Source organism: Acinetobacter sp. ANC 3903, from assembly GCF_002135315.1.
Taxonomy (GTDB): domain Bacteria; phylum Pseudomonadota; class Gammaproteobacteria; order Pseudomonadales; family Moraxellaceae; genus Acinetobacter.
Genome location: NZ_NEGA01000007.1, coordinates 1 through 196294 on the forward strand (window position 1 = coordinate 1; position 196294 = coordinate 196294).

The following is a 196294-nucleotide window of genomic DNA, read 5'->3' on the forward strand; positions in this document are numbered from 1 at the left end:
TACAATTAAGCCACACACTAAATTCGATGCAGAAGTATACGTACTTTCTAAAGAAGAAGGTGGTCGTCACACTCCATTCCTTAACGGTTACCGTCCACAATTCTATTTCCGTACAACTGACGTAACTGGTGCGATCCAATTACAAGAAGGCGTGGAAATGGTAATGCCTGGTGACAACGTAGAAATGTCAGTAGAATTGATCCACCCAATCGCAATGGACCCAGGTCTACGTTTTGCGATCCGTGAAGGCGGTCGTACAGTTGGTGCTGGTGTAGTTGCTAAAGTAACTGCATAATCGCTGATTGTGTGAAAAAAAAGCGTCCCTTTGGGGCGCTTTTTTTATGCGTGAGGATTTTTGTATCTCGATTGCTTAGCTTATAAAGTGATCTCGCTATCGCAATTTACTTTTGCGTCGAATTAAAGCAGTGCTTTATTTCTCCTCATGTCCTTAACTGATATTTTCCTGACCTTATCTGCACTTATAGCCAATTTTTAAACACGTAATATAACAATTAAGAAAAACAAAAGTGAATTTGGCAATTTCTTTGCTAGATAGGAGTAAAGCATCATGAATGCAAAGGTCAATATTAGTAATCGTGCGGGTGCAAGCTTTCCAGTCCGACGGATGAATTTTGATTTTGACAATGTTCCTGAATATTGGATGAATGGTTCAGCAGGCTTGACTCATTTTATGACTGCACTTTCTGCGTTATTTCCAGCTGGTGAAAAGTTCTTTATTGATAGTGTGCGTGCTGTTCGCAATCATCCAGCGATTAAAGACAATCAGGCATTACAAAAAGAAATTAGTGCTTTTATTGGGCAAGAAGCCATGCATACTCAAGAGCATGTAGGCTTTAATGCTTCAGCACAAAAATATGGGCATGATGTTGCAACCTTGGATGCGAAGACCGATACGGTTATTCAGACCACACGTAAACTCTTCGCAAAAGTGGCTAAACCATTAGGAATTACCCAGGAAATGGTAGATTTAACCGCTACCACAGCACTGGAACATTTTACTGCCACCATCGCTTCTGAACTACTACGTAACCAGCATATTCAAGACTTGATGACAGACAAGACCATGGCAACCCTGTGGGTATGGCATGCAATAGAAGAAAATGAACACAAAGCTGTGGCTTATGATGTTTTTGAAGGCGTTTTTGGGCGCGGCATAAAAGCCTATGCATTACGTACCGGTTCATTAACACTGGCTATGGTCATTTTATTCATCACCCAATCTTATTTTTTGGCACGTTTATTAAATGAAGATAAGCAGTTTAATCGTGAATCATTAAAAGATATTTATAACTATGCCTATAGTCCATCTAAAGGAATTATCACTGGTATGGGCAAGGAAATGCTGGCCTATTTTAGACCGGGTTTTCATCCGAATGATTTAGATACAGTCAGTTTGTTAGCAACCTGGAAAGACAATTTAGGTTTTTAAAAGCAGTTTGGCTTCTTGGGCAATTTCGATTGCCCATTTTTTTACTCGATTTTTTATGCAAACTTCATATAATGCGAAGTTTCTGTTACTTAAAAGATGAACGAAGATGATTCGTTTGATGCAGCATGCGGATGTGCAAACAGTCGCAAACATTGAAAAATTAGTACAAAGCCATCCGTGGACAGTAAAGCAGTTTGAAGAATCAATCGATTCTTATCACAGTACCGTGATTGAACAACAAGGACAGGTGGTCGGTTTTTGTATCTTGCAACCGGTTCTGGATGAAGCCAATTTATTACTGATGGCTATTCATCCGAGTCAGCAAGGCAAAGGTTTAGGTTATCAACTGCTTGAAGCTTCAATTGCCCAGCTGAAGAATAATCCGCTACAAATATTTCTGGAAGTACGAGAAAGTAATCAGGCTGCCATAGCCTTGTATGAAAAATCCGGTTTTCATCAAATCGATTTACGCAAAAATTATTATCCCAAAGCCAATGGTTCGCGCGAGCATGCCATTATTATGGTGAAATCCTGTAGTGATGATTTTGCCCAGCTTTTTAAATCATAAGTACAACATTATTTAATAATTGGGTTATTCCATCCTGAGGGCAGAGTCGTCATGAGGGAATTGCCCAATTGCTGAATTTCTTCCTGATTCAGCAAACGGTTCAAACGTCGCCATTGTCCATCAATCAACAGTTCCAAAGGCACATATTGAGATTTATAGTTCATTTTATCGGAATGCGGAACCCAATAGCCCAAATAGACATAAGGCAAAGCTAAAGCTTTGGCATGTTCAATCTGTTTGAGTACAGCAAATACCCCGAGTGAACGTCGATTCTCATCGGGATCAAAAAACGTATAAACCGCAGAAACTCCATCATCCAAAGGGTCACAGCTTGAAACGCAAATCAGCTGGTCATCTTTCCAGAATTCAAGAAAAAAACTGTCGGTACAGCTATGCACCAAAAATTTTTCAAATTGATCGACGCTAGGGGGAAACATATCGCCATCTGCATGGCGCTCGAAAATATAGCGTTCATACAAGGCATAATGAACTGAGGTAGCATCTGCTGTACGGGTAATTTTAACAGTCAAATCCTGATTGCGTTTCCAGGCTTTTTTCTGTGAACTGTTCATTTGGAAGTCATTAACAGGCACCCGGCAAGATAAACACTGACGGCAGAGGTGGCATTCAGGGCGATAAACAAAATCGCCACTGCGACGAAATCCCAGACGTGAAAGTTCAGACAGGCTGACCACATCAATGCGATGGGCAGGATCTAAAAAGACCATCCGTGCCGATTTCTGTTCCAGATAACTACAGCTATGCGGCGGCGTAATGTAATACTGTAAATCATTGAGCAGGGACTTTGGGTGATACGAATTCATGGCAAGATCCCTCTGTTATTTTCATTCAATTAACCGCGCTTTTTGCGCTATTGTTTTACTTGAAAATACACCCTCTTGATATTTTTTCCAATCGATAGCAGGCTGTTTTACAACATCTTGTAACGAATTAAGATAGGCTTGGCGAGAAAGTGTACAGGCACCCAGACTTAAAAGATGATCATTAACCAATTGGCAGTCAATCCAGGGCAGATGATTTTCCTGTCCGATCAGCATTAACGTATAAAATGCCATTTTTGAGACATCGGTTTGCGTGCTAAACATTGACTCACCAAAACAGCCATGTCCAATGGTCACGCCATATAAACCGCCCACCACTTTGCCTGCATCCCATACTTCAATACTATAGCCATAACCGGCTTCAAATAACTGGCAGTATCCATCAATAATATCTTCAGAAATCCAGGTATCTTCAGCATAACTACGCGGCAGGGCACAAGAGCGGATCACCCGTTCAAAGGCCTGGTTGACCGTGATTTGATAATCAAACTTTTTCATATTGCGAATTAAGGATTTGCTGGGATGATAATCCTGTGGACGGATAATGCAGCGTGGCTCCGGACACCACCAACAAATCGGCTCACCTTCAGAAAACCAGGGAAACAACCCATGGGTATAGGCTTCAAACAGGGTAGAAGGGGCGAGGTCAGCACCTATGCAGATCAGCCCTTGCTGATCGGGATCAGCTTCGATGGGATCGGGAAAAATAAATTCTGAAGGTGCTAATGTATGCATAGGATTTAGCCTGAACTGGAAAATAACCGGCAATGAAAAGTTGGGTATTTTTATCATACAAAAAAAACCGCCCTAGATAGGACGGTTTTTATTGCAAGAAATGGATTTATTGCAATTAGTCACCTAAAGCATCAAGGTATTTTTCAGCATCCAGTGCCGCCATACAGCCTGAACCTGCCGAAGTAATCGCTTGACGGTAAACACTGTCAGCAATATCACCCGCAGCAAATACACCCGCTACAGAGGCTGCAGTGGCATTACCTGCAGTACCGCTTTGTACTTGAATATAACCATCACGCAGGTTCAATTGACCTTCAAACATGCTGCTATTGGGTTTATGACCAATGGCAACAAATAAGCCAGTAACTTCTACATCTTGTTTAGAGCCATCTTGGGTAGACTGCAGACGAACAGAAGTTACACCTGACTTGCTGTCACCCAGAACTTCATCGACCTGATGATTCCAGATGATGCTGATTTTGCCTTCTTTCTCTTTTTCGAACAGATGATCTTGCAAGATTTTTTCTGAACGTAATGAATCACGACGGTGAACCAGAGTCACATGCGAAGCAATGTTTGAAAGATAAAGTGCTTCTTCAACTGCTGTGTTACCACCACCGACAACCATGACTTTCTGGTTTTTGTAGAAGAAGCCATCACACGTTGCACATGCACTTACGCCTTGACCCATAAATGCAGCTTCGGATTCAAGACCCAAATATTGTGCAGTAGCACCTGTTGCAATGATTAATGCATCACAAGTGAACTCTTCCATATCGCCTTTTAGAACGAATGGACGAACGCTTAAATCAACTTCGTTGATATGGTCATAGACAATGTCGGTGCCGAAGCGTTCCGCATGCGCTTGCATACGTTCCATCAGGGCAGGGCCGGTTAGACCTTCCGGATCACCTGGCCAGTTATCAACTTCAGTGGTGGTGGTCAATTGACCACCGAGCTGTAAACCGGCAATCAGGGTTGGCTTCAAGTTGGCACGTGCAGCATAAACTGCTGCGCTATAACCCGCAGGGCCTGAACCTAGAATAATCAAGCGTGAGTGACGAGCGCTCATTCGCAGCATCCTTTTTTTATTTAGAAATTTGTGGAATTATACGTGAAACTCTATAACAGTTGTGTGAGTTCGATGTCGATATTATTGATCATTCAAATCGATTTGAGCTATATACAACAACGGCGCTGTACTAGATACTCAATCCAGCGGATTTGTTAGCAGCAGCCACTACATAATATTGCATCTTTTTTCTTTGAACAGGTGCATAATACCGAGTTTATTGTGAAACTATTTTGTCTTAGTTTCTTACAAAAAACATGAATGAAAAATTGGTTACAGGACAGTATATGACTGCGGTGTCGGGTGTTTATGCACAGCGCTTAATAAAGACATTATTTTTAGTCTCATTTGGAATTTATTTATTCCTTGCAACAGTGACCTATACGCCTTTTGATCCGGGCTGGATGCACATTTCCAGTGATACCCTGCAGGTGTCAAATGCCAGTGGAGTTGCAGGGGCGTGGATCGCAGATTTGCTGTTCGGTTTTCTAGGATGGGCCAGTTTGCTCATCCCGATTTTTCTATTCGTGGAAGCCATTCAGGTATGGTGGCCTTATAGTTTTCTAAATAAGCCATTTCGCTATGCTGCACAATTCTTTATTTTGCTGGCAACAGCAAGTTTGCTGTATCTGTACTGGCAAGTGCCGGCAGATACCCTGGATAATTCATCCGGCGGTATTATTGGTTATGAATTGGGGCAAAGCCTTTCGCAAATTTTAACCATTTATGGTGCAACCATTTTTCTGCTGCTGTTCTGGTTCGTTTTATTCACATTCGCGTTTGGCGTGAAGTGGAACAGAACCTGGGACACACTCAAAGCAACACCTGCTTATTTGCAAGACTTATTTTATAAAAATGTGCCTGAAACCGAGTCTGCATTTGATCGCACCACGCCTGAAGTTAAAAAATCACTTGTCGGTAGTAAACTAAAACCAGCTGCAGAAAAACTCAGCCCAGTCTCTGAACATAAACAAGTAGAATTGTCGCCTATCGTTCGTGATCCGGCAGCAGAACGCCTGTTTGATGATATGGTAGAAAAAGAGCTGTATGCGCAACAACTGTTGGTGGATGATCAAGACGAGGCAGAATTCGAACAGGTTTTAGAAAAAGCCCATCGTCTGGAACAGAATACCCAGCGTGTAGTGGCAACAGGTGAAGTCTGGCGTGCACTCAACTCAGATGACAACCAGAACCATAATCAAGATATTGATGCCTTGCTCAAAGCGGCTGAAGAGTCTGAAAAACATACACCGCATGAACATTTTCAGGCATTTGTTGATGAGCAGCCACTAGCATCGACTTCCCAGACTGCTAAACAAAATCTGGATTGGGATGATGATGAAATTTTTGATGAATTGCTTGCCGCTGTGCCGGGTGGAAAAATCGCCACGGATGTGCATACCCCATTTAATCATGTCGACCCGGAGCCATCTTCAGTAACTCTCCCTGAAGAAAAGATCGTGACGGCGGCATCTGCGAGTATGGCTGCATCACCGTTGCTCAACAATACGCCCAAAAATACTGCGTTGGATGACGAGTTTGACGAGCTGGATGATTTGCTGGTAGATGAGTTATTGGTAGAGGACATTGAGCCTGCTGCACCAGTACGTAGCACCAGCAGTTATGCCCAATCCTCGGCATTTGTACGCGCGGAAATTAATAGCCAGTTGCAGCAACAACCCAGTATTTCAGACGATGAAAAGGCGTTGATCGCGTCAAATAAAGATGTATTCCGTGAAGTTTGGCAGGAAACAGCAGGCAAGCCTGTTGCTGAAGCTGAGCTTGATGAAGATGATTTTGATCTGGATGCGCCTTTAACTGATGCCATGGGACGACCGATGTCACGTGCCATGCAAGTGGCACAAAAGCGTCGTGACTTACCTACTTTACCTGGGCTGGAATTGCTGGATAAAGTAGATCCAAACAAGAAAGTGAATTTCACTGCTGAACAGCTGGCACGTTTATCCGAGTTACTTGAAATTAAGCTGCAAGAGTTTAATGTCAAAGCGCAAGTGGTTGAAGCACAACCGGGACCTGTGGTCACCCGTTTTGAACTTGATTTGGCACCGGGTGTGAAAGCATCGAAGGTGACTAACATTTCCCGAGATTTGGCCCGTTCTATGTCGATGGCATCGGTACGTGTGGTTGAAGTGATTCCGGGTAAGCCCTATATCGGCATTGAAGTACCGAATAGTGCTCGTGAAATGGTGCGTCTGATCGAGTTATTGACCATTCCTGCTTTTACCGACCCAAATAGCATTCTTTCGATGGCAATGGGTAAGGATATTTCAGGGAATCCCGTGATTGCAGATTTGGGTAAAGCACCGCATATGCTGGTTGCAGGAACCACCGGTTCAGGTAAATCGGTTGCGGTAAACTCAATGATTCTATCGATGCTGTTGAAATATACTCCCGATCAATTGCGTTTAATCTTGATTGACCCGAAACAGCTGGAACTGGCCAATTATAACGATATTCCTCATTTGCTCACCCCAGTCGTGACTGACATGAAAGATGCAGTCAATGCATTGAACTGGTGTGTCAATGAAATGGAACGTCGCTATAAGCTGATGTCTTATTTAAAGATTCGTAAACTCAGTGACTATAACCGCAAGGTTGAAGAAGCTATTGCCAATGGTGAGGACCTGATTGATCCAACCTGGAAAGCCAGCGATTCAGTGGTAGGAGAGCGTGCACCACGTTTAACGCCTTTACCATCCATTGTGATTGTGGCTGACGAATTTGCCGACATGATTATGCAGGTGGGTAAAAAAGCTGAAGAAATGATTACCCGTTTAGCACAAAAATCACGTGCTGCCGGTATTCACTTGCTGCTTGCGACCCAACGTCCATCGGTGGATGTCATTACCGGTTTGATTAAAGCCAATATTCCAACCCGTGTGGCTTTACGGGTAAACAGTAAAATTGACTCGCGTACCATTTTGGATGCGGGCGGGGCAGAAGACCTGTTAGGTCATGGTGATATGCTGTTCCTTGGGCCGGGCAAGATTGAGCCGGAACGTGTGCATGGCGCATTTATTTCCGATGATGAAGTAAACAATATCTGTGATGCTTGGCGTGAGCGTGGTGAGCCTAATTACGTGGATGAAATCCTGACACCTTATGATGAAGAGCCGACTTCGCGTGGCTTTGAAGATGGTGATGGTGGCTCAGACCGCGATGCACTTTACGACCAATGCGTATCCTTTGTCTTGGAAACACGCAAGGCATCGACCTCATCGCTACAGCGTAAGTTTAGTCTGGGTTATAACCGTGCGGCACGCATTATTGACCAGATGGAAGAAAATGGCATTGTCAGCGGCATGGGTGCCAATGGTAAGCGCGATATTCTGGTTTAATCCCGGATTTAAAAAAAAGCCTGCTTCATGCAGGCTTTTTTCTTTTTTTCTTTCTTTATTTATTAAAATAAAACATGTCCTGAGCCAGTTCAATCAAGGCTTTGGTGGCAGGACTCATAAATTTCTTATTCGCTACAGCCAGCCCAATATGGCGCTGGGTATTGGGTGTGAGCGGTCTTTTTACCACATTAGGGTGTAATGCTAACAGCTCGGGGGTAATGGCCATATCCGCGACTATAGACACGCCTTCGTTGATATTGACCATATTTAAAATAGTCAGTAGTTGTGATAACTGGTATTTAATGGTGGGTTGAATTTGATGCAGTTTGAATAAAAGTTCTACATGCGTCTGGCTACCGGCTTTGGTTAATATAAATGGATAATCCGCCAATTCTGCAATACTGACTTTAGTTTTGCAGGCAATTGGGTAACTTTTGGGAATAAGGGCAACAAAAATGTCCTGAATCACAGGGAATGTATCCAGCTCTTGTCGTGGTAATACGGCAAAACCGACATCGACCTGTTTAGCCAAAATCCACTGCGAAACCTGTTCATCGGTACCTTCATCCACATAAATTTCAATATTGGGGTAGCGTTGCCGATACGCAGTTAATATTTCCGGTAATAAATGGATGGATGCTGAGGCTCCAAAAGAACCAATCCTTAAAGTACCTTGATGCACGCCATGTGCAGCCGCAGCTTCCTGCTGCATGCTTTGCGCAGTATTTAAAATACTTTGCGCATGTCGTAGCAACTGTGTGCCAATTGTGGTCAGTTCAATTTTGTGCTGATTGCGTGAAAATAAGCATACCTTCCAATGCTGTTCCAGACTCTTTAGCGCATGTGAAACTGCAGACTGGGTAATGCCGAGTTGTTTTGCAGTTAGGGTAAAACTCTGGTTTTCTGCAACCAAAATAAAAATTTCAAGCTGGCTAAACGTCATGAGCGATATGAGTAAAAACTCATTTTATGATGAGGTTGAATGAGGATTATATTATCAGCCTGATGAAAGTTAAAGTGCAGTTAAGCTGCTGAAAATAGATAGTTATGGATATTCTGATCGCCTTATTTCCACTGATCGTCATGATTGCTATGGGTTATCTACTCAAACGCAGTCAGTATCTTGCAACGGATTTTTGGGCTGGAGCAGAGAAATTTAACTACTTCATTTTATTTCCAACCCTTTTGTTTACCAATCTGGCTTATATAGAGCTGGATCTGGATGCGGTCAAACTGGTGCTGGTTACCTTGTTTATCATCATTATTATTTCCAGTTTGCTGCTTTGGTCATTCAAATTATGGCGTTACATTCCTGCAGCACGCTTTGGCGTTTATATGCAAAGTCATATTCGTTTTAATACCTATATTGGCTTGTCACTAATGACCCCATTATTTGGTGCCAAAGGCATGCAGTTATTTGCCATGATTATAGTGGTCTCGATTCCTTTGGTGAATATTATTTCGGTATTGTCTTTTTCACAGGGACAAGGGGTATCTTTTAAGAATACGCTGTTGTCAGTATTCAAAAATCCCTTAATTTTAGGCTGTATTGTAGGCATGCTGTTTAATTTGAGTGGATTAAAACTATTTATTGGAATTGAAAACGCACTGAAACTATTGGCCGGAATGAGTTTGCCTTTGGGCTTGATTTGTGTGGGTGCCGGCTTGCAGTTTTCAGCTTTAGGTCGTTCTTTACCGCGTCTAGCCATCAATACTGTAGGCCGTTTAGTGCTGATGCCACTTCTAGCATATGCCATTTGTTCTATGATGCCCCTAAGTCAGCTGGAAAAGGCTGTATTGGTTGTATTTTTTTCCTTGCCTACCGCAACGGCATCTTATATGTTGACCAAATTTTGTCAGGGTGACAGTGAACTCATGGCGGGGGTGATTAGCCTGCAAACCTTATGCTTTGCCTTAAGTTTTCCTATGTTGATGTGGCTGTTGTTCTAATGCTCATCCAAGAAATTAAAAAGCCTGCAACAAGCAGGCTTTTTAATTAAATTGACTGCATTAAGCAAACTTGGCAAGAACGTCCAGGAAGCCTTCGCTTTGACGCGGGTACTGTGCAATCACGTCATGAATGCGTTGACCTTCAGAGTTGGTTGCATTGACATCTCGGCCATCGGCAACAAATTGAGTCAATAAACGCTCATAATCATTGGGACGCATATGTTTGAATGCGTGATAAAGCACGTGAAAATCAGCATTTACACCTGCAGGAGGAAGCTGGGTTAAGTAGGCAAATACACGCTCATCTGACCATTCTTCATTGAACGTTGCTGGCTGAGATAATGCCATCGCAATCTCCTTGATATACTGATTAAAAATAAAAAAGGCAAAATATTTTACGGCAGGAAAAAAGCAATGCTTTTCCTAAACTGCCGCATATTTTGCCTTGATTCAATTTGCTTGACTAATCAAAATTCAGATTATCGCTCTTCAGGCAAATTGATATTCATCTCTAACATTTCAATATTGGCTTCAGAACGTACCGACATTTGAATATGTTGTTCATCAACACCGCGGACATAACGGTTAACCACCTGCATGATTTCTTTTTTCATGAGGTCAATTTTGTCCTGGCTTAAGCGTTTACCTAAACCTTGCTCAGAAGCAACAATTACTTTTAAGCGGTCTTTAGCAGTTTGTGCGCTTGAAGGTTTATCATCGTTGCTGAATAATTTACTCCAGAATCCTGCCATTTCTTACGCTCCAAATAATCGTGCTAACCAACCCTTAGGTTTTACCGCGATGTGACGGTAAGGACGTTCTTCACCCAGGAAGCGCGCGACAAGGTCATCATAAGCCTGACCCGCTGACTCTTCAGTAAACAGAATCACAGGTTTACCTTCGTTTGATGCTTGTAATACGCTTGGACACTCAGGAATAACACCCAGAGTAGGTACACGTAAAATATCTTTAGAAATATCGTCAATCGTTAACATTTCTTGTTTATCAGCACGTTCTGGATTGAATCGTGTAATACACAAATGTTTACGGATGCGACCTTCGTTTTGTTCTACTTTTTTGGTTTTGCTGTCGAGCATTCCAATAATACGGTCAGAGTCACGTACAGAAGAAATTTCCGGATTGGTCACAATGATTGCTTCATCTGCATGATACATCGCCATGATTGCACCACGTTCAATCCCCGCAGGCGAGTCGCAAATAATGTAATCGAATTCTTGCGAAAGTTCATCCATTACACGTGCAACACCTTCATCGGTCAAGGCATCTTTATCACGGGTTTGTGAAGCAGGCAAAATATATAGGTTTTCAATATCTTTATCACGAATGAGCGCTTGTTGAAGACGTGCTTCGTTATTCAATACATTTACAAAATCATAAACAACGCGACGTTCACAACCCATAATTAAATCTAGGTTACGTAAACCCACGTCAAAATCGATCACAACAGTTTTGTGACCGCGAAGGGCTAAACCTGTTGCAAAAGATGCACTAGTCGTAGTTTTACCTACACCACCTTTGCCTGATGTTACGACAACAATTTTCGCCACCGAATCCACTCCTGTTATGGTTCAAACCCCTTTTTAAATATGGGGCTTTTGGTGTTTATTTATACATTAAAATTCGAGAACTTCAAAGACAAGTTCTTGATGATCATTCAAGTAAATATGGACAGCCTTCTTCAGGACATGCGGGGGAATGTCATCCGCCACACAATATGTACCTGCAATGGATACCAATTCTGCTTCCAGAGAATGGCAGAAAATACGCGCTGCACCGTTCCCGCCTGCGCCGGCGATGACTCTACCACGTGCGCTACCATAAATATGTATATTTCCTGAAGCAATAACTTCAGAACCGCTATTAATACCGGCATTGAGAATAATATCGCCGTGATCCTGCACCAGGCATTGGCCAGTGCGCAAAATTTCATCGTGATAAGAAGTCACATGGCGAATTACAGGTGCCGCAGGAGTCTCTTCTATTACAGTCGTTGTTGCAGGCGCTGTGTCTTCTGTAGCAGGTTTGCTTTCAATCACCTGTTCTTTGGTAGGTTTTATCTGCTGCATTGGACGGTCTGCAGGAATTACCGGGAACTGAATGGCACGAGCCTGATCCGCCAGTACACCTTCAGTCACAGCCATAGGTTGCACATCTAGACTGATCAGCAATTGAATTAAAGCAATAAGTTCTTGTTCAACTGAACTTTCAATCACAACTAATGTACCCGGTGTACATGCTTTTTGGAGCAATGGCGCGAGTTGCTGGCGGATTGCATCGTGATCATTGGTATCTAAGCTAATGCGAACCGCATTGACCATTCTGCCTTTTATCCGTATATCAGCCATAATTATTCCTTAAGACTTCTGACTCATTCGTTTTATGTCGAAGTGATATTGTAAATAGAGCAAATGCTAGAACAAATTGCAGCTTTTCTCTAGCAGCGATTTCAATATTTTAAATCTTATGTTCATTCTTTAACTTGATCATGCTGTTCCAGAATTTGTTGCCATTGTTTTATTTTCACTTGCTGGCGAATGGCTTCTAAACTTTCAAAAACTGCAGACTCAACCAGTTTTTCCACATGCGTATTATTTTCAAATTGTATTTGGCTGATTTTATTTGAAATTTCTAAATATGCCAGATTTTTTTCATTTTTATGACCGTGTGCAAAAGGTTCAATCAGTCCCAGAGTGATATTTTCTCCCAAGCGTTGGCCAATACTCTGGATCTGTTGCTCTATGCGGCCACCGACAATTGGAATCAGGCGTAACAGCTGGGTCAGTTCAGGCGTATCTTCAATGGCGCGATTGACAATATCACCGACATTTTCGGCAATCATGATTCTTTGCGCTTGTAGCTCTTTGCCTAAAGATTCTTGCAAAATATCCGCCAGGGCAGTGGCAAACATTTCACGGTGGTGGGCAACCAGATCTTCAATCAGTTTTTTATGTGTGGTACTGGTCGAGAGTTCACGTTTTATGCTGTCTAAGACCGTAAGTACAATACGGCTGGTGAGTTCTTCAAGCACCATGTGGTAATAGAATTTAGCCCGCCGATACCAAGCGTCCGGAATGACTTTATAATCATGCTGGTGCAGGTTGTAGCCGATGGCTCCAGCACGTAATAAACGTAAGAAACGCAGCTGCGGAATAATCGATAGAATTTCGTACCAGTGAATAAAGGGGAAGAAAAACCAGCGCTTATGATGTTGTCCAATAATGGCAATGGTCCAGCGGACCATCAGTTCAATCACCAGAAAACTGGTAAACCAGCTTTCGGTAATGATGACCCAAGGGCGTAATGCAGTACGGTAAAATTGCAACAGTTCCGGAAGATGAATGAAGTTAAATAGCCAGCCACCGAAATCACTCATCAGGAGTGCATTGCCACTTAAGCAGATTAAATTGATGATGATCAGAACCATCATGAAAATGTCATAGCCCAGTGCAACTTTCCATCCCCAAGTGCCTTTTTTTACAAAGGAAAAGGTCGGGGGCGTGATCTGGTCATTTTGCTTCATTTTTTTCCTTGCGTGTTTTTAAGCTTTTGCAGCTAAGTCTTGCTTCATGCGTTCAATCAGTTGGTCTTTTTCAGTCCACAGCTCATGAACCCATTGCTGAAAGTGTTCACGATATTCGGCATCATCTTCATAATTACCGCCTAATACCCAGCCTGGAATTTCAATTTTACGCAAATTCACCGCAATGAGATTGACCTCACCTAGCCAGAAATCGCCATAACCGGGTGCACCATCCGGATAAACAATAGTCATGTCGACCAGGGCATCAATTTTGTCACCTAAAATATTTAAGGCTAAAGCTAAACCGCCTGCTTTAGGTTTTAATAAATGCTTATAAGGTGACTTTTGTTGGTCGTGTTTTTCTGGGGTAAAGCGCGTGCCTTCTAGATAGTTGAGCAAGGTAAAAGGTTGACTCAGCAGCTGTTCACAGGCTTTACGTGATTCTTCCATGTCACGGGTTTTCAGTTCCGGATTTTTGGCAATTTGTTCCTTGCTATGACGTTTCATCATCGGGAAACCTAAAATTTTAAAGGCTTGTCCCACGAAAGGAATAAAGATCAGTTCCCACTTGGTGAAGAAACGGGTCAGGGGCATGCGGGTTAAACCAAAATATTGATTTACAGTAGTATCTACCCAACTTTGATGGTTGCAGGTCATCAGGTAACGACCTTGCATACTGAGATCCAAACCTTCCTCAATACTGATATCCCACTTTAAGTTGGGCAATACATGGTCAATCAGCCAATTATTGACACTGAGCCAGCTGTTGGTAATCTGAATGTTGGTTTCATCTACTTTACGTGATTTTTTAATCAGTTTAGTCAATCCCAAGGCAAGTACAGGTGGACCATGAAAAAAAGTACTTCCGGTAATCACCGATCCGACAGTAAGCCCGCGAGATATTTTTTTTAATATCGGTTGCTTGGTATTTTGAGATGACATAATAAAAAACGGCCCTAAAAAGAAAATCATTAAATGTTTTTTTTCAGTATTTAATATAATTGCAGAATTTGAAATAAAAAAGTCTATTCGTACAACTATGAAGAAATTGTGCTTAAGTTATTCTTCACACTCATATAAAATATTACAAAATGTAACTAATGATTGGATTATTTACAAAAAATCAATGGTATGCCCATTTTTTTTAATTCATTATTCCACCATACGATAAAACACAACAAGGAGGCATGCAATGCGTGCATTAGTAATTTCAGCAGCTGTAGCAGGGGCATTGGCACTATCAGGCTGTCAAACAAGTGGCAACAATCTTGGCGGTATGGAATACGATAAAACAGCAATTGGCGCATTGGTTGGCGCAGCTGCTGGTTATGGTATTTCTAAGGGTAGTGCAAACTCAAGTGCACAAAATAACCGCGCAGCAGCAATTGGCGCTGTATTAGGCGGTGCAACTGGTGTGTATCTTGATAATAAAGAGAAAAAATTACGTCAACAAATGGCGGGTACTGGTGTAGACGTTACTCGTAATCCGGATGGTTCTGTTGGTTTGATTATGCCGGGTAACATTACATTTGATACCAACAAATCAAATATCAAACCTAACTTCTACACTACTTTGAATAAAGTTGCGCAAACTTTAACTGAAGATAACAAGAGCGGTATTCTTGTAACTGGTTATACAGACAGCACTGGTAATGACTCTATCAACATTCCATTGTCTCAAGCACGTGCTCAGTCAGTAGCAAGCTACTTAGCTTCTAAAGGCGTTTCAACTTCACGTATTAACGCTCAAGGTCAAGGGGCTGCTAACCCAATCGCTGACAACAACACAGCGTCTGGTCGTGAACAAAACCGCCGTGTAGAAATCAGCATCTACGCAATTCAATAATTCAGTTATTGAATCAGAGAAAACCACCTTCGGGTGGTTTTTTTTTGAATGTCAAATCTGTATTTTAGGTTATGCAAGTTTGGCACAGATGACTATAATCGAGCTCCAATCAATACGAGGAAATACTATGTCGTCGGCAAGTCAACTCAATGACAAGCAACTTGAAGCCATGAAATACACTCAAGGACCCTTGTTAGTACTTGCAGGGGCAGGTTCAGGTAAAACCTCGGTAATTACTCGAAAAGTCGCACATCTGGTCAAGAATTGCGGTATTCCGGCACATCGCATTACCGCCATGACCTTTACCAATAAGGCCGCACGTGAGATGAAAGAGCGTGTGGGCAAACTATTATCCCGTGAAGAAGCGAAAGGCTTGTCGGTTTCAACATTCCATACTTTTGGTTTGAATTTGCTGCGACTGGAACTGAAACATACACCATTAAAGAATAATTTTTCTATTTTGGATGCCGATGATTGTAAGCGCATTCTGATGGATTTAATGCACCGCGATAATTTGTCGGGTGCGGAAAGTAAAGAGCTGATTGCTAAGGCAATGAAAATGATTTCGGACTGGAAAAACGACCTGATTCCACCGGAACAGGCTCACACCACCTGTGAAACAGCTGAAGATGTCCAGTTTGCGCATTTATATCAACTCTATGAGCGCAACTTGCGTGCCTATAATGCGGTGGACTTTGATGACCTGATTGTGATGCCAACCCGTTTACTACAAGAAAATGCCGAAGTCCGGGATAAGTGGCAAAATCGGGTGCGTTATCTCTTGGTCGACGAATATCAAGATACCAATACGGCGCAGTATATTTTGGTGAAACTGCTGGTGGGCGTGATGGGACAATTTACGGCCGTAGGTGATGATGACCAGTCTATTTATGCATGGCGTGGTGCCAAACCAGAAAACATGGCGCTGTTGAAAGAGGATTTTCCTAATTTAAAAGTGATTAAATTAGAGCAAAATTACCGTTCGACCAGCCGTATTTTGAAAGCTGCAAATACGGTGATTGGCAATAATCCGCATATTTTTGATAAAAAACTCTGGTCCGATAAAGGCCACGGTGAGGTAATTCGGGTGATTACCTGCCGTAATGATGATGATGAATCAGAACGCGTGGTGAAAGATTTAATTACCCATAAGCTGATGAATGGTAAAAACTGGAAAGATTACGCGATTTTATATCGGGGTAATTTTCAGGCCCGTATTTTAGAAACACAGCTGCGTCAAATGCAGATTCCCTACAAGCTTTCTGGTGGTCAGTCTTTCTTTGCTCGCGCAGAAATTAAAGACATCATGAGTTACTTGCGTTTAATTATTAACCCTGAAGATGACAGTGCATTTTTACGGATTATTAATACGCCTAAACGTGCCATTGGTCCGGTGACACTGGAAAAATTGGGCTTGTTCGCTCAAGAAAATCATTTGTCGCTATTGTCGGCAGCTGGTGATCAGCGCTTGACCATGGTGATTCCTAAAAAAGCCACTACACAATTGGCTGAATTTGCCGATTTTATTGCCAACTTTACCCGTAATCTACTCGATGATGATGCGCCTGTGCCGATTATTCGCCAGATGATGCATGAAGCGGGCTATATTGATTATCTTAAAGAAAATGCAGCGACACCGGCACAGGAAAAAACCAAGCTGGATAATATTGAAGTGCTGTATAGCAGTATTCAAAGCCTGATTAACCGTGCTGAAGATGTTGATGACAAAAATATTGAAAGCGTAATTCGTAAAATGGTGCTGCTAGATATGCTCGAGCAGCAGCAGGAAGCAGAAGATACCGACAAGGTGAATTTATTGACTTTACATGCATCTAAAGGTCTTGAATTTCCCTATGTGTATTTGATTGGCTTGGAAGAAGAAATGCTGCCCCATAAAAACTCGATTGCAGCTGATACGGTCGAAGAAGAACGCCGTCTGATGTACGTGGGTATTACCCGGGCACGTCAAGGGTTGACCATTACTTTAGCCGAGCAGCGTAAAGCGGGTGGACAGATGAAACAGATGACCCCAAGCCGCTTCCTGGATGAATTGCCGCAAGATGAGCTGGAATGGCTGGGGCGCAAGAAGAAATTAGCGGGCAATATTGATCCAAAACTGCAAGCTCAGCATTATCTGGAAAATTTACGTGCGCTGATTAAGCGTTAATTTACGATTTAAACCAAGCAACATTTAAACCATGCAATTAGGAAAAAACAAATGAAAGTTCAGGTGAAAGTACTCGATACACGTTTAGGCAGCGAATGGCCTATGCCAACCTATGCGACTTCGGGTTCAGCAGGTTTAGACTTGCGTGCTTGTGTAGATGAAGCGACTGTCATTGAACCAGGGCAAACTGTATTGGTTAAAACAGGTTTGGCCATTTATATTGAAGACACAAATTTTGCCGGTTTAATTTTACCGCGTTCAGGTCTGGGACATAAACATGGGATTGTTCTAGGTAATCTGGTGGGCCTCATTGATTCAGATTATCAAGGTGAATTGATGGTATCGGTTTGGAACCGTAGCCAAACAGCATTTACTTTACAACCTGGTGAACGTTTAGCGCAGTATGTGCTGGTTCCTGTTGTTCAAGCGCAGTTCGATATTGTGGATGAGTTTGAAGCGACTGAACGTGGTGCAGGCGGTTTTGGCCATACTGGCAAAGGTTAAGCCCTGATTTAGTTTTAAAATTGAGAACCTGATGAACAAGCAGCTATATTTTGTTTATCAGGTTTCATTTTTCATTTTAGAAATAATCTTATTCAAAATATTAATCACATTTATAATAAAATGAATTGCTTAGAATATTTTTTAATATTGTATTGATTGTGATGTGGCTTATGTTTGATGTTGTTATTTTTCCATTTTTAGTAAGTAATTGTTTTTTAATGTAATTTGCTTTAAGATTCTCTCTCTTAACTAAAATATATATATTTCAAATTCATAGGCATATATTTTTATACGGATCTACTACATTATTTATCATTGATTAAAAAGCTGAAATGCTTTTAGAATATGAAAGAATAATCACCTCCCTGACATGATGGACTGGTACATTTGGATCCACTCAAACATTCCATAAATTTTTATTTTATAAATTATTGTAAATAGAAGAAATTATTATGGACTTTCAGAATAAAAAATTCCCATCACAAATTTTTCGTGCCTATGATATTCGCGGACACATATCACTTTTGACGCCTGAACTTGTCAAAGCCATTGCCTATGGACTGGTTATGCAATATCAAAAGTTAGGGCAAACTCAACTGGCTATTGGTTACGATGCGCGCTTAACTAGTCCCCAATATGCAGAAATTATCAGACAAGTGTGTGAAGAAAAAGGGCTGCATGCCATAATTATTGGCTGTTGTTCAACTCCCTTGCTGTATTTTATTGCACGTCAATTTGAGGGTAATGGCATTATGCTGACTGCCAGTCATAATGCCAAAACAGATAATGGCGTGAAATGGATTATTCAAGGCGAACCGCCGTGTCCGGATCAGATTCAACAGGTAGCTTTAGCGGCTTGCTCGATTTTTGCTCCAGAAGAAAAAATTCTGATTGAACCCATGCAGCATGAAATTGGGGTTAAATATTGTCTTGAATATCAACATGCGCTATTGAAGGACATTCAGTTAAAAAGACCTTTTAAGGTGGTACTGGATGGTTTGAATGGTTCAGCAGGGCGCTGTGCCGTTTTAGTGCTAAAAAAAATGGGCTGCGACCTGACACTGATTCGTTGTGAAGCCAATGGTCATTTTCCCGATCATGCACCCGATCCTTCACAAGAAAAACATCTTGTTGAATTACGAAAAACCGTACTTGAACAACAAGCCGATATCGGTATAGCTCTGGATGGTGATGGTGATCGTCTGGTATTAATAAACGAAAATGGTACGACAATCTCCGCAGATCGGTTGCTGTCTTTATTTTCAGAAATATGCCTGAAGACCCATCCCGGTCATGAAGTGGTTTTTGATGTCAAATGTTCGACCATGGTGGCTAATACGGTTCGTCATTTAGGTGGACAGGCCAAAATGATCCGTACAGGAAGTTCTTTTTTACGCAGCTATATGGCGAAGTCACAAGGCAAAGCGGTGTTTGGCGGAGAATACGCCGGTCATTATGTGTTTAATGATGGGCGTGGTTTTGGCTATGATGATGGTTTGTATGCAGCCTTACGTGTTCTCGAATATTTAAGTCAACAACCGGATTTAACGCTGTCAAAAGCATTGCTGGCTTATCCTGAACGCAGTTGTACTGAAGATCTCTACATTAGTACCCATAGTGAAGAACCAACAGCGGTATTACATGATGTTGAAATGAAAAGTCAGGATTTTGATGCACAATTAAGTAAAATTGATGGTGTACGACTTGATTTTGAAGATGGATTTGGCATTATTCGGGCATCGAATACCGGTGAATATTTTACAGTGCGTTTTGATGCGGATAATCCTGTAAGATTAAACGATATTCGACACACATTTGTTTCCATGTTAAGTGACCGATATCCTCAAATCGCTCAAGACATTTTAGATGCTCAATAAGGAGAGGCGAATGCCACATCAGCATACTGGCATCGACAAAGCACAAATTTTGACAGAAGCTTTGCCGTATATTCAACGTTTTGCAGGTAAGACGCTAGTAGTCAAGTATGGTGGCAACGCAATGACCGATCCAGAGCTTGAAAGCTCGTTCGCACGTGACATTGTATTGTTAAAAACTGTAGGTTTAAATCCAATTGTGGTGCATGGCGGTGGGCCTCAAGTCGATTCATTCTTGAAACAATTGGGACGTGAATCTGACCGTATTGATGGCATGCGCGTGACTGACCCTGCAACCATGGAAGTGGTTGAAATGGTGTTAGGTGGTAGTGTGAATAAATCCATCGTGAATCTGATTAACCAGCATGGTGGTCGTGCTATCGGTTTGACCGGTAAAGATGGCAACTTGCTACGTGCACAAAAGCTATTGATGGAAAAAACAGCTGCAGATGGCACTGTGCAACAGATTGATCTGGGCTTGGTTGGTGAAGTCGTTGGCGTAAAAACCGACGTTCTTGAAATGTTCACCCAAGGTGATTTCATTCCTGTGATTGCACCTTTAGGCGTAGATGAAGAAGGCAATACTTATAATATCAACGCCGATTTGGTAGCAGGTAAAGTCGCTGAAGCTTTAGGTGCAGAAAAACTGATTCTTCTGACCAATATTACCGGTGTACTGGATGAAAATAAAAATCTGCTGACAGGTTTAAGCACTCAGGAAGTCGACCGTTTAATTGAAACCGGTGTGATTTATGGTGGCATGATTCCTAAAGTGGGATGTGCATTAGATGCAGTCAAAGCTGGCGTAGTCAGTGCACATATTGTGGATGGCCGTGTGCCTCATGCAACTTTGCTGGAAATATTTACCGATCATGGGGTAGGTACCTTAATTACCAACCGTGCCAAGCATTAAGCCGTGATTTTTAAAAAGCCTCCTTGTGAGGCTTTTTTTTGTGGTTGCTATTTAGGGGGATATTAAGGAGTTCAATAAGAAGACGATAAGAATATTGTTTTTCAGCTAATACATAAAATCGTAATAGCAATCGTGAATTGAGATTTACAATGTGCTATTGAGTATGCAAAATAGAAAAATCATGTATTTGTTGTTTGATTAAGATTATGTGCCAGTTGCTCGGAATGAATTGCGCTACGCCCACGGATGTGACTTTTTCGTTTCGGGGTTTTTCTCAACGTGCCGGCATTACCTCCGACCATTGTGATGGTTTTGGCATTGCTTTTTTTGAAGATAAAGCCTGCCGACTTTTTGTCGATAATCAGTCTGCAGTCGAATCACCTATTGCTGAACTGATTCGTAATTATCCGATTAAATCACGCAATGTGATTGCGCATATCCGTAAAGCCACGCAAGGCAAAATTAATCTGGAAAATTCACATCCCTTTAGCCGTGAACTTTGGGGACGACAGTGGATTTTTGCCCATAATGGCGATTTACATGACTTTAATCCGACTTTATCGGGGCGTTTTACCCCGGTAGGCAATACCGATAGCGAACGTGCTTTTTGTTACTTGCTGGACCAACTGGTACTTAAGTTTGGTTACCATGAACCCAAACTCGATCAGGTGTTCGATTTATTGGCAGAGGTTTCTCCAAAAATAGCCGAACATGGCACCTTTAATTTTTGCCTGTCGAACGGTCAGGCATTATTTACGTATGCGATTACCAAATTGCACTGGCTGGTACGTGAATATCCTTTTAAACCTGCGCAATTGATTGATCTGGATGTAGAGGTTGATTTTAGTCAGGTGACTACACCGGAAGATCGCGTAGCCGTCATTACCACAGAGCCGTTAACCCAAAATGAAACCTGGACCGCTTTTATACCGGGAGAGATGATTTTATTTCAGGATGGCCGACCTGTGCGTAAACAGCAGACCCATGTCGAACGTTTAGAACGTGAACGCTTAAATCCGGCATTAAAACGAATCACCAAAGCTGATCAATATTGACTGCACAGTGCTTCAGATGAAACTTTAGTGTCAGATATTTATTAGATAAATATCTGACTTTATTATTTATGATCAGTTGAAATATTTTAAAATTTTATCATTAGATTTTAATTTTCGGGGATTTTTGATATTTTTATATCATCGTACTATATTTATTTAATATAATTAAAAAATGACTTCTAAAAAATATAGTTTATAAAATCATATTAACTCTTGAATAAAGCATTTTTTTTGAATGGGTCTGGTTAAAAAATACTTTATCTTTTTAGTTGGTATTTTATTATAATTAAATATATATCAATGAGTTATATCTATTTTATAAAAAAAACTGAAAGCCGACCATTTTGGTTTATTTTTATTTGTTTAAAATCAATATATTATTAATTTATGTGATTAATCGTTTATATCTGATAGGTGGTCGTAATGAAAATGAAATGGATTTCAGAATATAATACTGGTATCGATGTGATTGACGATCAGCATAAACGGATTCTTGATTATATTAATGAAATTGACGACTGTTCTGAACATATTGATCGTGCCCATATTAAACAGATTCTGGATAATATCATTGATTACACCCAGTCGCATTTTACTTTTGAAGAGTCATTGCAGGAAGAAGCAGGTTATAAATATCGGGTGCCGCATAAGCGTGTGCATGATTTATTTATTAAAAAGATTGAATCGTATCGTAGCCGCTTTGAAATGGGACAGACGATTGAAGCGGAATTACATGAAGTGCTTTCAAAATGGCTGATCAATCATATTCAGCACGATGACGCTGATTATGTGGGTGCGGTAAAAGAAAACATGATGGGCATCATTAAAGAAAAAGAACAGAAAAAAGGTAAAAACTGGTTTACTCGTTTTTTCTCATAAAAGTTAAACGAGATAACAACAATTAAAAAAGATAATAATCTTGCGCGGCAAATCATCAGTTATGATGGTTTGCTTTTTCTTTTTGATTTTCACCTATGACAAAGGCAAAATAGCGACAGACTTTTTTTAGGAACGCATCATGCAGGACAATGCTATGACACGATGGCTATCACCGCTGATGGCATTTTGCTTATCTTTTATCATCATTGCCACCTTGGCACCGATTGTAGGGATTCAGCTTGATCGCCAACTTGATTTTTGGTTGTTGTGGATAGGTACTATGCTTATTTTGGCATTACCGATCTGCTATTTAGAAATTGCTTTGGCAAAACGCTCTAAAACGACAGCTTTAAATGCATTGTCCAGTTTGACACGTGATGCAGATGCTTCACAGAAATGGCGTATTGTCGGCTGGTTGGCAGTGGTCTTTATACCTTTCTTGGCAGGTGGCATGTTGTCGAATGCCAGTCAATTATTGGCACAGTTTGCCCTAAATGGCATTGCGCCCAACCTGCTCTTTATGGGTCTGGCAATTGTTGCCGTTTTAGTTTCATTTGCCCCGCGAAAAATTATTCTTGCTTTAAGCGTAGTGGGTGTTTTTGCTTCGTTGATCCTTTCAAATATCATGGGCACAGCTTTACCGACTTGGCATGTCACCCCTGTAGAGTTTAGTGAGTGGGGCAGTGCAACCGTATTGGCACTGGTTGCAAGTGGTTTAGGCATGGGCCTGTATTGGCAAAGTAACTTAGCCGTGGTGAAACAGCAAGATATTGCAACTAAAACCGTATTGCCGATCTGGATTGCACAGTTAATGGCTGTAATCGCTTTTGGTTTCTTTTCGGCTAATGCTCAGATTCCAAGTTTTACTTTCTCTGTTGCGGTGGTCAGTGCTGCGGCATTGTTATTGCAAATGGCACGTGAACAGTTGTTGCACCGTCAGTTGAATATCGTGATTCAATGGCTGGTTGTTTTAGTGGCGGTATTTGTCTGGGCTATTCCAGCCATCACTCCAGTTTTCAATAGCCTGCTGATGCTTTGGGGTTTAGCAATCTGCCTGATCTATGCCATTTTTGCTGGATGGATCATGAAAATTAGCCATCTGCGTAAAGCGATGAATTTCAGCAATGAGTTATTTTATAACCTGTGGCGTATTGCCGTTCGTGTAGTGTTACCTGTTTCGATTATTTTGGCAATGATCGCAATCATTGGACAATTGTTCTAATGAGTGAGTTACAACAGGTTTGGGTCGCCTATGCAGCACCGCAGCAACAGTTTCATATTGCGGTGCCTTTTCAGCAAGGCATGACCGCTTTAGAGGCGATTGAACAAAGTGGTATTCGGGTACAGGTTGATTTGGCAGAACCGCTTGCTTTGGGAATTTTCGGCATGCGCCTGAAAGATTTGCACCATATTTTACAAGCTGGTGACCGTGTCGAGATTTATCGACCGCTAACTATCAATCCGAAGGATATTCGACGCAAACGTGCAGCAGCCAACCCGGTTGGACGTTACTGTCGCGGAAATCGCTTTAAACAATTGAAGTCATAAGAAAAACCCCTCAATGAGGGGTTTATTTTTATTTTAAAGCGTCTATAGTGGGGGCGCAGTTAAAATCGCTTCTTTTGAACCTGGTAAGCCGGGTTGAGATTCTGGAATAGTTTCTAGACCTTCAATCTTTTGCACCGTACCGGTTTGATCGAAGTAAATTTTTAAATGTTGACCATGTGCTGCAGGAATGTTGGCTTTTTTAGCATAAGTTCCTGGGGTGTAGTTGTAGATATAGTCCCAACGTAAAGGATTCATTGGATCTGTGACCGTTGGACTGCCTAGCAAAAAGCGAACTTGTTGGTGGCTCATACCGACTTGAATTTTTGATGCTTGTGCTTGAGTTAATGGTGTTCCTTGAGGAATATCAACTTTATAAACGCCCAAGGTCGAACAGCCTGCGAGCAGTGAAGTGACGAATAACGTCAACATGATTTTTTGCATTTTGCTACACTATCCCAAATTAATTATGATGCATTTGATCCACGGATAGATCATACTGCATCTTAACTTTGTTGCATATTCCAACTTTAAATTTGTTGAGAGACCCTTTTACATGCCTATTTCAAATCAAGATTTACGCAAAGCTGGACTTAAAGTTACGCTTCCACGAATAAAAATATTAGAATTATTAGAAAATTCAAGACAACATCATTTAAGCGCAGAAGATATTTATAAGACTTTACTTGAACAGGGTGAAGATGTCGGTTTAGCAACTGTGTATCGCGTGTTAACACAGTTTGAAGCTGCAGGTATTATCCAGCGTCATCATTTTGAAAATAATCATTCAGTTTTCGAAATTATGCAAGAAGATCATCACGACCATATTGTCTGCCAAAATTGCAATAAAGTGGTTGAATTTACCAACGACGTGATTGAGCATGAACAACATGAAGTTGCCGAAAAATTTGGCTTTACTTTAACCGGTCATTCTTTGAATCTGTATGGTTATTGTGATGCAGCTGAATGCCAAGACGCATTACGTAAAAAATAATACTGACCTGGAATCAGTTCAAAAAAAACAGGCTTCAAATGAAGCCTGTTTTTTTTTGCATCTTAATCCGAGCCTTAAGCCTGACCATCGAAAGTAATATTCGAACTGGCGCGCATTAAGCGGTCGCCACCTTCTTCCGACAACTTGATTTGCAAACGCAGATCGTTAGGGGAATCCGCATGTTTCAATGCATCTTTATAAGTAATCTGTTTGGCTTTGTAGAGGTCAAACAGTGCCTGGTCAAAGGTTTGCATTCCCAGCTCACGTGAACGTTTCATCAGGTCTTTAATTTCATGAACATCACCTTTACGGATCAGGTCTGAAATTAAAGGTGAGTTGATCAGGATTTCAATAGCGGCACGACGTGATTTTCCATCTACGGTTGGAATCAGCTGCTGCGCCACGATCGCTCTTAAATTGAGGGACAAGTCCATAAACAGTTGATTGTGACGGTCTGCTTCAAAGAAGTGAATAATACGGTCAATCGCCTGGTTGGCATTGTTGGCGTGTAGGGTAGCAAATACCAGATGGCCGGTTTCAGCAAAGGCAATCGCATAATCCATGGTTTCGCGCGAACGGATCTCACCAATCAAAATGACATCGGGTGCCTGACGTAAGGTATTTTTCAAAGCAACTTCAAAAGAGTCGGTATCAATGCCCACTTCACGCTGGGTAATAATGCAGCCTGCATGTTCATGGATAAATTCAATCGGGTCTTCAATGGTAATGATATGACCCTTTGAATTTTGATTGCGATAGCCAATAATAGATGCTAAAGAAGTGGATTTACCTGTACCTGTCGCACCCACGAACATAATGATACCGCGCTTGGTCATGGCCAATTCTTTTAAAATAGGTGGTAACTTCAGCTGTTCCATGGTTGGAATGACAGTTTCGATACGACGCAATACCATACCGGGTTCATCGCGTTGTTGAAATGCACTGACACGGAAACGGGCAGTTTTGTCGCGGTTGCTGATGGCAAAGTTACATTCGCGAGTTTCAGCAAATTCTTTACGTTGCTTTTCACTCATTATTGAGTTTAAAAGTTGTCCAACAATTTCGCCAGTCAGCTTGGTCTTTGCGATGGGCAGAATCTGGCCATTAATTTTCATGGATGGTTCAACATCAGCCGTAATAAACAAGTCAGATGCCTGTTGTTGAATCATCAAATTGAGTAAATCATTAAAATCCATAATAAGAACCCCAATCCGTTTTAAACTTATAGGAATGCTTCTGGCTGTTTCGCCATGGTGCGCGCAGTTTGCGAACTGATGATGCCTTTAGAGACCAAGGTTTTTAAACTTTGATCAAGCGTAGTCATGCCGTAGTTAGCACCGGTTTGAATGGCAGAATACATTTGTGCCACTTTGTTTTCACGGATCAGGTTACGAATTGCAGGAATACCAATCATGATTTCGTGTGCAGCGACACGACCACCACCATTTTTCTTGAGCAGGGTTTGTGAAATTACAGCCTGTAAGGATTCAGACAACATGGCACGTACCATGTCTTTTTCTTCAGCAGGGAAGACGTCAATCACACGGTCAATGGTTTTTGCTGCAGAGGTGGTATGCAGTGTACCGAATACCAAGTGACCGGTTTCAGCGGCAGTCAATGCCAAACGGATGGTTTCAAGGTCACGCATCTCACCGACCAAAATAATATCCGGGTCTTCACGCAGGGCAGAACGTAATGCTTCGTTAAAGCCATGGGTATCACGATGCACTTCACGCTGGTTGACCAGACATTTTTTAGATTCGTGTACAAATTCGATCGGGTCTTCTACCGTCAGGATATGGTCATAACGCTGGTCGTTAATATAGTCGACCATCGCGGCAAGTGTGGTCGATTTACCCGAACCTGTAGGTCCGGTCACCAGTACAATACCGCGTGGGTAATTACAAATATCTTTAAAGATTTGACCCATGCCTAAATCTTCAATGGTGAGTACTTTTGAAGGAATGGTACGGAACACGGCACCTGCACCACGGTTCTGGTTAAATGCATTCACACGGAAACGGGCTACGCCTGGCACTTCAAATGAAAAGTCAGTCTCTAATTTTTCTTCAAAATCACGACGCTGTTTATCATTCATAATGTCATACACAAGTTTGTGTACTTCTTTATGTTCCAAAGCCGGCAAGTTAATACGGCGAACTTCGCCATCGACACGGATCAGTGGCGGCATCCCGGCAGATAAGTGTAAATCTGATGCCCCGTTTTTAGCTGAAAATGCTAAAAGTTCAGTGATATCCATAATTTCCCCGAGTTCATTTAAATGTTATTTATTTTGATAGAATAATAAGGCTTTCCCCAAGCTTAACCAACAGTTAGTTGCAGGGGCAGGCAAAAAAAGATGAATGAAATGAGAACCTCGTCAATGAATAGTCTTCAACACCCACGAAATCAAGTTATACAGCAAATTGAAGAGGCCTGTAAACAAGCCCGGTGCAATGCGGGAAGCGTACAGTTACTGGCTGTTTCGAAGACGCATCCAAGTGAGTCTTTACGGGAGATGTACCAGACCGGACAACGTGCATTTGGAGAAAATTATTTACAAGAGGCATTGGATAAAATTGAATCTTTAAGTGATCTGGATATTGAATGGCACTTTATTGGTCATGTGCAGCGTAATAAGACTAAACATCTGGCAGAGAGGTTCGCCTGGGTGCATGGCGTAGACCGTCTGATTATTGCAGAGCGTTTATCCAACCAGCGCGAAGCTACACAAGCGCCGTTGAATATCTGTTTGCAAGTGAATATCGATGGGCAGGACACTAAAGATGGTTGTCAGCCGAGTGAGGTTGCAGACCTGGTTAGACAAATCAGCCGGCTGCCCCATTTAAAGTTACGTGGTTTGATGGTGATTCCCGCACCGAATAATCATCAGGCATTTTTAGATGCTCGTGCATTATTTGAAAGTGTAAAAGCTGAGCATGCACAGCCTGAAGATTGGGATACCTTAAGTATGGGAATGTCGGGGGATATGCAGCAAGCGATTGCTGCGGGTTCGACCATGGTTCGTGTAGGAACTGCACTGTTTGGTGCACGGGATTATTCAAAATAAATCGCGAAAACATCAATGCTGATGATTTTGAAAACTGAACTTTAGGGTTCAGTTTTTGTTTTAAAAATTGAACTTTCCACTAAATTTGGGTACAAAAATAACAATCTAAAGGAATAATCTCAATAAGAAACCATTTATTCGACAGGAAAAATAGGGAAGTGTATGGCAGCATATTATCAACTGATTGAGCGAAATACGGATGCAACCGGGGAAGTTACCGCCCATTATCGCTCAACAATACTGGCACAAGGTGCGTGGAATGAGCATGAGCAACACATGGCACCGGCCACAGGCATTATCTGTGCGGAATTAGACCGTTTCATGCCACGTCAAGATATGCGTATTGGCCGTATCAGCCTGGATATTTTAGGTCTGATTCCTGCTGGAGCGTTTAGTGTCAGCACCAAAGTGATTCGCCCCGGAAAAACCATTGAGCTGATTGAGTCGGAAATGAAGTCGCAGGGTAAAACCTGTATTGTGGCCAGGACTTGGCGCATGATGACGCAACATAGCCAGTCAGTAAAAGGTCTGGAAGATGCACATGCAACTGGGCCTGAAGCTGCACCGATCTGGGAAGGAATCCGCCAGTGGCCGGGTGGCTATATCCAGTCGATAGAAGCCAGAAGCCATCAGCGCCGTGCAGGTAAGGGCATCGTTTGGTTACGAACCCAGCATGACATGGTTGAGGATGAGTCCACGAGCGATTTTGTGCGTTTAATGGGGATGGTGGATACCGCCAATGGCATTGTACCGCGTCAGGATTGGCCATTTAGCTGGGGCTTTCCTAATCTGGATTTGCAAATCCATATGCACCGTTTGCCCCAGGGCCAATGGTTGGGTCTGGAAACCATGCAGCAATATGGAGAAGATGGTATTGGCCTGAGCAGTTCGGTACTGCATGATGTGCATGGCCCCTTTGGGCGCAGTGAACAGATTTTGACATTGCGTCCCATCGCCTGACCGACGCTTGCCTGATAAAAAAGCCTAGAAGATGATCTAGGCTTTTTTATGCTTTTGGGGATGAGTTTTTAAATTTTATCCCACAATCTCAATGGTACTTGCCCCAGCACCCAAAGGTTTAACCTGAATCTGCACGGGGATTCGTTCGTGCATTTCCTGAATATGCGAGATCAGCACCACTTTACGGCCCTGATTTTGCAGTTGATCCAGTGCATTCATGACCATGTGTAAAGAAGAGGCATCCAGCGTGCCGAAGCCTTCATCAATAAATAAGGATTCAATTTTCATCGAGCCTGAGGCCATATTGGCAATGGCAAGTGACAAGGCAAGGGCAGTCAGGAAGGATTCTCCACCTGAAAGTGAAGCAACCGAACGGGTTTCTCCATCCATGTCGTGATCAATAATAGCCAGACTCAAGGAGTGCTCCAGGCGCTTCAGCGTATAGCGCTGTGACAGCAGGGCCAGTTGCTGGTTGGCATGTTCAATCAAGATATCCAGATTGTATTGCTGGGCATAATCACGGAATTTTTTACCGCTGGCATCACCCATCAGTCCTGAAATTTTGCCCCAACGATGTTCTTCGGTTTGAATTTGCTGAATACGTTCGGCGAACTGCTGTTGCTTGGCCAAATTGCGCTGATGCAGTTCTAGTTTGATATTGTGTGCATCACGTAAAGCCTGGGCATCTTTCAGTTGTTGCACCAGTTCATTAAGTTTTTGCTGTAATTGTTTAAAGTCAATTTCAGGCTGCTGAACAAGATGTTGCAGTTGCTGCTGCTGTAAGGTGTTGACTGCCGATTGTGCATCAGTCAGGTTGCGTTCAGAGGCCTGAACAACCTGACGGATATGTTGTTCTTGTTCATTGGAAATCTGCTTAAGCTGTTTCAGTACAGTCAGATTGAAATCGTTATGTTGAGCAAGCCAATGCTGGATTTCTAAATTTGCAGTGGACTGTTGAGCTTCAAGTTGTGCCAGCTGTGTTTTGAATTGATCGAGCTGGCGTTGTTGTTCAATGAACTGCTGACGAACTTGATCATAACTATGGCGAACTTGGTTGAATTGCAGCTGTAAAATTTTTCTTTCTGCATCGTATTCACTGAGCCAGTCATGAGGTTTTTCAACCTGTTTCTGTGACATGTTGAAAATCAGTTGCAGCGCCTGTTCGGTATTTTCCTGTCCTTTGCGTTGCAAATCTGCTTTTAATTTTTCAGTTGCAGCAATTTGCTCAACACCAAAATTCACTTTTTGATCGAGTGTATTGAGATGCTGCTGTTGTTCAGTTATCTGTTTAGCCAAACTTTCCAAGGCTTGTAGCAGCTCTGCCCGTTGGCTTAATTGCTGTGCCAGTGCAGAAGCAGTGACCAAGGTTTGAACCGACCAGGCCTGTTTTTGTTCAGCTGAAAGCAGATCAATAATGTACTGAATATTTTGCTCAGCCTGATGCACACTCGAAAGCTGTTGCTGGATGTGCTGAATGTTTTGGATTAAAGCACGCTGCTCTTGTTGAGTGCGTTCTAATAGCAGCAGTTGTTGTTCAATCTTATCCACATTGTCTTGTAGCGCTTGTGCAGACTGAACAAGCTGTTGCTCAATCAGCTCCGATGATTGAGCAAAATCAAGTGTGATTTGTACACTATCAGCCAAGGATTGTAATTGTTGCTGAACGTTGAGGGTTTCATGCGCTAATTGTTTGAATCGCTGCTGATGCTGTTCTAAAGCTGAACTTTGCTGCGTCAAACTGTGTTGCACTTTTTGCCATGCCTCAAAGCTTTCCTTTTCCAGCTGTATGGCTTGCTGTTCTTGTTGTTGCTGTAGCTGCATCAATTCATCAGACAGGGTTTTATGGTCTTGTTTGTAAGGATGTGCCGTACTGCCACAGACCAGACAAGCTTCGCCGTCAATCAGCTGTTCACGCAGCTTTTCGATATTTTCTGCATGCAATAAACGCTGTTGTTGTAGAACGCGTTGTAAAGTTTCGCGTTCTTGCTGTTGAGATTGATATTTCAATTCAGCTTGCGCTACTTGTGTTTTTAAATCTGCAACTAATTGCGTAAGTTCCGTGCATCTTGCTTGAACCTGCTGTTGCTCTATGTTGATCTGAACATATTGCTTGAACTGGCTTTGAACCAGACTGAGCTGATGACTCTGTTTGAGCTGGTTTTCACGACTTTGGCGTTGTGCCGAAAGCTGCGCACTGATCTGTTCATCCTGTCCAAATTGTTGTTGCAATGAGGAGAGTTGTTGCTGCTTTTGCTCAAGTTGAGTGGCCGCAGAATGAACTGAACCATAGGCTTGTTCAAAGTTTTGATATTGCTGGATAAAGCGTTGCAATGGGTTTAAATGTGCTTTTAAACCATCATCCAGAGTTTTGAATTGCTCGGTTTGAATCAGTACATGGGCTTGCTGTTGGTGTTGTTGCTTGAGCTGTTCAAGCTGTTGCTTGAGCTGGTTTTGCTGATCGAGTAAAGGTTGTTGCTCCTGTTTGAGCTGCAAAATTTTGCCATGGGAATCTTTGAACTGCTGACCAATATATTCACGTTCCTGAATGCATTGGCGAACCTGGTCTATGGTTTGCTGATGGGTCTGTTCAAAAGTTTGCTGTGCTTTGAACTGCTCATCTACAGTTTGAAATTGCACTTTTTCCAGTTCATGGCGCTGTTGAATAGTAGCGAAATGTTGTTCGGTAGTTTGCAGCTGTGGATGCAGTTTTTGCAGATCAGATTGAACCTTATGCTGTTGAATCACACTCGGGCGAATTGAAGCAAATACTTCAAGTTGTTTGAGTTGTTCACGTTCACTCGCCAATTGCTGATATTGCAGTTGTTGGGCTGCAAGTTGTTGTTGGCGGGCTTGAATATCTTTTTCAAGTTGCAGCTTACGTTCAAACCATTGCTGCTGCTGATTCAGCTTGTGCTTTTCAGTTTCCAGTTGCGTGAGCTGTTGTTGTGTTTCGGCTAATTGTGTTTGATGATCAGAGACTTGCTCTTCGGAAAGCAGTTCAATATGTCCTAAGATATTTTCCAGTTCTTTACGCTGATTGGCAATCAGCTTGGTTTTTTCATAAGCCAGCTGGCCAATTTTGCCAAAGATGTTGGAATTGGTCAGATATTCCAGTAATTCACCGCGTTCATTATCACGGGCTTTTAAAAATGCCGTGACTTCGGATTGGGCCAGCAGAACTGCGCGGGTAAATTGTTCAAAACTGAGCTGGCTGATTTTGTGGATACTGGCATCGACAGCTTTGGCTTTATCGGCAATCACAACGCCATCGGTCAGGCAGGTTAAATAACGCTGTACACTTTGCAGTTTGCCATCGACTTTTTCACGTGAACGTTTCAGCTCCCAGCGCGCAAGATAGCGTTTCTGGTCCTGTGCGACAAAGCAGACTTCGGCAAAGCCATGCGCGGTGCCCCGGCGCAAAACTGTCAAAGGTGAGTTGGTCAATAACTCTGAACCGTCTACATCGACCAGTTTTCCGTCGCTGTCTTTTAAACGTGGAATTTTATTAAAGAGAGCCAGACACATGGCATCTAAAATCGTGGATTTTCCGGCACCGGTTTTGCCTACCACGGCAATCAAACCTGCACTGGCTAAAGGTTCACTTTCAAAATCAATAAAATGTTCACCTGAAAGGGAGGCCAAATTTTTTATACGAATCGATAAAATTTTCATGGATGGCCCTTAATGGATCTGTTGTTCTTCTAGTGACTTTTGTGCTTCGTGAAGCAGGCTCATAAAATCTTTAAAAACATCTTCATCATTGCTATAGCCTTGCTTTTCCCAGATCTGCTGGAATAGTTTTTCTGGGGTTGGCGGTTCCAGGCAAATTTTGGCAATTGTGGAGCTGCCATTTTCTGCAGACAAATATTGCCGTGAAATGCGCACCAGACGATAACGGTTTTTAGGCAGCGCTTCTTCAAATTGTTGTCTTAAATTGGGCAGTGGGGGCGTCAGGGTATGATATTCGATATCGACATATTCACGCTGATCAATATTTTCAATTTCACCTTCAGGCAAGGCTTTGAGTTTTTGTATCACCTCATTCAATTCACCGCGAATTTTATGCAGCTGAATACTGCGCGGAATAGCAACGGCCTGGAACTGAAAGCGTGACTCATCTTCACGTGCAGGATCAATATTCACTTCAACAATCTGATGTTTATAGTTGATTTCACTAAAAGAGAGAGGAATCGGGGAGCCACTGTAACGAATATGGGCATGCTGGACTTTTTGCGGTTTATGCAAATGCCCCAGCGCGACATAATCAATACAGTCATCAAATAATGCAGTCGATAAGGCTTCTTCATTGCCTATAATAATCGGGCGTTCCGAATCGGATGTTTCACCGCCTTGCATATGCGCATGTGACATCAGAATAAGCGCCTGATCATCCGTTTTACGTTTTTTTGCTTCGGCAATCAGTTGCTGGTGCAAATAGGCAATCGCATTTTGGCTATTGGTAGTATGTTCATTAAAACCGGTAATTTCTGCAGGGCGTAAAAAGGGTAGCGCTAAACACCAGGCCACAACGTGTTTCTGTTGATCATAAATGGGAACCAGTAAGCGCTCTAGGTCAATGTGTTCAGCAGCATTTTTATGAATCACTCCGACCGTTTTAGCATTATATTTTTCCAGTAAAGGCTCAACCTGTTCAATGCGGTAACCCGAGTCATGGTTTCCTGCAATCATCAGGGTTTGCATATGCGGGGCAATGGCATGTACATCGGCTAAAAATTGATAGAGCTGCTTTTGCGCACTGGATGCAGGATTGATGACATCAAAAATATCGCCTGAAATTAGTAGGGCATGTGGTTGTTTTTCTTTAATTTGCTCAATTAACCAGCTTAAAAACTGTTCATGTTCATAATGGCGTGAATGGTTGTAAAAGAACTGTCCTAAATGCCAGTCTGATGTATGCAAAAAATGAACAGCCACGAATGCCCCAAATCACATTGGATAAAATGAGCCTATAAATTACCATAAATAATGCAGCCTATTCTGCATTTGATCACAGGTGTAATCGCATAATTTATGATAATCCATTTAATCTTAAAGCCTTTTTATTGGGCATTTTCATCTGCTTCTACCAGACCAAAGGTATTGTGATCGAGGTCGAGAAAATATCCCTGCCAGCAACGTCCGGGAATGGCAAATTTATTCATGGCAATTTGACCGCCTGCGTTCAGAATTTTTTGGGTCACTTCATCGAAATTTTCAACCAGAACAGAGCAGGTATAAGCATTGGTACCACAATGTGTCGGCGGAACTTCTGCAGAGCGTTTCAGTAAGCCGCCAGACATATTTTCAGTTTTGATCTGGTAATATTCAATCGGCAGATCTGCAACTTTGCTAAATTCCCAGCCAAAAACAGACTGGTAAAAATTAATGTCTCTGGCTGGATTGGAAGACTGGATTTCAAAGTAAACAATATTATTCATCATGTTATCCTGAGTGTTGTTTTGAAAATTTTAGAAAAACAGAGGGGAGCGGTTCCAAGTGCAGAACATACGGATTACTTCGAAAATAAATCAAATAGCTAGAAATATATGTTTCTTCTTGGAGAGAAATTGTAGAATAAATAATCATCTTGAAATTTAAAAATGTTCAGTGGTGAAAAAGCAGTTTTTATTGGGGAACCTGTTTCAAGCAGGCTAGTCATCAAGAGAGTATTGAAATGTCGTGTATGCTAAAACCAGAACATACGAAGACATTTTTTTGCCCATTCAAATTAGAGTAGTCCTATGCCGAAAAATCCGTTTGATGAGCAGCAATTGTCGAATGACATGTTTTATAAAACATTATTAGAGTCGACTTTGGCCATACCCTGGAGCATAGACTGGGCAACAAAAACGTTTAGTTATATTGGTCCTCAAATTGAAAAGTTACTGGGCTGGGAACAGGATTCATGGAAGTCGGTGCAGGACTGGGCAGACCGTATGCACCGGGATGATCGTGATCATGTCCTGAATTATTGTGTGTCGCAATCCATCGCGGGTATAGATCATGAAGCGGATTATCGTGCCTTAAAGGCAAGCGGCGGATATTGCTGGATTCGTGATGTGGTTCATGTGGTACGCAAGGAAAATGGTGAAGTTGAACGTTTAGTCGGCTTTATGTTTGATATTTCTGAACGTAAGAAAAAGGAAGAAGAATTAAAAGCGTTGCACCGTAAGCTGGAAGAATTTTCCTATAAAGACGGTTTAACTGAAATTGCCAACCGACGCTTATTTGATGATTTTTATTCACGTGAATGGAACAACGCAATACGTGAACAAAAGCCCCTGTCGGTCATTTTGATCGATATCGATTTCTTTAAACAATACAATGATTTTAATGGGCATATTATCGGCGATGCCTGTATCAAGCAGATTGCACAGATGCTGGAAAGTTGCTGTGTACGTCCACGTGACCTAGTGGCACGTTATGGGGGCGAGGAATTTGCGATCGTGTTGCCAGATACCCCTTTAAAGGGGGCGGTTCAAATTGCAGAAGATATACTTCGCATGATGGATCAGGCAAAACTACCCCATCGGGCCTCTCCTATTTCAGAAAATGTCAGTTTAAGTCTGGGGGTGAAATGTATTTGTCCGACAGAGAAAGATGACAAAATACACTTTCTGAATATGGTTGATAAAAACCTGTTTAAAGCCAAACAAACCGGACGTAAACGTTTTGTTGCCGATGAAACTAAAATCATGGTTTAGGTCACAGCAGTTCATCAAAAAATAATCCCCTGTATTGAGGGGGTTATTTTTATTCATCTTTTATCAATCTTTAAAATGTACCGGAATCCACTGATAGCTCTTACCATCTTGAGAGTAAATATGGCCAAGACCGGGGAAAGGTAAATGCGGGGCGGCAATGAGCTGACCGTCTTTGGCATATTCGGCAAAGTGTTTTAAACGGGTTTGTACCGCTGCTTTAGGATCAGTATCAAACTCGATTGCAGTCTCAGGACGGTCAAACTGCAAAGTATGGGAATGCACGATGTCGCCAATAAATACGACTTCCTGACCATCAGCTTTGAGTTTAAAGCTGTAATGTCCCGGAGTATGTCCGAAGGATGGCTTAAATTCGATACCGCCAAAGGCTAAAGATTTATCAGAAAACACTTTCACTTTTTTGGCTTTTTCATACGGCGCTAAAGCTGCTTTAATTTTTTCAACCGTGCCTAAAAATGCAGCCTGTTTGCCTTTTGGCAGTTTCTTCACGGTATTGGGATTTAACCAGTAATCGTATTCTGTTTTGGCAATGTGCAGCGTGGCATTTGGATAATTGGCTACGCCGTTATTGGAAATACCACACACATGGTCAGGGTGTAAGTGGGTCAGGAAAATCTCGTTCACTTGTTCAGGTTTGTAGCCTGAGGCTTTGAGATTGTTATAGATCGAACCTAAATGCGTACCAAAGCAGCTGGCTGCACCGCTGTCCACCATCAATAGTTGATTGCCTGTATTAATCAAAAATGCATTTACCGAAGTTTGGATGCCTTGGGCTTGATCGGCATAATATTTTTTGAGAATCTCGGTTTTTTCAGTATCACTTAAGTCTTTAAACATGGTTGGGTTGAGGTAAAGCGTACCATCAAGTAGGGCGGTGATTTGGGTGTTGCCGAATTGGTGATGGTAGTAGCCAGCAACTTGTTTTGGAGATTCGATGGTGGTGGGTTCAGCAGCTTGGGTCGTGGTGATGGTTGCTGTGCCAAGGGTTAAAGCGAGAAGGAGGGGTTTTAGGTTTTTCATGGGGTTTTTATTGATTTTAAAAAGATGGATTATTTTTAGCATGTTGTGAAATATTTTTCATTGAGTTTTAATTCAACCAATTCATTCTAATTAAAAAGAGTAAACCAAAGAGTATGTCTACTTATATTTCAGAGCCTAATAAACATATCGAAGATTACTTAGACTATTACTTCGATGGGAAAAAGAATTTCGAATATGCTGTGTTATTGAACGGAGCATGGGGAAGTGGGAAGACATGGTTTGTAAAGCAATATCTAGAAAAGAAAGAAGATCAGGGAAAAAAGATCTGTTATGTAAGCTTAAATGGAATTACTAAAACCTCTTTGATTGATGAGGCTATTTTTAAAAGTATTCATCCAATACTTGGTAGTAAAGGTGCAAAATTAGCAGGTCAAATTTTAAAAGGGACACTGAAGGCAACTGTAAAAATTGATTTAGATGGTGATAGTAAATCTGATGGAAGCATCTCAGGTGGGATTCCCAAAATTGAGTTACCAGATTATTTAAAAATTAATGATAACTTCATTTTAGTTTTTGATGACTTAGAGCGTTGTGAGTTAAAAAAAGAAGAGGTACTTGGCTATATTAATTATTTTGTAGAACAAGAAAATATTAAAACACTTATTGTGTCGAATGAAGAAGAAATTAAAGATAATGATGAATATTCTAGAAAAAAAGAGAAGTTAGTCGGGGCAACTTTTAGTTATACAGAAGATCAGGATTTAGCAATTGAAAGCATTCTAATGGAAGTTGAAGATCAAGAATTACAGCATCTTCTAAATTCTAATTTAGAATTAATTAAGCAAAGATTTAATCAGGTTGGATATAAAAATTTAAGATCTTTTAAGCAGACAATTTTTGCTTTTGAAAAATTTTATAAAAAGGATTATTTTTCTCCAAAAGGCGATTTTGACAATGAAATTTTTGAAAAATTATTGAAAGCTTTTTTGATTCTTTCATTAGAAAATAAGAAAGGAAGGTTTGATAAAAAAATATTCAATTTTAAACCTGATTTAGATGAAAAACTGAATAAGGAGCCTGTAGATAAAATTGCAGAAGCGATATCAGGATTTGAAGGTGATGATGCACAAGAGTTTAAGAAAAAGTATCAAATGAGTTTTAATGATTATATTTTTTCTAAAAACCTATGGGATCAAATTCTTAATAAAAATATTATTACTGATGCCTTAATTGAGGCTGAGTTATATGAGGCATATTTTCGATTGAAAGAAGATCATCCAGTATGGCTCAAACTTTGGCATTACTTAAATTTAAGCGATGAAGATTTTTTTGCATTAGTAAAACAAGCGAAGCAAAGTATAGAAAATTCAGAATTAACAGACGTTACGGATATTCTGCATACTGTTAGTATGTTGATATTTTTTAGTGAAAAAAAGTTGATTAATTTTTCAATAGAGCCATTACTTGATAAAGCTATAAATAGATTCAAAAAAATAGTAAATATTGATGATCGATATAAAAGTATAAGTTATTTTGATCTTAGTGAACAATTAGGAGGGTATGGATTGTATGCTAGGGATTCGGACATTTTCAAAAGTTTTTTAGAAAAAATCGCAGATGCATATGAAGAGAAGTACTTAGAAAAAAATTCTGAAAGATATAGTGAACTGCTTGAATTAATGCAGACTGATCCTTATTCATTTTATGAAAAACTAACAAATCAATACTATGACTATCCAATATTAAAATGTTTTGAAGTTGAAGATTTTTTAGATCAACTTTGCAAAATTAACTTTAAAAATGCAATGAGCGTATTAGATGCACTTAATTATAGATATAAAATTATTTCGCAGTCTAAAATATATTTACAAGAACAAGATTGGTTTGAGAAATTGATAGTTTTAACTAATAAAAAATTAGTAAAATCAAAAGGAATTGAAAAACACAAAATAGAAGAAAAATTTATACCTAAACTGTCTCAGATAAAAGAGGAGGCTTATAAAGGTTGAAATCACGATCCTTTCCTAAGCATCTCTTTTAATATTATCAAAATTGAAAAAAGCCCCTACATCAGTAGAGGCTTTTTCTCATCTTAATCTAACAATTAAGACACTTTATCACCCGGTTTAGCACCAAATTCAGGTGAAATCACCCAAACACCTTCGCCATTACCCGCAGCCAATACCATACCATTCGAGATACCAAAACGCATCTTACGTGGAGCAAGGTTTGCCACCATCACCACCAATTTGCCTTTTAAGTCTTCAGGTTGGTAAAACTCACGAATACCACTAAATACATTGCGCGGCTCAGCTTCACCGACATTCAACGTCAATTGAAGAAGTTTGTCAGAACCTTCAACAGTTGCAGCTTCAAGAACTTCAGCTACGCGAAGGTCAACTTTCATAAAGTCTTCGATACCGATGATTTCAGCTTCGCCCACTTTAGGTTCAGCTTTCTTCTCTTTGGCTTTCTCTTTTTTCTTTTCCACTTTTGGTGCTTCAGCAGGGGCAGCTAAAGAATCTTTAGATGCATCGACCATTGCTGCAACAGCTTTCGGGTCAACACGCTGCATTAACGGTTGGAACAATGCAATTTCATGACCGACCAGAATTGTTTCACGAGAAGCAAAGTCAAAAGATGCCAATTTCAAGAAGGCTTGAACCTGTTCAGCCAACGTTGGAAGTACAGGAGCCAGATACACTGCCAATTGACGGAACAGGTTGATACCTACAGAACATACGTCATGAACCTGTTGTTCTTCGCCTTCAATTTTTGCTAAAGCCCAAGGCTTTTTCTCATCGATATATTGGTTGGCTTTGTCTGCAAGCGCCATGATTTCACGAATCGCAGCAGAGAACTCACGTGCTTCATATTGAGCAGCAATAGACGTACCCGCATCAATAAAGCTTTGAACCAGTTCAGGCTCTGCACAAGTCGCGCTTAACTTATTATCAAATTTGGTATTGATGAATTTCGCACAACGACTGGCAATGTTGACCACTTTACCCACAAGGTCTGAATTCACTTTTTGTACAAAGTCATCCAGGTTCAAGTCAGAATCTTCAACTTTGTCAGAAAGCTTAGACGCGAAGTAGTAACGTAGGTATTCAGGGTTCAAATGCTGTAGGTAAGTTTCAGCTTTAATGAAGGTACCGCGAGATTTCGACATCTTCTGACCATTTACAGTCAAGAAACCATTCACAAATAAGCCTGATGGCGTACGGTAGTTCGCACCTTCAAGCATCGCAGGCCAGAACAATGCGTGGAAATAAACGATATCTTTCCCAATGAAGTGATACACCTCATTTTCAGAGTCTTTTTTCCAGTAATCATCAAAGCTGAGTTCTGGACGTTTGGTCTTGATGTAATTTTCAAAACTCGACATATAGCCGATTGGCGCATCAACCCAAACATAGAAGTATTTGTTTGGCGCATCTGGAATTTCAAAACCAAAATAAGGCGCATCACGTGAAATATCCCAATCGTTTAAGCCATTGTCGAACCATTCATCTAACTTGTTCGCAATAGAAACTGGTAAACGACCTTCGTCACGGGTCCATTTTTGCAAGTATTCAGCAAAGTTTGGCAGTTTAAAGAAGTAATGGTCTGAAGATTTTTCTACAGGCGCTGCACCGCTTAAAGTCGATTTTGGATTTAATAATTCAGTTGCGTTATAGGTTGTACCGCAAACTTCGCATGAGTCGCCATATTGATCTTCCGCTTTACATTTCGGGCATGTGCCTTTAATGAAACGGTCAGACAGGAACATGCCTTTTTCCGGGTCGAACAATTGAGTCACAGGGCGAACTGCAATATTGCCTGCTTCACGGTTTTTAATGTAGATCTCTTCCGAGCGTGCCTTGTTGGCATCGCTGTTGGTCGAGTCATAATGGTCAAAATGCACGCCGAAACCGTCAAAGTCACGGATATGTTCTTTTTGCACATTGGCAATCTGTTGTTCCGGTGCAATACCATTGGCTTCAGCACGCAGCATGATGGCTGTACCGTGAGCATCATCCGCGCAGACATAAGTCACACTATGACCCATTGCACGCATGGCACGAACCCAGATATCTGCCTGGATATAACCGAGTAGGTGACCCATATGGATCGGGCCATTGGCGTAAGGAAGGGCATTGGTGACTAGTATTTTACGCACGGATTCACTCTCTCATTCGTATTCATTATGCAATGGGCCATAATTTTACATGATGCAGAGGGGATTACAAAGAAATGCTTTAGCTGAAGCACAACCAATAAAGCGGCCTGAATATTTAAATACAAAATTCGATATCATCCGATGAGCGACGATTAAACAATTGATCGAGTTACGTTAGCGCTACTTCCTGCACTCAATAGCAACAATATGTACAGGCTTTGTTGCAGTTTACTTAATTCACCTACTTCGTTGCATGCTTTGTGCTAAAAAAATTGTCTGATAATTTCCATGACACCTCAGGAGGGTACGCATGACTCAGAATAACCAGACCAGTACTTTGAAGCAGAACCAAGATAAAGAACAATATGCGCGAGAACAGAATGATCAAATTGAAAAAGAGCAAAAGCAGAACCAGATCGATAAACAGCATAATCAAGCCTATCAGGAAGATCTAGAAGCCCAGAACAGCAATACTGATGAAAAGTCTGAAGCTAAGCAAAGTGCTCAGCCAAATGATTAACATGCAGACCAAAAAGATCATTCTGATAATTCTAAAGAAGCTCAGTCAGGCAAGTCAGATAAAAAAACTGAAACCATTAAGATGGATGACTTAAAAGCGAAGGCGATCGCCATTGGTGAGGAACTACTGAAAAAAGGCGAAAAGATTCTGAATGAGCTAAAAAATAGCAAGTCAGACAGTCAGCAAAATGGTGAACAAAGTTCTGGTGACTCTAAACAGGCTAAAACCGATCATACCTCGGAAAATAAATCGGCAAATCAGTCAGATCAGCAGGACCGTATGGCACATTTCAAAGATGAGGCCCTGCATAAGTTTGAAGACACCAAACAGAAAATTACCGAGTTAGTGAGTGAAGCCAGTGTCAAACTGGGTGAGCTGAGACAGATGGCGACTGACACAATGAGTAAAATGAAAGGAGAAGATCAATCTCAGTCAGGTGAGCCGAAAAAGCACGATCAGGATTCTTCGTCCAAGGACAATAAGGACAAAGACCAGAACTCAGCTCAGAGCAATGACAAAGATGCCTCCAAAAAGGATCATGATAAAACCGATCAATTTGAGCAAAACAAGCCTGACCAAAATAAAAATCATAAATAATGCTTTCAACTTAAAAGCTCCTTCAGTCAGAACATGATTGAAGGAGCTAGAAAGGCCGAAAAATTTAAGATCGTCCCGATACCCTCAAAACATGGGCCATCTGCATTGGGCAATGTCTAATTCAGGTGAACTATTATTCAGTGTTTATGACATTAAGTGAATCTCTATTGGGATTCAGTCATTTGTCATAGTATTTATCTTCTAGCGCTATATGCTGTATTGAATACCTGTGATAATAGCCACTTAGCAATGTGCCAAGAGTAAACAGTTCATGATTGAAGAAGATGATTTTGATTACGACCAACCTGTCACGCGCATTAAACAAAATGCTGCGAGTCAAAAACAATTGGGCAGTCAGATTTTAAAAGATGCTGAGCAATACCTTGAGGATATCTCTGCTGATGAACATACATTTTTAATTAAGACCTTATTGGGCTTAGCAGAGCAAGATGCTTACTTTCAAGTCTTAGCAGATAAGCTAGATCAACCGATTGGCGCAAAGTTTGCCAATGATGCTTTAAACCTCATGCATTTTTGGCCGGCAATTCATCAGTTTGAAGATGTTGAACAATTCAATTTACTCGACATCATTAACAGCGAAAACTTTCAAAGCGAAATGCTGAAAGCTTTTGATGCTTTAGAGATTGATGAAGAGATTAAAGCTCAGCGCCGTTTGGTTCTGCTTGAAAGTTTTAAAATGTACAAGCTTGGCTTCTATAGCGGTTGTATCCCAAACGTCTATGCACAGCTTGAAGGGATCTTGACTGATGTTTTAATCAAAACCGGTTTCTTAAAACAAAACGGCACCAAGTTTGTTGATGTGTATAAAATAGTTCCGGGTCTAAAAGGCAACGAGATTAAAAGTCTATGGCATAAGTCGAAAATTGCTACTGAATTGAATCCTTATTTTACTGAACTTGCTGCCTATAAAATGGATTCAAGCTCTAATGTAACCATGACTCGTCATAACATTCTGCATGGTACGGATCTGAATCATTTTAATCAGGAACGCAGCTTTGTGCTGTTTATCTGGCTGTTTTCAGCGTTAAGTTTTATGAGTACGCTTAAATACTAATAAAATTCATTCATCATCATAGGGTTAAATGGATTTTTATTTAAGTTGGATTAATACTGAATAGATGAGAAATAGATGGAATTTTTACGTTTAAAATGAATAAAGAATCTATCTGTTTTTATCGCTTTGATCAGCAGCAGAGGTTTTAAAAGGAATTTTTAATTTCATGCAGGTTATTTAAATGCTTTGATGTGAGCCAAATGTTATTTTTATTTTATCTATTATTGCGGGCGCATCAGAATTCTCAAACTTGAGTTTGCGGGGAAGTCATACTCAAGTTGAGGTCTCTAAATTACGCGTTTTAATCACTAGAAAAATCTAATGAAATTAGAGTTCACGCCAAACTTTATTTTCATCTTGCAAAGAAACAGTGAAATTGAAGTCTGAATCGTCTGATACAAGCAGACTAGTCGGTGTGTGCATAACGACTTTTAAAATAGTCCCTTGTTCAAAAATGAGAGGATCGCAGTTCTCTTTTTGCAAGGTTACTGGTTTTAATAATTCGATGACTAATTTTTCCATGTTACTTCCCCTGTACGTTATAAATTAGGTTAATAATATCATAAATTGCTAGATATTTAACCAATTTTATCAGTTTTGTGAATTAAATCAAAAACAAACGAATCAAATTTATCGTGTAATTTGTATACTGAATAAAAAATGAGAGGAGATTAAAATTTATATTTTGATTTATCTTTGGTTTTTTAATATTTCCCTAGAATTTATATGGGTTTCACTGTTTGGTCATTTTTAAGAACATTTTAATTTATCCGATCTAAGCTGGGTCAAGATTTGACTAAAAGTCATTTGAGCATCGCATTTTTGATTGTGGCAAATGCTGGAATGTTTGTAATAACGATTACAAAAGTACTGTGTTGAATGAGAGATCTCTAGAACTTTAAGCCAAATTGAAATGACAAAAACTTCATCAAAGGCTGAATAGACAATACAACTGGCTTATTGAATGGTTACTCAAGGAAAACGATTTCACCTGAAAAAACATTTCACAAACAGTGTATAAGTTGCTAAAAAGATGAAAAGACTAGAATAATAGCCGCTTCATCCATCCAGCTTCAATGGGCTGGGTTGTGGTGGATCGGCAAGTTTGAAACTAAAAATAAAGGAATAGCTCTAGCTAATGTTTAAATCTTTTTTTCCGAACCCGAAGTGGTTCTTTTCGTCATTGGTGCTATGGTTTGTCATCAATATTGCCTTGTGGTATTCCGGTGGCAATACTTGGGGAACCTTTTTGGGCTTTGCACCCGGCTATGCCACGGCGGAATTACCTATTGGCGTAAGTCGCTTTTGGGCACCTTCATTTTTATGGTTTTATCTATGGTTCCTGATCTCAACCGTTATTTTTGCCCTGTTCTGGCGGTTTAAATCCAGCAATCCATGGCAAGGCTGGTCGGTCTGGGGCTCGGCTTTTATTCTGTTTAATATCTGGTTTGCCGTACAGGTAAATGTGGTGGTCAATGCCTGGTACAGCCCGTTTTATGACCTGATTCAGAAAATGCTGAGCAGTGGTGGCGGTGATGTCAATTTACTTTACAACGAAACCTTAACTTTCCTGTATGTGGCAATGGTGTATGTGACCATTGCCGTGTTTAACCTGTTTTTTGTCAGTCATTATGTATTCCGCTGGCGTACGGCCATGAATGAGTATTACACGGCTCATTGGGAACAGTTACGTTATATTGAAGGGGCATCGCAGCGTATTCAGGAAGATACCATGCGGTTTGCCAAAACCACCGAGAGTTTGGGGGTGAGCTTCATTCAAGCCTTAATGACGCTGATGGCTTTTTTACCGGTGTTACTCCAGTTGTCATCGCATGTGAAACAGCTGCCTGTGGTGGGTGAAATTCCTTATGCGCTGGTCTGGGCGGCGATCAGTTGGGCGGTATTGGGTACTGTGGTGTTGATGGTCGTCGGTTATAAATTGCCGGGTCTGGAATTTAATAACCAGAAGGTTGAAGCTGCTTACCGTAAGGAACTGGTCTATGGTGAAGACTATGCTGACCGTGCCGATCCGCTGACCTTAAAAGAACTGTTCAGCCGCGTGCGTTTTAACTATTTCCGCCTGTATTTCCATTATGCCTATTTCAACATGGTACGAATCTGGTACATGCAGCTGGATAATCTGTATGGTTTATTTGTGCTGTTCCCAAGTATTGCCGCAGGGGCGATTACACTAGGCCTCATGATGCAGATCGCGAATGTATTTGGTAAGGTGCGTGAGTCATTCCAGTATTTAATCGAGTCTTGGCCGACCATTATCGAATTGCTTTCAATTTATAAGCGTTTAAGAGCATTTGAATCGACTTTGCATAAGTAGTAAATACTTAAATTCAGCAATAAAACCCGTGTAATGCGGGTTTTTTTATGGCGTTTAATTTTAGGTTCATAAAAAATATCGAGATGTGCGCGACCAGATGAATCCAAGCCTATTTGAATGAACTAGGGATCTACGCATGAAAGGCAGGATAAATTTTCATCAGTTCATGATAGAAATTGTCGAATAGCTTCAGGGATTACTGAAGCTTCACCAATCATAAAAATTTTTGTAGCGGCTAAAAAGTGTTATCCGGTTCAGATTTTAAGCTTAAAACTTTTAAAAATTGGCAGTTATTTTTCATTTTTGATGCAAAAAACTATTATTTCATTCAAGAGAATTAATAATAAAATCAAAGTACTGTATTTGTGATTTTCCCCATTTTCATATATTTTTCAGTTACAGCATCAGTGAGCATTAATACGTGAATTTCAAAACATTCATCTTAATTGGTGGGGTAGGCATCGCTTTACACGGCTGTACGAGTTTTAATGGTTCAAGCTCAGACAATTCGGTTAAAAATTTTGCCTCACCGCAGGAAATGATTGCTCAAAAAAATATCAACCAAGCCAATGGGCAGGCGAAAGAATATGTCTATTCTTGGGGATCAAATCAGAATGAAAAAGAACCTCAATCTTTATATCCAAGAAAATATTTAAACAATTATTGTTCTGCCAAAAATGGCAAGTTTAGCCTGTTATATAAAAGCACACTGTCTCTGGTGAAGAATCAGTCGGATAAAAAGCTGCTTTTGGCATCTGGCAATGTCAAACAGGGCATAGGCGCCTATAAGTGTGTGCAAAGTAATGGACATAGCTGGATTGTTTCGATTGAGCCGGTTTCAGAACGTAAATCCGGTGATGGAAGCAATGCACGGTTGGTCAGTTTGCAAACCAGACTGATGTCGGCTGATGAAGCAAAACGCTTCTATAAAAATATGGCTGTTACTTCGAATACAGCTGAAAAAAAATCTACTGCCAGTGAGCAGAACAATAAGAAAGTGCTGAATAAATCGACCCCTCAAAAAGAGCAGGAGCTTAAAAAAGACACTGAGGTGAAAAAAGAGCCCAAGCCTACAGCTGAATTGCCAACAGCACAGCCAGTAAAAGTGGTGGAAACACCTCAACAGCAGCAACTGCAAGCTTATGTTTCCGCACGCCGTGATTTAAGTAAAGGACAGAATCAGATTAATGCCTGTAATAATGCGCAACGTGCGTATAACTATGGCAAGTTGCAAGGAACTGATGGAACGAAGGTATATACCGAATCAGGAATGTTGGTCGCACGTTGTTTAACCAGTATACCCAGTTATAGCAACCGCTTTTCTAATTCAAAAGCCCAAGCAAGGCGGGTTTTGCAAAATTTAGCCAATAACTATAATCATGCGGGTGCGAAAAATATGTTACGGCAGATCAAGTAATTTGACTGCATGCATGTTGGATTTTAAAAAACTTGTCTAATCAGTGGGATGATCCCAATGATTGGACAGGGGATAATCTCTAAGTCTTATCCTCTATAAATTCTTTTTGTTGGAGTCGATATTTTACTTAACCCCAATCCTGTTTAAGCCAATGATTCCATAATCTGAATGATTGGCTTATTTCGATGGATTAATTGGTATGCACATACCGAAGCATAAATCCCACTTAAAAAGCCCGAAATACTACGAGCTTTACTTGTTACTAAATTGTATTGTCCTTTCAATAGGCTGAATAACGTTTCTATTTTATTGCGCTGTTTTAAGTGATATTCATCAGATTTTGGTAGTTGAACAGACTTCATATTCTTTCGATGATAGGTAATCAAATCAATACCTTGATCTCTTAATCTGCTTTTTAATTCTTGGCTGATATCGCCACGATCTCCATAAAGCTTCGCTTGTAAACCTGTAACTAACTGCTCAACCATTTTAATGTCAGCAATATGCCCATTGGATAATGCTGAGCTAACGATCTCGCCAAATTGATTCATCACGATATGTAATTTACAGCCATAAAACCACCCCATCGAGCTTTTACCGCGAGATGCAATCCTGACTAATGATTTATGGCGTTGGATGCGTTGATTTTTACAGACAGGTAGAGTCGTTGAGTCAATCCATAAATATTGTTTGTATTGACCTTTCATCAGAGCGACATGTAGAGCGTGTAGTGCCAATTGATGCATATTAATCAAGTAAATCATACGTTGGTAACAGGGCAAGCTTTTAAATAAATGACATTTATCCTGCTTCAACCATGAGAAGAATGCTTTGAAATTGTTGAAGTGAGAACACTTATACCAAATGGCGATAAAGGTGATTTCTGAGATACTCAGTTGAGCAGTTCGGATTCTTAAACAGTGATGGCTTTGCTTGAGGAATTTCCAGTAAGTTGCTTCAAATTTAAGAAAGAAATCATCAATTACACAGAATAATTCGGTACTATTGAACATCAGGACTAGGGCGTTAAGTTAGGTGTGGTAACTCAACTGATGGCTCTAGTCCTCTTATTTTTCAAGTCAATTTCTTATCCGTGATTCGGGTTCTATACAGTGTTTTGATTTTGACCGTTTAGTAATAACTAATTTTTTTTATTCAAAAGTATAGATAAATAAAAAGCCTTTCTATCTAAGAAAGGCTTTTAAAAAATCACTTTGGATTAGTGTTCCTTAATTTCTGAATGGTGTTTGGTATCTTTCATAAAGATATAAACTATCAAGGAAATCGAAATTAAAATGGTCACATAAATAAAGAACCAAGACTCATGTCCTGCTTCCTTAAAGCTGAGTGCGAAAAATTCGGCTGTACCCCCAAACAGTGTGTTGGCGAGGGCATAGGGCAGTGCTACCCCTAAGGCCCGAATATGCGCCGGGAATAATTCTGCTTTAACGACTGCATTAATAGAGGTATAACCGGTGACAATAATCAGGCCTGCCAAGCACAGCCAAAAGGCTGCCCAGTAGTCATGGGTCTGGCCTAATCGATCAAATAAAAAGTAGGTAAATAAGACACCCAAGACCCCAAAGGCAATCATCAGTGGTTTGCGTCCAATTTTATCCGATAAAGCTCCGGCAAAAGGTTGTAAACACATGAAAATAAAAAGAGCCAAAGTGGTGATTTGCGTGGCTTCAGGTTTGCTAAATCCAGAGGTATTGACTAAATATTTTTGCAGGTAGGTGGTATAGGTATAGAAGGCCACCGTACCGCCTGCGGTTAAAAACAACACCGTAAAGGCTTGTTTGGGATAGTGTTTGAACAGGGCAAACATACTGGATTGAGGTTGGTTTGGATCTTTTTGTGCATTTTTAAAAGATTGGGTCTCTAACAGCCCGCGGCGGATATAAAACACCACAATGGCCAGGCAGGCACCAATAAAGAAAGGAATACGCCAGCCCCAGTCATGCAGTTGTTCTTCAGTGAGTACAAACTGTAAAATCAGCAGTACGCAGAGTGCTGTCAGCTGACCGGCAATCAGGGTCACATACTGAAAACTGGAGAAAAAACCGCGCCGGTTTTTTTCAGCCATTTCACTTAAATAAGTGGCGCTGGCACCGTATTCGCCGCCAACACTCAGGCCTTGAATTAATCGGGCCACAACTAGAATAATAGGGGCAAATATCCCGATCTGATCATGGGTGGGAGATACTGCAATCATCAGAGAACCAATACACATCAAGGTCACAGAAAGCGTCAGACCGGATTTGCGTCCTTTTTTATCCGAGTAAATCCCCATAATCCAGGCACCAATCGGTCGCATTAAAAAGCCGACTGCGAAAATGGCTGCAGCTTGAAGGAGTTGTGCTGTCTGGCTGCCTTTGGGGAAGAATGCATGGGCAAAATATAAGGTGAACGCTGCATAGACATACCAGTCATACCATTCCACCAGATTACCCGCTGAACCGCCAAGAATGGATTTGACCCGTGTTTTGGTATCTAAATTTACTTGAGAAACGTTTGGTTCAATCATGTCTGCAAGTCCATTTTGTTATTGTTTTTTAATATTAGAGCAATTGGGTTAGAGACATAAGCCGATGATTTTTTTGTTTTGTATGAAAAGTGTGCAAAATTTAAGTGATTGAAAGTAAAGTAGTTGAAGGAAATGGCTGAATTGATGATTTATAGGTGTAGTTTATTTTCGATATAACAACCCCATTGTTATTTTATATACATACTATTGATCAGAAATTTTTAAGTGTCATTTCACTTTTAATGGTGTTAAGTTGCTTAGCACAAGAAGAAATTTAAGTATGTTGTTTTAACCGGATTAGAGGAGGTGATCATGCAAAACAATCATCCGGTGTATGATGTTGTTGTGGTGGGTGGTGGTATCAATGGTGTGGGTATTGCTGTTGATGCTGCAGGGCGAGGATTGTCTGTATTTTTATGTGAAAAAGATGATTTAGCCAGCCATACTTCCTCTGCAAGCAGTAAGCTTATTCATGGCGGTTTACGTTACCTTGAACATAAAGAGTTTCGTCTGGTACATGAGGCTTTAGCTGAACGGGAAATTCTGTTGGCCAAAGCACCGCATATTATTCGTCCTTTACGTTTTATCATGCCCCATCAACCGCATTTACGTCCTGCATGGCTGATTCGGACCGGTTTATTTTTTTATGATCATCTGGGAAAAAGACAAAAATTAGCCAGTTCACGGCATATTCATTTTGATCCCGTTAGCAGTCCTTTAAAAGATGAGATGACACAGGGGTTTGAATACTCTGATTGTGCGGTAGATGATGCACGTTTGGTGGTTTTAAATGCCCTGCAGGCCCATGAACTGGGTGCCAACATTGCAACACAAACACGCTGCACAGCGGCTTACCGTGAACAGGGATTATGGAATGTTCACCTGGAAAATGCGCAGGGCGGTTATCAGGTACAGGCAAAAGCCTTGGTCAATGCAGCCGGACCTTGGGTGACTCAGTTTATTGAACACAATTTAAAACAAAAATCGCCGCATGGCCTTCGTCTTATCCAAGGCAGTCACATTATTGTGCCAAGAATTTATGATGGCGATAAAGCTTTCATATTGCAAAATGATGATCACCGAATTGTTTTTGCCATTCCTTATCTGGAGCAATACACCTTAATTGGTACCACAGATTATGAATACAAAGGTGATCTGGATCAGGTCAAAATTACCCAACCAGAAGCAGATTATTTGCTGGATGTTTATAATGATCACTTCAAGCATCAGTTAGGGTCTGAAGATATTTTGCATACCTATTCAGGTGTACGCTCGTTGTGCGATGACGAGTCGGATAATCCATCGGCCATTACCCGCGATTACACTTTGGCGATATCGCATCAGCAGCAAAACGACGTGCCTTTGCTTTCAGTTTTTGGTGGCAAGCTCACCACGTATAGAAAGCTGGCAGAGTCAGCAATGCAGCATTTGGCTCCGAGCTTCCCAGACATGAACAAGCCCTGGACTGAAAAAGCGTTATTACCGGGAGCGGAAAACCTGGTTTCGGTCGAATTTTTGATTCAGCAGATTATGCAAAATATTGAAAATGTCCCTTTAAGCTTAGCCTCGCGCTGGGCGCACTCCTATGGTTCACGGGTTTGGCGGTTTTTAAACAACATTTCAGACCTGAATGATCTTGGAGAAAATTTTGGCCATGGCTTGTTTGCCAAAGAAGTGGATTATCTGGTCGACCAGGAGTGGGCAAGAACCAGTCAGGATATTTTATGGCGTAGAACCAAACTGGGTTTTCAATTTAGCGCCAATCAAATAGTGCGGTTGGATCAATATCTTTTAAAGTTATTGCTTACAAGATCAAGCGACACTGCGGCTTAAATTGTTAAATCATAAAAAAAGACCGTCTGAGCGGTCTTTTTTGAATCCAAGTGCAAAGTTGATCTGCAATAAAATTGCAGCTTAGATTGCAACTGCGTGTCTATTTATAGGTTTAAATTTCAACGCCGCCCAATGATGCACAATTCACAGGCGTATTCCATTGAACTGCGGTGCCATAAATTACAGGGCGTACAATACGCCAAGGCCAGAAACCGAATCTTTGGCTGGCATTGTAGTTGATCACCACGTTGCCACCGACCTGATGTGCACGCTCTGCAAAGCGTGGATACAGTTCTTCTACGCTGCCGTAAGTACCTTTAGCCACTTTAATGCGTTTTTTGATTTTGAACTGGCTGGCGTCAGGTGTGCCTTTGATGGCGCAGATATGAAGACCACGTTGCTCTGTGGTCGCTTGAGCCATGGCTAGACCAGATAAACCAAGCAGGCAAATTGTAAGTGTTAATGTTTTTAGCATGAAATTTTCCCTCTTTTATTGTTATGGAATTATTTGCGGGATTATATTAACGTAAAAAAGGCCACCGTAGTGACCTTTTTATGACTTAATCTATTGAATTAAGCAGATTTTTTAACAGCTTCTAAAAGCTCGTTTTGACGTTTTTTCAACGCTTCTGGTAAACGATCACCAAGTTTGTTGAACAATTCAGAGTGGCTTTCAATTTCTTTGATCCATTGATCTTTGTCTTGAGAAGTTACTAGGTCAAATTGTTCTTTAGTGAAGTCGGAACCAGTCCAGTTCAATTGTTCGTAAGTAGGAACACGGCCGATTGGTGTGTCAATAGCAGTTGCACGACCTTCACAACGGTCAATGATCCACTCAAGAACACGCATGTTTTGACCGAAACCAGGCCATACGAAGTTGCCTTCAGCATCACGACGGAACCAGTTCACGTTGTAGATACCAGGAAGCTTGTTGCCCGCAGCAGCAGCTTTCGCACCTACTTGCTCACCCATTTCTAACCAGTGAGAGAAGTAGTCAGCCATGTTGTAGCCAGTAAATGGAAGCATCGCAAATGGGTCACGACGTACAACACCTTGTTGACCAACAGCAGCTGCGGTGGTTTCAGAGCCCATTGTTGCAGCTTTATAAACACCATCAACCCAGTCAAATGCTTCTGAAATAAGAGGCACTGTGTCTGCACGGCGACCACCGAAGATGAACGCAGAGATTGGAACGCCTGCTGGATTTTCCCAGTCAGCATCAATAGAAGGACATTGACCTGCAGCAACGGTGAAGCGAGCATTTGGATGCGCAGCTTTTTCACCAGCAACATGAGGTTGACCCTTCCAGTTAGTCAGGTTCGCAGGCACTTCTTTAGTCAGACCTTCCCACCAAACTTCACCGTTGTCAGTCACAGCAACGTTAGTATAGATAACATCTTTCGCTAATGTAGCCATACAGTTCGGGTTAGTCTTGGTATTTGTACCAGGCGCTACACCGAAGAAACCAGCTTCTGGGTTGATGGCATATAAGCGACCGTCTTCACCTGGTTTGATCCAGGCAATATCATCACCTACAGTTTCAATTTTCCAGCCTTCGTAGCCAGCTGGTGGAATCAACATTGCAAAGTTTGTTTTACCACAAGCAGATGGGAATGCAGCTGCGATGTAATGTTTTTCGCCACGTGGGTTGGTCACGCCAAGGATCAGCATGTGTTCAGCTAACCAGCCTTGTTGACGGCCCATAGAAGACGCAATACGTAAAGCTAGGCATTTTTTACCAAGCAATGCGTTACCGCCGTAACCAGAACCGAATGACCAGATTTCACGGGTTTCTGGATAATGAACGATGTATTTTTCTGGGTTGCATGGCCAAGCAACGTCTTTTTGACCTTCTTCCAATGGTGCACCGACAGTGTGTACACATGGAACAAATTCGCCATCAGTGCCAAGAACGTCATAAACAGCTTTACCCATACGAGCCATTTTAGACATGCTTACAGCTACGTAAGGAGAATCTGTTAATTCGATACCGATATGTGCAATATGAGAACCTAAAGGACCCATAGAGAAAGGAACCACGTACAAAGTACGGCCTTTCATTGAACCGTCGAATAAACCGTTAAGGCGAGTACGCATTTCAGCTGGAGCTTCCCAGTTGTTTGTCGCACCTGCATCTTCTTGTTTTTCTGAACAGATAAATGTGCGACCTTCAACACGAGCAACGTCAGAAGGATCAGAGTTTGCCAAGTAAGAACCAGGATGTTTTTCTTGGTTAAGCGCTTGCATAGTGCCGTTAGCGATCATCAAGTCAATAAGACGTTGATATTCTTCTGCGCTACCGTCACACCATTCAATTTTTGCCGGTTTTGTTAATTTAGCAATCTCTTCCACCCATGCAATAAGCTTAGGGTTACGAACGAATTCTGGTGCGTTCACTTGGGTCATGGTGATGCCTATATCAAATATGTACGATTTAAATGTACAAAGTACAATCCAAACAATGGGGTACATCGCTTGGAGGAAAATATAAAAAAAAGTGGCTGTATTAAAGCACAAAATCGTAAAAAAAATAAGACTTAAGAAGTGATTGAAATAGATTGGAATATTATATATGTATATTTTTAATTAATAAAAAACAAATACTTAAAGTTAAACATGTTGATTAATTAATCCATTTATTAATTTTATGGACAATATTTATTTAATATATTGTTTTTATAAACAATATGTTATTGATGGTATTTAGATAAGAATCATTATTGATTTAATAAATGCTAGTAATTCGAATTTTACATAAAGATGCTTTCAATTGTCGATAATTTGGACAAAATTAGAGCAATTACTTCAAAAAAGTATAGAAAATGTCAGTCTCTGTAAAGCCTTTGTCGATTATCTATAATGAAAAATCAGGATTTCATGCAGCCAATAAAGATGAAATCTATGAACAACTTATGACAAATTTAACCACTTATGGCTATGAAATTCAGACTTTCGAAATCAGTGCTGAAGCAGATTTTAACAGTTTGATGGATAAAATTATTTCACGCCATCAACAGGCTGAAGAAATTGGCATTGTGGTAGCTGCGGGGGGAGACGGTACTTTAAATACAGTAGCAACCAAATTGATGACTACCGAGATTCCGATAGGAATTTTACCCTTGGGAACCTTTAATTATGTCGCCCGCTTGCTGCATATTCCGCTTGATTTGTTAAAAGCAGCTGAGGTCATTGCGCAGGGTAGGGTGCGTGAAGTACATGTGGCACAAATTAATGATCATATCTATTTAAATAATGCCAGTTTGGGACTATATCCTTTATTTATACAACGGCGTGAGCTGTATAACCGGCGTTTGGGTCGCTTTACTTTACATGCCTATACTTCAGCATTAGATGTACTGATTCGTGATCGCAAAGAACTGAAGCTTGAAATCGAAGTTGATGGAAAAAAATATCCTGTGAAAACTCCGCTTATTTTCTTTGGCAATAATCAGTTGCAACTGGCAGAGATGAATCTGCGTATTGCTGAATGTGCTGAAAAGGGAAAGGTTGTAGGTGTGGTGGTGGCGAAAAGTGATAAACGCACCTTATTTAAAATTTTATGGCAGTTGATTCGGGGCAATCTTGATCATGCACCAGATGTGTATAGCTTTTCTGCTGACCATGTCCAAATACATTCCAAAGCCAAAAAACTGACGCTGGCACTGGATGGTGAAATTGTAGAAATGCAGCCCCCGCTTCATATTTCCGTGCGTAAGCATGCACTCAAAATAATGGTTCCTCATGATTTTACATCTGTCTGATTTGCATTTTGGTACGGAAAAAATGGCCTGTATGGCTGCCATCCGTCTATTTTGTCAGCAACAACCTCTCGAGGCTGTAGTTGTGAGTGGTGATTTAACTCAACGTGCCCGTTATAAGCAGTTTTATGACTGTAAACAGTTTCTGGAAAGTTTAAATCTGCCTTATCTGGTGGTGCCTGGTAATCATGATATTCCCTTGTATCATGTCTGGAATCGAATATTCAGTCCCTTTACCCGCTATGAAATTTTCTTTGGCCACAGGGAAACCGTGCTGGAAACCGAGCATTTTTATTTGATTGGGGTTAATAGTATTAGACGGCGTTATCATACCCGTGGGCATATTTCCTTAGAACAAATTCAACAAATTGACCAGTCTTTAATGATTGCTCCGGCAGATAAAATCAAACTGATTGTTGCACATCAACCTTTTTATACACCCCCGAATAATCCACATGGCATCAAGGACTGTCCAATGCTGGGACGTATGGCCCTGGAATCATGGAGTCAAAGTGGTTTAGATGGCCTGTTGCATGGTCATCTTCATCAATCTGCGGTGTATGACCTGAATCAGATTTATCATTTGGGGGCGAACCATCCCGTGCTGGATATTCATGCGGGAACAGCAATTTCTTACCGTTTACATCGCGGTTTGCCGAACAGCTTTAATGTAATTTATCCCAATGCCGATGTGCAGCATTATTATTTTGATGAGCAACGTAAAGAATTTGTTTTAGATGAAAAAAATGCCAACTAAATGCGGAAACACGCAGGTTTGAATAAAAAAAATACAAAAAACAGCAATTTTTTTTTGCTTGCCCCTTGAAGCGTTTTTTTCCATCCCCACAAAAGTGTCATCGAAATTATTTGATGATGACCGATGGAATAACAAAGTCATCATTACTTCACTATAAAAGACTTAGTCTGATGGAGTTTCCAATGAGCAACATTCGTCCATTACATGATCGCGTAGTTATTCGTCGTGTTGAAGAAGAAACTAAAACTGCTGGCGGTATTTTACTTCCAGGTTCTGCTGCTGAAAAACCGGCTCAAGGTGAAATCATTGCAGTAGGTAATGGCCAGATTACTGACAATGGTGTACGCGCTTTAGATGTTAAAGTAGGCGACAAAGTATTGTTCGGTACTTATGCAGGTACAACGGTAAAAGTACAAGGCGAAGAACTTCTTATTATGAAAGAGTCTGACATTTTAGCTGTGCTTGAAGCTTAATTCTGAGCCAGAAAATTCAGACCTGATTCTTTATACAGATTATTGAAAATTAAAAATATTTGGAGTAAATCATGTCAGCTAAAGACGTAAAATTTGGTGATTCAGCTCGCAGCAAAATGATTGCAGGCGTAAACGTGCTTGCAGATGCTGTAAAAGTAACTTTAGGTCCTAAAGGCCGTAATGTTGTGATCGACCGTTCTTTCGGTGCACCCCACATTACTAAAGATGGTGTAACTGTAGCGAAAGAAATTTCACTGGCAGACAAATTTGAAAATATGGGTGCTCAACTGGTTCGTGAAGTCTCTTCAAAAACCAATGACATCGCAGGTGATGGTACAACAACTGCAACTGTACTTGCGCAAGCCATCTTGAACGAAGGCATCAAGTCAGTAACTGCGGGTATGAACCCAATGGACTTGAAACGCGGTATCGACCTTGCGGTTCGCGCTGTAGTTGAAAATATTAAAGCAACAGCTAAACCTGCTTCTGATACTAAAGCGATTGAACAAGTCGGTTCTATCTCTGCTAACTCGGACACCACTGTGGGTAAACTGATTGCGCAAGCCATGGAACGTGTTGGTAAAGAAGGCGTAATTACCGTTGAAGAAGGTTCAGGCTTTGAAGATGCTTTGGACGTTGTTGAAGGTATGCAGTTTGACCGTGGTTATATCAGCCCGTACTTTGCCAACAAGCAAGATACTTTAACTGCTGAACTTGAAAATCCGTTCATTCTGCTTGTTGATAAAAAAATCAGCAATATCCGTGAATTGATTACTGTGCTTGAAGCAGTTGCTAAAACAGGTAAACCGCTTCTTATCATCGCTGAAGATGTTGAAGGCGAAGCACTGGCAACTCTAGTTGTGAACAACATGCGCGGCATCATCAAAGTGTGTGCGGTTAAAGCACCTGGTTTTGGTGACCGTCGTAAAGCAATGCTGCAAGACATCGCAATCTTGACTGGTGGTACTGTGATTTCTGAAGAAGTAGGCATGTCTTTAGAACAAGCGACACTTCAAGACCTAGGTACAGCTCATAAAGTTACTGTTTCTAAAGAGAATACAGTTCTTGTTGATGGTGCAGGTGATGCAGCTCAAATTGCTGATCGCGTTCAACAAATCCGTGCGCAAATTGAAGAATCTACCTCTGAATACGACAAAGAAAAACTTCAAGAACGCGTTGCTAAATTGGCAGGCGGTGTGGCAGTGATCAAAATCGGTGCTGCAACTGAAGTTGAAATGAAAGAGAAGAAAGACCGTGTGGATGATGCGCTTCATGCAACTCGTGCTGCAGTTGAAGAAGGTGTTGTTGCCGGTGGTGGTGTTGCGCTTGTTCGTGCAGCGTCTGCACTTAATGGTGTAACTGGTGCAAACGATGACCAAAATGTAGGTATCAACATTTTACGTCGTGCCATTGAAGCGCCACTTCGTCAAATCGTAGCGAATGCGGGCGATGAGCCTTCAGTTGTGATCAACGCGGTGAAAAATGGTGAAGGTAACTTTGGTTATAATGCTGCAACTGGCGAATATGGCGATATGCTTGAAATGGGTATTCTTGACCCTGCAAAAGTAACGCGTTCGGCACTTGAGCATGCTGCTTCTGTTGCAGCATTGATGCTTACAACTGAGTGCATGATCACTGATATCCCTGAAGACAAAGCTGCTATGCCTGATATGAGCGGCATGGGTGGTATGGGCGGTATGATGTAATTCATCTGGCTGATTCATTACTCAGCTTTCCAATATATGTTAAAAACATCCTTCAGGTTTAGGCTTGGAGGATGTTTTTTTATTGGTATATTTATTTATAAGTGTTATAAATTTTAACAATTTCAGCAAAAAATCTTCGACTTTTGTATCCTGTCTGTTAATTTATTTTGTGGTAGGATGAATGAAGATAAGATAAATTCCACATAAGGTACGTTTGATTTTTCTGTTGATATTTTAAACAGAATTAAGTGTGTAGAAGGGAACCTAAGCATAATAAGTATTTTCTGAATATGTGTGATCTTTATCATAATATGATGTATAAATGTTGTTAAATAGTAGTATTATTGTGACTGTATTATCAGTTTATAATATTTAATAATTTCTCCAAAATATAGTTGACATTTAGCATGAATGATGTGAATGCAAGAGCTAAAGAGCATAAGAGAGTGGCTCTGAAATCGGAGCTGATAATGATTAGCGCCGAGGAGTTGAAAGGCTTATATCGAAAGTTGAGGGACTATGAAGATCAGATACAAAATTACCAACAAGAAAAGCGGTTTTTTCTGAAAATGCTGTCAAATCAATCCTAATTAGTTTGGCTAAATTCATCAATTAAGTTTTGAATAATTTCTTTGTGTGCGCTTTTTAGGGCTTTGAATTTTAAAAAATAATTTAATTCAACACTTTGTGATTCTGTTAATGTAGATGTTTGATCTGCTAGTTTTTGATCACCGAATCTTAACCATTGTTTAGAAACATTTAACCATAATGCTAATAGCGACAATTTGTCCTGACCAGGAATAGCCTTGCCAAGCAGCCAGTTATTCGCCGATTGTACGGAAATTGGTTGACCATCATAACGACAGTTAAATTCTTTCGACAAGTAAGTTGGACTAATCGGATGTTTGGCTTCTGATAAAGCCTGAGTTAGGCGTTCAGCAAAAAGTTTTTTTTCCTGTTGATTACTCATGATCTAAAATAAACCTCAAAGATGCAATTATTATACACTTTTTATATTGCGAATAGGTTGTGCTATTGTAATACTTTTACTACATAATGGTAAATTAATTTCAATATCTAAAAAAGTCTTTGATTGTTTAATTTGTATCCAAAAGTTTCCATTTGATATTTTAAAGTAAGCTTGATTTAAAAAAATAGCTGTAATGGGTTAAATAAAATCCTTATCTATTTTAAGCAGTTTTTTGCATTCCAGTGAATGAATGTGAATTCATGCTTTTATGAGTAATATTAAAACATTTTGATTGGCACAATTATAATTTCCAGTACTCTTTTTGGGTGGCTCTACAGTTTTCTATTTAATTTATGTGATTTTGATACTTGATGGAATGACTTGGATGCTGGATTCAATGATGGCGAAAGTTCGTATCTTTCAGAGCTTAATAATATCAATCAATCTGTACATACAGTAGGTCTCTAATCACTTCTTCGATTTTTTATTTAGGATTCGTTGGTATTTCATAATGGTAACCAAATAAATATACAAGCTAAGGTTACAGAACTTTCATAGTTTCTCTTTAGCTTGTCATAACGTGTCGCGATACCTCTAAATTACTTTAGTCTTGCAAGCATATTCTCCATTAAGTGTCTAATTTTATATAAGTACCACTCCCTGTAATTATTATTCGCTTGGGTGTTGGGTTTTGTGGAATATTCGCTTTAGTTGTTGTTTTTGCTATTTTTTTCTCAATGAGTTCGAGTCATATCCTTTATCAGTACAAAGCACATTAGTATCTTTTAGATCTCTGCTATTACCCATTCCAGATCAGCATTAGAAGAAATTAAGTTAAATATTTTTAATAACTTATTATCTTTTGACCGCCGTGTAAACTTCTTAAATATTGAGTTAGGTTTGCTAAATACCTTTAGCAAATATCTCTGCATAGGCAATCTGTGTGAATTCTATATAGGATAGGTTCAATAAAATTTCGAAGATTTCGGTTGAGATAAATATCAAAATTAGGGATGAGTAGCATTGCTCCGTAAGGCTTTCAGCTTAGACCAGTGTTGATCTGTCAGCATTGTGCGAGGCATAGCGAGAAGTGAATTTGGTTTAGCAATTAAATTTTACTTTCTCGCTATTTTTTTGAATAGCAAGTGTCACAGGCTTAATTGAAATCGAGTTGTTTTCATAAAAATTGACTGTAAATGGTGCTAACTGATGCCACCGCTAAAAATTTATAAATTGATCTTTTTGGTTCGATCTATCTCCTAAAAAATACCTTATGGTTGCAATTTATATCAAATATTGATTTAAATTATTTTGATACAGTTTTTGGATTTTGTTTTAAATTATTGATTTTAATAAATTTATTGTTGTTTGTGTGTTTATATGGCTAATATCTATGTAGTTATTATGAATATAAATCAAATATTGATTGATAATAGTGTTTCTTTTTGTATATTATGACTTTGTACGAAATTGATGCTCTGAACGGAATTTTTCAGTATCCAAATTTTCGTCCCAGTTTTACTGGTTTGCAAAAATCCTAGGGTAAACCAGTCTTTTTATAAGAATTGAAAGAGGACAAATCTATGACATTTAAAAAATCAGCATTAGCTGCAGCTGTATTAACAGTTGTTGCAGGGAATGCCTTGGCTGCAACAGTAACAACTCCAGAAACACGCTTTAAGCTTACAGGTCCATTCAGTGGTTATTTGCAATCTGAAGGCTATTCTACTTCAGTAACTGACACAAACTTTACAAGTGATAAAACCTTTCTTGAAGTACAAGATTCGGATGTTGTTATATCAGCTGGTACTCCTGAACCAGTAGCTGGTCAACCGGGGGTTGAGCGTTATAGTGAGACACGTGAAGGTACAGTTGAAACAACCTCTAATTCATCTGATTCGAACCTGACCGATAATACAAAAGAAGACTCACGAACTGTAGATACTTCTTCATATTATAGTGCGAATGGCTTGGTAACTCGTACAGCGCAAACTCGTACTGTATCTATACCTTTTGTTGGGACTTTTACTATTCGAGAAGCAGATGTTGGGACTTTGACTGAGGACAGCTTTGAAGCATACGACCTAACCAAAAAAGCGGGTGCTTTTGAAGAAACACGTTCGAGTAGCAGAACAGCAGTTGACTATAATGATAATCAAGTACTTGATCGTACTATAGAAAGTAAGCGTACTCGAAATTATAAGGATAATGCGGTTGCCTATGACCAAAACGGTCAACCAGTACAGGTTGATGGTCAAACTAGTTATGTGGTGTTAGAAGATACCAGTGAGCGTAATTTTAATTTAACTGCATATAATTCAGATGTTGAAAATGGCGTAGAGACTAGCCGTGGTCCTGATGGCAAGTTACTGGTTGTAGAACGTAGCCGTTCCTCTACCGAGCAAGATGCTAACTACCAATATGATGATATTTCTGGTGATTTTGTTACCTTTAAAGGACAAGGTGATAATGTAGAATTGTCTAATATTGAAGAAGTAACCCGCGCTCGGACGTCAACATATACCGATTATGATGATGTTAGTGTAAAAGATTTGGAACTCTCTCGTCAGCAATCTAATAGTTACCAGCAAACTGATATCTTTGATAATTTTGTAAGCTACTCTAACCAGAATGGAACAAGTGATTTAACCGTCTATAATGATGGTAAATCCAATCTGGCTTGGGAAGGTCAGCTTAACCTTGATGCAAGCTGGAAGTCACGTGAAGTTTCAGAAAAAGATGGTCAGCTAAATACTGATAGCATTACCACAGGTACTTATGAGCTAAACCAGCAGGAAGCATATTATCAACCTACCCATAATGCGGAAGGTGAAAATTATAATATTCAAAAGGCAACTGGTAATCAGTCAATTCCTTTCCCAAGTGATTACTTAGGTGGCAATGGGCCAATGCTGTTGGGCAGTGTGCATAGTGTAGGTGATACCGCATTACAAAGTTCGCTTTACGATTCAAAATTTCATGAAAAAACGGTCGATGGTAGTGGGAATTTAGTTCGTGAAGTCACAAAAAATGAGTATGAGTCATTAAATTATGCTGCGAATATGCAGGAAAATATTGAAGTTGATCGTGACTTAGTACGTAATGATCTACGTGATGAAACTACTATTGGTTCTGAAGTCGTGGTCTCTACTAATCCACAAGATCAGGTAGTTTCAGGTTTTACCCGTAAATTTGATGGTTCACCAATTACCCTGAATGATGTCGATCAGTGGGTAGATGATAATGGTAATACTCATCATTATGTAGTTCTGGGCTTGGATAAAAATGGTCAAGAAATCCGTACTGAGGTACAGATTACTGATGCAGCTGATCCAACCAGTTTGAGTCTGAATGCAACGTATAACCAATTGAATACCTCAAATTCAACAGAGTCAGTGCGTTATAATGAAGATGAGTTCTATAAGTCTACAGATTCATCAGTAAATTCAAATACTACGACCTATGAAGATGGTTCTGTTGAATACGACAAATCGACTTCTGATCAAGCAATCACCGTTTATAATGAGAACGTGACCGATAAAGAGTGGGAAGGCTCTCATTCTAATACTTATGCGACACAGGATGTTACATTCGCTGATGTGGGTGGTGTTGCAACAGCGGCTCAGATTAATACTTCTGCATCAAGCTTTGCTGAAAAGACCACTAAATATAAAGCAGGTCAAGTGCTTGAAGAAGAAACAACACGTACTTTTACTAATGAAGGTGGTGAACAAGATCTATTGGCAAATACAACTTCAGCTTACCAAGGTAACTGGGAGCACAATGAAAAATTGTATGCTGAAGGTGCAAGTGATCTAAAGCGTGTTACTACTGAAAGTAGTGCAGGAACATCGTCTTATACCTCTGCTACTCAGACTGTGGAATCAGAACAGGCATCAAATAATCAGGAAACAATCTATCAGGCTGGTGATATCCGTCGTACTGAAACTGGTTCAGAGTCTCAGAGCACAACAACGACAGATGTTGCGACAGGCAATTCACTTACTTATGCAACTCAGGATAAATCTGCATCGACTAAGTTCAATACCGAGACTGGTCTGTTAGCAACACAAGATGTTCTATCTACAAAATCTCGTGAGAGTCAGGAAAGCTTAAGCACTACTGAAGCAGGTGTTACTACTTCTAAAACAGTTGTTCGTGGTTCTGAAACAGAAAAACGTAGTGATAGAAGTTCAACTAAAACAGTTTATGGCTCTCAAACCAATGTTGCGGGTGATGGCTCTCAAACTGTATTAGCTAAGAGTGAAATAACAGTTGTAGATAAGTTTGGTATTGAGGAATCTAATCAGCTGACTCAAGCAAATACAAATATCACTGCTGCTGGTGCTGCAACTACCACTACACAACAACGTACTGATGATGTTTCTGGAATTAAGTTAGAAAAAACAGTGACATTGGAAGGTGCTAGCACTCAGAGAGTTGCAGGTACTACTCAGACGAGTTCAACCATAATTAGTGCAGGTGAAATTTCTGTAGATGGCGTGTCTATTACTGCAAATGGTGTGAATGCCAATAATACCGTTGTGTCTAATGTTGCAAATGGTGTTGCGGATTCTGATGCGGCAAACCTTGGTCAAGTACGATCATACTACAATGATGTAAGTGGTCGTGTTAACCAATTGAATACACGTGTAGATGACGTTGAGAAAACTTCTTACCGTGGTATTGCTATTGCGTTAGCTGCGCAACAACAAATTCCTAACATTGGTGCTGGTCAGTTCGCTGTATTTGGTGGTGTAGGTCACTATGAAGGTGAATCTGCAGGTGCTCTAGGTCTTGCTAGTGTATTTGCTGATGGTCGTACTTCTGTAAGTGCTGCGGTAGGTTTTGCTGGCGGTAACGAAGTTGGCGGTCGTGTAGGTGTATCATACGTTTTTGGCGGTAAATAATTACCTGTTAAAAAGTATAGATTAAAAAATCCTCGCCTTGTGCGGGGATTTTTTTAACGCTTTTTCATATTATTTTTACCCTTTGTTTGACTAATCACCGTAGTTCTCTATGCTTTAAGGTAAATAATTACTCAGTTTTTATCTGTTTAGGACCGGTGAAAATGATGCAAGAGGAGCTGGAGAATAAAATTATTGGACAAATCTATGATGCTGCCTTGAATGCCAGTTTATGGCCTAAAGTGATTCAGCAGATTGTTCAATACACTGAAAGTCAGGCAGCCATGTTTACTGCTTTAGATCAATTGAACCCTGCCTATAATTTTGTGCACACGTACAATATTCCAGCCTGCAGTTTAGAAACCTATCAGCAAGAAAAAATAAAAACGATGAATCAGAAGTTGCATTTGCCATTCTGGTTAGAAGTTGGTGTTGGAAATGCATTAAGTCAGAATCTATCGCAATATGGTCAGCTATTTGCTACAGATGAATATGTTTTTTATGAAAAATGTTTAAAAGCGACCGGCGTCAGGTTTATTGCCAGTCTATTATTGGATCATGGTGATCATCAATGGTCGGTACTCGGTATTCATCGTGGCAAGCAAGATCAACCCTTTACGCAATATGAACTGGATATTCTAAAAAGGTTGGGTTTGCATTTACGCAGGGCATTAGAGATTCACAAGCAATTAAGTTTAGCTCGGCTCAAAAACAGGAATTTATACCGAATTCTAAATGCCATTAAAACAGGCATTTTACTCATTGATATGAATCGAGAATTGTATTATCTCAACCAAAAAGCACAGTACTTTTTTGAACAATCCAAGTTATTCGAACTTGATAAAAATAACCAGATTAATATAAGCAAGCCATATCAATTAGATTTAGAGCAATTAATATCCAGCATTAAGCCAGAGGATAATTATGCTAAAAAACAGGTAGGAGGGGTGTTGGCTATGGAAGATCAGCATGGACAAAAAATTATGCTGACCATTGCACCTTTTAACAGTCCACGACATTTTACCGATTTAAAAGATCATCTTAAACCGTATGTCATGCTATTTATTACTGAAACTGAACAGCATTATAAGCTGGCTTCGTCTTATTTAAGACAAGTGTATGGTTTATCCAACAGGGAATGTGAATTGTGTGAATTATTTGTGAATGGTTATAACCTGGAACAGATTGCCGCCCATTACCAATTAGCATTAAGTTCTGTACGAACCTATCTGAAAAATATTTATGCAAAAATGCAATGTAAATCACAGGCAGAATTTTTGTATAAACTTATGGGAGTTACCATCGATTTTGAGCATGTAAGTTAATCTATCCAGAATCCAGTTCTGGATAGATATATTTTGAGCACTATTAAGTGGTACCAGTACCTGTAGCTATGAAATCTTTATTGAAAGTATATGAAATCTCACCGCTGACAAGCGTTAAAGATCCAGTAGCAAGAGTGTAGGTGAATGGAGGGTAGAGTGTTGTCCCATTTACAAGTCCCGAACAGCCAGTTGTATCTACTATAATTTGACTGGTAACCACAGTTCCATTGGTGGTTGTATATTTACCGTATTCAACCCCTGGTGTTGGTGTCCCACAATTATCACTTGCTAAACTGTCAATATACATATAATAACCGTCACTAAAGAATGTAAGTGCATTCGTATCATTGAACCAGTTGTCCTGAATATTGTTTGCAGTGGTGCTAATCCGTTTTAATTTATTTTCACCATTAGTTACCCCAGATTCGGTCAAGGTTACATTGGTTCGATCATAACGTAGGGTAAATGGTACTCCTCCGTTCGGATTAGACAGACCCAGATCGCCATTGGTGTCAACCTCAATCACTGGATTAATTTGTCCCGTAACTGGATTCCATTCCAAGGTACCAGTTTCCACACCGCTACCAGTTAGATTAGCTGAATCTACTTCACCTAATATATATTGTCCGGTAGGACTTATATGAACCACAATGGCACCTTGTCCAGTACGGTTTAATTCCCAACTTCCTGCAATATCTTTATAGAAGGCATTTTTGGAATTAGTGAGTGCAGTTTCTAATGCAATTGGAGTTTTATTAAGTTCGGTAAAAGCAGGATCGGTAATAAATTGAGCATAAGTCTGGTTGAAGTTGATGGTATTGTCAGCCAATGCAGTGAAAACGGCATCACTAATCTGAATGCCATCGTCGTGGTTTACATTGTCATCCAGTGTTTGCAAGAAAACGATAATATTTTCACGAACATTTTGAAGCGTAGATAATTCCATTGGAGTGATGCGAGGAGAAGCTGGAACTGAGTCACCTATTTGTACACCGCCAATAAAAAATTTAATGGTGTCTCCAGCCTTATAATTAAAATAACCCTCTGCATCTGTTTTAGCTTTGATCCCACTACTGGTTTGGTATTCAACGCCAGATACAGGACCATCAACTAACTGTCCCTGTTGAGTAGTAGGTGTAGGTGGTGGGTTGGAATCATCATTATTATCATTACATGCCGTAAGTAAACCTGCGATGGCAATTGCCAAGAGCACTTTTTTCATTTTCGACTCCATTATCATCTTTGATTATAGTGACTAAAAGCATAGTCAAGCCTGTACTCAGGAAATATCCTCAAATAAGGATAAACAGGTAAATTTGAGACTTTATTTGTTATTTTTTATAACAGTCTAGTGGACCATAAATCATGTCATGAGTGAGGCTGGGTTTTGATGATAAAAAAGAAACGTACTATTTGGTAAATATGAGAAAAAAGAGAACGGGATATAAAAAATCCCCATATTTCACGAAGATTTTTTATAGATCAAGCTGCCTGCTATTTAATTTTGATATAAAGCCGTGGCGATGATTCGGAATGAATAAATGAGACCAGATGGTAATCGGTTTTATTCGGCTGAATCGGGGGAACTGGACTGTTGTCAATGCTGGCCGGATATTCATTATTTTTATCATCGACCAGTACAATATCACTGTCGCGTATTTTTAGGGCACGGTCTGAGTGATTATTAATTTCAAAAAAATAAGTCAGCTTGGTGCTTTCTAGCTTATTGGACCGTATTTTTTCAGTTTTAAATAGATCTGCCTGTATATCTACATGTTTCAGGGCATTATTCACTTCTATCTTTTGTATTTTAGGAATCTGATATTTTTCAAAATCATTGCGTTGATTTTTATGTCGATCCCGAAGTTCTAAAAATTGATCATGCCACGAAAGATAACGCATTTTATTGCTTTTATCTTCTGTGAGCTGAATTAGTCTGGAATCTTGAGGATCAAAACTGAATGTACCAGAAGACTGTTTTTGTCTGGTTTTTTGTTTAAAGAACTGAATTTCTTTGAGGGTATAAGTCTGGTTGGGATGAAGCTGTATTGAAAAAAGTTTTTTCTCGCAGGCCTTACAGAGAATAAAGCCTTTGTAATGTCCTGTCCAGTCCGGAATCTGCTGGTTCTGTGGCTTGGACAGATGATCGTTAGTTTTAGTATGGTCTTGAATTAAAGGAGAATTGGGCTTATCGCAGCCATTTAAACAGAGTAAGGAGCAAAAACTGAGGGTTATCATTGTTTTTTTCATTATGATCATCAAATGAGAAAAATATTTTTTAACCATAATCATAACAGCATGATCGGGCTAGTAGGGCAGAAGGAAATAGGTCATTTATTTGTTGCAAATCATGACGATTGCCCAAAGCAGGGCAAATAAAAAAGCCAGATTTTCAGTCTTTTTAATGAATTAAGAGTGATATTCAAATAGGGCAATTAATTAGCATCTTTCTGTAATTTGTAATTCATTTTGGAATCAATCAATTTTTCTAATTTTATATCGCGTGCTTCAAAAAAATTTTCACCAATAAAGAATTTACGGTTTTCTCCTGCTTGGTCCAGGCTAATCATAGCGGGATTGTCTGCATCAAAACTAAAAGTTCCTTTCACCTTGAATTCACTATTTTTTCCCTGACTTAGATATTCCTGTTTTTATATGATTTTTACACTAGATAAGATGTCCGCTTTTAATTTCAGTTCGGTCTCAATACCCTGGCAGTCGGCACAGGGAAAAAACCCTTTATATTCACCTGGCCAATCCAGGGACGTTTCTACTGTATCACTCATAGTTGCGACCGGTTGAGCTGTGGTGGCTTAGGTCATGGGTTGATCAGGAGCTGTATTGCTTTCATGAGTATTGGTCTCTTCTCTGGTTTGCTACACGCAGTGAAAACTAAGCTGCTCAGTGATAGGAGGAATATTATTTTTTTCACGATATTGTTCCATTTAGCCAAATATAGCTTTAAAACTACGTAAAAATGCAGATGGGGTAAATATCGATCTTGGGGGGCTTTGTTATGCCTTTTTTTGTGCGAATTTTAATGTGAAATTAGAAAATCTGAGCTAAGGAGGAAGAAATTTCGGAAAAACAAAACAGCAACTTTGCATATTTTATTTGAACTCTAAAGTTATACATTTATATATTAATTGATTATTTATTGGGCATATTGCACTTTTATATTTCAGCAACGTTGTTAAAATCTGCGCACTTTATAGAGGTGTCGGTACGGCAAGTGTTTGAAAAATTAGCTGAACAAAGTTTAAAAATGATGGGCTGGGAAATCGATAATCATTGGCCGCTTGATTTGGATCAATGTGTGATGATTGCAGCGCCGCACACCAGTAATTGGGATGCCTTATATGCACGCCTGGCACTCAAGGCATTAGGGGTGCATGTCCGTTTAACCATTAAAGACAGTTATATGAAATTTCCTTTTGGTCCATTTGTACGGGCAATGGGCGGAATTGGAATTGACCGGACAGTGAAGAAGGCAGGAGAGCCACGCCCCAGCATGGTTCAGCTGATGTCGGATTTATTTAAAACCCATCCAAAATTGGTGATGTTGGTGACTCCAGAAGCAACCCGTGCCAAACAGGAACAATGGAAAACCGGGTTCTATCATGTAGCCATCAACGCAGGTGTGCCGATTGCATTGGCTTATATGGATTATGCCAAGAAGAAAACCGGGGTGGGTAAAATTGTTTATCCGAGCGGTGACTATGAAAAAGATATGGCTGAAATTATGGCTTTTTATGCTCAAATTCATGCCAAATTCCCAGAGAAGTTTAGCGTAGATACACGTTATTGCCAGGAACCGAACTAAGAAATACAGGCATTCTTGTCGGGTATGCAAGCGAAGCCAAGAGGAAAAATGACAAAATCTTGGCTCGCTGCGCATAATTTATGGGTCAGCATAGGGCTGTCCTTTACTTAATGGCTATGGCGCTTGCGTTGGACGAATACCGCCTAAATGCTGGCACGCTTCCTGATAAATAAAATATTGTTCCTCAACCACTTCTGTTAACGGCACATCAAATAATTTGTCCCCATCTTTATAGCTTTGCACATAAGATTCGGCTTTTTGGCGGCTAGAAGCCAGAGATTGTTCATGATATGAAGTAATAGAACTATGCGCCATTTGTGCGGTTTCAATATTATTGCATTGAAAATAGCTGAGCATTTTTTCTGCATGTTTGACATCGCGTGATGTGCTTAGGGAACAGCCAGTCAGGACAATTATTGCTGCTAGCAAAATCAAGGTTTTCATTGTTGAGGAAAGATTAAATGGGGATAAGCTATTGTATAAAGTTTTCCCTCGGATAAATTTGATCAGCCCCACTGATTGGGTATTTTTTGTTTAAATGAGACTTATGGTAGCTTTGTCCAGCAATGATAGAAAAATAAGGCTGTAATATTTCAATATATAAATTTGATTTTTTCAACAAGCAATAAGAATTACAGCACCGTATTGAAAACCAAGAAACAGCCGGAAGCAAATAAAAGGCTTAATACCGTATGTTTAAATTGTTTTTCCGAAATTTTATAAAATAATTTTGCCCCTAAAATGGCGGGAAAACTGACACTGATCAGCAAGATGACAATATAAGGCCAGAGCTGGATTTCAAGCGTGCCTTGCAGTAAATAGGCTAGTAGTGTAAACAGCTGAATGCCAAAATTAAAATGCCGTAAAATATAACGCTGTTGCTGTTTTGATAGATTTTTCAGCATGACCCAGGCAGATGGCAACGAACCGCAAAACCCGCCTAACCCTCCCAAAATTCCACCGATAAATCCAATCAGGCCATCGGCCAGTTTTCCCGATTGTTGCAGTCGTGGAAATGCCGGATTGAAAAACATCACCGGACACCACAACACCAAAAATACGCCTAAAACGATTTTAAAGGTTTCGGGTTGAATAATATGCAGTAAATAGGTGCCCAAAGGCACGCCAATCAGCCCGGCAATTAAATAAGGTAATACCAGTGTTTTATTGAGGTGAGGATGCTTTTGTTCATTGGATAATGAAATGATATGGCTCCATACCGAAGCAAAGACCACCAAGGGTGCAGCAATTTGCGGGGGCAATGCCCACACCCAGAATGACATGGCAATTAAGGCAAAGGCAAAGCCAGTGAGTCCTTGTACAAAACCTGCGACCATTGCCCCAAGAATAAATAACAACCAAGTCATAGAAATAGGTACAGATGAAAAGGCAGTAGTATTCAAAAGATGGGTAAAAAAGCCAAGCTTATATTTAGCAGTATTTCTGCAAATCTAAGGAGAATTTTGTATAAAACCGCTTCGGAATCAGCTATTGGAGTTCGGCTTATGAATAAACAATGGATAAATGACTACAAGAATTCAACACGGACTCCCAACACTCTTCATTAAATCATTCGATACTGATGCTATGCGGTAAAAGAGGTGATGAACATGATGAAAAAAGTGATCTTACTTTCTGTATTGGCAGTGTCAATAACTGGCTGTATGCTTGATCCTTATTATGATGACGATTATGGTGGTCATCGGGACCGCAACGGACATTATGACCGAGACCATGGCGACCGAGACTGGAAAAATAGAGACCATGGGGACTGGAAGCATGACAGAGATGATCGGGATTGGCGCTATGGGCGTTAACAGATCTATCCCCCGATCTTAAATTGATAGACTACACATTTGACAAAAAAGGATTCCATAGAGGAATCCTTTTTTATTGCCTTTTATGAATAGGCATTAGAATAGGTATTAGCAGATATTTTTCTGATACAGCCCAGCTCGAACTGTACCGGCTTTAGTCTGTTTCACCTGTTGCCAGCTGACAGGAAGTTTAAGCTGATTTAAATCACGATCGGCCTCAACATATATAAATGCCCGGTCTTGAATGAGCGGGTCGGCAAGTTGAGCCAGTTCTTCCCACAAATCCAGGCTGTAAGGGGGATCTAAAAACACCAGATCAAAGCTTTGTTTCAGGGTGGGGAGCGTTTGTTGGGCTGTGGCTACTTTCAGTTTGGCATGTTGACTGGTGACTTTCAGCAACTGCAAATTATCGGTTAAAAAAGCAGCTTGCGTGCGATTCGGTTCAATCATCACCACCTGTGCTGCACCCCGTGACAAAGCTTCAAAACTTAAGGCACCTGAACCGGCACAAATGTCCAGAACCTGTGCGTTTTGGATATCCCACATCAGCCAGTTAAACAATGTTTCACGTACCCGGTCTGGTGTAGGGCGTAAGCCTTCAATACTGGCAAAAGGAAGCTGGCGGCGTTTCCATTCACCGCCAATAATACGGAGTTGATTTTTCATAGATCAGTCACCTTCAACTTCTGCTGGTTGTGCGCCTGATGCGGCGTGAGTAGCGTGCTGTGTCGCTGCTGCTGTTGTATTGGCCTGAGTATTGTCAGTCGTATTTGCTTGTGCCGAACCACTTGGCAATTCACCCGGTTTGATGCCTGCGGTCATAAGGCCGCCACTAATTTGATGCCCCGCAGGACGGATCGGATTCTTTTTACGGGTGTATAACCAATAGTCAAACAGAGGACGAGCCAGCTGTGCTGCCGAACCACCGTGTTTACCATTTTCCCAAACAATCGCAACTGCAATCTCGGGATTTTCAGCAGGGGCAAAACCAATAAATAAACCATGGTCAAGCTGACGTTCACTTAATAAGGCTTCGTTGTATTTTTTACCCTGGGCAATACTTTTGACCTGTGCGGTTCCGGTTTTCCCTGCAATATGATACAGCGGAGTACGGATACCACGACCTGTACCGGTCTCGATGACATCGATCATGGCATCACGCATTTTGATCCAGTCTTCAGGTTTGCCATTAAACTGAATTTTGCCATCTGGAGCATTATGTGGTGTATAAGGTTTGGCACCATGACTTTCACGCAGTACATGAGGAGTAATGTGCGCGCCCTGATTTGCAGTAATTGCAGTGGCCATCGCCAGTTGTAGCGGTGTTGCAGTAAAGGCACCTTGTCCAATACTTACGGAAATGGTTTCACCTTTTAGCCATTTGCTTTTACGGGTCCGCATTTTCCAGTCTGGGCTTGGATACAAACCGGTACTTTCACTCGGTAAATCGACGCCGGTTTTTTGACTAAAGCCAAATTGGCGCATCCAGGCATTCATTTTTTCAATGCCCATGCGGTAGGCCAGAATATAATAATAGGTATCGCAAGACACTACTTGAGCTTTATGCAGATTTACCGCGCCATGACCTGATTTGCGCCAATCGCGGAATCTATGCGAATCGCCAGGTAAAGAAAAATAACCGGGATCTAAAATAGCGGTGTTCCAATCGACAATATTATAGTGTAAGCCGCCCAAGCCAAACATCGGTTTAATGGTCGAACCTGGAGGATAGGCACCTTGCACAGCCCGGTTATAAAGTGGCTGGTCAATATTGTCGCGAAGCGCGCTATAGTCGGTACTGCTAATGCCGGTCACAAATAAATTCGGGTTAAAACTCGGGCTGGAAACCAGGGCTAAAATTTCACCAGTTTTAGGATTTAGCGCTACAATGGCACCACGACGACCTGCCAGTTGCTCAGTGGCTGTTACCTGTAAGCCATAGTCAATTGAAAGGTATAAGTCATTCCCGCGAACCGGCTCTTTACGGCCTAAATTACGTAATACATTACCGTGAGCATCTGCTTCTACCGACTCATTGCCGGGCAAGCCGTGTAACAGCTCTTCATAGGATTTCTCCACCCCGATTTTTCCAATCAGGTTGGTGCCGGCATACAAGTCTTTGTCAATCGATTTTAATTCTTTGTCGTTAATACGTCCCACATAACCAATCACATGGGCAAACAGCTCGCCATGCGGATAGTAGCGGGTCATCTGGGTTTCTATATTTACCCCGGGAAACTGAAATTTGACTTCACTGAATTTGGCAATATCGGTTTCGGTTAAATTTAATTTTAATGATACGCGTTCGGTTTTTTTAGAGGTTTTAATCCGGCTGCTAAAACGGTCGATGTCTTCTTGGGTCAGGCTTAAGATGGGGGTTAAACGCTGTACGGTTCCATCAATATCTTGCACATCGGCTCGTGACATGGTTGCGGAAAATACCGGATAGTTATCTGCCAGCAAAATCCCATTACGGTCATAAATATAGCCGCGCGCAGGTGCCAAAGGTTGTAGTCGAATACGGTTCTGGTCTGAGGCGGTTGAAAATTCATTAAAATGCATAAGTTGCAAATAGGCATAACGGGCAACAAGCAGGAGCAGAAAGAACGCCACAATCCCGATAGAGATAAAAACCCGATTGCGATAAATGCGCTTTTCTTGTTGAACGTTTTTTAAAGGAAAGTGCTGCTTCATACGCGATCGACTTACATCATACAGGGGAGTGAAAAATCCAGTGGCATATTCTAACGCAAGTCAGCATTTTTTGATATTTGTTCTGGAGAACAGTTGGATCGGTTTCGCTTAAACTTTGACTTTACAGACATTAAAATTGTAAAGTGCAGTATATAAGAGTTCTAATAATTCTGCTAAAGTCAAAATTCAAAAAAAGGACTGTATTAAAAAATAAAATTTAAGGACAATGATGAAAATAATCACAAAAGCATCTTCTTTGCTGGCATTTTTTGCGCTAGCAAATGTGGCTTATGCACAAGACAATCCGTATTTACCGGAAGCGAAATTGACATCAGACAGTGCAAAAACCTGGAATGTTGGGGCTGGATTCACCCAAGAAATGATTCATGCGAATGCAGAGTGGGTTAATCCGTATGGAATCGCCTATGCAAAAGCAGGGGTATTCATAGATGATGATTATACTCCTGGTGGTCAGGTTGGATTTCGCTATCCCTACCATCTCACCGGTAAAGATAAAAATGGTTATTATATCGGGGTTTATGCCGGACATATTGAAAGTAAAGGTGTAGACAATGATCTCAAAGCACGATTAGGCGCGGGCGTGGATTTAGCCTATGTTTTGCTAAGCAAAGAACGGATCAGCAGTTTTAGTATCGGTATTGGTGCCGGTGAAGAGTTAAAGAATAGTGCTGGCAATGTCGTTGCTGAAACAGAGCCGACAATACAATTCTCCTATACTTTAAGTATCGGTTTATAGTGAAAATAGTCAGTTTTTATAATTTAGTATTCTGTGATTAAAAAATTAAATATGGATATCGTGCATGTTTGAGTACGTCAACGAATTGTGGCAAACCTTCTTGAATCGCCCTGATTTCTGGGCAGTACTTAGCATCATTCCTGTGACAGCTTTTGTAACTTGGGCGCATGTGTGGATGGCGCTGAAAATGGTATTTTATCCCCTGACGTTTTGGGGATTCCATTTAGGACCATTACCTGTCGGCTGGCAGGGAATCGTGCCACGTAAAGCTGGTCGCATTTCAGGAATTATTACAGATAATACCTTGTCGAAACTGGGTTCATTGCGTGAATTTCTAGATGCCATGGATCCAGAAGATATGGCACGGATCATCGGTGAGCAGGTCGGTTTTGAACTTGAACATCTGATTGATGAAATGATGATTGACCGCAATGCGGTACTTTGGGAAAACTTGCCCTATTCAATTAAACGCCGTATCTATTCGCAAGCGCATAAACAGTTGCCGGGTATTTTAAGAGAACTGGTGACCGAGCTGACCATGAACGTCGAGTCACTTGTGGATATGCGTGAAATGGTGGTTCGCCAGATGGAAGGTGATCGCCGTTTAATGGTGAATATGTTCCTGAAAGTGGGTCAGAAAGAAATCAACTTTATTTGGCATATTAGTGCGTTAATCGGGATGTTCTTTGGTGTATTCCAGATGATCGTCTGGTTTGTTGTGCCCTGGCACTGGACGGTTCCTTTCTGGGCGTCTGTTTGGGGGTTCCTGACCAACTGGATTGCCATCTGGATGGTTTTCAATCCGCTTGAACCGCATTATGTTCGCTATCCACAGTTCTTTGCGCGTACGACAAGCCGCAAGTTTCCCTGGATCAAACCGGTCATTCCGCGGATTGGCACTTATAACATCCAGGGCGCGTTTATGAAACGTCAGGACGAAGTTTCCGATGTTTTTGCGCGAGTAGTCACAGAAGACCTAATTACGTTAAAATCCATTATGACTGAGATGATGTATGGCGGGAAGAAAGATAAAACTCGCCGTATCGTTAAACGCCATATTAATGAAATTATGGAAACCCCGATTGTTCGGACCTCTTTGCAGTTGTCTTTAGGTCCAAAAGAGTATGCAAAACTCAAGACGGACTTGATCGATCGCTCGATTGAAATTACGATGGTGCCTGTATGCGACCCGGCCTTCAATGCGAGCCGTGCACAGAAAATCTATCAAATGTTTAGAGACCGTATTCGAGAGTTGACGCCAAGAGAGTTTCAGAATTTATTGCGTCCTGCCTTTCAGGAAGATGAATGGATTTTGATTGTCTTGGGTGGCGTAACCGGATTTATAGCGGGTACAATACATTTGTTTGTGGCTTTCTTATAATTAGATGCTGGACTACATGGTGAATAGATCGGTTCGCCATGCCAATGCATCACATATATTTGTTAAATGAGGATGTTTTTTTATGCGCATTATATTACTCGGACCACCTGGAGCAGGTAAAGGTACACAGGCTCAGTTGATCTGTAAGCGCTACAATGTCCCACAAATTTCAACCGGTGATATGCTCCGTGCTGCAATTCGTGAAGGTACTGAATTAGGTCTTAAAGCTAAAAGCGTGATGGAAAGTGGTGGTCTCGTATCTGACGAGTTAATCATCGGTTTGGTCAAAGAACGTATTGCTCAACCTGATTGTGTAAACGGTTGCATTTTTGATGGTTTCCCTCGCACAATTCCACAAGCGGAAGCTTTGGAAAATGAAGGCATCAACATTGATCACGTGATTGAAATTGATGTTCCAGACGAAGAAATCGTTAAACGTCTTTCTGGTCGCCGTCAGCATCCAGCTTCTGGCCGTGTTTATCATGTGGTTTACAATCCGCCTAAAGTGGAAGGTAAAGATGATGAAACTGGTGAAGACCTGGTTCAACGTCCAGATGACCTAGAAGAAACCATTCGTAAACGTTTGGGTTCATATCACACTGAAACTGAACAATTGGTAGGTTTCTACCAAGGCCGTGCAGCATCAGGTGAAAATGCACCGACTTATGACAAACTCAATGGACTTCGTCCAATTGACGAAGTTCAAACTGATTTGTTTGCAATTTTAGATCAAGCAAAATAATTCATATGCCTGTATAGGGTGAATGTTTTGACATTAAAAGAGTCCTAAGTCATATTAGGGCTCTTTTTTATTTGTCTTGTTGACAGGAACTGCCACTGTGAAAATGGGTGTTTTGGTTTTAATGCTGCTGTTTCTGGTAGTTTTGATCGCTTTGTTCTATATGAGCTTTAAAATACTGGGCAAAGTGCGCCAACAAGAACGTGCAGAAAATGCAGCTAAAGCTCCACAGCGTCAATTGCATCCGAAGATACAGGCGCAGCGCGATCAACAAAAACGCGACCAAGAAAAAGCTGAACAAGAAAAAAAATAGGGTCTGTTGACATTTCATAAATAGCTTGCGTTGTAGGCTAAAATTGAGCAGACCAGGAACGAAATGCAAAGAATGGTGGTTCCATTTTTAAATTTCATGACGCAGTCTGAGATAATTTTAGCCACAACCTGAGCAAAAACAAAGTACTGCTTTGTTTGCAGCGCAAGGCGCAGCTGGGGACTAGAGTATTTTTTGACGCTACATCGTTGTGAACTACGCATTTAGAATGACTAAATTTTGCAGTTCTCGCCGCGTATCGCCTAAAAAATACTCACAGTCGCAAACATAGACGAATTGTCAACAGACCCTAAACTGCGTATAAAAAGCTGAACTTACAGTTCAGCTTCAATATTTTTTACCGCAATGCTACGTGCTGCACCGAATTCGAAACGATCTGGCCAGTTGCAGACATCTGAGACCACACATTCATAACATTTGGGCTTGCGGGCAATACAAGTATAACGACCGTGCAAAATCAGCCAATGATGGGCATCGACAATAAATTCCTTGGGAATGACTTTCACCAGACGGTGTTCAACCTCCAGCACATTTTTACCCACAGCCAGACCGGTTCGATTGCCTACACGAAAGATATGCGTATCAACTGCCATAGTGGGATGACCAAAGGCGGTATTCAGCACCACATTTGCGGTTTTACGTCCTACACCGGCTAATGCTTCCAGATCGGCACGATTGTTGGGCACCACGCTGTTGTGTTTCTCAATCAGCATCTTGCAGGCTTTAATTACATTCTCGGCTTTAGCGTTATATAAACCGATGGTTTTAATATATTCTTTTAGACCATCGACGCCCAAGGCATAAATGGTTTCAGGGGTATTGGCCACCGGAAAAAGCTTATCGGTGGCTTTATTCACACTGACATCTGTAGCTTGAGCTGAAAGTGTCACTGCCACTAAAAGTTCAAAAGGGTTGTTGTAATTCAGTTCGGTTTTGGGGTTGGGTCTTTGCTCACGTAAGCGTTCAAAAAACACCTGAACCTGCTTTCTGGTCATGTTTTTAACCGCCATCATGATACTCCCAAAGCACTCAGCTGCTGTTGTAAATCATCAAGCAGGGCACGTTTTTTTATGTCTTCCCGAACACTAAGCTGTTTTTCTAATTTTTTGATTTGTGTGCGAATTTTGGCAAGCTGAATAGTTATTGCCGCATCTTGGGTAATGACAGGTTTGTCTATTTTTGCTACCAACTGGATTTCTGGAACCACATCGCTTAGCGCTGAAAATTGGGCAAATAATGCGGTATCAATATTGGCACGCACCACCGGACCTTTACGGTTGATACGGCGTTTTTCTTCGCGTTGAATATGCGCATAATAACGATTGCGCAGGTCATTTTGTTCAGCAATACGCGCCTCTTCGGAAGGTACGGCTTGCAGATCTTCAACCAGGTCAATGCAGTCGACCGGGCAGGGAGGAATACAGAGTTCACAACCCGTGCACAGCTCAGTCAAAATGCTATGCATGAGTTTGCCTGAGCCAATAATCGCATCGACCGGGCAGGCACTGATGCATTTGGTACAACCAATACATTCATCTTCACGAATAATCGCTTTCATGCGTTGTGGCCGACCATCAGTTTGAACAGGCCAAACACTTTCTTCTGCTGGCAGTTGAGAGCGACCCAGTAATTCAGCCAGAGCATTTGCTACAGGTTGTCCGCCTGGTACACATTTATTTGCCTCTTCACCTTCACTTATGGCTTTTGCATAAGGCAGGCATCCATCTCGATGGCCGCAAAGTCCGCATTGTGTTTGCGGCAACAGGGCGTCAATTTTTTGAATCAAGCTAATTTGAGTGTTCATGTATAACCGGGAGTGCTAGGCAAGCAGCGTGAAAACAATGTGCTGGAGAGCAATACTAGCATGTTTTTACATAGAATTCCTGTGCGCAAAAATGGAACCATAAGTGCATTAATATTGGGCAAAATATTACATCAATACATAGATAAAAGTTATGTCATATATAAATAAAAAGACTAAATAATTAAATTAAATATATGTTCTATATAGATAATTCAAGTTTTTTTTAAAAAACTATTGCTGAATAGGTGCAAGTGATATTTAATGTTTTGCGCCAAAATATATCATTGATTGAAATTTTGACCAATTTTGATCCATTTTCTGCTGAGGATTAAGCGTTGAAATACAACAGCCTTAACGACTTCCTAAATTACGTTAAATCACGTGACCAACATCAACCAGAGTTTCTACAAGCTGTAGAAGAAGTAATGACCAGCCTTTGGCCTTTCATTGAAAAGAATCCAGAATATGCTGATCATGGATTACTTGAACGCCTGGTAGAACCTGAACGTGCGATTCAATTCCGCGTTTCTTGGGTAGATGACAAAGGTCAAACTCATGTGAACCGTGCTTTCCGCGTACAGTACAACTCAGCTATTGGTCCATTCAAAGGTGGTATGCGTTTCCACCCTTCAGTGAACCTTTCAATTCTTAAGTTCTTAGGTTTTGAACAAACTTTCAAAAATGCCTTAACTACATTGCCTATGGGCGGGGGTAAAGGTGGTTCAGACTTCGACCCTAAAGGTAAGTCTGAAGGCGAAATCATGCGTTTCTGCCAGGCATTAATCATCGAGCTTTATCGTCACCTTGGTTCTAATACTGATATTCCGGCGGGCGATATTGGTGTAGGTGGCCGTGAAGTGGGTTACATGGCTGGTATGATGAAAAAACTCAGCAATGACACTTCATGTGTATTCACCGGTAAAGGCTTAACTTTCGGTGGTTCATTGGCTCGTCCTGAAGCAACGGGTTACGGTACCGTGTATTTCGCTGAAGAAATGCTAAAAACTCGTGGCGACAGCTTTAAAGATAAAGTCGTGACTATTTCTGGTTCGGGTAATGTTGCTCAATACGCTGCTGAAAAAGCAATGTTCTTGGGTGCGAAAGTCGTTTCACTTTCTGACTCTGCTGGTACTGTTTTTGTTAAAGACGGTTTCACTGAGGAACTTCTTGTTGAAGTAATGGAACTTAAAAACGTTAAACGTGGCCGTATTTCTGAGTTCGCTTCTAAACACGGTTTTGAATATCTTGAAGGTCAACGTCCTTGGGGTATCAAGTGTGATATCGCACTTCCGTGTGCAACTCAAAACGAATTAGACGCTGATGATGCTGCTAAACTTTTAGCAAACGGTGCCATCTGTGTTGCTGAAGGTGCAAACATGCCTTCTACACTTGAAGCGGTTGAGAAATTCGTTGAAGCGAAAATTCTTTATGCTCCAGGTAAAGCATCTAACGCAGGTGGTGTTGCAACTTCTGGTCTTGAAATGTCTCAAAACGCATTGCGTTTAGGCTGGACTTTCGAAGAAGTTGATGAACGTTTACACGCGATTATGAAAGAAATTCATCGTAACTGCGTGAAATACGGTACTAAAGAAGATGGTACTGTGAACTATGTTGACGGTGCGAACATTGCTGGCTTCGTAAAAGTTGCCGATGCAATGCTTGCTCAAGGCGTATTCTAAGTTTGACTTAGTTTAAGCTTTAAAAAAACCGATGCTTTGGCATCGGTTTTTTTTATGTTTTAAATAAATTGCTTATTTAATCATTGAGCGTTCAACGGTCATGTCATGGATATAAGCATACTTCGACTGATCTGCGGCAGGATGCTTGATCTCATAACGTTTGACCCGAATGATTTGTCGCTCGTTGAGGTTATGGGTAAAACCTTCGATCTGGTCATAGAATAAAGTCCAGTCTTTATCGACCTGGGTTTTTATCCCGCTTTCACTATATTTAACTTCCCGAACCTGTAAACAGGTTTGTGGCGCAACACCGCTACATGGTTTAGTTTCAGGTGAAATTTCCAGAAAAATAGTTTCAGCTTGGCTTTGATATTTAGTTTCAGCTGTCATTTTACCTGTAAAAATATATTTCTCACCTGTCGCTGAAATGATGGTCAATGTAGGCTGCTGGGCATCTTTTAAATCTAAAATAAATGAAGCTTTGCGGTCATTAAACAAATCTTTAGCGACACTTTCTTGTTGCATGGCTTTTGGTTCACATGCCATTAGGGTTCCCATTAGAGGCCCTGTCACAATCTGGTTGTGTTCCACTTTCCAGCTGCTGCCCATACCATTACAGCTGGTAGCAATGCTCAAGCGGCCTTTATCATCAAAATTCAGTACCAATGGTTTAGGTGCAGTACCGGTACGGGTACTCCATTGATAAGAAGCTAAAGTCTGATCGGCTTTTTGTTGATGTAACACTGACATGGCAACATCTCCAGCTTTTTGAATATCGCCAGACTGACATGCGGCAAGCATGAGAGGGAAAAGGGCTATCGCTAAAAGTTTAAGTTTCATTTTAAAAGTACTTGGTTTTGAAGGATTTTTATTAGAATAAAGCATGAATATTCAAAAAATATGGATACATTCTGGTGAATTAGGTATCAAAATGTATCCATAACTATAATTTTGTTAATAATTAATAAAAAGTTATGAATTAATCAAAACGGTAAATATCCATACCCAGCGAGCCCATGCTGAAACTGCTATGCACAATACTAAAACGATGGCCTGTACCCATCGCAAAAAACAGTGGCGCAAAATGTTCCAGGGTCGGATGATTACGCTCTACATAGGGGATATTTTGCCAGTCCAGCACAGCGTCATAATCACCATGGTTCAGTTTGCTCACCACATAGTTACGGAAAGTCGAGGCCCATTCAGGTACAGCAGCAGCTTCACCATGCCATGCCAATTCACGCAAGTTATGGGTAATGCTGCCTGAACCAATCATCAACACTTGTCTCTCACGTAGGGGAGCAAGGGTTTGACCGATTTTATAAATATCTTCGGCAGACATGTTCATGGGTAAAGAAATTTCTACCACCGGAATATCAGCAGCAGGATACATATGCAGCAATGGCATCCATACGCCATGATCACGTGGACGGGTGCTATTGGCATGAGCAGCCAAGCCGGCACTGGCTAAAAGATGCAGGATTTCTTCTGCAAGTTCCGGCTGACCTGGTGCAGGGTAGCGCATTTCATACAGCTCAGGCGGAAAACCGCGAAAGTCGTGCCATGTTTCGGGGCGAACACTGCTACTCACTTCAAGGGCATTACTTTCCCAGTGGGCTGACATCACAATAATGGCTTGTGGTTGAGGCAGATTTAAACTCAATCGCTCCAAGGCCGGGCCAACCTGTTCCGGATTAAGCGCCAACATGGGTGATCCATGTGAAATAAATAAACCGGGTAAAGTTTGTAAATTCATGATGACGTGCCTAATTCAAATAATATCGATTGAGGATATGATGCCAAATAAAGAGAAATAGAATAAATACAATTTATATCAACATATTGTTTCGTTTATAGAACAATAGAGCAGGACTCAATTAGATGTATGATTTAGGCTTGGAAATACACGAGCTGTAAAACGATTTAGCCAAACTCAAATCATCCGGTATGCGCCTGCTTAACCTGCCCGATGATAAGGATGATTATTGTTGATACTCATGGCACGGTATAACTGCTCGATCAGCATGACGCGAACCATAGGGTGAGGCAGAGTCAGCTTGGAGAGTGACCAGTGCCATGCAGCGGCTTTACGCACCGCTTCGGAGTGACCATCCGGGCCACCAATGGCCAAAACCACATCATTGCCTTCAAGCATCCATTGTTTCATGGTTTCGGCCAGTTTTTCAGTACTGAATTCTTTACCGCCAACTTCCAGTGCAATCAGGGTTTCATTCTGTTTAAGCACATTTAAAATGCTGTCTCCCTCAATGTTGCGATATTTCAGGATATCGGCCTCAGAATCATTTTTGCCGCGTTTGGCCATAGGCAATTCAATAATCTGGGTTTGCACAAAAGGCTGGATACGTTTGAAGTAATCTTCAAAACCAGTGAGTACCCAAGCTGGCATTTTTTGACCGATGGTAATAATACGGATTTTCATAAGATTCGATGATTTAAGACTCATCTTTATTATAAACATTAAAACCGGTTTTACTTATTTTGCGAAACAAAATGCAATTGAAAAGGCGTGCGAGATGCTGCTTTAATCTTCAGCAAGGGATTAAACACCAATAATAAAAGAGGATTAGATAATTAAATGAGATTAAAAAATAATCTAAATTTAAGCTTATGCTTGAGCACTCTTTTTTTAACAACTTCGACATGGGCATTGCCTAGCGTAACACCAGCCAGTACCGATAATTTAAAGTTCTATATGGAGCAGATTATCGGCCAGCAGGGACAGCGTAATTATAAGAATACAGCAGAATTACAACGTGTTTCTGCATGGATTAAAGAACAGATGCGCCTGTTTGGTGTTCCATGCCACTATCAAAACTATTCGGTGAATAGTCTGGGCTATCGAAATGTCGTGTGTACTTTAACAACTGGTCATGCGGACAAGGTGATTGTCGGTGCGCATTATGATGTGTTTGGGGAAACTCAGGGCGCAGATGACAACGCTTCGGGTGTGGCGGGAGTGATTGAAACCGCACGCATACTGGCGCAGCAGAAATCCCAACTGGCACATAATGTGGATTTTGTATTTTATACTTTGGCTGAGTCGCCATTTTTTAAGACTGAACAGATGGGTAGTTTTGTGCATGCGAAATCTGTACAGGCGCAAAAGGAACAGATTCAGGGCGTTTATATATTAGAGATGATTGGTTACTTTGATGAAAGGCTGGTACAGGAATATCCGGCGGGTTTGAAATGGGTGTATCCACAGCATGGTAATTTTATTGCTGCGGTGAGTAATTTACAGTCTTATGATCTGGGGGCGAAATACTGTCAAGCGATGCGTAGGCTCGATCGTTTGGAGTGCCAAAGACTGGTAGCTCCTTCTTTTATTAGTGCGATGGAGGTTTCTGATCATTTGAATTACTGGAAGTTTGATATTCCGGCCATGATGATTACAGATACGGCTTTTTTCCGGAACAAGCATTATCACACTGCGGCCGATACGCTGAAGACACTCAATATTGGAAAAATGGCCAATGTAATTGATGGTCTGGTTTATAGTTTATTGCTGCAAGCTGATGAATAAAAAACGCAGCCCCTTAAGTGAAAACTGGGACTGCGATCAAAAGGTCATCTACCTGGAGATGTAGACGACCATTCACATAACTTGTTAACTACAAATCAATTAGAAACGAACAGCGTATTTAGGGTCTCTATACTATTAGATAAGGGTGAGAAGTAGATTTTTCAAGCCCTTTTCTATTTATATAGTAAAACTTATGCACATAAAAAAAGAGAGCCGAAGCTCTCTTTTTTGTAGCGAATTGCAATTAATGACGGGCTGCTTTGCCTTCTGCAATTGGTTTAACTATCGGTGCTTTCACCAACGGTTTTGGCGCTTCAACCAAGGCAAATGGCAAGATCTCATCGATGCTTTTCACTGCCTTAATTTCCAGACCGGCTTTAACATTTTCTGGAATTTCCACCAAGTCACGCGCGTTTTCTTGAGGGATGAAGACCAGTTTAATGCCACCGCGATGTGCAGCTAAAAGTTTTTCTTTTAAGCCGCCAATACGCATTGCACGACCACTTAGGTTAGTTTCACCCGTCATGGCAATATCCGCGCGAACTGGAATACCTGTGAAGGCAGAAACCAAGGCAGTGGTGAGTGCCAAACCTGCAGATGGACCATCTTTCGGAGTTGCACCTTCAGGTAAATGCACATGGACATCGGTTTCTTCAAATCTTGAAGCCTCAATACCAAGTGCATCTGCACGGGTACGCACTACAGTCATTGCCGCGGTAATGGATTCTTTCATGACATCACCGAGTGAACCGGTAGTAATGAATTTACCTTTACCTTTTACAGCTGCAACTTCAATAGAAAGCAATTCACCACCCACTGAGGTCCACGCCAAACCATTGACACGACCGACTTGGGCTTCTTCTTCTGCCATACCGTAGTCGAACTTATGCACGCCCAGGTAATCAGGCAAGTTTTCCGCAGTCACATCGATATGCAAGTTTTTGGCTTTTTTGCTGACCGCTTCTTTCACGACTTTACGCGCAATTTTTGACACTTCACGTTCCAGGCTACGTACACCCGCTTCGCGTGTATAACGACGCACGATGTCACGAATCGCTTGTTCATGAATAGTCAATTCTTTGCCACGTAAACCATTGTCCTTAATGGCTTTAGGAACAAGGTAACGTTCAGCAATATTAACTTTTTCCTCTTCGGTATAACCCGGCAGACGAATCACTTCCATACGGTCAAGCAAAGCTTCAGGAATATTCATGCTGTTTGCAGTACAGATGAACATCACTTCAGAAAGATCAAGATCAAGATCGAGGTAGTGATCGTTGAACTTGCTGTTTTGTGATGGATCGAGTACTTCAAGCAATGCTGAAGCCGGGTCGCCACGGTAGTCTTGTGCCATCTTGTCAATTTCGTCGAGTAAGAACAGCGGGTTCTTCACGCCTACTTTTGTTAATGACTGCACTACTTTACCTGGCATCGCACCGATATAAGTACGACGGTGACCACGGATTTCCGCTTCATCACGCACGCCACCTAAGGCCATACGCACAAATTCACGACCTGTAGCTTTGGCAATCGATTCACCCAGTGAAGTTTTACCCACCCCTGGAGGACCAACCAGGCAAAGAATTGGACCTTTGAGTTTTTTCACGCGAGATTGAACAGCCAGGTATTCAACAATACGATCTTTAACGTCATCTAAGCCGTAATGATCAGCATCCAATATTTCTTGTGCCTTGTTCAGGTTGATGCTGACTTTGCTGGCTTTATTCCAAGGCGTATCTAAAATCGCCTCGATATAATTGCGCACTACGGCAGCTTCACTTGAAGCAGGTTGCATTGCTTTTAACTTACGGAATTCAGATTCCGCTTTTTTACGCACGTGTTCAGGTAAATCGGCTTCTTCAAGACGACGCTCAATTTCAGCCACGTCATCTTCAGCACCGCCGTTCATGTCGGAAAGCTCGCGCTGAATCACCTTCATTTTTTCATTTAGGAAGTATTCGCGCTGGTTTTTCTCCATCTGGCGTTTTACCGAGTCATGCAAGGTTTGCTCAATCTGCTGTTCTTCAGATTGTTGCAACAAATAAGTCATGAGCTCAGTCAAATGTGCTTCAAAGTCATCCTGTTCCAGGAACTTTTGTTTTACATCGATGTTCAATGGCACACGAGTGGCCACGAAGAACAACAGTTGCAATAAATCATCGATTTTATTGGCAGCAGTAATCAATTCACGTGCATTACGTAATTTTGCTTCTGCATATTGTGCAAATAAAGTTCGCAGTTCTTGCACACGTGTTTCTTGAGAGTCAGCTTCAATATTCACTGTCATTGGGCTTAAGCTGTGTTCGGCTGATAAATATGCATCGTTGTCGATGATTTTGACCAGTTTCGAACGGTGTAAGCCCTCAATGAGTACTTTTATACAGTTTTCATCATTTTCATGATTCACAACTTGCACAATCTTCGCGACAGTACCGTATTGATATAAGTTGTCGTGATCAATTTCTTCTGTAAGAGAATCTTGTTGTGCAACTACAAATACCAGATTGTCACTGTTACGGGCCACGTCAACTGCATTGATCGATTTTTCACGACCTACAAATAACGCAATTTGCATGTGTGGATAAACCACCACATCTCGTAGCGCTAAAAGCGGTAATACGCTTGGAACCTGTGTAGTTAAGGTTTCTTGATTCATAATAATTTCAGACATGGGCACTCCTAATGAGTAACAACAGCGTTGCCATATTTTTATAGTGAAGTGTATTTTAAAAATTACAAGGGCATGGCAAATGAAAATGTATAAAAAATGAGTAAATATGTGATTTTTAAGTATTCCTATTGGTCAAAAATACCAATTCAACGTTTAAAGTGCAGATATTTTGAAGGGGTCAGTAAGGCATCGAGGGGTTGATCCCAGACTTCACGATGTAAACGCTGCTGAATCAGCTGAAAGTCATGTGCAAGACCAAGTCGATAGGGTTTGTTCGGTGCACTGGCCAGGGTTTTGTCGTAAAAACCGCCTCCCATGCCAATACGGGTGCCGTAAATATCACAAGCCAGCAAAGGCATGATTAAAAAATCCAGAACCGAGACATGCAGGCCACGCTGCGCCATAGGCTCTTTCATGCCTAAAGGGTGATATGAAAATTGATTGTTTCTATATTGTTTTTGGCTAATTCGCACCCAATGCAATTGCTGGTTCATGCTGCAAATCATGGGAAGATAAACTTCTTTACCCAGTTTGAAACAATATTCAATGATTTGTTGGGTATGTATTTCACCAAAGGCATTCAGATAGATGCCGATTTTTTTGGCTTGCTGAAAAGCCTTGATTCGAAGAAGTTGACTCAGTACCTGTTGCTGTGACTGTTTGTGTTGAAAGCTGGAAATGGCTCTGCGCTGATGTCGAAGTTGCTTGCGTAAAAATTTTAAATCCACTGACATCTGTTATAGGTTCCCAAAAAATATATACATTTTCATTGTAAAAGCAGTTTAACTGTTTTTCAGCTCTTTCAAAATCGGGCAACAGCTTTCATTGGTGGTTTTACATTCATCTACCCAGCTGCTTAAACGGGTTTTGAGTGCCTGCAATTCCTGAATCCTTTGATCAATTTTTTCCAGACGTTGTTCAATGACATGCCTCACCTGTTCACGATCTTCGAGTTGAAGTTGCAGTAATTCCTGTATTTCACTGAGTTGCAAGCCTGCATCTTTGCCTTTTTGAATAAAGTTTAAGGTTTCGATATCTTTGTCATTGTAATAACGGTAACTCTGCGTCGTTTCCGGCACGCGCATTAAACCGATGCGTTGATAATAACGAATGGTTTCAACATTTACATGACACTGTTTGGCCAGTTTTCCGATGGTGAGCATAAAATATCCTCAAATAACTTGACTCTGTACCTGGGTACAGACTTTATGCTAACACAATGAAAGAATAAAACAGGTGAGTCGGATGAATGAGCAACAAAAATCTTCCTGCTGTGCAAAACAGGATTCAGTCCTTGAATTAGTGAAAGTTGATCCAGTCTGTGGAATGAACGTTTCGGAAAGTTCAGAACATTATTTTGAATATCTGGGGAAAAAATATTTATTTTGTTGTGATGGCTGCAAACAAAAGTTTATTAAAAATCCTGAAGCTTACCTTCAACAAACCAAGCCTAAATCAGGCTGTGGCTGTGCAAATACAGCCAAAGTTGTAGCGGCCTCATCTTCATGTTGTGGCAGTCAAAAAGCTGAAGCGCAGCAATATACTGATCCGGTCTGCGGCATGACCGTGACCAATTTATCCAAGCCGCACACTACATACTTAGATCAACATTATTATTTTTGTGGTCAGGGCTGTTTGGATAAATTTCAGGCCAATCCAGAACAGTATTTAGAAAAAAATAAATCTAAAACTTCAGGCTGCAGTTGTGCATCTAAATCAAAAACAGATGAAAAAAAATCTTGCTGTGGTTCTCAAAATCAACAGCCAGCAGCGCAATCATCAGGCTGTTGTGCGGGAAATAAAGTGCAAACCACAAAACAGGTGAGTGAAACAACTGTTGATCCTGTCTGTGGCATGCAGGTAAAAACCGATTCAAAATGGCACAGCCAGTTTGAATCAAAAGATTATTACTTCTGTTCAGAACGTTGTTTAACTACATTTAACCAGCAGCCTGAGCAATATCTGCAAACCAAGCAAACAGCATCTTCCTGCTGCGGTTCAACAGAAAAAGCGGCAGTTACAGAAAAGAAATCTGGCTGTTGTGGCGGAACTCATCCTGCATCATCACCTCATTCTGAGATCGATCCCGTGTGTGGCATGTCGGTAGATACTTCAACCGATTTAAAAACAGAGTATCAGGCGAAAACTTACTATTTCTGCAATCCGTCTTGCCTGGAGAAATTTAAAGCTGAACCTGAGTTTTATTTGCTTCCGGCAGACCAGCGACCTGTGTCTGAAGGCGCTGAGGATATGGACTATACCTGTCCGATGGACCCTGAAATTGTGCAGAAAGGGCCGGGAACCTGTCCAATCTGTGGTATGGCTTTGGAGCCGATGCAACCGACCTTAAATGATGCACCGAATCCTGAACTGGTCGATTTTAGTCGCCGTTTTTGGGTAACTTTGCCGCTGACTTTAATTGTATTTGTGTTGGCTATGGGTTCACATATTCATGCCTTTATTCCACAGCATATTCAGCCGTGGATTGAACTGGTTTTATCCATTCCAGTGGTGCTTTGGGCGGGCAAGCCCTTTATTGAGCGTTGCTGGACATCCTATAAAACCCGCAACTTAAATATGTGGAGTCTGATTGGTGTCGGGGTACTGGCGGCATTTATTTACAGTGTAATAGCAACCGTTTTCCCGTCACTGATTCCGATGCAGGCCAAAACCGGTCACGGTGTTGCTGTGTATTATGAAGCGGCCTGTATGATTGTGTCCTTAAGTTTGCTTGGGCAAATCATGGAGCTGAAAGCCCGTGCCAAAACTGCTGACGCGTTAAAGTCCTTGCTAAAACTTCAACCTCATATCGCAAAACTGGTACAGAATGATCAGGTGGTTGAAGTCGATATTGGCATGGTCAAGCAGGGCGATATCCTGCAGATTTCTTCAGGTGATCAAATTCCACTGGATGGCATTGTGGTAGAAGGCAAAACCTATGTCGATGAAGCAATGATGACCGGTGAACCTGTTCCGGTGAAAAAAGAGCTGGATGACCGTGTGATTGGTGGGACGGTGAATCAGCAGGGCAGTATTCGTATTCGAACTACTGCTGTGGGTGCCAATACCACCTTGGCGAAAATGATTCAGACTGTAGCGGAAGCACAGCGTTCCAAAGCACCGTTGCAACGACTTGCCGATGTGTTTGCCAAGTATTTTGTTATTGTCGTTTTATCCATCAGTATTTTGACATTTATCGCCTGGATGGTCTTTGGCCAAGCACAGTTTGATTTGGCGCTCATGTGTGCGGTGGCTGTACTCATTATTGCCTGTCCATGTGCTCTAGGTCTTGCAACGCCTATGTCGGTGATGGCAACCACAGGCCGGGCAGCACAAAAAGGCGTGCTGTTTAAAGATGCTGAAGCGATTGAAGCCTTAAGCAAAGTCACCACTTTAATTGTTGATAAAACCGGAACCTTGACCGAAGGCAAGCCGAGTCTGAAAGAGATTCAATTACTTTCAGATACAGTACAGCAAGCGCAAGTGGAACAATGGATTGCCTCGATTGAACAGTATTCAACCCATCCGATTGCACAGACTTTAACCAAGCTTGTTCCGCATGAGCAACTGTTGAAAGTCATTGATTTTGAAGATGTCACTGGTTTTGGGGTGAAAGGTCAAATTGATGACCAGACCCTGTATGTGGGCAGTCAAAAGCTGATTGATCAGTTGGGTTTGCAGCTGCCTGAACATGTTCAAGTGAAGCTTGATGCTCAACGTGAGAGCGGTAATGTGATTAGCTTTTTGGCCAATCAGCAGCAAGTTTTGGCTTATATCGCTATTCATGATGCGATTAAGCACAATGCACATCAGGTAATAGACCAGCTGATTGCTGATGGTATAGAGGTGGTGATGGCCACAGGTGACCACGAACAAAATGCCAAACTGGTGGCTGCTGAACTGGGCATACAGCAGGTCTATGGCAACTGTAGCCCGACTGAAAAATTAGATCTGGTAAAAAAATATCAGGCTCAAGGAAAAGTTGTGGCCATGGCGGGAGATGGCATTAATGATGCACCGGCACTTGCTCAAGCCAATGTAGGTGTGGCAATGGGCAATGGTACCGATATTGCCAAACAAACGGCCCAAGTGACTTTGGTGAAAGGAGATATTCGTGGTGTGGCAGATGCCATTCACATGGCCAAATTAGGGGTGAAAAACATGAAGCAGAATCTGGCATTTTCCTTTGTCTATAATGGTTTAGGTGTGCCAGTCGCAGCAGGTATTTTTTATCCTTTAACAGGTTTATTACTCACTCCGATGCTTGCTGCAGTTGCCATGTCATTCAGTTCTTTGTCTGTCGTGATTAATGCACTTCGTTTGCAAAAGTCTGAATAGTACTGAAAAGTGTAGGCCTTGATATAACCTACCCAAGATGAAAATCTTGGGTATTTTTTTGCATAAAAATATCAATGAATATAGGCTGAAAAACAAGTTGAAGTTTAAAAATGAAATTTTTTAAAATGTAAAATAGATGAAGAAATATTGTAATAAATCACGCTTAGAATAATAAGAAAAAACACTCCGAAGATGCCGCTGCATGTCGTTACCCTGAACCCGAAGAAGTTCAAGGTGGACGCGACGCATACTTGCTGGGTTTCCCATACGAAGATGGGCATACACTCTAAATATGCAGAACACAATCCGTAGATTTAAGTATCGGCAGGGATATAGACTCGCTGGCGAACACCTCAGAGATGAAGTAAGTATAACCAATAATGAGATATTGGCAAATCTTCAGTGTTCAGGAACTGTAAACTTAGTTTTCAACTGTCGATACTTTAGTCAATTTAAATGAAAATTAAACCAACTCATCCACTTCTTCTAAAATTGTCGTCAATAAGCGTTCACAGTGTGAGTATTCCTGCAAGGATTTGTTCATGGCCAGCACTTCCTGCATCAGTTCCAGTGCCACCATAATAATCAGCTTGCTGGGTTCAACCCGCGGTGCTTTACGACGAAAATCATCATATTTTTCATTTAACAATTCAGCTGCACGTTCCAGATCCGCTTTCTCGGTTTCCGTGGTTGCCAAACGGAAATTATGACCCAGTACACGCAATTCAACCGCAATTTGTTCACTCATGATTAGATGTCCTCATTTGCATCGGTTGGATGAGCAAGCTGTTGAATTTCTTGCGCGTGCTGATCTTGAGCAGTACCTAAAATAGAAAGACGCTGAATAATGGCTTCTACCTTGGCTTTGGCATGTTCATTTTTTTGTAACAATCTTTCACGTTCCTGTTGCAAGCCCTGAATTTCCTGTTGAGCAACACGGTGATCATTTTGCATTTTTTCTTTAATGACACGTAATTCATTACGTTCAGCCAGAATTTCCTGAAAACGGTTTTTAAGATCGGTACAACTTTTCTCCAAACGGCTATAACGGTCGGCCAAAGATGCGGCATCTGTATTCAATTGCTTGAATTGGGACTGGGTTTCGCTTAATTGCTCGCTCAGATTATCTATTTCTTCTTGTTTTTGGGTGATAATGCCATTTTTTTGCACAATTTGGGCATGATGATGCTCGGCAGAATTTTCTTTTGCCGCGGTGAGTGCACTATTTTCACTTTCATAATGCGTAAGTCGCGTTTTTAAAACGCCAATATGCGCCTGTAGACGCTGTAATTCTTCTAACATATGGTAGTCGCACAGTATTGCAAACAAAGGTAATATATACGAAGTATAGAGATTGGATAAACGAATGCAAGACGATATTTCAGGTTGGTCGGAATGGCACCACAATTTTTCAAAAATTGAAGAGATTTCAAGCCCAAGTGAGTTACATGGACTACTTACGGGTATTGTTTGTGTTACTCAGGCACCGACAAGTGAGGAATGGCAACAAATTTTAGCCACACTGGAAATCCCCGCATTGGACGAGCATATTTTAAATGCCTTAAGCGATGAAGCGGAAGATGTGGCACATGCGCTATCCGAAGATGAGCTCGACTATCTTCCTTTACTTCCTGATGATGAACATGTACTTGCAGACCGTGTACAAGCCTTGGCAGACTGGTGTGCCGGTGTGGTTTTAGGATTTGGGTTGGCCTCAGGACATATCCGTCAAGATGAAATGGAACTGATCGAACATCTTCAAGATGTAGCAGCAGTCGAGTTTGATGCGTCGGATGATGACGAAGAAGGCGAAGAAAGCTATCAGGAACTTTATGAGTTTGTGCGCCTGATTCCAGTGAGCCTGTCTTTGGGACGCAAGAAAGTGGATGTTGCAGAAACGCCATTGTTGCAAAATATTCAGCCGCAATTGCAAAAAAGTAAGGCTAATGAAGCAAGCAGTGTTGTTGAAATGTTTACACCGCATCGTCCGAGCTAATTCGGACGATTGTATTTAAAAACAGACCATTTAACAGACCCTTTAAAAGTTATAACCTACTCATAAAAGACAAAAGTACACTTAATGATGAAACTGACTCAAGCAGATTTTCAGGAACGTCGTGACCGCCTGGCAGAAGAAATGGGTCCGCACAGTATTGCAATTATTGCCACCAGTCCGGTTGCCATGCGTAACCGCGATGCAGATTATAAATTCCGTGCAGACAGCAGCTTTTTCTACCTGACGGGATTTGCCGAACCTGAAGCTGTGGCGGTGATTGAGACTTTTGAATCGATTGACGAAGGTTATACCTATAGCCTGTTCTGCCGTGAACGTAACCGTGAAATGGAAATCTGGAACGGTTACCGTGCCGGTGTCGACGGGGCAGTAGATGATTATGAGGCGGACGAGGCTTATGCCATTGACCTGCTGGATGAAGAAATTATCGAGAAATTGCTTGATAAACAGAAATTGTTCTATCGGATTGGCCAGCAGGCCGATTTTGATGCCCGTGTAGCAAAATGGCTTACTCAGGCTAATGGCGAATCACGTAAAGGTACTTCTGCACCTGCGCATGTGATTCAGCTGGACCGCATTCTGGATGAAATGCGTTTACACAAATCCGAAAAAGAAATCAAGTTGATGCAACTGGCATCGAATATCAGTGCAGAAGCGCATACCCGTGCCATGCAGACCGTGAAACCGGGCATGATGGAATATGCGCTGGAAGCAGAATTGAATTATGTGTTCGGTAAAAATGGCTGTGTGCCTTCCTACAACAGTATTGTGGGTGGAGGTGAAAATGGCTGCATCCTGCATTATGTGGAAAATGACAAAGAGCTGAAGGATGGTGATCTGGTGCTGATAGATGCGGCATGTGAATATCAGCTATATGCCTCCGACATCACCCGTACTTTCCCGGTCAATGGCAAGTTTAGTTCTGAACAAAAAGCCTTGTATGAGCTGATTTTAAAAGCCCAGCTTGCAGCGATTGATGCAGTACGTGTCGGCAATTCCTATAAAGAACCGCATCATGTTGCGGTGCGCATTCTGGTTCAGGGCTTGTTGGATTTGGGCCTTATGCAGGGTGATCTGGAAGAAATTATCGAAAAAGAAACTTTCCGTCAGTTCTATATGCATGGTACCGGTCACTGGTTGGGCATGGACGTACATGATGTTGGTTCATATAAAATTGATGGTGAATGGCGTGCTTACGAAGAAGGCATGGTGGTGACTGTTGAGCCAGGTCTGTACATTGCACCAGATGATGAAACTGTAGATGCAAAATGGCGTGGTATTGGCATTCGTATTGAAGATGATGTGGTGGCTACCGAAAATGGTCCACTGGTACTCACCAAAGATGTGGTGAAAACGGTAGAAGATATTGAAGCGTTGATGGCTCAAGCAAAAGCAGCCTAAGCGAAAGTGTATGTTAAAAGCCGGTCGAAAGATCGGCTTTTTTATTATTTTACATTTAAAACAAATTCCAAGATCTATTTCGCGTGAACATGAGCTTTATTTTGTAAAGCTTCTACACTGATTCAACAGAACAAGCATTATTTTAAGCCTAAATATTATATGATAGCTTTTTAAATTTCCTACTTCCTGTCATTTCGAACATTATGGGCTGTGTTCATGCATAACATTCAATTTCACAACTTTGAGGAAGCAGGAAAACAAGTTCTTGAATATCTTCATGAAAATTTAGGTTTTGGCTTGTGGATGATCACCCGTGTCGAGGGTGAAAATTGGATTGTGTTACAAGCAGAAAATGAAAAATATAACGTTAAAGCGGGAAATTTTTTTCGTTGGGCTGATTCATTTTGCTACCATATGGTACAAGGCAAAACGCCAAATATCGCTCCATGTGTGAGTGATATTTCACTGTATGCGAATGCAGCTATTAATCAAAATTTATCTATTAAATCGTATATTGGTCAGGCTTTATTTAATGAAGATGGCTCTGTGTTTGGCACCATGTGCGCAATTGATACCGAAATTAAACCAAATGATATTTTAAAAGATGCACCATTGGTGCAGCTACTCGGCAGTTTATTAAGCTCTATCCTGCAAGGTGAATTACGTGAAAATCAGCAACGTCGATTACGTGAACGTTTTGAAGTTGAAGCTTTAATTGATGGGCTAACAGGATTATTTAATCGCCGTGCCTGGGATCGTCTTGTTGAGTCAGAAGAAGGTCGATGTCGGCGTTTTGGTTTGCCAGCGACGATTTTTAGTATCGATTTAAATGACTTGAAACAAGTGAATGACCAATTGGGTCATGCACAGGGCGATCATCTTATTCAGAAGGTAGCAGAACTGTTGCTGAAAACCACTCGAAGCAATGATGTGGTTTCACGTTTAGGGGGTGATGAGTTTGCTATGTTATGCCCTGAAATGTCGATGTTCGATGCGGAAGCTTTGTTTAAACGTCTGATCAGTTTGTTTTTAGAGGAAAATATTCACGTTGCAATAGGCTATGCAACTCGACAATTAGATTCCGATTTACCGGGGGCATTTATTAAAGCTGATCAAAATATGTATGAACATAAGCGGCAAGTGAAGCTAGAAAACACTAACGTTTAGGTACTCATGCTGATATCAATAAATCTCCGTAAAAGCCGGTCAGTTGATCGGCTTTTTTACTTACGTTTATCGCGAATAATTCAAATAAAACTCACCAAGTTAAAAATTAGAATCTATAAAATGACACTAACTCAACATAGAAAATCAGTTTTTAGCATTAAAACAACATATTAACTCCAGTTTCGTTCTCATAATTTTGATCATTAAATATACAGTTGGAGAGATTTATGAAACTTAATACGATTGACTGGATTGCCTATGTTTTAGCGATTATTGGTGGCCTAAATTGGGGCTTAATTGGTGCATTCGATTTCAATTTGGTCGCTGCAATCTTTGGTGACATGAGTCCTCTATCTCGAATTGTTTATGTCCTGGTGGGTTTATCTGCGCTCTATTTAATCTATACAGGCACGAAATTAGGCAGAACAGTACATCATACTGATACACATACAAATATTGTGCGTTAACAGCCAAGGTTTGAATGTATAGATTAACTTGAATTCTGATGAAGTCGATTGTTGCATCATTTATATCATCGGCTTATTTGCATGACTTAATTGTCCTAAACAAAAACGGAGCCTAAGCTCCGTTTTTTATGAAAATAAGTTGAGAGCTATATGTTTTTCTGTGGGAAGCTTTAATTGATACTGAGCTTAGCAATCATTATTTCAACATACTTTTCTATGGTGGAAATTTTAAAGTTATTCCTACAATTCGAGTAATAGTGAAAATTCCTTGTATGGCGAAAAGCTAGCAATGCATGAACATCTGTATAGCCGAAATTTAGTCACACTCCCATATCATGAACAAGCAAAGTTCTAATTCATTATAAAAATGAAAATCTTTGATGTAATATAAAATCCATTACAACTTATACGTATTTCGATTAAATCTCCTGAATTCGAATACCTGATAAAAAAAGGATGAAAGCATGCAGCAAGAAGTCATCATTGTTGGCGGCGGTATGGTCGGACTCAGTCTGGCTTTAATGTTGGCAAAGGCTAATATCGGGGTGAAGCTGCTCGAAGCCATCAAATACCCAAATTACGATGATGCCAATCTTGCGCCTTATCACTCCAGTTTTGATGCACGAAACAGTGCCTTGTCACGCCGTAGTGTACAGATTTATCAGGAATTGGGCTTATGGAATGCCTTGCAAGAACATGCTACCCCTATTTTAGAAGTGCATATTACCGAACAGGGCAGCTTTGGTAAGGCGCGTTTAAAAGCAGAACAGGAAAAAGTCGAAAGCTTTGGTCAGGTGATTGAAAATGCCTGGCTGGGCCGTGTACTGCTTACTGAAGTACGTAAACAACCTTTGATTGAATTGATTGATGGCGTACAAGTCACCTCACTGAAACAAGATTCTGATCAAGCTTTTATTGAAGCACAACGTGGCGATGAAACATTATCCTTACAAGCAAAACTGCTGATCGCTGCCGATGGCCGGGATTCATTCTGCCGTAAAGCCCTAGGAATTGGTGCTTCAGAGCATGATTATGATCAGGTGGCGATTGTCACTACCGTGCAAACCTCAAAACCGCATAACCATGTTGGCTTTGAACGTTTTAGCCCGCTTGGACCTTTAGCATTATTGCCATTACCGGGTGAATATCGCCGTTCGGTGGTCTGGCCGGTGAAAAAAGGCACAGAAGGGGAATGGTTAGGCGAAGAAAACGACCAGCACTTTTTAGATGCCTTACAGGAAACTTACGGTGACCGTGCCGGAAAATTCCAGAAAACGGGTCGTCGTTTTAGTTTCCCTTTATCACAAGTTTTAGCAGAAAAGCAGGCAGTTGGTCGTGTGGTGCTGATGGGCAATGCAGCGCATACCATTCACCCGGTAGCAGGACAAGGCTTTAACCTGTGTATGCGCGATGCCTATGTGTTGGTACGTTATTTAACTGAACAACTGGCGCAAGCAGCCGACTTGGGGGATGCAGCCATGCTGCTGGATTATGAAAAATCCCGTCTGACTGATCAACAACGGGTAATCAAGTTCTGTGACAGTGTGGTGCGTGGTTTTAGTAACCAGAATCCCATCCTGAAATTAATACGCAATACCGGACTGGTGGCTTTTGATACTATTCCAGGCATTAAACCGCTGGTGGCCAATTATGCCATGGGGTTGAAAGCATGACACTTAATCAAAATAGCAAAGTTCTTGATGTGGTGATTGTGGGGGGCGGTCTGGTTGGTGGTCTGACTGCATTATTGCTCGCTCAAGGCGGTGTGCAGGCGACAGTACTGGATGCGGCTCCTATTCTTGATGCAGAAAAAACCAAGGCGATTGCCAATCCGCGGGTATTGGCCTTAAGTCAGGCGACCATTCATTTGCTGAAAACGGTCGGGGTCTGGGAAAAGCTGGCACGTCAGATGCCTTATAGCGGCATGCAGGTGTGGAATAAAAACGGTTATGGTGAAATCAATTTCGGTCAAGCCTCGATAAAAACACCAACGGCTGAACAGGCATTGGGTTCAATGGTCGAGCCGAGTATCCTCAATCTGGCGATTCAGCAACAAATGCTGCAGCAGCTTGAAGATTACCGCACTCAGGTTAAAGTGACAGCTATAGAGCAGGGTGTAGCAGGAATCTGGTATATCCATCTGGTGGATGGAACCCAGCTGAAAACCAAGCTGCTGATTGGTGCAGATGGTGCCAATTCTTTTGTCCGTGAACAGGCCTTTATTGATCTGGATATCCTTGATTACAAGCAGGCTGGTCTGACCTGCGCGATTCGTACCGCCCAGCCTCATCAGCATGTGGCCCGACAGATTTTCCTGGAAACGGGACCATTGGCTTTTTTACCGATGGCCAGTTTAAAGCCGGAACAGGATGGCTATTGGCAATCGATTGTCTGGACCTTGCCTGATGATTATGCTGAAGAATATGCGGCATTGAATGATAGCGATTTTACTGCGTTGCTCACGCGTGAAAGTCATCACATGCTGGGTGAGGTGTTAGAGGCAACGCCACGGGCACAATTCCCGCTGAAAGCCCGTGCTGCACAGCAATATGTCAAAGCCGGTTTAGCCTTGATTGGAGATGCTGCACATGTGATTCATCCGCTTGCCGGTCAGGGGGTGAATATTGGTTGCCTGGATGCCGCCATTTTATGTGATGCACTGCTGCATGATTTAAAACGTGGGGTATGGGCACATGAACAAACCTTGCAGCGCTATGAGCACCGCCGTAAAGGTCAAAATGATGCCATGATGCACAGCATGTCTGCGATTGGATGGATGGAAACCACAGCGCTTTTCCCGGTGGTGTGGGCCCGAAATTTCGGCTTAAAACAGGTGGAACAACATGCGGCATTAAAAGATGCCTTTATGTCACAAGCCAACGGATTACAAACCTTAAAAGATACTTGTTATGCCGTTTGAAACTGAAGAACCATTTTTTGTACAAATATTTATACAAGTTTACTTTTTTGATTAAAAAAGATACGATTTTTTTAAAATTGACCCTATGCGAAACGTGCAGAGATTGTTAAATTTCTTCCTAATTCGCAATCAATTTAAATTGGATTGATAGAAGTCATTGGTGGGGAGAAAGAAAGATGACAGATATGAATGACTACGATGATGTAGAAGAAACTGCAGTTGATGAAGATGAAGCAAAAGCTGCTGAAAAAGGTGCGTCTGACAGTGATACAACTGCAACTGATGGTGATGTTGCCGAAGCTGAAACACTTACAGTGACTGCCAAACTGAAACAGCGTCAAGCTTTGGAAGATGAAGTGGCTGCTTTCCTTGCTCGTGGTGGTCGCATCACTGAAGTACCTGCAGATGAGTCAGCAAAAGATTAATTCATTCTTTTGCCGGGTTTTGCTATAGAATAAAAAAAGCATCACTTTGGTGATGCTTTTTGTTTTTGAGCTGACAGCCGCTCAGATTTTATTGCTGAGTTCCAAAGCACGTTGATAAGCCACTTTCTTTTTAATTCCGGTCAAGTCTGCGGCCAGTTGCGAAGCGGCCTTCACTGATAAGTCCTGTAATAAACGGCTCAACAACTGGTCCAGTTTTTCCTGTTCCAGATCCTTTTCTTCAGTTGCACCGCCAATTACCAGCACAATTTCACCTTTTTGCTGGTTGTGGTCAGCTTCAATAAACTCCACCAGTTCTGCCAGGGTCATTTTTTTGATGGTTTCAAAGGTCTTGGTAATTTCACGGGCAAAACCCACTGGGCGATCGGCACCAAACACCTGTGCCATATCTTTCACCGATTCCAGAATGCGATGCGGTGCTTCATAAAAAATCAGGGTTTGGGTTTCATCTTTCAGCTTTTCTAACTGGCTAAGACGCTGGCTTTGGCGAGAAGGCAAAAAACCTTCAAAACTAAAACGGTCACTCGGTAAACCGACTGAACTCAGCGCGGCAATGGCTGCACATGCACCAGGTACCGGAACTACACGGATATTGTGCTGCTGAGCTGCACGAACCAGTTTAAAACCCGGATCGCTAATCAGCGGCGTTCCTGCATCACTAATCAGCGCCATGTTCTCGCCGTTTAGTAATCTTTGAATCAATACATCAATTTTATTGCTTTCATTATGTTCGTGACAGGCAGTAAGCGGAGTTGTAATATTAAAGTGCTTTAATAATTGAGCAGAAGTGCGCGTATCTTCTGCCGCGATGATACTTACAGACTTTAGAATATCAATAGCACGATAAGTAATGTCATCTAAGTGCCCAATTGGGGTCGCTACAACAAATAACTGAGCACTCATAAGGTTTCTCCAATGTTGAATAATAAAAAAATATTGATGAGCTTCATCCTGTATTGCATTTTGAATCACGCCCAAGCTGAAGTGCTGGTCATTTTACCCGAATCGGGACCTTTGGCGCGAGCCGGATTAAGTATCAAACAGGGTTTTATGAGTGCTTATCAGGCATCAGACCTGAAAACGCCAATTAGATTTGTAAACTCGGACAAAAAACAAATCGCGCAGTTGCTTAAACAAAATGTCAATAAAAAAACCCAACTGGTGATTGGACCCTTGGCACGTCAAGATGTGGAAGCTGTAATCAAGGCGCAGCCGAAGGTTCGGGTTTTGGCTCTGAATGAGGTGTCATCGCAGTTTGCCAATGTGGGACAATTCAGTTTGTCCAAGCAGGATGATGCGGTGGCGCTAGATCAGGTATTACAAAATGATCAGATCAAAGAGCTGTATGTTTTGCAGCAAAAGGATTCTGAAATTGACAATGAACTGTTTTTGATTTCTTTGCTTACCCAGACTGATTATCCGCTGAATTTAATTGAGGAAGCCCCGAAAAAATTAAATAAACAAACCGGTTTATTGTTACTGGGCAATAATAGCTGGCTAAATAAACTGGCAAAGCTGCCACATAAAAATATCTATATCTTAGCCAATGCCATTGAACAAGATCAGGCATTACCCATAGGGATGAAGTTTTGTGATGCTCCGGCTTTATATGGCACTGAATGGCCAGATGTCATGCAAGCCATTCAGCAAAACAGCGTTTCCATGGCCTATCAGCGGCTGATCGCCTTTGGTGGTGATGCCTGGCATATTGCAAGCCAGTATTTGGTAGACCCCCATTTAAAAAGCCTGCAGTTTCAGGGACGTACTGGCTTGATTCAAATCAATAATAACCTAATTCACCGGATTCCCCATTGTTATGAAAATACCAAAAAAGGGATCCGGGCATTGTGATGTCAAATCTTCCAGCACATTTAAATTTGGGACAATGGGCTGAACAGCAAGCGTTAAAGTTATTAAGGGAACACGGTTTTCAGTTGCTTGTAGCAAATTATCATTGTCGTTATGGGGAAATTGATTTAATTGTACATAAAGCTCAGGAACTGATTTTTGTCGAAGTGAAAGCGCGTTCAATGACCCAATATGCCCAATCCTGTGAAAGTATTTCTTTTTCCAAACAACGCAAAATTATGAAATCGGCACTGTGCTTTTTGCATGCCTATCCGGAATATCAAACTTGTTATTGTCGTTTTGATGTGATTTGTTTTGATTTTTCTCAACAATTTGCAAAAACCATACAGCAAGATTTTTCCAAATTCACTTATGATCAACAATGGATTGAAAATGCTTTTACTTTTGATCAAGAGTTTATTAATCTTTGAACAAAATCAGAGCATAAATGCTGAAATAAAATAGAATTTAAATTAACGATTAGGAGTCTTGCTGAGTGTTTAACCGTATTGCAATGACGTTACTGTGTGTAGCAAGTTTATCTGGTTGTGCAAGTTTTATCTCGAGTGGCACAGGGTCGGCCCCGGTAGGTACAGAAAGTGGCGCCCGTTCTCTTGGACAGGTATTTATCGATTCCTCTATAGAACGTACCGCTAAAATCAATTTATATAAATTAGACAGTCGCTTTAAACAATCTCGCATCAATATTGAAAGTTTTCATGGCAATGTATTATTAACCGGTCAAGTGCCGGATGCACACTTAAAACAGTTGGCTGAAGATAATGTCCGTGCCATGAGTGATGTTAAAACCGTGCATAATTACATTACTGTCGGTAACCAGATTGGTTATGGCACGATTATGCAAGATACTACCGTGACTGCGAATACCCGCGGCCTGATTATGAAAGCCGTAGTGGTATCTGACAGTAAAGTGCGCATTCACACCGAAGATGGTGTTTTATATGTGATGGGGCGTTTAAATACCGCAGAAATTAATGATCTGAACCAGGTGCTGCAGCAAGTTGGTAATGTCACTAAAATCATTACCCTGATTGATAATATTGAACAGTCTAGAGCGGTGACTTCAAGCTTGAGTAGTGCTCTTGTGAATGCACAACCGGTGGAACAGACACCAGTGGCCATTGATCCCGATCAAGCAGAGCCAACCTATGCTCAATAAGGTTGTACAAGCAGTTAGAAAGGAAATCCAGCAAAAGGTCGAAAAAGCGAAAATACTCTACAAAGATTTTCGCCTTTACGATTTTGGCAGTTATGCCCTTAACCGTTTAACCCCACGCAAAGGTTATACGCTGCATGAAAATATTGCTTATGGCTTAAAAGCACGTCAGCGTTTTGATATTTTCTCCGCTGCATCTCCGCTTGAGCAGCGGCCTTTAATCGTGTTTGTTCACGGTGGGGCATGGTTGCACGGTGATAAAAAAGATTATCGTTTTGTCGGTGAAGCCTTTGCCAAAGAAGGTTATGACGTTGCGGTGATTAACTATCATCTTGCACCAGAACATGTGTTTCCAAGTTATATTGATGACCTGAGTCTAGCACTGAATTATTTAACTCAGCATCAATCCAGATTGAATATTCGGACTGAAAAAATAGTACTGATGGGGCATTCAGCCGGTGCATTTAATATCATGTCGGCGCTCTATCATCCCCATCCTTATAGTCTGCAATGCCGTTCTCAGATTCGTGCCATTATTGGGTTGTCGGGACCCTATCATTTTGATTATAAAGATGATCCGCTATGTGCCGATGCCTTTGACCAAAGCGTGCCTTATCAGCAGGTGATGCCTTACTATTTTGTTGAATCCAATCAGGTGCGGCATTACCTGTTTTTGGCTTCCAATGATCAAGTTGTAGGGCATAGTAATTCGCAGGATTTGCACCGTATTTTGCAGGAAAAGGGCAATCATAGCCAAATGATTACCATTCCCGGAACAGGGCATGTGTCTATTATGGGTTCGGTATCGAGTCTGTTTAGCCGTTATTTTCAGACCAAACAACAAATTTTAATAGTGCTGGAAGAAGCCTTAAAACCTTGACTTAAAGCCATTCACGGGTGTCATCTGCAACCGGATGACCGTCGGTGATGTGTTTAATCATGGCATAAGCAATACTGCCTTTAAATGGAATTTCAGGCAGTTGATTAAATTTAAAAAATTGGGCATCGCTAATTTCTTCTTCCTGAAGCTTAATCTCTCCAGATGCATATTCAGCACGGAAGGCGAGCATCAAATTACTTGGAAATGGCCAGGGCTGGCTGGCAAGATATTGCACATTTTTTACTTTTAAACCGACTTCTTCCATTGTTTCACGGCGTACTGCTTCTTCTAAAGTTTCCCCGACTTCAACAAAACCGGCAATTAAGCCATACATATTGCTTTTGTTGTTGGCATTTTTAGCCAGCAGAATTTCATCTGGACCACGGGTAATGATGGTGATGACGCAGGGCTGTACCCGCGGATATTGATGATAACCACATGCTGGGCAAACCATGGCATATTCAGTCACATGGGCTTCAGTTGGATGTCCACAATGACTACAGAACTTGTGGTTGCGGCGCCATTCTAACAGTTGGATGGCACGACTGGCTGTTTCAAACTGTTGGGTGTCCCACAAGGTTAATAACTGGCGGATGGGAACCAGTTGCAAGCCTGCAGGAATAGGTTCGTTTTCATGAAGATCACGGGCAATCACTTGATCACCCGGGCTGAAGTGAAGGTCACTTGCTACACGTTCTACTCGGGGAAGTTGAAAGTTTTCATCGACTAAAAGTTGGTGTTGATGAAAGATATAAGCAAGTGACAATTCAGACATTAGGCAACAGTTTTCAGTTTTTCGCTACTTTGCAATGCTACATCAAACATGGACTGCAGGACAGGCTGTTTTGATTTTAAATTGTCAATCAGCATATCGGCACTGGCTAAAGTATCGAGGGTGTGGTTGATCTGTTCAGCACTGATCGTTGCAGCATTTTCAATTTGCTGTTGAATAAAGGTTGCAGCCGTATTCAATGAAGTTCGACCCGATTCTGCATTTAAGAACAGCAGGGCACCGCCAATTTCACGTAATTGGGTAGGAATATTTTCAAGTGCAGCCAGATTTTGATCTTGCAGATACTGCATCAAGATTTGGCTAGAAAGGTCAATCACAGCTCTAGTTTCGTTTAATAAAGCTTCATGTGCTTCATCTAAACGGTCTAAAGAAATGTTCATATTATTGACGCGCAGCTGTAAACGGCTCGAGGTGTAATGGCGTTCCAGCACCCCAATCGAGTTCATGGCAGACAAAATACAATTCATCAACTGCTGTGCGAAATTTTCATCTTTTAAAATATCACCCTGACTGAGTAATGCAGCCTGACGTAATAAATCATTATGTGCTTCATTCAGATTCAATACTTTAAAGATATTGGCCAGACTGACTAATTGGCTTTGTAGCTCCCGCGTTTTTTCAGCAGTCATGTTCTGGTAATTGTATTCAATGTCATTGCGAATTTGTCCCATTTCAGCACTCACCAATTCACTGATGGTATGCATGGTATCAAAATCAGGACCGTAAAGATGTCGGCTGAACACCTGCAATTGTGTATCCGTTAAGTGATCTTCACCAATATTCAGCTGGCTACGGATCTGTTGAGCCGTCTCATCTTCCTGACTAATACATAGGCTTAAAATATTGGCTAGATCAGATAGGTTGGGCTTGAAGCGATCTGGGGCGCTGAAATATTGGGCCATATTGCGTTCAATGCTGACCAGGGTACGTAAACGTGCATCATTGATCAATAAATGGTTCACCTGATTAAATGCCACATGCACCAGATTCCAGTATTGTTTGCTTGGCGTGTTTTCTGCCAGACCTGCCAAATAGGCACCGACCAGTTTGATCGCTTGCAGATCTAATTCAGTTTCTTCCTGTTTTATCAGCTTGTTTAAAGACAGTTTGTACAGGCGATGTACATATTGCGACTTTTCCAGGCTTGGTGCTTGAGGCAGCTTAAAATCAGGAGTAATACAGTCCAGTAAAGGCTCAATATACTGACCTTCATGGCTAAGGGGTTTGCCCAGCACGATTTCTAGACGGTTTAAGGTATCCAGTAAAAATTGTGGAATTTTAACTTCGCGCAAGCAAATAAATTCGATGTAGCGCTTTAACATGGTGGTGCCTTCACTTAAGGCAATCACTTCCTGGGTGTTAATTTGAGCAGGATTCACCATGATCTTGCGCATTAACTCTGCTGAGTATTGGGCAATTTTAGCCAGACTTTGCATGTCAATGAGCGCAAGAACCTGGGCACATTGTTCAAACTGATTCAGTGCATCGTCAATACCAAAGGGTAAAGTGTGGTCTTCTGCCAAGGTGCTAACCGCTGATTCAACTAATTTAATTGAGTTATCAACCTCATTTTTTATTATCAGCAATGCAGTCGGGTCAAAATGAATAGAGGTTTGGTAAGAAGACATGTATCTGCACCTTTCCTAGTGTTTTATCTGTTTATGAGTAGCCCGTTCAAGGCCAAACTTCTTTGCGTTTAACTATAACGTAACTGTTAAACGTTTAAATACAAAAAACCACTAGAAATGTAGATTTTATTTTGCAAAAAGACAAGCTGTTCCATGTTTTTCTGCAAATTGTTTGACCCAATTCTCATGTTCTGCCAATTCTTCGGCTGAAGGTAAAATCACAGGCAGCTCTATTTGTACAGTGGAGCGGGCTGCTTGACTCTGTTGTTGCTCGGCTTCGGTCAGGGTATCCATATCAAAGGAAACCTGACCACCGGTCATGGCCAGATAGACATCCGATAAAATTTCGGCATCCAGTAACGCACCATGGAAAGTACGGTCACGCTGTGGAATTTCATAACGGCGCACCAAAGCATCCAGGGAGTTTTTTTGTCCCGGATGCTTGCTCTTGGCCATGGCCAAGGTATCGGTTACTGCACATACTTCCGATAATGCAACAAAGCCTGCGCGTTTGAACTCCATATCGAGGAAGTTCATATCGAAGGTGGCGTTATGCGCGATAATTTCTGCGCCTTTTAAATAGTCAAACAGCACATCGGCAATTTCTGCGTAAAGCGGTTTGTCTTTCAGGAACTCATCTGAAATACCGTGAATATTTTCAGATTCGCCAACAGGTTTTTGCGGATTGATATAAATATGAATGGAGCTGCCGGTCAGTTTGCGGTTGACCATTTCAATCGCCCCGACCTCAATAATCCGGTCCGTGTCCTGAAAATAAAAACCTGTGGTTTCAGTATCCAGAATCAGCTGGCGAGGGCCGTGAACTTCCTTGCTTCGTGGGGTAATCACGATATGCGGGTGTAGTGGTTTATCCGAAGCAGGTGTTGCGCTTGCTAAAACAGGTTCTGGAACTTCCGCTAGTTGTTGCAAGCTATCTGCCTGATGGTTTTCCTGTTCCGCATTTTCTAAAGCTGCATTCTCCAAAACTTCGCTGTCATCTTGCAGCTCGGCTTCGATCAGGTCGAAACCAAAGGGATCATCTAATAACCAATCCTTTTCAGCTTTTTTTTTATCCAGCATATCCACTTGCTCTAAGTTAGCTTCGGCAGAGGATAAGAGATTTTTCATGGCTTTCAATGTTTGATCAGCACCCTGATTGGCCAGCTGATCGGCCATTTCGTTGCCTGGATGTCCGGCATGGCCTTTAATCCAGTTCCACTCGATTTCACGCCCCTGACAAGTCGCATCCAGTAATTTCCACAGGTCCGGATTTTTGACATCTTTCCAGTTTTTCTTTTTCCAGCCATGAATCCATTCGGTAATGCCTTGCTTTACATATTTGGAATCGGTCCAGATGATCAGTTTGGCATTTGGAGGACAAAATTTAATGCCTTCAATTGCCGCGGTAAGTTCCATGCGGTTATTGGTGGTTTCTGCTTCGCCACCATAAATTTTATGCTTTTCTGATTCGGTAATGATATATGCACCCCAACCGCCTAAACCAGGATTGCCACGACAAGCGCCATCGACATAGAGAGTGATTGTTTGAGTCATATAAACCAAATCCGAACGCTAAAATAAGAGTCAAGTTAAACCAAGTGATTGGCATATTGTATAACGCAATTCCACCTTAAAAGTGTATTCCATGGTTATTTTTTAAATTCTTGTAACATTTATAGTGAAATCGCGCTAAATTAATCGCTTGTGTCTACCCCATGCTTCACTACAATGGCAGATCTAAAAAATAAATTTTATACGAGTTGTTTGGATTTTTTTATGTATAAACCAACCGCGATTTTGTGCCAGCCGACATTACCCAATTTTTTAAAAATAACTGTACTGGGTTCAGCTTTAACTGCTTTGGGACTGACAGGATGTTCCTCAAGTCAGAGTGTAACACATGGCTCAAAATCGAAAATGGTGGGTTCATCCGGATACCTGGATACCGACAGCTTGGATTCATTGGAAGATTTATTGTCTGCAACAGATATGAGTGCGGTAGAAGGTGACCGCTTGCTGATCTTGAAACATGGTGATGTGTGGAAACGTATGACCGTGGGTTTCAAGATGGATCAGAGCCATTGGGATACGCGTATTGAAGCTCAGCGTGGCTGGTTTGTTTCCCGACAGCCTTATCTGGACCGTTTAAGTGCCCGTGCATCCCGTTATCTTTATCATACCGTGAAAGAAGCGGAACGTCGTGGTTTGCCGACAGAGCTGGCTTTATTGCCGATTATTGAAAGTTCATATGACCCTGCAGCGACCAGTAGTGCAGCAGCAGCCGGGATGTGGCAATTTATTCCAAGTACCGGACGTATTTACGGTTTAAGACAAACCAGTTTGTATGATGGTCGCCGTGATGTGGTGGAATCGACCCGTGCAGCCTATGAGTTTTTAGGTGGCTTATATAACCAGTTTGGTTCATGGGAACTGGCTTTGGCGGCGTACAATGCAGGCCCGGGACGTATCCAGCAAGCCATTAACCGAAATAAAGCGGCAGGTCTGCCTACCGATTACTGGTCACTGAAACTGCCTCAGGAAACCATGAACTATGTGCCACGTTTCCTGGCGGTGGCGCAAATTATTAAGAATCCGAATGCCTATGGGGTGTCTCTACCACCGATTGCTAACCGTCCGCACTTTAGGGAGGTGCCGGTCGGGCCGGTGAGTTTAAATGAAGTGGCATCGGTGACCGGTTTAAGCCGCGCCGAGCTATATCAGTTAAATCCAGGGCATCGTGGTGATTGGATTGATGATCAAAGTCCAATGAAGATTATTATTCCAGCCGATTTAAGCCCTGCTATTGATGCCCGACTTAAAAAGCTCTCGCCAAATTCGGGTACGCTATGGGCCAGCACGGCAAAACCTTTTACCCCGGAAAGAAGCAATCCACCTGAGTTAAATACTCAAGTGATTAATCCGGTAAAAACAGCACCACCGGTATTAACCGCAAGCACCACCAAAACTTCTCAGCCGGTCAGCAGTACGCCGGTTAAAGCAGTAAACCCTGTAACGGTAACCAAGCCTTCGACCAAAACCCGTATGGCTACGCCTCAAGGGGCTGATGCCTTGGCATCTTTTGCTGCAAATAGTGATATTCCAAGTGCACCACGTATTCCTGTTGCGGTGAGTCAGGTGGCCAATGTCAAGCCTGTGACTGTAGAACCTCCATTGTCTGCGGCTGAGCGTGAGCAAATTATGGCGGCCGTGAAAGCAGACGGTGAAAATAAAACGGTAGAACAGGTGCTTCAGCCTGTGGCAAGTAAAGCTGAACAGGAAAAAGTGGTGGCAGAAATTAAAGCCATTGCACCGCAAGGCACCGAAATTGTCGATCCATTTGACGGCAAAATTAAGTTAACTGCCATTCAAACCAGTCTGTCAGTGGCTGAGCAGCAAGGTAAGGAGTTAACCAAAGGGTTTGCTTATCCAAAAGGTGTTGCGGAAAATACCAAGCCTGATTCTGATGAAGCCAAACGTAATCAGGGCAAAAATTACGTTAAGACAGATACTGAAATTGTAGTGGTTGCACCGAAAGGAAAACGTACTACTTATACCGTTCAACAGGGAGATACTTTAGCCGTCATTGCCATGAAAAATGGCCTGAACTGGCGTGATGTGGCGAAATGGAACCAGATTGACCCAAACTCTCCGCTGTACGTGGGAACCAGTATTTATTTATACGATGCCAAACCACAAAGTACAGAAACTTCAGGCAGCAAGTTTAAAGCACAACCGGAAACTTATGTGGTTCAGGCCAATGATAGCCTGACTGGGGTGGCCAGCCAATTTGGCTTATCGGTCAAACAATTGGCAGAGTACAATAATTTGTCGGTCAGTAGTGGTTTGCGGGTTGGGCAAAAATTATCGTTAAAAGAAACTGCGCAAAGCAATTCCGATACTGCTGAAACCAAGACCAATAATTCAAAATCCACTGCCAAAGTAAAGACCAAACCTTATGTGGTGAAGCGTGGCGAATATCTTAAACTGATTGCTGACCGTTATGCCTTGTCTAATCAGGAGCTGGCTGATTTAACCAGCGGATTAACTGCGGGCAGCAGCTTAATGGTGGGACAAAAAATTAATGTGCCACTCCATGAAGTGGCTAATAAAGTAGACAATAAGCCAGAAGAAAAAGTGAGTCTGGTTAAAATAGATCCGGTAGTCATTGAGCCATCCTATAAAACTGAAAATTATCAGGTGCAACGTGGCGATACCCTGTCGAGCATTGCAGCCAAATCGAAAATTTCAGTCACTGAATTGGCACAGCTGAACAAAATATCCCATACGCATGGTTTACAAGTGGGTCAAAGTCTTAAAATTCCTGCAAGTTCAACAGTTCCGGATAGTTATACCGTACAATCGGGGGATAGCCTGTCTGCCATTTCGGCCAAATATAATTTAGGCATGGATTATATTGCCAATATTAACGGGATTAACCGCAATACTGGTTTACGCGTGGGGCAGCGTTTAAAGCTCAGCGGTGAAGAACCTGTCGCAGCGCCTAACAAAGCAGACGTCAAAGTTGAAAAAGTCAGCTTTGAAAAGAGCGATAGCCATGTGGTGAAACCGGGTGAAACATTAAGCAGCATTGCGAAAAAATACCATTTACAACTGGATTATTTAGCTGCGTTAAATGGTTTAACCCGCAATTCCAGCGTACGTATCGGGCAACGCTTAAAAATCGAGGGTGATTTGTCACAGCTTGAAACTAAAGCAGAAGCAGCGGTAACAAAAGCGGTGAAATCATCAAAAAATACCGATACATATACCGTAAAGCCGGGTGAGTCTTTAAATGCCATTGCCAATCGGGTCGGTGTATCGGTTGCCGAATTGGCAGCGATGAATGATTTGAATGCACGTGCTGGTTTGCGTGTTGGTCAGCAGATTGTGCTGCCTAAAACTGTGGTTGAATATAAAATCAAACGTGGTGACACTCTGATCGGGTTAGCTAACCGTTATGGTCTGGATAGCGCGAAACTCGCAGAAATGAATGATATGCAACCCAATAAACAATTGCGTATTGGTGAAGTGATTAAAGTTCCAAACTTATAATAATGCAAAGACAGGGAGTCGTTTAGATGTCATTTGCTATCGCAAAACGCTTGAGTTTTGCCTGTGGGATGAGTCTGTTGACTCAAGGGTTGTGGGCTGCCGTGCAGACCACTCCCTACATTGCAGTACATAGCCAGCCGAAATATGCCGGCTTGTCAGTCATGCCTTATGCCAATGCCCGAGCGCCTAAAGGCGGTTATTTAAGTACCGCTAGCAATGGTACTTTTGACAATCTAAACAGTATGAATGGCAAAGGCAGCTCAACGGATGGGGTGGAATTTCTGTTTGATTCGCTGATGTCGAATTCGCTGGATGAGCCGGGGGTGATGTATCCCTTGCTTGCCGAAAAAGTGACTTATGATCCTGAGCAAACCAAATACGTCATTTTTCATCTCAATCCCAAAGCGCGTTTTAGTGATGGCAGTGAAGTGACTGCACAAGACGTCAAATTCAGTTTTGATACCTATAAAACCAAGTCTAATCCGGGACTGCAGATGTATCTGGCCGACCTGGATAAAACTGAAGTGTTGTCCAAATATGCGGTCAAGATGAGTTTTAAGTCTGGCAATAATTCGGAAATGCCGCTGATTCTTGCACAAATGCCGATCTATTCCAAAAAGGATTGGCAGAATAAGAATTTCACCCGAGTGACCATGCAACCTATTTTAGGTTCCGGTCCGTATCTGATTGACCGTATCGATGCAGGTCGAAGTATTAGCTATAAACGCAATCCCAAATACTGGGGCAAAGATTTACCAGTAAACACAGGGCGTTATAACTTTGACCGTTTGAAGTATGTCTACTACCGCAATCTGGACATTGCTTTTGAAGGTTTTAAGTCGGGCCAATATACCTTGCATGAAGAATTTACTGCGCGTAAATGGGTGACTGAATATCATTTTCCTGCGGTCAAAGCAGGCATGGTGGTGAAATACAGGTTCCAGCACCATAACCCCATCCCAACGCAAAGCTTTGTGTTTAATACCCGTCGTGCGCCTTTTCAAGACATTAAATTCCGCCAAGCGATTACTTATGCTTACGATTTTGAATGGCAAAACAAGGCGCTGTTCTATGGCCAGTATCAACGGCTACAGAGTTATTTTGCCAACAGTGAACTGGAAGCCAAAGGCACGCCAAACCCTGTGGAGCTGGCAATTTTAAAACCCTATTTAGCCAGACTGAATCCCATTCAGCGGCAGGGTGTGTTGAAGAATTGGAAATATCCGGTTTCCGATGCCAGCGGGTTTAACCGCAATAATCTGCTCACAGCACGTCAGCTACTTATAAAAGCTGGTTATACCTTTAAAAATGGTCGTTTGCTTGATACCAAAGGCAAGCCGATTCGGATTGAATTTTTGATTCATCAGGATGGTTTGCAGCGTACCTTAATGCCCTTTATCCGCAATATGAAACGTTTGGGTGTAGAGGTTGCGATCCGCCATGTGGATGTGCCGCAATATATCGAGCGTATGCGCAGCAAGGATTTTGACATGACCACCAGTGTAATGCCGCAATCGCTCAATCCGGGCAATGAACAGGCACAGTTCTGGGGCAGTGCCTCGGCAGATCAGCCGGGTAATTACAACTATGCAGGCATTAAAAATCCGGTGATTGATGCGGTGGTTCAGCAGGTGATCCATGCGCCGAATCGTGAGCAACTGGTACTCAGAACCAGGGTGCTGGATCGTTTATTGCGTGCCGGTTATTATCAGATTCCGACCTATGGTAAGGGTGAAAACTGGTTTGCCTACTGGAACATGTATCATCAACCGAAAGTGAAACCGAAGCTCTCATCCGGTATTGACTATTGGTGGAGTGATGCCGAACAAGCGAAAAAAGTCACTCAATATTTACGTCAGAAATAAACAATAAGTCATAACGCAGGCACAAGGAACACTGTTTCGATGGGCATATATATACTAAAAAGACTGCTGCTGATTATTCCCACACTGTTTTTCATTTTATTGATTAACTTTGTGGTGATTCAGATTGCACCCGGCGGGCCAGTCGAACAGGCGATTCAACAGGCGGAAACTTTTCAGGGGCTAGGTGCTACCGGGGGGGAAACAGCAAATGCCAAAAGTAATTATCAGGGTGCCAAAGGTTTAAGCGCAGAAATGGTAGAAAAGATTAAGGCCCAATATGGTTTTGATCAGCCTGCGCATATCCGCTTCTGGAACATGTTGAAAAGTTATACCCATTTTGATTTTGGCAACAGTTTTTTTAAAGATAAACCTGTGACCCAATTGCTGTGGGAAAAAATGCCGGTATCGCTGTCTTTGGGTCTGTGGAGCACTTTGCTGATTTATCTGGTGTCTATTCCTCTGGGGATTAAAAAAGCCCGTCAGCATGGCATGCTGTTCGATAAATCTACTTCGCTATTACTCGCGATTGGCTATGCAGTACCTTCTTTTGTTTTTGCAGTGTTGCTGATTGTGTTCTTTGCCGGGGGATCATATTTTCAATGGTTTCCACTACAGGGTCTGGTCTCGGAAAATTTTCACAGCTTAAGCTGGCTGGGCAAAATCAAAGACTATTTCTGGCATATGACTTTGCCTTTACTGGCGATGGTGATTGGCGGTTTTGCCAGCCTCACGTATTTAACCAAATATTCTTTTATGGAAGAGCTGAGCAAGCAATATGTCTTGGCGGCACGTTCAAAAGGCTTAAGTGAGTCACGGGTGCTGTATGGCCATGTGTTTCGCAATGCCATGCTGATTGTGATTGCCGGTTTGCCTGAAGCGCTGATTGGCATTTTCTTTGTCGGCAACCTGTTTATTGAAATCATTTTCAATCTGGACGGTTTGGGACTGCTCGGGTTTGAAGCGATTCAACAACGAGATTATCCGGTGATTTTCGGCACACTATTCTTATTTACCTTACTCGGTCTGGTGCTGCGATTAATCAGTGATGTGTTATATCAGGTGATTGACCCGCGTATTAATTTTGAATCGCGAGGTGCAGAATAATGTCACCTTTAATGCAGGCGCGTTTCAAGCGCTTTCAAGAAAACAGACTGGGTTTTGCTTGCCTGATTGTGTTTGCCATTATTTTTGTATTGTCGCTGGCTTCAGAATTGATTGCCAACGATAAACCGCTGCTGGTGAAATACGATCATTCACTTTATGTACCCGTCTTAAAATCTTATCCAGAAACGACTTTTGGTGGCGTGTTTGAAACCGAAGCCGATTATAAAGATCCAGCGGTGCAGCAACTGATCAATGCTAATGGCTGGGCAGTGTGGCCCCTGATTAAATATTCCTACCAAACACCTAACTTGGAACTAGCTGTACCGGTACCCTCTGCACCGACTTCACAAAACTGGCTAGGCACCGATGATCAGGGCCGCGATGTACTGGCCCGTATTCTCTATGGTTTGCGGGTATCTCTGCTGTTTGGTTTTGCGCTCACGATTGCATCAGCACTTTTAGGCATTGCCGTGGGAGCTATTCAGGGCTATTACGGTGGGTGGATCGATCTGCTTGGGCAGCGCATTCTGGAAGTATGGGGTGGTTTGCCGATGTTATTCATGGTGATGATTCTGGTCAGCATGTTTACTCCAAATGTCTATTGGCTATTTCTGATTATGCTGTTATTTGGCTGGACCACCCTGGTGGGTTTGGTGCGGGCCGAGTTTTTAAAGGCTCGTAATCTGGATTATGTGCGTGCTGCACGCAGTCTGGGAGTCACAGACCGGACCATTATGCTGCGCCACATCTTGCCGAATGCCATGAGCTCCAGCCTGTCGCAGTTACCGTTTATGTTGACCGCAAACATCACTGCACTGACGGCCTTGGATTTCCTGGGTTACGGTTTACCGCCAGATGCAGCCTCTTTGGGTGAATTGCTGTTGCAAGGCAAATCCAACCTGAATTCACCGTGGCTTGCGTTGTCCGGCTTCTTTACTTTGGCTATCGTCTTATCTTTATTGATTTATATTGGGGAGGCGACACGCGATGCATTCGATCCAAGACGCCAATAATCCGCCAGCTCTGCTCAGCGTTCAGCATTTAAATATTCAGCATGCAGATCACCTGCTGGTAGCTGACCTGAATTTTCAGCTGCATGCAGGTGAAACCATTGCCTTAGTCGGTGAAAGTGGTTCGGGTAAATCGATTAGCAGTCTGGCCTTGCTGGGGCTTTTGCCGAGTACTTTAAAGATTCAAGGTCAGGCTTGGTTGGGACAGCAAAATCTGTTGGCGCTGAAAACTGAACAGCTGCGCCAAATTCGCGGCCAGAAAATTGCCATGATTTTTCAGGAACCGATGACCGCTTTAAACCCGTTGCATCGGGTGGAAAAAATCATTGGTGAAACCTTATTGCTGCAAGGCTGGTCTAAACAGAAGACCCGGGCACGCATTATCGAATTACTCAAGGATGTCGGAATTCCCGATCCTGAAGATAAATTGTGCCGTTATCCGCATGAGCTTTCCGGCGGGCAGCGTCAGCGCGTGATGATCGCCATGGCCTTGGCGCTAGATCCTGATATTTTAATTGCCGATGAACCGACTACGGCATTGGATGTAACGCTACAGGCACAGATTTTAAAACTGTTGAAATCCTTACAGCAAAGCCGAAATATGGCGATGATTTTGATCAGTCATGATCTCAATCTGGTACGTCGCTATGCCGATCAGGTCATTGTGATGAATAAAGGTGTGGTGGAAGAACAGGGCAGTGTTACCGAAATCTTTAAACACCCAAAACAAGCCTATACCCGTGACTTACTGAATCATGATTTTGGTGAGGCGCTGCACATTGCAGAGGCTGAAAATTTATTAAGTTTAAATCATGTTGCGGTGAAGTTTCCGATCAAGCAGGGATTGTTGAACCGGGTCAAAGATTATTTTGTCGCGGTAGAACCTTTGGATTTGCAGTTAATGCAAGGCGAGTCGATTGGCATTGTCGGCGAAAGCGGTTCAGGTAAAAGTTCGCTGGCCTTGGCGATTACCCGCCTGATTAAAAGTGATGGTGAAATTGTGCTGCTCGGCACCGATTTAAACCAGTGCAATGAAAAGCAGTTACGGCCTTTACGTGCTGATTTCCAGATTGTGTTTCAAGACCCGTTTAGCAGTTTAAACCCACGATTAAACGTGGAACAAACCATTGGTGAAGGCCTAGGCTTAAAAAAATTCTCTGCCATGGAAATATCACAGCGCATTGATGAGGCACTGGAAAAAGTCGAATTGCCGATCAGCTTTAGAAGTCGTTATCCACATGAGTTGTCAGGTGGACAGCGTCAGCGTGTCGCCTTGGCACGAGCCTTGGTCTTACGACCGAAGTTACTGATACTGGATGAACCGACCTCGGCACTGGACCGTACCACCCAGCGTGCCATCGTGAAATTGCTCAGACGCTTGCAGCAAGAGCATCAGATCAGTTATTTGTTTATCAGCCATGACCTACAAGTAGTGAAGGCGCTGTGTCAAAAAGTGCTGGTATTGCGGCATGCGCAAGTGATGGAATTTCAAAACACTGAACAATTATTTTTAAATCCGCAAACTGAATATACCCAGCAGCTTATAGAGGCCAGTCAGTATGTTTAAATATACTGACAAGGTATATTGTCAGAATAGTCATTGACGGATTGCAGAATACGTTTAGGGTATTAAAGCTAAATAAATACAAATAAATCAGGATTGAGATATGAGTCATCTAGCTGAAGCAACCAGCATTCGAAATACCACTTTTAAAAATAGAATTATCAAAGCTGCGATGAGTGAGGCTTTGGCAAATGATGCAGGTCAGCCCAGCCAGTTACATTTTAATCTATATGAAGCTTGGGCCAAAGGTGGTTTGGGTTGTGCCATTACCGGAAATGTGATGGTGGATTTTCGTGCCAAGAATGAACCGGGCGTGGTGGTGGTTGAATCAGAACGTGATTTGGCCGAGCTACAGCAATGGGCACAACTAGGCAAGAAATATGGCATGGTGCAGCTGATTCAATTGTCTCATCCAGGCCGTCAGTGTCCTAAAGGTCTAAACAAGGAAACCGTCGCACCTTCAGCGGTAGCTTTCTCTCCGATGCTGGCAACCACATTTGGCACACCGCGTGAATTACGTGAAGATGAGATTCACGACATTATCCAGCGTTTTGCCACCTCTGCGCAAATCTGCGAGAAAGCTGGTTTTGAAGGCATACAGCTGCATGGTGCGCATGGTTATCTGATTAGCCAGTTTTTATCGCCTTTGACCAATAAACGTCAGGATCAATGGGGTGGTTCAATTGAAAACCGGATGCGCTTCCTGCTGGAAATTTACAAAGCGGTTCGTGCGGCAACCTCGGATCAATTTATCATTTCAGTCAAGCTGAACTCGGCCGATTTCCAACGTGGCGGCATTACTGAAGAAGAAGTAGTTGCGGTCTTTAAAGCGATAGATGCAGCGGGAATCGACTTGATTGAAATTTCTGGCGGAACTTATGAAGCTCCGGCTATGGCGGGCGCGAAAGAAGATAAGCGCAAAGCCAGTACCATTGCCCGTGAAGCCTATTTCCTCGATTTTGCCGAGAAAATTCGTAAAGAAGTGCAATGTCATTTAATGGTCACCGGTGGCTTCCGTACCGTAGAAGGAATGAACGCAGCACTGGACAGTGGTGCCTGTGATTTTATTGGTATTGCCCGTCCATTGGCGGTGGAAACCGATTTAACTGACCGACTGATTGCTGGACAGGATGTGCGTTATGCGGTGAATAAAATCAAAACCGGCATTCCTATGGTCGATAAAATGGCAATTATGGAAATTATCTGGTATGCCGCACAGTTTAAGGATATTGCGCGAGGTAAACGTCCAAATCCTAAACTGTCACCGCTCAAAGTTTTCTTGAAATATGCCAAAAATAACATTACTGCCATTATTAAAGGGCAGATTAATTCACGTCGTAGTGCTTAGCGCTACCATGCTTTAGACCAATAAGACTGAAATTGCACAGCAGACCATTGTCCTTTCTCCAATGCATGTTGAAAGGCAGGTCTGCTTTAGATCTGTCGCAGATAACGCTGAATATGCTGTAGCGATGCAAATGCTGTATTCGATTGCATGCAGGCCAGTGGCGGAAACCAAAACAACAGATTTACACGTCTAAAATGATCATTGCTTAATAGCTAGTTTTTTTAGATGTGCAGCAAAGATCAAGCAATATTGAAATTCAATCCATTTAAAAACAAAAAAGCCTGATTCATGATGATCAGGCTTTTTTGCTGAGATTTTGCAATCTCGAATATGGCGACCCTACGGGGATTCGAACCCCGGTTACCGCCGTGAAAGGGCGATGTCCTAGGCCTCTAGACGATAGGGTCATCTAAGTATTGGCGTCCCTACGGGGATTCGAACCCCGGTTACCGCCGTGAAAGGGCGATGTCCTAGGCCTCTAGACGATAGGGACGTTTCAGAGGTGGGCGTATAATAGGGTGGATAGCAGACCCTGTCAAACCTTTTTCCAGGATAATTTTTAAAAACCCATTCAACTGAATAAAAATAAAACAAATATGTGAAAAGTACTTTGAAATGCACTATTTTTCAGGCATTAAACCTTCAATGATGCTGTTGATCACGGCAGGATGTTGCAAGTAACCGCTAATACTATGCGGGTTTTGAAAGAAGGTGGTAATGGCCTGATTAATGATGGGGGGATCAAAATCGAAGGGCGGTTCAGACAATGGAAAAGCAGTCAAAAAATCATCTGGGGAATAAAAATTAAACCAGTCACCCTGCAGTTGAGGTGGTCTTGAAATCGGGGTGACGAGTTTTTCCTGAATGACTCTAAAAGCCAGGGGAGAGCCTAAGGTAATAAAGCGCTGAATTCTAAAATGGGGATATTGATGCAGCAGGTTATACGTAATGACCGAACCGAGGGAATGCGCCACAATAATATGATCTAACTCAGGATGAAGGTAAGACATGATCCTGTGATGGACTTCATGCATGAAGTCTGGATTGGATAAATACAGGTAAGTTTCAATCAGGAATTTACGGATAAATGTTTCATGCAGCTTGGGATAATGATTCAGAAATAGTGCCAGTTCTTTAAAGGTATGGTCTCTGGTGAGCGCGCTGAATACACTTAGGCGCTGGGTAAGTGATTCAGAATGTTCCGGATTAAAGATGGGTAAGGAGCGAATACAGGGTTTGTGTTCCTGCACCATGGTGTCGTTATGTCCCAAATGAAAGGGAAGATGTAAATGTGCAATAGACTTGGGTAAAAAAGTATCCAGATCCAGGCTGTTATATAAATGATGTTTACTGAGCAAGTCTCCATAAAAGGGGAAACGTATTTCCAGAGAGTTAAGATCTATATTTTGCTGGGAATTGCGTAAGCCTGTCTGAAAAGCAGATAGCCAATGTTGTTTTAATGAGGGTTGATCATAATTCTGTTGATTCATGCCGTGAATAAAAATGATTTTCATACATGGTCAGAGTTTTTATAGAGGTGATTCTCTTGCTTTAGCTTAAAAAAAAGACCGGTACTTGACCACTCTTTTTATGTGTTAGTTTTGCTTATCATAAAAAATAGCTGTGATAGCAGGCCTTCTTATAAAGATCTGATCGTTAAAAATTTAAGGAGATAATAATTGCTACAGGCTGCTTTTGTGCAATCACTTTTAGCAGATATTAAAGAGAGAATGGCTTAAAAAAATAGATAAAACGAGTCGTTATCATGCAAACTAAAAATCTGCGATGGAATAATAATGAGAATTAAATTTTGAAAAATCGTATGGAACGATATATGGCGACCCTACGGGGATTCGAACCCCGGTTACCGCCGTGAAAGGGCGATGTCCTAGGCCTCTAGACGATAGGGTCGTTAGGAGGTGATGCGTATATTATGGAGTTTTCAGCGGACTGTCAAACCTGTAATTGTGTTATTTTTATAATATTGAATTAATTGCATAAAAAATGACAAGTCTGCAAGAAAAAAGCGCAGTTATTACACTGCGCTTAATGGATCATACACGCTGGCATTAATTTTTATTGTGATATAACCAGTAGTAACTGGCATAGCAAGCGGCCATAAACAGCAAGCAGCCAATAAAACCTGACAGCATTTCAGGATCATAGGCCATACTTAGACCTGTGGCTGTACAGCACACAAAACCAAGAATCGGCACCAGCGGAAACCACGGGGTACGGAATTTAAGTTCTGCAACACTATTGCCCTGCTTCAGCCATTGACGGCGGAAGTTAAACTGACTCCAGCAGATACTCATCCACACAATCACCATGGTGAATGCCGCAATACCCATCAGGTTTTTAAAAATAACATCTGCACCAAACTGTTCAGACAACAATCCTGGCAAACCGCCAATCATGGTGACCCAGATCGCAATGACAGGAACGCCTGATTTACTCACTTTGGCAAAGATACGTGGTAACTGGTTTTGTGCAGCCAAAGCCCACATCATGCGTGAAGCGGCATACAGGCCTGAGTTTGCAGTAGAAAGCAAGGCAGTAATAATCACAAAACGGATGATATCCACTGCATAAGGGATACCCATCAGGTTAAATACTGATACGAATGGGCTGCTGCTTAGGCCTTCACCTTGAGCGCCAGCATTGAGGCCTGCTTCGGTATAAGGAAGCAGTGAGCTGATCACGATGATGGTACCGACAAAGAAAATCATCAAACGCCAGACCGCGGCATGAATTGCTTTAGGGACATTTTTTTCAGGATTTTCTGTCTCACCCGCGGCAATACCGATCATCTCGGTACCATTGAAGGCAAAGTTAACAATCAACAGTGTGCTGAAAATCGGAATCAAGCCATTGGGTAACCAGCCGTGTTCAGTCAAGTTGCTGAACAAGGGCGCAGATTCGTAACCCTGGAATGGAATAAAGCCAAAAATACTGCCAAAACCGAGAATAATAAATACCAGCACGGTCGCGACTTTAATCATCGATAACCAAAACTCGGATTCCGCAAAAGTACGGGTTGAGCTCAAGTTTGAAATGAGTACGCCGCTGGCAAAAATCAGGGTCCATAACCAGATGGAGGTTTGCGGGAACCATTCCTGCATCAGAATAGCGGCTGCCGTGAATTCTGTACCTAAAGTGGCTGACCAGCCCAGCCAATACATCCAGGACACCATATAGCCTGTACCGGGACCAATATAGTTCGAGGCAAATGCACCAAAAGAACCGGATACAGGTAAATGCACCGCCAGTTCGCCCAGGCAAAGCATGACCATATAAGCGATTAAACCGCCAATGATATAGGCAAGTACTGCACCCAGTGGCCCGGCTTGTGAAATAACTTCACCAGAGCCCATAAACAGACCTGTACCAATGGCACCACCAAGTGACAACATAATGAGGTGACGTGTAGACATGGCTCTTTTGAGCGATGGCTTACGCTCCTCGGCAGACGAATGCTGCGAAGGTTGGGTAGGAGATTGCATAAAATAAAAAATAGGTTGAAAGTACTATTTTAAAGGCTTGTTCGATGAATTTTCAAATAAATCATTTTTTGCTGATGATTATTGATTCATTAGACTTCTTTCATAAATCATTTTAGAAACTAAAAATTGTTCGTAAAGCCAAAATTGAAAATAGATTTTAGGAGATATTAGATTCATGAGTGTGGCATGGATGCCACACATTTCCCATCCTTTGCGCTGCATTTTAAAGCAGTGCTTAAAACTGGTTCAGGATGTCGTGTATGGGAAATAAAAGGTTTTTCTTGCGGACTCAAAATATATTTTGAGATCCTCATTTTGATCTTTCAAAAGTAGAGAGATTGCCTACGAAAAGGTAAAAAAATTAAATCAATCAAATGAGGCTGTGCTGATTTAAAAAAATCTAATATTAAACATTTCTGATTTATGAAAGAGACTTATTACAGCTGTAGATTTAAAAAAAGACCACATTTAGTGGTCTGGTGTCTGATATTTCTGCGGCTGGGGTGCCGGAGTTGTGGTTGTGGTATTGGCAGGATTTTTGCTTTGTTCTTCATCTTTGCTGGCGAGATATAAATATACAGCTGAAGGCAGCAGAATCATGAAAACAATAAAAACTTTTTTCAACATAATGGCTTTTTCAACCTGATGATTTGAGTATTGACCGGAATAAGTCGATCTTCACATGTAAATTGCGATAAACCAAGCCTTAAGTACAGTGCTCAGACAATCAATCTGCAAAAAACTAAAATTTTAAAACTATAAAATTAAAATATAGTTGTGCTTAAGCAGCAATTGATATCAACGGAATGAAAATAGAATAAAGAAATTGAAGTGGTGAATTAAAACAGACAGAGAAAATAGATGGCGACCCTACGGGGATTCGAACCCCGGTTACCGCCGTGAAAGGGCGATGTCCTAGGCCTCTAGACGATAGGGTCGTTAGAAGATGGCGGTATCTTATTGATCCGCCACCAAAGTGTCAAGTAGATGGGGTGCGAGTTTGTTCAAAATATAGCAAAACAGTTCAGCAGTTTTTTGAGTATCGTATAGAGCAGAGTGTGCTTCCTTACCATCAAACTCAATTCCGGCCTGAATACATGATTTTGCCAGTACGGTTTGACCAAACATCACGGCACTTAAAGTCACGGTATCGAACACAGAAAAACTGTGGAACGGATTCTGATTTTTAGTACCGGTACGTGCAATGGCTGCCTGGACAAAGCCTAAATCAAAATGCGCATTATGACCGACCAAAACGGCATGGGTACAATTCTGCTGACGACGAACTTCATTCACAGATTTAAAGATACGCTTGAGCGCCGTCTTTTCATCTTCCGCCATTGCAATGCGCATTGGGTTTGAAGGATCTATACCAATAAACTCTAAGGAACGACGGTCTAAATTTGCCCCTGCAAAAGGGTTAATATGTGCATGGTGGGCCTCACCAGGTACAAATTGACCTTCTTCATTATAAATAATCGGGATGGCTGCAATTTCCAGTAAGGCATCGGTCTGGGAGTTAAAACCTGCTGTTTCGACATCGACAACAACAGGTAAAAATCCACGGAAACGCTGACCAATTACTGGTTGGGTTTCATCTGTCACACTTTTCTCCATTGGATGGTTTTACCCGCATACAGAGGGATAATCTGTTCACCATCCAAATAGTCTAAACTTTCCGGAATAACTTGCTCTTCTTTTACCAGGGTAATGGTATTGGTATTGCGCGGCAGGCCATAGAAGTCAGCACCGAAGTGGCTGGCAAAACCTTCCAGACGATCCAGTCGGCCTGCTTGATCAAAAGCCTGCGCATAGAGTTCAATTGCAGTCGGTGCGCTATAACAGCCGGCACAGCCACAAGCATTTTCTTTGGCATTTTTTGAATGTGGCGCACTGTCTGTTCCCAAGAAAAACTTAGGATTAGAACTGGTCGCAACTTCAAGTAATGTTTGCTGATGGGTTTGACGTTTTAAAATCGGCAAACAATAAAAATGCGGTTTAATACCACCAACCAGCATATCGTTACGGTTAAACAATAAATGCTGAGGGGTAATTGTAGCAGCTACATTGCGGTCTTGTTCAAGTACAAAATGGGCAGCTTCACTGGTGGTGATATGTTCGAGTACCAGTTTAAGCTTTGGAAACTGTTTAAGCAGTGGTGAAAGGACTTCATCCAGGAAGCGTTTTTCACGGTCAAAAATATCGACATGGTTGTGGGTGACTTCACCATGAAGCAACAACGGTACCTGATGTTCTTCAAGCTGTTCAATCACGGCATAGACTTTACGAATATCACTTACGCCATTATCTGAATTGGTGGTGGCACCAGCTGGATATAGCTTGATGGCATTGACATGTTCAGATTCTTTAATTTTTTTTACTTCGCTCGGCTGGGTTTGATCGGTAAAGTAAAGCACCATACGCGGATCGAATGCTACACCTTCAGGAACGTGCGCCATAATGCGTTCACGATAAGCCAGTGCTTCTTCAACTGTTTTAATGGGAGGGACAGTATTTGGCATACAGATGGCACGCGCAAACTGCTTGGCAAGGTCGGGAACTGTACGTTTTAAAGATAAACCGTCACGTAAATGAGCATGCCAATCGTCTGGCTGGAGAAGAGTAATAGTATTCAAGGCCATTTCAATCGAAGAAATAAAACAAATGATAATCCATAAAGTGTGAAAATGGTAACGAGAATTACAGACAAATGGTTAGAGATGTATAATTACAAACGTGAAATATATGTTATTTTTAGTAACTAAAAGAAGTAAGTAATGCTAGGAAATGGAATCCAAGTATATTTTAGCGAAATTACAATACGATAAAGAAAAAATAGAAGAGCTGATTACGCGGCAAAGTCGTCGTGTAGGTCAGGTTTTTCCCAAAAAAATGGAACAGGAATTTTGCTCTAAAAACCTGGAACGTGCCCGTAAGCATGTAGAAAAATATCTATGGGGCGGCATTTTATCCTATTTTATGTTTATGCTGGTTATGATTCCGAGTGATTACTGGATTATAGATCAGCAATATTTTGCTCATGATTTTGTGCAATGCGTAGTTGGCCTGGTCAATGGCGGTCTTTGTTTACTCTTCTTATTTTGCATTTCATATTTTCCTAAATTACGTGCATATTTTGCTCAAGCTTCCATGGCGCTTATGTTCTGGGCCATTATATCCATAGCTTGGACGACGATTACTGTAAAAACCATTGCCATGCAGCATCAGGCCATGGCCATAATTTGTATTATTTATATTATTGCTCCTCTTATTACCGGGGTGAAGCCAATCCAGATACTCATGACTGGATTATCTGCAGCATCAGTGACCATCCTGCTATTTGTTGCTTTGGATGTCGAATTTGATGCTGTAGTACTGGGGCGTATTCTCTTTGGTATTTGTATACTGAGTTATGTGATTTGCCACATGATTTTTGCACGTGAACGAATGATTTATTTGTATTCCATGCGTGCCAGAATCAGTGAAAAAATGCATCGCATTCATAATTCTGAATTATTGCATTTAAGTCAGCATGATGACCTGACTAAAATTTCAAACCGTCGTAGTTTCGATGAAATGATGCAAGTATTTTACGAACAAACCCGTCAAGACCAAAGCGCTTTATCCGTCCTGTTTATAGATATCGACTACTTTAAAAAATATAACGATTTTTATGGGCACCAGAAAGGCGATAATGTGATTTCTTCTATCGCCAAATCGATTAAAAATGCCATTCGGCATATGGATTTTGTTGCACGATATGGTGGGGAAGAGTTTGTGGTACTACTGCCTGAAACAGATGCTCATGGTGCCTATGCCGTAGCGTCAAATATCTATAAGGCCATAGAGCGTTTGGAAATTCCCCATGCCGAATCCTTGGTTTCGAACTATATTACCATCAGTTTGGGAATCACCGTATATCGTGGTGAAGCTGATTTGAGCAAAGAAGAATTATTAAGCATTGCTGATCAGGCTTTATATCGTGCCAAAGAGCTTGGTCGAAATCAGATTTATTATCAATCTATGGGTTCGAATATATCTGAAAGTAATTTCATGAGATCATAAACAGATCATATAAAAAAACCGCTCGAAAGAGCGGTTTTTTTTTGACCTTAAACAAACTTATTTGTTTTTGTCTTTTAACTGAGGCACTGCAGAAGCTGTACCTACTGCAAGTAAGCCAGTGTTTGTATAGATACCTAATTTTGCACGTGTATCTGTAATATCCAAGTTACGCATAGTCAATTGACCAATACGATCCATTGGAGAGAACATTGAATCACCTTTCTCCATGGTTAAACGCTCAGCTTCATAAGTGAGGTTAGGAGATTCAGTGTTCATAATCGTGTAATCATTACCACGACGAAGTTCTAAAGTCACAGTACCAGTCACTGCTTTAGCAACCCAACGCTGTGCAGTTTCACGAAGCATCAGCGCTTGAGAATCGAACCAACGACCTTGGTAAAGCAGACGACCTAAACGTAAACCGTTGATACGGTATTGTTCGATGGTGTCTTCGTTATGAATACCAGTCACAAGACGTTCGTAAGCAATATGAAGGAGAGCCATACCCGGAGCTTCATAGATACCGCGAGATTTTGCTTCAATGATACGGTTTTCGATCTGGTCAGACATACCTAGACCGTGGCGACCACCGATACGGTTTGCTTCAAGAATGAACTCAACTGGATCTTCGATACGTTGACCGTTGATTGCAACAGGGAAACCTTCTTCAAAAGTAATAGAAACTTCTTCAGGTTTGATTTCAACTTCGTCTTTCCAGAAAGCAACGCCCATGATTGGGTCAACGATTTTGATACCAGCGTTTAGGTATTCAAGATCTTTCGCTTCGTGAGTTGCACCTAACATGTTTGAATCTGTTGAGTATGCTTTCTCTTTTGACATTTTGTAGTCAAAACCGTTGTCGATGAGGAACTGTGACATTTCTGCACGGCCACCAAGCTCATCAATAAAGGTTTGGTCTAACCAAGGTTTATAGATTTTAAGCGCTGGGTTAGTTAAAAGACCATAACGGTAGAAACGTTCAATGTCGTTACCTTTATAAGTTGAACCGTCACCCCAGATGTTTACGTCATCTTCTTTCATTGCGGTAACAAGCATGGTACCGGTTACTGCACGACCCAATGGCGTAGTGTTGAAGTAAGGAACACCACCAGTGCTGATATGGAAAGCGCCACATTGAATAGCAGCAATACCTTCTAATGCAAGTTGTAAGCGGCAATCAACCAAGCGAGCTTTTACTGCGCCATACGCTTCCGCTTTTTTCGGAATCGCATCATAGTCGTCTTCATCAGGCTGGCCCAGATTTGCTGTATAAGCATAAGGTTCTGCGCCTTTTTGTTTCATCCACAATAGAGCAGCTGAAGTATCTAGACCACCAGAGAAGGCAATACCAACTTTTTTGCCTACTGGGACATTCTGCAAGATAGTTGCATTATCAGACATTGTTAATCCTAACGATATGAAATAGGCACCGAGAAATTTGGTGACCCAAGAAAATACACATTTCTTTAATTGTAGCACTATTTTATTTCTAATGGTTTTACAAAAGAAAATCTCGTTGAAAATTTGAAATTGATAGATTCAATATATGGTTATAGGCAAAGATTTTGATTGAATCGTGAAACAGAGCAGAGCTGTGGCTTTATAAAAAGGAGTTAAACAGGAGTTAAAAGGAAGGTTGATAACAATTGTGAGCAGCCTATTGAAAGTTTGATCGGTTGCAACATGTCCGCGCATTTTATTTCCTCTCAGAATGGCTTTCTGTTGCACTTGTTATGTGTATCTAATTATCCAGGATCCTGATGATCAGTATTTATGCTTGTTATAAATAGTGTTTTGCTTTGAGCAAGCATCGTTCAAATAATCCATATTATCGACTAAAGTATTACATGAGTGTCCCAGATTTTTTATTTTTCTAAAAAAATAATAAAAATGAAATAATTAAAAATACATGAGTGAATTTTAATCAGTGTGGTCTGTGCAAATTTTAAATATTTCATGCGTAATATTGGTATGACCAATTGTAAATAATAAATTATTAATTGATCTTTAATTCGGCAAAAAGTAAGATATTTAACATTAAGAGATATATTTTTTTAATTAAATGATTATTGGTCATACCAATTACGGTATTAATTGGTAGGTGATCAGACCATTCCGTGTTCTGGAAAGCATTTCAAGGAGATGACAATGCTTCAACAATGGCAACAGATTTATGATCCTATGGGCAATATCTGGCTCTCCAGTTTGATCGCCCTGATTCCCATCATTTTCTTCTTTTTAGCGCTTGCGGTATTCCGCATGAAAGGCAGCGTAGCGGGAACTATTACCGTGATCCTTGCGCTGCTAGTTTCATTATTTTCCTATCAGATGCCGGTCGTGATGGCTTTTGCATCGATGATTTATGGTTTTTTCTATGGTTTGTGGCCGATTGCCTGGATCATCATCGGCGCGGTATTTCTGTATAAAATTTCGGTTAAAACAGGGCAGTTCGATATTATTCGTTCGTCCATTCTGTCGATTACCGAAGATCAGCGTTTACAAATGCTCTTTGTGGGTTTTGCCTTTGGTACTTTCCTTGAAGGTGCAGCCGGTTTTGGTGCTCCGGTTGCAATCACGGCTGCCTTATTGGTGGGTTTAGGGTTTAAACCCTTATATGCAGCGGGCTTGTGCCTGATTGTCAATACTGCACCTGTTGCCTTCGGCGCGATGGGTATTCCAATCATCGTGGCAGGGCAGGTTTCAGGTGTAGATACCCATGAAATTAGCCAGATGGTAGGACGTCAGTTGCCGTTTATGGTGCCAATTGTTCTATTTTGGATTATGGCGATTATGGATGGCTGGCGTGGAGTAAAAGAAACATGGCCTGCAGTGATTGTGGGTGGTGGATCATTTGCTATTGCGCAATATCTGACATCTAACTTTGTAGGCCCTGAACTTCCTGATATTACTGCCTCAATTGCATCACTGGTTTCATTAACCATTCTTCTGAAATTCTGGCAGCCAAAACATATTTTCCGTTTTGCAGACCAAGACGCAAATGTTGATGAAACAGATGCTCAACAGCTTGCTGCTCAAAGACAGCAAAAATATAGCATTGCCCAAATTGCCAAGGCATGGTCGCCATTTGCAATTCTAACGGCTATGGTGACGCTGTGGAGTATCAAACCCTTTAAGGATTTATTTGCCAAAGATGGTGCACTGCATGATCTGGTCATTTCCATCAAAGTACCGTATTTGCATCAGCTGATCCAGAAGATGCCGCCGGTGGTTCCTGAAATTAAGGACTACGATGCGATTTATAAATTTGACTGGATTTCTGCCACAGGTACAGCCATTTTTATTGCCGCCATCATTACCATTATTTTCCTGAAAATGAAGCCAAAAGCAGCAGTGATCACTTTTGGCGAAACCATCAATGAGTTAAAAGTACCTATTTATTCCATTGGTATGGTACTGGCCTTTGCCTTTATTGCGAACTATTCAGGCATGTCGGCCACGCTGGCTTTAGCGCTGGCGCATACAGGCCAGGCATTTACTTTCTTCTCTCCATTCCTGGGCTGGATTGGCGTGTTCCTCACTGGTTCAGACACGTCTGCCAATGCGCTTTTCTCGGCACTACAGGCGACCACGGCACAACAGATTGGGGTGCCAGAAGTACTGCTGGTTGCGGCCAATACTAGTGGGGGCGTAACCGGAAAAATGATTTCACCTCAATCGATTGCAATTGCCTGTGCGGCTGTAGGTCTGGTAGGTAAAGAATCTGATTTGTTCCGCTTTACCGTGAAACACAGTATCTCCTTTACCGTGATGATTGGTATTATCATTACCTTACAAGCCTATGTGTTCCCATGGATGATTCCATAAACTGGAATTGATGCAAGAGTAGAGAAATGCAGATGAAAGTTTCCGACCAAGCCGTACAGCAGCTCCGTATGTTGATTGAACAGAGCAATATGCAGGTTGGAGACCGTTTGCCTGCAGAACGTAAATTATGTGAACAGCTCGGGGTATCCCGTTCATCGCTGCGTGAAGCGATTCAGCATCTGGTCAGTACAGGCATGTTGCTCAGCAAGGCAGGCTCGGGAACCTTTTTGCAGTTGCTACCGAGTGCCTGGACCAATCATCAAATTGTAGAACCTTTAAGTAATTTGATCGATCAGGACCCGGCTTACCGTTTTGATGTACAGGAAGCCCGCAGCGTTTTAGAGGGTGGTACTGCCTGGTATGCCGCTCAGCGTGCAACAACAGCAGATCTGGAAAATATTCGCCGCTGCTATGATCAGATTGCCCATTATCAATCTATTGGGGATGATGATCAGGCTTCTAAAGCGGATGCCGAGTTCCATTTAGCCATTGCTGAAGCCTCACATAATTTAGTGCTAATACAGATGATGCGCGGCCTGTTTGACCTGTTGAAATACAACGTGGTTTTGGGCCGGCGTAAAGTCTATAGCGAATCGCACCGTTTTGATCAATTGCATGATCAGCACTTTCAAGTGATGGATGCAATTGAACGCCGTGATCCTGATGCTGCACGCAGTGCAGTCTGTGGACACATTGGGTTTGTAGTACAACAGGTACGCTTGATTGATGAAGAAGAAGCTCGTCGCCAGCGTGCCAGTAGATTAAACAGGATATAAGCATGATTATTTCTTCTGCGAATGATTATCGTGAAGCTGCGAAACGCCGGTTGCCCCCTTTTCTTTTTCACTATATTGATGGTGGCGCATACGCGGAATATACACTGAAGCGTAATGTGGAAGATTTATCAAAAATTGCGTTGAGACAACGTGTACTGAATGACATGTCGCAGTTAAGTCTGGAAACCAAACTGTTTAATGAAACCCTGTCGATGCCTGTGGCATTGTCGCCAGTCGGTTTAACCGGTATGTATGCACGTCGCGGGGAAGTTCAGGCGGCAGTGGCGGCAGATAAAAAGGGTATTCCTTTTACCCTGTCTACTGTTTCAGTCTGTCCGATTGAAGAAGTTGCGCCAGCGATTCAGCGTCCAATGTGGTTTCAGTTGTATGTGCTGCGTGACCGTGGCTTTATGAAAAATGCCCTGGAACGTGCCAAAGCGGCAGGTTGCTCAACCTTAGTATTTACAGTAGATATGCCTGTTCCAGGTGCACGTTACCGTGATGCCCACTCAGGTATGAGTGGACCCAATGCGGCAATGCGCCGTTATATGCAATCCTGTTTCCATCCGCATTGGGCATGGAATGTCGGCATGATGGGCCGTCCACATGATCTGGGCAATATTTCTAAATATCTGGGCAAACCCACGGGCCTTGAAGATTATATTGGCTGGTTGGGTTCTAACTTTGACCCGTCTATTTCATGGAAGGATCTGGAGTGGATTCGTGAGTTCTGGGATGGCCCGATGGTGATCAAGGGCATTTTAGACCCCGAAGATGCCAAGGATGCAGTACGTTTCGGGGCAGATGGTATTGTGGTGTCGAACCACGGTGGCCGTCAGCTGGATGGGGTTTTATCTTCTGCTCGTGCGCTTCCACCGATTGCCGATGCCGTCAAAGGCGACATCAAAATTTTAGCCGATTCGGGAATCCGTAATGGTCTGGATGTGGTGCGTATGCTAGCTTTAGGTGCCGATACTTGTATGCTCGGACGGGCCTTTGTCTATGCCTTGGGTGCAGCCGGTGGTGAGGGTGTTTCCAATCTGCTGGATTTAATTGATAAAGAAATGCGTGTGGCAATGACGCTGACAGGTGCCAAAACTATCGCAGATATCAGTTCAGATTGCTTGGTAAAGTTGGAGAGAGAGTTGGCTTAAATAATAATTTTGAATATTAAATTTAGTCAAAGCTTGAATTTGATACGCGTAAACGTCATCCGCAACTGTTTGAGGCAGGGCTTCATACTTAACATCATGTTTCTGCGATGAAAATAAAGATTTGACGGAATATGACGAGTTTTGCGGATGACAATGGTTTTGCCTACTTTTCCCGAAAGAAAAGTAGGTCGAACCGAAGGTTAATTCCTGAATATAAATAATATTGGAAAGACTCCGCAGTAATGAATGCCGTGTTGATTAAGGGCGACAATTCATCAATAGGATATGACAAATGCCATCCAATTTAGATGCACAGCAAACCATTCAAAATCTGATCAATATTGTCGGCAAGCAATATGTATTCACAGATGACAATGACACACGTTTATACCGTCAGGGACGCCGTTACGGTTCCGGTCAAGTCCTGGCCGTGGTCGTCCCGGGTTCATTGCTGGAACAGTGGCAAGTCTTGCAGGCTGCGGTGGATGCAGACTGCATAATTATCATGCAGGCGGCCAATACCGGACTTACTGGTGGTTCCACCCCCTTTGGTGATGATTATGACCGTCCTGTCATTTTAATGAGTACCCGTCGTTTAGCCGGTATTCAAGTCATCAATAGCGGTAAACAGGTCATTTGCTTACCTGGAGCAACGCTAGACAAACTTGAAAAGGAACTTGCCCAATTTAACCGTGAGCCGCATTCTGTGATTGGTTCTTCCTGTATTGGTGCATCGGTTTTGGGTGGTGTGTGCAATAACTCGGGTGGTGCGCTGGTTCGACGTGGGCCTGCCTATACCGAACTTGCCCTGTATGCACGAGTGAATAATGCTGGCAAATTAGAGCTGGTGAATCATTTGGGAGTGAATTTAGGTGCAACGCCTGAAGAGATTCTGACAAAACTGGAAAGCCAAAACTACCAGACAGTGGATATTGAAAATAATCCAAGTTGCTGTGCTTCGGATCAGCATTATGCGCATGATGTGACTCAAGTCGATGAGAATACTCCGGCACGTTTTAATGCCGATCCATCACGTTTGTATGAAGCATCCGGTTCGGCAGGAAAAGTCTGTGTGTTTGCGGTACGTTTGGATACCTTTGAAAAAATTCCCAGTCAGGTGTTTTATGTCGGCACCAATACCCAGCAAGATTTAACTGCAATCCGCCGTTTTCTACTCACTGATTTACCGCGCTTGCCGATTGCAGGCGAATATATTCACCGGGTGGCTTACGATATTGGCGCCGAATATGGCAAAGATACCTTCATGTTTATTGAAAAATTCGGAACAGCCAAAGTACCGGCGGCTTTTGCCATGAAAGATAAGGTGGATGGCTACCTGGAAAAAGTCGGCATGAAAGGACTGTCTGATAAAGTCCTGCAAATGCTGACCAAATTTCTGCCCTCTCACTTGCCCAAGCGCATGAATGAGTTTCGTGATCGGTATGAACACCATTTGGTTTTGCGTATCGAGAATCAGGACGTAGAACAGGTGCAGCAGTTTTTACAGCAATATTTTTCAGCCCATCACACGGGCGATTATTTTCTATGCAGCGAGGAAGAAGGGCGTAAAGCCTTTCTGCACCGCTTTGCGGTTGCGGGAGCGGCAATTCGTTATCGTGACACCCATCGTTCAGAAGTGGAAGATATTGTTGCGCTGGACATTGCCTTACGCCGTAATGACCGTGAATGGGTCGAAACATTGCCTCAGGAAATGGATGACTTGATTATTCATAAACTGTATTACGGTCATTTTTTATGTCATGTATTCCATCAGGACTATATTGTGAAAAAAGGCGTTGATCCTTTGGCGATGGAGCATCAAATGTGGCATTTGCTGGATGCGCGTGGAGCCGAATATCCCGCAGAACATAATGTCGGGCATTTATATGTGGCCAAGCCTGCGCTAAAAAATCATTATCAAAAACTGGATCCGACCAATAGCTTTAATGTGGGGATTGGTCAGACTTCCAAATTAAAATACTGGGATTAATATAGATTTATTTCCTAGAACTTATATGAGGTGTGGTTTTAAAACTGCACCTTTTTTTATGCTGAATTGACTGTTTCGTCAGACAATCTTTAAAACAAGTCATAAACAAAATGATAAAAATAGGTAAAGTAATATGCAACAAGTTGCAGAGCCAATAAATTAAGGATCCATTATGACAACTAGCTATGCAAATATTTTAAAACCGCTACATTTGGGCTTTACGACCATTAAAAACCGTGTCGTGATGGGTTCCATGCATACAGGTCTGGAAGACCGTTTTTATAATTATCCTAAATTGGCTGCATATTTTGGTGAACGTGCAAAAGGTGGTGTAGGTCTGATTATCACTGGAGGGATTTCCCCGAACCGTCAAGGTTGGCTGCTTCCTGCAGGTGGCACCATGAATCATTTGGCTGATGTTGCACCGCATCGCTTGGTGACGCATGCTGTACATAAGCATGGTGCAAAAATTTTGCTGCAAATTTTGCATTCGGGTCGTTATGGTTATCAGCCTTTTGTGGTTTCTGCCAGCCCAATCAAGTCGCCAATTTCACCGTTTAAACCGCGTCAGATGAGTGAAAAACAAATTTTAGAGACCATCAATGATTATGCGCATACCGCCAGTATTGCCAAAAAAGCCGGCTATGATGGTGTGGAAATCATGGGTTCTGAAGGTTATTTGCTGAATCAGTTTTTAAGCCGTCATGTCAATCAGCGTAACGACCGTTGGGGTGGAGATATTCAAAACCGCATGCGTTTTGCGGTAGAGATTGTCAAAGCCATTCGGGAAAAAATTGGCGAAAACTTCATTATCTGCTTCCGTTTGTCGCTACTAGATTTGGTGCATGATGGCAATACCATGCAAGAAGTGATTACGGTTGCCCAAGCGCTGGAACAGGCAGGCGTAACCTTGCTGAATACCGGGATTGGCTGGCATGAAGCCCGTATTCCAACCATTGTTACTTCAGTACCGCGTGCAGCATTTGCCGATTACACGGCCGAGGTGAAAAAGCATGTCGCCATTCCTGTGATTGCATCTAACCGTATTAACATGCCTGAAACAGCCGAAGCCATTTTGGCCGCTGGAAAAGCCGATATGGTGCAAATGGCACGACCTTTATTGGCGGATGCCTTCTGGGTCAGCAAGACCGCAACCAATCGTGTTGATGAAATTAATACCTGTATTGCCTGTAACCAGGCTTGCTTGGATCACACCTTTAAAAATAAGCGGGCAACCTGTTTGGTCAATCCACGCGCTGCCTATGAAACAGAACTGGTCTATTTAAAAACCCAAAGCCCGAAAAAGATTGCCGTTGTCGGTGGTGGCGTAGCAGGCATGTCTGCTGCAACAGTTGCGGCAAGTCGCGGCCATAAAGTCACTTTATTTGAAGCGGCAACTGAGGTGGGCGGGCAGTTCAATCTGGCCAAAGTGGTTCCCGGCAAAGAAGAATTTCATGAAACCATCCGTTATTTTAAAGTTCAGATTGAAAAAACTGGGGTAGAGCTTCGCTTAAATACCAGAGTAAACCGTGAACAACTGGAACGTGAAGGTTTTGATGAAGTTGTGGTGGCAACGGGAGTGATCCCTCGTGCATTAAAAATTGAAGGCAGTGATGCACCGCAAGTATTGTCTTATGCAGAAGTACTTCGTGGTGCTCCAGTGGGGGATCGTGTTGCAGTAATTGGTGCGGGTGGTATTGGTTTTGATGTATCGGAATTTTTATTAAAACCTGAACATCAGCCACAGCCGCAACCATTGGCAGACTGGCAGCGGGAGTGGAGCATTGACCCAAATCCAAATTATATTTCTGAAGGCGGCATGCAGGCTGCTGAAGTGGCGCATCCTGTCCGTGAGATCTATTTATTGCAACGTAAAACCACACCGCTGGGGATTGGGTTAGGCAAAACCACAGGTTGGGTGCATCGTGCGCAATTGAAAAAACATGCAGTGAAGATGTTACGTGGTGTGCAATATAAGTCCATTAGCAATGAAGGCTTATGGGTAGAAACCAATGGTTATGACCAACTGTTACGTGTTGATACCGTGGTGGTGTGTGCAGGACAAGAGTCAGTGACGGATATTATGCCGAATGACGGTGAACATACCTTGGCGAATTACCATATTATTGGCGGTGCCAAACTGGCAGCAGAGCTTGATGCCAAGCGTGCAATTCGCGAGGGTGCTGAATTGGCAGCCAAATTATGATGTTTTAAGTTGATTTGGTGAAACAATATTCATTTGAATGGTTTAGTTGTAATTTTTACTTGTCAGCTTTTAAAAACATCCGTATTATGGCGCACATGGAAGCGTGGCAGAGCGGTTTAATGCACCGGTCTTGAAAACCGACGAGGGTGCGAGTCCTCCGTGAGTTCGAATCTCACCGCTTCCGCCAAATTCAAAAGCCCCTGTGAAAACAGGGGCTTTTTTAATGTCTATAGTTTTTGTCCAACATAAAAAATGGACTTACCCAAGCAAAGCGTTTGCCGGACTCTTCCGAAGATTAATTAGCAAAAATTGCCATCATCAAGGATAAAGCATCCTTCAAGAAAAAGACTCCAATTTAAAAGTCGGAGTCAGGCATTTACGATCAAACAGGTGTTGAACTTAAGATACGAAACCAAGAAATCAGTAAAGGTGGATATTTGATGGGTGATTAATTTTCAAGTAAATAAGTTAGACCAATATTAAATTTTAGTTGATGATTTTCAAAAATATTCTATGGGAAAGGGTAAATTAGAGAAAAAGGCTACTATTCCAACTCGACTATATTTTCCAATTTAACCAAAACCAAAGCAATTCTTTCTATATGCTGATATGCAGGTTGTTCCAACTCTTCGCCAAAAACATCGGGATCTATTTCTTCATAACACCAGTTCATATTGGAATAAGCAGTCATAAGCTGCTTTAAGTGTTCTAAAAATCGATTGCCATCTGCTCTTATAGCAACCCCGGTATATAAAAATAAACAGCCTTGCGGATTCAGTCGTTGAATGCCTTCTTTTACAATATTAAAGGCGAGTTCATTACCATCCAGTCGATCACCACCATGTCGATATTGACGCTGATCTGCATCCATTAAATACGGAGGATTGGCAAAAATAAAATCGAATTGGCCATCCAAATGGGCAAATAAATTGCTGGAAACAGGATAAATATTGTCCAAACCTGCAAAGCTTGCATTGATTTGACTATAAAACAGTGCTTTCGGGTTCAGATCCGCCACGATCATTTCTTTAAATTCCGAAGAGAACTTGGCCAAACTGATGGCAGCTGCTGAAGTGCCACAGCACAATTCCAAGCCTCGTTTGAACGCATATGGATGAGTCGATAAATATTGTTTCAGCTGATAAACAAAGCGATAAGTGTCCGGGCCAAAAAAAACCGAATCAGCAGCCAGGGTGGGAAAACTGGAATGAATAAATAATTCATCATCTAGCGATGATACACGGACATGACTGCGCCACTGATGCTCATGGAAATGAATGAGCTGCTGTTCTTTCAGCACTGCAAAAAGTACAGGCTCAATGTCAGCTTCCGTAAATGCTGAATTCCAGCCGAATATATCCCTAAGTGTAATGGCTTTGTTCTGGGTATTGCTGTTTCGGCTTAAAATACGCTGATGGGAAAGCGGCGTGATGGTGGTAAAGCGATAGTTTTGTTGTTTTAAATAACCTAATAAAAAAAGTAAAGCCTGTTGCTGACTTGTTTGAATATCTAAAATCTGATTCATATGGATTTTCTCTTCTAATAATGAACGTATACCTGATATTTAGGTTTTATCTATTCATGCGTGAAATAAAAATAAGATAAATTGATATTCACCTAAAACAGGCTGGCTTTAAGTAAAAGTGTGATGAGGATTGGTTTGATTTATATATTTTTATTATGGGGATATATAGGGTCTGTTGACATTTCATAAATAGCTTGCGTTGTAGACTAAAATTGAGCAGACAAGGAATGCAATGCAAAGAATGGTGGTTCCATTTTTAAATTTCATGACGAAGTCTGAGATAATTATAGCTACAACCCTTCGGGACTAGCGTATTTTTTGATGCTACGTCGTTGTGAACTACGCATTTAGAATGACTAAATTTTGCAGTTCACGCCTAGTATCATCTAAAAAATACGCGTAGTCGCAAACATAGACGAATTGTCAACAGACCCTAGTAATTACCCTAACTGTTGAATGGCTAAGTTATTAATCTTATTTAAATTTAATAATTAACACGATCGAGATGACCATTTTACAATGATCATCTCAGGCTGAGGCTTATAAGCTGATAAATCGCGTTTTTAATGCTTCACTTCAGGTAAGTCAAACCAGATCACTTGCGCATCTTGCAACGCTTCAATCTGACTTGCCTCTACAAAGGCAATGGCACCACCAGCTGCTACAGTATGCTCTGCAATTTTGATTGCACCAGAAATTACATGCACATAATTAATATGTTGGGTCGCTTCAATGTTGAGGCTTTGACCCTGCTGGATTAGTGCAGTTTTCACTTCAGCTTGCTGGCGTATATGCATCGGTGCATTTGCGTTGGGGCCAACAATCAAATGCCATTGATTCGGTTGTTCACGTGGATCACATTTAATTTGTTGATAGTTCGGTTCTGCATCACGCTCATTTGGAATAATCCAAATCTGCAATAAATGAACCGGTTCATCCCCTTGGTTGATTTCACTGTGCTGCACACCCGTACCGGCACTCATCAGTTGCCATTCACCAGCAGAAATTCCACCTGCATTACCCATGCTGTCTTTATGGGAAATGGTTCCTTCAAGCACACAGGTCAAGATTTCCATATTGTCATGCGGATGGGTGCCAAAACCATTATGCGCAGCAATCAGGTCATCATTAATGACACGTAAGGCACTCACGCCCATATATTTCGGGTTATACCAATTGCCGAAAGAAAAACTGTGTTTGGACTCGAGCCATCCCATTTTGACATGACCACGATTTTCACTTGGATGTAGAAAAGCGTTCATAGTGCTGTTCCTGTCATTATTCTTGAATATAAGCATTATTCTAATGATTTAAAAATGACTTAGAAATCATAAAAAAACAACAAATCATCCTATATTTGAAACGATATTTTCTGATGATGTCTTTCATTTAAAATAAGCCAGATATCAAAAAGCCTGCAATAGATGCAGGCTTTTTTTGTGCAGTGTACAGAGATTATTCCAGGAATTTAACCGTTACACCGGATTTGACTTTTTTACCCAGGTCATTGGCATCCCAGTTGGTTAAACGGATACAGCCATGTGATGCAGTTTTAGAAATTGCAGATGGGTTTGGTGTACCGTGAATACCAAATGATTTTTTACTTAATCCAATCCAGATGTTGCCTACAGGAGCATTTGGACCTGGTGGTAAAGAAAGCGGTTTAGTATTGTTGCCTTGAATAAAGTTACTTGGTGAATAGCTATACCATGGGTTTTGCGCTACGCCAGTCACTTTATAAGTACCTGTTGGTGATGGAGTGTCCGAGCTACCAATGGTTGCAGGGAATGAGCCAATCATCTGGTTGCGGCTGTTAAATAAGTACAGTTGTTTTGCACCTTTATGCGCAACAATCAGGTGAATATCTTCCGGAACTTCATTGCGGATATTGGCTACAATAATTTTTTCACCAGCTTTTTTGAAGGTTGCTTTAGGATTTAACTTTTTCAAAAAGTCTTCATCCATATGGAACTTTTCACCCAGCATTTCGGTGACACGCGTGTAATACAAGCCTTTCATTTTTGCTTGCAGGGCATAATCGTGAGGAATAGTTTGGGCATAAGGACCTTTAAGATCCGCATCTGTCAGGGTGTATTCAATAAATGCGGGCTTGGAACCTTGCTTGGCAATCAAAGTATTCCAGGTTTCTTGAGTTAAAATACCTGTTGGTTGAATGCCATTAATTTGCTGGAAGGATGCAATCGCTTTCAGGGTATTTTTACCACTTGAACCATCAATTGCACCCGGAGAAGCATGGGCATTGTTTAACATGACATGCGCGCGTGCATAAACAGGGAACTGGCCCTTGCCAATATTTTCATACCATGTCGCGTTGTTCAGGCCATCGAGAGTCCAGGATGCTTTGGCAGCAGCACCAGCATTGCTCGGTAGTGTTGCTGTTTTTGTGGTGGGTGCAGCACCGATTGGAGCAGTCTCATCTTCAGTATTTTGAAGATCTTGCAAGGTTTGCGATGCCTTATTCAGGTCTTTTTGTTCTTGAGGTGTAATCTGTGTATTTACAGTGCTTTGAGCGCTAGAAGCTGCTTCAGTTGCCAGAGGATCAATCGGATCTTGAACGGCAACATTGGTAAGCTTTTTAGGATTTAATGGTTGTTCAGCAGTAGATGCGGCAAATGCTGTACCCGCAAAAATGCAACTTAAACTCATGGCGAGTAATGTGCGAACGAACATGTAATTCAACCTTAAGAATTCTTCATTAACTATGTGATAAAACTACACAAGTATTGCAGAAAAAATGAGGAGATGCAGTATTTGTTTTGTGTAAAAATTATTTTACATTTAACGTGATCGATTTTTAACTGCAAGAGAAGTTATTAAATTTTCGACCTTTTTGTTATGATGGTTCGAAGATTAAAAATGAGATGGGAAAGTAAATGACGACGCTAAAAAACGATCGTTTTCTGCGGGCCTTATTGCGTGAGCCGGTAGATACCACACCAGTTTGGATGATGCGTCAAGCAGGACGTTATTTGCCTGAATATCGTGAAACACGTGCCAAAGCAGGTGATTTTCTTTCCCTGTGCAAAAATAATGATTTTGCCTGCGAAGTAACTTTACAACCTTTGCGCCGTTATGACCTGGACGCTGCCATTCTATTTTCAGATATTTTAACCGTGCCCGATGCTTTGGGACTTGGCCTGTATTTTGAAGCTGGGGAAGGTCCGAAATTCCATAAAACCATCCGTAGCGAAAAAGATGTGGCGAATTTACCTAACTTCAATGCTAAATCTGATCTTGATTATGTGATGAATGCTGTAACCACTATTCGTTCTGCATTAGGCGGTCAAGTGCCATTGATTGGCTTTTCAGGTAGCCCGTGGACACTGGCCACCTATATGGTAGAAGGCGGTTCCAGCAAGGATTTTCGCTATACCAAACAGATGATGTATGCACAGCCTGAAGTGTTGCACGCTTTGCTGGACCGCTTGGCCATTGCTGTGATTGATTATTTAAATGCACAAATTGATGCTGGTGCGCAAGCTGTACAGATTTTTGACAGCTGGGGCGGTGCGCTTGCACATCGTGAATATATCGAATTTTCACTGAATTACATGCAAAAAATTGTTGCCGGTTTAAAACGTGAAAAAGACGGGCGCAAAGTTCCGGTCATCTTATTCACCAAGGGCGGTGGTCAATGGCTAGAGCCTATGGTCGCTACGGGTGCAGATGCCTTTGGCCTGGACTGGACTACGCCATTGAACGTGGCACGTCAAACTGTGAATGGCCGTGCTGCATTACAGGGTAACCTTGATCCGGCTACTTTATATGGCTCGCCAGCATCCATTGAAAAAGCCACCAAAGCCATGCTGGATGATGCCTATGCAGGTGGTGAAAAAACCGGTTATATCGCCAACTTAGGTCATGGTATTACCCAATGGGTAGATCCTGCGAATCCTAAAGTATTTATCGATACCGTGCATGAATATAGCGCTAAATATCTTTAAGTACGTGTGAGTAAACTCATTTTTTAGGATTCAACCTTGATCAGTCTGTTTAAATCATGTTTTGAGTTCTCATTTAAGGCAGCTTCGGCTGCCTTATTTGGGATTTTACTGCTCGTTGCTTTTGTACTTACAGCATCCATGGGAAGCCAGGATTTTTATGGCTTCTTTCGTTATGACTATTTGCTGTTTTATGCCTTAATCATCCAAGCCTGTTTGCTGTATTTAAAACTGGAATCGTGGGCCGAAGCCAAGGTCATTGCCTTGTTTCATATCATGGCCATGGGCATGGAAATTTTTCTGACCCATCCACAGATTGCATCCTGGCAATATCCACAGCCAGCTGTATTTAAAATACTGACTGTACCCTTATTTGCAGGATTTATGTATTCGGCAGTGGGCAGTTTTTTTGCCCGATCCTTAAGGCAGTTTCAGGTGTCGTTTGAGAAACTGCCAAATTTTAGCAACATGCTGGCTTTGGCGGTGCTTTCCTATATTAACTTCATGAGTAAATTTTTTGTTCCAGATATACGCCTGGTGCTGTTTGCCTGGAGCGTGATTATTTTCTGGAAAACCAAAATTCGCTTCCAGTTGCAACAGCATCAGCTGCAACTGCCGATGTTACCGGTGCTAATTATTTTAGCCTTTATTATCTGGATTGCAGAAAATATCAGTACCTTTAATAAAATCTGGTTATATCCAAGTCAGGTCGATGCCTGGCATATGGTGGGCTGGGGCAAGCTGGGTTCCTGGTATTTATTGCTGCTTTTGAGTCTGGTTTTGGTATTAAAAATACTTGGAAAACGTAGTGAAGATGGGATTTGGAAGTTAAAAAATAAATAATTTCAAATGTTTATATGGTGATTGATAACTTTAGTATAAATTGTTTTGCGTTGTGAGAAAGTTGCAGCTATCTTACAAAGGTGTAATAAAAATTGCACAACTGTGAAGAATTAAAACACTTGGATAATAAATTCTGGAGAATAGCCATGATGAAAAAATTAGCTTTAGCTGCAGTTGTAGCACTCGGTTCTACCGCAGCATTTGCAGATAGAGATGCGGGTTGTGGTATCGGTTCACAAGTCTGGGCAGGTAAATCGGGTAAGGCGCCTAAAATTCTGGCTGCAACGACTAACGGTCTTTTTGCTAACCAATTATTCGGTATTACTTTTGGTACGCTAGGCTGTAGCGGTACAGGTACAGTCACTGCTCAAGCTGTGACTTTTACCAATGAAAATGCTGAATCTTTAGCACGTGATATGGCAGTCGGTGAGGGAGAAAGCTTAAATGTACTGGCTGAACTTTTAAATATTAAAGCGCAAGACAAAGCCCGTTTCTTTGCGGTATCTAAACAAAACTTCGCTAAAATTTATTCAGCAGAAAATCATGATTCTTTACAAGTGCTTGCATCTTTACAGGCTGTGATGGCTAAAGATGAAGTGCTGAAAGCCTACGTATAATCGAATATCCCAAAACCCTGTCATCTTGACGGGGTTTTTCTTATTGAATAATTGATAATTCCAGATTTGCATGAAATCACTTGCGTTCGTTTTTGCTTTAACCTCTTCCACGGTTGCCTATTCAGCAACGACTGTCCAAATTGCTCAACCCTATATAGAACGTGCAATACAACAAAAACTAGACCAATACATCACTTGGCAAAGGTTGATGTATGCCGATAAAAAAGGACACAGTGAAGTCAGCTATGCAGGTTTTTTCTTATCCAATGACGGGAAGACTGATTTAAGGCAGGAATTACAGGCCAATATCCAAGCCTTATTCCAAGTGGCTGAACCGAATCAATCGGTACGTTGCCGTTTTCCTGCACGCAGTCAATGGTTAATGCAGCAACTGAATATTTCAGAACAGCAATTGCCAGCGGTAAATTGCCCGGAATTGCAGGACTGGATCGGGCAGATCAAGCCTTATAAAGCAACACTCATCTATGCAACCGACTTTATGGGTAATCCCAGTTCCATGTTTGGGCATACCTTGTTGCGTCTGGATCCCAAAGATCAAAAGCAGCTGAATCTGGTTTCTTATGCGGTGAATTATGCTGCTACAGTTAGCGAGGGAGAAGACTGGTCTTTTGCCTGGAATGGTCTAACCGGTCAGTATCCGGGTGAATATTCCCTAATGCCTTATTACCGCAAGGTAAAAGAATATGGCGATCTGGAAAGCCGTGATTTGTGGGAATATGAACTCAGTTTAAGTTCCGATGAAACCCGATTTTTAGTGCAGCATATTTGGGAAATGAAACATGTAAGTTTCCCTTATTACTTTGTCAGTGATAACTGTGCCTATCGGTTATTGGGGCTGATTGATCTGGTTCGTCCACAGCTTAATTTAAAACAGCACTTTAAAGTGGCTGCCATTCCGGTGGAAACCATTAAGGCGATAGAACAGCAAGGCTTGGTCAAAGAAACGGTCTATCGGCCTGCTTTAGAAACCCAATTGCTATCACAAGCCAGACAGCATGGTAAAAGCCTGGCCAAAGTGGCGCACCAAATCGCTTTTGCTAAAACAATAGAGATGTCTAAGCAAATAGAATCTTATCAGGATTTAGATAAAACCAAGATTTTAGAGATGGCTTATGACGATTTATATCTGCAATTGATTGGAACTCAAGTTGGGCCAAGTTTTGCCCAGCCACGGTTACGCCAGTTATTGAGTTTACGCAGTCAAATTGATTTTGAAAAACAGCGTCAACAACCGCAACGTCCTAAAGTAGATCCCACCCAAGCCCATGATGCCCGTCATTTTTTGCTAACGATGGGCGAAGTGCAGGGTGAGAAGTTCATCGAGCTGGGACAGCGTCAGGCCTATCACGATCTGATTGATCCGCAAGGGGGCTTCAGGACGGGTACGCAGTTGCTATTTTGGGATGGTTCAATCCAGTATCGCGATGATAAATTGAAACTGGAGCATTTTGATTTTCTGAACGTGAATTCTTATAACCCACTAACTCCGTTTAAAACCCCACTCAGCTGGGGTTTTAATTTTGGCTGGAAGCAGGAGGCTTTGGATCAAAAGGGTCAGTTCAGTGAACATGAGCAACATGGCATTGCCAATTTACAGGTTCAGATGGGCTATAGCTATGCAAACCCGGAGCGTGAGCATTTGTGTTATATCCAACTGCAAAATCATATACAGGCAGCTAAGGCTCTGGATCAGGGCTGGCGTATTGGTATGGGGCCGACACTAGGCTGTCAAAATATCTGGTCAGATCACGTAAATAGCTTGGTACAGCTTGAATTACCGTATTGGCAAGATAGCCAGCAATGGCAACTTAAACTGAATACCCAGTGGCAATATGTCATTAATTCACAAAATGCACTTCGATTGAATTGGCAATACCAGCAACAAGACCATAAGGACTGGATGAAAACCAGTCTGGGATATGTGCGTTTCTTTTAGAATAAGTTGTTCAATAAATGTAAGTTTTTTCTCATTATTCATATAAAGCAAGCATGAGTTCACACAGTATTTTTTATCATTATTTGTTATATTAATAACGTAATTTTCTCGTTCTCTCAAAAAGTCTTGGAATTAATGGTATGAATACTGAAAGTATTGCCGTGCTTGCTGCGCAATGGAAATCGGTTTGTCAGGACTTTTCAATCACAGATTTAAATGACACTTTTCAATTTATTCAGGCGCATTCCCAGACACTGGTTTATGAATTTTATAAAAATATCATGCAGGAAAAGGAAGCTTCCTATTTTTTATCGGATGATATTGTTCAGAACCGGTTAAAAACCACACTAAATCAGTGGTTAATAGATTGCTTTCAGGTGCCGTTCCAGCAGAACTTCACTGAGATTGTAGAAAAACAGCTGATGGTCGGAAAAGTCCATGCGCGTATTGGTATTCCTTCCTGGCTGATTATGCGTGGTGTCGGTGAGATTGAAAAGAAAGTCTTTTTACTTCAGACCGGACAGGTGCAAAAAAATAGTTTGTGTATGGCTTCTTATATCGTACAGATATTGGGCTTTGCTTCGGAAATTATGTGCCGTTCTTATGAAGTCAATCTGGAAAAGAATAATGATATAAAACATACTTATCGTTTATTTTCTGCTATGCAGGATGTAGCTGCGCAAAAGGACAAGCAGCGCAGCTCATTATTAAACTGGGAAAATGAGCTGATGTTTAAGGTATTTTCCCACGAGCCGAAATTTACGCATCCCTTACTGTCAAAATCTGAATTTGGCTTATGGTTTATTCATAAAGCCGCTTATGCATTTACCGGATCGGAACAGGTCACGGCCATTGTGGATCGTATTTACCAGATTGATCCGCTGAGCCAGCAGGTTTTAAATGCTGCCAAAAAAGATAAAGCCATTCAGTTGATTCAGGATATTCGTGATAAAAATAGAGAAATTCAGCATCTGGTCGATCAACTTTTTCAGGTTGCAGATTATATCGACTCGGGCAGTGATTCCCTGACTCAACTGCTCAACCGACGCTATTTGAGTACCATTGTTTCGCGTGAAATTAATTTTTCCCGTAAAAATAATGCGCCGCTGTCTTTGCTGGCCATAGATGCAGACCACTTTAAACGGATTAATGACAAATTTGGACATGCAGCGGGTGATTCGGCTTTACAGTTTATTGCTGAAGTATTGCACGATTCTATCAAGGGAAGTGATTATGCATTCCGGATTGGCGGGGAAGAGTTTTTATTGTTGCTGGTTGATAGCGATTTAATCCGGGCAAAGGAACTTGCAGAACAGATCCGTAGCCGGATTCAGGAAACTACCATTGGTACCCGACCGGGCAGCAGTTTTAATTTTACCGTCAGTATCGGTTGTGCACTTTATGATGGTCATCCCGACTATCAGCGTTTTCTGGATGCTGCTGATACTGCACTGTACGCAGCCAAGAATAGTGGCCGAAATCGGGTCTATGTGGCTCAAACCGAGTTACAAGCCTCAACTATGACTGTACAGAGTTAACAAAGCGCCTAGCTATTGGACTGCTGAAGCCAGGCTTTGAATTTCTGTTTCTGTGTCATATATTCGGGATGGGCTTTGGCTGCATCCCATTTTTGTTTAAAAATTTTCGCTGCTGCCGCTTTGATGGAATCTTCTGTTTGACGCGGCAATTGCTCACGCCCATGTGTGCCGCTTAACCTTTTTTATCCTCAGGCACAGGCCCATCATATTTTTTTCCGCTTTTATGATTGGCATAGCGCCGTGCACGGGTATAACCCATCTGTAAAAACTTACGCGCCATATCGGCATCGATAAAATCGTGCTGTTGTAAATAGCCTAAGAAAAGCTGATAAATTTTTTCACTGCTGATTCGGGCTTTATCTTCATCGGCAAAACGTCAGTAGGGCAGGATTTCTGATTTATAAGGTTCAACCAAAAGCACACCTTGTTCACCACGGCCAATGCGGTACAGTTCAGGCTGTTGTCTAAAATTTTCTTAAAGTCGAGCGAATAGTCGAAGCTTGTCGAAACCACCCGTGATTTCCGGCGTGGCGTGGCCTCAGAAGAGGTTTTTCTGGTCATAATCTCTCTGTGCTTTTCAGCCCTTTAAGTCATTATGAATAAGACATCAGGCATGATGTGTATCTAATTTTGTGTTCAGATTTTTATCTACTATTTTTCTGATGCTTTCACTTGTCTGATCACTCAGTTAAATGTTTAGAAGAATGTGATCAGTAATAAGCTAGAGAGAAGGGTTCATGTTGTAAAATGTACTGACTACTCGTTTAAAATTTTTATAAAAACCTGAAAGAAAAAAACAGTATCCACAGGTTTTAGGCTTCAACCACCACAAAATATTTTCGAACCGCTTCAAGCACTTCAAATGTTCCCGTAAAGCCGGGTGGAATAATGCCAGCGTCACCTGCTTTAATTTCGACAAAACTCTGCGTTTTAGAATCATGCAAGCGTACTACGCCTTCAATCACCTGAAAGAACTCCTGTTTGTTGTCAGCAAATACAATATTCCATGCACCTGCTTCACAGCTCCAGATGCCACAGTTCATATTGGGATGCTCATATAAACTTTCAGTTAGGCGTTTAGGATTGCCTGCAACCAGACGATCAGGACGGGGATAATCAATGGTTGTTTCACTCTGAGTTAAACCGTGACCTGCTAACCAAATAGATGACATGATTGATCCTTAAAATCGAAAAGTTGCATAAACAAAAAAGAAATTAAAGCACAAATAAAAAAGCCTCAACAAGTGTTGAGGCTTTTCAATGATGAATTAATAAGATTCAGGTAGCGCACTTAAAAACTCTCGGCGTTCCTCTTTATTGGTTTTAAAATCACCGACAAAAGAAACCGTACGGGTAGTGGATTCCTGTTTGCCTACACCACGCATCATCATGCACATATGCGCTGAATCAATCATCACCGCCACACCACGTGCTTTAGTCACTTCAGCTACGGCTTCTGCAATTTGCTGGGTCAGGTTTTCCTGAATTTGCAAACGACGGGCAAACATTTCGGTAATGCGGGCAAATTTGGACAAACCGAGCACATTGCCTTCAGGCAAATAGGCAATATGTACACGACCGTAAAAAGGCAATAAATGATGTTCACAGAGTGAATAGAATTCGATATTTTTGACCAATACCATTTCACGGTTATCGGAAGGGAAGACCGCACTATTGGTCACTTCTTCTAAAGTTTTGCTATATCCAGACGTTAAATACGAAAAAGCTTTAGCAGCACGCATTGGCGTATCTTTAAGACCAGGACGATTAAGATCTTCACCAACGGCAGTTAAAATGTTGGCGTAGGATTGCTGCATAGACATAAGACGTGTTCACTTACACTGATATTGAACAAGGACGGCATTGTAGCAGAAAACCACTCCAATGCCTGCTTTTGAGGAAAAATCCGATTACTGTTTGAATTTTGGGTTCTTTTCTGCACGTTTCAGCAGAACCAGAACCGCACCGGTTCCACCCTGATTTTCAGGAGCACTGACAAAGGCTAAAACATCACGGTGCTGACGCAGCCAGCCATTCACATAGGTTTTTAAAATAGCTTCAGGCCCTTTGCCATGTACAATTTTAATGACGTTCTGATTTTCATCTTTGGTCATTTGAATAATCTGTAGTACAGCTACACGGGCTTCTTCTACGGTACAGCCATGCAGATCGACCGCTTCAAACCAGCGCAGGTTGCCTGCTTTTAAATCTTCAAAAACTTTATGCTGTAACGTGGCAATGCGATAGCTTAACGCCGCTTGGCTGGCTACCGGATTGAGCATGGCTTGAGTATCCGACAGCTCCGCCTGATCGGTTTCCATAGGGCCGGTTGCGGCTGCACGTTTGGCTAAAATTTTTGCATCCGGTTTTTTCTTTTTGTTCTTTTCAATCTTTGCAATATTACTGCTGTCGATTTTTTTGACACCTTGCATCGATTTCTGGAACAAAGCGAAATCATCTTCCTGCTCTTGCTGAGGCTGAGCTTTAGGCTCCTCAGGCTGCTTGGCAATCGCGCTGGATTGTGGATGGGTAATTTGCTTTTTAAAAGATTTCAGTAAATTGTACTGATCTTTCGAAAGCGAAGAATCATGTTTACTCATAATCTTTAATATTCATTAAATAGTTTCAGGCTGACCAAACAATGCCGTGAAGGCATGATCTGGACGAGGCTGTTTCATAAAACTTTCACCCACAAGGAAGGCATGAATATCATGTTCTTGCATCATGTGGACATCATGTGGAGTGGCAATACCACTTTCAGTCACCAGTAAACGTGAAGGCTCAAGCAATTTTTTCAAGCGTAGTGATGTGTTTAAATCGACATCAAAGGTTTTTAAATTACGGTTATTCACGCCTAACAGACAATGCTCTGAAAGTCTCAGTGCACGTTCAAGCTCAGCTTCATCATGCACTTCAACCAGAACATCCAGATTGTGTTCAAATGCGGTTTTAGACATTTCTTCGAGTTGCTGGTCAGACAGGCACGCCACAATTAAAAGAATACAGTCTGCATGCAGGGCACGGGCTTCAATCACGCCATAAGGGTCAATCAGGAAATCCTTGCGTAATGCAGGCAAGGCACAATGCGAACGGGCAATCTGGATATTTTCATCCGCACCCTGGAAAAAGTCCACATCTGTCAGTACAGACAGGCAAGCAGCACCTGCCTGTTCATATTGCTGGGCAATTTCAGCAGGATTAAAGTTCTCGCGAATCACGCCTTTTGAAGGAGAGGCTTTTTTGATTTCAGCAATCACGCCTGGACGCTTGTGTTGTAAAGACTGCGCAAAACCACGCACAGGTGTTGCCGCCTGAGCTAGTTCTTCCACATCTTTATAACTGTGTTGCTTAAGACGAGCAGCAAATTCTTGCTGTTTACGATCCACAATTTTGCCTAAAATTGTATTTGCGATATCTACCATGATCTTTGTCCTGTCGTCTTAAGTTTCGTATTCTTTTAAAGTTTTGGTGTATTCAGACAAAATGCCCATCTTTTCCAAAGCTTGACCGCCATAGATAATATCATGTGCCAAAGCAACGCCTTGCTTATAGCTGTTGGTCAAACCTGAAACGTAGATCCCGGCACCGGCATTCAGTGCCACCATACTGGCCGCTTTTTCACCTAGGGCAGACTTTTTCTTGCCTAAAGCATCTTTAATCAAAGCCAGACTTTCAGCTGCGCTATCTACAGAAAGGCCAGTTAAGGTTTGCGATTCAATATCGACCGCTTCGGGTTGAATTTCCCATTCGGTAATTTCACCGTCTTTCAGTTCAGCCACATGAGTGGAAGAGGCCAGACTGATTTCATCCAGACCATCTTTAGAATGCACCACCATGACATGTTCTGCGCCCAGCTGTTTCAATACTTCAGCCATCGGAAGACAAAGTTCGGTAGAGAATACGCCAATTACAAAACGTTTTACCCCGGCCGGATTCGTAAGCGGGCCAAGCAGGTTGAAAATACTGCGGAAGCCGAGTTCTTTACGCGGGCCAGCAGCATATTTCATCGCTTTGTGATGATTCGGTGCAAACAGGAAACCGACGCCCATTTCACGGATGCAACGTTCAGTTTGCTGCATGTTGAGGTCAAGATTAATCCCGGCTTGTTCTAAAAGATCAGATGAGCCTGATTTGGATGACACACCACGGCCGCCATGTTTGGCAATGGTTGCCCCAGCAGCTGCAATGACAAAACTTGATGCAGTCGATACGTTAAACAGGTTTTGGCCGTCACCGCCGGTACCGACAATATCAACCAGATGCGGAAGATCGCTGACATCAATTTTAATCGCAAATTCACGCATTACACGAGCAGCTGCGGTAATTTCGTCAATGCTTTCGCCTTTTAAGCGTAGGCCCATCATTAAAGCACCAATCTGTGCATCGGTTGCTTGACCATTCATGATGGTACGCATTACTTCTTCCATTTGCGGTTGAGTGAGCTCGATATTTTTAGTGATGTTATTTAAAGCTTGTTGAATATTCATAATCTTGATAGCGCTCGTTATGCGTAAATTTCTAAAAAGTTTTTGAAGATTTGGTGACCGTGCTCACTCAGAATGGATTCAGGATGAAACTGCACGCCTTCGATTGGCAATGTCTTATGTTTCACGCCCATGATCTCTTCCATAGAGCCATCTTCTTCATTGGTCCAGCAGGTCACTTCCAGGCATTCTGGCAATGTCGCCTGATCAATCACCAGTGAGTGATAGCGCGTTGCAGAAAACGGAGAAGGCAGATTGCTGAAAATCCCCTTATTGCTGTGATACATGTCCGATAAACGGCCATGCATGACTTTTTTGGCGCGAACCACATCTCCACCAAAGGCTTGTCCAATACTTTGATGTCCCAAGCACACTCCCAGTAAAGGAATTTTTCCGGCAAAGTGCTGAATTGCAGGAATGGAAATGCCTGCTTCGCTTGGTGAGCACGGACCAGGACCAATAACGAGATACTTCGGTTGCCATCGCTCGATATCTTCCAATGTAACGGCATCATTACGGACTACTTTTACTTCCTGATTTAACTCGCCAAAATACTGCACGATGTTATAGGTAAAAGAGTCATAGTTGTCGATCATTAAAAGCATGAGCTAACCTATTGAAATTTGCGCACTTAACTGTGCTCGAATAGTCCAAGAATACTCGCATGATTCAAGTTTTCACTGCATAGTCTTATTTAAACTAAAAGCAGTCAAAACGGCTAAAAAATGGAGTGCGAATAATCATAGCAAAAAATAAACATTTTCTGCTGAACTATTTCTATGATAATGATTTTAGAGAAATCACTGCGGGTGAATAAGCTGATTTATTTGCATTTTATGGTAAATGAAATTCATTGAAGATTGTTGCAATAATTTGATGTTATTTTTTGAATATGGTAAAGGCTTGATCTGGATTTAAAAGCACTGAATGGTAAATGATTAATATATTTTGGTAATATACTATCTATAAGTAAGTATTGTGCTGTTTAAATTTGCTTCATTGAAGCTTGGCTTCATAAAAGAACATAAAGCAATGAATATCAGATTTATAAGTTGTCACCAAAATGGCGCAGAGTGTTTCATGCGTTTGAAACTTTGAAATAATTAAAGTTTAACAGCTGAAAAAATAAAAAATATATAAATAATAATAAGATATAATTTATTTGTGGTTTAATGGGTTTTTAGCTTAAAAATTAAAATTCTGAAAATATTCATTAATGAAATCATTAATATGACAGAGAAAAAATTATTAAGTATTTATTTTAAGCGGAACCGATACATATTTAGTCAAATGGCAAGTAAAGCAGGGCTTTTGTTAGAGGTAGAAAATAAATATGCACCAATTTAGTACACTAAAAGCAGCTTTTTAAGTAAAAGCAATTAAGAGTGTTTGAATATGGTGCATTTGGATTTGGACACAGTATAATAGCCTCAAAGCAAAGCGCTTAAATCTGCTATTCTGATAAAGAATTCAGTATTTTATCTTTGTTTTTTTAAAGTTGGTATGAGAATTGCTTAACAGATACCAACTACTAACACGCACTTAGCAGGTGCAACAAAAATCATCGGAGCAAAATGAGCATGGCGAACAAGGTCCTTCAACTCATCCAAGAAAGTAGCGCAAAATGGGTCGATTTTCGCTTTACTGATACTAAGGGTAAAGAGCAGCATGTAACTTACCCTGCAGATTCAATCGACGAAGATACATTTGAAGACGGTAAAATGTTTGATGGTTCTTCAATCGCTGGTTGGAAAGGCATTGAAGCATCTGACATGATCTTACGTCCAGATGCAGAAACTGGTTTTGTAGACCCGTTCTTTGCTGAGCCTACAGTTGTTGTGACTTGTGACGTAATCGAGCCATCTACTGGTCAAGGTTATGAACGCGATCCACGCTCAATTGCTCGCCGTGCAGAAGAATACTTAAAATCAACAGGTATTGGTGATACTGCATTCTTCGGTCCAGAACCAGAATTCTTCGTTTTTGACGAAGTGAAATGGGACATCGACATGTCTGGCGCGCGCCACACATTGATCGCTGAAGAGGCTGCTTGGTCTACTGGTAAAGATTACGAAGCTGGTAACTCAGGTCACCGTCCACGTGTTAAAGGCGGTTACTTCCCGGTTCCTCCTGTAGATTCTTCACAAGATATGCGTGCTGATATGTGTGCCCGTATTGAAGACATCATGGGCCCAGGCCGTGTAGAAGTACATCACCATGAAGTTGCATCTTGCCAGTTAGAAATTGGTGTGAGCTTCAACACCATGGTTCGTAAAGCGGACGAAGTTCAACAGTTTAAATATGCGGTTTGGAACGTTGCTCACCAATACGCTAAAACTGCGACTTTCATGCCTAAACCAATGGTAGGTGACAACGGTTCTGGTATGCATGTTCACATGTCTATCTCTAAAGATGGCAAGAACTTGTTTGCTGGTGATGAATATGCAGGCCTTTCTGAAATGGCATTGTACTTCATTGGTGGTGTGATCAAACATGCTCGTTCATTGAATGCAATTACTAACCCTTCTACAAACTCGTACAAGCGTTTAGTTCCGCATTTCGAAGCACCGATCATGCTTGCTTACTCAGCACGTAACCGTTCTGCTTCTATCCGTATTCCTTACGTTTCTAGCCCTAAAGGCAAACGTATTGAAGCACGTTTCCCAGATCCAATGATGAACCCGTACTTAGGTTTTGCTGCATTGTTGATGGCTGGCCTTGACGGTATCCAAAACAAGATCCACCCAGGTGAAGCTGCAGACAAAAACTTGTATGATCTTCCTCCTGAAGAAGAAGCTAAAATCCCTACAGTGGCTCATAGCCTAGATATGGCACTTGAAGCTCTTGCAGCTGATCACGATTACCTGCTTAAAGGTGGCGTGTTCACTAAAGAAATGCTTGATGCGTATATCGAACTTAAAACTGAAGAAGTACGTCGTCTTAATACGACTACTCACCCAGTTGAATTTGATATGTACTACAGCTTGTAATTCATATTCGAATTTAAGTTCAAGAAAAACCCGCGCTTGTCGCGGGTTTTTTGTATGATGGGGTGAAGATTTACAAGAGTCATCACCTTATGGCAAAGCCACGTAAAAAACAAACCAGCTTTTATCCTTGGATTGATCCGCTTGATCACGACAAGGGATTTAAAATGAATTTCTCGACTGTGGAATACATGGAAGTCGGTCGTACGGTTGAAGGTTATAAGCAAGCTGAGTTTATAGGGCTTAAAAATCCTGAATTGGCTTTGGATTATGCTTATCCTGAAAGCTTTTATTTAAGTGCTGAAGGCATGATTTTAATCAAGACTCCGCAGGGGAAATTTGAAGTGATAGCCAAGACAGACAACTGTTAAATCAAGATTTTGTTTTAAATTGAATGATGATAAGTAAACTTAAGTCTTCTGAATATCATTTAAACTGTGTATAAATTTCCACATTTTCAAGAGCTTTAACGTTATGCGTGAACCGCGTGCATACGCAAATCAAAATCCAATCATTTTACCTGTATTAAAGCCGTGGTTATATGCTTCAGGTTCACTGACACAGCAATTAACCGATTTTGCGGGTGGGGTATTCAAGGTTCAGCCCATTGAAGAGCATTATCAGCGGCTTCTACGTGCAGATGCGCAATGGATGAATATGCCGCATCAGCATACGTCGTGGGTACGTGAAAGCTATCTATATGGCTGTGAAGATGCACCGTGGGTCAAAGCCAAAAGCATCTTTCCAATTTTAAGTTTGCAATCCCGGGCACGCATCTTTCAGCATATTGGTAAAAAACCAATCGGATGGTTTCTATTTCAACGTACCAATCCGGTTTGTCAGCGGCGGGTAATTCTACTTGAAGATGGCTGGACACGACAAAGTTGCTATACTTGGCATGGTTGTAAATTCATTGTGCAGGAAACTTTTTTGCCTGCATTTGAACGCTTTATTCAACAAAAAATTAAACAGTAACCTGGTTAAGGAATGTCATGGCAACTGCACATCAAATTACCTGGCGTGAACGTCTGGATGCTTATTATTATCTCTGCCGTTTTGATAAGCCGATTGGCACGGAACTGGTGTTCTGGCCGACCATGTGGGCACTTTGGGTGGCTAATCAGGGAATCCCAGGCATTGGGATTTTAATTCCCATGATTCTGGGTACCATTTTTATGCGTGCTGCGGGTTGTGCTATTAATGACTTTGCTGACCGTAAAGTGGATGCGCATGTAGAACGAACTAAAAACCGTCCTTTGGCTACTGGTGTGATCAGTGCTAAAGAAGCTATTTATGTGTTTTTGCTACTTGTGGCTGCCAGTGCATGTATGCTGTTTTTCTTGCCTATTGAAACGTTCTACTGGTCATTTGGGGCGCTATTTCTGGCATTTATCTATCCCTTTATGAAGCGCTACACCAACTTGCCACAAGTCTTTCTAGGCGCGGCATTTTCATGGTCCATTCCGATGGCTTATACCGCAGTCGGGCAGACACCGGACTTAAGCTGCTGGCTTTTGTATTTTGGCAATCTGGCTTGGACAGTAGCTTATGATACGCAATATGCCATTACCGACCGTGAGTATGATTTAAAGATTGGGGTGAAATCGACAGCCATTTTATTTGGCAAATATGACATCGAAATCATTTCTTTATTACAGGTCAGCAGCCTGGTCTTAATTGGCAGTGCCATGTATTTGGAAAATCTGTTGATGCCATTCGGTTTAATCGCGTTGTTATGCGTGGCAGCCGATTTTATCTATCAATGGAGCAAGACTCATGACCGTGATCCACAGCGCTGTTTCTGGGCATTTCGGCATAATCGCTGGGTAGGTGTCATGATTTTTGCTGGAATTTTTCTCGCTTTGCTTTAGCGATAAATTGAAGTAAAAATCGCCATAAAAAGTATCCATGCGGATAATGCTGATCAGTTAAGGAGTTTCGAAATAGACTCTTTAGCTTTTTAGCAGTTCACGACGGAGTCTTACCGTTTTAAATCAAAGTCTTGCAGCTCATTTGTTACTTTGGTTTCGCCCTGAGAAGCATTGCTTCGTAAGACCAAAGGCATATGTCATCCGCAAAACTCGTCAGCCACTATCAACTAGCAAATTTGTCACAGAAACAATCATTTTTTAATCTTGCGGTGCAATGCACCTCATGCCTCAAACAGTTGCGGATGACTTTTCCACATATCAACTACAATCATGCATTTAAAAAAAATACCAGTCAATTTCTTAACTGACTGGCATTAGTCCATACGGATACTTTTTTAGTATGGGTAAAGATCGGTTGCAATATCAGCCCACCTGAATTTGCATCTTCAATTCCTGTGTAATCAACTGCAATGCTGCATTTTTTGAGTTTTTTCTAAAACTGGCATACAGCTGCAAGGTAGGAAGTTCAAATTCAGTCGCCACCACCTGCACATGATCGCCTAGAAATTTCAGCAGATATTCCGGAACGAAACTGAAGCCCATGCCCATATTGATCATGTTGATGTGTTGCAGGACATTGGTGACCCAGAGCATCTGATGATGCGGCAGATGTTTGAGCTGCAATTGTTGATTGATTTTTTCATAAAATACTGGAGAAGCACTTTGTTCGCACATGATGATGCTCTGTTTTCTCAAATATTCACGACTGATTTGATGTTTGGAAGGATGTAATTTTGCTGCTGCCACGACATAGATTTTTTCAGTCAATAAGCATAAGTTTTCATAATCATCATGCTGTACGGCGTAACGGGTAAAGGCCAGATCCAGTTCAGCATTCTTTAGGCGCTGGATCTGTTCAAGACAGGTCAGGCTTTGCACATGAATGTGCAGATCAGGAATTTGCTGTTTGAGTTTATCTAAAATTAAGGGCATGACCTTCAGTTCTGCCACATTTAAAAAGCCAATATAAAACTGGTTGTTTTTGTTATAAGCCACCTGACGTGCGGCAGACATGGCAAGCTGGGCACTCTCTAACGCACTCAGTGCATGGGGTAAAAAGGCTTCGCCTTCATCAGTCAGGCGGATTTTTTTTGAGGACCGGTCAAACAGTAATACACCGACTTCTTCTTCCAGATCCTTAATCTGCTGACTTAACGAGGGTTGTGCAGTAAACATCTTTTCAGCAGCTTTGGTGAAGCTGCCTTGCTGGGCCACACTGACAAAATATCTTAAATGACGTAATTCCATAACTGACTGCACGTTTAAACCCGATTGCGCAGCTTCATCCTATGCTGATACTGCGAATACGATTATGAAATGTAACAGACTTAGAAGCTATGCAACCATAGTTTAAGCCTATGGGTGTTCTGTGAAATAAGGATGTTGCATACACTGAGATCAGACAGCTGAAGGGTGGCATGGAAAAGGAGTAGGTGATGTCTGAGCAATTTGATACGGATGTGCTGGTAGTAGGAACAGGGCCTGCAGGGTCAACCTTGGGGCTGGCGCTGGCCAATTATGGCATTAAAGTCCAGCTTTTTACCCAGTTTAGCTGGCTGGCCAACAGTCCACGTGCACATATTACCAATCAGCGTGCCATGGAAGTGTTGCGCGATCTCGGCGTAGAAGAACAGGTCAAGCAAATTGCTACACCTTGGGAGCAGATGGGGGAAAGCCTGATTACCACCAGCCTGGTCGGGGAAGAAATTGCCCGTTTAAGTGCCTGGGGTACCGGTGATGAACGGCATGGCGATTATATTAAAGGCAGTCCCTGTCCATTGGTAGATTTGATCCAGCCGAAAATGGAAGCCTTGTTAGCAAAGAATGCCGCCGAACGCGGTGCGATTTATAACTTCAATACCGAATATCTGTCTCATACTCAGGATGAACACGGTGTGATGGCAACTTTTCTAAACCGGATTACCAATACCGAGTTTAGCTTGCGGGCTAAATATCTGGTGGGTATGGATGGTGCTCGTTCAAAAGTTGTCGAGCAGTTAAATCTGCCGCTGGAAGGCGTCATGGCACGTGCTGGTACAGTGTATGTGACCTTCAAGGCGGATTTAAGCCAATATGTGCAGCATCGTCCGGCTATTCTACAATGGATTGTCAATCCCGAAGCCAGCTTTGGTGACTTGGGTATGGGGCTGCTGCGCGCCATTACGCCATGGAATGAGTGGATTATGGGTTGGGGCTTTGACATCAGTAAAGGTGAGCCACAAGTGACTGAGGAACAGGTTCGTGCCCGCCTGAATGCTTTTGTCGGGACTGAAGTTGAAGAAGTAGAAATCCAAAAACTGTCGTATTGGTATGTGAATCAGACCTGGGCGACAGAGTATTCCAAAGGTCGTGTATTTTGTGGTGGTGATGCCGTACACCGTCATCCACCATCCAGTGGTTTAGGCTCGAATACCTGCATGCAGGATGCTTTTAACCTCGGCTGGAAACTAGCCTATGCGGTGAAAGGCTGGGCTAAAGAAAGTCTGTTGGATTCTTATACTACTGAGCGTGCACCTGTAGGCAAGCAGATAGTCGCGCGTGCCAATCAATCCCGCTTCGACTATAAGCATCTAAAAGAAGTCTTTGGTTTTGATCATGGTGTAACCACACAGGCAGAGATGTTGCAGCGGATTTTCGCTGAAGATGACGCGGGTGCCGAGATTCGTCAGAAATTATTCAAAGCTCTGGAAATTAAACATTTCGAATTTAATGCCCAAGGGGTAGAGCTGAATCAGCGTTATGATTCAAACGCTGTCATTGCCGAGGCGACAACGGAAACCTTTGCCCAAGATCCACAGCTTTACTTGCAGGCAACGACACGCTCAGGGGCAAAAGTACCGCATACCTGGCTGATTGATGCCAAAGGACAGAAGCAATCAACCCTGGATATCGTGGGACATGGCCGTTTTAGCTTGCTCACCGGACTGTCCGGTACAGGCTGGAAAAATGCGGTACATGCCCTGAATCTGCCTTATCTGGACGTGATTCAGATTGGTTCCCGGGAATATCGTGATGTTTATGGAACATGGAATCAGAAATCTGAAATTCATGAAGCGGGTGCTGTACTGGTGCGTCCGGATGGTTATGTGGCTTGGCGGATGCAAGACAAACCGGAAGCAGACTTTGATTATCTAAAAAACTTGCGAGAAGTATTAGAAAAAATTCAGCTTACTGTTTGACTTTGATGGGTTTTGACTGAGGGATAAATAGCCGGTTTCGACCGGCTTTTTGATGTGAATTTACAAAGTAGGTTAATGATCTGTTGAGACAGCTCAGGGTTTTGTTATATTGGACAGGAAAATTTAGTGTGTATATAGATTGACAGGTATTGATTATGTCGCAGTCAGGCGCGAAGCCAAATCCCAAGAAGATGATTATTCTGATGAGCCTTGGTTTACTTATTCCGATTTTTCTTGTCTCTATGGCCTATCTGGCAGTCAGTAGCGATGAGAAAAATCAGCAGAAATATAAGCAGCAACAGGCTGAAATGCTGGAACGGATCAAAGCCCGTGAGGCGGCAGAAAGATCTGCTTCTGAGGCGACGGTAGAACCTTCTACTTCTACCCAGCAAGGCAATAAATAATTTATCATTATATTGAGCTTGTTGTATTGAATTTGGGGCCACCGCATCATACGGTGGCTTTTTTATGGCGAGATCGAATTAATTTAGAATATCTTTTTTTAAGCTGTGGACATTAGGAATATCGGTATAGCGATAGACCTGATAGCCGGCTTCATGCAGCATGGCATCACGTTCGGCATCTTCCTGTTCTTTGCCGATATGGGTGGGATCATCCAGTTCAATAATAGCGACTACCTCAAGTTTTTGATTGAGTAAAACGAAGTCGGTGACTTTGCGATTGAACTTGTTACGGATTTTAAAATTATTGTTGGTGATGAGGGCGCTAAAAGCCACTTGAGCAAGAATATGATGTTGGGGAAAGGCTTCTTTGAGCCGAATAAACATCTTGCTTTCGAAATGCGTGATGACGCGTTTGGGAAAGAATTTTTGCCGTGGCTTGAACAGTTGCTGAAAAACAAGGGTCAGCAAGGCTAGGCTGGCAATACAACCAATAAGGAAAAAAGTGAATTGACTTGAATCGAACACAGCACAATCTTGATATAAGAAAAAACCCACTCAGTTGAGTGGGTTTTTAGAATCTGGCTCTCCAACCTGGGCTCGAACCAGGGACCTGCGGATTAACAGTCCGTCGCTCTACCGACTGAGCTATTGGAGAATCTGGTACGCATTCTATGTATCTCAGCTTACAGGGTCAAGAGTTTAGTGTTAAAAAAGCCATGAAAATGAATTGAATGTTTTAAAAATAAACTTATTGCTTATTATTTAAGTGATTTTATTAAGTTTATATAATTTTCTTTGCTTTGTAAGGGCTCTGCAGCACGGCATTCATTGATCAATTTCATCAGCTCGGCTTGGCTGAGCTCAGGCTTGAGCTGTTGTTGAATGTGTTTTAAAACATCCGGGTTCTTTTGCGATAAGTTGCGGGTGCAATGAAATAAGCGTTCATACATGAGCGCGGAAGCCTGCTTTTTATTTTCAGAATTTTGACTGCATTGAAAAACGGCGAACATGACAACAATCAAAATAATCCAAAAAATGAGAGATTTTAACCAGGTTGCATTCATAGAATTTTATTAAAGTCTTTTTATTAGAATGAACATAACTAAATTTTAATCGGCGAACAATAGATAGGTGAATGGTCAACAATTTGGAGGCTGGTAGTTAAGCCAAAAGTTTAAAAAATATGAGTTATATAAGAAGCGAAGCGAAATTTAACCAATAAAAAAAGCCCACTTCATTATGAGTGGGCTTTTTAGAATCTTGGCTCTTCCACCTGGGCTCGAACCAGGGACCTGCGGATTAACAGTCCGTCGCTCTACCGACTGAGCTATGGAAGAATAGATGGCTCTCCAACCTGGGCTCGAACCAGGGACCTGCGGATTAACAGTCCGTCGCTCTACCGACTGAGCTATTGGAGAATCTGAAGCGCATTTTAGGGATGAAAACTCAAGTCGTCAACCAGATAATGTAAAGAAATGAATCATTTGCTTTATTAATATTCGTTTAGGGTGCAAAAGCAAAAAAATCACCCATAAAGGGTGATTTTTTAAACGGAAAAATAAAATAATTTCAAATCTTATTTTTCAACGCCAGCAGCTTGACCTGCAAGTTTAGCGTTAGCGTAGTCCCAGTTTACCAAGCTTTCCAGGAAAGTTTTGATGTAAGCAGGACGTGCATTACGGTAGTCGATATAGTAAGCATGTTCCCAAACGTCAATAGTCAACACTGCAACTTTACCGTGAGCAAGTGGAGTATCAGCATTTGAAGTTTTAAGAATAGATAAGTTGCCATTTACTTGGTCAGCAACCAACCAAGCCCAACCTGAACCGAATTGAGTTGTTGCTGCAGCAGCAAATTCTTCAGCAAATTTTTCGTAAGAACCGAAAGCTTCATCAATTTTAGCAGCTAAAGCACCAGTCGCTTTACCGCCACCGTTTTTAGCCATACAGTTCCAATAGAATGTATGGTTCCAAACTTGAGCCGCATTGTTGAATACGCCAGCTTTAGCAGCATCACCAGCAGTTGCAGTGATGATTTCTTCTAAAGTTTTACCTTCAAGGTCTGTGCCTTTGATCAGGTTATTCAAGTTTACAACGTAAGTGTTGTGGTGCTTGTCGTGATGGTATTCTAAAGTTTCTTTGCTGATGTGCGGAGCAAGATCTTCATAACCGTATGGAAGTGCCGGTAAAGTAATGGTTGTCATGTTTTCAATTCCTTGCATTTTGCTGGGTTTTAACATTAAGTGGCTTTATTGTAATAGATTCTTGAGGGAAATTGCGCATTGCTTATAAATAACAATACAGAATAAAGCCTGAATTTATACGTATAAAGAAAATGTAAAACCGCTCATGTTGAATTAAATCGGATTGTTTAATTCGAAGTAACTATACTCAATATCAAACTGTTCTGAAATAGCTTTTGCCAGCCTTTGCACCCCATAACGTTCGGTTGCATGATGGCCGCAGGCATAGTAGTGCACATTCAATTCCTTGGCTTCATAAAACGTCCGTTCACTGACTTCACCGGAAATGTAAGCATCACAGTTTTGCTCCGCCGCTTTGCCAATAAAATCTTGTGCGCCCCCGGTACAGAAACCGACTTTCTGGATTAATTTTTTATCCGCAGGTAGATGAATGGCATTAAAACCTAAACGTTCCGATACATACTGCTTAAAGTCTTCGGCAGACATGGGCTGTTTTAAATAACCAATATTGCCAATCGGGTTGCGCTCGCCAGGATCTAAAGCTTCAATCTGTTCAAGTTCTAAAATATCGGCAATGGCAGCGTTATTGCCTAAAGCAGGATGCGAATCTAAGGGCAGGTGATAGCCTACCAAAGAGATATCATGCTGAATCAAGCTTTTAATGCGTTTGCCGCGCATACCGGTAATCGGGTAGGGTTCACCTTTCCAGAAATAGCCATGATGGACCAAGAGTAAGTCCGCACCTTGTGCAATGGCTGCGTCAATTGCATCTTGTGATGCAGTTACTGCACACAAAATTTTATTGACTTCGGGTTTGCCTTCAATTTGCAAACCATTTGGTGCATAGTCTTTAAATTCGTGTGATTTCAGGGTCTGATCACACCACTGAATAATCTCGTTGAGCTTTGCCATAAATGTCCCGGGACTCTAAATATTTAATCTCATCAAACCATATTTTAAATTGTAACTAAAGCATCACAAAACTCTTGAATTATTTTTATGTTTCCATCTCTATTTCATTTTACAATGGCAGATAAATTACTTAGTCATCAACGAATTAAAATATTGTTAGAGGAAATTAACGTGCGTCGCACCTTTTCATGGTTACCTTGGGTTTTACTCATTCTGGTTACTCTCGGTTTTCTAGTATGGCAGCAAAATCAAAAGCCCAAAGCACCTGTTGCGGCTGATGGTATAAAAATGCCTGTGGAAAAAGTAGAGCCATTAGTTAATACCAACCGAACAGGTGGAGTCAGTTCTTATAGTGCAGCAGTTAAAGTTGCAGCACCTGCCGTGGTGAATATTTTTACCACTCAGAAAGTGAATAAGGCTGAGCATCCGCTGTTAAATGATCCTGCATTTCGTGAGTTTTTTGGTGATCAGGTTCCAGAACAATTTGGTCAGGAACCAAATGAAAATAGCCTGGGTTCAGGAGTTATTGTTCGTGCAGATGGTTATATCTTAACCAACAATCACGTAATTGCTCAGGCTGAACAGATTGTGGTGGGCTTGAATGATGGACGCCGTGCAGTCGCTAAAGTGATTGGTACAGACCCGGATTCAGATCTTGCTGTGATTAAGATCGAGCTGGATAAGCTTCCGGTGCTGCCTTTTAAATTGAGTGGAAATGAAGTCGGGGATGTGGTACTTGCGATTGGTAACCCCTTTGGTGTGGGACAAACTGTAACCCAGGGGATTATTTCTGCAACCAACCGTTCGGATTTGGGTATTAATACCTATGAAGACTTTATTCAGACCGATGCAGCCATTAATCCGGGGAACTCTGGTGGTGCATTGATTGATGTGGCGGGTAATCTGATTGGTGTAAATACCGCTATTTTCTCTCAATCCGGTGGTTCGCTCGGGATTGGTTTTGCCATTCCTGCGAAGGTCTGTCAGCAAATTTTGAATTCAATTTTGAAAGATGGTCGTGTGGTTCGTGGCTGGCTGGGTATTAGCCTGATGCCGGTGCAACAGGAAAACATTCTTGAGCCTAAGCAAAATGGTGTGGTGGTTGCAGACGTATTGCCCAATGGTCCGGCTGCAAAAGCGGGTATTCGCAAAGGTGACAAAATTATTCAGGTCAATGGTGAACTCATTACTTCAGCTTCTCACCTGATTAATTATGTCGCGTTGCAAGCCCCGAATAGCCGCATTAACGTTGAAGTGGTACGTGATGAGAAACCAATCACTGTGAATGTAGTGGTGACCGAACGTAAGGCACAGAATAATAATTCACAATATATTCCTTTACCTCAACAATAAGGCAATCTTTAGATTGATCGATATTGAGATGGGGTAAATAGATAAAAAGCGCATTTCGATGCGCTTTTTTATTGGGTGATTTTCACGGTTATTAAAGCAGAGTTACAAATAACCAAGACAAAAAAAGCCCGCTTTAATGCTGCGGGCTTTTTCGTATTTGGCTCTCCAACCTGGGCTCGAACCAGGGACCTGCGGATTAACAGTCCGTCGCTCTACCGACTGAGCTATTGGAGAATCTGCATGCGATTATAAGGAGATTTTGCAGGGGGTCAAGCTAAAAGTGTCATGATTCCTTAATTTTTCTACCGTATGCTTTTTATTTAAACAACTAAATTGAAAATGTTAAAAAAACTTGCACAGCCAAAATGGGCTTGTTAGATTAAATTCATAACAGAGCGTTTGAATGAAAGTTCAAACAGTGTGGATTTAAACCAACTTGCCAGCACTAAAATGGCTAAACAGGAGAAAGCGAATGCATACGCTGACCATTGCCGAAATTTTTTCAAATTTATCTTTTTATCAAGACAATTACCTTTCAATTATTCAAGATCCAGAGCGCTATCAAACAGCCGTAGAGGATGCTTATATTCAGGTCTGGCCTGTGGGCACTCAGGCTTTATATCTGGGCGATTTATTGCAGTTGTGGTTTAGTGATAAATGGTTAATCGATTCACCCTGTCAATTGCTCCTGGACAGCTATTCCAAGGGACGTAAGCAGCCCTTGCAGCGTGAGCATGACCTATATTTGTATCAATTGAATGGTAGCGCTTTATCGGGACGCAACAATTCTAAAGTGTGGTCGGTTTCGGAACAGAAAAAACTCTCGGTTTCTCTGGATAGCGTATTTAAGTATTTATGTATCTATAAGGGAACTTCGCGTCCGGAAGTGTCTTTATCAGCACTCACAAAATCATTTAAATCAGCCGTTTAATTATGCATAAACAATCATGCATTAGCATAAGAGCTTAGGAAATGACTTAAGCTCTCTCACCATCTTTCAATACTCATTGAATGATCAGGATGTGCTATGCACGGATAATCATGCAAGTTGCAGTGGCATGAGCATAAAGTTTGCCATCTTCATCGACAATTTGCCCCTCAGAAATACCCAGGTTCTTACTGATATTAATGATCGTGCCAATTGCGATGAGTTCTTTGTTCTGCGGAATTGGACGGCACATTTTGACATTTAAATCGATTGTGCCGTAGCCAATGCCTGCTTCCAGCATGGAAAAAACTGCACATCCGGTAACTGAGTCTAAGACTGTGGCGGCAAACCCGCCGTGCACGCCGCCAAGCGGGTTTAAATGGCGCTGGTCCGCTTTGACTTTAAAATGCACTTCACCCAGTTCAACTTTTTCAGTCAGCATGGGAATAGTTTCGCTCATTGAAGGTGCTGGAAGTGTTCCGGCGCACATTGCCTGCATAATTTCTAAGCCAGACATTTGTTGAGGATTCATTCTGTTCGTCCTTAATTTGAATTAGGTTCCTTTTTGGAACTTAAAACCAATTAATCAAAAAACAGACTGAACGTCAACGCGTGTAAATGGAACGCTCAGTCCATTCCATGGGATTTGAATTTGCGCTTATAAGATAGATCGATTTATTTAGTAGCTATAAGACAGATAAATTTTATCAAAGCTGTCAAATTGCTGCAGAATTTTCATGGCGATTTCCTCGCCTGTGGCCCAAGTGGTGACTGACGTTTTTGGGTTAATATCAATAATGTCTAGATTCAGGCAGAGGGTTTGCGGGCTTTCAATAATAATAAACTGAGGGGAGCAGGGCTTTAAGCACTTGGCAATATAGCGTTTAATATTTTCTTTTTGATATACATCAATAATTTTATAGCGCATGTGCTGCCCTCGATTGTCTATCATCTGCATTATTTAAACGTATTTTAAAGTTTAAATGAAACTTTTTACAAAGATATTAAAAGTTAAATGTATCAAAAAAGTATTTTATTAGATTTGAACAGTAAGAAATCATGCAGCTTAAGCGTCGATTTTAAGTGCTTAGTGAGCTAAATGTTGCTGTGCGCTGTTAAGCTGGCTAATCTGTGAATTGAATAAACATAAGTAGAAAAGCCTTATAGATTTCATAAGCGGAATTCGCTATATCTAAGCGATGCTGTTGAATAGGGATGCTCAACCATGTTGCTTAAAATCGGCATTGCGATGCTGGCCTTTGCCGCCAATTCGGTTTTATGTCGTCTAGCGCTGGCAGAACAGCAGATTGATCCCATGAGTTTTAGCCTAATTCGGGTATGCAGCGGTGCAGCTGTTTTGTTGCTGCTCTATATGCTTTCTGCGCATAAAGCCAAAATAAGATGGAATATTAAAAACGGATTTTTTCTAGCGCTGTACATCATTGCTTTTTCATTGGCTTATTTGCATATTGATGCAGGCGTGGGAGCTTTACTGCTGTTTGGCACAGTGCAGCTTAGTATGGTGGGTTATGGGATATGCCATGGCGAGAAAATTAATCTACACCGCGGCTTAGGATTAGCCATCGCGATTTTAGGCATTCTGATTCTTTTACTTCCTGGCGCCTCGGCACCTCATTTAGGTTATGCCGCGATAATGGTGCTTTCGGGAATAGGCTGGGCGATGTATAGCATTGCGGGCAAAAATATGCAGAATCCATTGGCTAGTACATTGGCAAATTTTGTGATAGCCATTCCTTTAGTGTTGCTGGCGTACATCGCTTTTTACCCACAGAGTTTTGCATTGCCTCAAGGGGTACTTTTAGCTGTGCTGTCAGGTGGTTTGGCATCAAGCGGAGCATACGTGCTGTGGTATAGCATTGTTAAACAGATTGACCGTGTGACAGCCAGCAGTGTACAGCTGTCTGTGCCGTGTTTAGCTATTTTAGGCGGTACACTGTTTATAGGTGAGGTACTCAGCTGGAGAATTATTATTTCTGCGGTGATTGTTTTGGTGGGAATTGCGCTGGTTGTTTGTGATAAGTCTGTGTCAAATTCAGCGCTTAAAGTGAAATCATAATTGAGAATTTTAGCTATTTTTAGTGTTGTTTATAATTCTTTACATCTGAAAATATAAAAAACCCGCTTCAAGAGCGGGTTTTTCTCATCAAACTTATTACTAAGTCAGATTATTTTTCAGCAGCAATCGCAGCGTCTACGCCTTCGATTGAATCAGCAGCTTTCTTGATACGAGCAAGTGCATCTATAAGTACTTCGTCAGCAGTTGCATAAGAAATACGCATGTAACCGCCTAGACCGAATGCATCACCAGGAACAACGGCAACACCAGTTTCTTCCAATAACCATGCAGAGAATTCTGTGCAAGATTTTAAACCTTTGGCACGAATCAAAGGTTTGATGTTTGCGTATGCATAGAATGCACCATCAGCAGGTAAACAAGTAATACCGTTGATGTCGTTCAAGCCTTTAACAACCAAGTCATGACGGCGTTTGAATGCTTCAATCATTGGCTCAAGAACGTCTTGAGGACCATTCAATGCAGCTTCAGCAGCAACTTGTGAAATTGAAGTCGGGTTTGAAGTTGATTGAGACTGGATTTTTTTCATTGCGCCAATCAATTTAGCAGGACCCGCTGCATAGCCAATACGCCAGCCAGTCATTGCATACGCTTTAGACACACCATTAAGTACGATTACGCGATCGTAAAGGTCTGGTGCAACAGTAGCGATGTTATAGAATTCGTCGTCCCAACGGATTGGTTCGTACATATCATCAGAAGCAACGAGAACTTCTGGGTATTTACGAAGCACTTCAGCCAAAGCTTCTAATTCAGCTTTAGTGTAGATCATGCCAGTCGGGTTAGATGGGCTGTTTAATACCACTAAACGAGTTTTGTCTGTGATCGCGGCTTCTAATTGAGCAGGTGTGATTTTGAAACGTTGTTCTTCACCACATTTAACAACTACAGGAACACCTTCAGCAATGATTACCATGTCTGGATAGCTTACCCAGTATGGTGCAGGGATGATGACTTCATCACCTTTGTTTAACAAAGCAAGTGCCAAGTTAAAGAATGATTGTTTACCACCGCAAGAAACCAGGATTTGGTTTGCTGCATAGTCAAGATTATTGTCGCGTTTAAATTTCGCGATAATCGCTTTTTTAAGACCTGGAGTACCGTCAACAGCGGTATATTTAGTAAAACCGTTGTTAATAGCAGTAATGGCTGCATCTTTGATGTGTTGTGGGGTGTCAAAATCTGGTTCACCTGCGCCCAAACCAATTACGTTTTTACCAGCAGCTTTAAGTTCAGCAGCTTTATTGGTAACAGCAAGTGTAGGGGACGGTTTGATGGCATTTACACGATCAGAGAGACGTACGTCCACGGCAGTATTCCTTCTTATAGGGATTAAAAAATAAAAAGCACACTATCTTAGCCTAAATTGCGCCAAAAAGGGGAGAGAGAATGCATTGATATCTGAAAAAAGTGTGTTGTTTGGGTTAAGCGGGATTTTAATGCTAATAAAAAATTGAGTGGCTTATCAGCTTAGGGGTAAAAAATAATATTTTTTAAATGAATGGGATAAATATTATGTAGCGCATGATCACACTGCAATCCTAGAATATTTTGAATGAATTGCAGTGTTTTACTGGCTTCAATGATCAAATTGAATCATTAATAGGCATAATTTAAATCGGTGTAATCATTAAGTGATTTTTGCAAATGGCTATTGATAAACTCATGCACATCAGCAGTCGTCATTGGTTGACCCTGTTTGGTAATGACATGTTCAATCGGCTGCTGACCTTGAGCGGTAATGGTGTAAACAAAATTACGCGTCACTTTATAAGCCGCTTCTTCTTTGAGGATGCAAGTCACATAACGGTAACTATGCTCAAAGTTTAAATCGGTATGTGAAAATACAAACTGATCGAATAATTTCATGCTTTGACCGTTTGCCAAGGCCTTGAGCTCATCCACAATGCTAGCACTAAATTTCATGCCATAGCGTTCAGAGATTGGTTTCTGGTCAATTAACAGTGATACAGATTCATCATCATTCTGGGTGACGGTGACATTACTAAAATTGGACATGAACATCTCTGAGGTAAATTGCGAAGCTGTTCAGTATGGTGGAAATGACTGAAAAATCAATTCAGAGCTGTATGGATTTTGGACAAAATATCTCAAGATTAGAATTTAAAAATACAAACAGAAGAATTAAAAAGAGAATCAAAATAAAAAAGGCTACATCAGATGTAGCCTTTTGAATGTTTATTGATATCCAAGATGCCAAGAAGAATTAAGCATTAAAACGAGACAGATCTTCTTCAGGACGGGCAGTCAATACTTCAACACCGGTTTTAGTCACTAAAAGGGTGTGTTCATATTGTGCTGACAAACTGTGGTCTTTGGTCACCACCGTCCATTTATCACCTAAAATTTTAGTTTTCCAGTCACCACCGTTTACCATCGGTTCAATGGTAAAAGTCATGCCTTCTTCAAGCACCATGCCGGTATTCGGTTGACCATAATGTAAAACTTGAGGTTCGTCGTGGAAAACGGTACCAATACCATGACCGCAATATTCACGTACGACGCCAAAACGTTCTGATTCAATATATTTCTGGATGGCATTACCAATATCACCAATGGTCGAACCTGGTTTTACAGTGGCAATACCACGGTACATGGCTTCTTGTGCCACTTTGCATAAACGATCGGCAAGAATCGAAGTTTCACCACCCACGATATACATCATGTTGGTATCGCCGTGATAGCCATCTTTAATGACAGTGACATCAATATTTAAGATGTCGCCTTTTTTCAGGATTTTGCTTGCAGATGGAATACCGTGACACACCACGTGGTTGACTGAGGTACAAATCACATGCTGGAAAGCCGGGCGGCCAGGTGCTGCGCCATAGCCTAGACAAGCAGGAATGGCAGCTTGTTTATTCACGATATAATCGTGACAAATGGTGTCCAATTCCAGGGTAGATACACCTGGTTTGATATGCGGTTTGATCATATCCAAAACTTCAGCCGCCAGTCGACCCGCCACACGCATTTTTTCAATTTCTTCAGGTGTTTTGATTAAACGGCGGGGAGCTTCGTAAGTACTGTTCATGATCTTTAAAAACTTTTGGAAATTTGTGTGTGACTATGGTATAAATAGCCGCCCATTTTATCAAATGCTTTTTCGTGAATAAATTTTCACGGGCTTTGTGCGATGGGGCAATAAAATCCGCACATATATCGACACATTTCTCTGGGTGCTCGCAAGAGTGGAGAATGCGGATATATGGAGGCCTAACCCAAACTTTAAGGTAAAGAAAATGGCAGATTACAACGTAAGCATGCGCGACCTTCTTCAAGCAGGCGCTCACTTCGGTCACCAAACTCGTTTCTGGAACCCAAAGATGCGCGAATACATCTTTGGTGCGCGTAACAAAATTCACATCATCAACCTTGAGCACACTGTTCCTGCGTTAAATGATGCTTTGAACTTTGTTAACAATCTTGCAAGCAAAAAGAACAAAGTATTGTTTGTTGGTACTAAACGTGCTGCTTCTAACATCATTCGTGAACAAGCTCAACGCGCTGGTCAACCATATGTAGACCACCGCTGGTTAGGTGGTATGTTGACGAACTGGAAAACACTTCGCCAATCTATCAACCGTTTAAAAGATCTTCAAACTCAATCTACTGACGGTACTTTCGCTAAACTTACTAAACGTGAAGCTTTAGAACGTACTCGTGAAATGGAAAAACTTGAACGTGCTTTAGGCGGCGTTAAAAACATGGGTGGTTTACCTGACGCATTATTCGTAATTGACGTTGACCACGAATCAATCGCGATTAAAGAAGCTAAAAACCTTGGTATTCCTGTAATCGGTATCGTTGATACAAACTCTAACCCAGACAACGTAGATTACGTTATTCCTGGTAATGACGATGCGATCCGTGCGGTTACACTTTACGCTTCTGCTATGGCTGATGCTATCCTTGCTGGTAAAGAGTACGCTCAATCACAAGCAAATGCTCAAGCTAAAGGCGAAGAAGCTGCTAAAGAAGCTCCAGAGGCTTAATGCGTTTTGACGCAGAATTGTCATTTTTGCGACATGTAATCGTGGCAAATTAAGCGTCAAGAAAGCAAAACGGCCCAGAGAACACTTTGGGCCGTTTTTGTTGAACAGATTCATTTTCTACCGTATTTAGGAGAATAACATGACTGCAGTTACTGCGAGCATGGTAAAAGAATTGCGTGACCGTACTGGCCTAGCAATGATGGAATGTAAAAAAGCATTAACAGAAGCGGACGGTGATATCGAATTAGCGATTGATAACCTTCGTAAATCTGGTCAAGCAAAAGCAGCTAAAAAAGCTGGTAACATTGCTGCTGACGGTGCAATTACTATCGTTCAAGAAGGCAACAAAGCGATTCTTGTAGAAGTAAACTGCCAAACTGACTTCGTTGCTAAAGACGAAAACTTTGCTGGTTTCTCTGCTAAAGTTGCTGCTGCTGCTCTTGCTGCAAATGAAACTGATGCTGCTAAAATTGCTGAATTGAAACTTGAAGATGGTTCTACTGTTGAAGAAGCGCGTATTGCTCTTGTTCAAAAAATCGGTGAAAACATCCAAGTACGTCGTGCGAAAATTGTTGAAGGTGAAAACCTTGCAGTTTACAAACACGGTTTAAAAATCGGTGTTGTTGTATCTTACAACGGTGATGCTGCGACTGGTAAAGGTATTGCAATGCACGTTGCTGCGTTCAACCCGGTTGCTGTAAATGCTGAAGGCGTATCTGCTGATCTTATCGCTAAAGAAAAAGAAATTGCTGAAGCGAAAGCATTAGAATCTGGTAAACCAGCTAACATCGTTGAAAAAATGGTGACTGGTTCAGTTGAAAAATACTTGAATGAAGTTGTTCTTGAGCGTCAAATGTACGTAATCGACAACGACAAGAAAGTTGCTGATGTTCTTAAATCAACTGCTACTACAGTTGTTGAATTCGTTCGCTTCGAAGTAGGTGAAGGTATTGAGAAAAAAGCTGAACTTTCTTTCGCTGAAGAAGTTGCTGCTGCTCAAGCTGCTGCAAAATAATCTCTGATTATTTGCAAAAAAAGCCCTCTAACGAGGGCTTTTTTTATGAATAATTAAAAATTTTGAGAGAAGAATAAAGATGGCGAATAAAGCCCGGATGGGAATCGGTGTGGTGATTATTGTTTTAATTGCTGCCTATTTTGGAGTGGATTTACAAGAATAATCTTCTTTCACTCCACCTTTTCAAGACTTAAAACCACAAAACCAAATTCAGGTAGAGGAAGAACGTCCTCAAGCTCACGAGGATTTTAAATCTAAAAATTTACCGTTTGGCAATGATAATGCAAAAATTCAGCAGGCATTTCGAGCACAAACAAGCAATATTCAGGTACAGGCTACCGGACGAGTCAAAGCGGTGTTAGCGGATGATAATAACAGCTCACGCCATCAAAAATTTATTCTGCAATTGCAGAAGGGCTTAACCGTTTTGGTGGCTCATAATATTGATTTAAGTTCCCGTATTGATGGTTTGCAAAAGGGAGATGCAGTCGAGTTCTATGGGGAATATGAATACTCTGAAAAAGGTGGAGTAATTCACTGGACTCATCATGATCCACAACAAAGACATGTGGATGGTTGGTTGAAATATAAAGGAAGAACCTATCAATAAAGGTTCTTCAGAAGGCTAAAACGATAATAGGTCTTAAATTGCGTTGATTTGCGATTTTTGACGTGTTTTATATTTTGGTAGTAGTTTTCTTAGATAGGTATTCATGCGCCATGCAGGGCCAATGAGGAGGAATTGGAGGTCTTTGAAGAATGAAGGCTTTTTTTCTTCGAGTTTGTGTCCGTAAAATTGCCCAATCCAGGCTAAAATGAAAAGCGCAATATAAAATCCTGTTCCTACAGGCAAAATAAAAATGAGCCATGCAATGACTAAGTCTAGGCGTACATAAAAGAGCAAAGTTAAAATCAAAAGTAGGGCTGTCAATAACGCGCTGAAGTGAGCCAAAATGCCAATAATGGAAAACAGGATGGTGGGCACGCAAACTCAGTGAATGGCTTTGTTGGTTTTGTTCTGATGGCTCTCACTATATTCATCTAACCATTCTGTCATTGTTTTCATTTTTCACTCCGGTTTTTTATTGATGAGCATCCATCAATCTAAACCTTTTTTATTGAGATAAAATATAAACGAGAAAACAGTGCCGTTCAAAATTCAGCACCAGCAATTCATCACTCATATGATGCACGGTGGAATGATGCTGTATCACAAAGTGAGGGAGAAGGCGGAGGGATTGCACTTTTGGCCAGGCATTAAAAAAGCCACAAGAAGTGGCTTTTAAGTCAAATGTATCAGGAGTCTGGCAAATTCTTATGAATTTGGACCATCTACACGTTCGATATTCACTTTTGCAGTACCTGCATTGGTAATACCTAACTGTTTTGCAGCGCCATAAGACAAGTCTAGAACACGGTTACCATGGAATGGACCACGATCGTTTACTTTTACGACTACGCTCTTACCATTGTTTTTATTGGTTACGCGAATATAACAGTTCAATGGCAAGCTACGGTGAGCTGCAGTCAAACCATTCATATCGTATGTTTCACCACTTGCAGTTTTACGGCCATGGAATTGACGACCATACCAAGAAGCGGCACCAGTCTGGCTAAATTTACGTACTGTGTTAGATGCGACAGTATTTAGCTTTTCAATCACTGAAGGCTCATCGTTAGGGATTTCAATTTTCGAAGCAATGGTTTGACGACGAATTTTATCACCAGAACGCTCAGTGATTGAGAGGCTGTTTAAGTTTGAAAAGTGCGAGTTAAACGTTTGAGCATCTTTATTTAATACACGCGTGGCTAAACGTGAGTTGTCATGATCCGTATTGAATGATGACTGTACCAGTTCTGCTTGAGACTGACTCAGGGCAAAAGTGGCCGATAAGGCTAAAATATATTTTATTGAAGACTGCATTATTAAACTCCTAAAGACCGTTGCTTTTATTTCAATTAAGCGATTGAAAATTAAGCTATCAAGTCTGTTAATTCTCTTTTGCAACTACATTTGACGAGATGGATAATATTCATGCCAAGCTAAAGCTGTCTACTCTTTAATTAAAATAATTACAAAAACCACAGAAATGCATCGTTTCTTGATCAAAATATGATCAATATTGTAACATTGTGTGTAAAAGGTCTAATTTGTGAGCTAATTTACAAAAAAAATTATTGACTTTATTATTTTTTGGTAAAACCAGCCTTAACGGCTGGCGATTTCAGTGCCTAATTGCCATACCGCTGTGGCATACATTCGACTCTTGTTATACGTTGTAATCACCTGAAAATTTGGATAAGTAATATAGTAAATAGGGCCATAACTATCTTGAAGTTGAATAATATTTACCATATCCAGGTCATCAATTTTTACAATCGGATTGGTTGGAGTAATGCCTTGATTTTTTAAGGCACCATAGGGAGTAGGTTGTTCCAAATCTTTGGCAATAATAGAAGTAGGATTATTGCCGCTATAGCGGCCAGCAAAGCCGATCGGTTGGTTACGTTGCCATCCATGTTGGGCTAAATAGTTGGCAATAGAACCAATGGCATCCACGGCAGAATTTCTTAAGTCGATATGTCCATTGGCATCATAGTCCACGCCCATTTTGCTAATGTTGCTCGGCATAAATTGCGGATAACCAATCGCTCCAGCATAAGAGCCAACGACTGAGCTGGCAGGTACTCCATCTTTATAGGTCCATGCAATCAGTGCAGCGAGCTCATCCTGGAAATACTGGGCACGTCGCTCATAGCCGAAGCCTAAGGTTGCTAGGGCATCACGGGTAATGAAATTACCCTTATTGGCACCAAAACCGGTTTCTACCCCTAAAATCCCCAAAATAATCGATTGCGGTACACCAAACTGCTGTTCAGCGCGGTTTAAAGTGTCGGCATATTGAGTTTTGAAACGTACCCCACGCTGAATGGTGCTTTCCGCCATAAAATTGGTTTTATATTCGTACCAGGGCTTACTTTCCCCAGGGCGATTCATAATATTGATGATATTAGGCAGGTTTTTTGACCCATTCATGGCCCAGTCGACTTGTTCTGCGCTCAAGCCATAGGTCTGCATGGTTTTTTGCTTAAAGCTGTTATAAGCAGGATCGTTGTAAAAATCATTGGCTTGGCAGAAACTGGTGATGGAAAGTGCACCGAAAAGTAAAGGAAGACGTTTCATTTTGTTATAAAAGTTGATACTTAACATATTACTCAAAGTTCCAAAAACATAATCAGTGTGTGTAAATCGACATCACGATGCTAAAAGACAGCATTACAAATATAATTGCCGAAAATCCATCTCATGAAAGATAACGGAATTTTTCTAAGGGGTTAAGATAGCATTGACCAAGGCTATATCAACAAGTATGCATACAAAAAAAGACAAACATGGAGAGACTGCGCGTAAATCCACCTCTCAGGTGGATACTCTAAGCCGGGCTTTATCATCCTGATTAGAACAATAAAAAGATTGAGCAATTTTCATCAATCAGACCTAATCTTTACATGACTTATCATAATACGAGCTATCTCGGTTTCGAGTAAGGAATTTAGTCACGATTGGATATTTTTAAAGGGTGTTTGGTTGAAAAAACGTCAGTCTTTATCACTATTTAAAAAGTTAGAAATAGCACACTTACGTATCAATAATAGCTAAAGATGTGGAAGTTTAATCTTGCTCTTTATTCACCTTGCTATAGAAGTTGGAATAGGTAAAATTTAGCAATAAGTCACAATCTAAGAAAAAATAAAATCGGGCAGAATTCAACTTTCATCATCACTTTATATAGCAATAATCTGGATATAAAAATAAAAGGAAAAAAGTAATGCAGAAGATGTTTCTGAAATCAATACAGTAAAAATCGTAAAGCAGGAATTGAATCAAGTTAAAGGCTCATAAAATGATGAATTCTTAACCATTTGAGCTGGAATTGGACAATAAAAAACCTAGCCATGGCTAGGTTTTCGATGGTTTTATAAATGTTTAAGCATGGAATAAAGTATCGTGATATTCAGCAAGTGCCTTCAACTCATCTTTATTCAGATTTGGAATGATTTTATCCACTGCAATATGCACGGCTTTAATCACTGCAGCTGCGCCTAAATCAGCAGCTTTGCGTTTAATCATGCCTAAATCAAGGGTCTTATTAAAGTCGCTCATAAAATGACGCACGGTCGCTTCAGCAAATTGCTTATACGATTCCGTGAGTGCCGCTTTATTGACTTCATTCCCGGCTTTAATTTCCGCATAACTATGCTTAAGATTGGTCACCAGGCTTGCATCTAATGACTCACCTACGCGGAAGTTGCCTTCAGCATCTTTAAACAAGCTTTTTTCAGAAAACTCAATCGATTGCTTGACTACATCATTTGAAGATTTACTCATTAACTGTTTCAATAAAACAGCAACGGTTGATTTGATATAACCCGCAAGTTTTTCAGCTGTATCACGTTTATCACTGGCTGGAAAATGATGCACAAGCTCAGTCAAAATAGCATCAATGATTTCTTCATTAATTAGCAATGCTGTTTTGTCGCGTAAAGGGTAAAGTGGTTCGCTGGAATTTTTCTTTTCCTGAGCTGTTTGAATACTGGTTAATAATTCTGCAGTCGGAATAAAACCAAAAAATGGCATGTTAAAAAACCTCAATATTCTTCATTTTATTGTCGCGCCAAACGAATGGGGCGAGGCATCCATGTCGCATCCGATACACGGCAAGGGTTGATGTCTAATCCGCCACGACGTGTATAAGTTGCATACACCATCAGTTTATCTGGAGCAAGGTTTTGCCAGATGTCGGCAAACATCTGTTCCACACATTGTTCATGGAATCCATTATGCTGACGGTAAGAAATAATATAAGCTAAAGTACTGCGATAACAAGGTTTTTTACCCTGATATCGAATAAAAACTGTGCCCCAATCGGGCTGGCCAGTGACTGGACAGTTACTGCGTAATAAATGCGAATAGAGTTGAACTTCAACTTGTTCACTATTTTCTGCATCTAACTTTAATAAAGTCGAGTCCGGATGATTCTCTAAGCGTTCAGGGCTTAAATCATCAATACAGATCCCTTCCGGTTTGGAAATATCCAGATTATCCGCCTGAAATAGAGTCAGGGTGATAGGAGCGCCTGCTGCCGCAGATAAATCTTTTTCAACCGTCACAATAAAAGCGTCTTTTGAATCGAATTGGGTGAAGTTCATACTATTAAAGTAGAGCTTGAGTGATTTTGATTCGATCAGGTTGGGAGAAGATGCTGGCAAAGTGATACGACCAATCGCAACTTGAGGAATGCCGGCCGCATTCAGCCAAGAAATCTCAAATACATGCCACCAGTCTTTACCTTGCTGAATGCCTTCAACATGGGCATATTTTTCACGCGCTTGTGCACGTGCAATGGGAAACAGAATATCGGGTTGATATTCTGTTGGATAATTGGTGTCTTTACCTAATAGAGAATGTTCTACACTCATTATTCACGCATTCCTGAACCACGAGAAAGTAAATAGTAAGCTATACCGTAAAGCACAACACAGCATAGGGTAATAACAGTCAATGAAATGGAAACATTGACATCGCTGTGACCTAGAATGCCGAAACGGAAGGCATTGACCATATATACGATCGGGTTAATTAAAGAGAGATTTTGCCAAAATGGACTTAAAGCACTAATGGCATAGAATACACCACCTAAATAGGTGAGTGGAGTCAGTACAAAGGTTGGAATAATTGAAATATCGTCAAAAGATTTCGCATACACCGCATTAATTAGACCACCGAGTGAAAATAATAATGAGGTAATTAAAACGGTATATATAGTCACAAACCAGTTGGTAATATATAAGTCGGTAAAGAACATGCTCATGGCTGTGACAATAATGCCGACCAGTACACCACGACACACCCCACCAATCACATAGCCCCAAAGCACCATGTGTAAAGGTACTGGACTCATAATCAGTTCTTCAATGCTTCTTTGGAATTTGGCACTAAAAAAACTGGAAGAGACATTGGCATAGCTGTTAGTGATCACTGCCATCATAATCAGGCCAGGTACAATAAACTGCATATAGCTAAAGCCACCCATTTGGCCAATACGCGACCCGACCAAATTGCCAAAGATCACAAAGTACAGGCTCATGGTAATGGCAGGCGGCAATAAGGTTTGTGGCCAGATGCGCATAAAACGGCGCACTTCTTTATGCACAAGGGTATATAGCGCAACGCTGAGTTGATTAAAGTTCATTGCGCAGCTCCATCAAGATTTTTTTCGACCATTTTCACGAACAGTTCTTCCAGGCGGTTCGACTTGTTACGCATACTGCGGACTTGAATGCCTTGTGCTTCCAAAAGTTGAAACAGTTCGTTCAAGGTATGAGCCTTGTCCATAGTCACTGCTAAGGTGACAGGATCAATTAAATTAAAACGCACACCAATAATTTCAAGATGCAGCGGTTGAATCGGTTCGACCAAGTCGAAAATAAAGGATTCTTCACTGAGCTGATTGAGGAAAGATTTCATGCTGGTATCTTCCTTAATTACACCGCGGTCGATAATGGCTATACGACGGCACAGCATTTCAGCTTCTTCTAGATAATGCGTGGTCAGAATAATAGATGTACCTTTTTCATTCATTTCTGTGAGGAAATCCCACATGGAACGACGTAATTCAATATCGACCCCGGCAGTAGGCTCATCTAAAATAAGAAGTTTAGGCTGGTGCATCATGGCACGGGCAATCATTAAACGACGTTTCATCCCGCCAGAAAGCATACGCCCCTGTGTATCGCGTTTTTCCCATAAGCCTAATTTTTCCAGATATTCTTCAGCACGGCTTTCTGCAGTTTTTTTAGGGATACCGTAATAGCCGGCTTGAGTGACCAAAATATCAAAGGTTTTTTCAAACTGGCCAAAGTTAAATTCTTGCGGCACAACGCCTAGACATTGTTTTGCTGCTGAAGGATGGGTATCCAGATTGTGGCCAAAAATTTCCACTGTACCGGAGGTTTTTTTTGTCAGTGAGCTGATAATGCTGATGGTGGTGGATTTTCCTGCACCATTAGGACCAAGAAGGGCATAGAACTCACCATCGGGTACCGTTAAATTAATACCTTTGAGTGCCTGAAAACCGTTGCGATAGGTTTTGGATACGTCCTTCAAAGTCAATGCATCAGTCATGAAATTCTCACCTGGTGAATAGTATGAGTATTGTGAGTGATCTTGCTAAATAAACCAAGTAAATAAGCAGGAATTGTCTGTTGCAATAATGGAACATTGCTCAAAGTATAAGCACAAAAATTGATGACTTATATATAGTTGCTTTACCTTACGGTTTTTTTTGTTATGATGTGCACGCGCGCTCATAGCTCAACTGGATAGAGTACAGGTCTCCGAAGCCTGTGGCGTGGGTTCGAGTCCCGCTGAGCGCACCATTTTTCTATTTTATCCCTTCCGAATTTATTTGAAATCTATTAAAAATAAGCAACTTATGTTGATCTATTGTTTGACGGTGTCCGACGCTGTTTTAGGATTTCGAAGTTTTTTACGGTAATTTTTGCGGTAATCCAACATTTACTGCAGGGACTTACCGTAAAAATGCCAAAATTAGTTTTAAATCTTACAGATACACAAATACGATCGGCTTTAAGTTCACACAAAAAATTATCAGTTAAGGTTCAAATCAAACTTGCAGATGGTAAAGGTTTGTTCTTTATCATTGATAAAAATGGGAACGCATATTGGAGATGGGATTATACTCGGCCAATAACTAAAAAACGTAACAGTATATCTTTAGGGACATATCCAGAAATATCTTTATCAAATGCACGTGCAAAACGAGCTGATTGTAGAGAGTTGCTTGCTCAAAATATTGATCCAGCAATTCAAAAGCAACGTGAAGATGAACTTACGCAATTTCAAAATAATACTTTTAAATTAATAGCAGATGAATACCGTAAGACCGAAGAACTAGAGCCAAGTACTCAACGTCGAAATAATTTTGTCTGGGATAAGTTATATGCAGCGATAGGCGATAAGACAATTACTGATATTACACCGACACAAATTTTGGATGTATGCCGTATCTATGAGCTACAAGGTAAAACAGATTCTGCCAAACGCATGAGGAGTAAGGCTTCTCAGGTTTTTCGCTATGCCATTGCCTTGGGGATATGTCAGTTTAATGTTGCTGATCAAATCAGTGGTATTTTGAAAGTAGGGAAAACGAAGCATAGATCCGCAATAACTGATGAGCAGCAGCTGGGACAATTATTACGAAATATTAATAATAATGTTAGTCGTGGGGATATTGCGATTGATTATGCAGTTAAAATATTACCCCATGTATTTGTGCGTCCTGGTGAGTTACGTGCGGCAAAGTGGGCAGACATCGATTTTGAAAATAGAACATGGAGTTATACACCACCTAAAACTAAGAATCAGACAGCCCTACAACATATTGTTCCTTTGTCTGATCAAGTCTTGAAGCTATTCCAAGAGTTGTATCGCATTACTGGATATACTGAATATTGTTTCGTATCAATGCGAGATAAATCCAAAACCATTAGTGAATCGACTATTAATAAGCGATTGAAACAATATGGCTTTGAAAATGGAGAAACTACAGGCCATGGGTTTAGAGCAACAGCAAGAACGTTGTTAGATGAGGTTTTGAAGTTTCCTATTGAGCGTATTGAGCAGCAGTTAGCTCATCAGGTTCGTGATATGCATGGTCGGGCATACAACCGTACAAAGTATTTGGAAGAACGGACGGTAATGATGCAAGCCTGGTCGGATTATTTAGATGGATTAATGTATAAACATGCTAAGCAAGCTATTTAGTAACTGAGTTGGTTGTATTTCAGTTAAGTTGACGCCATCTCCACCAAAATTCAATTCAGAGAAATTCAACTGAATGTAAAAAAGCCTTTAAACTCAATGTTTAAGGGTTTTTTTATTGGCTGTATTGTACGGCTCTAAGCTGTGTGACCCAATTATTTTTAGTCTAAATGTGGTTAAATTGTGCCCAAACTCACCGATACAGAATGCAGGAAAGCTCAGCCAAAAGATAAACGATATCGTCTTTCAGATGAGAATGGACTATCACTGCTCGTTACACAAGTATGGTAAAAATATTGGAATGTCCCTTATACCGTTCATGGATAGCGCAAGTTAGAATCACTAGGCTCTACCCTGGCATGAATCTAAAGAAAGTAAGAGACCTCGCTCTTGAACTTAAATACAGGCGTTCGAGTAAGTTAGTTACTGAAAGCATGTTGGGATGAGTTTAATCTAGAAGGGCGAAAGTGGGATATTCTGGAAGAACGGATTAAGAAACGTTTACCGCATCGTTGTGTCTTACCGGTATGATGATTACAGAACTTTAAGCATTAAGAATTATTTATAATTAGGAAAGCTTTTTCCACATCGTTTAAATAATAAAGCACCTAGGCATAGCAAATCAATTTTGGCAGACATTAAGCGTTCAGTTTATGCAGGCCGAATGACAACACATGGTTTTTCAGTGCTCTTTAGTACACTCTTGAATGAGTCTAATTTATTCAATTCGAATGCAATTGAACGCCAATTGGCTCATGTACCACAGAACCGTATTGGATCTGCATATAACTGTGCTCAGTACTGGGGTCGAGCGTGTGAAGATAATAGAATGGCATGGAGAGCATGTGAAAGGATAGCTTAAATTTCGAATTGCTATAAGATTCAATCTGTCTAATGCTTATTTTACATAATGCATTCCTGCTAAAATGCAGATAAATACTCAATAGTTTTAAATATTTTTAAAGATTTAGTTAAAGTAGCTAGATCTTTTTTTATTTATGAATTAAAAAGAACTTTTCTTGAAATAAAAACATAAGGATAAAAATAATGTTTTTAGTGCCATCAGTAGATATGATTAATTTGGATAATATTGTAGACCACAATCAGCAACATCTTAATTTTCATATTAATTCTATTGTAAATTTAACACAAGTTTTAAGTTTTCATATGTTTCAAGTAGCGAGTCAGCAATTTACAAAAATTCCTAGTGATATGGGGGTAAGATATGGCATTCAATTTTTTATGATAAATAGTTCTATAGTTTTTTGGTATTTTTCCAATAAAGTAGAAAGAGATGATCAATTAAATACAATCATTCAAAAAGTTCAATAGAGTTATGTATTTTGAATACATAGTTCAAAAAATTAAATACATAGATTTATATTTTAAATACATTAAAAATGGTTATTAAAAAATTTTTTTAATTTAAGTAATTGTAATAATTGGGGGTTTTCTTGAAATTATCGATAGATCAGTTGGTTGAAGAGATAGAAGTTCTCATACAGGAGCTAGATCAAAATATCCATTTTTTTGATAGTAAGAGTACAGGTTTTGCTCCCAATCTATTACACGAAAATTTTCAACACGCAGCTAGAATAGAAAAATTTATTGCTTATATTTCAAAATATAAAAGTAATTTATTTCGCCAGATAACAGCGCCTGAAGGAGGTTTTTACTTTTATCCGACAGCACTGTCAGATCGATTTAATCCTTATGATTTTGTTTACTATAATTCCACGGATAAACAGTTTTTTTTCACCAGTTATCAAAAATTTAGTCAAAATGTGCAGGCTTTTGTAGATGTTTTGCATCAGCAGAATCAGCATCCAGATACTAGAACCATCCCTGAAATTCTAAAGGAATATCCAAATGCACCGAATGCACAGGTCCCAATTCTCGATACTCAATTAACACATGTGCATAGACAAAATATTAATTTTTTTGTAGATCGCTTGAGATCAGTCATAAACGATAAAGAATTTGAAGATTCTGCAAAAAAAATAGTCAGAAAGACACAAACTAAATATCGTGAGTATTGTGATTACATTGATGAGTTGTTTGAAAAAAATGGTGATTTGACATTTGTTTGTCTGGAGCTTGGCTTGCTGGCAGGTGCGTTGCAGATGTCTTTTTCAGATCAAAGCATCAAGAGTTTAGTCGAGCTTAAAACCAAGTTTTTTAACAATGCTAGAAATGTAGATCCATTAAAACGAGCAATCGGGTATGTGGGAAAGTGGGAATGGTCAACTGTAAAGGGTGGGCTGTATTATCGAATCATATTTATTTTTCCGACCCAAGATGTCAGGGAAATTAATGCTCTTCAACATGCTCTAAACTTTTATTGGTGTGAAGAGATCACTCATGGGCAAGGTCTATGTCACCATGCTTATATTGCAGCTGCTCCAGCAAAATTTAAAAAAAGTTTTTGTCATATCAAAGCAAGTAATGACAAAGAGCGAGACCAGTTCAAAAAAAGAGCGATTGGTTATCTGACAAAATCTGAAAAATATTATGATCCACCTGAGTTAAAGCAAACGTTGAAAAGTCTATTGGTCAATAAGACCTCAGATCGAGACAGCAGCTTAACGTTCAAATCGAAGTCTAGAAAATAAATTAACTTTAGCTTATCCATATTTGGAAACGTTACTTAATTTAAGCTATGCCAGTTCAGCTGATTCACTGTTGAGTCGTAGATGGGGCTTAACAGGTTATTAAAGTTATTATATCTAATATTAATTATATAATTATCAATATTTTATTTTAATGATAATTGATTTTTTACTCATATATATGGGTAAACAACTAAAAGATTACAGACATGATTGTGATATGAATCCTAACATGATGAGTATCACACTATGAATTTGACAACACCGATCTGGAATGAATCCAGTCTTTGCATTGCGATTGAAGATTTTGTTTATGACATCTGTTTTGAACAGATGGATGAGCATTATTTTAAACAAGCGCTCAGTACATTATATGAAGCTTTTCAACATTTCTATTCAGCACAGCTTTACTACGCTCAATCCATTCAATATTTTATTCAATGTATGCAATGGATCGATTGCTTTCTCAATGGTCAACCTGCATCGCAAATCTTAAATTTTGATATACAGCAAGTTCAAGCACTATGGTGTGTACTTAGCCACTATAAAAATGATTACTGGAATGAGTATGCTCGTTTCATTCAGCAAGAATCTCAGAATAAAATTGCGTTACAGCAGTATTTAACCAAGCTCATAACCCATTACTCAGAACTGTTATTTGTTCGTGTTGATTTGAGTTATCTCAAAGAACAGCAGGTCTATATCGGTATTGAAGATGTTCAACAGCATATGAATATTTTAAGAAATCGTATTGCTAATCAAGATGGATGTTTCTTTGGTTTACAGGGTTATGCTTGGGCCTTAGAGCAGGGTGCAAACAAAGGTTATCATTGCCACTTATTGCTGATCTATGATCCATCCAAACGTCAGAATGACTGGTATTTAGCTGATCAGGTTTGGCAAATGTGGAACAGTATTACGGGTAATATGGGCTTGCACTTTAATTGTAATACTACGAATCATAAGCAGAAGTTTATGCGGAATGATCGCTTAGGTGTAGGGCCTATTCGATGCAGTAATCTAGTGGAAGTAAGCAATGCTTTAAACGCAGGAATCTATCTGGTCAATCCTGAAAAGTATGCTCAGCATTTACGAGCAAAGATACCGTATATGCGTAGCTTTGGTATGGGTCAATTTGAAGTGCATTGGCGCAGAGGTGTTGCACAAACTTTGCAGCTATGCGGATTCTAGGTTAAACAATCATTAAAAAGTTACGGCACTCCTAAGTCTATGAAATAAATAACTTAGGATGTGTTATCTCATGACCGCTTACAATGAATCTCAAACGTTTTGTGAAATTGAAAACTTTATTCTGTCGATCTTGACCAATCAAATTAGTGTTGAACAATTCAAACAACAAATCATTCCATTGATCAAAAAGTCCAGACGATTCTTTATTGAGGGCAATAATTATATTGCAGCGATTATTGTATTCAAGCATCTTGAAATAGCTTTATTACAAGCCATTCAGTTTAGATTTTATGACAATATTCAAGACTTGCCTGATCATGTGGTTGAAGGTTTTATTGAGTATGTGCAAGCGCAAGCCGGATTGATTGAAACTGATTATCAAGCTGACCAGAAACAGCATAAGGCACAGCTTAAAAAGACTGAACGTTTCTTATTGGAATGCATGCAGCAACAGGATCAATTGACGATCTTCCCGATCTGTTTGGGCATTCGTCCAGAAGCTTTATCTGGGATTCGCTTATATGATCTTGATTTATATCTGAGTGGATTGTTGAAGTTAATTAGAGCACGAGATCTGGCTTTATTTCGCTATATTCATTCAGTGATCTGGCAGGTCAAACATGATCCCGAGCAAGGCTATTATATCCAGCTGTTCTGTATTTATGCTGGACAGGTACAGGCTATAGCCTTAACTGATCATGCCCACAGAATTGGTGAGCAATGGATGGAAATAACCAATGATTATGGTGCAGTACAGTTTGAAGAACATGATCTGAAAGGGGTATCGGTGAATTGCCATGATGACAAGCAGATTCAACGTGCTTTGCAAACCATAAAGACTCGTTTAAACAGCCATGCCAAAGATCATTATTTAAGAGTGATAAGGCATCGTCGCAAAACCTTTGAATGCGAGCGTATCGGCTTAGGAATAGTGTGAATACTGTACTGTAAAGGGGGATAGTTGAATTCCCCTTCGCCTAAGCAAAATTTAAAAAAAATTATAAAGGTACCGATTAAAAATCCATTCTAAAAAAATATAGATACATATCATTGAAATGAAAGCGATGCGGCTACTTTAGCCCAGTCTCATGCAATACAGAAATGAACGATTTGCCTGCTTCCCCCAAGCAGGCTTTTTTATTCAGCTCATTCTATACAGGAAATATTCAAATGAGTTTGCCATGTCCTTATTGTCAGTCCAGAGAAACTATCCTACTGGAATCACCCCGACATTTACCCAGTACTTCATCCAATAACCAGATCTCAAACCAAGTTATGTCGCCTATGGCACTGGCCACATTAGGGATCAGTGTTTCCAAAAGCCTGAATATTCCTCCGATTGCAGGTGCCTTGGTGGGTGTATTGATTGGTGGAATTTGGATGCTGATCAGTGATGATGAAGTTTCAAACAGTCCACATCCTGTGTATAGCCGATATTACTACTGCAACAACTGCGACCGAGATTTCAGTCCGATCATTCGCAATTAAATTTATTAAACGATCTAACCCAAGAACCTTTTAACCCCTTACCGTCCATCCATTCAGTGTGATGGCAATACAGCAATATTAGGAATAACTTTATGGCACATCTACTTGAACAAATGGCTTATGTGGGTGAAACCCCTTGGCATAGTCTCGGCAATCAGCTGACACAGAACCAACCGATTGAAGTCTGGGCACAGCAGGCAGGTATGGATTGGCGAATTGAATCCTCTAATGTTAGCTATATGGCACAGAATGATCGAGGGCAAAACATCATCCTGCCTTTTGAGGAACAGCGTGTCTTGTATCGCTCAGATACCCATGCACCGTTATCTGTGGTCAGTCAGCGTTACCAGGAAGTACAGCCCTTAGAGATTTTAGAGTTCTACCGTGATCTGACTGAGCAATCAGGCTTTGAACTGGAAACGGCAGGCGTTCTTAAAGGGGGCAAGAAGTTTTGGGCTTTAGCGCGTACCGGTCAAAGCAGTATGCTTAAGGGCAAGGATGTGAGTAACGGATATATCCTTTTAGCTACTGGCTGTGATGGAACACTGGCAACAACAGCTCAATTTACCTCTATTCGTGTGGTTTGCAACAATACACTCGCCATTGCATTAAAAGGAGCAACAGCCAGTGCGGGTGTGGTGAAAGTGCCACATAGTACCAAGTTTGATGCAGGTAAAGTCAAACACCAGCTTGGTGTATCTGTGCGTCAATGGGATGATCACATGTATGAAATGAAACAGCTCACACAGCGCAAGGTCAGCCAGCAGGAAGCGGCAGCTTATTTTGATGCTGTGTTCAATAACACAACTTTGAGTATTCCAGAGCAGGAAGAAGGCATCATTCAGTTTTACCGTAATGTTGCATTAGAAGCGAGTAACAATAAAACTGAACCAAACGGCCGTGCGATGACCAAAGCTATGAATATGTTTAATGGACAAGGACGTGGTGCGGAGCTTTCATCTACGAAAGATACGGCATACGGCTTGTTGTGTGCCATTACTGAATTTGCTGATCATGAGCGTCGTGCAATGAGTACAGATCATCGACTTGATTCAGCGTGGTTTGGTGCAGGTGCAAGTCTTAAACAGCGTGGTTTAGAACAAGCATTGGCAATGATCGGCTAGCTCTCCAAATTTGGGATCGTGGCTGTTTGTATAAGTCATTCAACAGCTTGTTATCTGGTAAATACTTTAACGATCAACACATCGAGAATCATTCCTGGCACCAGCCGGGAATGGTTTTTTTATGCCGTTTTTTAATAAATTACAATAAATAAGGATAACCCTATGAACCAAATCGCACCGATTCAGCCACTTCAAGTTGGCCCTATGACATTGCCATCTACTGTTCAAGGAATTAAGCCAAGCACTAAACGCAGTAATGCTGCAAAGCGTTTAGCGAATACCAAGAACATGGGATACAAGGATTGGCTAGAAGTCAGAAAACAAGGCATTGGTAGCAGTGATGCAGCTACTGCATGTGGACTGAATCCCTATATGTCCATGCTGGAATTGTGGATGATTAAGACTGGACGTACACAGCAAAACCTAGAGGACGAAAGTAAAGGGCTTGCACCTTTATACTGGGGCAAACAGCTTGAACCGTTGGTTGCAGAATATTATAGCCTGCATACCAATAATAAGGTCAGACGTGTCAATGCTGTCCTTCAGCATCCTGATCCTGATAAATCTTTCATGCTTGCCAATCTTGATTATTCGATTTTGGGTAATGATGAGGTTCAAATTTTAGAATGTAAGACTGCAGGTGAGCATGGTGCCAAACTATGGCGTGATGGTGTACCGCTCTATGTGCTTTGTCAGGTACAGCATCAGTTGGCTGTAACAGGCAAACAGGCAGCACATGTCTGTGTTCTGATTTGCGGGCATGAAACGAAGATTTTTAAAGTAACACGCTCCGAATCAGTGATTGAGCACATCGTCAATGCAGAACGCTATTTCTGGGAATGTGTTGAATCGGATACTCCGCCTTCAGTTGATGCCAGTGAGTCTGCAGTGCAAGCCATTCAACAGCTTTATCCAGCTCATGTGCCACTCAGTGTTGAAGACTTATCTCAAAATGAAAATGCCAATTTCATGTTTGATAAATTGATCAAGATGAAAGAGGAGATTCAGCATAAACAGGAGCACTTTGATGAACTCAAGCATCAAATTCAAATGATGATGAAAGACAAAGAGCGTGCAGTGTTTGCGCATGGCTCTGTTGTTTGGAAGAAGGCCAAAGATACAGTCAGCTTAAATACTAAGGCTTTGCTGGAGCATCAGCCTGATTTGATCCAGCACTATCCGCTCCAAAAGTCAGGCAGCCGAAGATTTAACATCTATACAGACTAGCCCTGGTTTTCCATCTACCAAATTTAACAAGCCCTTTGTTTATACAGCAAAGGGCTTTTTTGTATTTATTCAATGAGGAAATTCAACATGATTAAAGGTCTAGCCATTACACCGCCTACATTGGGGCGAATCAGCATTGGGCGAGTTGTGGAGAAGAATGGTAAGCGTCTGCCTGAAAAAGATGATCAATTTACCATTACTTCTCAAATCCAAAATAAAGAGGGATGGATTAAGCACCCGCTTGATGAACAGCTTCGTGCCAATATCCCTAACCAAAAGCTCCGTTCCATTCCAGTCAGAATGATTTTCAATGATCCAGATCTGAACCTAAGAGCAGAGTACACCTTATTTGATCGTCAAACAGGTCGACCTATTTGCGTAGGCAATGGTGAAAGCTGTCAGCGATTAACGAATCAAGGTGTAGAACAGCAACCTTGTCCTTCACCTGATTTATGCCCTTTGGCACAAGGTGGACATTGCAAGCCCTACGGACGTCTGCATGTGAACCTGGATGAGTCGGATGAATTTGGCACATTCATTTTTCGAACTACAGGATTTAACAGCATACGCACCTTGGCCGCTCGATTGAGTTACTACCATGCGGCATCGAATGGTTTGTTGTCATGTCTTCCTTTGCAACTCACCTTACGAGGAAAGAGCACAACACAAAGCTATCGTCAGCCTGTGTATTACGTGGATTTAACTTTAAGAGACGGCGTGGATTTGCAGTCAGCTATACTGACTGCCAAAGAAATTGATCAAAAGAGCAAATCAGCAGGCTTTAATCAGGAGGCTTTGGACCAAATGGCTAGGCAGGGTTTTGCCAATGCACGGTTTGAGTTGGATATAGAGGAAGAGTTAGATGTGCTAGAAGAATATTACCCTGAACAAGAACAGAATCAGGCGGTGGAGCAACAAGCTTCGCATGAAGGGTTTGTGCAGGATATTCAGCAAGGGTTGCAGCAGAGCGTGAGAGCGGTGAATTAAGTTAAAGAAAGGAGATTTCTAACGTTAAATTTTACAGACCAGCTCTATTATTTGAGCGAATAGCCGCTCGCATCAATGATTAGGAGCAAACCTCATGAATGCGTTTATCGGTCAGACATTTCAAATGAATCAGCTTATCAATATCAAACAAGTTGCGTTGTTTACTGGAGTTGGACGTTCAACTATCTATGAAATGATGGATGAGAACTCACCTTATTACGATCCTACCTTTCCAAAGAAAGTAAAAATCACTCAAAACCGTATCGGCTGGTCCGCTTATGAAATCCATCAATGGATTGAAAATAAGTTAGCAAGTCGTGAATAACATGGGAGCTTTCGCTCCCTTATTTTTTTGTTTTTTAGTAGACTAAGTTTAGTTTTTAGCCTAAGCATCCCTCATAAAAATGATAGATTATTACAATCAATATGCAGATGAATTTACTAAAGCAACGCTACATGTGGATATGGAAAGCCTATATCAGCCATTTTTAGTTGAGTTGCCTGAATGTGTTCGGATTCTTGATGTTGGCTGTGGCTCAGGTCGTGACATGTTAGCATTTAAGAGTAGGGGGTATCTGGTTGATGCAATAGACTATTCAGAAGAACTGGTGAAAAGAGCTACTCAGCTTACAGGCATTCAAGTTAAGTTACAGAGCTTTTATGAGCTTGATGAACATGACACCTATGATGGAATTTGGGCATGTGCATCATTGTTGCATTGTGAGCGTAGTCGCTTGGTTGAGGTCGTTGGAAAATTAATAACCGCCTTGAAACCAAATGGTGTGCTTTATATGTCTTTTAAATATGGCGACAGCGATAGAGAAAAAGACGGACGACAATTTACTGATTTAAATGGAGAACAAGCAGAGCTACTACTGAATCAGGTTGAGGATGTCACACAGCTAAAGCAATGGATTACTATAGATCAACGCCCTGATCGTCAAGAAAAATGGCTCAATCTGCTTTGGAAAAAACATGCCTGATTTGATTCCTACCGCACAAGAACAACTAAAATTTCTGAAAAATATTCAACTGATTTTGCAGTCGGGTAGTTTTAGTAGTACCTATAAATTTGCACTATTAATCAGTCTTAGTCGATTGGCTATTGAAAAAGGTGAAGATACAGGCACAGGTCTGACACTTGAATATACAGATATCGCTGAGAAGTTTGTTGAACTGTACTGGAAGCAGGCTGTACCGTATGTATTTAACGATGAAGGACAACTCATCTTAAATCAAAATAATGGTAAACAAGCAGCCATTGTGAATCGAATCATTGAGCTTCGACAGATTTACTCATCTCTTGGGCTATTAAGACGAGATTCATTGATATGGTTGAAGCTAGTTAAAGATGTGGCTCGTACTGTAAAAGATATGCCAATTCGTTATCTACAAAATATTAATGGTCAAAACTTTGAGTTTTTATATCAGCTTGATCAGTGTGGAAAGCAGTTTATTCTTCTCCCTCAAGTCATGTTTTGCTTACGACAGTTCAGCGAGATCATTGAAGAACTCTGTCAGAAACGTTGGATTGACTATATCCGTAAGAACAGTACCAATGCACCAATTTTGAATCAGTTACCCAACCTTGAACAATTCATGTTTGAACCGAGTCGGAACCAATTGAATGCGGTGGCAAATGTGTTGGTGGAATTACAAGAATGCAAATGCTTCTACTGTAATAAGCCGATGAAAAAAGGTACTTATGCAGTTGATCATTTTATTCCCTGGTCAATGTATCCATCAGATACAGGGCATAACTTCGTGTTGGCAGATTCAAGTTGTAATTCTAAGAAAAGTAATTTGCTTGCATCAGATGAGTTTCTTCATAAGTGGCAGGAACGAAATGAGGAACAGGATTTAATTATTGTAGATCGGATATCGATACTTGGTTTTTTAACGGATAAAGATCGGTCACATAAGGTTGCTGAGTGGGCGTATGCACAGGGGAAAGAAAATAATTATGCCATTTGGCATGGTTAGATGATTAATCAATGTTGAATGATTATTTAACCAAAATGTAAAGGCATCTCGCTAAGCTTCTGTTTTCGCTGTTGCCAATCTGGCATATGCTCATCTAAAAGACTGACAAATCGGTCGCCATGATTTGCTTCAAGCAAATGTAAGAGTTCATGTACAATAATATATTCAACGCTCGCTTTGGGCTTTTTAGCAAGCTCGGTATTTAAACGAATATTTTTGTCTTTAGGGTTACAGCTTCCCCATTTTGTTTTCATTGTACTCACGAGCAGTTTGTTGGGCTGAACTTGTAGTTTTTCAGCCCATTGTAGAATAAGAGGTTCAGCAAATTGACGTAGCTCTTTGCGATACCATGTATTCATGAACGTTTGTCGTTGTTCCAATGTGTAATGTTCTGCACAGAAGAAAACCATGTTGAAAGAATCATATTTAATAGAAGGGCGTTGGGCTTTTGCAATGCTGAGCAGGTAACGTTGGCCCCAAATATAAATACTTTCACGTTCGACATAGAGACGTTTGGTTTCTCGGGATTGTTCCTTAAACTTTTTTTGTTCTTTTTTAATCCAAGAAAGTTTAGAGATCGCATAGAGTTTTAACGATTCTTCAGACACATATGAAGGAGCCGTCATTTTGATAGCACCTTCGGGTGGATAAACACTTAAGTGAATGTTTTCAACATCTTTAAGTGTTAAGTCAATCGTAATATCACCAATGCGGATAATCATCTAAACTCGTCATGTCCTGTGAGTACATCCATTAGTGTATCTAATAAATTTTCATCTTGGATTTGTTTCTGAATTATATTCCGTAATTTTGAAGTTTTAAGTGGGTGTGTTTGCCAACCTGCTGGTTTATTGTTGAGTACAAACTCATGTATTTCAAGTGCTTGCTCTTCATGCTTAAATAAATTAAAGAGAGCCTTTTTCCCTTTCGTATCGATTTTTGCGCTGGTTTTTACCACTGTACCTGAGTGTACATCTTTCGCCAGTTGTTCAATTTTCTTTAAATATTCGGCATAGCGATCTGCACTGTCCTTACGGATTTTGATAACTTCTTCTAAGAGTCCTGACATTTTGGCATGGAAAGCAGGGTCAGCGAGATGGTCTTTAATTAAGGTACTACGGATGTTATTTTCAATCGTTTCTGCGACTGAATTTCGATCCTTCATATTGTTCAATTTTTTGGTAATGGTTTCAGCAATGCCGGTTTCCACAATCAATTGAATCAGGGTTTTATCTTCAAACGAACTGACTTTGACTGAATTTTTAGCATCGATATAATTATCAATAAGATAACGCATATCAGCTTCAAAAGTTTTTAGGTCAAGATACTCACCAGCACGTAAACGAACCTTCTCTCTTAAATCTAAATAAAAGACCTCTTTAGCTTTTATCTCTTTGGTCTCTTCTGCGGAATAACCAAGTTCTGTAAGTTCATCTTTCGCATTGGCAAATGCACGGAAGAAAGTAGCAATAGACTTATACAGCGTAATACGTCTTTGATAGGTTGCTTTCAGATCATCAGGGTTTTCTGAGTTACCACAAAAGAACTTTAAGAAATCTTCTTCACAGCTATTTGGTTGCACCATTTGCATGAGCAAATTAAGTTGCTCCATCGCATTATCTAAATGCTCTTTCGCCATAATTTTACGATTTTTAATCTCAATTTGTGCGTCTTCAGTTTCTGTTGTGTCTAATTCCGAGTTATAGACAGCAATGGCTTTTGCCATTTTCTGAAATAGGTTTTTGTAGTCAATGACTAAACCATATTCTTTGTCTGCAGTGTCTAGACGGTTAGTACGACAAATCGCTTGGAATAGTCCATGGTCTTGCATTGATTTATCTAAGTACAAGACTGAACAAGAGGGTGCATCAAAACCTGTTAAAAGTTTATCGACAACAATGAGTAACTTCATTTGTGTCGGCTGATCGACAAATTTTTTCTTTGCATTGTCAGTATAGGTTTCTGCTTTTGATTTTCCTGATGCGTTATTTACATTTTGCAAAATTTTTTCATAGGTTGCATAAATGTATTGGTCTTCAGTTTCGGTATGGCTATCTACAATAGATTTGCTGACTTTAGCAGGACTAGGTTCATAAGACGTAATCAGCGAACAACGATTTCGTAGAATCGGCGAGTTACTATCTTGAATTAAATTGTAGTACTTACATGCTTCATAAATGCTAGATGCTACTAATATGGCTGTGCCACGTTGTTTAAGGCGTGGAATTCTTTGCATAAAGTCATTATTTATATCGAGCATGATTTTACGCATGCGTTGCTCAGAACTATTCAGTTTCTGACGTGTACCCCATTCTTTCTTAAGCTCGACTTGTTGCCATTCGTTTAAGTTACGGTTACGCACGGTTTCTTTAAACCAATCGTCAATGGCATCTTGATCTGAGATGTATTGATCGACGTCACGTGCTTCGTATGCCAAGTCTAGAATCACGCCATCTTCTACCGCTTCTTTAAATAAGTAGGTATGAATATAGCCACCAAATACTTCTAAACTATTTTTGGCATCTTTTTTCAGGAGTGGTGTTCCTGTAAAACCAATCATTACAGCTTGTGGAATAATGGCTTTCATATAGCGGTGTAAATCACCACTTTGAGTACGGTGACATTCATCAATAAAGACAATCACTTCACCAAAGACTTTAGATTTTTGTTTGGCAAGATCAGCAATGAAGGCATCGATGTCTTCAACATCACGTTGTCCAAACTTATGGATCAGAGTACATAACAAGCGTTCCTCAGGATTTTGTAGCGCACTCATTAAGTTTGCGCCACTACTTGCACGGGTGACTTTTCGACCTGATTGAGTAAATACTTTTTCGATTTGTTTATCGAGTTCATCACGGTCAGTAATGACGACAACACGTGCATGTGGTTTATTTTGTAAAATCCATTTGGCAAGCATGACCATCAAGATACTTTTACCTGCACCTTGGGTATGCCAAATAATCCCACCTTGTTTTTTATTCACATATTGTTGTGATGCTTTTAAACCAAAATACTGGTGTGAACGAGGCAGTTTTTTTACACCTGCATCGAAAATAATGCAGTCGTAGATGATTTCTAATAAGCGTTCTTTGTTACACAGACGGCGCAAATATTTAAACAGAATATTATCTTCTTCGACGTCTGTGTCTTCTTTCCAGTTTAAATAAAATTTAGATGGGGTGAGGGTAGTACCATATTGCAAGCCTTGGGAAGTGTTACCTGCAATTAAAAGCTGTGTCGTGTTAAAGAACCAAGGATTGAATTCATCTTGTTGATTGGATATCAGTTGAGCAATACCTTCACCGAGTGACACGCTACCTCGTTTGAGTTCGATGACACCAACGGCAATACCATTGATATATAACACGAGGTCAGGGCGACGGTCTGCCTCTACACCCTTAAGGGTAACTTCTTCAGCCACATAAAAGCGGTTATTTGCTCGGTTTTTCCAATCGATGAGAAAAATGGTTTTTTCATTTTCTTCAGCGCTCATTTTAACACCGACGCCCATACGCAATTTGCCATAGAAGGCTTTATTGACTTCATATAAGCCATCGTATTTATTCGATAAGACTTTATTTAGCTCGTCATAAACCTTGCTGATTTCATGATCTGAATGACCTTGAGATTTTAAAAATTCGGTTAAATATTCAGGTTCAATATTGCTATTGTTTTCACGGTACTGCCAGTTACCTAAATAGGCAAATCCTAGGGTTTGTAATACAGCAATGACTTGTTGTTGCGTATGTGCTTCATTGTTTACGGTATAGTCCATATTGATTGCTTCTAAAGTCATGTCGTGTATTACTCCCCCTAAAATTTTATAAATGCTCTAGGCCAAACGAATTTCGCCAGTGAGTAGTTTTTGCATCATGCCTTGCTTTAATAATTTAGCTTTTGATAATTTGCTATTTAATAAATTTAACTCATGATCAATAGTTTTGAATTTATTTACGATAGCATTTTGTTCATCTAAACTTGGTGAAGGAATTAATAAATTATTGATGATAAATAAGTTTAATCCACCACGACCACCGTCACCAGTTGATAGGCTTCTAAGCTCTTCATATCGATTATCTAAATTGTAGTAAAGATAATCAGAATTAAATTTTGGATTAGGGAAAATTGCAGCAATAGATTGATTAGTACATAAACGGATTCTAGAAATCGCAACCGTACCTCTAGTTTTCCCTTGACCTGCTAACCCAATTAATACACTGTTTTCAGGCACATACTTAGTACTAGAGTTTTCAAGACCTAAATTAGTAATTCGTTCAGAGACATCGAAAACCTCTTTTAGATGTAATTCACCTGAACTCATCCAAGGATTTTCACCGCCCCAATATGCATCAATTAGAGTACTTGGAGTTCCTCCAGCTGTGGTATAAGTCAAATCTTTAATCTTAAAAATTTCCCAATCCTCAGGTATTTTTCCTAACTCAGAGTCTTTATAGCCTTTTGCCGTACCGTCCTCATTAAAAGCAAACTCTTTTAAACGCTGTTTACCTGTTAAAAGATTGACCATTAAGCCTTCTTTCATCATCTTTTTCTTTTCGATAAGTTTTTCTAATGCAGAAATATAGTTATCCGCATCAGTTAAGGCTTGAGCGATTTTTTGTTGTTCGGCTAGTGGTGGAATTTGTAAGACAATATTAGAACAAGTTTCTTTATTTAATTTGGGTTGAGCGGTACCACTGTTTAAATTGGTATAACTTAAACTTTCCAATTTTTCAGTAAGAAAAATTGGATTTACGTGTGGTAAACATGCTAATACATGCGCATGGTTATTAACCCATATTTTCCCTTTAACATAATAAACAAGTCGAGTATTTCGACTTAAAATATTTTCACCATCTTCACCTAAAAGAACATATTCACCATCAAAAATATAATCATGAACATAATCTACGATACCAGAAGCACCATAGTAGGGATAATCACCAGATATGCGGTTACTACTTTTAATTGGGCGACGATCACCGTCAAGGAAATGGACAAGATCCTTTAATTTATAAGTTTTCCAAGAATGTGAAGAGTTGTGGACGGTGTTAGAACTCATAGCTCAAACCCCATTGCAACTAAATGAGCTTCAACTTGCTTTTCTAACTCTTCAACACTTTGCGTCAATTGCCCTAAAGTAAACTCATAACGCTCTGCCAACTCACGTACACGCACCGTTAAACGCTGTGCTACACGCTCAACATCAGCATTAATTTGCTTGGCTAAATCGGCAAGCCATTTATCATCGGTTACCAATTCCTTAATTTCAGATTCGGTTAAAGTAAAGAAATATTCATACGTATCGTCATCGAGCTTTGTAAACAGCTCTTTAACTTTACTCTTAGCAGTTTTGATTTTATTGCTTAAGTCTAACCAACAGTAAAGAACAGACAAGTTATCAAAATTATCAAATAAGTCAGCACCTTCATTTCTACTTAACGTTGGCTTTGTTGCACAAACGTATCTCTAAAGACTTATTCCACAATATAATTTTCAAATGAATAAGCTCACACCAAAAATCTATCGTACAACCAATTGGTCGACCTACAATAAAGCCTTGATCAATCGAGGAAATATATCAATTTGGTTTGATTCAGCGACCCAATGGTATGCTCCGTCCATCGGTAAACAAGGGCGAAATCAAATCTATTCTGATGCAGCAATCCAATGCTGCTTAATGATTAAATCCTTATTTCGTCTGTCTTTACGCATGGTCACCGG

Annotated in this window: 170 protein-coding genes, 10 tRNA genes, 1 other RNA gene and 7 pseudogenes; 95 read left to right on the forward strand and 93 right to left on the reverse strand. The window is 41.2% G+C overall.

The window, feature by feature from the left end; translation table 11 throughout:
* The 3 genes and pseudogenes from B9T29_RS06610 to rimI all read left to right on the forward strand — a co-directional run.
* Positions 1–295 (forward strand): annotated as a pseudogene (locus B9T29_RS06610) (elongation factor Tu); the annotation flags it as partial.
* Positions 296–568: 273 nt separating this feature from the next.
* A complete protein-coding gene (locus tag B9T29_RS06615; protein ID WP_086175169.1) occupies positions 569–1450 on the forward strand; it encodes a metal-dependent hydrolase in 882 nt (293 codons plus the stop codon).
* A gap of 106 nt (positions 1451–1556) precedes the next feature.
* Positions 1557–2018 carry a ribosomal protein S18-alanine N-acetyltransferase gene (rimI, locus tag B9T29_RS06620; protein ID WP_086175170.1) on the forward strand — a complete coding sequence of 154 codons (462 nt, stop codon included), beginning with the start codon at positions 1557–1559 and terminating at the stop codon, positions 2016–2018.
* Between the two features lie 8 nt (positions 2019–2026).
* On the opposite strand, the gene B9T29_RS06625 is transcribed toward rimI, so the two are convergent.
* The 3 genes from B9T29_RS06625 to trxB form a co-directional block, all read right to left on the reverse strand.
* Positions 2027–2842 carry an arginyltransferase gene (locus tag B9T29_RS06625; protein WP_086175171.1) on the reverse strand — a complete coding sequence of 272 codons (816 nt, stop codon included), beginning with the start codon at positions 2840–2842 and terminating at the stop codon, positions 2027–2029.
* Between the two features lie 21 nt (positions 2843–2863).
* Complete coding sequence (aat, locus tag B9T29_RS06630) at positions 2864–3595, reverse strand: leucyl/phenylalanyl-tRNA--protein transferase (RefSeq protein WP_086175172.1); 732 nt, start codon at positions 3593–3595, stop codon at positions 2864–2866.
* Positions 3596–3710: 115 nt separating this feature from the next.
* Positions 3711–4667: a thioredoxin-disulfide reductase gene (trxB, locus tag B9T29_RS06635; RefSeq protein WP_086175173.1), complete on the reverse strand. Its 957-nt coding sequence runs from the start codon at positions 4665–4667 to the stop codon at positions 3711–3713.
* A gap of 287 nt (positions 4668–4954) precedes the next feature.
* Here trxB and B9T29_RS06640 point away from each other — a divergent pair, with 287 nt between their 5' ends.
* Complete coding sequence (locus B9T29_RS06640; protein ID WP_086175174.1) at positions 4955–8026, forward strand: DNA translocase FtsK; 3072 nt, start codon at positions 4955–4957, stop codon at positions 8024–8026.
* A 55-nt stretch (positions 8027–8081) separates the two neighbouring features.
* Here B9T29_RS06640 and B9T29_RS06645 read toward each other — a convergent pair whose 3' ends face one another.
* Positions 8082–8969, reverse strand: a complete 888-nt coding sequence (locus tag B9T29_RS06645; protein WP_086175175.1) for a LysR family transcriptional regulator — start codon at positions 8967–8969, stop codon at positions 8082–8084.
* Positions 8970–9073: 104 nt separating this feature from the next.
* On the opposite strand from B9T29_RS06645, the gene B9T29_RS06650 reads away from it, so the two are divergent.
* Complete coding sequence (locus tag B9T29_RS06650; protein WP_086175176.1) at positions 9074–9976, forward strand: AEC family transporter; 903 nt, start codon at positions 9074–9076, stop codon at positions 9974–9976.
* A 60-nt stretch (positions 9977–10036) separates the two neighbouring features.
* Here B9T29_RS06650 and B9T29_RS06655 read toward each other — a convergent pair whose 3' ends face one another.
* The 6 genes from B9T29_RS06655 to B9T29_RS06680 all read right to left on the reverse strand — a co-directional run bounded on the left by B9T29_RS06655 (position 10037) and on the right by B9T29_RS06680 (position 14459).
* On the reverse strand, positions 10037–10324 hold the full coding sequence (locus B9T29_RS06655; RefSeq protein ID WP_086175177.1) for a PA4642 family protein: 288 nt from the start codon (positions 10322–10324) through the stop codon (positions 10037–10039).
* A gap of 131 nt (positions 10325–10455) precedes the next feature.
* Positions 10456–10728 carry a cell division topological specificity factor MinE gene (minE, locus tag B9T29_RS06660; RefSeq protein WP_086175178.1) on the reverse strand — a complete coding sequence of 91 codons (273 nt, stop codon included), beginning with the start codon at positions 10726–10728 and terminating at the stop codon, positions 10456–10458.
* A 3-nt stretch (positions 10729–10731) separates the two neighbouring features.
* Positions 10732–11544: a septum site-determining protein MinD gene (gene minD / locus B9T29_RS06665; RefSeq protein WP_086175179.1), complete on the reverse strand. Its 813-nt coding sequence runs from the start codon at positions 11542–11544 to the stop codon at positions 10732–10734.
* A gap of 66 nt (positions 11545–11610) precedes the next feature.
* On the reverse strand, positions 11611–12342 hold the full coding sequence (gene minC / locus B9T29_RS06670; RefSeq protein ID WP_086175180.1) for a septum site-determining protein MinC: 732 nt from the start codon (positions 12340–12342) through the stop codon (positions 11611–11613).
* A 122-nt stretch (positions 12343–12464) separates the two neighbouring features.
* Positions 12465–13517, reverse strand: a complete 1053-nt coding sequence (locus tag B9T29_RS06675) for a hypothetical protein (RefSeq protein ID WP_086175181.1) — start codon at positions 13515–13517, stop codon at positions 12465–12467.
* Between the two features lie 18 nt (positions 13518–13535).
* On the reverse strand, positions 13536–14459 hold the full coding sequence (locus B9T29_RS06680; RefSeq protein WP_086175182.1) for an acyltransferase: 924 nt from the start codon (positions 14457–14459) through the stop codon (positions 13536–13538).
* A gap of 250 nt (positions 14460–14709) precedes the next feature.
* On the opposite strand from B9T29_RS06680, the gene B9T29_RS06685 reads away from it, so the two are divergent.
* The 9 genes from B9T29_RS06685 to B9T29_RS06725 all read left to right on the forward strand — a co-directional run bounded on the left by B9T29_RS06685 (position 14710) and on the right by B9T29_RS06725 (position 24303).
* Entirely contained in the window at positions 14710–15363 is a 654-nt protein-coding gene (locus tag B9T29_RS06685) for an OmpA family protein (protein WP_086175183.1), read from the forward strand.
* A 127-nt stretch (positions 15364–15490) separates the two neighbouring features.
* A complete protein-coding gene (locus B9T29_RS06690) occupies positions 15491–17530 on the forward strand; it encodes a UvrD-helicase domain-containing protein (protein ID WP_086175184.1) in 2040 nt (679 codons plus the stop codon).
* 51 nt (positions 17531–17581) lie between these two features.
* Positions 17582–18034 (forward strand): dUTP diphosphatase, encoded by a 453-nt coding sequence (gene dut, locus B9T29_RS06695; protein WP_086175185.1) that lies wholly within the window; start codon positions 17582–17584, stop codon positions 18032–18034.
* A 452-nt stretch (positions 18035–18486) separates the two neighbouring features.
* Positions 18487–19911 carry a phosphomannomutase/phosphoglucomutase gene (locus tag B9T29_RS06700; protein ID WP_086175186.1) on the forward strand — a complete coding sequence of 475 codons (1425 nt, stop codon included), beginning with the start codon at positions 18487–18489 and terminating at the stop codon, positions 19909–19911.
* A 10-nt stretch (positions 19912–19921) separates the two neighbouring features.
* Positions 19922–20821 (forward strand): acetylglutamate kinase, encoded by a 900-nt coding sequence (gene argB, locus B9T29_RS06705; protein ID WP_086175187.1) that lies wholly within the window; start codon positions 19922–19924, stop codon positions 20819–20821.
* 206 nt (positions 20822–21027) lie between these two features.
* Positions 21028–21876, forward strand: coding sequence for a class II glutamine amidotransferase (locus tag B9T29_RS06710; RefSeq protein ID WP_086175188.1), 849 nt, complete (start codon positions 21028–21030; stop codon positions 21874–21876).
* Between the two features lie 423 nt (positions 21877–22299).
* Positions 22300–22755 carry a bacteriohemerythrin gene (locus tag B9T29_RS06715; protein WP_086175189.1) on the forward strand — a complete coding sequence of 152 codons (456 nt, stop codon included), beginning with the start codon at positions 22300–22302 and terminating at the stop codon, positions 22753–22755.
* Positions 22756–22894: 139 nt separating this feature from the next.
* Positions 22895–23977 (forward strand): hypothetical protein, encoded by a 1083-nt coding sequence (locus B9T29_RS06720; protein ID WP_086175190.1) that lies wholly within the window; start codon positions 22895–22897, stop codon positions 23975–23977.
* Positions 23977–24303 (forward strand): RnfH family protein, encoded by a 327-nt coding sequence (locus B9T29_RS06725; protein WP_086175191.1) that lies wholly within the window; start codon positions 23977–23979, stop codon positions 24301–24303. Before B9T29_RS06720 ends, B9T29_RS06725 begins: the two co-directional genes overlap by 1 nt.
* Before the next feature lie 42 nt (positions 24304–24345).
* On the opposite strand, the gene B9T29_RS06730 is transcribed toward B9T29_RS06725, so the two are convergent.
* Entirely contained in the window at positions 24346–24744 is a 399-nt protein-coding gene (locus B9T29_RS06730) for an outer membrane protein assembly factor BamE (RefSeq protein ID WP_086175192.1), read from the reverse strand.
* A gap of 112 nt (positions 24745–24856) precedes the next feature.
* Here B9T29_RS06730 and fur point away from each other — a divergent pair, with 112 nt between their 5' ends.
* Complete coding sequence (fur, locus tag B9T29_RS06735) at positions 24857–25294, forward strand: ferric iron uptake transcriptional regulator (RefSeq protein ID WP_086175193.1); 438 nt, start codon at positions 24857–24859, stop codon at positions 25292–25294.
* Positions 25295–25368: 74 nt separating this feature from the next.
* Here fur and B9T29_RS06740 read toward each other — a convergent pair whose 3' ends face one another.
* Positions 25369–26490, reverse strand: a complete 1122-nt coding sequence (locus B9T29_RS06740; RefSeq protein WP_086175194.1) for a PilT/PilU family type 4a pilus ATPase — start codon at positions 26488–26490, stop codon at positions 25369–25371.
* A gap of 26 nt (positions 26491–26516) precedes the next feature.
* Positions 26517–27554 (reverse strand): type IV pilus twitching motility protein PilT, encoded by a 1038-nt coding sequence (locus B9T29_RS06745; protein ID WP_086175195.1) that lies wholly within the window; start codon positions 27552–27554, stop codon positions 26517–26519.
* Positions 27555–27677: 123 nt separating this feature from the next.
* On the opposite strand from B9T29_RS06745, the gene B9T29_RS06750 reads away from it, so the two are divergent.
* Both B9T29_RS06750 and B9T29_RS06755 read left to right on the forward strand, forming a co-directional pair.
* The gene (locus B9T29_RS06750; protein ID WP_086175196.1) at positions 27678–28364 is read left to right on the forward strand and encodes a YggS family pyridoxal phosphate-dependent enzyme; all 687 of its coding nucleotides are present in this window, start codon (positions 27678–27680) and stop codon (positions 28362–28364) included.
* A gap of 162 nt (positions 28365–28526) precedes the next feature.
* Positions 28527–29324: a thioesterase family protein gene (locus B9T29_RS06755; RefSeq protein ID WP_086175197.1), complete on the forward strand. Its 798-nt coding sequence runs from the start codon at positions 28527–28529 to the stop codon at positions 29322–29324.
* Between the two features lie 75 nt (positions 29325–29399).
* On the opposite strand, the gene B9T29_RS06760 is transcribed toward B9T29_RS06755, so the two are convergent.
* From B9T29_RS06760 to B9T29_RS06770, 3 genes are all read right to left on the reverse strand, one after another.
* On the reverse strand, positions 29400–32996 hold the full coding sequence (locus B9T29_RS06760; RefSeq protein ID WP_086175198.1) for an AAA family ATPase: 3597 nt from the start codon (positions 32994–32996) through the stop codon (positions 29400–29402).
* 9 nt (positions 32997–33005) lie between these two features.
* Positions 33006–34259 (reverse strand): exonuclease SbcCD subunit D C-terminal domain-containing protein, encoded by a 1254-nt coding sequence (locus tag B9T29_RS06765; protein WP_086175199.1) that lies wholly within the window; start codon positions 34257–34259, stop codon positions 33006–33008.
* A 125-nt stretch (positions 34260–34384) separates the two neighbouring features.
* The gene (locus B9T29_RS06770; protein WP_086175200.1) at positions 34385–34762 is read right to left on the reverse strand and encodes a VOC family protein; all 378 of its coding nucleotides are present in this window, start codon (positions 34760–34762) and stop codon (positions 34385–34387) included.
* Between the two features lie 303 nt (positions 34763–35065).
* Here B9T29_RS06770 and B9T29_RS06775 point away from each other — a divergent pair, with 303 nt between their 5' ends.
* Positions 35066–36028: a diguanylate cyclase gene (locus B9T29_RS06775; RefSeq protein ID WP_086175201.1), complete on the forward strand. Its 963-nt coding sequence runs from the start codon at positions 35066–35068 to the stop codon at positions 36026–36028.
* A 63-nt stretch (positions 36029–36091) separates the two neighbouring features.
* Here B9T29_RS06775 and B9T29_RS06780 read toward each other — a convergent pair whose 3' ends face one another.
* The gene (locus B9T29_RS06780) at positions 36092–37066 is read right to left on the reverse strand and encodes an MBL fold metallo-hydrolase (protein WP_213033297.1); all 975 of its coding nucleotides are present in this window, start codon (positions 37064–37066) and stop codon (positions 36092–36094) included.
* A gap of 113 nt (positions 37067–37179) precedes the next feature.
* On the opposite strand from B9T29_RS06780, the gene B9T29_RS06785 reads away from it, so the two are divergent.
* Complete coding sequence (locus B9T29_RS06785) at positions 37180–39036, forward strand: P-loop NTPase fold protein (protein WP_086175203.1); 1857 nt, start codon at positions 37180–37182, stop codon at positions 39034–39036.
* Positions 39037–39131: 95 nt separating this feature from the next.
* On the opposite strand, the gene metG is transcribed toward B9T29_RS06785, so the two are convergent.
* Complete coding sequence (gene metG, locus B9T29_RS06790; protein ID WP_086175204.1) at positions 39132–41189, reverse strand: methionine--tRNA ligase; 2058 nt, start codon at positions 41187–41189, stop codon at positions 39132–39134.
* A 310-nt stretch (positions 41190–41499) separates the two neighbouring features.
* Between metG and B9T29_RS16770 the strand changes: the two are divergent.
* Together B9T29_RS16770 and B9T29_RS06800 are read left to right on the forward strand one after the other, a co-directional pair.
* A pseudogene (locus B9T29_RS16770) lies at positions 41500–42306 on the forward strand (hypothetical protein).
* Between the two features lie 271 nt (positions 42307–42577).
* Positions 42578–43381, forward strand: a complete 804-nt coding sequence (locus tag B9T29_RS06800; RefSeq protein ID WP_086175205.1) for a hypothetical protein — start codon at positions 42578–42580, stop codon at positions 43379–43381.
* Between the two features lie 327 nt (positions 43382–43708).
* Here the strand turns inward: B9T29_RS06800 and B9T29_RS06805 are convergent, their stop codons facing one another.
* A complete protein-coding gene (locus B9T29_RS06805; protein ID WP_086175206.1) occupies positions 43709–43903 on the reverse strand; it encodes a hypothetical protein in 195 nt (64 codons plus the stop codon).
* A gap of 616 nt (positions 43904–44519) precedes the next feature.
* Between B9T29_RS06805 and sbmA the strand changes: the two genes are divergently transcribed.
* Positions 44520–45716: a peptide antibiotic transporter SbmA gene (gene sbmA, locus B9T29_RS06810; RefSeq protein ID WP_086175207.1), complete on the forward strand. Its 1197-nt coding sequence runs from the start codon at positions 44520–44522 to the stop codon at positions 45714–45716.
* Between the two features lie 421 nt (positions 45717–46137).
* Positions 46138–47133, forward strand: coding sequence for a hypothetical protein (locus B9T29_RS06815; RefSeq protein WP_086175208.1), 996 nt, complete (start codon positions 46138–46140; stop codon positions 47131–47133).
* Between the two features lie 143 nt (positions 47134–47276).
* Here the strand turns inward: B9T29_RS06815 and B9T29_RS06820 are convergent, their stop codons facing one another.
* Both B9T29_RS06820 and B9T29_RS06825 read right to left on the reverse strand, forming a co-directional pair.
* On the reverse strand, positions 47277–48146 hold the full coding sequence (locus B9T29_RS06820) for an IS982 family transposase (RefSeq protein WP_086175209.1): 870 nt from the start codon (positions 48144–48146) through the stop codon (positions 47277–47279).
* A 206-nt stretch (positions 48147–48352) separates the two neighbouring features.
* A complete protein-coding gene (locus B9T29_RS06825) occupies positions 48353–49660 on the reverse strand; it encodes an MFS transporter (RefSeq protein ID WP_086175210.1) in 1308 nt (435 codons plus the stop codon).
* Positions 49661–49972: 312 nt separating this feature from the next.
* Between B9T29_RS06825 and glpD the strand changes: the two genes are divergently transcribed.
* Positions 49973–51493 carry a glycerol-3-phosphate dehydrogenase gene (glpD, locus tag B9T29_RS06830; RefSeq protein ID WP_086175211.1) on the forward strand — a complete coding sequence of 507 codons (1521 nt, stop codon included), beginning with the start codon at positions 49973–49975 and terminating at the stop codon, positions 51491–51493.
* A gap of 112 nt (positions 51494–51605) precedes the next feature.
* On the opposite strand, the gene B9T29_RS06835 is transcribed toward glpD, so the two are convergent.
* Positions 51606–51968 (reverse strand): hypothetical protein, encoded by a 363-nt coding sequence (locus B9T29_RS06835; protein WP_086175212.1) that lies wholly within the window; start codon positions 51966–51968, stop codon positions 51606–51608.
* A gap of 98 nt (positions 51969–52066) precedes the next feature.
* Positions 52067–53899 carry a phosphoenolpyruvate carboxykinase (GTP) gene (locus tag B9T29_RS06840; protein WP_086175213.1) on the reverse strand — a complete coding sequence of 611 codons (1833 nt, stop codon included), beginning with the start codon at positions 53897–53899 and terminating at the stop codon, positions 52067–52069.
* 416 nt (positions 53900–54315) lie between these two features.
* On the opposite strand from B9T29_RS06840, the gene B9T29_RS06845 reads away from it, so the two are divergent.
* From B9T29_RS06845 to groL, 4 genes are all read left to right on the forward strand, one after another.
* Positions 54316–55254 carry a diacylglycerol/lipid kinase family protein gene (locus B9T29_RS06845; RefSeq protein WP_086175214.1) on the forward strand — a complete coding sequence of 313 codons (939 nt, stop codon included), beginning with the start codon at positions 54316–54318 and terminating at the stop codon, positions 55252–55254.
* The gene (locus tag B9T29_RS06850; protein WP_086175215.1) at positions 55235–56008 is read left to right on the forward strand and encodes a metallophosphoesterase family protein; all 774 of its coding nucleotides are present in this window, start codon (positions 55235–55237) and stop codon (positions 56006–56008) included. The genes B9T29_RS06845 and B9T29_RS06850 overlap by 20 nt, the downstream gene beginning before the upstream one ends.
* A gap of 182 nt (positions 56009–56190) precedes the next feature.
* Complete coding sequence (locus tag B9T29_RS06855; protein WP_086175216.1) at positions 56191–56481, forward strand: co-chaperone GroES; 291 nt, start codon at positions 56191–56193, stop codon at positions 56479–56481.
* 71 nt (positions 56482–56552) lie between these two features.
* A complete protein-coding gene (groL, locus tag B9T29_RS06860) occupies positions 56553–58187 on the forward strand; it encodes a chaperonin GroEL (protein WP_086175217.1) in 1635 nt (544 codons plus the stop codon).
* A 586-nt stretch (positions 58188–58773) separates the two neighbouring features.
* On the opposite strand, the gene B9T29_RS16380 is transcribed toward groL, so the two are convergent.
* Together B9T29_RS16380 and B9T29_RS06875 are read right to left on the reverse strand one after the other, a co-directional pair.
* Positions 58774–59157 (reverse strand): hypothetical protein, encoded by a 384-nt coding sequence (locus B9T29_RS16380; protein WP_213033298.1) that lies wholly within the window; start codon positions 59155–59157, stop codon positions 58774–58776.
* A 506-nt stretch (positions 59158–59663) separates the two neighbouring features.
* Positions 59664–60239, reverse strand: a pseudogene (locus tag B9T29_RS06875) (transposase).
* Positions 60240–61211: 972 nt separating this feature from the next.
* Here B9T29_RS06875 and B9T29_RS16515 point away from each other — a divergent pair.
* Both B9T29_RS16515 and B9T29_RS06885 read left to right on the forward strand, forming a co-directional pair.
* Entirely contained in the window at positions 61212–64067 is a 2856-nt protein-coding gene (locus B9T29_RS16515) for a YadA-like family protein (RefSeq protein ID WP_228146571.1), read from the forward strand.
* Between the two features lie 161 nt (positions 64068–64228).
* Positions 64229–65389 (forward strand): helix-turn-helix transcriptional regulator, encoded by a 1161-nt coding sequence (locus B9T29_RS06885; protein ID WP_228146572.1) that lies wholly within the window; start codon positions 64229–64231, stop codon positions 65387–65389.
* A gap of 43 nt (positions 65390–65432) precedes the next feature.
* On the opposite strand, the gene B9T29_RS06890 is transcribed toward B9T29_RS06885, so the two are convergent.
* The 4 genes from B9T29_RS06890 to B9T29_RS16525 all read right to left on the reverse strand — a co-directional run bounded on the left by B9T29_RS06890 (position 65433) and on the right by B9T29_RS16525 (position 68175).
* Positions 65433–66611, reverse strand: a complete 1179-nt coding sequence (locus B9T29_RS06890; protein WP_086175219.1) for a hypothetical protein — start codon at positions 66609–66611, stop codon at positions 65433–65435.
* A 272-nt stretch (positions 66612–66883) separates the two neighbouring features.
* Entirely contained in the window at positions 66884–67627 is a 744-nt protein-coding gene (locus B9T29_RS06895; protein ID WP_171263996.1) for a copper resistance protein NlpE N-terminal domain-containing protein, read from the reverse strand.
* A gap of 197 nt (positions 67628–67824) precedes the next feature.
* Complete coding sequence (locus tag B9T29_RS16520) at positions 67825–67998, reverse strand: hypothetical protein (RefSeq protein WP_228146573.1); 174 nt, start codon at positions 67996–67998, stop codon at positions 67825–67827.
* 42 nt (positions 67999–68040) lie between these two features.
* Positions 68041–68175 (reverse strand): copper resistance protein NlpE N-terminal domain-containing protein, encoded by a 135-nt coding sequence (locus tag B9T29_RS16525; protein WP_228146574.1) that lies wholly within the window; start codon positions 68173–68175, stop codon positions 68041–68043.
* Positions 68176–68621: 446 nt separating this feature from the next.
* Here B9T29_RS16525 and B9T29_RS06905 point away from each other — a divergent pair, with 446 nt between their 5' ends.
* Positions 68622–69212, forward strand: a complete 591-nt coding sequence (locus B9T29_RS06905) for a 1-acyl-sn-glycerol-3-phosphate acyltransferase (protein WP_086175221.1) — start codon at positions 68622–68624, stop codon at positions 69210–69212.
* Positions 69213–69326: 114 nt separating this feature from the next.
* Here B9T29_RS06905 and B9T29_RS06910 read toward each other — a convergent pair whose 3' ends face one another.
* Together B9T29_RS06910 and B9T29_RS06915 are read right to left on the reverse strand one after the other, a co-directional pair.
* Entirely contained in the window at positions 69327–69656 is a 330-nt protein-coding gene (locus B9T29_RS06910; protein WP_086175222.1) for a hypothetical protein, read from the reverse strand.
* Positions 69657–69844: 188 nt separating this feature from the next.
* On the reverse strand, positions 69845–70579 hold the full coding sequence (locus B9T29_RS06915; protein WP_086175223.1) for a sulfite exporter TauE/SafE family protein: 735 nt from the start codon (positions 70577–70579) through the stop codon (positions 69845–69847).
* 243 nt (positions 70580–70822) lie between these two features.
* Between B9T29_RS06915 and B9T29_RS06920 the strand changes: the two genes are divergently transcribed.
* A complete protein-coding gene (locus B9T29_RS06920; protein ID WP_171263997.1) occupies positions 70823–71029 on the forward strand; it encodes a hypothetical protein in 207 nt (68 codons plus the stop codon).
* Positions 71030–71137: 108 nt separating this feature from the next.
* On the opposite strand, the gene rsmD is transcribed toward B9T29_RS06920, so the two are convergent.
* Positions 71138–71695 (reverse strand): 16S rRNA (guanine(966)-N(2))-methyltransferase RsmD, encoded by a 558-nt coding sequence (gene rsmD / locus B9T29_RS06925; RefSeq protein WP_086175224.1) that lies wholly within the window; start codon positions 71693–71695, stop codon positions 71138–71140.
* Positions 71696–71698: 3 nt separating this feature from the next.
* Positions 71699–73723 carry a penicillin-binding protein 2 gene (gene mrdA, locus B9T29_RS06930; RefSeq protein WP_086175225.1) on the reverse strand — a complete coding sequence of 675 codons (2025 nt, stop codon included), beginning with the start codon at positions 73721–73723 and terminating at the stop codon, positions 71699–71701.
* A 238-nt stretch (positions 73724–73961) separates the two neighbouring features.
* Here mrdA and B9T29_RS06935 point away from each other — a divergent pair, with 238 nt between their 5' ends.
* From B9T29_RS06935 to B9T29_RS06950, 4 genes are all read left to right on the forward strand, one after another.
* Entirely contained in the window at positions 73962–74480 is a 519-nt protein-coding gene (locus B9T29_RS06935) for a hypothetical protein (protein ID WP_416202480.1), read from the forward strand.
* A gap of 64 nt (positions 74481–74544) precedes the next feature.
* Positions 74545–75861 carry a hypothetical protein gene (locus B9T29_RS06940; protein WP_086175227.1) on the forward strand — a complete coding sequence of 439 codons (1317 nt, stop codon included), beginning with the start codon at positions 74545–74547 and terminating at the stop codon, positions 75859–75861.
* 82 nt (positions 75862–75943) lie between these two features.
* On the forward strand, positions 75944–76603 hold the full coding sequence (adk, locus tag B9T29_RS06945) for an adenylate kinase (protein ID WP_086175228.1): 660 nt from the start codon (positions 75944–75946) through the stop codon (positions 76601–76603).
* Positions 76604–76700: 97 nt separating this feature from the next.
* On the forward strand, positions 76701–76913 hold the full coding sequence (locus tag B9T29_RS06950) for a hypothetical protein (RefSeq protein ID WP_086175229.1): 213 nt from the start codon (positions 76701–76703) through the stop codon (positions 76911–76913).
* 332 nt (positions 76914–77245) lie between these two features.
* Here the strand turns inward: B9T29_RS06950 and nth are convergent, their stop codons facing one another.
* The gene (gene nth, locus B9T29_RS06955; protein ID WP_086175230.1) at positions 77246–77941 is read right to left on the reverse strand and encodes an endonuclease III; all 696 of its coding nucleotides are present in this window, start codon (positions 77939–77941) and stop codon (positions 77246–77248) included.
* Positions 77941–78735 carry an RnfABCDGE type electron transport complex subunit B gene (locus B9T29_RS06960; protein ID WP_086175231.1) on the reverse strand — a complete coding sequence of 265 codons (795 nt, stop codon included), beginning with the start codon at positions 78733–78735 and terminating at the stop codon, positions 77941–77943. The genes nth and B9T29_RS06960 overlap by 1 nt, the downstream gene beginning before the upstream one ends.
* 335 nt (positions 78736–79070) lie before the next feature.
* Here B9T29_RS06960 and gdhA point away from each other — a divergent pair, with 335 nt between their 5' ends.
* Complete coding sequence (gdhA, locus tag B9T29_RS06965) at positions 79071–80414, forward strand: NADP-specific glutamate dehydrogenase (protein ID WP_086175232.1); 1344 nt, start codon at positions 79071–79073, stop codon at positions 80412–80414.
* Positions 80415–80486: 72 nt separating this feature from the next.
* Here the strand turns inward: gdhA and B9T29_RS06970 are convergent, their stop codons facing one another.
* From B9T29_RS06970 to rlmH, 3 genes are all read right to left on the reverse strand, one after another.
* Entirely contained in the window at positions 80487–81254 is a 768-nt protein-coding gene (locus B9T29_RS06970) for an META and DUF4377 domain-containing protein (protein WP_086175328.1), read from the reverse strand.
* A 139-nt stretch (positions 81255–81393) separates the two neighbouring features.
* On the reverse strand, positions 81394–82170 hold the full coding sequence (locus tag B9T29_RS06975; protein ID WP_086175233.1) for a dioxygenase: 777 nt from the start codon (positions 82168–82170) through the stop codon (positions 81394–81396).
* Between the two features lie 201 nt (positions 82171–82371).
* A complete protein-coding gene (rlmH, locus tag B9T29_RS06980) occupies positions 82372–82854 on the reverse strand; it encodes a 23S rRNA (pseudouridine(1915)-N(3))-methyltransferase RlmH (protein WP_086175234.1) in 483 nt (160 codons plus the stop codon).
* Between the two features lie 156 nt (positions 82855–83010).
* Here rlmH and B9T29_RS06985 point away from each other — a divergent pair, with 156 nt between their 5' ends.
* On the forward strand, positions 83011–83958 hold the full coding sequence (locus tag B9T29_RS06985; RefSeq protein ID WP_086175235.1) for a M28 family peptidase: 948 nt from the start codon (positions 83011–83013) through the stop codon (positions 83956–83958).
* 244 nt (positions 83959–84202) lie between these two features.
* Here B9T29_RS06985 and lon read toward each other — a convergent pair whose 3' ends face one another.
* The 3 genes from lon to B9T29_RS07000 all read right to left on the reverse strand — a co-directional run bounded on the left by lon (position 84203) and on the right by B9T29_RS07000 (position 87792).
* The gene (lon, locus tag B9T29_RS06990; RefSeq protein ID WP_086175236.1) at positions 84203–86629 is read right to left on the reverse strand and encodes an endopeptidase La; all 2427 of its coding nucleotides are present in this window, start codon (positions 86627–86629) and stop codon (positions 84203–84205) included.
* A 146-nt stretch (positions 86630–86775) separates the two neighbouring features.
* The gene (locus B9T29_RS06995; protein WP_086175237.1) at positions 86776–87363 is read right to left on the reverse strand and encodes a 5-formyltetrahydrofolate cyclo-ligase; all 588 of its coding nucleotides are present in this window, start codon (positions 87361–87363) and stop codon (positions 86776–86778) included.
* A gap of 48 nt (positions 87364–87411) precedes the next feature.
* Positions 87412–87792, reverse strand: coding sequence for a MerR family transcriptional regulator (locus B9T29_RS07000; RefSeq protein ID WP_086175238.1), 381 nt, complete (start codon positions 87790–87792; stop codon positions 87412–87414).
* A gap of 82 nt (positions 87793–87874) precedes the next feature.
* On the opposite strand from B9T29_RS07000, the gene B9T29_RS07005 reads away from it, so the two are divergent.
* The gene (locus tag B9T29_RS07005; RefSeq protein WP_228146575.1) at positions 87875–90967 is read left to right on the forward strand and encodes a heavy metal translocating P-type ATPase; all 3093 of its coding nucleotides are present in this window, start codon (positions 87875–87877) and stop codon (positions 90965–90967) included.
* Positions 90968–91147: 180 nt separating this feature from the next.
* On the opposite strand, the gene ssrS is transcribed toward B9T29_RS07005, so the two are convergent.
* The 3 genes from ssrS to B9T29_RS07020 form a co-directional block, all read right to left on the reverse strand.
* Positions 91148–91330, reverse strand: a non-coding RNA gene (gene ssrS / locus B9T29_RS07010) — 6S RNA.
* A 100-nt stretch (positions 91331–91430) separates the two neighbouring features.
* Positions 91431–91715 (reverse strand): cell division protein ZapA, encoded by a 285-nt coding sequence (locus B9T29_RS07015; protein ID WP_086175239.1) that lies wholly within the window; start codon positions 91713–91715, stop codon positions 91431–91433.
* A 2-nt stretch (positions 91716–91717) separates the two neighbouring features.
* Positions 91718–92269, reverse strand: a complete 552-nt coding sequence (locus B9T29_RS07020; RefSeq protein WP_086175240.1) for a hypothetical protein — start codon at positions 92267–92269, stop codon at positions 91718–91720.
* Between the two features lie 64 nt (positions 92270–92333).
* Here B9T29_RS07020 and B9T29_RS07025 point away from each other — a divergent pair, with 64 nt between their 5' ends.
* From B9T29_RS07025 to B9T29_RS07055, 7 genes are all read left to right on the forward strand, one after another.
* Positions 92334–92963: a UPF0149 family protein gene (locus B9T29_RS07025; RefSeq protein ID WP_086175241.1), complete on the forward strand. Its 630-nt coding sequence runs from the start codon at positions 92334–92336 to the stop codon at positions 92961–92963.
* 87 nt (positions 92964–93050) lie between these two features.
* On the forward strand, positions 93051–94382 hold the full coding sequence (gene pepP, locus B9T29_RS07030; RefSeq protein ID WP_171264004.1) for a Xaa-Pro aminopeptidase: 1332 nt from the start codon (positions 93051–93053) through the stop codon (positions 94380–94382).
* A gap of 216 nt (positions 94383–94598) precedes the next feature.
* A complete protein-coding gene (locus tag B9T29_RS07035) occupies positions 94599–95549 on the forward strand; it encodes a GGDEF domain-containing protein (RefSeq protein WP_086175243.1) in 951 nt (316 codons plus the stop codon).
* A 227-nt stretch (positions 95550–95776) separates the two neighbouring features.
* On the forward strand, positions 95777–96016 hold the full coding sequence (locus B9T29_RS07040) for a DUF378 domain-containing protein (protein WP_086175244.1): 240 nt from the start codon (positions 95777–95779) through the stop codon (positions 96014–96016).
* A gap of 464 nt (positions 96017–96480) precedes the next feature.
* Positions 96481–97689, forward strand: coding sequence for a 2-octaprenyl-6-methoxyphenyl hydroxylase (gene ubiH / locus B9T29_RS07045; RefSeq protein ID WP_086175245.1), 1209 nt, complete (start codon positions 96481–96483; stop codon positions 97687–97689).
* The gene (locus B9T29_RS07050) at positions 97686–98936 is read left to right on the forward strand and encodes an FAD-dependent monooxygenase (protein ID WP_086175246.1); all 1251 of its coding nucleotides are present in this window, start codon (positions 97686–97688) and stop codon (positions 98934–98936) included. The genes ubiH and B9T29_RS07050 overlap by 4 nt, the downstream gene beginning before the upstream one ends.
* 176 nt (positions 98937–99112) lie before the next feature.
* Positions 99113–99361, forward strand: coding sequence for a hypothetical protein (locus tag B9T29_RS07055; protein WP_086175247.1), 249 nt, complete (start codon positions 99113–99115; stop codon positions 99359–99361).
* A gap of 81 nt (positions 99362–99442) precedes the next feature.
* Here B9T29_RS07055 and rsmI read toward each other — a convergent pair whose 3' ends face one another.
* A complete protein-coding gene (rsmI, locus tag B9T29_RS07060; protein WP_086175248.1) occupies positions 99443–100282 on the reverse strand; it encodes a 16S rRNA (cytidine(1402)-2'-O)-methyltransferase in 840 nt (279 codons plus the stop codon).
* Positions 100283–100294: 12 nt separating this feature from the next.
* Between rsmI and B9T29_RS07065 the strand changes: the two genes are divergently transcribed.
* From B9T29_RS07065 to B9T29_RS07080, 4 genes are all read left to right on the forward strand, one after another.
* The gene (locus B9T29_RS07065; RefSeq protein WP_086175249.1) at positions 100295–101230 is read left to right on the forward strand and encodes a penicillin-binding protein activator; all 936 of its coding nucleotides are present in this window, start codon (positions 100295–100297) and stop codon (positions 101228–101230) included.
* Positions 101230–101658 carry a YraN family protein gene (locus B9T29_RS07070; protein WP_086175250.1) on the forward strand — a complete coding sequence of 143 codons (429 nt, stop codon included), beginning with the start codon at positions 101230–101232 and terminating at the stop codon, positions 101656–101658. The genes B9T29_RS07065 and B9T29_RS07070 overlap by 1 nt, the downstream gene beginning before the upstream one ends.
* Before the next feature lie 65 nt (positions 101659–101723).
* Positions 101724–102407, forward strand: a complete 684-nt coding sequence (locus tag B9T29_RS07075) for a BON domain-containing protein (RefSeq protein ID WP_086175251.1) — start codon at positions 101724–101726, stop codon at positions 102405–102407.
* On the forward strand, positions 102397–103284 hold the full coding sequence (locus B9T29_RS07080; RefSeq protein WP_086175252.1) for an alpha/beta hydrolase: 888 nt from the start codon (positions 102397–102399) through the stop codon (positions 103282–103284). The genes B9T29_RS07075 and B9T29_RS07080 overlap by 11 nt, the downstream gene beginning before the upstream one ends.
* Before the next feature lies 1 nt (position 103285).
* Here the strand turns inward: B9T29_RS07080 and nudC are convergent, their stop codons facing one another.
* The 3 genes from nudC to dnaQ all read right to left on the reverse strand — a co-directional run bounded on the left by nudC (position 103286) and on the right by dnaQ (position 107259).
* Positions 103286–104059, reverse strand: coding sequence for an NAD(+) diphosphatase (gene nudC / locus B9T29_RS07085; protein ID WP_086175253.1), 774 nt, complete (start codon positions 104057–104059; stop codon positions 103286–103288).
* Positions 104059–105705, reverse strand: coding sequence for a chemotaxis protein (locus tag B9T29_RS07090; RefSeq protein WP_086175254.1), 1647 nt, complete (start codon positions 105703–105705; stop codon positions 104059–104061). The genes nudC and B9T29_RS07090 overlap by 1 nt, the downstream gene beginning before the upstream one ends.
* A 126-nt stretch (positions 105706–105831) precedes the next feature.
* Positions 105832–107259, reverse strand: a complete 1428-nt coding sequence (gene dnaQ, locus B9T29_RS07095) for a DNA polymerase III subunit epsilon (protein ID WP_086175255.1) — start codon at positions 107257–107259, stop codon at positions 105832–105834.
* Between the two features lie 222 nt (positions 107260–107481).
* Here dnaQ and B9T29_RS07100 point away from each other — a divergent pair, with 222 nt between their 5' ends.
* From B9T29_RS07100 to B9T29_RS07125, 6 genes are all read left to right on the forward strand, one after another.
* Positions 107482–110757 (forward strand): lytic transglycosylase, encoded by a 3276-nt coding sequence (locus B9T29_RS07100; RefSeq protein WP_086175256.1) that lies wholly within the window; start codon positions 107482–107484, stop codon positions 110755–110757.
* 26 nt (positions 110758–110783) lie between these two features.
* Complete coding sequence (locus B9T29_RS07105) at positions 110784–112622, forward strand: extracellular solute-binding protein (RefSeq protein WP_086175257.1); 1839 nt, start codon at positions 110784–110786, stop codon at positions 112620–112622.
* A gap of 39 nt (positions 112623–112661) precedes the next feature.
* Complete coding sequence (locus B9T29_RS07110) at positions 112662–113726, forward strand: microcin C ABC transporter permease YejB (protein WP_086175258.1); 1065 nt, start codon at positions 112662–112664, stop codon at positions 113724–113726.
* Positions 113726–114739, forward strand: a complete 1014-nt coding sequence (locus tag B9T29_RS07115; protein WP_086175259.1) for an ABC transporter permease — start codon at positions 113726–113728, stop codon at positions 114737–114739. The genes B9T29_RS07110 and B9T29_RS07115 overlap by 1 nt, the downstream gene beginning before the upstream one ends.
* Entirely contained in the window at positions 114714–116303 is a 1590-nt protein-coding gene (locus B9T29_RS07120; protein ID WP_086175260.1) for an ABC transporter ATP-binding protein, read from the forward strand. Before B9T29_RS07115 ends, B9T29_RS07120 begins: the two co-directional genes overlap by 26 nt.
* A 100-nt stretch (positions 116304–116403) precedes the next feature.
* Positions 116404–117648 carry an NADH:flavin oxidoreductase/NADH oxidase family protein gene (locus B9T29_RS07125; protein ID WP_086175261.1) on the forward strand — a complete coding sequence of 415 codons (1245 nt, stop codon included), beginning with the start codon at positions 116404–116406 and terminating at the stop codon, positions 117646–117648.
* Between the two features lie 331 nt (positions 117649–117979).
* Here the strand turns inward: B9T29_RS07125 and B9T29_RS07135 are convergent.
* From B9T29_RS07135 to pyrC, 9 genes are all read right to left on the reverse strand, one after another.
* A tRNA-Glu gene (locus B9T29_RS07135) sits at positions 117980–118055 on the reverse strand.
* Positions 118056–118065: 10 nt separating this feature from the next.
* Positions 118066–118141: transfer RNA gene (locus B9T29_RS07140), tRNA-Glu, on the reverse strand.
* A 127-nt stretch (positions 118142–118268) separates the two neighbouring features.
* Positions 118269–119162: a hypothetical protein gene (locus B9T29_RS07145; RefSeq protein ID WP_086175262.1), complete on the reverse strand. Its 894-nt coding sequence runs from the start codon at positions 119160–119162 to the stop codon at positions 118269–118271.
* Between the two features lie 321 nt (positions 119163–119483).
* A tRNA-Glu gene (locus B9T29_RS07150) sits at positions 119484–119559 on the reverse strand.
* A gap of 158 nt (positions 119560–119717) precedes the next feature.
* Positions 119718–121151: an amino acid permease gene (locus tag B9T29_RS07155; protein ID WP_086175263.1), complete on the reverse strand. Its 1434-nt coding sequence runs from the start codon at positions 121149–121151 to the stop codon at positions 119718–119720.
* A 468-nt stretch (positions 121152–121619) separates the two neighbouring features.
* Positions 121620–121778: a hypothetical protein gene (locus tag B9T29_RS16265; protein WP_171263998.1), complete on the reverse strand. Its 159-nt coding sequence runs from the start codon at positions 121776–121778 to the stop codon at positions 121620–121622.
* Positions 121779–122013: 235 nt separating this feature from the next.
* A tRNA-Glu gene (locus B9T29_RS07160) sits at positions 122014–122089 on the reverse strand.
* A gap of 19 nt (positions 122090–122108) precedes the next feature.
* The gene (rnt, locus tag B9T29_RS07165; protein WP_086175264.1) at positions 122109–122768 is read right to left on the reverse strand and encodes a ribonuclease T; all 660 of its coding nucleotides are present in this window, start codon (positions 122766–122768) and stop codon (positions 122109–122111) included.
* Positions 122753–123787, reverse strand: a complete 1035-nt coding sequence (gene pyrC / locus B9T29_RS07170) for a dihydroorotase (RefSeq protein WP_086175330.1) — start codon at positions 123785–123787, stop codon at positions 122753–122755. Before pyrC ends, rnt begins: the two co-directional genes overlap by 16 nt.
* Positions 123788–123938: 151 nt before the next feature.
* Between pyrC and B9T29_RS07175 the strand changes: the two genes are divergently transcribed.
* Positions 123939–125216, forward strand: a complete 1278-nt coding sequence (locus tag B9T29_RS07175; protein WP_086175265.1) for a GGDEF domain-containing protein — start codon at positions 123939–123941, stop codon at positions 125214–125216.
* A gap of 57 nt (positions 125217–125273) precedes the next feature.
* Here B9T29_RS07175 and argG read toward each other — a convergent pair whose 3' ends face one another.
* Complete coding sequence (gene argG, locus B9T29_RS07180) at positions 125274–126617, reverse strand: argininosuccinate synthase (protein WP_086175266.1); 1344 nt, start codon at positions 126615–126617, stop codon at positions 125274–125276.
* A gap of 741 nt (positions 126618–127358) precedes the next feature.
* Here argG and lldP point away from each other — a divergent pair.
* The 6 genes from lldP (at position 127359) to B9T29_RS07210 (ending at position 135354) form a co-directional block, all read left to right on the forward strand.
* Positions 127359–129041 (forward strand): L-lactate permease, encoded by a 1683-nt coding sequence (gene lldP, locus B9T29_RS07185; RefSeq protein ID WP_171263999.1) that lies wholly within the window; start codon positions 127359–127361, stop codon positions 129039–129041.
* Positions 129042–129073: 32 nt separating this feature from the next.
* Complete coding sequence (gene lldR, locus B9T29_RS07190) at positions 129074–129817, forward strand: transcriptional regulator LldR (RefSeq protein ID WP_086175331.1); 744 nt, start codon at positions 129074–129076, stop codon at positions 129815–129817.
* Positions 129818–129819: 2 nt separating this feature from the next.
* Entirely contained in the window at positions 129820–130971 is a 1152-nt protein-coding gene (gene lldD, locus B9T29_RS07195) for an FMN-dependent L-lactate dehydrogenase LldD (protein ID WP_086175268.1), read from the forward strand.
* Positions 130972–131263: 292 nt separating this feature from the next.
* Positions 131264–132961, forward strand: a complete 1698-nt coding sequence (gene dld, locus B9T29_RS07200) for a D-lactate dehydrogenase (RefSeq protein WP_086175269.1) — start codon at positions 131264–131266, stop codon at positions 132959–132961.
* A 172-nt stretch (positions 132962–133133) separates the two neighbouring features.
* The gene (locus B9T29_RS07205) at positions 133134–135167 is read left to right on the forward strand and encodes an NADPH-dependent 2,4-dienoyl-CoA reductase (RefSeq protein WP_086175270.1); all 2034 of its coding nucleotides are present in this window, start codon (positions 133134–133136) and stop codon (positions 135165–135167) included.
* 97 nt (positions 135168–135264) lie between these two features.
* Positions 135265–135354 (forward strand) — tRNA-Ser (locus B9T29_RS07210).
* A 357-nt stretch (positions 135355–135711) separates the two neighbouring features.
* Here the strand turns inward: B9T29_RS07210 and B9T29_RS07215 are convergent.
* From B9T29_RS07215 to B9T29_RS07225, 3 genes are all read right to left on the reverse strand, one after another.
* On the reverse strand, positions 135712–136692 hold the full coding sequence (locus tag B9T29_RS07215) for a methyltransferase (protein ID WP_086175271.1): 981 nt from the start codon (positions 136690–136692) through the stop codon (positions 135712–135714).
* Positions 136693–137255: 563 nt separating this feature from the next.
* Entirely contained in the window at positions 137256–137954 is a 699-nt protein-coding gene (locus B9T29_RS07220) for a pirin family protein (protein ID WP_086175272.1), read from the reverse strand.
* A 193-nt stretch (positions 137955–138147) separates the two neighbouring features.
* Positions 138148–139383, reverse strand: coding sequence for a L,D-transpeptidase family protein (locus B9T29_RS07225; protein ID WP_086175273.1), 1236 nt, complete (start codon positions 139381–139383; stop codon positions 138148–138150).
* 203 nt (positions 139384–139586) lie between these two features.
* Here B9T29_RS07225 and hemE point away from each other — a divergent pair, with 203 nt between their 5' ends.
* The 5 genes from hemE (at position 139587) to B9T29_RS07250 (ending at position 145609) form a co-directional block, all read left to right on the forward strand.
* The gene (gene hemE, locus B9T29_RS07230; RefSeq protein WP_086175274.1) at positions 139587–140657 is read left to right on the forward strand and encodes a uroporphyrinogen decarboxylase; all 1071 of its coding nucleotides are present in this window, start codon (positions 139587–139589) and stop codon (positions 140655–140657) included.
* Between the two features lie 39 nt (positions 140658–140696).
* Positions 140697–141497 carry a DUF817 family protein gene (locus tag B9T29_RS07235; RefSeq protein ID WP_171264005.1) on the forward strand — a complete coding sequence of 267 codons (801 nt, stop codon included), beginning with the start codon at positions 140697–140699 and terminating at the stop codon, positions 141495–141497.
* A gap of 146 nt (positions 141498–141643) precedes the next feature.
* Positions 141644–142114 carry a DUF3015 family protein gene (locus tag B9T29_RS07240; protein ID WP_086175276.1) on the forward strand — a complete coding sequence of 157 codons (471 nt, stop codon included), beginning with the start codon at positions 141644–141646 and terminating at the stop codon, positions 142112–142114.
* A 70-nt stretch (positions 142115–142184) separates the two neighbouring features.
* Positions 142185–144071: a DUF4105 domain-containing protein gene (locus B9T29_RS07245; protein ID WP_086175277.1), complete on the forward strand. Its 1887-nt coding sequence runs from the start codon at positions 142185–142187 to the stop codon at positions 144069–144071.
* Between the two features lie 140 nt (positions 144072–144211).
* Positions 144212–145609: a diguanylate cyclase gene (locus B9T29_RS07250; protein ID WP_086175278.1), complete on the forward strand. Its 1398-nt coding sequence runs from the start codon at positions 144212–144214 to the stop codon at positions 145607–145609.
* An 8-nt stretch (positions 145610–145617) separates the two neighbouring features.
* Here B9T29_RS07250 and B9T29_RS07255 read toward each other — a convergent pair.
* The 7 genes and pseudogenes from B9T29_RS07255 to B9T29_RS07285 all read right to left on the reverse strand — a co-directional run bounded on the left by B9T29_RS07255 (position 145618) and on the right by B9T29_RS07285 (position 150698).
* A pseudogene (locus B9T29_RS07255) lies at positions 145618–146170 on the reverse strand (DUF4385 domain-containing protein).
* A gap of 251 nt (positions 146171–146421) precedes the next feature.
* Positions 146422–146781 (reverse strand): cupin domain-containing protein, encoded by a 360-nt coding sequence (locus B9T29_RS07260; protein WP_086175279.1) that lies wholly within the window; start codon positions 146779–146781, stop codon positions 146422–146424.
* A 96-nt stretch (positions 146782–146877) separates the two neighbouring features.
* Positions 146878–147426: a GTP cyclohydrolase I FolE gene (gene folE, locus B9T29_RS07265; protein ID WP_171264006.1), complete on the reverse strand. Its 549-nt coding sequence runs from the start codon at positions 147424–147426 to the stop codon at positions 146878–146880.
* A 93-nt stretch (positions 147427–147519) separates the two neighbouring features.
* Positions 147520–148209 carry a Smr/MutS family protein gene (locus tag B9T29_RS07270; protein ID WP_086175281.1) on the reverse strand — a complete coding sequence of 230 codons (690 nt, stop codon included), beginning with the start codon at positions 148207–148209 and terminating at the stop codon, positions 147520–147522.
* Positions 148210–148224: 15 nt separating this feature from the next.
* Complete coding sequence (gene trpC, locus B9T29_RS07275) at positions 148225–149031, reverse strand: indole-3-glycerol phosphate synthase TrpC (protein WP_086175282.1); 807 nt, start codon at positions 149029–149031, stop codon at positions 148225–148227.
* Between the two features lie 18 nt (positions 149032–149049).
* Complete coding sequence (gene trpD, locus B9T29_RS07280) at positions 149050–150096, reverse strand: anthranilate phosphoribosyltransferase (protein WP_086175283.1); 1047 nt, start codon at positions 150094–150096, stop codon at positions 149050–149052.
* A gap of 17 nt (positions 150097–150113) precedes the next feature.
* Positions 150114–150698, reverse strand: a complete 585-nt coding sequence (locus tag B9T29_RS07285; RefSeq protein ID WP_086175284.1) for an anthranilate synthase component II — start codon at positions 150696–150698, stop codon at positions 150114–150116.
* 969 nt (positions 150699–151667) lie between these two features.
* On the opposite strand from B9T29_RS07285, the gene glnA reads away from it, so the two are divergent.
* From glnA to ubiA, 4 genes are all read left to right on the forward strand, one after another.
* Complete coding sequence (gene glnA / locus B9T29_RS07290) at positions 151668–153083, forward strand: type I glutamate--ammonia ligase (RefSeq protein ID WP_171264001.1); 1416 nt, start codon at positions 151668–151670, stop codon at positions 153081–153083.
* An 89-nt stretch (positions 153084–153172) separates the two neighbouring features.
* Complete coding sequence (locus tag B9T29_RS07295) at positions 153173–153451, forward strand: hypothetical protein (protein ID WP_086175286.1); 279 nt, start codon at positions 153173–153175, stop codon at positions 153449–153451.
* Positions 153452–153554: 103 nt separating this feature from the next.
* Positions 153555–154055: a chorismate--pyruvate lyase family protein gene (locus B9T29_RS07300; protein WP_086175287.1), complete on the forward strand. Its 501-nt coding sequence runs from the start codon at positions 153555–153557 to the stop codon at positions 154053–154055.
* A gap of 17 nt (positions 154056–154072) precedes the next feature.
* On the forward strand, positions 154073–154951 hold the full coding sequence (ubiA, locus tag B9T29_RS07305) for a 4-hydroxybenzoate octaprenyltransferase (protein WP_086175288.1): 879 nt from the start codon (positions 154073–154075) through the stop codon (positions 154949–154951).
* A gap of 423 nt (positions 154952–155374) precedes the next feature.
* Here the strand turns inward: ubiA and B9T29_RS07310 are convergent, their stop codons facing one another.
* A complete protein-coding gene (locus B9T29_RS07310; protein WP_086175289.1) occupies positions 155375–156259 on the reverse strand; it encodes a LysR family transcriptional regulator in 885 nt (294 codons plus the stop codon).
* 188 nt (positions 156260–156447) lie between these two features.
* Here B9T29_RS07310 and B9T29_RS07315 point away from each other — a divergent pair, with 188 nt between their 5' ends.
* Both B9T29_RS07315 and B9T29_RS07320 read left to right on the forward strand, forming a co-directional pair.
* Entirely contained in the window at positions 156448–158190 is a 1743-nt protein-coding gene (locus tag B9T29_RS07315; RefSeq protein WP_086175290.1) for an FAD-dependent monooxygenase, read from the forward strand.
* Between the two features lie 155 nt (positions 158191–158345).
* Positions 158346–158594, forward strand: a complete 249-nt coding sequence (locus tag B9T29_RS07320; RefSeq protein WP_086175291.1) for a hypothetical protein — start codon at positions 158346–158348, stop codon at positions 158592–158594.
* A 78-nt stretch (positions 158595–158672) separates the two neighbouring features.
* Here B9T29_RS07320 and B9T29_RS07325 read toward each other — a convergent pair whose 3' ends face one another.
* The 7 genes from B9T29_RS07325 to B9T29_RS07355 all read right to left on the reverse strand — a co-directional run bounded on the left by B9T29_RS07325 (position 158673) and on the right by B9T29_RS07355 (position 161709).
* Positions 158673–159119 (reverse strand): DUF2726 domain-containing protein, encoded by a 447-nt coding sequence (locus tag B9T29_RS07325; protein ID WP_086175332.1) that lies wholly within the window; start codon positions 159117–159119, stop codon positions 158673–158675.
* A 54-nt stretch (positions 159120–159173) separates the two neighbouring features.
* Positions 159174–159249 (reverse strand) — tRNA-Asn (locus B9T29_RS07330).
* 103 nt (positions 159250–159352) lie between these two features.
* Complete coding sequence (locus tag B9T29_RS07335) at positions 159353–159604, reverse strand: hypothetical protein (RefSeq protein ID WP_228146576.1); 252 nt, start codon at positions 159602–159604, stop codon at positions 159353–159355.
* Positions 159605–159855: 251 nt separating this feature from the next.
* Positions 159856–159931 (reverse strand) — tRNA-Asn (locus B9T29_RS07340).
* A gap of 5 nt (positions 159932–159936) precedes the next feature.
* A tRNA-Asn gene (locus tag B9T29_RS07345) sits at positions 159937–160012 on the reverse strand.
* Between the two features lie 158 nt (positions 160013–160170).
* Positions 160171–160797, reverse strand: coding sequence for a superoxide dismutase (locus B9T29_RS07350; RefSeq protein ID WP_086175333.1), 627 nt, complete (start codon positions 160795–160797; stop codon positions 160171–160173).
* A 153-nt stretch (positions 160798–160950) separates the two neighbouring features.
* Positions 160951–161709 carry a Nif3-like dinuclear metal center hexameric protein gene (locus tag B9T29_RS07355; protein ID WP_086175293.1) on the reverse strand — a complete coding sequence of 253 codons (759 nt, stop codon included), beginning with the start codon at positions 161707–161709 and terminating at the stop codon, positions 160951–160953.
* A 171-nt stretch (positions 161710–161880) separates the two neighbouring features.
* On the opposite strand from B9T29_RS07355, the gene B9T29_RS07360 reads away from it, so the two are divergent.
* Positions 161881–163062: a S1C family serine protease gene (locus B9T29_RS07360; protein WP_086175294.1), complete on the forward strand. Its 1182-nt coding sequence runs from the start codon at positions 161881–161883 to the stop codon at positions 163060–163062.
* A 158-nt stretch (positions 163063–163220) separates the two neighbouring features.
* Here the strand turns inward: B9T29_RS07360 and B9T29_RS07365 are convergent.
* Positions 163221–163296: transfer RNA gene (locus B9T29_RS07365), tRNA-Asn, on the reverse strand.
* A gap of 238 nt (positions 163297–163534) precedes the next feature.
* Between B9T29_RS07365 and B9T29_RS07370 the strand changes: the two genes are divergently transcribed.
* Positions 163535–163993 (forward strand): hypothetical protein, encoded by a 459-nt coding sequence (locus B9T29_RS07370; RefSeq protein WP_086175295.1) that lies wholly within the window; start codon positions 163535–163537, stop codon positions 163991–163993.
* Between the two features lie 94 nt (positions 163994–164087).
* Here B9T29_RS07370 and B9T29_RS07375 read toward each other — a convergent pair whose 3' ends face one another.
* On the reverse strand, positions 164088–164522 hold the full coding sequence (locus B9T29_RS07375) for a PaaI family thioesterase (protein ID WP_086175296.1): 435 nt from the start codon (positions 164520–164522) through the stop codon (positions 164088–164090).
* A 147-nt stretch (positions 164523–164669) separates the two neighbouring features.
* Positions 164670–164918 (reverse strand): hypothetical protein, encoded by a 249-nt coding sequence (locus B9T29_RS07380; protein ID WP_086175297.1) that lies wholly within the window; start codon positions 164916–164918, stop codon positions 164670–164672.
* A gap of 297 nt (positions 164919–165215) precedes the next feature.
* Between B9T29_RS07380 and B9T29_RS07385 the strand changes: the two genes are divergently transcribed.
* Positions 165216–166067, forward strand: coding sequence for a DMT family transporter (locus B9T29_RS07385; protein ID WP_086175298.1), 852 nt, complete (start codon positions 165216–165218; stop codon positions 166065–166067).
* 109 nt (positions 166068–166176) lie between these two features.
* On the opposite strand, the gene B9T29_RS07390 is transcribed toward B9T29_RS07385, so the two are convergent.
* The 3 genes from B9T29_RS07390 to map all read right to left on the reverse strand — a co-directional run bounded on the left by B9T29_RS07390 (position 166177) and on the right by map (position 169140).
* The gene (locus B9T29_RS07390) at positions 166177–167394 is read right to left on the reverse strand and encodes a pyridoxal phosphate-dependent aminotransferase (RefSeq protein ID WP_086175299.1); all 1218 of its coding nucleotides are present in this window, start codon (positions 167392–167394) and stop codon (positions 166177–166179) included.
* A 290-nt stretch (positions 167395–167684) separates the two neighbouring features.
* A complete protein-coding gene (locus B9T29_RS07395; RefSeq protein ID WP_086175300.1) occupies positions 167685–168104 on the reverse strand; it encodes a hypothetical protein in 420 nt (139 codons plus the stop codon).
* 208 nt (positions 168105–168312) lie between these two features.
* Positions 168313–169140 (reverse strand): type I methionyl aminopeptidase, encoded by an 828-nt coding sequence (gene map / locus B9T29_RS07400; protein ID WP_086175301.1) that lies wholly within the window; start codon positions 169138–169140, stop codon positions 168313–168315.
* A 208-nt stretch (positions 169141–169348) separates the two neighbouring features.
* Here map and rpsB point away from each other — a divergent pair, with 208 nt between their 5' ends.
* The 3 genes and pseudogenes from rpsB to B9T29_RS07415 all read left to right on the forward strand — a co-directional run bounded on the left by rpsB (position 169349) and on the right by B9T29_RS07415 (position 171726).
* Positions 169349–170101 (forward strand): 30S ribosomal protein S2, encoded by a 753-nt coding sequence (rpsB, locus tag B9T29_RS07405; protein ID WP_086175302.1) that lies wholly within the window; start codon positions 169349–169351, stop codon positions 170099–170101.
* A gap of 139 nt (positions 170102–170240) precedes the next feature.
* On the forward strand, positions 170241–171116 hold the full coding sequence (gene tsf / locus B9T29_RS07410; RefSeq protein WP_086175303.1) for a translation elongation factor Ts: 876 nt from the start codon (positions 170241–170243) through the stop codon (positions 171114–171116).
* A 79-nt stretch (positions 171117–171195) separates the two neighbouring features.
* Positions 171196–171726: pseudogene (locus B9T29_RS07415) on the forward strand (DUF3465 domain-containing protein).
* A 33-nt stretch (positions 171727–171759) separates the two neighbouring features.
* Here the strand turns inward: B9T29_RS07415 and B9T29_RS07420 are convergent.
* The 7 genes and pseudogenes from B9T29_RS07420 to B9T29_RS07450 form a co-directional block, all read right to left on the reverse strand.
* A pseudogene (locus tag B9T29_RS07420) lies at positions 171760–172182 on the reverse strand (DUF962 domain-containing protein).
* Positions 172183–172431: 249 nt separating this feature from the next.
* The gene (locus tag B9T29_RS07425) at positions 172432–173040 is read right to left on the reverse strand and encodes a septal ring lytic transglycosylase RlpA family protein (protein ID WP_086175305.1); all 609 of its coding nucleotides are present in this window, start codon (positions 173038–173040) and stop codon (positions 172432–172434) included.
* A gap of 285 nt (positions 173041–173325) precedes the next feature.
* On the reverse strand, positions 173326–174327 hold the full coding sequence (gene mltB / locus B9T29_RS07430; protein ID WP_086175306.1) for a lytic murein transglycosylase B: 1002 nt from the start codon (positions 174325–174327) through the stop codon (positions 173326–173328).
* 777 nt (positions 174328–175104) lie between these two features.
* Positions 175105–175755 carry a hypothetical protein gene (locus B9T29_RS07435; protein WP_086175307.1) on the reverse strand — a complete coding sequence of 217 codons (651 nt, stop codon included), beginning with the start codon at positions 175753–175755 and terminating at the stop codon, positions 175105–175107.
* Positions 175756–175781: 26 nt separating this feature from the next.
* Positions 175782–176597, reverse strand: coding sequence for an NADPH-dependent 7-cyano-7-deazaguanine reductase QueF (gene queF / locus B9T29_RS07440; protein ID WP_086175308.1), 816 nt, complete (start codon positions 176595–176597; stop codon positions 175782–175784).
* Positions 176597–177370 carry an ABC transporter permease gene (locus B9T29_RS07445; RefSeq protein WP_086175309.1) on the reverse strand — a complete coding sequence of 258 codons (774 nt, stop codon included), beginning with the start codon at positions 177368–177370 and terminating at the stop codon, positions 176597–176599. Before B9T29_RS07445 ends, queF begins: the two co-directional genes overlap by 1 nt.
* A complete protein-coding gene (locus tag B9T29_RS07450) occupies positions 177367–178302 on the reverse strand; it encodes an ABC transporter ATP-binding protein (RefSeq protein WP_086175310.1) in 936 nt (311 codons plus the stop codon). Before B9T29_RS07450 ends, B9T29_RS07445 begins: the two co-directional genes overlap by 4 nt.
* 178 nt (positions 178303–178480) lie before the next feature.
* Between B9T29_RS07450 and B9T29_RS07455 the strand changes: the two genes are divergently transcribed.
* From B9T29_RS07455 to B9T29_RS07520, 14 genes and pseudogenes are all read left to right on the forward strand, one after another.
* Positions 178481–178556 (forward strand) — tRNA-Arg (locus tag B9T29_RS07455).
* Between the two features lie 163 nt (positions 178557–178719).
* Complete coding sequence (locus tag B9T29_RS07460) at positions 178720–179964, forward strand: tyrosine-type recombinase/integrase (RefSeq protein WP_086175311.1); 1245 nt, start codon at positions 178720–178722, stop codon at positions 179962–179964.
* A 384-nt stretch (positions 179965–180348) separates the two neighbouring features.
* A pseudogene (locus tag B9T29_RS16530) lies at positions 180349–180818 on the forward strand (tyrosine-type recombinase/integrase); the annotation flags it as partial.
* Positions 180819–181008: 190 nt separating this feature from the next.
* Positions 181009–181293, forward strand: coding sequence for a hypothetical protein (locus B9T29_RS07470; RefSeq protein WP_086175312.1), 285 nt, complete (start codon positions 181009–181011; stop codon positions 181291–181293).
* A 122-nt stretch (positions 181294–181415) separates the two neighbouring features.
* On the forward strand, positions 181416–182573 hold the full coding sequence (locus B9T29_RS07475) for a hypothetical protein (protein WP_086175313.1): 1158 nt from the start codon (positions 181416–181418) through the stop codon (positions 182571–182573).
* Between the two features lie 246 nt (positions 182574–182819).
* Positions 182820–183761, forward strand: a complete 942-nt coding sequence (locus B9T29_RS07480) for a YagK/YfjJ domain-containing protein (RefSeq protein ID WP_086175314.1) — start codon at positions 182820–182822, stop codon at positions 183759–183761.
* Positions 183762–183831: 70 nt separating this feature from the next.
* Positions 183832–184698: a hypothetical protein gene (locus tag B9T29_RS07485; RefSeq protein ID WP_086175315.1), complete on the forward strand. Its 867-nt coding sequence runs from the start codon at positions 183832–183834 to the stop codon at positions 184696–184698.
* Positions 184699–184931: 233 nt separating this feature from the next.
* Positions 184932–185249: a hypothetical protein gene (locus B9T29_RS07490; RefSeq protein WP_086175334.1), complete on the forward strand. Its 318-nt coding sequence runs from the start codon at positions 184932–184934 to the stop codon at positions 185247–185249.
* Positions 185250–185341: 92 nt separating this feature from the next.
* A complete protein-coding gene (locus tag B9T29_RS07495; protein ID WP_086175316.1) occupies positions 185342–186373 on the forward strand; it encodes a DUF932 domain-containing protein in 1032 nt (343 codons plus the stop codon).
* A 162-nt stretch (positions 186374–186535) separates the two neighbouring features.
* On the forward strand, positions 186536–187600 hold the full coding sequence (locus B9T29_RS07500) for a YqaJ viral recombinase family protein (RefSeq protein WP_086175317.1): 1065 nt from the start codon (positions 186536–186538) through the stop codon (positions 187598–187600).
* An 87-nt stretch (positions 187601–187687) separates the two neighbouring features.
* A complete protein-coding gene (locus B9T29_RS07505; protein ID WP_086175318.1) occupies positions 187688–188587 on the forward strand; it encodes a hydrolase or metal-binding protein in 900 nt (299 codons plus the stop codon).
* A gap of 94 nt (positions 188588–188681) precedes the next feature.
* Positions 188682–188912 (forward strand): helix-turn-helix transcriptional regulator, encoded by a 231-nt coding sequence (locus B9T29_RS07510; RefSeq protein WP_086175319.1) that lies wholly within the window; start codon positions 188682–188684, stop codon positions 188910–188912.
* Positions 188913–188985: 73 nt separating this feature from the next.
* Positions 188986–189570 carry a class I SAM-dependent methyltransferase gene (locus B9T29_RS07515; RefSeq protein WP_086175320.1) on the forward strand — a complete coding sequence of 195 codons (585 nt, stop codon included), beginning with the start codon at positions 188986–188988 and terminating at the stop codon, positions 189568–189570.
* Positions 189563–190570 carry an HNH endonuclease domain-containing protein gene (locus B9T29_RS07520; protein WP_086175321.1) on the forward strand — a complete coding sequence of 336 codons (1008 nt, stop codon included), beginning with the start codon at positions 189563–189565 and terminating at the stop codon, positions 190568–190570. The genes B9T29_RS07515 and B9T29_RS07520 overlap by 8 nt, the downstream gene beginning before the upstream one ends.
* A 26-nt stretch (positions 190571–190596) precedes the next feature.
* On the opposite strand, the gene B9T29_RS07525 is transcribed toward B9T29_RS07520, so the two are convergent.
* The 4 genes from B9T29_RS07525 to B9T29_RS07540 are packed head-to-tail and all read right to left on the reverse strand — an operon-like array spanning position 190597 to position 195967.
* Positions 190597–191292 (reverse strand): M48 family metallopeptidase, encoded by a 696-nt coding sequence (locus tag B9T29_RS07525; RefSeq protein ID WP_086175322.1) that lies wholly within the window; start codon positions 191290–191292, stop codon positions 190597–190599.
* Complete coding sequence (locus B9T29_RS07530) at positions 191289–194369, reverse strand: type I restriction endonuclease subunit R (protein WP_086175323.1); 3081 nt, start codon at positions 194367–194369, stop codon at positions 191289–191291. Before B9T29_RS07530 ends, B9T29_RS07525 begins: the two co-directional genes overlap by 4 nt.
* Positions 194370–194405: 36 nt before the next feature.
* Positions 194406–195632, reverse strand: a complete 1227-nt coding sequence (locus B9T29_RS07535; RefSeq protein WP_086175324.1) for a restriction endonuclease subunit S — start codon at positions 195630–195632, stop codon at positions 194406–194408.
* Positions 195629–195967, reverse strand: a complete 339-nt coding sequence (locus B9T29_RS07540) for a hypothetical protein (protein WP_228146577.1) — start codon at positions 195965–195967, stop codon at positions 195629–195631. The genes B9T29_RS07535 and B9T29_RS07540 overlap by 4 nt, the downstream gene beginning before the upstream one ends.
* Before the next feature lie 103 nt (positions 195968–196070).
* Between B9T29_RS07540 and B9T29_RS07545 the strand changes: the two genes are divergently transcribed.
* The coding region (locus B9T29_RS07545) for a transposase (protein ID WP_171264002.1) at positions 196071–196294 on the forward strand (224 nt) is incomplete at its 3' end.

Excerpts from the sequence above, each read along its gene's own strand:
- B9T29_RS06615 (WP_086175169.1), top strand. The coding sequence starts at position 569 with ATGAATGCAAAGGTCAATATTAGTAATCGTGCGGGTGCAAGCTTTCCA.
- rimI (WP_086175170.1), top strand. The coding sequence starts at position 1,557 with ATGATTCGTTTGATGCAGCATGCGGATGTGCAAACAGTCGCAAACATT.
- B9T29_RS06625 (WP_086175171.1), bottom strand. The coding sequence starts at position 2,842 with ATGAATTCGTATCACCCAAAGTCCCTGCTCAATGATTTACAGTATTAC.
- aat (WP_086175172.1), bottom strand. The coding sequence starts at position 3,595 with ATGCATACATTAGCACCTTCAGAATTTATTTTTCCCGATCCCATCGAA.
- trxB (WP_086175173.1), bottom strand. The coding sequence starts at position 4,667 with ATGAGCGCTCGTCACTCACGCTTGATTATTCTAGGTTCAGGCCCTGCG.
- B9T29_RS06640 (WP_086175174.1), top strand. The coding sequence starts at position 4,955 with ATGACTGCGGTGTCGGGTGTTTATGCACAGCGCTTAATAAAGACATTA.
- B9T29_RS06645 (WP_086175175.1), bottom strand. The coding sequence starts at position 8,969 with ATGACGTTTAGCCAGCTTGAAATTTTTATTTTGGTTGCAGAAAACCAG.
- B9T29_RS06650 (WP_086175176.1), top strand. The coding sequence starts at position 9,074 with ATGGATATTCTGATCGCCTTATTTCCACTGATCGTCATGATTGCTATG.
- B9T29_RS06655 (WP_086175177.1), bottom strand. The coding sequence starts at position 10,324 with ATGGCATTATCTCAGCCAGCAACGTTCAATGAAGAATGGTCAGATGAG.
- minE (WP_086175178.1), bottom strand. The coding sequence starts at position 10,728 with ATGGCAGGATTCTGGAGTAAATTATTCAGCAACGATGATAAACCTTCA.
- minC (WP_086175180.1), bottom strand. The coding sequence starts at position 12,342 with ATGGCTGATATACGGATAAAAGGCAGAATGGTCAATGCGGTTCGCATT.
- B9T29_RS06675 (WP_086175181.1), bottom strand. The coding sequence starts at position 13,517 with ATGAAGCAAAATGACCAGATCACGCCCCCGACCTTTTCCTTTGTAAAA.
- B9T29_RS06680 (WP_086175182.1), bottom strand. The coding sequence starts at position 14,459 with ATGTCATCTCAAAATACCAAGCAACCGATATTAAAAAAAATATCTCGC.
- B9T29_RS06685 (WP_086175183.1), top strand. The coding sequence starts at position 14,710 with ATGCGTGCATTAGTAATTTCAGCAGCTGTAGCAGGGGCATTGGCACTA.
- B9T29_RS06690 (WP_086175184.1), top strand. The coding sequence starts at position 15,491 with ATGTCGTCGGCAAGTCAACTCAATGACAAGCAACTTGAAGCCATGAAA.
- dut (WP_086175185.1), top strand. The coding sequence starts at position 17,582 with ATGAAAGTTCAGGTGAAAGTACTCGATACACGTTTAGGCAGCGAATGG.
- B9T29_RS06700 (WP_086175186.1), top strand. The coding sequence starts at position 18,487 with ATGGACTTTCAGAATAAAAAATTCCCATCACAAATTTTTCGTGCCTAT.
- argB (WP_086175187.1), top strand. The coding sequence starts at position 19,922 with ATGCCACATCAGCATACTGGCATCGACAAAGCACAAATTTTGACAGAA.
- B9T29_RS06710 (WP_086175188.1), top strand. The coding sequence starts at position 21,028 with ATGTGCCAGTTGCTCGGAATGAATTGCGCTACGCCCACGGATGTGACT.
- B9T29_RS06715 (WP_086175189.1), top strand. The coding sequence starts at position 22,300 with ATGAAAATGAAATGGATTTCAGAATATAATACTGGTATCGATGTGATT.
- B9T29_RS06720 (WP_086175190.1), top strand. The coding sequence starts at position 22,895 with ATGCAGGACAATGCTATGACACGATGGCTATCACCGCTGATGGCATTT.
- B9T29_RS06725 (WP_086175191.1), top strand. The coding sequence starts at position 23,977 with ATGAGTGAGTTACAACAGGTTTGGGTCGCCTATGCAGCACCGCAGCAA.
- B9T29_RS06730 (WP_086175192.1), bottom strand. The coding sequence starts at position 24,744 with ATGCAAAAAATCATGTTGACGTTATTCGTCACTTCACTGCTCGCAGGC.
- fur (WP_086175193.1), top strand. The coding sequence starts at position 24,857 with ATGCCTATTTCAAATCAAGATTTACGCAAAGCTGGACTTAAAGTTACG.
- B9T29_RS06740 (WP_086175194.1), bottom strand. The coding sequence starts at position 26,490 with ATGGATTTTAATGATTTACTCAATTTGATGATTCAACAACAGGCATCT.
- B9T29_RS06745 (WP_086175195.1), bottom strand. The coding sequence starts at position 27,554 with ATGGATATCACTGAACTTTTAGCATTTTCAGCTAAAAACGGGGCATCA.
- B9T29_RS06750 (WP_086175196.1), top strand. The coding sequence starts at position 27,678 with ATGAATAGTCTTCAACACCCACGAAATCAAGTTATACAGCAAATTGAA.
- B9T29_RS06755 (WP_086175197.1), top strand. The coding sequence starts at position 28,527 with ATGGCAGCATATTATCAACTGATTGAGCGAAATACGGATGCAACCGGG.
- B9T29_RS06760 (WP_086175198.1), bottom strand. The coding sequence starts at position 32,996 with ATGAAAATTTTATCGATTCGTATAAAAAATTTGGCCTCCCTTTCAGGT.
- B9T29_RS06770 (WP_086175200.1), bottom strand. The coding sequence starts at position 34,762 with ATGAATAATATTGTTTACTTTGAAATCCAGTCTTCCAATCCAGCCAGA.
- B9T29_RS06775 (WP_086175201.1), top strand. The coding sequence starts at position 35,066 with ATGCCGAAAAATCCGTTTGATGAGCAGCAATTGTCGAATGACATGTTT.
- B9T29_RS06780 (WP_213033297.1), bottom strand. The coding sequence starts at position 37,066 with ATGAAAAACCTAAAACCCCTCCTTCTCGCTTTAACCCTTGGCACAGCA.
- B9T29_RS06785 (WP_086175203.1), top strand. The coding sequence starts at position 37,180 with ATGTCTACTTATATTTCAGAGCCTAATAAACATATCGAAGATTACTTA.
- B9T29_RS06800 (WP_086175205.1), top strand. The coding sequence starts at position 42,578 with ATGATTGAAGAAGATGATTTTGATTACGACCAACCTGTCACGCGCATT.
- B9T29_RS06805 (WP_086175206.1), bottom strand. The coding sequence starts at position 43,903 with ATGGAAAAATTAGTCATCGAATTATTAAAACCAGTAACCTTGCAAAAA.
- sbmA (WP_086175207.1), top strand. The coding sequence starts at position 44,520 with ATGTTTAAATCTTTTTTTCCGAACCCGAAGTGGTTCTTTTCGTCATTG.
- B9T29_RS06820 (WP_086175209.1), bottom strand. The coding sequence starts at position 48,146 with ATGTTCAATAGTACCGAATTATTCTGTGTAATTGATGATTTCTTTCTT.
- B9T29_RS06825 (WP_086175210.1), bottom strand. The coding sequence starts at position 49,660 with ATGATTGAACCAAACGTTTCTCAAGTAAATTTAGATACCAAAACACGG.
- glpD (WP_086175211.1), top strand. The coding sequence starts at position 49,973 with ATGCAAAACAATCATCCGGTGTATGATGTTGTTGTGGTGGGTGGTGGT.
- B9T29_RS06835 (WP_086175212.1), bottom strand. The coding sequence starts at position 51,968 with ATGCTAAAAACATTAACACTTACAATTTGCCTGCTTGGTTTATCTGGT.
- B9T29_RS06840 (WP_086175213.1), bottom strand. The coding sequence starts at position 53,899 with ATGACCCAAGTGAACGCACCAGAATTCGTTCGTAACCCTAAGCTTATT.
- B9T29_RS06845 (WP_086175214.1), top strand. The coding sequence starts at position 54,316 with ATGTCAGTCTCTGTAAAGCCTTTGTCGATTATCTATAATGAAAAATCA.
- B9T29_RS06850 (WP_086175215.1), top strand. The coding sequence starts at position 55,235 with ATGATTTTACATCTGTCTGATTTGCATTTTGGTACGGAAAAAATGGCC.
- B9T29_RS06855 (WP_086175216.1), top strand. The coding sequence starts at position 56,191 with ATGAGCAACATTCGTCCATTACATGATCGCGTAGTTATTCGTCGTGTT.
- groL (WP_086175217.1), top strand. The coding sequence starts at position 56,553 with ATGTCAGCTAAAGACGTAAAATTTGGTGATTCAGCTCGCAGCAAAATG.
- B9T29_RS16380 (WP_213033298.1), bottom strand. The coding sequence starts at position 59,157 with ATGAGTAATCAACAGGAAAAAAAACTTTTTGCTGAACGCCTAACTCAG.
- B9T29_RS06885 (WP_228146572.1), top strand. The coding sequence starts at position 64,229 with ATGATGCAAGAGGAGCTGGAGAATAAAATTATTGGACAAATCTATGAT.
- B9T29_RS06890 (WP_086175219.1), bottom strand. The coding sequence starts at position 66,611 with ATGAAAAAAGTGCTCTTGGCAATTGCCATCGCAGGTTTACTTACGGCA.
- B9T29_RS06895 (WP_171263996.1), bottom strand. The coding sequence starts at position 67,627 with ATGATAACCCTCAGTTTTTGCTCCTTACTCTGTTTAAATGGCTGCGAT.
- B9T29_RS16525 (WP_228146574.1), bottom strand. The coding sequence starts at position 68,175 with ATGAGTGATACAGTAGAAACGTCCCTGGATTGGCCAGGTGAATATAAA.
- B9T29_RS06910 (WP_086175222.1), bottom strand. The coding sequence starts at position 69,656 with ATGAAAACCTTGATTTTGCTAGCAGCAATAATTGTCCTGACTGGCTGT.
- B9T29_RS06915 (WP_086175223.1), bottom strand. The coding sequence starts at position 70,579 with ATGACTTGGTTGTTATTTATTCTTGGGGCAATGGTCGCAGGTTTTGTA.
- B9T29_RS06920 (WP_171263997.1), top strand. The coding sequence starts at position 70,823 with ATGATGAAAAAAGTGATCTTACTTTCTGTATTGGCAGTGTCAATAACT.
- rsmD (WP_086175224.1), bottom strand. The coding sequence starts at position 71,695 with ATGAAAAATCAACTCCGTATTATTGGCGGTGAATGGAAACGCCGCCAG.
- mrdA (WP_086175225.1), bottom strand. The coding sequence starts at position 73,723 with ATGAAGCAGCACTTTCCTTTAAAAAACGTTCAACAAGAAAAGCGCATT.
- B9T29_RS06940 (WP_086175227.1), top strand. The coding sequence starts at position 74,545 with ATGTTTGAGTACGTCAACGAATTGTGGCAAACCTTCTTGAATCGCCCT.
- adk (WP_086175228.1), top strand. The coding sequence starts at position 75,944 with ATGCGCATTATATTACTCGGACCACCTGGAGCAGGTAAAGGTACACAG.
- nth (WP_086175230.1), bottom strand. The coding sequence starts at position 77,941 with ATGGCGGTTAAAAACATGACCAGAAAGCAGGTTCAGGTGTTTTTTGAA.
- B9T29_RS06960 (WP_086175231.1), bottom strand. The coding sequence starts at position 78,735 with ATGAACACTCAAATTAGCTTGATTCAAAAAATTGACGCCCTGTTGCCG.
- B9T29_RS06970 (WP_086175328.1), bottom strand. The coding sequence starts at position 81,254 with ATGAAACTTAAACTTTTAGCGATAGCCCTTTTCCCTCTCATGCTTGCC.
- B9T29_RS06975 (WP_086175233.1), bottom strand. The coding sequence starts at position 82,170 with ATGAATTTACAAACTTTACCCGGTTTATTTATTTCACATGGATCACCC.
- rlmH (WP_086175234.1), bottom strand. The coding sequence starts at position 82,854 with ATGAAAATCCGTATTATTACCATCGGTCAAAAAATGCCAGCTTGGGTA.
- B9T29_RS06985 (WP_086175235.1), top strand. The coding sequence starts at position 83,011 with ATGAGATTAAAAAATAATCTAAATTTAAGCTTATGCTTGAGCACTCTT.
- lon (WP_086175236.1), bottom strand. The coding sequence starts at position 86,629 with ATGTCTGAAATTATTATGAATCAAGAAACCTTAACTACACAGGTTCCA.
- B9T29_RS06995 (WP_086175237.1), bottom strand. The coding sequence starts at position 87,363 with ATGTCAGTGGATTTAAAATTTTTACGCAAGCAACTTCGACATCAGCGC.
- B9T29_RS07000 (WP_086175238.1), bottom strand. The coding sequence starts at position 87,792 with ATGCTCACCATCGGAAAACTGGCCAAACAGTGTCATGTAAATGTTGAA.
- B9T29_RS07005 (WP_228146575.1), top strand. The coding sequence starts at position 87,875 with ATGAATGAGCAACAAAAATCTTCCTGCTGTGCAAAACAGGATTCAGTC.
- B9T29_RS07015 (WP_086175239.1), bottom strand. The coding sequence starts at position 91,715 with ATGAGTGAACAAATTGCGGTTGAATTGCGTGTACTGGGTCATAATTTC.
- B9T29_RS07020 (WP_086175240.1), bottom strand. The coding sequence starts at position 92,269 with ATGTTAGAAGAATTACAGCGTCTACAGGCGCATATTGGCGTTTTAAAA.
- B9T29_RS07025 (WP_086175241.1), top strand. The coding sequence starts at position 92,334 with ATGCAAGACGATATTTCAGGTTGGTCGGAATGGCACCACAATTTTTCA.
- pepP (WP_171264004.1), top strand. The coding sequence starts at position 93,051 with ATGAAACTGACTCAAGCAGATTTTCAGGAACGTCGTGACCGCCTGGCA.
- B9T29_RS07035 (WP_086175243.1), top strand. The coding sequence starts at position 94,599 with ATGCATAACATTCAATTTCACAACTTTGAGGAAGCAGGAAAACAAGTT.
- B9T29_RS07040 (WP_086175244.1), top strand. The coding sequence starts at position 95,777 with ATGAAACTTAATACGATTGACTGGATTGCCTATGTTTTAGCGATTATT.
- ubiH (WP_086175245.1), top strand. The coding sequence starts at position 96,481 with ATGCAGCAAGAAGTCATCATTGTTGGCGGCGGTATGGTCGGACTCAGT.
- B9T29_RS07050 (WP_086175246.1), top strand. The coding sequence starts at position 97,686 with ATGACACTTAATCAAAATAGCAAAGTTCTTGATGTGGTGATTGTGGGG.
- B9T29_RS07055 (WP_086175247.1), top strand. The coding sequence starts at position 99,113 with ATGACAGATATGAATGACTACGATGATGTAGAAGAAACTGCAGTTGAT.
- rsmI (WP_086175248.1), bottom strand. The coding sequence starts at position 100,282 with ATGAGTGCTCAGTTATTTGTTGTAGCGACCCCAATTGGGCACTTAGAT.
- B9T29_RS07065 (WP_086175249.1), top strand. The coding sequence starts at position 100,295 with ATGTTGAATAATAAAAAAATATTGATGAGCTTCATCCTGTATTGCATT.
- B9T29_RS07070 (WP_086175250.1), top strand. The coding sequence starts at position 101,230 with ATGTCAAATCTTCCAGCACATTTAAATTTGGGACAATGGGCTGAACAG.
- B9T29_RS07080 (WP_086175252.1), top strand. The coding sequence starts at position 102,397 with ATGCTCAATAAGGTTGTACAAGCAGTTAGAAAGGAAATCCAGCAAAAG.
- nudC (WP_086175253.1), bottom strand. The coding sequence starts at position 104,059 with ATGTCTGAATTGTCACTTGCTTATATCTTTCATCAACACCAACTTTTA.
- B9T29_RS07090 (WP_086175254.1), bottom strand. The coding sequence starts at position 105,705 with ATGTCTTCTTACCAAACCTCTATTCATTTTGACCCGACTGCATTGCTG.
- dnaQ (WP_086175255.1), bottom strand. The coding sequence starts at position 107,259 with ATGACTCAAACAATCACTCTCTATGTCGATGGCGCTTGTCGTGGCAAT.
- B9T29_RS07100 (WP_086175256.1), top strand. The coding sequence starts at position 107,482 with ATGTATAAACCAACCGCGATTTTGTGCCAGCCGACATTACCCAATTTT.
- B9T29_RS07105 (WP_086175257.1), top strand. The coding sequence starts at position 110,784 with ATGTCATTTGCTATCGCAAAACGCTTGAGTTTTGCCTGTGGGATGAGT.
- B9T29_RS07110 (WP_086175258.1), top strand. The coding sequence starts at position 112,662 with ATGGGCATATATATACTAAAAAGACTGCTGCTGATTATTCCCACACTG.
- B9T29_RS07115 (WP_086175259.1), top strand. The coding sequence starts at position 113,726 with ATGTCACCTTTAATGCAGGCGCGTTTCAAGCGCTTTCAAGAAAACAGA.
- B9T29_RS07120 (WP_086175260.1), top strand. The coding sequence starts at position 114,714 with ATGCATTCGATCCAAGACGCCAATAATCCGCCAGCTCTGCTCAGCGTT.
- B9T29_RS07125 (WP_086175261.1), top strand. The coding sequence starts at position 116,404 with ATGAGTCATCTAGCTGAAGCAACCAGCATTCGAAATACCACTTTTAAA.
- B9T29_RS07145 (WP_086175262.1), bottom strand. The coding sequence starts at position 119,162 with ATGAAAATCATTTTTATTCACGGCATGAATCAACAGAATTATGATCAA.
- B9T29_RS07155 (WP_086175263.1), bottom strand. The coding sequence starts at position 121,151 with ATGCAATCTCCTACCCAACCTTCGCAGCATTCGTCTGCCGAGGAGCGT.
- B9T29_RS16265 (WP_171263998.1), bottom strand. The coding sequence starts at position 121,778 with ATGTTGAAAAAAGTTTTTATTGTTTTCATGATTCTGCTGCCTTCAGCT.
- rnt (WP_086175264.1), bottom strand. The coding sequence starts at position 122,768 with ATGGAGAAAAGTGTGACAGATGAAACCCAACCAGTAATTGGTCAGCGT.
- B9T29_RS07175 (WP_086175265.1), top strand. The coding sequence starts at position 123,939 with ATGGAATCCAAGTATATTTTAGCGAAATTACAATACGATAAAGAAAAA.
- argG (WP_086175266.1), bottom strand. The coding sequence starts at position 126,617 with ATGTCTGATAATGCAACTATCTTGCAGAATGTCCCAGTAGGCAAAAAA.
- lldP (WP_171263999.1), top strand. The coding sequence starts at position 127,359 with ATGACAATGCTTCAACAATGGCAACAGATTTATGATCCTATGGGCAAT.
- lldR (WP_086175331.1), top strand. The coding sequence starts at position 129,074 with ATGAAAGTTTCCGACCAAGCCGTACAGCAGCTCCGTATGTTGATTGAA.
- lldD (WP_086175268.1), top strand. The coding sequence starts at position 129,820 with ATGATTATTTCTTCTGCGAATGATTATCGTGAAGCTGCGAAACGCCGG.
- dld (WP_086175269.1), top strand. The coding sequence starts at position 131,264 with ATGCCATCCAATTTAGATGCACAGCAAACCATTCAAAATCTGATCAAT.
- B9T29_RS07205 (WP_086175270.1), top strand. The coding sequence starts at position 133,134 with ATGACAACTAGCTATGCAAATATTTTAAAACCGCTACATTTGGGCTTT.
- B9T29_RS07215 (WP_086175271.1), bottom strand. The coding sequence starts at position 136,692 with ATGAATCAGATTTTAGATATTCAAACAAGTCAGCAACAGGCTTTACTT.
- B9T29_RS07220 (WP_086175272.1), bottom strand. The coding sequence starts at position 137,954 with ATGAACGCTTTTCTACATCCAAGTGAAAATCGTGGTCATGTCAAAATG.
- B9T29_RS07225 (WP_086175273.1), bottom strand. The coding sequence starts at position 139,383 with ATGTTCGTTCGCACATTACTCGCCATGAGTTTAAGTTGCATTTTTGCG.
- hemE (WP_086175274.1), top strand. The coding sequence starts at position 139,587 with ATGACGACGCTAAAAAACGATCGTTTTCTGCGGGCCTTATTGCGTGAG.
- B9T29_RS07240 (WP_086175276.1), top strand. The coding sequence starts at position 141,644 with ATGATGAAAAAATTAGCTTTAGCTGCAGTTGTAGCACTCGGTTCTACC.
- B9T29_RS07245 (WP_086175277.1), top strand. The coding sequence starts at position 142,185 with ATGAAATCACTTGCGTTCGTTTTTGCTTTAACCTCTTCCACGGTTGCC.
- B9T29_RS07250 (WP_086175278.1), top strand. The coding sequence starts at position 144,212 with ATGAATACTGAAAGTATTGCCGTGCTTGCTGCGCAATGGAAATCGGTT.
- B9T29_RS07260 (WP_086175279.1), bottom strand. The coding sequence starts at position 146,781 with ATGTCATCTATTTGGTTAGCAGGTCACGGTTTAACTCAGAGTGAAACA.
- folE (WP_171264006.1), bottom strand. The coding sequence starts at position 147,426 with ATGCAGCAATCCTACGCCAACATTTTAACTGCCGTTGGTGAAGATCTT.
- B9T29_RS07270 (WP_086175281.1), bottom strand. The coding sequence starts at position 148,209 with ATGAGTAAACATGATTCTTCGCTTTCGAAAGATCAGTACAATTTACTG.
- trpC (WP_086175282.1), bottom strand. The coding sequence starts at position 149,031 with ATGGTAGATATCGCAAATACAATTTTAGGCAAAATTGTGGATCGTAAA.
- trpD (WP_086175283.1), bottom strand. The coding sequence starts at position 150,096 with ATGAATATTCAACAAGCTTTAAATAACATCACTAAAAATATCGAGCTC.
- B9T29_RS07285 (WP_086175284.1), bottom strand. The coding sequence starts at position 150,698 with ATGCTTTTAATGATCGACAACTATGACTCTTTTACCTATAACATCGTG.
- glnA (WP_171264001.1), top strand. The coding sequence starts at position 151,668 with ATGAGCATGGCGAACAAGGTCCTTCAACTCATCCAAGAAAGTAGCGCA.
- B9T29_RS07295 (WP_086175286.1), top strand. The coding sequence starts at position 153,173 with ATGGCAAAGCCACGTAAAAAACAAACCAGCTTTTATCCTTGGATTGAT.
- B9T29_RS07300 (WP_086175287.1), top strand. The coding sequence starts at position 153,555 with ATGCGTGAACCGCGTGCATACGCAAATCAAAATCCAATCATTTTACCT.
- ubiA (WP_086175288.1), top strand. The coding sequence starts at position 154,073 with ATGGCAACTGCACATCAAATTACCTGGCGTGAACGTCTGGATGCTTAT.
- B9T29_RS07310 (WP_086175289.1), bottom strand. The coding sequence starts at position 156,259 with ATGGAATTACGTCATTTAAGATATTTTGTCAGTGTGGCCCAGCAAGGC.
- B9T29_RS07315 (WP_086175290.1), top strand. The coding sequence starts at position 156,448 with ATGTCTGAGCAATTTGATACGGATGTGCTGGTAGTAGGAACAGGGCCT.
- B9T29_RS07320 (WP_086175291.1), top strand. The coding sequence starts at position 158,346 with ATGTCGCAGTCAGGCGCGAAGCCAAATCCCAAGAAGATGATTATTCTG.
- B9T29_RS07335 (WP_228146576.1), bottom strand. The coding sequence starts at position 159,604 with ATGTTCGCCGTTTTTCAATGCAGTCAAAATTCTGAAAATAAAAAGCAG.
- B9T29_RS07350 (WP_086175333.1), bottom strand. The coding sequence starts at position 160,797 with ATGACAACCATTACTTTACCGGCACTTCCATACGGTTATGAAGATCTT.
- B9T29_RS07355 (WP_086175293.1), bottom strand. The coding sequence starts at position 161,709 with ATGGCAAAGCTCAACGAGATTATTCAGTGGTGTGATCAGACCCTGAAA.
- B9T29_RS07370 (WP_086175295.1), top strand. The coding sequence starts at position 163,535 with ATGCATACGCTGACCATTGCCGAAATTTTTTCAAATTTATCTTTTTAT.
- B9T29_RS07375 (WP_086175296.1), bottom strand. The coding sequence starts at position 164,522 with ATGAATCCTCAACAAATGTCTGGCTTAGAAATTATGCAGGCAATGTGC.
- B9T29_RS07380 (WP_086175297.1), bottom strand. The coding sequence starts at position 164,918 with ATGCGCTATAAAATTATTGATGTATATCAAAAAGAAAATATTAAACGC.
- B9T29_RS07385 (WP_086175298.1), top strand. The coding sequence starts at position 165,216 with ATGTTGCTTAAAATCGGCATTGCGATGCTGGCCTTTGCCGCCAATTCG.
- B9T29_RS07395 (WP_086175300.1), bottom strand. The coding sequence starts at position 168,104 with ATGTCCAATTTTAGTAATGTCACCGTCACCCAGAATGATGATGAATCT.
- map (WP_086175301.1), bottom strand. The coding sequence starts at position 169,140 with ATGAACAGTACTTACGAAGCTCCCCGCCGTTTAATCAAAACACCTGAA.
- rpsB (WP_086175302.1), top strand. The coding sequence starts at position 169,349 with ATGGCAGATTACAACGTAAGCATGCGCGACCTTCTTCAAGCAGGCGCT.
- tsf (WP_086175303.1), top strand. The coding sequence starts at position 170,241 with ATGACTGCAGTTACTGCGAGCATGGTAAAAGAATTGCGTGACCGTACT.
- B9T29_RS07425 (WP_086175305.1), bottom strand. The coding sequence starts at position 173,040 with ATGCAGTCTTCAATAAAATATATTTTAGCCTTATCGGCCACTTTTGCC.
- mltB (WP_086175306.1), bottom strand. The coding sequence starts at position 174,327 with ATGTTAAGTATCAACTTTTATAACAAAATGAAACGTCTTCCTTTACTT.
- B9T29_RS07435 (WP_086175307.1), bottom strand. The coding sequence starts at position 175,755 with ATGCCATTTTTTGGTTTTATTCCGACTGCAGAATTATTAACCAGTATT.
- queF (WP_086175308.1), bottom strand. The coding sequence starts at position 176,597 with ATGAGTGTAGAACATTCTCTATTAGGTAAAGACACCAATTATCCAACA.
- B9T29_RS07445 (WP_086175309.1), bottom strand. The coding sequence starts at position 177,370 with ATGAACTTTAATCAACTCAGCGTTGCGCTATATACCCTTGTGCATAAA.
- B9T29_RS07450 (WP_086175310.1), bottom strand. The coding sequence starts at position 178,302 with ATGACTGATGCATTGACTTTGAAGGACGTATCCAAAACCTATCGCAAC.
- B9T29_RS07460 (WP_086175311.1), top strand. The coding sequence starts at position 178,720 with ATGCCAAAATTAGTTTTAAATCTTACAGATACACAAATACGATCGGCT.
- B9T29_RS07470 (WP_086175312.1), top strand. The coding sequence starts at position 181,009 with ATGTTTTTAGTGCCATCAGTAGATATGATTAATTTGGATAATATTGTA.
- B9T29_RS07480 (WP_086175314.1), top strand. The coding sequence starts at position 182,820 with ATGAATTTGACAACACCGATCTGGAATGAATCCAGTCTTTGCATTGCG.
- B9T29_RS07485 (WP_086175315.1), top strand. The coding sequence starts at position 183,832 with ATGACCGCTTACAATGAATCTCAAACGTTTTGTGAAATTGAAAACTTT.
- B9T29_RS07490 (WP_086175334.1), top strand. The coding sequence starts at position 184,932 with ATGAGTTTGCCATGTCCTTATTGTCAGTCCAGAGAAACTATCCTACTG.
- B9T29_RS07495 (WP_086175316.1), top strand. The coding sequence starts at position 185,342 with ATGGCACATCTACTTGAACAAATGGCTTATGTGGGTGAAACCCCTTGG.
- B9T29_RS07500 (WP_086175317.1), top strand. The coding sequence starts at position 186,536 with ATGAACCAAATCGCACCGATTCAGCCACTTCAAGTTGGCCCTATGACA.
- B9T29_RS07505 (WP_086175318.1), top strand. The coding sequence starts at position 187,688 with ATGATTAAAGGTCTAGCCATTACACCGCCTACATTGGGGCGAATCAGC.
- B9T29_RS07510 (WP_086175319.1), top strand. The coding sequence starts at position 188,682 with ATGAATGCGTTTATCGGTCAGACATTTCAAATGAATCAGCTTATCAAT.
- B9T29_RS07520 (WP_086175321.1), top strand. The coding sequence starts at position 189,563 with ATGCCTGATTTGATTCCTACCGCACAAGAACAACTAAAATTTCTGAAA.
- B9T29_RS07525 (WP_086175322.1), bottom strand. The coding sequence starts at position 191,292 with ATGATTATCCGCATTGGTGATATTACGATTGACTTAACACTTAAAGAT.
- B9T29_RS07530 (WP_086175323.1), bottom strand. The coding sequence starts at position 194,369 with ATGACTTTAGAAGCAATCAATATGGACTATACCGTAAACAATGAAGCA.
- B9T29_RS07535 (WP_086175324.1), bottom strand. The coding sequence starts at position 195,632 with ATGAGTTCTAACACCGTCCACAACTCTTCACATTCTTGGAAAACTTAT.